Source organism: Cyanobium sp. NS01 (genome assembly GCF_014280235.1).
Taxonomy (GTDB): Bacteria; Cyanobacteriota; Cyanobacteriia; order PCC-6307; family Cyanobiaceae; genus NIES-981.
The window spans coordinates 2,351,057-2,571,301 of record NZ_CP047940.1 but is presented as its reverse complement, the minus strand read 5'-3'; the positions used below and the strand labels follow the sequence as shown (position 1 = coordinate 2,571,301).

The window sequence follows — 220,245 nt, the reverse complement described above, 5'->3', positions numbered from 1 at the left end:
CTGCTGCTGCCGGGGGTGTGGGCCTCGATGCTGGCCGGGGCCCTCTACGGCCCCTGGTGGGTGAGCCTGGTGGTGCTGGTGGGGGCCAGCCTGGGGGCCGAGGCCGCCTTCCTGCTGGGCCGGGGTTGGCTGCGGGAGTGGGCCCGCCGGCGGCTGGCATCGGCACCGAAGCTCCAGGCGATCGAGCGGGCCGTGAGCCGCGAAGGCCTGCGGCTGGTGCTGCTCACCCGCCTGTCACCGGCCTTTCCCTTCTCCCTGCTCAACCTCGCCTACGGCCTCAGCGACGTGAGCCTGCGCGACTATTCGATCGGCCTGATCGGCATCGTGCCCGGCACGGTGCTGTTCTGCAGCCTCGGGGGCCTGGCCGGCGATGTGGCCCGCTTCGGCGAGCTGCTGAGCGGTCGGGCCGACGCCACCACCTGGGCCCTGCGGCTGGTGGGGGTGGCCGCCACGGCGGGCGCTGGAGCCGGTGGAGGGCCCGGACAGAAAGCCCCCCATCGAAGGGGCTGAGCCAGGGGCTGATCAGCCCTGGGGCTGAGGCCTTCCGGTCTCAGATGATGGGATCAAGGGTTTGGTAGAGGTTGGCGTTGGCCAAATCACTGTTGAGGTAATCGACTCCGTTGCCGTTGTTGAGCAACGCGCCGAAATCGAGCAGCTCCACGGAATTGGAGTTGAACTCACTGCTCACCCCCAGCAGCAGCCGGCCGGTTGGGCTCTCTCTAGCTTCGATCACCTCCAGACCCTCCGGGCTGCGGCTCACCTGCTGGTAAGTGACGAAATCGACGTCGCTAGTCTCTGAGACGTCATATACCACCAGAAGGCCCCCCTGGGTGATCTCATCGGGTGCATCACCGGCATCGGTGCGCTCTAGGGAGCCCACGAGATAGCGGGAACCCCGATAATTCACCACCGACACCGATTCGGGCTCTACGCCCTTGGCATCGCTGCGCCCGTCGTCGTAGATGCCAGCGAACTGAGCGATGTTCTGCAGGCTTGTATTGTAGGATGTGCCGTTGATGCTGTCGGTCATCCAGCTGTCCCATAACAGCTGGCCGGTGATGCCGTCGTAGATGCTGAGGCTGCGGGAGCCAAAGCTTACCGGGGTGCCTGAAGGTGGGGCGCCGGATGTGTCCTCGAAGCTGAAGTCGTTGCTGGCATCAGCGTCGCCGAGGGCATTGCTCAGCACCAGGGCCCGATCGCGGTTGTTGCCGTCGACGATCAGATCGAGCCTTTCCGGAACTTTGACATAGCCAAGGCTGCTGTTACGCCGCGCATCTTCGAAATCACCATATTCGCGGCCGTCGCCCTCGTTGGCGGTGGCGAAGTACACTGAGCGACCGGCTTCCCAGGCCGCCAGGCCATCCGGTTGGCGGAGGCCAACCACCAGCTGTCCGGTCTTGGGCTCGAAACCGTCGTCTCTGTCATCGAGGTCCACCGACACCTTGCTGTAATTCACCCAGCCCAGGCCGATATAGGCGTCCACTTTGTTGGTGTCCAAATCGATACGGGCCACCGTGTTGGTTTCCTGCAGGGTCACAAACAGGTAGCTGCCGGCCGCCGCCACGTACTCTGGTTCGGCGTCCTGGCCGAAGCTATCGGTGACGCCGGGCTGATTGCCCCCGAAGCGGATACCCGAGCCCAGCAGCTCCACGTCTGAATTCAGATCGGGCAGGGCAATCTCGATTTCCTCGAAGTTCTTGTTTCTGCCCTTGCCGCTGAGTTCGATGATCGACACGCTGCCGACCGGATCGACGCTGTAATCGGCATTGGGTTCGCCCTCGTTGGCAACATAGAGTTGGCGGCCGTTGCGGCTGAACGCCGTGCCGTCGCTGAGGAAGCCGGTGCTCACTTCACCAAGTTCCTTGAGCTTGCCGCGGGGGTTGATGCTGAAGAAGCGCACCAGGCTCTCCGGCGTGGGATCGGTGTTCCCGTCGGCACCGGAGTCGCCGTAGCCGTCGGGTGTGGCGGCTACGGCGAACAAGTTGCCGAAGGCGGCGATGGAGGTGGTTTCGAAGCCGGCGAAGTCGAGCTGATCGGCCATCACCGGATCGGCCGAATTGCTCCAGTCGGTGAGGCTCACCAGATTGCTGCCGCCGCTGGAGAGGGTGAAGAGCTTGTGGCCGATGAACACCGAGGCGCTGATTTCCGCCACCAGTCCATCGTCGTCGCCGCTGGGGTCCTGGGAGAACGGCGTGAGGTCGATGCGGCCCACCAGTGGCATGGCCGGTTCAATCCAGGGGCGTTGCCTGAACAATTTTTTGAAGAAGGCGGAAATGGAGGTGTTCTTGAAGCTGGCGAAGCTGACGTCCTCGGAGAACAGGGTGTCGTTGGTCAGGCTGGTCAGCGGCATGGACGGTTCCATCTCGGGACTTCGGCCGCGGTTGCGGCTGCCGAGTAGGGATCCCAGGGGCGGCACGAGGAAGGTTGCTGCCATTGGTAGCGTGCGCTATCGAACTACCCGAAACACTCTCACCTCTCACTGTGTGAGGGGTTAAGGGGCGATGAAGCCAGCCGAACGCGTCTGTTAAAGAGTGCTGCTGGGTTCAGACGCGACCTAGGGCAGCCGCCAGTCGCGGATCGCCGCGATCAGCACAAACCACCCCAGCCGCACCCAGGCCAGCGGGCCGGAGCGGCTGGCCAGCTCGGCGTACCTGGCGCGGCCGCAATCGGTCTTGATCCAGCGCGGCGCCTGGGCTGGTGCGGGAGCGTTGGGGGCGTCCATGGCTGCGTCTCCGCTGGGCCGGTGGGGGTCTGGTGATCCCAGTGTGGCGGCCGCGGCGGCGGCGGTGGGCCCGGCGCGATCTGTCTAGGTTGCGGCCATCGCTGTCCCAGCCCCCCGCAGCCCCCCGCAGCCATACCGAAGGACATGCCGCCTGCCACCACCGCCGCGCCCAGCACCGCTCCGCAGGCCAGTGAGCAGCCCCATGCCCAGGCAGCCGAGGCGGTGCTGAGCCAGTGGGGCAGCACTCCGGATGGTGGCCTCGATGCCGCCGAGGTGGCCCACCGCCATGAGCGCTACGGCTGGAACGAACTGCCCGAGGTGGGCGGCCAGCCGGCCTGGATGAAGCTGCTGCTGCAGTTCAACCAGCCCCTGATCTACATCCTGCTGGCGGCCGGCCTGATCAAGGCCCTGCTGGGCTCCTGGACCAACGCCCTGGTGATCTGGGCTGTGGCGGTGATCAATGCCGTGATCGGCTACGTGCAGGAGGCCCGGGCCGAGGGGGCGATCGCCGCCCTGGCCCGCTCGGTGAGCACCGAAACCACCGTGCTGCGCGATGACCAGACTCTGCGCGTCCCCTCGCGGGACCTGGTGCCTGGGGATGTGGTGCTGCTGTCGGCCGGCGACAAGGTGCCGGCCGACCTGCGCCTGCTGGCGGTGCGCGACCTCCAGATCGATGAATCCGGGCTCACCGGCGAATCCCTGCCGGTGGCCAAGGACCCGGCGCTCCTGCCGGAGGACACTGACCTGGCCGATCGCCGCTGCATGGCCTACGCCGCCAGCTTCGTGACCTTTGGCCAGGGCCGGGGTGTGGTGGTGGCCACCGGCGAAGCCAGCGAGATGGGCGAGATCTCCCGCTCCCAGCAGCAGCGGGTGTCGCTGAGCACCCCGCTCACCCGCCGCTTCGCCAGCTTCAGCCGGGTGCTGCTGTATTTCATCCTGGCGGTGGCAGCGCTCACCCTGGCCATCGGCCTGGGCCGCGGTCAGCCCTTCGCCGCGGTGTTCGAGGCGGCCGTGGCCCTGGCGGTCAGCGCCATCCCCGAGGGCCTGCCGGCGGTGGTCACGATCACCCTGGCCATCGGCGTGAACCGCATGGCCGCCCGCCACGCCATCATCCGCAAGCTGCCGGCCGTGGAGGCCCTGGGCAGCGCCACGGTGGTGTGCTCCGATAAGACCGGCACCCTCACTGAAAATCAGATGACGGTGCAGGTGGTGGTGGCCGGTGGGGTCAGCTACCGGGTGAGCGGCAGCGGTTACAGCCCCCACGGCGATCTGCTCAACAGTGATGGAGCCGTGCTGGATCCCCTGCCGCCTGCCCTGGAGCAGGTGCTGCGCTGCGGAGTGCTCTGCAACGACTCCCGCCTCAGGCAGCAGCACGGCGTCTGGACCATGGAGGGTGTTCCCACCGAGGCCGCCCTGCTGGCGGCAGCCGAGAAAGGCGGTCTCACCCAGACCGGGCTGGAGCCCTCCTTTCCCCGACTGGATGCGATTCCCTTCGCCTCCGAATACCAGTACATGGCCGCCCTCCATGACGGCCAGGAGCGTTCGCTGCAGGTGAAGGGATCGGTGGAGGCGCTGCTGCCGCGCTGCGGCGGCATGCTCGCCGCTGATGGCGCCGTGGTGCCCCTCGAGGCCGAGGCCATTCATCGCCGGGTGGAGGCCCTGGCCGGAGAGGGCCTGCGGCTGATCGCCTTCGCCTCGCGGCCGATGCCCCATCACCGCCACGACCTGCAACGCAGCGACCTGGACGGCGAACTGGTGTTTCTCGGCCTGCAGGGGATGCTCGATCCACCCCGCCCCGAGGCGATCAGCGCCGTGCAGGCCTGCCAGCGGGCCGGCATCTCGGTGCGCATGATCACCGGCGATCACGCCGCCACGGCCACCGCCATCGCCACCCGCATGGGCATCGGCCGGGCCGCTGCCGAGGAGCTGCGGGCCTACACCGGCCAGGACCTGGGGGCCATGGATGCCGCCGCCTTTGCCGCCGCGGCCCGCGATGGTCAGGTGTTCGCCCGGGTGGCGCCGGCCCAGAAGCTGCAGCTGGTGGAGGCGCTGCAGGCCGGCGGCGCCGTGGTGGCGATGACCGGCGATGGCGTCAACGACGCTCCGGCCCTCAAGCAGGCCGATATCGGCATCGCCATGGGCAGAGGGGGCACCGAAGTGGCCCGCGAGGCTGCCGACATGCTCCTCACCGACGACAACTTCGCCTCGATCGAGGCGGCGGTGGAGGAGGGGCGCACGGTGTACCGCAACCTGCGCAAGGCGATCGCCTTCCTGCTGCCGGTGAATGGCGGCGAGTCGATGACGATTCTGATCAGTGCCCTGCTGGCCAGGGATCTGCCGATCCTGGCGCTTCAGGTGCTGTGGCTGAACATGATCAACTCGATCACGATGACCGTGCCGCTGTCATTCGAGCCCAAGGCCGATGACACCATGGCTCAGCCGCCCCGGGATCCGGGCGAAGCGCTGATCACGCCGCGCCTGCTGCGCCGGATTCTGGTCGTGTCCCTCTACAACTGGGTGCTGATCTTCGGTGTGTTCGAGTGGGTGCGGGGCGGCGGCGGCAGCCTGGAACTGGCCCGCACTGCCGCCATCCAGGCCCTCGTTGCCGCCCGGATCATCTACCTGCTCAGCATCAGCCAGCTGGGCCGCAGCCTGGCAAGGCGTCTGCTGGGCAGGGCCGACGCGGTGGCGCGTGCTCCCCAGCTGTTGCTCGGGATCGGCCTGGCCGTGCTGCTGCAGCTGTTGTTCAGCCAGTGGAAGCCGATGAACAGCCTGTTCAGCACCGTGCCGATCGCCGGCCCGCAGCTCCTGGTCTGTGCTCTGGCCATGGGGGCGATGCTGCCGGTGGCCTGGCTGGCCAACCGGCTCGATCCCGACGCCTAAGCCCCCAGCAGCTCCAGCAGGCCTGCCTCGCTGAGCACCGCCACCCCCAGGCCCTCGGCCTTGCTGAGCTTGCTGCCCGCCTCCTCGCCGGCCACTAAGTAGCTGGTCTTCCTGCTCACGGAGCTGCTCACCTTGCCGCCTGCGGCCTCGATCAGCTCCTGGGCCTGGCGGCGGCTGAGGCTGGGCAGGGTGCCCGTGAGCACAAACGTCTGGCCGCTCAGGGGGGAATCAGGGCGCTCCCGGCCTGCCTCGTTTCCGCCTGCCGCGGCGGCCTTGGAGGCCCGTTCCGCCTCGCTGGCGGCCAGGGACAGGCCCTGCTCCCGCAACTCCTCCAACAACGCCTGATTGGCCGGCGTGGCAAACCACTGCTGCAGGCTCTGGGCGATCTCGGCGCCGATGCCGAACACCGCCGTGATCGCCTCAGGCTTTTCGGTGGCGGTTGCCGCCAGCTCCGTGGCTGAGGGGAAGGCCCGCGCCAGGGCCTTGGCGTTCACCTCGCCCACGTGGTGGATGCCGAGGCCGTAGAGCTGGCGGTGCCAGGGCTGCCCCTTGGAGGCGGCCAGGGCGGCCACCAGATTGGTGGCCGATTTCTCCCCCATCCGCTCCAGGCTGGCCAGCAGGGCCCCATCCAGGCGGTAGAGATCGGCGATCGAAGCCACCAGGCCCCGGTCCACCAGCTGCTCGATCAGCTTGCTGCCGGCGCCGTCCACATCCAGGGCCCCCTTGCTCACCCAGTGGCGCAGGGCGCCCCGCAGGATCGCCGGACAGCTGGAATTGACGCAGCGGGTGGCCGCCTCGCCCTGCTCCCGCACCAGCTCCGAACCGCAGGCCGGACAGTGGTGGGGCAGCTCCAGCCGCTGGGCCGCCGCCGGCCGCAGCTCGCTCAGCACCCGCACCACCTCGGGGATGATCTCGCCGGCCTTGCGCACCACGATCGTGTCGCCGCCGTGCAGATCCAGCTCAGCGAGGCGATCGGCGTTGTGCAGGGTGGCGCGGTTCACCGTGGTGCCGGCCAGGGGCACGGGCTCGAACTCGGCCACCGGCGTGATCACCCCCGTGCGCCCCACCTGGCAGACCAGGCGCAGCAGCCGGCTGGGGGCCTCTTCGGGGGCGTACTTGAGGGCGATCGCCCAGCGGGGTGCCTTCTGGGTGAAGCCGGCCTCGGCCTGCAGGCGCAGGTCGTTGAGCTTCAGCACCACGCCGTCGGTGGCATAGGGCAGCTGCTGCCGCGCCTCCTCCCAGTGGGCACAGAAGGCCTGCACCGCCGGCAGGTCCGGCAGCAGGGCCGCGTTGGGGTTCACCTTGAAGCCGGCTGTTCGCAGCCAGGCCAGGGCCTCCCACTGGCTGCTGGGATGCAGGGGCGCCGTGCCGCCGGCCGCGCCTGCCTGGGGCTGCCAGTCGGGGGGCAGGTGCAGGGTGTAGGCGAAGAAATCCAGCCGCCGCGCCGCCACCACCTTCGGGTCCAGCTGGCGCAGGGTGCCGGCGCAGGCGTTGCGGGGATTGGCGAACGGGGTCTCGCCGCGCACCTCCCGCTCGGCATTGATCGCCGCAAAGGTGGCATCGGGGATCAGCGCTTCGCCGCGCACCTCCAGCCAGGCCGGCGGCTGCTCCAGCTGCAGCCGCAGCGGCACGCTGCCGATCGTGCGCACATTGGCCGTGATCTCCTCGCCCCGCTCGCCGTCGCCGCGGCTGGCGGCCCGCACCAGCACGCCCTGCTCGTAGCTCAGCGCCAGGGCATTGCCATCGATCTTGAGCTCGCCCACCAGCGCCAGGGCCGGCAGCGGCTCACCGGGGGCTGGGCTGCGCTCCAGCCGCTTCAGCAGCCGCCCATACCACTCCTCCAGCTCCTCCACTGAAAAGGCGTTGTCGAGGCTGAGCAGGCCGATGCGGTGCTCCACGCTCGTGAAGCCCTCCGCCGGGCTCCCCCCCACCCGCTGGGTGGGGCTATCCGGGGTGATCAGCTCGGGGTGGGCCGTCTCCAGCTCCACCAGCTCGCGGTAGAGCCGGTCGTAGACCGGATCCTCCATCAGCGGAGCATCGAGCACGTAGTAGGCGTGGGCGGCCTGGCTGAGCAGCCGCTGCAACTCGGCGATCCGGCCCTGGCCGGCTTCGGCACCGGCTGCGGCTGCCCTGCTGCTGCTCATCAGGCCCTGGGAGAAGGAGTCTGCAGCGGTGTCAGGCGCCCACCGTGCGGATCCGGTCGATCCGCCACTGCTCCTCCACCTTCACGAAGGTGAAGTCGAGGGGGAGTTCCTCCTTGGCCTCGGTGAGCAGTTTCACGGTGAGGATCAGCTGGCCCTCCTGCAGCCTCGGCCGCCCCGACTTGAGGTTGCGGTAGCGGTTCAGCTTCAGGCCGGCCAGGTACTGGATGAACTGCTTGCGGTTCACATGGCTGCGGTAGTTCTTGGTGGTGAGCAGGTAGGCGCCGTCCACCTGGCCGTTGGCCACCTGGGCGAAGAACTGCTTCAGCAGCGGGTTGATGCCGCGGGCGCTCAGCACCAGCTTCACGGCCGTGATCGTCCAGTAGAGGAGCAGGGCTCCGGCGCCGGCCAGGAGGGCCTTGCTGCCGATGTCACGGGTCAGAGCCCAGTCCATAGGCCGGTGAATCTGTGTTGAATGGCCCCAGAGTCTGACTGACCAGGCCCCGGCGTGCCGCTCGAGCCCCTGCTGCCGCTGTTTCACCGGTTGAACCGGGAGCACTTCGAGGCCCGCCTCGCCCCTGGCGGCGTGCCCCTGCTCGAGCTGCGCTGGAGCGATGGCCGCATGCGCCGCACCGCCGGCCTCTACCGCCGCGGGCGCCGCGCCGACGGCCGCGACCTCTGCGAGATCGTGCTGTCGCGGCCGTTGCTGGATCCCCTGCCCCGGGAGGCCCTGCTCAGCACCCTCTGCCACGAGATGATCCACGCCTGGGTGGACCGGGTGCTGCAGGTGCGGGAGGTGCATGGCCCCCACTTCCGCGCCCGCATGGCCGCCATCAATGCGGCCCAGCAGGGTTTCGAGGTGAGCCTGCGGCACCGCTACCCCCTGCCGGGCGGCGGCACCAGCACCGCCAGCCGCTGGATCGCCCGCTGCCCCCGCTGCGGCCTCACGGCCCCCTACCGCCGCCGCGTGCGTGGGCTCGCCTGCCGCGTCTGCTGCGAGCGCCACCACGGCGGCCGCTGGCATGCCAGCTGCCTGCTCGACTTTTCCGAGCCGGGCCGCACCCCTGGGCAGGGTGTCTAGGGTCAGACCGGTGGGGGCTCGGCGTGGACGTCTTTCTCTGGACCCTGCAATTTGCGGGCCTCGGCATCGCCCTGGTGGGCCTGAGCCGTGAGCGCTGGCTGGCGGCCCGGCGTCGCTGAGGCTCGATAGCGTGGGGCCAATGGTGTTGCCCCATGCGCGAATCCTGGTCCGAGCCTGAACCACCGCCGCGGCGCGGACGGCCCGCCGAGTCCTCCGGGGGCGGCGGCGAACCCCTGGAGCAGGGGCTGGATCGGCTGGTGTCGGCAGGACGCCATCTGGTGGATGGGGTGTCGGGGGCTCGCCCGGGCTCGCGTCCTTCGGCTCGCGCTGCCGGCCGTGGCGCCGGCGGGCTGCCGCGCCTCAACGAGCTGGGCCGCTGGGTGGAGACCAAGCTCGACTGGATCCTCGATGAGGAGGACTCCTGGCGCGAACCCTGGGAGGAGTCCCAGGACGGTTCGGGCCGCTCCCGATCCGGCCCCGGCCGCTTCCCACCGGCATCGCCGGCGCCATCGGCATCGTCGCTTGCAGGGGCTGACCCCAGCCCACTCCAGGCTCCGCGCCGCCCGCTGGAGGCGATCTCCCGCCGCGGCGCCTCCCGGCCCAGCGCTGAGCCGCCTGCGCGGCAGGATGGGGAGGGGGAAGACTGGCCCGATGAGGACAGCTTCGCCCTGCCCCGCTGGCAGCGCCCCCTCACCTCCCGTCCGGAAACGGCGGCGGGTCCCACGGAGCGGCAACGGCCAGCCGCCAAGGCCCCTGCGGCGCCGGGGCGCTCCCTGCCCCGCTCCAGCAGGCGGCGGTCTACTGAGTAGCCTGGAGAATTGTTGCGAGCCCCTCATGAGCAGCCTGGTGGTGGTGGGCTTCCCCAAGATCGAGGAAGCCGAAGCCGTGCGGCGCGAACTGGTGACGATCCAGCGCGAGCAACTGATCGCCCTTGAGGATGCCGTGGTGGTCGATCACGACAACGACGGACAGGTGCACCTGCGCCAGGCCCTCAACCTCACCGCCGCCGGCGCCCTCGGCGGCGGCTTCTGGGGCACCCTGGTGGGGCTGCTGTTCCTCAATCCCCTGCTGGGAGCGGCCGTGGGGGCCGGCGTCGGCGCCGCCTCAGGCTCCCTCTCCGATGTCGGCATCAACGACGATTTCATGCGGGAACTGGGGGAAACCCTGCCCCCCGGTACCGCCGCCCTCTGCCTGCTGGTGCGCGAGGCGAGCCCTGATCGGGTGATCGAGCGCCTGAGGACCCACGCCCCCCATGCCCGCCTGCTGCTCACCAACCTCAGCCACACCGACGAAGATCAGCTGCGGGATCTGCTGGAGAAGGCACGCCAACAGGCCGAGGCCTTGCGGCTCGGCTGAGGCCCGCCAGGGCCACGCGGAAGCCACTGCCCCGCTGCTGCAGCTCCTGGTTCACAGAGCTCACCAGCTCCGTGGGCACGTCGCTGGCCATCTCCTCCGCCGAGGTGGTGATCGCCTCGGAGCCCAGCATCAGGGCTTCCAACAGGTCGGCCCAGAGGGTCACCAGGCGGTTAGGCAGCATCGGCCTCATCCCCTGACCCTCCAGGACCGCACTGCAGCCCTGGCGCTGCCACAGGGCAGAACGGTGATGGCCCCGGGGATGGGGCAGCAGGGCCAGCCCCTGATGCAGGGCCTGGCGGCTGGGGGCCCCATTGGGCTGGCGCAGGCCCGCTGCGCTGAGCTGGCGGCCGCAGAGCACGGCCGAGATGCCGAACAGCCTGCCCAGTTCGGTGAGGCTCAGCCAGTCGGCCGGCTTTGGCTCGCTTGACTTCCGCTGCTGCAGCGGTGCCCGGGGGTGCAGGTGGAGAGGAGTAGGGGCCATCGGCCTCGATCTGATCAGCCCCAATGATCACCGCGCACCGGTTCCCGTCAATTCGTCAAGCGATCTGCGTAGCCCAGTGTTACAGACTTCATTAATCTCTACACCGCAACTCTTGGCTGGCCGGCGGCGGCGCTGCTGCCACCAAACCCCTGCGAGCCGTGGTTTCAGGACGCTGCCTCCCCTCTCTGGCCCCGGGGGCCAGGTCGTCCCTCCGGTGTGGTTTTCGCGGCTTTTGGTGACCGCAGGCCTGCCCTGAAAGCGGCTGTCAAATCACGACGGCCGGGCCCAGCCAGCGCTCCAGATCGGGGGAGAACACCTCCCGGATCACGGTGAGGGGCTGGCCGCCGCGGAAGAAGCGGTAGTGGCGGCTCCAGAAGGGACCTTCGCGGCCAAAGCGCTGGGCCAGCCAGGGGGCCTCCACCCGGGCCAGTCCATCCACCTCGCGGAACAGCTCGGCGCGGTTGCTGGTGAGGCTGCGCCAGATCGGCTGGTCCCGGCGCTGCAGATGCTCCTGGGCCTGGTCATGGTTCCACCAGCTCTCGGCCCAGGCCAGGGTGTCAGGGCCGCAGCGCAGCCACACCTGACGCCGGATCAGGGGTTCCGCCAGCTCCTCCACCTCCGGCGGCGGCACGGCGCCATCGCCTGGCTGCTGCAGGCCCATGGCGATCAGTTCGATCTCCAGGGGCAGGCCGGTCAGGGCCTCCAGGTGTCGGGTGGGGCTGCCATCGCCGAGCAGCAGCAAGCGCCAGGGCCCGGTGAGATCGCCGCCGCAGCCAGGGCTCAGGGCCCCCCCGATCAGGCTGGTCTGCCAGATGGCCTGCGGGGAGGGGGCTGGGGCCATCACCGGCATCGGAATCCTCGATCGTCCCTCCGTACCCTAGAAATCACGCCTGGCGGGCCGCGGCCATGACCCAGCTGCTGCCGCCGGTGGTGGTCGCCAATCTCCACCGCCGCTACACCGGCGTGTCCGCCACGGTGCGGGCCCTGGTGCCGCTGCAGCGCCGCCAGCTGGCCATCGGCCTGATCGACTGGGGCCAGCTGGGCCTGGAGGTCGGCATGGCGTCGGCCGACCTGCTCCTGCAGGGTTGGCGGCCGCCGCCAGGGGCGGCCCGCCGCGTCTGGCATGCCCGCCGTGACCTGGAGATCCTGGTGGGTCTGCTGCTGCGGGAGGGGCTGCGCCAGCCCTGGGCGGTGCTGTTCACCTCGGCGGCCCCCAAGCCGCCGGGTCCTGTGCTGTGCTGGCTGATCCGCCGCTGCGACGCGGTGATCGCCACCTCAGGCCGTTCGGCCGGGTTCTTGCCCCAGGGGTGCGTCAGCGCCACCATTCCCCATGGGGTGGACACGGCCTTCTACTGTCCGGTCCCCGCCGCCCCAGGCGGTGAGGGCGGGGCAGCGGATCCCGATCCCCCGGCGCTGATCGGCTGTTTCGGGCGGATCCGCGCCAGCAAGGGGGTGGACCTGGTGGTGGAGGCCCTGATCACCCTGCTGCCCGATCGCCCCGGTTACGGGGCCGTGTTCACCGGCCTGGCGCGCCCCGCCGAGCGGGAGTTCCTGGCCGGCTTGCAGCGGCGCATTGCCGCCGCCGGCCTGGAGCGGCGCATCCGCTTCCTCGGCGACCTCGACCGCCTCACCGTGCGGGACTGGTACCGGCGCGTGTGTCTGTGCGTGGCGGCCTCGCGCCGGGAGGGCTTCGGGCTGACGCCCCTGGAGGCCATGGCCTGCGGCTGCGCGGTGCTCACCTCGGAGGCGGGAGCCTGGCCGGAGCTGGTGGATGGGGAGGTGGGCCGCCGCTTCCAGACCGGCAACCTCGCCTCGCTCACCGACGCGTTGGCCCTGCTGCTCGATCAGCCCGGCGAGCTGCGGGCCATGGGCCGGCGGGCGCGGCGCCGCGCCCTGGCCCGCCATTCCCTCGAGGCCGAAGCCGGCGCGATCAACGGCCTCTACCGGCAGCTGCTGGAGGGTGCCGCTCTGGCGAGGGCGCCGATCAGCCGCCGCTGCTGATGCTGATCAGGCGCTGTTCGCCGTTGCGCTCGATCACGGCACTATCGGCGTTGGCGGAGTGCAGCTTCCAGCTCGAGGCGCCGATGGTTTCCCCCACCGTCGCGCTGGTGGAGTAGCTGCCCACCTGAAAAATGGCCGAGCCGCCGTGGCCCGGGGCCTTCACCACCCCAATCAGCTGCGGTGCCGGGCCGCCCCCGGATCTGCCGCCGCCAGTGCTGCCGCCAGGCCTGGGTTGGGCCCCGCTCGGCCCAGCCGGCGGGGCCGAGCGGCCGACGCTGCCGCTCATCGGCACCTGGAGCACTCGGGCCGATGGTGCGCTGCTGGGCGGCAAGGTGGCCAGCTCCTTCATCCAGGGCTCCGCTGGCGGCGGTGGCGGCAAACCATTCTCTGCAGCCGCCAGGGCTTCGAGGCCCCCAGCTGCGGCTCCGGCCTGGATGGTGTTGCCGCTGGAGGCCGCGGGATCGGGCGAGGCCGGGCCCATGGCGCGCAGCCGTTCCATCATCAGCAGGTTGCGTTCCTGGCGGATGGCCTGCTGGTCCTGGCTGCGCAGCTGCAGTGCCACGAGCCCAAGGCCAGCCACGGTGGTGATGCCCAGGCTCACGCTGGCCAGCACCAGGGCCGACGGTGGCGATTGACCGACAGCGGGGTGTGCTTGTGCGCTGGCTTGGCCTCTGGGCACGGTGCGTCGGGCGCCGGGCGTGGCCGCTGGGCTGGCCGCTGTCCTGGGGCCCGGCGCCGGGGGAGCAGGCGGTGGCGGCGGAGCGGAGGGCGGATCAAAGACTTCCACTTCGATCGCCATCTCCGGTGAGAAGACCCGGTTCATGACCTGCTCAGCCCGCAGTTCCCAATAGGCCCTGGAGGTGCAGATGCCCCTGCCTTGACTCACGCCCGCCATTGAGAATCCCAAGGACAGTACACCCATTTCTTTTAAGGATTGCAACCCGGCCAGCAGCGGCCTCGGGCTGGCGCCCCAGCCGGCGGATCAGCACCGCAGGGCGTGGGCGTGGTGTTGCAGGTGGTCGGCGATGAAGCTGGCTATGCAGAAGTAGCTGTGGTCATAGCCCTGCTGGCGGCGCAGCTGCAGGGGCTGACCCACGGCCGCCGCCGCCTCGGCCAGGGCCTCCGGATTCAGTTGGGTGTCCAGGAAGGGATCGGCCAGGCCCTGGTCCACCAGGATCGGCAGCGGTGCAGCCAGGTCCGGTCCGATCGCCCGCGCACCCGAGCGCAGCAGGGCGGTGGCATCCCAGGCCTGCCAGGTGCTGGGATCGGGCCCCAGCAGGTGGCCAAAGGCCTTCTGGCCCCAGCCACAGGCGCAGGGGTGGGCGATCGGGGCGAAGGCCGACACCGCGCAGTAGCGGCCCGGATGCCGCAGCACCGCCACCAGGGCGCCATGGCCCCCCATCGAGTGGCCACAGAGGCTGCGGCGCTCGCTCAGCGGCAAGGCCGCCTCCAGCAGTTCCGGCAGTTCCTGCACCACGTAGCTGTGCATGCGGTAGTGGTGGCTCCAGGGCGCCTCGGTGGCATCCACATAGAAGCCGGCGCCGTGGCCGAAATCCCAGCCGCCATCCGGGTCGCTCGGCACCTCAGGCCCGCGGGGGCTGGTGTCCGGCATCACCAGGGCCAGGCCGAGCTCAGCAGCCCGCCGCTGGGCTCCCGCCTTCTGGCTGGCGTTCTCATCGGTGCAGGTGAGGCCCGACAGCCAGTACACGGCCGGCACCCTTTCCCCGGCCAGGGCCGCGGGGGGCAGGAACACCCCCAGCAGCATCGAGCAGTTCAGCTGCCCGGAGTGGTGCCGGTAGCGGCGCTGGGAGCCGCCGAAGCAGCGCTGGTCGCTGAGCAGTTCGAGCTGGGCCACGGGAGAAGCCTTGGGGTGGCGCTCAGAAGTGAATCACGCTGCGGATGCTCTCGCCGGCGTGCATCAGCTCGAAGGCCCGGTTGATCTCCTCCAGCCCCATGGTGTGGGTGATGAAGCTGTCGAGGGGGATCTCCCCCCGCTGGGCCTTCTCCACATAAAGCGGCAGCTCGGTGCGGCCCCGCACGCCGCCGAAGGCCGAACCGCGCCAGACCCGCCCGGTCACCAGCTGGAACGGCCGGGTGCTGATCTCCTGGCCGGCTCCGGCCACCCCGATGATCGTGGATTCCCCCCAGCCCTTGTGACAGGCCTCCAGGGCGGCCCGCATCACATCCACATTGCCGATGCACTCAAAGGAGTAATCCACGCCGCCATCGGTGCGATCGATCAGCACCTGCTGAATCGGGGCGTCGTGATCGCGGGGATTGAGGCACTCGGTGGCGCCGAGCTGCTGGGCGATGGCGAACTTGGCCGGGTTGAGGTCGATGCCGATGATCCTGGAGGCCCCGGCCATCACCGCCCCGATCACCACCGCCAGGCCGATGCCGCCCAGGCCGAACACCGCCACCGTGCTGCCGGGCTCCACCTTGGCGGTGTTGAGCACAGCGCCGATGCCGGTGGTCACCCCGCAGCCCAGCAGGCACACCTTCTCGAGTGCTGCCTCCTGGTTGATCTTCGCCACGGCGATCTCCGGCAGCACCGTGTACTCGGAGAAGGTGGAGGTGCCCATGTAGTGGTGCAGCATGCGGCCGTCCTTCGTGAAGCGGCTGCTGCCATCGGGCATCACCCCCCGGCCCTGGGTGCTGCGGATCGCCTGGCAGAGGTTGGTCTTGCCCGAGAGGCAGAAGCGGCACTGGCGGCATTCAGGGGTGTAGAGCGGGATCACGTGGTCGCCCACGGCCACGGAGCTCACGCCTGCGCCCACTGCCTCCACCACGCCGCCGCCCTCGTGGCCGAGGATCGCCGGGAACAGCCCTTCGGGATCGGCGCCTGAGAGGGTGTAGGCATCGGTGTGGCACACCCCCGTGGCCACCAGGCGCAGCAGCACCTCGCCCGCCTGGGGCGGCGCCACGTCCACCTCGGTGATCTCCAGGGGCTGGCCCGGGGCCCAGGCCACGGCGGCTCGGCTGCGGATCATCGGCTCAGGGCGGCTGTGCTCATCCTCAGCCTTGGCCGGAGGGCGCGGCGGCTCAGGCGCCCAGGGATGCGGGCCTGGTGGCCAGGGGCTGGGCCTCACGGCGCTTGCGCAGCTCCAGCCACAGCATCAGGGCCGTGATGTCGGCCGGACTCACCCCGGGAACCCGCCCGGCCTGGCCGAGGGTGAGGGGCTGCACGGCGCTGAGTTTCTCGCGGGCCTCATGGGAGAGGGTGCCGATGGCGCTGTAGTCGAGGTCTGGGGGCAGGGGCCGGTGGGTCTGTTTCTTGGCCTGGTCGATCTGCTGCTGCTGGCGGGCCAGGTAGCCGCTGTATTTGATGTCGATCTCGGCGCCCTCGCGCACCTCGAGGGGCAGGGCCGGATCCGCCAGGCCATGGGCCACCAGGTCGGCGCTGTGGAAGCCGGAGCGGCGCAGCAGGTCGGCCAGGGTGATCGAGCCGCGGATCGGGGCGCCGGTCTGGGCCTCTACGGCCGCGGCGGCGGGATCGCTCACCTTGAGCCGCACGGTGGCCAGCCGTTGCTTCTCCGCCTCGATCGCCTCCTGTTTGGCGCTGTAGATCTGCCAGCGGCGGTCATCGACCAGCCCCAGCTCCCGGCCCAGCGGCGTCAGACGCCGGTCGGCGTTGTCGCCGCGCAGCACCAGGCGGTATTCGCTGCGGCTGGTGAGCACCCGGTAGGGCTCGCGCAGATCCTTGGTGATCAGGTCGTCGATCAGGGTGCCGATGTAGCTGCCCTCGCGGGGGAAGTGCACCGGCGCCTCGCCCCGCACCAGGCGGGCGGCGTTGAGCCCTGCCACCAGGCCCTGGGCGGCGGCCTCCTCGTAGCCGGTGGTGCCGTTGAGCTGGCCGGCGCTGAACAGGCCGGCGATCCGTTTGGTTTCCAGCGAGGGCTTGAGCTGGGTGGCGGGCAGGTAGTCGTAGTCCACGGCGTAGGCCGGCCGCAGCATCACGCACTGCTCCAGGCCCGGCAGGGTGCGCAGCAGGTCCAGCTGCAGCCGCTCCGGCAGGCCGGTGGAGAAGCCCTGCACGTAGATCTCGGGCGTGTCGCGGCCCTCGGGCTCCAGGAAGATCTGGTGGCTCTGCTTGCCTTCAAAGCGCACGATCTTGTCCTCGATCGAGGGGCAGTAGCGGGGCCCCTTGCTGTCGAGAAAGCCGCCGTAGATCGGCGTGAGGTGCAGATTGTCGCGGATCAGCTGGTGGGTGGCCGCCGTGGTGCGGGTGAGGTGGCAGCTCATCGGCTCGCCGCTCACCCAGCCCGCCGGATCGAAGGAGAAGAAGCGATCGGCCGCGTCGCTGGGCTGCTCCTCCAGCTGGTCGAGGGCGATGCTGCGCCGGTCCACCCGGGCCGGCGTGCCCGTCTTGAGGCGGCCGGTGCGGAAGCCCAGGGCCTGCAATGCCTCGGTGAGCCCCTCGGCGGCCTGCTCGCCGGCCCGGCCGGAGCTCATCGACTGGTTGCCCACCCAGATCTGGCCGCCCAGGAAGGTGCCGGTGGTGAGCACCACGGCCGGGGCGGCATAGACGCTGCCGAAGTAGGTGCGCACGCCGCTGATGCGGCCGCCTTCACCCGGCCTGCCGTCCAGCTCCAGCCCCGTCACCATCGCCTCGCGCAGCGACAGGTTCGGGGTGTGCTGCAGCAGCTGCAGCATCTGGCGGGCGTACTGGCGCTTGTCGGTCTGGGCCCGCAGGGCCCAGACGGCCGGGCCGCGGCTGGCGTTGAGCACCCGTTTCTGCAGGGCGGTGGCGTCGGCCAGACGACCGATCACGCCGCCGAGGGCATCCACCTCATGCACCAGCTGGCTCTTGGCCGCCCCGCCCACGGCCGGGTTGCAGGGCTGCCAGGCGATGCGGTCGAGGTTGAGGCTGAACAGGGCCGTGTTCAGGCCCAGCCGTGCCGCCGTGATCGCCGCCTCGCAGCCCGCATGGCCGCCGCCCACGACGATCACGTCGAAGGTTTCGGTGGGGGAGAGGGTCATGGTCGGCCCGGGCCTTGACATCAGCACAGCCTTGAGTATGGACGCCCCCGCTGTTCAGCTCAGCAGCCAGTGGTCAGTGATGTCCTCCGCCAGGAAGCGCCACAGATCCGGGCGGAGCGGGTGCTTCAGCACGGTCTGGCTGGGATGGCGCCAGGGGCGCAGCACCTCGTGGGGGCGGGGCCGCCCGTGGAACTTGAGCACGCAGGCCGCCTGGCGGGCCCGCGCGGCGGCGGCGGCATCGCGGCGGGCCAGCTTGCGCAGGCCCCGGTAGGAGGCCACCAGCCCCTCGGGCCAGGTGGCCAGCGCTCCCGGGCAGTGGCGCTGCAGCGCCCGGTAGATGAAGTTCTGGTTGGGGCCTGGGGTGCCGTGGTCCTCCCCGTCCAGGTAGGCCTGCCATACCCGGGCCGTGGCCGCTCCCGGCCGCAGCTGCATCACGCAGGAGTTGAGGGTGGGGTAGCTCCAGTCGCGCACGCCGATCAGCGGGGCCGGATCGGCCGCGCCGAACCGCAGCAGCGGCTCGAGGCCGGCGCGCACCACCAGGGTCACATCGAAGAAGAGAAAGGGCCTCTCGCCGGTGATCGCGGCATTGAAGAGCTGGATCTTGCTGCAGAAGCCCTGCAGGCCCAGGGGCTCCAGCTGCCGGTGCTGCAGGCCGAGGCTGGCCAGGGCCGGACGGTTGGCCGCGTCACACAGCACCGTGAGGCTGTGGGGTGCGCTCAGGTGCCGCTTCAGCATGCGCTGCAGCCGCTCGGCGTAGTGGGGCCCGTAGCTGCGGCCGGTGAGCACCGTGAACACCTGTAGCCCCATCAGGCGGCCAGGTTGCGGAAGCGGGTGAACTGGGGTTCGAACAGCAGCTTCACCGTGCCCACCGGGCCGTTGCGGTGCTTGGTCACGATCACCTCGGTGATGCCCCGGTCGGGTGTTTCCGGGTTGTAGTACTCGTCGCGGTAGATCATCAGCACCAGGTCGGCGTCCTGCTCGATCGAGCCCGATTCGCGCAGGTCGCTCAGCATCGGCCGCTTGTTGGTGCGGGATTCCACGCCTCGGCTGAGCTGGGAGAGGGCCATCACCGGCACGTTGAGCTCCCGGGCCATGCCCTTGAGGCCCCGGGTGATGCGGGAGAGCTCCTGCACCCGGTTGTCGGGGGTGGAGCCCTCCATCAGCTGCAGGTAGTCGATCACGATCAGGCCCAGCTCCTTGCCTGATTCCGCCATCAAGCGGCGGCAGAGCGAACGCATCTCCAGCACGCCGGCATTGGGTTTGTCGTCGATGAACAGGGGCAGCTGGCCGAGGCTATTGATGCCCTGGCCGAGCAGGGGCCACTCCTCCTGCTGCAGCCGGCCGGTGCGCAGCCGGCCGCTCTCGATGCCCACCTCCATCGACAGCAGCCGGTAGGTGAGCTGCTCCTTGCTCATCTCCAGGCTGAACACACACACCGGCAGCTGGTGCAGCTGGGCCACGTTCTTGGCGATGTTGAGCACGATCGAGGTCTTGCCCATGGCCGGGCGGCCGGCCACGATGATCAGATCGCTGCGCTGCAGTCCCTGGGTGATGGCATCCAGGTCGTAGAAGTTCACCGGGATGCCCGCCACCGAGGTGCCGAGCGAGCGGCTCTCGATCTCGTTGAAGGTGCTGGTGAGGATCTCGGCGGTGGGGGTGAGGCCCTGGCTGGGTTTTTCCTGGCTGATCGCGAAGATCTTCTGCTCGGCCTCATCGAGCACCTGGTCCATCGGCTTGCCCTGATCGAAGCCGAGCTGGATCACCTCGTTGCCGGAGCGGATCAGCCGGCGCCTCAGGAACTTGTCCATCACCAGGCGGGCCACCTGGTCGATCGAGGCGGTGGACATGGTGCGCTCCACCAGCTCCACCAGGCGGCTGCTGCCGCCCACCTTCTCCAGCAGGCCGGTGTCCGCCAGCCAGGCGGTCATGGCGGTGAGATCGGTGGGCTTGCCCTGGCTGTGCAGCATCAGGGCGGTGCGGTAGATCTCCCGGTGGGCCCCCAGATAGAAGGCCTCGGGCTGGAGCACGTCCGCGACCCGGCTGATGGCGTCGGGATCGAGCAGCACGCCCCCCAGCACCGCCTCTTCCGCCTCCAGGTTCTGGGGGGGCACGGAGTCGGGCAGGGCCTCGAAGCTGGCCTCATCCCGCAGCCGTCCCCGCCGCGGGGCGGGCCGCACCGGCGCGATGTCGCTCTGCCCGGCAGAGGGATCGCGGTCGGCCTCGGCGCCTTGATGACCGTCGGGCTCGCGCTCTGAAAGCGGCAGGCTCACCATGGCTGGATGTCCCGCTGGGAGGCCGGCCAGTCCCTGGGGTGCTGGCGGCGGTGGGCGCCCATTCTGGCCTGACCGGGCCGAGCGCTCAGTGGCTGATCACTTCGAGGTTGATCTCGGCCGTCACCTCGGGGTGCAGCTTCACGTGCACCTTGTAGGAGCCGGTGCGGTGGATATCGGGCACCGTGATGTCGCGGCGGTCCACATCCTTCTTGGTGGCGGCTTCGATCGCCTCGGCCACGTCGCCGTTGGTTACGGTGCCGAACAGCACGTCATCGCCGCCGGTCTGCTTCTTCACGGTGAAGCGGCCGATCGTGGCCAGGGCGGTGCGGAAGGCCTCGGCCTCGGCCCGCAGGGCCGCCTGGCGCTCGGCCTCCTTGGCCCGGCGGGCCTCCACCTGCCGCAGCACGGCTCGGGTGAGGGGAACGGCCTTGCCGGTGGGGAGCAGGAAATTACGCGCGTAGCCAGGGGCCACGTCCACCAGATCGCCCCCCTTGCCCAGGCTGAGGACGTCTTCGCTGAGAACGACTTGAACGCGCTTGGCCATGGGAAAAGGAGAGAGAAGTCTGATCGCGAGCCGATCCAGCAGCCTACGTGACGGGCTCAGGCCCTCAGGCTGGGCCTGGCCGCGATGGCGGGGAGACGCACCTGTCTGGCCAGGCCCAGCCGACGCATCAGCCGGATGTGCTGCCAGGTGAGGTCGAGCTGGCGGCCGAAGCCATGGCGCGCCGAGTGGGGGAAGGCGTGGTGGTTGTTGTGCCAGCCCTCACCGAAGGTGAGCGCGGCCACCCACACGTTGTTGCGGGACTGGTCGCCGCTGTCATGGGACACCTTCCCCCAGCAGTGGGTGGCCGAGTTGACCAGCCAGGTGCAGTGGTAGACAACCACCAGGCGCAGCGGGATGCCCCAGAGCACCAGGGCCCAGCCGCCGGCACCGGTGACCGTGCCGATCCAGAACAGCAGGCCGGCCAGGGGCAGCTGCAGCAGCAGGAACCAGTTGTTCAGCCAGCGGTAGTAGGGGTCACGGGCCAGATCACCGGTGAGGCGGGGCACCGCGGCCATGGCGGGAACGGTCTCGAACATCCAGCCCATGTGGCTCCACCAGAAGCCCTTGAGGCTGCTGTGGTGGTCGACGTCGGTGTCGGAGAACTTGTGGTGGTGGCGGTGCAGGCCCACCCAGTCGATCGGGCCGTGCTGGCAGCTGAGGGCGCCGCAGGTGGCGAAGAAGCGCTCCAGCCAGTGGGGCACGCGGAAGGAGCGGTGGCTCAGCAGGCGGTGGTAGCCAACGGTGACGCCGAGGCAGGCCGTGACCCAATAGAGCACCAGGAAGCTGGCCAAGGCGGGCAGGCTCCAGAAGCGGGGCAGCAGGGCCACGATGGCGAGCGCATGGAGCGCGCCCATGTAGGCCACGATGGTCCAGTTGATGCCCGGTTCGCTCTGGGGTGCGGCTGCGCCGCTGCGGGGTTGGCGCAGGGCCTCGGCCCGCAGCAGCCCCCTGGTGCCGCCGCTGATCCGGGCGGGCTGCCGGGTGCTGCGGGCACTGGGACGGGGACGGGCTCGGCTGGAGGCTGTTGCGGTCATAACGGACCGACTCCTGATCACTGGGTAAGATGGTAGCAATACGAATCCTGATCGCAAGACTTCGCAGTGGGTTACCGGGACGACCTCGCGGCCGGGCGGGTGGCCTTTGCCCATCTCGTTCGCCTCTGGCACGGCCGCAATGGCTGGAGCCACCGCGTGCTGCCCGCCCTGGCCGAGGCCCTCGATCTCGGCCGCGTGCACAATTCCCAGCTCTCGATGTTGCGCAACGGCAAGCTCGCCTCCCCGGGGCCGGAGGTGTTCCTGGCCCTGGGGCGCATCAACCAGTTGCTGGCCGCCGAGGTGGTGGATGGCACCCTCTCCGAGTCGCTGCGGCAGCAGCTCGCCGACCAGCCCTCACTGCTGGCCGACCTGCAGGCCTCGGCCCTGCCGGTGCAGGAGCCGGGCGAGGCGGTGCTCGGGCCCGGCGAGCTGCTGGAGGTGTTCGTGGGTCTGCGCCATCCCCCGGCTGCCTTCGACCTGCGCATTGCCGAGGGCGAGGCCCTGATCCTGAGTGCCGCCCTGGCTGAGCTGCTCACCGCCGGCCACCCCTGGCGGCTGTGCCGCGACACGGTGCTGGCGGCCTATCCGGTGAGCAAGCGCTCGCGGCGGGAGCGCTTTGCTGCGGTGATCGCCGGCCAGTGTGACTACAGCGCCGCCGAGCTCGATGCCGAACTCCCTGACCTGCGCCGCACCCTGGCGACCCTGGGCGGTGTGGAGGAGCAGCGCCTCAGCCCGGCCCGCTTTCTCGATCTGCTGCGTCAGCGGGCCCGGGGCCTCGGCGGCCTGGCGCCCGACCCTGGCGAGGCCGACCTTGGCGCGGCGATCCGCCAGCAGCTGGGCGGCCTCTGATCCCTCAGGGGCGGTAGTGGGCCAGCCGCACGCGCCGCGCCCAGCCCAGGGCCCTCAGCAGGCGGATGTGCTGCCAGGTGATGTCCAGCTCGAACCAGCGCAGGCCGTGGCGCGCCGAGTGGGGGAAGGCGTGGTGGTTGTTGTGCCAGCCCTCGCCGAAGGTGAGGATCGCCACCCACCAGCAGTTGCGCGAGCGGTCGGGGCAGTTGAAGTTGCGGTAGCCGAAGGCGTGGGTCGCGGAGTTCACCAGCCAGGTCACGTGGTACACGAGCACCAGCCTCAGCGGGATGGCCCAGAGCACCAGGCCCAGCCCGCCGCCGTGCACCCCGGCCAGCTCGCCATAGGCATAGAGGGCGACGCCGAGGGGCGCCTGCAGCAGCAGAAACCAGCGATCCAGCCAGCGGTAGAAGGGGTCGCGCTGCAGATCCCCGGTGAGCCGCTCCACGTGCTCCAGGGCTGGGATCTGGTGCAGCATCCAGCCGCTGTGGGCCCACCAGAGGCCGCGGCCGGCGTCGTGGTGGTCGTTGGGCTGGTCGGAGAACTTGTGGTGGTGGCGGTGCAGGCCCACCCACTCGATCGGCCCGCTCTGGCAGGCCATGGCACCCATCAGCACCAGGGTGCGCTCCAGCCAGAGGGGGGCACTGAAACTGCGGTGGGTCACCAGCCGGTGCAGGCCCAGCGTCACGCCCAGCACGGTCATCCAGTAGAGGAACGCCAGGGCCACCAGGGCCTGCCAGCTCCAGAACCTCGGCAGCAGGGCCACCACGGCCCCCACGTGCATGGCCAGCATGAAGCCGGTGGTGCCGAGCTTGTAGCGCCGTTGCCGGGGGGGCAGGGGCTTGCGGCGGCTGCGCAGGGCAGCCAGCAGCTGGCGCTCCTGCTGGCTGCCGGCTGTGGTTGCCGGCAATGGCGGGGCGGGGTTGAGCTGAATCACCAAGTGCGTGGGGAGCGGGAGTGGACGGTGCGGCGGCGGTGCACCCCCGGGCCGGCTCGGCCGGTCTGGGGATCTGCGGAGGCCGTAAGCCGTTGGACGTCTGTGTCCGGCTCCCGAGTGGCGGGAATCTAGACGGGCAACATGGGAGCCCCTCCGGCCCCAGCGATGTCCAACCCCTGCTGGGCCCGCGACCAGCTCCATGGCGCCAGCGCCCGCATCGCCCCCTTCGCCGAGCGCCACACGGCCGGCGTGCAGCCCCGACTGGAGCGGGTGCTGGCGGCCCTGGCGGCGGAGCGGGTGGGGGTGCAGCACTTCGCCTCGGTGAGCGGCTACGGCCATGGCGACCAGGGCCGCGAGGTGCTCGATCGGGTGTTCGCGCGGGTGCTGCAGGCCGAGGCCGCCGCCGTGCGGCTGCAGTTCGTCAGTGGCACCCACGCCATCGCCGCCGCCCTGTTCGGCGTGCTGCGGCCCGGGGATCGGCTGCTTTCCCTCACGGGCCGTCCCTACGACACCCTCGAGGAGGTGATCGGCCTGCGCGGGCAGGGCCAGGGGTCCCTGGCCGAGTTCGGCGTCCGCTACGCCGAAGTGCCTCTGAGCGCCGCCGGCCGGGTGGATCTGGAGGCGGTGGACCTGGCCCTGGGTGAACCGACGCGGATGGTGCTGATCCAGCGCAGCTGCGGCTACAGCTGGCGGCCCTCCCTCTCGATCACGGCGATCGCCGAGCTGGCCGAGAGGGTGAAGCGGCGCCAGCCCGGCTGTGTGGTGTTCGTGGACAACTGCTACGGCGAACTGGTGCAGGGGCAGGAACCCACCGCCGTGGGGGCCGATCTGATCGCCGGCTCCCTGATCAAGAACCTGGGCGGCACGATCGCCCCCACCGGCGGCTACGTGGCCGGCCGCGCCGAGCTGGTGGAGCAGGCCTGCTGCCGGCTCACCGCCCCGGGCATCGGCGCCGAGGGCGGCACCAGCTTCGACCTCAACCGCCTGCTGTTCCAGGGGCTGTTTCTGGCGCCCCAGATGGTGGCCGAGGCCCTGATCTGCAGCGAGCTGGTGGCCCAGGTGTTCAGTGACCTCGGCTACGCCACCCAGCCGCGGCCCGGGGAACCGCGCAGCGATGTGATCCAGGCGGTGCGGCTTGGCTGCCCCGAGCGGCTGGCCACGGTGTGCCGCGCCTTTCAGGCCGCTTCCCCGGTGGGCGCCTACCTGGATCCGGTGCCGGCGCCGATGCCCGGCTACGCCAGTGAACTGGTGATGGCGGGCGGCACCTTCATCGACGGCAGCACCAGTGAGTTGTCCGCCGATGCGCCGCTGCGGGAGCCCTATGTGCTGTTTGCCCAGGGCGGCACCCACCGGGCCCATGCCCGCATCGCTCTGGAACGGGCCCTGGCGGCCCTCGCCGAATCCGGGCATGGTCCTCCAGACTGACGCGCACTGTCCTGCCCCCCGCGTGCGATGGCGCTCTCCTATCCCAGCGACTGTCGCTATGCCGACAGCCACGAATACGTGCGCCCCGATGGCGACAACGTGCGTCTGGGCCTGAGCGCCTTCGCCATCGACCAGCTCGGCGACATCGTCTTTGTCGAACTGCCTGCGGTGGGGGATGAGCTCACCCAGGGCCAGAGCTGCGGCAGCATCGAGTCGGTGAAGGCGGTCGAAGACCTGCTGGCTCCGATCTCCGGGGTGGTGCAGGCCCGCAACGAGGCCGTGATCGCCAGCCCCGAAGAACTGCAGAACGATCCCTACGGCGAGGGCTGGCTGCTGCTGCTGCAGCCCAGCGAGCCGGCCCAGCTGGAGAACCTGCTGGAGGCGACGGCCTACGCCGCCAAGGTGGAGGGCCACTGAGCATGACCTCATCGCTGATCAACACCACGGCCCAGGCGGCAGTCCAGGCTGATGCCGCGCCCCAGTCCGTCCAGTCCTCTCGCAGCCCCGGGGCCCCTGGCCCGCAACTCGACCCCCTGCCCCGCCCCAGCTTCGTGGAGCGGCACATCGGGCCCGATGGGGCCGAGCAGGCGCAGCTGCTGGCCGAGCTCGGCCTCACCAGCCTCGAAGATCTGTCCTCCCAGGTGGTGCCGGCCGACATCCTCCTGAGCTCCGAGCAGGCCGCCGAAGGGCTGCCCGCCCCCTGCGACGAGGCCACCGCCCTGGCGGAGCTGGCCGAGATCGCCGCCGCCAATGGGGTGGTGCGCTCCCTGATCGGCCAGGGCTACCACGCCACCATCACGCCGGCGCTGATCCAGCGCCACGTGTTCGAGAACCCCGCCTGGTACACCGCCTACACCCCGTACCAGGCCGAAATCGCCCAGGGACGACTGGAGGCCCTGCTCAACTTCCAGACCCTGATCAGCGAGCTGACGGGCCTGCCGATCGCCAACGCCTCCCTGCTCGATGAGGCCACCGCCGCCGCTGAGGCGATGGCCCTGGCCCGGGCCGTCAGCAAACGCACCACGGCCAACACGTTCCTGGTGGATGCCCAGGTGCTGCCCCAGACCCTGGCCGTGCTGCGCACCCGGGCGGAACCGCTGGGCATCACGATCCGCCCGATCGATGCCGCCGGCCTGGCTGGCGACCTGGCGGCGGGCAGTGACCAAGGCCTGTGGGCGGAAGCCTTTGGGCTGTTGCTGCAGCTCCCCGGCCAGGACGGCCGCCTCTGGGACCCGGCGCCACTGCTGGCGGCGGCGGCCGTGGCGGGGGTGGTGAGTGCCGTGGCGATCGATCCCCTGGCCCAGGTGCTGCTCGCTCCCGTGGGCGAGCTGGGGGCCGACATCGCCATCGGCAGCGCCCAGCGTTTCGGCGTGCCGATGGGCTGTGGCGGGCCCCATGCGGCCTTCTTCGCCACCCGCGAGACCTACAAGCGCCAGATCCCCGGCCGCCTGGTGGGTCGCTCCATCGATGCCGAGGGCCGTCCGGCCCTGCGGCTGGCCCTGCAGACTCGCGAGCAGCACATCCGCCGCGACAAGGCCACCAGCAACATCTGCACCGCCCAGGTGCTGCTGGCGGTGATCGCCGGCTTCTATGCCGTGCACCACGGTCCGGCCGGCCTCACCGCCATGGCCGAGCGGGTCACCCGGCTGCGGCTGGCCCTGGTGGCCGGGTTGCGGGCCCTGGACCTGGTCCCGGAGCCGGGCCCTGGTTTCGACACGGTGCTGCTGCACAGCACCCGCTCTGAGCAGCTGCTGCAGGCCGCCCGGACGGGCGGCTTCAACCTGCGGCGCCTGGAGGGCGCCGTGGGCATCAGCCTCGACGAGGCCAGCAGTGCTGAGGAGCTGGCCCGGCTGCTGGCCTGCCTGGCGACGGTCACGGCCTCAGCTGGTGTGGCCTCCGGCCACGCGAGTGCGGCTGAGCTGGCCGCCGAGCGCGCCCGGCTGGCCTGCCAGGAGAGCCTGCACCAGGCCGACTGGCGCCAGGCCTGGCAGGGCATCCCCCAACGGCAGGGGGCCTGGCTGCAGCAGCCCATGTTTCAGGAACACCGCAGCGAAACCGAGCTGCTGCGCTACATCCAGCAGCTGGCGAGCCGGGATCTCTCCCTGGTGCACGCCATGATCCCGCTGGGCAGCTGCACCATGAAGCTCAATGCCGCCGCCGAGCTGGCCCCGGTGAGCTGGCCCGCCTTCGCTCGCCTGCACCCTTACGCTCCCGCCGAGCAGCTGCGGGGCTACCGCCGCCTCGCCGCCGACCTGGAGCAGTGGCTGGCAGCCATCACCGGCTTCGCGGGCGTCTCGCTGCAGCCCAACGCCGGCTCCCAGGGCGAGTACGCCGGCCTGCTGGCGATCCGCGCCTGGCACCACAGCCGTGGCGAGCAGCACCGCGACATCTGCCTGATTCCCACCAGTGCCCACGGCACCAATCCCGCCAGCGCGGTGATGGCGGGCATGCAGGTGGTGGCGGTGGCCTGCGACGCCCAGGGCAACATCGACCTGGCCGATCTGGAGGCCAAGGCCAGCCGCCATGGCGAGCGCCTCGCCGCTCTGATGGTCACCTATCCCTCCACCCACGGCGTGTTCGAAACCGCCATTCGCCGCATCGGTGAGCTGGTGCATGCCCAGGGCGGTCAGGTGTATCTCGACGGCGCCAACCTCAACGCCCAGGTCGGACTCTGCAAGCCTGGGCTCTACGGCGCCGACGTGTGCCACCTCAACCTGCACAAGACCTTCTGCATCCCCCATGGCGGCGGCGGTCCGGGGGTGGGCCCGATCGCGGTGGCGGCCCATCTCGTGCCCTTCCTGCCCGGTGACCCCTCCGGGCTGCAGCCGGCTGCAGCCGGGGCTGGGCCGGTGGCGGCCGCGCCCCTGGGCAGCGCCTCCATCCTGCCGATCAGCTGGATGTACATCCGCATGATGGGCGGCTCCGGCCTGCGGGCTGCCAGCCAGGTGGCCCTGCTCAGCGCCAACGTGCTGGCCGAGCGCCTCGATCCCCACTTCCCCGTGCTTTACCGGGGGGCGGGGGGCCGGGTGGCCCATGAGTGCATCCTCGATCTGCGGCCCCTCAAGCGCAGCTGCGGCCTGGAGGTGGACGATCTGGCCAAGCGGCTGATGGACTACGGCTTCCACGCCCCCACGGTGAGCTGGCCGGTGGCGGGCACCGTGATGGTGGAGCCCACCGAGAGCGAGGGGCTGGCCGAGCTGGATCGCTTCTGCGCCGCGATGGTGGCGATCCGGGCCGAGGCGGCCGCCATCGAGTCGGGCGTGGTGGACCGCGACAACAACCCGCTGCGGCGGGCCCCCCACACCCTGGCTGCCGTCACCGCCGACGTCTGGGACAGGCCCTACAGCCGCAGCCAGGCGGCGTTCCCTGCCGGAGAGCAGCAGCAGGCGAGCAAGTTCTGGCCCAGCGTGGCTCGGATCGACAATGCCTACGGCGATCGCAACCTGGCCTGCACCTGCCCGTCGGTTGAGGAACTGGCTCTGAAGGAGCCTTTGGCTACGGCGGCCTGAGCGCCCATGGCGCACACTGGCGGCACCGCAACAGCCCAGGCAAAAGCTTTTCTTTAGACTTGGGCCATTGCATTTGCAGCCAGATCTGTTGCAACTGCTGTTCAACGGGTTCGGTTCAGTTCCGGAACAGGTCTCGGCCCACTCCGCCATCCATCGCCTGGGGCTCATGAGCGATCACGACAGCAACGACGGCCGCGGCAGCGATGGCCCCAGCAGCGCCCCCCGGGGCCGCAGTGCCGGCCCAGCCAGCCCTGATAGCGCCGACCAGCCAGCCCCGGTGGCCCCGGCCCTGAAGCTGGCCAGCGTCAGGACCAGCCCCGGCGCCTCCAGCACCCGTCCGCTGATCAGCTCAGGTGGCCGCAGCGTCGGCCCCGTGGAGGGCACCAACGTGGTGCGCGTGCCTTTCGGCGTGCGGCAGGCCCGCCGCCGTCGGCCCGAGCGCCCTGACCACTGGGCAACCCTGGTGCTCCCCTTCCATGGCGTCGGTGGCGACCCCACCCCACCGCCAAAGGCGGCCTGAGCCGCTCAGGCCAAAGTCCTGGGGCGGAGCGGCGTTGGGGGTCCGGGCCGAAGCATCGGATCAGTAGTTGGATCCGGTGCGCCGCTGGTGCACTGCCGTGGTGCCCTCCGGGTCGAGTACGCCGCCCTCCTGGGCCTGGGCGTAGATCAGCCAGTGGTCGCCGCATTCCATCCGCTGCTGCACCGTGGCCTCCAGCCAGGCCAGGGCCTCCGGAAGCACTGGCTGGCCGCCGGGGGTGTGCTCCAGCTCCAGCCCGGCGAAGCGATCGGCACCGGGACTGAAGGGCTTCAGGAACCGCTTCATCGGCCCGGTTTCCCGCCCGGCGGCCAGCACGTTGAGGGCGAACTGGTCGCCGATGTGCAGCAGGCCCTCCACGGCCCTGTCCTTGGCCACCGCCACGGTGAAGCCGGGTGGGCTGAAGCTGGCCTGACTCACCCAGCTGGCCACCATGGCCCCCCCGAGGTCGGGACTGTCCGCAGCACTCTTCTGGGCCGTGAGCACGCACAGGGAACCCACCACCCGACCGAGAGCCTTGAGGGCCGGATCGCTGAGGCTCTCGTGCAGGCCGCCACCGCTGCGCCGCTCCTGGCGCTTCCTGGCACTCTGCAGCTCGCGGCCGAGGGCGGTGCCGGTCTCCTCGATCGCCTTGAGGGCCAGGGCATCGGGGCTGAACTTCACCTTGATCGGCTCGAACGCGAACTGGAAGCCGCCATCGCGCAGCTTGCTCTCCAGCAGATCCAGCGCCTCGCCGCTCCAGCCAAAGCTGCCGAACACCCCCACGGGCTTGGTACGGTCGCCCTCCGCCAGCACCGTGCCCAGGGCCGCCACGATCGGGGTGGGCGCATGGCCGCCCAGGGTGGGAGAGCCGATCAGCAGGGCATCGCAGGAGCGGATCGCCGCCTGCAGCTGATCCGGCTCGCTGAATTCACAGTTGATGCTCTCCACCCGCACGCCGGTGCGGGAAACGCCCCGGGCCAGGCCATCGGCGATGGTGGCGGTGTTGCCGTAGGCACTGGCGTAGAGCAGCGCCACCGACAGCCTCGATCGGTTCTGGCCCTCCCCCCAGCGGCGGTAGTCGGCCAGAAGGCTGCGCCAGCTCTCGGCGATGGCAGGGCCGTGGAATGGGGCGATCGTTCGGATCGGCAGTTCGTCGATCCGATCGAGAACGGTTTCCACCTGCCGGGCCATGGGGGCCATCAGGCAGTCGTAGAACCAGCGCCGGTCCTCCTCGGTGCTGCTGCGGTTGGCCTCGGCGAAACCCTCCTGACAGATGTGGGCGGAGAAGAACTTGCTGCTCATCAGCAGACCCGTGGACTCCTCGAACGCCATCAGGGCGCCGGGCCAGCGGGGGGTGGGAGCCGGAATCAGGCGCAGCTGCAGCCCACCGGCCAGGGGGCGGCTCGCCTCCTGCTTCACCACATCGATCGTCGGCTGGGGCGGCAGCGGCGCCAGCTCCGGTGCCCCCGGGGCCGGTGGACGCCGTTGATCCCAGAGCTCACGCACCAGCTTGGCCCCGGCATTCGAGGCCACCAGGGCCAGGTTCGGCCAGCGGGCCGCCAGGGCCCTCAGCAGTTCCACCCGGTTGGGGTTCACCACTCCCACCACCACCTTCAGCGCCTCATGGCTCGGAACCAGCTCCGCCAGAGCAGCGAAGAACGGTTCGGCATAGGTCATGCCGGGGGGATGGATCAGCACCGGCGGCACCGTGTGGCCGGTGCTGGTGCTGCCCTGCTCAAACAGGAAGCTGTTGGCGGTGGTGCCCCGTTCGAGGCCGTATTCCACCTCAAAGCGCGAACGGCGTGGACTCAGGCCCCGCAGGCACACCAGCGTGGGCTCCAGACGGATCACCAGCACGCGGCGCTCGGCTGTCGGGGCAGCCTGGGCGGGCGATCCGCCGATCGAGGTTGTCATCAGTAGTGGTTGCCCACCTTGCGGTGGTGCACGGCGGTGGCGGCCTCAGTGTCGGCCACGTTCCCCACTTCCACCTCGGCGTAGATGATCCAGTGGTCAGGCCCCTCCATCCGCTGGGCCACGCGGCATCCCAGGAAGGCCAGGGCATCCCCGAGCACGGGCCCGCCCGCGGCGGCGCCCTCCACGGTGGCCACACCGGCGAAGCGGTCGGCCCCGGGCGGGAAGCGCTTGAGGAAGTGGCGTAGCAGCAGCTGGTGGTTGTCCTCCCGCAGGATGTTGAGCACGAAGCGATCGCCCACCTGGAGCAGGGATTCGATCGCCCGGTCCTTGGCCACGGCCACGGTGAGGCCGGGTGGCTCAAAGCTGGCCTGACTCACCCAGCTGGCCACCATGGCGCTGCTGAGGCTGCCGCCATCCTCGGTGGTCTGCTGGGCCGTCACCACGTAAAGCCCGCCGCTCAGGCGGCCCAGGGCCTTGTCCAGGTCGCCGTCGAGCGCCTTCATGGCCGCGATCGTGCGCGCCTTGGTGAGCAGCTGGCCCAGATCGGTGCCGGCCTCCTCACAGCGCTGGTAGTCGTCCGCATGGGGCACCTGGCGGATGCGCAGAGGCTCGAAGGCGGCCTTCTGGCCGAGGCTGCGCAGCTTGGAGGCCACGGTGTCGATCGGCTCGTCGTTGCCGCCGAAGGCGTCGTAGCAGGCCACCCATTGCTTCGGTTTGATCGCGGCCAGCAGGGTGCCGATCGAGGCCTGCAGCTCGGCGTCGGGGCTGGCGGGCCAGGTGGGCACCACCACGGCGCTGGCCTCCCCCACCAGGGCGCTCAGCTCCTGGGCATCGGTGGCGCGCAGATCCACCAGCTGCACCTGGGCACCGGCCTTGCCGATGCCGCGGGCGATCGCCTGGCTGAGCCGGTCACAGAAGCCGTACTGGCTCACGTAGCAGACGGCGGCATAGGTCTCACCGGCGCTGCGGTCGCTGCTCCAGTCGCGGTAGTCGTTCAGCCACAGGCTGAGGTGGTGACGCAGCAGGGGCCCATGGCCCACGGCGACCGTGTGGATCTGCGGCAGAGCGTCCATGCGCTTGAGGGCCTGCAGCACGCTGCGGGCATTGGGCCCCATCAGGCAGTCGTAGTAGAAGCGGAAGTCCGGGGCGATGGCGCCGGGGTCGCTGTCAAACAGCTCATCGGAGCAGTAGTGCAGCCCGAAGGCATCGCAGGTGTAGAGGGTGCCGGTGCCGTGATCGAAGGAGAAGATCGTGTCGGGCCAGTGCAGATTCGGCGCACTCAGGAAGGAGAAGCGATGCGCGCAGCCGCTCTCGGGGTTGGTGCCCAGATCGAGCTCGTCGCCACTCTTGACGGCGCGGCTCTTGAAGGGCCGGTGCACCTGATCCTGGAGGAACTGGATCGCCACCTTGGAACCCACGATCAGGATGTCGGGGTTGCGATCGATCAGGTGGCCGATCAGGCCGGAATGGTCGGGCTCGGTGTGGGACACGATCAGGTAGTCGATCGCGGCCGGATCGATCTGCTCCTCCAGCAGGGGCAGCCAGGTATCGGCGAACTTGAGGTGGCTGGTGTCCACCAGGGCCGTCTGGGCGCCGCGCACCAGAAAGGCGTTGTAGGTGGTGCCGTTGCGCAGCCCGAATTCGATGTCGAAACGGCTGCGGTCCCAGTCCAGGGAGCGGATCGCGGTGGTGTCGGCGGCGATGGCCTCGCACTGCAGGCTGAGGCGCGGCGACCCGGCGGGCTGGGCAGGAGCAGCGGCAGGCTGGGCCGCGGCGAACGGGGAGGTGACAGCTGCCATGGACACCCTCGGGAAGAAAGATGACTGTAGGTAACGCCAGCGGATCGTTGTCTCGATCGGCCGCACCGATCCCTGTCGCCGCCGACACCTGCCGCTCAGAGCCAGTACCAGGCGCTGAAGCGGGCGGCCTGGCCCCTGGGGCAGCCCCTGGCATCCCGCAGGGTCCACAGCCGGGCCCCCTCAATCCGGAAGCGGCGCCCCCGGCTGTCGATCCGTACCCCGCCATAGCCGCTGAGGGCCTCAGCCGCCCTGGCCTGGCGCAGAGCCTGCTGCCGGCCGCTGCGCTCCTGGGCTGCGGCGGTGAATTTCGAGGGCAGGCCCACCATCTCCCCCCAGCGCCGGCGCCACAGCACGAGGGCGCTGCGGTTGGCGTAGATCAACCGGGGGCCGGGGTCGGTGTCTGGATCGGCGCCGTCATGGGCGAGCACCGCAGCCGGAGAGGCGAACAGGGCCTGGGCCCGCTGCAGGTCGGAGGCGTCCGCGGCCAGGCCCGCCAGCAGGGGCCTGCCGAAGGCCTGCTGGTGGGACTGCAGGATCGAGCAGACCGTCTGCAGCGCGTCCGGCTGCAGCCAGCCGGCCAGGACGTTCTGCTTTGCCTGGGAGGAGATCATCGGTGGGCTGCGATCGGGCGTGGCTGGGGCGTGGCCGGTTCAGGAGCCAGTGCCTGCGGCTGATCCCGCCGCCTCCTTCTCCTTCTCCGTCTCTTTCTCCTCATTGCCGTTGTCCATGGCCCGGGCCATGGCCTCGTTGGAGCGCTCCCGGTTGTAGGTCAGCAGGTGCTCGAGAAACAGTCCGTTGGCCTCGGGAAAGCGGGGCGACTCCGCCAGGGGCAGTCGGCCGGCGGCATCGAGCCCGGTTTCCCCCTCCATCGCCGGCGTGATCACCACCAGATCGGGCGGCAGGGGGGCTTCGTAGCGCCACCAGCGGCTGGGATCGCGGATGGCCGAATGCACGGGCTGCGCTGTGGCGAGGGCCGCGGCAGGCCGGCTGCCCTTGCCGCGGGCCTGTCTGGCCAGCATCGTCTGGCGTCGCTTGGCCAGGTCGGCCAGCAGCTGGGCGCGGGATCGGCCCCGCAGCTGGAACAGCACGAAGGGGTCTTCACTGAAGCGCTCCCCCATCAGGTAGAACACCGCGCTCACGTGCTTGCAGGGGTTCGTCTTGTCCGGACAGGTGCACTCGCTGCGCACCTCCTGCAGCTTGAAGGGGAAGAGGCGTTTGCCGGAGGCGGCGAAGGCTCGCTCGATGTCCTCCGGCATCACGCCGGCCAGCAGCTGGGCTGACCAGCGGGCGTTCTGGCTGAGGGCCTCCAGCACATAGCCCCAGTCGTCGTCGTTGAGCACGTCGAGCCAGAGCTTCACCTTGTAGGGATCGTCGCCGCTGCCCTGCACCCGGGCGTGCACCCGGCGCCCCTCGAAACGGATCGAGGTGACGTTGCCGGAGCGGGCATACTCCCAGGCCCGCTCCAGGCGTTTCTTGAAGCGGTAGGAGTTGATCAGCTCCATCCACTGGGCCACCCACCAGGCCTGCTGGCCGAGGCCCTCGTTGCCGAGCTGGGTGGTGATCGGAGTGCTGGTCATGGCAACAGGATGACGGTGGGAATCGCTGGGATCAGGCTGGGGAGGATCATTCCTCCAGGGCCACCAGGTCACGCAGCTGGCCTACGTCCAGGCCCCCCAGCCACTCTTCGCCGGAGCCCACGATGTCTTCGGCGAGTCGGGCCTTTTCGGTGATCATCCTGTCGATCTTCTCCTCCACCGAGCCGCTGGTGATGAACTTGTGCACCATCACCCGGTTCTGCTGACCGATGCGGTAGGCGCGGTCGGTGGCCTGGTTCTCCACGGCCGGATTCCACCAGCGATCGATGTGGAACACGTGGCTGGCCCGGGTGAGGTTGAGGCCCACACCACCGGCCTTCAGCGACAGCAGGAAAAGCTGCGGGCCGCGGGGATCGTCCTGGAATCGATCCACCATGGCCTGGCGTTCCGCCTTGCTGGTGCTGCCGTAGAGGAAGGGCACCTCCTGGCGCCAGCTGCGCTCCAGGTGAGCCTTCAGCAGCAGGCCCCATTCGGAGAACTGGGTGAACAGCAGGGCCCGGTCTCCGGCTTCGATCACCTCCTCGAGGATTTCCTCCAGGCGTTGCAGCTTGGCGCTGCGGGCGGAGAACCCCTCGAAGAACTGGGGGTCGTCGCTGCTGGGCTGCTGGCGCAGGGCCAGGGCGGGATGGTTGCACACCTGCTTGAGCCGGGTGAGCAGGGCCAGCACCTGGCCGTGCTTCTGGCCCAGAGGTGCCCGGGCGATGGCATCCATGCTCTCGTCCACGGTGCGGGTGTAGAGCTTTTTCTGCTCGGGGCTTAGCCCCACCCATTCGTGCAGCTCCACCTTGTCCGGCAGGTCGGAGATGATCGAGCGGTCGGTCTTCAGGCGCCGCAGGATGAAGGGCCCCACCCTGGCCTTGAGATCGCGCAGCGAGGCCATGTCGCCATAGCGCTCGATCGGCAGCCGGTAGCGCTGGTGGAAGAAGGCCTCATCGCCAAGCACCTTCGGATTGAGGAAGTCCATCAGGGCCCACAGCTCGCTCACCCGGTTTTCCACCGGGGTGCCGGTGAGGGCGATCCGGAAGCGGCTGCTGCGGCCGGCCCGGCCCAGGTCGCGGGCCGCCATCGACTGCTTGGCGCCGGGGTTCTTGATCGCCTGGGCCTCGTCGATCACCACCCCCTGCCAGTCGATGCTCTCCAGCAGCTCGCTGTCGCGCTGCACCAGCCCATAACTGGTGAGCATCAGATCCACGCCCTTGAGGGCCTTCTTCAGGGCCGCCTCGCTGCTGGGCCGCCGCGGGCCGTAGTGCTCGCGCACCGCCAGATCGGGGGTGAACCCATGGGCCTCGCGCTTCCAGTTGGTGAGCACCGAGGTGGGGGCCACCAGCAGCACCGGCCGCTTCAGCTCCTCCTCGGCCTTGAGGTGCTGCAGGAAGGCGAGCAGCTGGATCGTCTTGCCCAGGCCCATGTCATCGGCGAGGCAGGCGCCCTGGTCGAAGCGGTGCAGGAAGGCCAGCCAGCCCAGGCCGCGCTCCTGGTAGGGCCGCAGCTGGCCCGCGAAGCCTGGTGGGGCCGGCAGTGGATCGGGGGCCTTCTGCTGGTGGTACTGCTCCAGCACCGCCTGCAGCCGCGGGCCGGCCGTGAAGGCATGGACCGGCAGGCGGTGGAAGGTGTCGCCGTCGGTGGCGGTGAGCCGCAGGGCGTCGTCGAGGCTGAGTTCGGGGTCGGCGGTGCAGAAGCGACCGGCGTTGCGCTGGTCGTTGGGACGCAGCTCGATCCAGACCCCCTTGTGCTGCACCAGGGGGCTGCGCTTGGCGGCGAGCCGCTCCAGATCGCGCAGGGTGAGGGTGACCCCGCCGATCATGAAGTCCCAGCTCCAGTCGAGCGTTTCGCCGAGGGTGAAGCCTCGGGAGCTCTTGGAGAGCTCGGCTGTGATGGACAGGCCCAGGCGGCTGGCCAGGCCGCCGGAGAGGCTGGCGGGCAGCACCACGCCCACCCCCACATCCCGCAGCTGGGCGGCACCGGTGCGCACCAGCACGAAGGCCTCGGCCGGGGTGAGCTGCATCGTGGTGGGGGTGGCCGAGTCCAGGCCCCGTTCGAGGGGCTGGAACACCGTGAGGGCGCGGCCGAGGCCCTCCAGCAGCAGCTCACCTGGCTGGGGCACGGCCACCTCGCCCAGCTGCAGGCCGCGGGTGCCCGCCGCCCAGGCCACAGCCGCCGGCACCCGCAGGCTGGGATCGGCCTCAGCCTGGAGGCTGAAACTCAGCTCCCAGAGCTCATCCCCCTCGGCTGGGGTGAACAGCTCGAGGCAGGCCCGGGCCGGGGCCACCTTGCCGGCCACGGCCTCGCGCCAGTGGTGGGTGGCGATCACGAGGCGCTCCTCGTCCTCCTCGTCGAGGTGAAGACGGCCATCGCCCTTGGCCAGGGCCTTCTGCCAGGCCTGCAGCAGTGGATCGAGGCCTTCAGGGGCTGGCCTGAAGGTCTCCCGCAGCTGGCCATCGAGCAGGGCCTCCACCAGGCTGGCCACCCGCAGCCGGCCACTGCCGGGCCTGCGGCAGGCCAGGCAGGGATCGCCCTCGGGCCCGGCCGCCAGGGCGCAGGTGGCCACCTGGGGAATCCCCATGGCCAGCTGTTCGAGGCGATGGCGGTCGCCCTCCTGGTTGAGCAGGGGCAGCCAGCGGCCGTTGCCCTCCTCGATCTGGGGCAGCCAGCGGCCGCGGGCGATCAGGCTCAGGGCCCAGCGCTGCAGATGGCTCCACCAGCGCAGTTCATCGGCCATTTCCGGGTGCTTGCCCGCCAGGGGCAGCTGGCTGAGCCAGTCGGCGGCGCTGGCCGGATGCAGGGCCCAGCCCTCCACCTGCCAGGGCCACCACTGCAGCTCGCGGGGGATCGGCTCGCCGGCCTGCAGGGGCAGCCCAGACCAGCTCTGGCCATGGCTGCCGCGGCGGCCCCGGGCCGCCTGGGTGCGGCTGGGCAGGGTGAGGGTGGCGCGGGCGGGTCTGAGGGCCTCGGCCCAGTAGCCGTTGTCGTCGAGCCAGTCGGCCAGTTCGTCGGCGTTGAGGGCCAGGGGATGCTCGGGGGCCTCGGCGGCGGGCTGCAGCGGGGAGGCCACTTTCCAGGTGTCGGCCCACAGGAACAGCCGGCCCCCGGGTCCTTCGGGGGGAAACAGCCAGGTGGCGTGCAGCAGGCTCATCCCAGGGTGTTCAGAACCGGTCTCTCGACCCGGCAGGTCAGGGCGTGGGGGTCGGCCCCTCGGCCGACTGGACGCGTTGCGCCAGCAGGCGCGATCCGTGCAGCAGCAGGGCGGCGCCGACCAGCGGCAGCCAGGCTCGGATGAGCCCCATCATCACAGTTGGCGCAACCGCCACCAGTGCGGCCGGCAGCGGCAGGCCCGGCGGCCATGGAGTCAGGGCCGCCAGGCCGAGGCTGTGGATGCCGCACACCGCCCCCACCAGCCCCGCCTGCAGGTGAGCGTCATCGGGGTCGACCCGCTGCAGGTGGAAGGCCAGCAGGCCGTAGAAGAAGCCGCAGCCTCCGGCCCGCAGGGCCGCCTCCAGTCCCAGCGGCAGCCCCAGCAGCAGGGCAGCGGCGCCTGCCCCCAGCGCCCAGGTGACGGAGCGCAGGCGCAACTGGCGGCGGGATGGCGGGCTGGCGGCCTGACTCACGGCGGCGCCCCGGTGGGGCAGGGCCTCTGCGAACCGATCATGCTCCCCGGCTGGCCGGGCCTGCCGCCCCTAGCCTGCGGCCTGCCCATCCGCTCCCCATGTGGCTGTTTTCGCGCTGGCCGGAACGGCAGGCCCACCTGGTGCGCTGGCTGCTGCTGCTGGGCTGGCTGGCCCTGATCGCCTCGCTGCTGAGTCCGGCCCTGAGCGACTGGGCCCTGCGGCGGCCGCCCTGCCCTGAGGGCCTGGCCTGCCATGGCCACGGCGGCAACCAGCTGTTCTGGGGCATGGTGGTGCCCAGCGGTCTGCTGATCCTGGCGGCCGGCAGCCATGAGCTCTGGCGCCGCATCTGCCCGCTGGCCTTCGCCTCGCAGCTGTTCCGGGCCCTGGACCGCCAGCGCCGCGTGCCGGGCCGCAACGGCAAGCCCCAGCTGGCCAAGGTGGAGGGCGACTCCTGGCTGGGACGCCACCACCTGAGCCTGCAGTGGAGCCTGCTGATCGCGGGCCTGTGCCTGCGCCTGCTGGCGGTCAACAGCAGCCCCCTGGGCCTGGGTCTGCTGCTGGCCCTCACCGTGGCGGCGGCGGTCGCCGTGGGCTGGGCCTACGCCGGCAAGGCCTGGTGCCAGTACGTCTGCCCGATGGGAGCGGTGCAGCAGGTGGTCACCGGTCCCCGCGGGCCCCTGGCCGGTGCCGCCCACCTCGATTCCAGCCGCCTCACCCAGTCGATGTGCCGCACCGTGGCTGAGGACGGCCATGAGCGCTCCGCCTGCGTGGCCTGCCAGTCGCCCTGCCTCGACATCGACGCCGAACGCAGCTACTGGGCCGGCCTGGAGGGCAAGCGGGGCCTGCGCTGGGCCTGGCTTTCCTACCCGGGGCTGGTGCTGGCCTTCTTTCTGCTCGCCCGCCAGCAGGGGCCGGAGACGGTCGAGATGCTGCGCAGTGGCCTCTGGGCCTTCGATGCCGATCTGCCCGCCCGCGCCCTCGACCTCTGGCCCCGGGCCGAGGCCGGCTGGGGGGTGCCGCGGCTGCTGGCGATCCCGGCCCTGCTGAGCGCCGCCGGGGCCGGCAGCGTGGCTCTGTTCAGCTGGCTGGAGAGCGGCCTGCGCCAGGGGCTGAGCGCCGACCACAGCCCCGAGCGCGCCCGGGCCATGGCCCGCTCCCGCACCCGCCTGCTGGCCACCTTCCTGGCCGTGAACCTGTTCTTCTGGTTCGCCGATCCCAGCCTCGGGCTGGCGCAGGGCAAGGTGGGCCAGCTGATCCGCTCCCTGGTGCTGATCGCCAGCGCCATCTGGCTTTTCCGCGGCTGGCCCCGCGACGCCGACACCTACCGCCGGGAGAACACCAGCGCCAGCCTGCGCACCCAGCTCAGGAAACGCTTTCCCGATCTGGAGGCCCATCTCGATGGGCGCACCCTCGATGAGCTCACCCCCGGCGAGGTGTTCACCCTGGCCAAGGCGCTGCCCGCCCAGCTCGCCGCCACCAACCAGACGCTCTACCGCGACGTGCTGGCCGATCTGGTGCGCAGCGGCCGCCTGGAGCGGGCCACCAGCGCCGTGCAGCTCGAGGAGTTGCGCCTGGCCCTGGGTCTGGAGGAGGCCGATCACCACGCCGCCCTGCGCGAACTCTCCCTGGAGGACCCGCAGCTGCTGCAGCTCGACGCCCGCCAGCGGGCCAGCCTCAACCTGCGCGAGGAGGCCGCTGCCGAGGCTGTCCACGATCTGCTGCAGGTCGCCGGCCAGCATGATCTGCGCCCCGGCGCCCTCGATGCCGCCCAGAGCCTGCGGCTGGAGATGATCCGCCAGGATTCCGGTCTCGACGATGGCGCCTGGCAGGCCCTGCTGCTGCGCTTCGGGCCGCGCTCGACCTTCGCCCAGCGCCAGCTCAGCGCCGGCCTCGAGGAGCTGCCCGGCGAGCTGGCCCGACGCAGCGCCTTGGAGGCCGGAGCCGCGAACGACGGCCTGCTGAGGCCGTTGTTGCCGGTGATCGATCTGCGCATCGTCGGCCGCCTGCTGCCGCTGCTGCCGCTGCTGGCCGAGTTCCAGGCTGACGATCCCCTGCTGCGCCAGTTCGCCGCCCTGCAGGCTCTGTTGTCGCCCGGGGTGGTGGGCGAGGTGCATCGCCGCGACCTCACCCTGCTGCCCCACGCCGAGCCGCAGCCCGAATCCACTCCAGAACTCCAGCCCCCCCTGGCGCTGGAGCCGCTGCCGGATCCGCTGGCCGTGCTGGAGGACCTCTGGAGCGACCCCGATCCCGAGAACGCCTTCTGGTCGCTCTGGCTGCTCGACCAGCGCGACCCCGCCCGCGCCGCGCGGCTGCGGCGCACGCCCCGCGGCGGCCTGCCCAGTTCGGCCCACCTCGAGACCCTCCAGGCCGGCACACCGCCGGCCGAAGCCGAGCTGCTCCACTTGCTGGTGCAGGTGCCCCTGTTCGCGGAGCTGTCGCCTTCGGCCCTGTTCAACGTGGCGGCCTGGGGCCAGCTGCGCGCCTGGCAGGCCGGCGCGGCGATCCTGCAGCCGGGCGAGGAGGCCACCTGGATGGCGATCCTGCTGGAGGGCAGCGCCCGCGTCAGCGGCGAGGACTGGCAGGCGCGGGTGGCGGCGGGGGAGACCCTCGGCGAGATGGCCCTGCTCAGTGGCCGCCCGCGGGGGTCGGCCGTCACGGCCCTCCAGCCCGTGCGCGCCCTCGTGTTCGATGCCGCCGCCTTCGAGCAGCTGCTGCACCAGTCCTCCGGCTTTGCCCGCAGCCTGCTGCGCCAGCAGACTCGTCGCATCGAGCTGTTGAGCGATCATGCCCCCAGTGGGTAGATGACCTCAGCCATGGCCGCCGCCACCCCTCCAGCCCCCCGATCCGGGGCCGCCCGCCCCCGCAGCGGCGCCGAGATCCGCGCGGCCTTTCTCGACTTCTACGAGCAGCGCGGCCACCGGCGCCTGGCCAGCGCCTCGCTGATTCCCGACGACCCCACGGTGCTGCTCACCATCGCCGGCATGCTCCCGTTCAAGCCGGTGTTCCTGGGCCAGGCGCCGCGGCCGGCGCCAAGGGCCACCAGCAGCCAGAAGTGCATCCGCACCAACGACATCGAGAACGTGGGCCGCACGGCGCGGCACCACACCTTCTTCGAGATGCTGGGCAACTTCTCCTTCGGCGACTACTTCAAGGAGCAGGCGATCCGCTGGGCCTGGGAGCTGAGCACCGAGGTGTTCGGCCTCTCAGCTCAGAACCTGGTGGTGAGCGTGTTCCGCGACGACGACGAAGCGGCGGCGATCTGGCGCGACGTCGTGGGCGTGAACCCCAGGCGCATCATCCGCATGGATGAGGCCGACAACTTCTGGGCCTCCGGCCCCACCGGCCCCTGCGGCCCCTGCTCGGAGATCTACTACGACTTCCAGCCCGAACGGGGCGACGAGGGCCTCGATCTGGAGGACGACAGCCGTTTCATCGAGTTCTACAACCTGGTGTTCATGGAGTCGAACCGCGACGCAGGCGGCAACCTCACGCCGCTGGCGAGCCGCAACATCGACACCGGCCTGGGCCTGGAGCGCATGGCCCAGATCCTGCAGGGCGCGGCCAACAACTACGAAACCGATCTGATCTATCCGCTGATCGAAACGGCGGCGGGCCTGGCGGGCGTGGCCTACCCCAGCCTCGACGAAAAGGGCAAGACCAGCCTCAAGGTGATCGCCGACCACAGCCGCGCCATCACCCAGCTGATCGGCGATGGGGTGAGCGCCAGCAACCTGGGCCGCGGCTACATCCTGCGCCGGCTGCTGCGGCGGGTGGTGCGCCACGGCCGCTTGCTGGGCATCGACCGGCCCTTCCTGGCGGCCATGGGCGAGGCGTCGATCGCCCTGATGGGCCAGGCCTACCCCCAGCTCCGGGAGCGCCGCGAGCTGATCCTCGGCGAGCTGGAGCGGGAGGAGGCCCGCTTCCTGGGCACCCTCGAGCGGGGCGAGAAGCTGCTGGCCGAGGTGCTGGCGGCCCGGCCCCGCCAGATCAGCGGCGAGCAGGCCTTCGAGCTCTACGACACCTACGGCTTCCCCCTGGAGCTCACCGAGGAGATCGCCCAGGAGCACGGGCTCACGGTGGATCTGCCGGGCTTCGAGGCGGCCATGGAGGCCCAGCGCCAGCGCGCCAAGGCCGCGGCGGTGAGCCTCGATCTCACCCTGCAGGGCGCCATCGAGCAGCTGGCGGCGTCGCTGCAGCCCACGGCCTTCAAGGGCTATGAGGCCCTGGAGCACCCCAGCTGCGTGCTGGCCCTGGTGGTGAACGGCGCCCCGGCCGAGCGGGCCATGGCGGGGGATGGGGTGCAGATCGTGCTGGATGGCACGCCCTTCTACGGCGAGGGGGGCGGCCAGGTGGGCGACCGCGGCCTGCTGCTGGGCGGTGGCGATCAGACCGCCGCCGATGCCGGCGTGATCGTGAGCATCGCCTCGGTGAGCCGCAACCGCAGCGTGTTCGTGCACGACGGCCGCGTCGAGCGGGGCAGCCTGGCGGTGGGGGATCTGGTGACGGCCCGGGTGGACCCGGCCTTCCGCCGGCGGGTTCAGGCCCACCACAGCGCCACCCACCTGCTGCAGGCGGCGCTGAAGCAGGTGGTGGATCCGGCCATCAGCCAGGCCGGCTCCCTGGTGGACTTCGAGCGGCTGCGCTTCGACTTCCACTGCGCCCGGGCCCTGCGGGCCGAGGAGCTGGAGCAGGTGGAGGCGCTGATCAACGGCTGGATCCGCGACGCCCACCGCCTGGAGGTGCGGGAGATGGCGATCGAGGCGGCCCGCGCCGCCGGCGCCGTGGCGATGTTCGGCGAGAAGTACGGCGACGTGGTGCGGGTGGTGGATGTGCCCGGTGTGTCGATGGAGCTGTGCGGCGGCACCCACGTGGCCAACACCACGGAGATCGGCCTGTTCACGATCGTGGCTGAGAGCGGCGTGGCCGCCGGCATCCGCCGCATCGAGGCGGTGGCCGGTCCGGCGGCGCTGGCCTACCTCAAGCAGCGCGATGCGGTGGTGCGCCAGCTGGGGGAACGCCTCAAGGCCCAGCCGGGCGAGATCGTGGAGCGGGTGGCGGCCCTGCAGGAGGAGCTCAAAGGCGCCGGCAAGGCCCTGGCGGCTGCCCGCGCCGAGCTGGCCGTGGCCAAGGCCTCAGCCCTGGTTCAGCAGGCCGAACGCGTGGGCGCCGAGGGGGATCAGCCTGGCTGCCGGCTGCTGGTGACGCGCCTCGACGGTGTCGATGGCGCTGGCCTGCAGGGGGCAGCCCAGGACCTGGCCGCCCGGCTCGGCGATGGCGCCGCCGTGGTGCTCGGTGGCCTGCCCGATCCGGCGGACCTCAGCAAGGTGGTGCTGGTGGCCGCCTTCGGTCCTGCCGTGGTCGCCGCCGGCCCCAAGGCGGGAGCCTTCATCGGCGCGGTGGCGAAGGCCTGTGGCGGCGGCGGTGGCGGCCGCCCCAACCTGGCCCAGGCCGGCGGCCGTGATGGGGCCGCCCTCGATGGGGCGCTGGCCGAGGCCCTGGTGCAGCTGCGCAAGGCGCTCAGCTGAGCAGCCAGGGGCTGCCTAGGGTGCAGGGCCCCCCGAACGGTGACATGGCCCGGCACTTCTGCGGTCTGTGGGGCTCTCTGGCCACGGCCGCTCTGCTGGGGCCCCTGGCCACAGCGGCGGCCACGGCCACCCCGGTGAGCTACGAGATCCAGGCCCGCACCGTCTCGGGCCTCGGTGCCGCGGCCGCCGGGGGCGGCCTCTCGGCGGCCGCGGTGCTGGAGCTGATGCGGGCCGAGGCGCCCGCCTCCATGCGCAGCCTGGAGTTCACCCTGCGCAGCGCCGGGCCGTTGCCGTCGCAACGCAGCGCGGAACACCGGATTCCCGCCGGCCTCGGCCTGGGTGAGGCCCTGCCCCTGCTGCCTCCGGCCGCTACGGACTCCAGGGCAACTCAGTCGAGCGCCGACGACTGGGATGCTTCCCAGGCCCAGGGGCGGCTGCTGCTGTACCGGGGCTGCACGGAGGACGGGCCCACCCCACCGGTGGAGGTGATCGAGCTGGCCCAGCTGCTGCCAGACCAGCGGGCCATGGCCATGGCGATGACCCGCCTCGGCCGCCTGATGGAGTCCGCCAACCCCGACTGGGCCCCCGGAGCGGTGGTGGGCCGCTGGCCCAACAGCCTCTCCTCGCCGCCCCTCCCCGCCCCGGCCTCCCTGGTGGGTTCCCACACGGTGCGTGGCGAGGCCATCCCGGAGATTGCCTTCGCGCTCGATCCTGGCGACGACTTCCTGCAGCCCATCGCCATGCAGGCCGCCCTGGTGGCAGGGCGCTGGCAGCTCAGCTGGGCGCCCCAGACCGGGGTGCTCGGCTACCAGGCCATGGTGGCCGGCCCCGGGCAACAGGAGGGGGACCTGGTGATCTGGACCTCCAATGCAGGAGAGCTGGGGGATGGCTCGCTGCTGGGGGCCCTGGCTCCAGCCGCTTTGGCGAGCGGCTTCATGGCGGACGAGGGTCAGCTGCTGGCACCCCAGCGCACCGCCTGCAGCCTGAGTCCCCAGGCCACCGCCCAGCTGCAGACGGCCGTGCTGCAGTTCAGCGCCCTGGGGGAGCCGGTGCAGCGGCAGGCGCCTGGGGTGGTGCCCGCCTGGCGCCTGCGCCTGGAACGGCAGGCCGTGCTGATCCAGCCCCTGCTGGAGGACATCCCCACCCTGTCGCCGGCTGAAGGGGCTCGGGTGGGTCCCCGCAAGCCACCGCTGTTTCACCGGGGAGCCTTCAATCTGCTTCGCGGCATCTTCTGAGCGGCCGGGCCGGCTGGATCGGCTCTGCCGGACGCAGACCATGCTGGTCAGCAGTCGTCCCCGCTTGCCATGCGTTGGCTCTCCGCCCTGCTGTTGCCGGCCCTGGTCCAGGTTGTGCAGCCCACCGCTGCCCTCGCCCAGGCCCAGGTGCAGCTCCAGTGCAGCGGCACCCTGCTGGAGGCCCGCGGCTCAGCGGAGCTCCGGCGTGAAGCCAGTCGCTTCCGCTTCTCCCTGGCCCTGGAGGCCGAGGCGGCCAGCAGTGACGAAGCCCTGGCGGCCCTCGAAGCTCGGCTGGTGACCCTGCGGCAGGAGCTCAGCACCCTGGCCGCGGATGAGCTGGAGGTCAGCTCCCCCAACACCTGGGAGCGGGGTCGCCGCGGCAGGGATCCCGCCGCCTGGGTGGCCAGCCTGCAGGTGAGCGGCAGCCTTGCCCTGCCGCAGCTGCAGCCCCTGGTGCGCCGGGTGGGGGGCCTGCCGGGGGTGCGGTTGTCGCCGGTGAGCACCGAGGCCAACCCCGAACAGGACCGGGCCGCCCGCCAGCAGTTGTTGCGGGCCGCTTACCAGGACGCCCAGCAGCAGGCCCGTGACCTCACGGCGGTGATGGGCCTGGAGGCGTTGCGGCCGATCCAGGTGCAGGTGGAGGGCGCTCAGCGCCCGGTGCCGCTGCGGGCGATGGCGGATGCCGCCCCTGCCGCCTTCGACCCCGCCGAACTGCCGCCCCCGATCGACCGCCTCAGCCTGCAGGTGTGGTTCTGCGCCCGCTGACGGGCCCCATGGCGCCGAACAGCTGCTGCATCCGCTGCAGCAGGTTCAGCTCCCGCTCCGCCTCCTGCTCCGCCGACACCTGCTCCTGTTCGCAGCGGCGGCGGTTGACCAGATGGGCCAGCTGCTCGAGGAACTGCGGTTCGGCCTCCACCAGGGGCAGCAGGTCGTCGCGTTCCACCTCCAGCAGCACGGTGTCCGCCGTGGCGCGCACGCTGGCGCTGCGGCGGGCGCCGGTGCAGAGCCCCATCTCTCCGAACACGTCGCCCACCTCCAGCCTGGCCAGGCGGGTCTGACCCCCCTGGGGGTTGGTCTTGAGCACGTCCACGCCGCCCTGCACCACCTGGAACAGGGCGGTGCTCGGATCCCCCTCGCGCATCACCAGTTCCCCCGGCCCGAAGCGCAGGCAGCGGGTGAGCGGCGCCAGGCGCGCCAGCTGCTCAGCCCCCAGCTCCTGGAACAGCCCGTTGCGGCCCAGCAGCCTGGCCCGGGCGGCCACATCGATCAGGGCGGGATCATCTGCCGCCGGGGCCGGGTCTTTGGGCCTGAGCTCCCGCACCGGGTAGGGAATGCTGTGGCCGGCGCGGCTGAGGGCGTACCAGATGTGCTGCAGCACGGCGCTGCGCACCTCCAGCCGTTGCAGCTCACCGGCACCCTGGTGCCACACCATCAGCTCATAGGTGATGGCGCTGTCGGCGTAGCTCCCCACCCAGGCCCGCGGCGGCGGCTCCGTCAGCACCCCGGGGCAGTCGGCCATCGCCGCCTCCAGCAGGGCGCAGGCCTGGCCCGGCGGCAGGGCGTAGTCGAGACCGATGCTGAAGCGGTTGCCCACCGGCGCCCGCGGCGCGAAACAGCGCGCCATCGCCTGGGCCACGGTGTCGTTGGGGATCACCAGCAGGCTGCCGTCGGCGGGCTGCAGGTAGGTGTTCATCAGGGTGACGCTCTTGACCACGCCCGCCTCTCCATTCACCTCGATCCAGTCGCCCTCACTGAAGGGGGCATCGAGTTGCAGGCTGATGCCGGCGACCATGTCCTTGAGCGTTTCCTGGGCGGCCAGGCCCACCACGGCGGTCAGCACCGCCGAGGTGGTGAACAGCCCCACCAGATTCACCCCCGCCCGCTCGCGCAGCACCAGGGCGGTGTAGGCGGCGGCCAGCACCAGCATGGCCAGGTCGCGCAGGATCTTCGGCGGCTGGGGCCACCAGCCCAGGCTGCCGGGCACCTGCACGCCGGCCCAGGTGGCCAGCCGGATCAGGGCATAGCCCAGCAGCAGCTGGTCAAGGCTGGCGAGCCAGCGGCTGGCCGTGGCCCCCACCAGGCCGGCCGGGATGGTGGCAACGGCGCCGTGCACCAGGGCCGCGCCCAGGGGCAGCAGCAGGGGGAGATCCGGCAGCCGGGTGCGTCGCCTCAGCCAGGCGTGCAGCCCCAGCAGCCCGAGCACCAGCAGCGGGGTGAGCACCAGCCCGGGGATCGCCATCGGCAACAACGCGCTCATACCGCCGTACCCAGCCTGGGTCAGAGTGGAACCACGCTGCAACAGCCTCCCCGCTGGCCTCCATTCCGATCGCTGTTCCGTTTCCTGTGGCCGATCTCCAGGCAGGCCTGGATCTGTTTCTGCTGCTGGCCATGGGCCATTTCCTCGGCGACTTCGCCCTGCAGAGCGACCGCATGGCCCTGGAGAAGTGCCCCGGTGTCAGGGGGGTGCTGCCCTGGGGCTGGTGGCTGGTGGCCCACGCCGGCATCCATGGCTTCCTGGTGGCGGTGATCACCGGTGTGCCCCTGCTGGGCCTCGCCGAGTGGATCCTCCACGCCGGCATCGACCTGGGCAAGTGCCGTCGCCTCTACAGCATCGGCATCGACCAGATGCTGCACCTGGGCTGCAAGCTGCTCTGGGTGGCCGTGCTGCTGCTGCGCTGAAGCCCTCAGGACTGCAGGTAGGTGGTCTGCCCCAGGCTGTGCTCCAGGTGGGCCATCAGCCGGCGCGCGTCGCTGATCTTCAGCTGGCCGCCATTGATCGCCTCCTCGCTGGCCAGCCGCAGCCGCTCCAGCAGTTGGCGCGGGTCGTGCTCCATCACCTCGAGCACCTCGGCATTGGTGTCACCCCGCACCACGTGATCCACCACGTAGTGCCCTGATGTGCCGAGGCGGATGTGCACCGCATTGGTGCTGCCGAACAGGTTGTGCAGGTTGCCCATCACCTCCTGGTAGGCCCCGGCCAGGAACAGGCCCACCCAGTAGGGCTCCCCGGCGCGGGGCGGGTGCAGTTCCAGCAGCGACTTCACCTGGCCCCGGTCGATGAAGCGGGCCAGCTTGCCGTCGGAATCGCAGGTGAGGTCGGCGAAGCTGCCCAGGCCCGTGGGGCGCTCGTCGAGGCGCTGGATCGGCAGCACCGGGAACAGCTGGTCGATGGCCCAGGTGTCCGGCGCCGAGCGGAACACCGAGAGGTTGGCGTAGTAGGTGCTGGCCAGGGCGGCCTGCAGGGCGCCCAGCTGCTCGGGGATCTCGGTGCCCTCCGGCAGCGCGGTGAGCCGGGCGGCGATCGCCTCGGCGCAGGCCCAGGTGAGCTGCTCGGCCCGGGCTCGCTGGGGCAGGCCCAGATAGCCCAGCCGGAAGGCGGCCAGGGCATCGTCCTTGAACTTGAGCGCATCGTTCCAGGCCTCCTGCAGCAGCTCGCAGCTCAGCTCAGGCCTGGTGCCGGCCCCAGGCGCGGCGCTGGCCTCGATCGTGGCCAGCGTTTCGCGCAGGTTGTGCACCGTGAGCGGCTCGTCGGCTTCCTCAGGGGGCACACCGCCGGGGGGGTGGCCGGTGCCGAGCACGTCGAACACCAGCACCGAGAAGTGGCTGGCGATGGCCCGGCCGCTCTCGCTCACCAGGGTGGGCACGGCCACTCCATGGGGGGCGCAGCACTCCCGCACCGTGGCCACCACGTCATTGGCGTAGTTCTGCAGCGAATAGTTCTTGGAGGCGGCGGTGGCCGTGCGGCTGCCGTCGTAGTCGATCCCCAGGCCGCCGCCCACATCCAGCAGGCCCATCGGCGCTCCCAGCCGGGTGAGCTCCACGTAGATCTGACCCGCCTCCTGCAGGGCGTCCTTGAGCACGGCGATGTCGTTGATCTGACTGCCGATGTGGAAGTGCAGCAGGCGCAGCTCACCGAGCAGATCGGCCTGGCGCAGGGCCTCCACCGTGCTGAGCAGATCGGGCACCGAGAGGCCGAACTTGGCCCGCTCCCCCACGGAGCTGCCCCAGCGGCCGGTGCTGCGGCTGGAGAGCTTGGCCCGGATGCCGATCAGCGGCGCGGCGCCCAGCTCACGGCTGGCTCGGATGATGCGCTCCACCTCATCGGCCTGCTCGATCACCACCACCGGCTGCCGCCCCAGCCGCCGCGCCAGGATCGCCGTCTCGATGTAGCGCTGATCCTTGTAGCCGTTGCAGATCAGCAGGGCCTGGGGGTCGTCCACCAGGGAGAGGGCGATCAGCAGCTCGGCCTTGCTGCCGGCCTCCAGGCCGAAATGCCAGCGCCGGCCGCTCTCCACCAGCTGCTCCACCACGTGGCGCTGCTGGTTGCACTTCACCGGGAACACCCCCTGGTAGCGACCGGCATAGCCGTACTGGGCGATGGCCCGCTCGAAGGCGGCGTGGAGCCGCTCCAGCCGGTCTTCGAGGATGTCGTCGAAGCGGATCAGCAGCGGCAGCGACAGATCGCGGCCCTGCAGCTCCCGCACCAGCTCCACCAGATCCAGGGAGCCGCCCCTGTCGCCGCGGGGCTGCACGATCACGTGGCCGCGGGCGTTGACGGAGAAGTAGGGGTCGCCCCAGCGATCCAGGCCGTAGAGGCTGGCGCCGTCCTCGGCGCTCCAGGTGCTGGGAGGAGCGGTGAGCACCATGGCCCGGCACCGTGCGTGTGGCGTTAAGGAATGTAGGCAGGGCGCAGCAGAGCCGCTGAGGCCGGGCCACCGCTTGCCAAGCGGGCTGCTTGCCACGGACGATGGCGCCACCCCCTTCGATCACCCCATGGCCGCCGAACGCACTTTCATCGCCATCAAGCCCGATGGTGTTCAGCGGGGCCTGGTGGCTGAAATCCTGGGCCGCTTCGAGCGCAAGGGCTTCAAGCTGGTGGGCCTCAAGCAGCTCACCCCCAGCCGTGAGCTGGCCGAGAACCACTACGGCGTGCACCGGGAGCGTCCTTTCTTCGCCGGGCTGGTGGATTTCATCACCTCGGGGCCGGTGGTGGCGATGGTCTGGGAGGGCGACGGCGTCATTGCCAGCGCCCGCAAGCTGATCGGCGCCACCAAACCCCTCGAGGCCGAACCCGGCACGATCCGCGGCGACCTGGCCGTGAACATCGGCCGCAACGTGATCCACGGCTCCGATGCCCCTGAAACGGCCCTGTTTGAGATCGGTCTCTGGTTCCAGCCCTCCGAGCTGAGCGACTGGACCCCCTCAGACCAGGGCTGGCGCAGCGAGGGCTGAGTCGCCAGGGCGGCCATGGCGGCCCCGCGTGGCCTGGCCGCCCAAGCATGATTCACGGGTGAGAATGCCCCTGGTTCGGTTCAGGGGCTGGAATGCCGACATCTCTGCCGCAGCGGCTGTCAGGGCCCCAATGGCTGCCACGGCCTCAACGCCTGGCTTCAGGGCTGTTGGTGCTGCCACTGCTGCTGGTTCCCCTCGCCCCCGCCCAGGCCCGGGAGGCGGCCACAGTGCAGGAAATCCTCGATGGCCGCGAGTTCTACATCGACAGCCGGGAGGCCCGGGTGAAGCAGCGGGCCACCGCGCCCCAGGAGATCAGCACCCGCAAGAGCCGCGGCCAGATCCGCTTCGACACCGGTGCGGCGGGCCGGGTGAACCGCTTCTCCCAGCTGCGCCTGGGCAGCGGCTGCTTCCTGCTCAAGAAGGGGCAGATCCTGGTGTCCGGCCCCCAGAGCGGCTGCACGCGCTCATCACGCATGAGTGTGCGGGGCACCAACTACCTGCTGGAGGTGCGCGACGACGGCGAGGCCGAGCTCTCCGTGCTGGAGGGAGCGGTGGAGATCGAGCCGCTGCGGGACGGCGAGCCGATCCCCGCCGATGAGCCCGGCGCTGCCCCCCCCACCCGCGTGGAGGCGGGCCAGCGGGTGACGCTGTCGCCTGCCGGGGTGGTGCTCACCCTGCTGCGGCTCAGCTCGGGCGACTACAGCTCGATCCTGGGCGGGCCGTTGTTCAGGGGATTCAGCGTCTCCCTGCCGGGGATGGGCTCCCTGGAGAGCCATCTGCGCCGGGCCATGCCGGGTGTGCCCCTGCCTGGCTCCTCGCTCACGCCCTCCCTGCCGATCTTCGGCTTGCCCAGCTTCTTCTGAGGCCCGCTCTGCCCCACCCCGTCTTCGCCATGCGCCGTGCCCATGCTCTGGCCCTCGCCTCCGGCCTGGTGGCCGCGGCGGCCGGCTGGCTGACGGCGCGCCCGCCCCAGCCGCTGCGGGTGGTGGAGCGGGGTCTGGAGGATCAGCTGGTGCGCCTGCGCGGCCGCCGGGCTGGGCCCCAGGCCGTGGTGCTGATCGCCATCGACGACTCCACCCTGCAGCAGGGGGCCTGGTTCGCGGACCAGCCCCAGGGGGCCGCGGCGATCCCGCCCTGGGCGGAGGGGCTGAGCACCCTGCCCTGGCCGCGGGCCCGCTATGGCGACCTGCTCGATCGCCTCGGTGAGGCCAGCCCAGCCGCGGTGGCGATCAATGTGGTGTTCGAGGGCCGCAGCGGCGAAGGTGACGCCGACGATCAGGCCCTGGCCGCGGCCATTCGCCGCCGGGGTGGGCAGGTGGTGCTCGCCGCCGAGGTGATGGAGGTGCGCGACACCAGCTACGTGGGCCTGAGCATGGCGCCCCCCGCCGACCCCCTGCGCCTGGCGGCCGGTCCCGACGCCATCGGCATCACCAACACCCTGCCCGGTGGCCATGGCGAGGCCCACCCACACCCGCGCACCTACAGCGAACGGGTGCTGGCCCTGGTGGGGGCCAGTCCCCAGAAGCCGCTGTCCGAGGCGGTGCTGGAGCGCTCCGGGCGCCGCAGCCGCCAGGACGATGCTCAGCGCCAGCTCAGCTTCTACGGGCCCGAGGGGTCCTTTGAGAGGATCCCGGCCTGGGAAGTGCTGGATCCTGAGCGCTGGCGCAACCACCCCAAGCGCAGCCTGATCCGCGATGCCGTGGTGCTGGTTGGCCCGGTGGGCGCCCAGGGCGGCGCTGGCACCGCCACGCCGTTCGGCAGCCTCTCGGGGCTCGAGATGCTGGCTACGGCCACGGCCAACTCCCTTCAGGGCGATGGCCTGCGCTCGTGGCCGGAGCGCCCCCTGCAGCGAGGCCTGCTGGCGATGCTGCCGCTGCTGCTGGTGGGGGGCCTGGCCGTGGTGCGGGGCGGGGTGAGCTGGCGGCTCGGGCTGGTGGGGACGGCCCTGGCCCTGCAGCTGGGGGTGGCCTGGTTCAGCTTTGATCGCCTCGCCGTGTGGCTGCCCCTGCTGGTGCCCGGCTCCGCCCTGGTGCTGCTGGGCGTGCTCTACGGCGGGGATGCCTACCTGGCGGAAGAGGGCGAGCGGCGGCGGCTGCGGCGCACCTTTGAGCGCTACGTGGCCCCCAGCGTGGTGGCCGAGATCCTCTCCGACCCCGCCGAGGCCGAGGGCATCCTGCGGGGCCGGCAGCTGCCGGTCACGGTGCTGTTCTCCGACCTCAAGGGCTTCACCCAGCTCACCAAGGCCCGCAGCAGCCGGGGCCAGATCGAGCTGCACGTGCGCCAGCTCAACCGCTACCTCGGCGAGATGGTGGAGGTGATCAATGCCCATGGCGGCACGGTGGACAAGTTCATCGGCGATGCCGTGATGGCCGTGTTCGGCTCCCCGATCGGCCGCGGCCCCGAGGCGGAGGCCACCGCCGCCGTGCGCTGTGCGGTGGCGATGCGCCGGGCCCTGCAGCGGCTGAATGGGGCCTGGCGCGCCGAGGAGCTGGAACCCCTGGACAGCGGCATCGGCCTGGCCTCAGGCGAGGTGATCGTGGGGCAGATCGGCAGCCCGCGGCGCATGGAGTTCACCGTGATCGGCGACAAGGTGAACCTGGCCAGCCGCATGGAGGGCCTCACCCGCACGGCCGGGGCGCCGTTGCTGTTCGATGCCGCCACCGCCGAGCTGGTGCAGGCGGTGCTGCCGGTGCAGGCCCTGGGGGAGCAGGCGGTGAAGGGGATGGGGGCGCTGCCCGTGTTCACCCTCAGCAGCCTGCCGCAGAGCTGAAGCGGTCCCAGCGGAAGTGGCTGAGCAGCTCGGCGGTGTCGGCGTCCAGCGAGCGCCCCAGCAGCTGCTCCCCCACCAGTTCGGCTGTGATCGCGGCCAGCAGCACGCCGTTGCGGTGGTGGCCGGTGGCCAGCCACAGTCCTGGGATGGGGCTGGCCCCCAGGATCGGCGCCTGGTCGGGCGTGCAGGGCCTAAAGCCCCACCAGCGCTCCATCGGCGGCCAGTGGCTGGCTTCAGGCAGCAGGGCGGCGATGCCGGCCTCCAGCTGCCGCTGGCCGTCGGGGGTGAGCCCGCCGGCGAACCCCGCCCGGGGTTCCGAGGTGGCGCCCACCACCAGCAGACCGTCCTGGCGGGGCACCAGATAGGTGCCTGGCCCGAAGATCACCCGCTGCAGCGCCTGGCGGGGCCCCTGCAGGGAGAGCATCTGCCCTTTCACCGGCGCGATCGGCAGCTGGGGCAGCAGCCGGCCGCTCCAGGCGCCACAGGCCAGCACTGCCTGGTTGCAGCGCAGCAGCTCCTGGCGGCCGGCGGCACTGCGCCAGCCCACGGCCTCCAGCGCTCCTGAACCGTCGCGCTGCAGCGTCAGCACCTCACCGCCCTCCTCGAAGCCCACGCCCCGCTCCACGCAGGCCCGCTCCAGGGCCCGCATCAGGCCGCGGCGGTTGTCGATCTGGCCGTCCTGGGGGAACAGCAGCCCGGCCTGCCAGCGGGGCCCGAGGCCCGCCACCTGCCGCTCCAGGCCGGCGCGATCGAGGGCCTCCCCCTGGGCGGCCGTGGGGTAGCGATCCCGCTCATCAGCCGTGGCGAAGGGCACCACGATGCCGCAGGGGCGCAGGCCGCAGCGCAGGCCGGCGTCGGCCTCGACCCGCGCCACCCAACCGGGAATGGCGGCCAGGGAGCGCTGTCCCAGGCTGAGCAGGGGCCCTTCCAGGCCTTCCGCGTGGGGCGCCAGCATCCCCGCCGCCACGAAGCCGGCGGCCTCCTGGCGGCGGCGGCTGAGCACCCGCACGCGCCCGCCTGCCTGGGCCAGGTGGTGGGCGATGGCCAGGCCCATCAGGCCCCCACCCAGGATCAGTGTTTCGCTGGCTGCGCTCACAGGCGGGGTCGGCAGGCCCCAGGCATCCTGCCAAGCGCAGGACCGGTGCCCGGGTTCCATAGGATCGCTCCACGCAATGGCGCTGGAGAGTTCAGATGGCAGGCACAGCCCATGCCACAGCCCTGGAGGGGCCGGCACCCGGGACAATGGCTGGACCAGCGGCCGGTTCCGAGGGTGCTGGAGCGGCCTGGGAGGCCGTGATCGGCCTGGAGACCCACGTGCAGCTGGGCACCGACAGCAAGATCTTCACCGGCGCCTCCACCACCTACGGCGACGAGCCCAACACCCACATCGACCCGGTGGTGTGCGGCCTGCCGGGCACCCTGCCGGTGCTCAACCAGAAGGTGCTCGAGTATGCGGTGAAGGCCGCCATGGCGCTCAACCTGCACATCGCCGAGCACAGCAAGTTCGACCGCAAACAGTATTTCTATCCCGACCTGCCCAAGAACTATCAGATCTCCCAGTTCGATGAGCCCATTGCCGAAGACGGCTGGATCGAAGTGGAGGTGGCCGAGAAGGGGAAAGACACCTACCTGAAGCGGATCGGCATCGAGCGGCTGCACATGGAGGAGGACGCCGGCAAACTCGTGCACGCCGGCAGCGACCGCCTGGCCGGCTCCACCCACTCCCTGGTGGACTACAACCGCGCCGGGGTGGCCCTGGCCGAGATCGTCAGCAAGCCCGATCTGCGCACCGGCCGTGAGGCGGCTGAATATGCCTCGGAGATCCGCCGGATCATGCGCTATCTGGGCGTGAGCGACGGCAATATGCAGGAGGGATCACTGCGCTGTGATGTGAACATCTCGGTGCGCCGCGGACCCGAGGCCCCCTTCGGCACGAAGGTGGAGATCAAGAACATGAACTCCTTCTCGGCGATCCAGAAGGCGATCGATTTCGAGATCCAGCGCCAGATCAAGGCCTACGAAAGCGGCGAGCCGGTGCTGCAGGAAACCCGCCTCTGGGATGAGAGCAAGCAGCTCACCAAGAGCATGCGCTCCAAGGAGGGCAGCAGCGATTACCGCTACTTCCCCGACCCCGATCTCGGCCCGATCGAGGTGAGCACCGAGCAGCGGGAGGGCTGGCGCGCCGAGTTGCCCGAACTGCCGGCTGCCAAGCGGCACCGCTACGCCGACACCTTGGGCCTCTCCCAGTACGACGCCCGGGTGCTCACCGATGAGCGCCCCATGGCCGCTTACTTCGAGGCGGTGGTGGCGGCCGGCGCCGATCCGAAGGTCACCGCCAACTGGATCACCGGCGACATCGCCGCCCACGTGAACGCCAACCGCCTGGCCTATGGGGAGCTGCCGCTGCGCCCCGATCAGCTGGCCGAGATGGTGCAGCTGATCGAGAACGGCACGATCAGCGGCAAGATCGCCAAAGACCTCCTGCCCGAGCTGCTGGAGCAGGGTGGCTCCGTGAAGGCGATCGTGGCCGAACGCGGCCTCGGCATGATCTCCGATCCCATGGCGATCAGCGCCATCGTGGAGGAGCTGCTGGCGGCCCACCCTGCCGAAGTGGAGGCCTTCCGGGGCGGCAAGACCAAGCTGCAGGGCTTCTTCGTGGGCCAGCTGATGAAGCAGACCGGCGGCAAGGCCGACCCCAAACTCGCCAACCGGATCCTGGCCGAGAAGCTGAAGGGCTGAGCCTGTCGCCGAGGCCAAGCGTCCAGCCCCACCGGGCAGGCTGTCCGAGCTGCCCACGGGTCTTGAAGCGGTTCTGCGGATGCGTCGGCAGGTCCAGGGATGTGTCAGCTGTCGCTAGGCGGGCGAACCTGGCTGGGCTCTGACAGAACCAGGTTCCAAGGCATCCGCCAAGGCAGCCTCCAGGGCGCTCACCTCGCCCCGGTTAGCGAGCACCACATCCGTCAGCGTTCGCTTGCGCTCCAGGGGCCACTGCGCATCGATGCGGGCGCGAGCCTCGGCTTCGCTGAGCCCGTCTCTATTCATGAGCCTGCTCAGCTGTTGGTCCGCGTCGCAGTCCACCAGCCACACTTCACTACAGAGCACCTCCAGACCGGCTTCGAACAGCAGGGGGATCATCAGCACCACCACCGGGGCCTCCGCCAGCCGGGCCAGTTCCGCCTCGAACCGCTCGCGCACCAGCGGATGCACCAACTGCTCCAGCCAGGTCCGCTCCACCGGGTCATGGAACACGATGCGCCCCAGGGCGGCGCGGTCGAGCTGGGGGGGTTCCCCGCCGGCCGTGGCCTCCTGCACCTCCAGCCCATAGCGTTTCAGCACCGCCGCCTCGCCGGCAGTGCCTGATGCCAGGGCTGCACGGGCGTAGAGGTCAGCGTCGAGCACCGGTAGCCCGGCCTGTTGCTGCAGCCAACGGCCTGCAGTGCTCTTGCCGCTGGCGATGCCACCCGTGAGGCCGATGCGCCGCTGGCGGCCGCTCCAGCGACGGCGGTTCAGCCCATCGAGCATGGCCGTCGGGCCGAGCGGCTCGGGCCTGAAGGGCTCGCCCTCACCGGTGGAGGGGCTGGCGCAGGTGTTCAGCTCCACCACGGCGGCTCGGCAGGATGGGCCCATTCATCCTGCCGCCGTGACCCCCACCTGGCACCCGATCCCCGGCGGCGTCACCGCCCCCGCTGGCTTCCTGGCCGCCGCCGTCACCGCCGGCCTCAAGCCGTCGGGCAATCCCGATCTCTCCCTGCTGCTGGCCCCGGAGGGGGCCGTGTGCGCCGGCAGCTTCACCACCTCGCTGGTGCGGGCGGCCTGCGTGGACCTCTGCGCCGAGCGGCTGGCGGCCAGCGGCGGCCGGGCCCGGGCGGTGCTCACCAACGCCGGCCAGGCCAATGCCTGCACCGGCGATCGCGGCCTGATCGACAGCCTGCGCGCCACCGCGGCCTTGGCCGATCGGCTGGGGCTGGCAGCCGAGCATGTGCTGATCTGCTCCACCGGCGTGATCGGCGTGCCGATCCCGATGGACACCCTGCTGGCGGGCCTCGATCCCCTGGCCGAGGCCCTCAGCCCCGAGGGCGGCGAGGCCGCGGCCACCGCCATCCTCACCACCGACCTCACGGCCAAGCAGATTGCCCTGGAGGCCGACTTGGGCGGCCGCCGGGTGCGGATCGGCGGCATGGCCAAGGGCTCCGGCATGATCCACCCCGCCATGGCCACGATGCTGGGCTACCTCAGCTGTGATGCCGGCGTGCCGGCGCCCCTGTGGCAGGCGATGGTGCGGCGGGCGGTGGATCGCTCCTTCAATGCGATCACGGTGGACGGCGACACCAGCACCAACGACACGGTCCTGGCCTTTGCAGCCGGCGAGCCCCTGAGCCCCGAGCACCTTGAGGCGCTGGAGGCCGGCCTCACGGCGGTGTCGCAACACCTGGCCCGGGCGATCGCCCGCGATGGCGAGGGGGCCACCTGCCTGATCGAGGTGCAGGTGGAGGGGGCCGCCGATGAGGCCGGCGCCATCGCCGTGGCCCGCACCGTCTGCGGCTCCTCGCTGGTGAAGTGCGCTGTGCATGGCCGCGATCCCAACTGGGGCCGGATCGTGGCCGCCGCCGGCCGCGCCGGGGTGGTCTTCGATCCCGAGGCGGTGGCCCTGTGGCTGGGGGAGCACCAGCTGATGGCCGCCGGCCAGCCCCTGCGCTTCGATCGGTCCGCCGCCTCCGCCTACTTGCGCGATCGCGCCGCCGGCACTTACCTGGGCGGCAGAGGGCCTGGCGGTGACACGGTGCTGATTCGCCTGCGGCTGGGGCAGGGCCCTGGCAGCGGCAGGGCCTGGGGCTGCGACCTCTCGGATCAGTACGTGCGCATCAACGCCGATTACACCACCTGAGCGCGGCACGTAGCCTCTCCCCATGGCCCAGTCGAGTCCAACTGCTGTCCCTGCCAGGCGCGCCCGACCCCGCCACCGCTGGCGGGGTCCGCTGCTGGCCGGTTTCTGCTTCGGGCTGGGCTATGGCATCACCCAACGGATTCTGGTGCTGCAGCTGCCGGGGCTCGTGCAACTGCAGCAGGGCTTTGACGTGCGGGAGTTTCCCGGCACCAGCCTCGAGAGCCTGCGCCTGCGCTTCGGCACTGGGCAGGAGGAGATCCGCGGCGACCTGGAGCTGCTCGAACTGGAGCGCCAGGCCAAGCAGCGCCAGCAGGAACGCCTGGACGCCGAGCGCCGGCAGGCCGCCGAGAGGCAGCAGGCTGCCGAACGCCAGCGGGATGAGCGGCGAGCTGAGCAGGAGCGGGCTCTCCAGTCTCTCCCTGAGATCCCGCCCCTCAACCCTGTTGCCGACCCAGGCGCGGATGCCGCCGCCGAGCCCGACTCCTTCGCACCCCCAGCTCCGGCCCTGCCGGAGCCCAGCCCCTGAGGCTCTCTCCCGTTGAAGCCTGCGGCTGGCCGCGCAGTGGGAGCGCCCATCTGGCACAGTTCCAGCAGCAGCTCAGGCCCCATGACGGCCCCCCAGATCCTGATGCAGGCCGCGGTGGCCCGGCTGGGCGCCCGCCTCGGCAGCAGCCTGGTGGATGCCGCCGCCAACCTGGCCCTGGTGGTGCAGGACGCCCCTGAGAAAGTGCGCCAGGAGCTGCAGCTCTTCTGGGAGGAGGTGGAGCTGGAGGCCGGCCGCCTGGAGCGCGATGGCCGGGGCGGCGCAGCTGGCTCTGCCTCCACAGCCGTTGATCCAGATCCAGGCCGCCCCGGCGATGGCTTCCCACGCCGCGCTGCTGCCGCTCCTGGGCTGTCCGTCCAGGAGCAGATCGATGCCCTGCGGGCCCAGGTGGCAGGGCTGGGTCAGCGTCTGGATCGGCGCCCGTGATCCAGCGCCCCCTGCGCATCTGGTGGCTGGCCCTGCGCCTCAGCGCCGGACTCTGGTGGGATGGCAAGCGCTGGACCTACCCGGGCGGCCCCACCCCTGAACGGCGCAGCCGCCGCGCCAGGCGACGGGCCCGCTGGCTGACCCGCGAGTTCCTGGCCCTCGGCTCGGCCTTCATCAAACTCGGCCAGCTGCTCTCGGCCCGGCCGGACGTGCTGCCCCCTGAACTGGTGGAGGAGCTGGCCTCCCTGCAGGACCAGGTGCCCGCCTTCCCCTTTGCCGTGGTGCAGGCCCTGCTGGAAGAGGAGCTGGGCGAGCGCTGCGCCGAGATCATCGACCTCGAGGAGCTGCCGCTCGGTTCGGCCAGCCTCGCCCAGGTGCATCGCGCCAGCCTGCGCAGTGGACGCCAGGTGGTGCTCAAGGTGCAGCGCCCTGGGCTGGAGCGGCTGTTCCGGCTGGACCTGGAGGTGCTGCAGCAGCTGGCCGCCGTGGTGCAGCGTCACCCCCGCTGGGGCCGTGGCCGCGACTGGGTGGGCATCGCCCAGGAGTGCCGCCGCGTGCTGCTGCGCGAGCTGGATTTCCGCCTTGAGGCCGAGCACGCCGCCCGGTTCCGCCAGCAGTTCCTGGACGACCCCGGCATCCGCATCCCGGCCGTGGTGTGGGAGCTGAGCTCCCGCCGGGTGCTGTGCCTCGACTACGTGCCCGGCATCAAGATCAACGACCGCGACGCCCTGCTGGCCGCAGGCATCGTGCCCGCCGCCGTGGCTGAGAAAGGGGCGGCCAGCTATCTGCAGCAGCTGGTGCGCTTCGGCTTCTTCCACGCCGATCCCCACCCCGGCAACCTCGCTGTCGCCCCAGACGGCACCCTCATCTATTACGACTTCGGCATGATGGGGCAGCTCTCGGGCCGGCTGCGCTCCCGCCTGGGGCGCATGGTGCGCGCCGCCGCCGCCCGCGATGCCTCCACCCTGGTGAAGGAGTTGCAGGCTTCCGGGGTCATCGCCCCCGAGGCGGATCCAGGCCCCGTGCGGCGGCTGGTGCGGGTGATGCTCAACGACGCCCTCACGCCGCCCTTCTCCGCCAACGTGCTGCAGAAGCTCTCCGGTGACCTCTACGACCTCGTCTATGGCCAGCCCTTTCGGGTGCCGCCCGAGCTGATCTTCGTGATGCGGGCTCTCTCCACCTTCGAGGGGGTGGGCCGCAGCCTCGATCCTGGCTTTAGCCTGGTGGCGATTGCCCGCCCCTACCTGCTCCCCCTGATGACCTCCAGCGGCAACGGCGGCGGTGACCTCCTCGGCGAACTCTCCCGCCAGGCGGCCGAGGTGGGCAGCCGCGCCCTCGGCATTCCGCGCCGCCTCGACGACAGCCTGGCCCGCATCGAGCAGGGGGACCTGCAGGTGCAGATCCGGGCCGGCGAAACCGACCGGCTGCTGCGGCGCCTCGCCCTGGCCCAGCAGTCCGCCGGACAGTCGATGCTGCTGGCCGGGCTGGCGGTCGCGGCGTCGCTGCTGGCCACCAGCCGCCAACCGGCCCTGGTGGTGATCCCCGCCGTGGCCTCGCTGCCGGTGGGGCTGGGCTGGCTCAAGCTCCAGGCCCGGCTGTCCCGCGATGGCCGCCTGGATCAGCTGCCTGGCATCGCCACCAGCACCACCGATCCAGACTGAGACCTCAGGCCCTGCCGCGGGGGCCCCGGTCCACGGCGCCGGCATAGACGGCCTGGCTGCCCAGTTCGTCTTCGATGCGCAGCAGCTGGTTGTACTTGGCCACCCGCTCGCTGCGGCTGAGGGAGCCCGTCTTGATCTGGCCGGCGCGGGTGGCCACGGCCAGGTCGGCGATGGTGGTGTCTTCGGTTTCGCCGCTGCGGTGGCTGATCACGCTGGTGTAGCCGGCCCGGCCGGCCAGATCGATCGCCTGCAGGGTTTCGGTGAGGGAGCCGATCTGGTTCACCTTGATCAGGATCGAATTGGCCAGGCCCAGATCGATGCCGCGCTGCAGCCGCTGGGTGTTGGTCACGAACAGGTCGTCTCCCACCAGTTGCACCGTGGCGCCGAGCTTCTCGCTCAGCAGGGCCCAGCCATCCCAGTCGTCCTCCGCCAGCCCGTCCTCGATCGACACGATCGGGAAGCGGCCTGCCAGCTCGGCCAGCTGGTCCACCATCTCGGCGCTGGTGTAGCTGCCGCCGTCGAAGGCGTAGCGGCCGTCCTTGAAGAACTCGGTGCTGGCCACATCGAGGGCCAGGGAGATCTGATCCCCCGGCCGGTAGCCGGCCTGCTCGATCGCCTGCACCAGCAGCTCGCCGGCGGCGATGTTGGCCAGGTCCGGCGCGAAACCGCCCTCGTCACCCACGGCGGTGCTGAGGCCCTTGTCCTTGAGCAGGCCTTTGAGCATGTGGAACACCTCGGTGCCCATCCGCAGGGCCTCACTGAAGCTGTTCGCCCCGTGGGGCACCAGCATGAACTCCTGGAAATCGAGGCTGTTGGCCGCGTGGGCGCCGCCATTGATCACGTTCATCAGCGGCACCGGCAGCAGGCTGGCCATCGGCCCGCCCAGGTAGCGGTAGAGCGGCAGCCCCACCCCATTGGCCGCGGCCCGGGCGGTCGCCAGGCTCACCGCCAGGATGGCGTTGGCGCCGAGCGCGCTCTTGTTGTCAGAGCCGTCGAGCTCGATCATCGCCGCATCCACGGCCCCCTGGTCGAGGGCGGAAAGGCCGCAGAGCATCGGGGCGATCTTCTCCTCGATGTTGCCTACGGCCTGCAGCACGCCCTTGCCCATGTAGCGGCTGCCGCCATCGCGCAGCTCGTGGGCCTCGTGGGCGCCGGTGCTGGCGCCGCTGGGCACTATGGCCCGGCCGCTGGCGCCGCCTTCGAGCAGCACTTCCGCCTCCACCGTGGGGGTGCCGCGGGAGTCGAGCACCTCCCTGGCCACCACGGTGTCGATCACGAGGTCGAGGGAGTCGATCACTGGAGCCGGCCTGGTGCTGTCAGGGCAGGATCCTATGGGTCACCCCCTCCCGCCCATGTGTGGCAACGGGCACTGTGGGCCGGCTTGCTGGCCAGAATGGAACCACGACCTCTGCCTCGGCCAGCCGATGCGTCTGCTGCACACCATGCTCCGGGTGGGGAACCTGGACCGCTCCCTCGCGTTCTACACCGAAGTGCTGGGGATGACGCTGCTGCGCCGCAAGGACTACCCCTCCGGCCGCTTCACCCTGGCCTTCGTGGGCTATGGCGAGGAGAGCGACCACACCGTGCTGGAGCTCACCCAGAATTGGGACACCGAGCGCTACGACCTCGGTGAGGGCTATGGCCACATCGCCCTGGGCGTCGACGACATCCATGGCACCTGCGGCGCGATCGCGGCCAAGGGAGGGCGGGTGGTGCGGGAGCCGGGCCCGATGAAGCACGGCACCACCGTGATTGCCTTTGTGGAGGATCCCGATGGCTACAAGGTGGAGTTGATCCAGCTGGGGTCCAGATCCGATGCCGGCTGAGCTGGGTCGCGACGTGTCCTCCGTGGTGCGTTCCGGGGGCAGAACCGCTGCGGCTCCTGCGGCCCCGGCCAGCCTCACCGGCGAGCCCGAACGCTTCAGCGCCGAGGCCTGGGAGCTGCTGCTGGCCGGCCAGGACGGGGCCCGCCGCTGGCGCCACGGCGTGCTCGATGTGGAGCACCTGCTGCAGGCCCTGCTGCTGGAGCGGCGCTTCGGGGCCTGGGCCGACCGCCTGCCCCTCGATGCCGATCAGCTGCTGGACCAGCTGGAGACCTTCTGCGCCCAGCAACCCACCAGCACGTCCGATCAGCTGTTCATCGGCGATGCCCTGGAGGATCTGCTTGAGGAGGCCGACCGCCGCCGCGCCGGCTGGGGGTCGCGGCTGCTCGATCTGCCTCACCTGTTGCTGGCCCTGGTGGAGGAGCCCCGCATCGGCGCCAGCCTCCTGGCGCAGCAGGGCCTCACCGAGGAGCTGCTGCTGCGCCAGCTGCGCCCGGGGGCCCTGGCGCCCCCTCCGCCGCGTCGTCCCGACCATGCCCCCGCCGCGCCCGTGGCGGCTCCACCAGCTCCCGTCGCCCCCACCCCAGCCGCGGAGCGGGCGCCAGCCGCCGCTCCGCCGCTGCAGCTGGAGCCGGAAGGCCCCGAGCCCACGGCACTGGAGCGCTACGGCCGCGACCTCACCGCCGCCGCCCGGGCCGCCGAACTCGATCCGGTGATCGGCCGCGACGCCGAAATCCGCCGTCTGATCCAGGTGCTGTCGCGCCGCAGCAAGAACAACCCGGTGCTGATCGGCGAGCCGGGCGTAGGCAAGACCGCCGTGGCGGAGTGCCTGGCCCAGCGGATCGTGGCCGGGGAGGTGCCCGATGCCCTGTTGGGGCAGCGGCTGGTGGCCCTCGACCTGGGGGCCCTGATCGCCGGTGCCAAATTCCGCGGTCAGTTCGAGGAGCGCCTGCGTTCGGTGCTGGCGGAGGTGCGCGATGCCGACCCCGGCGTGATCGTGTTCATCGATGAGCTGCATGCGGTGGTGAGCAGCGACCGCTCCAACGCCGATGCCGGCAGCATCCTCAAACCGGCCCTGGCCCGCGGCGAGCTGCGCTGTGTGGGGGCCACCACACCGGAGGAATACCGCCGCAGCATCGAGAAAGACCCCGCCCTGGAACGTCGCTTCCAGCAGGTGGTGATCCGCGAGCCCGGCATCGAGACCAGCGTGGAGATCCTGCGCGGCCTCAAGGAGCGTTACGAACTCCACCACGGCGTCACCATCACCGATGCCGCCCTGGCCGCCGCCGCACGGCTGGCGGACCGCTATCTCGCCGATCGCTGCCTGCCCGATTCCGCCATCGATCTGGTGGATGAGGCCGCCGCCAACCTGCGCATGGAGGTCACCTCCAAACCGCGCCCGGTCGAGGAGGCCGAGGTGGCCTTGCGGCGGGTGGAGCTGGCCCTGCTCTCGGCCGAGGCGACGCCGGAAGCCGAACGGATTGCCCTGCAGGAGCAACGGCGCCAGGCCTCCGAGGCGCTGCAGGGCCTCAAGCAGCGCTGGCAGGCGGAGCGGCAGCGGGTGGCGGAACTGCGCGAACTGCTCCAGCAGGACGAAGACCTGCGCCATGCCATCGCCGAGGCGGAGCGCTGCGGCGATCTCGAGGAGGCGGCCCGCCTCCAGTACGACCAGCTCCACGGCGTGCAGCAGCGCCGCCGCGACCTGGAGGAGGCGATGCAGACTGACGCCATGCTGCGCGAGCAGGTGGAGCCCGGCGACATCGCCGATGTGGTGGCCCGCCGGACCGGCATTCCGGTGCAGCGCCTGCTGGCCGGCGAACGCCAGAAGCTGCTGGAGCTCGACAGCCGCCTCGGCGAGCGGGTGATCGGCCAGCTGGAGCCCGTGGCGGCGGTGGCGGCCGCGATCCGGCGCGCCCGGGCCGGCATGCAGTCGCCGCGGCGGCCCGTGGGCTCGTTCCTGTTCCTCGGCCCCACCGGTGTGGGCAAGACCGAGCTGGCCAAGGCCCTGGCCGCGGCCCTGTTCGACGAGGACGAGGCCCTGGTGCGCCTCGACATGAGCGAATTCATGGAGCGCAATGCCGTGGCCCGGCTGGTGGGGGCCCCGCCCGGCTACGTCGGCTACGAGGAGGGGGGGCAGCTCACCGAGGCCGTGCGGCGCCGTCCCTATGCCGTGCTGCTGCTCGATGAGGTGGAGAAAGCCCACCCTGAGGTGTTCAACCTGCTGCTGCAGGTGCTCGATGACGGCCGGCTCACCGATTCCCAGGGCCGCACCGTGGACTTCCGCCACACGGTGGTGATCATGACCAGCAACCTGGCCAGCCGGGCGATCCTCGACCATGCCCGCGGCGCCTTGGACGGGGCCCAGGTGGAGCAGGCCATGGACCAGGCCCTGGCGGCCAGCTTCCGGCCCGAGTTCCTCAACCGCATCGACGAGGTGATCCGCTTCCGGCCTCTCTCGGAGGCCGATCTCGAGCGCATCGTGCGGCTGCAGCTGGCCGAGCTGGCCGCCCTGCTGGCGGAGCAGCAGCTCCAGCTGGAGGTGGAGGAGCCGGTGGTGCAGGCCCTCGCGGCCCAGGGCTATGAGCCGGAGTACGGCGCCAGGCCCCTGCGCCGGGTGCTGCGGCGCCGTATCGAGAATCCCCTGGCCACTGAGCTGCTGGAGGACCGCTACGAGGGGGCCCGGGGCGTGCACATCAGCCTCGGAGAGGGCGCCGGCGCTGGTCTGTGCTTTGAACCCCTGGGGAAGGGCGTCCGGTAGGGTGACTGTTTGCCGAGTCGCGCGGATGCCCGCGTGCGTCAGCGCCCGTGTTGTCCGACCCCAACAGCCCCGATCCCAACAGCTCCGACCCCAACCGCTCCCCACGCAGCGTTGCGGCTGAGCAGGCTGCCTCTGAACAGGTGGCGGCTGAGTCCACTGCAGCGGCCGAGGCGGCCAGCCCCAAGGGTTTCGGTGCCGCCACCCTGGCGGAGCTGCGCCGGGTGGTCTGGCCCAGCCGCCAGCAGCTGTTCAGTGAGTCGGTGGCGGTGATCCTGATGGTGGGGCTCTCGGCGGCGGCGATCGCGGCCATCGACCGCTTCTACGGCTGGGCCTCCTCCCAGGTGTTCGGCTGACCCTCCGCCAGTCCTGTCAGACCTCCAGCCCCCAGCCGCAGCGCCCACTCCCCCCTGTTTTCCTGAGCCCCCAGCCTGAGCACCGTGTCCGAGACCCTCTCTGAACCCCAAACCGACGCCGCTGCCGACTCGCTTGGCCCGGAGGCAGAGACGCGCTCTGAGCCCGCGGCTGAAGCCCCCACCGAGAAGCGCCAGGTGGCTCGCTGGTATGCGGTGCAGGTGGCGTCCAGTTGCGAGAAGAAAGTGAAGGCCACCCTGGAGCAGAGGGCGGTGACCCTCGGGGTGGACAACCGCATCCTGGAGATCGAGATCCCCCAGACCCCCGGGGTGAAGCTGAAGAAGGATGGCAGCCGCCAGAGCACCGAGGAGAAGGTGTTCCCCGGCTATGTGCTGGTGCGGATGATGCTCGACGAGGACACGATGATGGCGGTGCGCAGCACCCCCAACGTGATCAACTTCGTGGGGGCGGAGGAGCGTCGGGCCACGGCCCGCGCCCGCGGCCACATCAAGCCGCGGCCGCTGAGCCGCCAGGAGGTGGACCGCATCTTCAAGCGGGCGGCTGAGAAGAAAGCAGTGGTGAAGGTCGATCTCACCGAGGGCGATCAGATCCTGGTGACGGCCGGGCCCTTCAAGGACTTCCAGGGCGAGGTGATCGAGGTGTCGGGCGAGCGCAACAAGCTCAAGGCCCTGCTCTCGATCTTCGGTCGGGAAACGCCTGTGGAACTCGAATTCGCCCAGATCAGCAAGCAGAGCTGAGCCCCTGGCTCTGCTCAGCGGCCGTCTCCCTGCGGAGGATGGCCGTTCCCGTCACGCCTCCCTTCAGGAGGTGATCCGCAGCTCCGCCCAGTAGTTCGAGACGATGGCCAAGAAAATCGTAGCCGTGATCAAGCTGGCCCTCCAGGCCGGCAAAGCCAACCCGGCGCCCCCTGTGGGTCCTGCCCTTGGTCAGCACGGCGTCAACATCATGGCGTTCTGCAAGGAGTACAACGCCCGCACCCAGGAGAAGGCCGGCTATGTGATTCCGGTGGAGATCTCGGTCTTTGAAGACCGCAGCTTCACCTTCATCACCAAGACCCCTCCCGCCTCGGTGCTGATCTCCAAGGCCGCCGGCATTGAGAAGGGTGCCGCCACCTCCGCCAAGGGGGCGGTGGGTGCCATCAGCCGCGCCCAGCTCGAGGAGATCGCCAAGACCAAGCTGCCCGACCTCAACTGCACCAGCGTCGAGTCGGCCATGCGCATCATCGAAGGCACCGCCCGCAACATGGGCGTCGCCGTCAACGACTGAGTCCTTCCATCCCTCCCCAGGGGGAGATCCAGCCAGCGGCCCACCGCGCCTACGGCGCCCCAGCCCTGCCCTGCATCGCCCGCACCCCATACCCGCCATGCCAAAAGTTTCCAAGCGTTTTTCCTCCCTCCAGGCCAAGGTCGCCGAGCGAGCCCATGAGCCCATGGAGGCCATCGAGCTGGTGAAGGCCAACGCCACCGCCAAGTTCGACGAGACGATCGAGGCCCACGTGCGCCTCGGCATCGATCCCAAGTACACCGACCAGCAGCTGCGCACCACCGTGGCCCTGCCCCACGGCACCGGTCAGAGCATTCGCATCGCCGTGATCGCCCGGGGTGAGGCCGTGGCTGCCGCCAAGGCCGCCGGCGCCGAGCTCTCCGGCGACGACGATCTGGTGGATCAGATCGCCGGCGGCACGATCGACTTCGATCTGCTGATCGCCACCCCGGACATGATGCCCAAGGTGGCCAAGCTGGGCCGGGTGCTGGGCCCCCGGGGCCTGATGCCCAACCCCAAGGCCGGCACCGTCACCACTGACCTGGTCGGCGCCATCGCCGAGTTCAAGGCCGGCAAGCTCGAGTTCCGTGCCGACCGCAGTGGCATCGTGCACGTGCGCTTCGGCAAGGCCAGCTTCGATTCCGCCAAGCTGCTCGACAACCTCAAGGCCCTGCAGGAGACGATCGATCGCCAGAAGCCCAGCGGTGCCAAGGGCCGCTACTGGCGCTCCCTCTACGTCACCTCCACCATGGGTCCCTCGGTGCAGGTGGACTTCGCCGCCCTGCAGGACATCAAGCAGGAGGGCTGAGCCGGAACCGGTGGGTTCAGCATCAAAGGCTGGCCCCACGCTGAGTTATGTTTATGAGCTGGCTTAGGCCAGAAGGGCACGCGCCCTACCCCAGACAGCAGGTGAGAACGGCTTCCGGTTCCCCGGATGATCCGTTTCTGTAAGTCCTGCCGAGGTGTACGCGACAGGTTTTCGGCCTCCAGGCCGCCGGTGGGTTGATCCACGGGTGTCTTGATCGGGTCAGGAGCATGCAGCGGCCTCGAGCCCTTCGGCAGTCACTCTCGGAGTGGTTGGCGTTGGCGTCCAGGGCCGCGTACCCGGCTTGTTCCCCCGATCCGATCCTTTCCTATGGGCCGCACGCTGGAGAACAAGCAACAGATCGTCGAAGAGCTCAAGGGGCTCCTCGGCGAGGCCGAACTGGCGCTGGTCCTTGATTTCAAGGGTCTGTCCATCAAGGAGATGTCTGATCTGCGGACCCGTCTGCAGGCCAGCAACGGTGTGTGCAAGGTGACCAAAAACACCTTGATGCGTCGGGCCATTGATGGCGACAGTGCCTGGTCGAATCTCGAATCCCTGCTCACCGGCACCAACGCCTTCGTGCTCGTCAAGGGCGACGTGGGTGGTGCGGTGAAGGCCGTGCAGTCCTTCCAGAAGGACAGCAAGAAGTCGGAAACCAAGGGCGGCCTTTTCGAAGGCAAGCTCCTCTCCCGGTCCGACATCAAGGCCATCGGGGATCTGCCCTCCAAGGAGGTGCTCATGGCTCAGATCGCCGGTGCGATCAACGCTGTGGCCACCAAGGTGGCCGTGGGCATCAACGAGGTTCCTTCCGGTCTCGCTCGGGCGCTCCAGCAACACGCCGATGGCGAAGGCCAGGCCTCCTGAGGCCCGCCTCAATGCCAGCGGCTGTTGCCGAGTTCAACCGATCCGACTGTTTCCCACAGATCTGTTGCTGATTCCCAACCATGTCTGCTACGACCGACCAGATTCTCGACCAACTCAAATCCCTCTCCCTGCTTGAGGCTTCCGAGCTCGTCAAGCAGATTGAGGAGGCCTTCGGCGTCTCCGCCGCCGCTTCCGCTGGCGTGATGATGGCCGCGGCTCCTGCCGCTGCCGCTGAGGCCGCTGAAGAGCAGACCGAATTCGACGTGATCCTTGAGGGTTTCGAAGATTCGGCCAAGATCAAGGTGCTCAAGGCCGTGCGCGAAGCCACCGGCCTGGGCCTGGGCGACGCCAAGGCCCTCGTGGAGGCCGCTCCCAAGCCGGTCAAGGAAGGCATCGCCAAGGCCGATGCCGAGGCCCTCAAGAAGGCCATCGAAGAGGTGGGCGGCAAGGTGTCGATCAAGTGATCACCCTGGGGTCGGCTTTGCCGGCCCCGCGCCCACCGGCGCCCAGGCGGCGCCTTCAGTAGCCGGCTCCTTCGTGGGCCGGCTTTTTGCTGGGCCGCTGGCAGCTCCCGCGCCCGACCTGAAGCCTGCTGGTCCCCAACTTCAGGAACCTTGATCTGCAAAAAAAAAATGCCCCGCCAAAGGCGGGGCAGGATTGTGGAACGGTCTTTCGGAGTCTGTCCTCGTTTCGACCCGGAAGAGTCGTTCCCCACTCCTCACAAACATGACGTTAACGAGGGAATCTCAGGGTGCCAGGGGGCGTCGGTCACTCGTTGAACTGGCCTGGGGGCGGCTCAGCTGCCGTAGGGCACCACCTCAAGGGCAATCACGCCGCTCTGGCGGGGGCGCTGGGAGCTGGACTGCCTCAGCAGCCTGGATCGACTGGACAGCACCGATGAGCGCTCCACCCTGGCAAGGCCCCGCCGCGTGCTGCTGGGGCTGGACTCCGCCACGGGGCCAGGTTGGTTCAGCAACGGGGGTGGGGCCAGGGACGGCAGCGCCGCCAGCTGACCGCCGCCCCGGGCCCGGGCCAGCAGGACTGGAAGCGGCTCGGCGTGGGCCATGTAGAGATGCCTGAGGGTTTGCTCGCCGTAGGTACGGCGCTGGAAGGTCCAGCCCGGCTCCAGCTTGAGGCTGGCGAGGCCACTGGCAGGAGCCTTGCCGCTGGCCACCGGGATCAGGGTGGTCTGCTGGGGGTGGGAGGCCAGCAGCCGCAGGCGGCCGTTCTCGCTCTCCACCCGCAGCCGCCAGGGGTTGTTGAGATCGTCGTTGGCCACCCTCAGCGAGTAGGCACTGCTGGAGAGGTAGCGGCCGCACACGCCCTCGGCCACGTCGTTGTCGTAGGAGATCACCGAGCCATCCGGGTACTCCCGCCAGCAGGGCGGGGCCGCCTGAAGCTGCTCGAGCACGATCAGGTTCCAGCGGTTGCCGGCCAGGGGCTGGGCTACGGCGATGGCCTGACCGGGAGCGATCGGCTCGCTTCCGAACAGAGCCGCTGCCCTGGCGCCGCTGGCCTGGCGGCCCATCAGCCAGCTGGAACTGAGGATGGCGGCGGCACCTGTGGCGGTGATCGCCGTGCCGGTGACAGCGACGCGAAGCGCCATGCAGGCACGCCTGCTGACTGAGGCTCGGCTGCTGATCATGGCGACGCTCTGCCCTGATGGCAGCTCAGAGTAGAAGATCTGTCTAGCGACGATCTTGAGGATGTCCAGTGGCTGATCGGCCAGCGCGGGTGGTGGCGGCGGCCTGTGACGGGGCCTGCAGTGGCAACCCCGGCCCGGGCGGCTGGGGGGGGCTGCTGCGCTTTGAAGATGGTTCCGTCCATGAGCTGGGCGGCGCCGACCAGCACACCACCAACAACCGCATGGAGCTCACGGCGGCCCTGGCGCTGCTGAACGCTCTGCGCGATCTGCCCCGCCATCCCGACCTGGCGATCCGAACCGACAGCCGTTATCTGATTGATGGCCTCGGCAAGTGGATTCACGGCTGGAAGCGCAAGGGCTGGCGCACTGCCTCCGGTGGGCAGGTGCTGAACCGTGATCTCTGGGAGCAGCTCGACCGGGCCCGCCTTGCCGATGTGTCCCTGCGCCACGTGAAGGGCCACAGCGGCGATCCGGACAATGAGCGTTGCGACACCATCGCCGTGGCCTTTTCCCGTGGCCAGATCCCGCCGCTGATGGCCGGAGAGGTGCTGGCCACCGCCAGGCTGGAGGCCGAAGTGCCGGCTCCTTCCGGACAGGCCGAACAGGTCGTTCCCGGCGCTGATGGATCCGACGCCCCCGAGGCGGGCCTTGCCCCGGCGCCACTGCAGCAGTTGCTGACGCGGCTGGAGTGGGCCGACCGGGTGGCGGATCGGGGCTACGGCCTCTCCCTGCTGGAGCTTGCCCAGCTGGTGGAGCAGCCCCTGCGCACGCTGGAGCGCCGCAGCCGTGCCTGGACCTGGCGGGACTGGCGGGTGGAGCCACTGGAGGATGGCCGCTGGCGCCTGCGGCGCGGGACGGCAGGATTGGACGATCGGCCGTAGGCGGGTGTGATGGGAGATGGTGAGCAGGCCGGCGCCAAGGCTGGAGAGAGCGCCACAGGGGCGCTGTACGACCGCTTCGTGGCTCCTTTGCTCAGCCGCGATGCCGGGGCCGACGCCGAACAGCTCAGCCGCCTCACCCTGACGACCCTGGGCCAGGCCTCGTTGCGGCGGCGCTGGCCCCTGCTGAGCGGGGCCCTGGCCGGCCTCGGCCAGGAGCTGTGCCGGCCTGACCCGCGCCTGGAGCAGACCCTGTTCGGCTGCCGCTTCCGCAACCCGCTTGGGCTGGCAGCGGGATTCGACAAAGACGCCGTGGCGGCGGCGATCTGGCACCAGTTCGGCTTCGGCTTCGCCGAGCTGGGCACGATCACCTGGCACGCCCAGCCCGGTAATCCCCGCCCTCGTCTGTTTCGGCTGGCTGAAGAGCGGGCTGCCCTCAACCGCATGGGCTTCAACAACCAGGGGGCGGCCGCAGCGCTGCGCACCCTGGAGCGCCAGCGGCTGCCTGCGCCAGGCCAGCGCCCCGCGGTGCTGGGCATCAACCTGGGCAAGTCGAAGCTCACTCCCCTGGAGCAGGCCCCGGACGACTACGCCGCCTCTCTGGAGCTGCTGGCGCCCCAGGCCGACTACGCCGTGATCAATGTGAGCTCGCCCAACACCCCAGGGCTGCGTGATCTTCAGGACGAAGTGCTGCTGCGCCGCTTGGTGGAGCGGCTGCGGCGCTTGCCCGCCTGCCCCCCGCTGCTGGTGAAGATCGCTCCCGACCTCGAAGACGATGCCATCGACGCCATTGCCCGCATGGCCTACGAGGAGGGTCTGGCCGGGGTGATTGCCGTGAACACCAGCCTCAACCGCCTCGGGCTGGAGCAGCGGCTCCTGGCCCAGACGGGGCGCAGCCTGGCGGAGGAGGCGGGGGGGCTCAGCGGCGCTCCGTTGCGACGGCGTGCCCTGGAAGTGCTGCGCCGGCTCAGGGCCACGGCGGGGCCTGCCCTGCCGTTGATCGGTGTGGGAGGGATCGACTCCCCAGAGGCCGCCTGGGAACGGATCTCCGCCGGCGCCTCCCTGATTCAGCTCTACACCGGCTGGATCTATGGGGGCCCAGCTCTGGTGCCCAGGATTCTGGAGGGCCTCAGTCGGCAGCTCGGGTGTCACCGCCTGGCCCATCTGGGCCAGGCGGTGGGGGCCGGCCTGCCGTGGAGAGTTGGCTGATTGGTTAGATCCAATTGAGCAAGGATGGGTTAATTTCTGAAACGTTCATGGGCTCCCTGACGTGGTGCTCGTCGGGATCAAGGAGCGCTGGCGGCAACTGCGGGCTGAGCTGTTGCCCAGGATTGTGCTGCTGGACTTCACCGATCCGCAGTTGCTGGTGGGTCAGGGGTTGCGCAACGGCAAGCCTCAGGCACAGAACTGGAGTGCACCGGTTCCGGCCCGCACCCTGCGCGATGGCATGCCGATTGCTGCCGATGCCTTTGGGGATTTTGTCGGAGACCTGTTGTTGGAGCAGAAGGCTCCCAATGCGACTCTGGTGGTGGCTCTGCCCCGCCAGGCCTGTGAGTGGCGCCTGATCAGCTGGCCCGGCGGCGTCAGCCCTGAGGACCCCATCGAAGCTCTGCGCGAGCTCAATCCCGATCTGAAGCTCCCTTATCCCTTGGGCGCGGCCCGCATCGATGTGCAACCAGTGCCCGGTCGGGAGGGAAGGGCGGTGGTGGTCGCGGCGCCGCGGACCACGGTGGAAGCCTGGATCGACCTGTTCGCCATCGCCGGCTCAAGCCTGCGCCACCTGCTGCCCTCCCAGGCCTGCCAGATGCTGGCCCTGCGTGAAGAGCTTGACGCGATGGCCCCAGGCGATCTGCTTGGCGTGCTGCAGCCCACCAGCAGCGAATGCCTGCTCGACGTTTGGGTGGACGGGGCCCCCCACTTCCAGCGGCGGCTTCCCCTGGAGGCCACCCAGCTGGTGCCTGCCCTGCAACGCTGTCTGCAGTTCTGCCGTGATCAGTTCGGCATCACCCATGACCGGCTGCTGGTGAGCGACGAGCTGAGTGCCGCCGCAGCGGTGGAGCAGGAGACTGGCCTGGAGCTGGAACTTGTTGATCGGCGCGGTTTCGGCACCCTGGCGCTGGCAGGATTGGCTCAGGTGGCGTTGGCCCGATGAGCAGCGCCCCCTTCGATCTGTTGCGCGAGAAGCGCGAGGAGCTGGGCCTTCAGCAACCGGCGCTGGCCAGCCAGTCCGATCGCCAGACCATGCTCAAGGGCGCGGCGATCGGTACTGGCCTCATCGGCTTGTTGCTTGGTCTCACCGGTCTGGCGGTGCTGCGTGGCCTGTTCGTGGAGGCGGAGATCGATCGGCTCGCCAGGGCGGAGGCAGAGGAGCAGCAGCTCCAGGGCAAGTTCACCGCCAGCGCCCAAGGCCTCCGGACCCTGGAGCAGAGCAACACGGCTCTGGTCAACGGATTGATCGGAACCCGCTCCTCCTCAGCCCTGATGCGGGATCTGCAACAGAGGGTGCCGCAGGGGATTCAGCTCACCGACGCCCTCCAGCAGAACGACCAGCAGCAGATGCTGCTCAAAGGACTGGCCAACGATCCGGAAGCCTTCGTTCGGATCAATGCCCTCCAGCTTGTGCTCGAACGTTCGCCCCTGGTCGACGCCGACAAGGGGGTGACCCTGATCAAGGCCGCCCGTGACCGGACGGCGACCAACAACAACAGGGTGTCGCCTGCCGTGGAGTTCGAACTTCGCTTTGCATTTCGCGAGCCGATCCCTGCGGCGGCTGAAAAGGTCGTCCTCGAAGACCTGGGCGCCGAGGGCCTTTCCCGCCGCCTCGACCTGCTCCAGAAGGAGGGACTGCTGCCATGACCAATCTCCAGTCTTCCCAGTCCCATGAGGAGCAGATCCTGCGCCAGCGCATCCTGCTGGGTGTTCCGATCGGCGTGGGGGTCTTGATCGCTTCGGTGCTCAGCGCAGGCTTGCTGGTGCCCCAGTTGCTGCGTCTGCGTTCGGACTCCCAACGGCTTGCCGAGCTCCAGGTCCTGGAACAGAGGATCCCGCTGATCCGCCGCCAGCTCGATCAGACCGCCCTGGACAGGGACAAGGCCGAGCAGCAACAGCGCAAAATCCTGGCCCTGATTCAGGGCAGCGGCGAGTTTCTCACCTTTCTGAGCCAGATCGACCGCGAAGCCATCCGCAACGGCGTGCAGCTCGAGCTCTATGAGCCGGTGGCGACCCGTGCGGCTGCTCAGCCAGATGGCCAGGCGGAAGGGGAGCAGGTTCCACCGTCCCAGACCCCGCTTGAACAGGCCGGATTGACGGCGGAGCAGGTGCTGCTCAGCGCCAGGGGAAGCTATCCGCGGTTGCTCGGCTTTCTCCGGGCCGTCGAGAAGCTCAGCCTGCTGGCCATCCCCAGTGACTTCAGGATGGTTTTGGTCAACCCCGCAGCCGCCACGGGAGCCAATCAGCAGGGCCGCCTCCCACCCGGAACTCCGGCCGTGCCCGAGCTGAAGCTGCTGCTCACCTACTACAAGGTGCCCGAAGGAGGATTGAAGCCCCGGCCTGTCGAGGCTGCCGCCGATGCCCCTGAGGCGCCTCCGGCTCCCAGCGCTCCAGCACCTATTCCGCCGGCGCCGCCCGGGGTCGAGTAGGGCTCTAGCAGAGCAACACGGCAGGTTGACGTACTCACAGAGAAGCGAGTCGCTGCCGCATTTGCTACCGGTTTACTGGGATGGAGGCCTCCGTTTTTGTACAGCAATTGACTGTATTCGCCTCCTGAACGCGCGTAGGCTCACGCTCTTCCAATCCCGCTTTAGGTGATGGTGGTGCTGCGCGGTACGCGTTTAGGGCCTGCCGCTGGAAAAACCTGCTGGCCATTGATCCTCGCATCTGGCTGTCTTACGCTTCTACTGCTCCAGACAGCGGCTGGGTCAGCTCCGAGGGTGCCATCGGCGGGCACCATCCCTCCAGCCGAGGAGCTGACTGGCGCTGTTCAGCTCAAGGTGCGGCGCCTGCCGGACACGGTGGAGCTGGTGATTGAAGGCACTGGGATCTCGCCCCAGCTGCAGCAGAATTCGGATGGTCCCGGATGGCAGGGCCAGCTGTTCACCGCTGAGCCTGCGGCCTTGATGGTGGGTCCTCAGCGTCTGTCGTTGCCGGAGGTGGGCTTCCAGGCGATCAACTTTGATGGCGGGGGCACCTCGTTCTCGATCAGCGTCACCCCCATGCCCGGGGTCACCCTGGGCAGGCCTGTGGTGAGTGCCGATGGGCGCTCCCTGATCCTCTCCTTCCCCTCGCCAGTGCCCCAGGCCTCGTTGCAGGTCAACAGCTTCAACCTGGCCAGCCCAGGCGCCGTGCCCTTGCCCACCTATGCGCCGCCCCTGCAGCCGAGGGCCGTGGCGCCACCCCTGGGTGACATGGCCGTTGGCACCATGACCCTGCGCAACCCCGGCTTCGTCAATGTCTCTGGTCCGCCGGTGACGATGACCCTCAAGAATGCGCCGGCCCGCGACGCGCTGATGGCCCTGGCCAGTCTGGGGGGTTACGGCTTTGCCTATGTCGATGAGCCCTCTGTCGCCGCGGCGCCCGCTGGAGCACCGCCCAATCAGAATAATCGGCCCCTGTCGATTGCCTTCCGCGGCGAGTCCTATGCCCGCGCCTTGAATACCACCCTCCTGGCAGCAGGCCTGCAGGGAAAGCTTGAGGGCAACATGATCCTGGCGGGTCCGAATGCCCTTTCGAAGAGCTTCGGCGCCCAGGTGTCGAAAGTGTATCGTCTCAACCAGGTGGGCCCGAATGCCGCTGCGGATTATCTGGCCAACCTGGGAGCCACGGTCACCAAGACCAACACCGTCACCACCTCGGTCACCCAGGGTGTGACCCAGGCCGATGCGATCTCCTCCGCCCCCAACGCCCAGACCACCCAGGCCAGTTCAATCACAACCGTGGAAGCCTTCGGCGCCACCACTGGCCCCCTCATCGGCCTGCGAGCCACCACTGATACGCGCCTCGGCACGATCACCATGGTGGGTGATCCATCCGTGGTGGCCATCGGTGAGCAGTACCTCAGACAGTTGGACCTCAGGCAACGTCAGGTTGCTTTGAATGTGAGGATTCTCGATGTTAATCTCGAGAATGAAGCCTCGATTGATAATTCCTTCGCTTTCCGATTCGGTAATAACTTCATCGTCAACGATAATGGCCAGCTGCTGGGGGCCTTCGGTCGTTTCTTGCCTCCCGGGCAGGCCGACTTCGCACAGGCGGAAACCGTTACCCGTAACTCCTCCAACAGTCTTGCCATCACGCGGGGGCTGGGTAGGACTCTCACCAACAGCCAGCTACGGGATGTCAATCGGGCATTGTCAAGTGAAACCGGCTCACGCCTGGTTGAGCAGGACGGGCAGTTCATCGTGGAGCCGATTAACAATTCCACCAATCTCAGCTCCGACTCTCTGCAGAGAAATGTCAACAGGGTGCTCTCCCGCACCCTCGGACGCAATGTAGAAACATCCACTATCTCATCCTCAACCTTTACGGGCACCAGGAGGATCAACCCTGGTACCAACTACCCTGCGGATACGTTCTTTGATTTTGTCAGGGCCCAGATCGTCTCGGGTTCGACCAAGCTGCTGGCTAGCCCCACCCTGATCCTGCAGGAGAATCCTTCCTTGCTAAGGGAAGGGAATGAAATGTCCAGCGGCACGAATTCAGATGAAGTGCGGCAGGGTATCCGTGAATTTGGTGTTGATTCACCGATTGGGCGGCGCCGGGCCAATGAAGGCGTGGTGAGGGTAGGAACGAACGTGGTGACCAGCTACGAGACGGAAACTCCCGCCCAGGGCGGAAATGTGGTGTGCACCCCGGGGCTGGCGACCGCGGGGCTTGTGCTGGGAGCACGGGTGGAGAAGATTGATGACAACGGCTTCATCACCTTTGTACTTTCTCCGAGCGTTTCTGCCGTGACCGATCGCGAACCGGCTCCTGCAGGTTGTGGCTCGGATCTCAACATTCTCAGCATCCGAAGTCTGGATACCGGCGCCTTGCGGGTGCGCGATGGTCAGACACTCATTCTCACCGGTGTGATTTCAGACTTTGATCGCTCGGTGGTCAGCAAATGGCCGATTCTGGGGGATATTCCCTTGATCGGTCAGTTCTTCCGCAGTACTGGCAACCAAAAAGAAAAGCGTGAACTTGTGATCATGGTCACACCACGTATCATCAACGACGAAACGGGTGGCACGTTTGGCTATGGCTATCAGCCGGGTACCCGGCAAGGCCGTGAATTCCTCGGCAATGGAGACTTCTAATGGGCTGGTTTTACTTGCGGCGGCGCCATCGCTTAGAGGCTGATCTCTGCTCTTGCCTCTGATGATCCATCCGCTTTGAAGGCCCAACCCTCCCCAGAATCACCCAGCCATCAGTCCTCTGTTGGCGAGGAAGCTGCACAGCTTCTGGAGCAGGAGTTGGAGCGGGCCAAGGCTGAACTGGTGGAATACCAGACCCTGATTAACGAAATCCCCTCCATCTACGAGACGAAGTTTCGTCAGCAAGTTCAGCTCCTTGCCCTAGAAATCCGGCGGCTGCTTGAGGAGCGACGCTGCCTGTATCAGCAGCTCCCCTCCGGCCAGTTGTCCCTTGCTGAGAGCCCTGCGCCCCCTGTGGTCCTGTCCTCTCCAAGGCCTGAAGTCACAGCGGATGCTGCCCCAGCCAGGTCCGATCCACTGCCTCCCAGGCGCACACGGTGTTGGCGCATCGGCCTGCGCCGGCGCTGGAGATCGGCCACTCGGCGGTTGTCGCTGCGACAACAGTTGCCGCTGCTGATGACCACCACGACGGCAGTTGTCCTGCTGGTGGTGGGCGTCGACTCCCTGGGGCGTAGGGGCCAGGATGCCCGTAGCGCAGGGCGGTCCAGCGGGAGCAGGGTAGACAGCAAGCCTGCGAGCAACGTCCAGGCCGAAGGGGCGGACTCGGCCACTCCCAGCCCCAATGACCCGCCGGTAAGCCCAAAACCTGGCACGCAGGATCTACGGCTGAAAGCCGATGGACCCTGCTGGGTGGAGGTGGAGACAGTGAGTGGACGGGTTGTTCTCGCTGAACTGCTCAACAAGGGCGATCAGCGCAGCTTCCCCCTGGGGAAAGGCTTGCGGGTGCGGGCTGGCCGCCCTGATCATCTCGGGGTGGCGGCGGCCGGAGACGACGACTTCCGGCCACTCGCGGCGATCAACAATCTGGGCTGGAAGACCTTTTTGCCAGCCGAGGCCGGCTCAGCCTCTGACAAGCCAACGCCAGGCGGGTAAAGCGGAGCATGAAAACACTGAATACAATCGACTTCTGAGTCAAGTTCCCATGGCGGCCACCCTTTTGGGCCGAGAGTTGGCTGTGGGTGAGAGTCTCATGTTCACGCTGGCCTCCTTGACCGTGACATCTCGCTCGACCCGTACTTGACCTGTCGCTAACCGTTGCTGGAGACGGTGCCCTCGGCTTCACGATCTCAAACCTCAGCGACAAGGCGATCACGGCCGACGCCCACACGGCGGTTCGCTGATGCCGACCCCCACCGTCTCCAGCCAGCCATCTCGCGGACCGGCTCGCTTACCGCGCGGCACCTTCGGTGGCAACTTCCTGTTTGGTCCAGGGGGCTTCGGCGAGCTCTGAGCGCCAGGAAACGCCTGGCGTAGCGTCATCGGATTCCAGGTGTCTTCCCTTGGCAGCACAGCTACCCCGTCGCATCTGCTGCATCGGCGCGGGCTACGTGGGCGGACCCACCATGGCCGTGATCGCTGATCGCTGCCCACAGATCGACGTGACCGTGGTGGACCTCAACGCCGAGCGCATCGCCCTCTGGAACCACCCCGACCTCAGCCGCCTGCCGGTCTACGAGCCGGGCCTCGACGCCGTGGTGGCCCGCTGCCGCGGCCGCAACCTCCACTTCAGCACCGCCGTGGAGGAGGCCATCGCCGCCGCCGACATGGTGTTCCTCTCCGTCAACACCCCCACCAAGACCAGGGGCCTGGGCGCCGGGCAGGCCAGTGACCTCAAGTGGATCGAGGCCAGTGCCCGCACCGTGGCCAAGGCCGCCCGCGGCCACACGATCGTCGTGGAGAAGAGCACCCTGCCGGTGCGCACCGCCGAGGCCGTCAAGGCGATCCTCGGCTGCGCTGAGCCCGGCCAGAGCTTTGCGGTGCTCTCCAACCCCGAATTCCTCGCCGAGGGCACGGCCGTGTCCGATCTCGAGGCCCCTGACCGGGTGCTGATCGGCGGTGAGGATCCCGAGGCGATCGAGGCCCTCGCCGCCATCTACGCCCACTGGGTGCCCCAGGAGCGCATCCTGCGCACCAACATCTGGAGCAGCGAACTGGGCAAGCTGGCCGCTAATGCCTTCCTTGCCCAGCGGGTGAGCTCGATCAACAGCATCGCCGCCTTCTGCGAGGCCAGCGGTGCTGACGTCAACGAGGTGGCCCGCGCCATCGGCAGCGACAGCCGTATCGGTCCCAAGTTCCTCAAGGCCGGCCCGGGCTTTGGCGGCAGCTGCTTCCAGAAGGACATCCTCAACCTGGTGTACCTCTGCCGCCACTACGGGCTGCAGGAGGTGGCCAGCTACTGGGAGCAGGTGGTGACCCTCAACAGCTGGCAGCAGCACCGCATCGCCCGCCTGGTGGTGCAGCGCCTGTTCGGCACCGTCACCGGTAAGCGCCTCGTGCTGCTCGGCTTTGCCTTCAAGGCCGACACCAACGACACCCGTGCCTCACCCGCCATCCAGATCGCCCGCGACCTGATCGAGGAGGGCGCCCACCTGCAGATCCTCGATCCCAAGGTGAGCCCAGCCCAGATCGAGGCCGACCTCGGCCAGCCCCCCGGCGACGGCGAGGCCAGCTGGGCGCCCTGTGCCGCCCTTGAGCAGGGCGCGACAGGAGCCGACGCCCTGCTGCTACTCACCGAATGGCAGCAGTTCAGCCGGATTGACTGGGCCGCCACCGCTGCCCTGATGCGCAGACCCGCCTGGCTCTTTGATGCCCGCGGCAGCGCCGATCAGCAGGCCGCCCGCGCCGCCGGGCTCAGCGTCTGGCGCGTGGGGGAGGGGTGAGGCCATGCCGGAGACGCTGCAGCGCAACCTGATCACCGGCGGAGCCGGCTTCGTGGGCTCCCACCTGGTGGATCGGCTGATGGAGGCTGGCGAGGAGGTGATCTGCCTCGATAACTACTTCACGGGCCGCAAGGCCAACATCGCCCAGTGGATCGGCCATCCGCGCTTTGAGCTGTTGCGCCATGACGTGACCGAGCCGATCCGGCTGGAGGTGGACCGCATCTGGCACCTCGCCTGCCCGGCCTCGCCGGTGCACTACCAGCACAACCCGATCAAGACGGCCAAGACCAGTTTCCTGGGCACCTACAACATGCTCGGCCTGGCCCGGCGGGTGGGGGCGCGGCTGCTGCTGGCCTCCACCAGCGAGGTGTATGGCGATCCTGAGGTGCATCCCCAGCCCGAGAGTTATCGCGGCTGCGTCAACACGATCGGCCCGCGCAGCTGCTACGACGAGGGCAAGCGGGTGGCCGAGACCCTCTGCTTCGACTACCACCGCATGCACGGCACCGAGATTCGGGTGGCGCGCATCTTCAACACCTACGGGCCGCGCATGCTCCCCGATGACGGGCGGGTGGTGAGCAACTTCATCGTGCAGGCCCTGCGCGGCGAGCCGCTCACCCTCTATGGCGATGGCTCCCAGACCCGCTCATTCTGTTTTGTGGATGACCTGGTGGAGGGCCTGATCCGCTTGATGAACGGGTCCTCCACCGGGCCGATCAACCTGGGAAACCCCGGCGAATTCACGATTCGGCAGCTGGCTGAACAGGTGCGCGATGGCATCAACCCGGCCCTGGAGCTGATCTGCCTGCCGCTGCCCCAGGATGATCCGCTGCAGCGGCAGCCCGCGATCGATCTGGCCAGGCGGGAACTGGGCTGGGAGCCCAGCGTGTCCCTCGAGCAGGGTCTCGAGCCCACCATCGCCTTCTTTCGCGCCAGCCTCCCCATACCCACCCCATGACCACAGCTGTTCTGGTGACAGGGGCGGCTGGCTTCGTCGGCGGGGCCCTCTGCGAGCGCCTGCTGGCGCGAGGGGAGCGGGTGGTGGGCCTCGACAACCTGAGCCCCTACTACGACCCGGACCTCAAGCGGGCGCGGCTGGCGCGGCTGGAGCCCTTTGCCGCCTCGGGCGCCTGGCGCTTCGTGGAGGGGTCCATCGAGGAGCCCTCCCTGCTGAGCGCCCTGTTCGAGCGGGAGCGCTTTGACCGGGTGGTGCATCTGGCCGCCCAGGCCGGCGTGCGCCACTCGATCACCAATCCGGCGGCCTACATCCAGAGCAATCTGCTGGGCTTCTCCCAGGTGCTGGAGGCCTGCCGAGCGCAGCAGGTGGCCCACCTGGTGTATGCCTCCAGCAGCTCGGTGTATGGCGGTAACACCCAGCTTCCCTTCACGGAATCCCAGCCGGTGAACCACCCGGTGAGTCTCTACGCCGCCACCAAGAAGGCCAATGAACTGATGGCCCACAGCTACAGCCATCTCTACGGACTGCCGGCCACGGGGTTGCGCCTGTTCACGGTCTATGGCCCCTGGGGACGGCCGGACATGGCGCCGATGCTGTTCGCCAGGGCGATCCTGGCCGGCGAGCCGATCCGGGTGTTCAACCACGGCGCCATGTGGCGCGACTTCACCTACATCGACGACATCGTGGAGGGGCTGGTGCGTTGCCTCGATCAACCCGCCACCCCCAACCCGGAGTTCGATCCGGCCGCTCCCGATCCCGCCACCAGCTGGGCGCCCCATCGCCTGTTCAACCTGGGCAACAGTGAGCCGGTGGAGCTGCTGCGCTTCATTCAAGTTCTGGAGGCGGCCCTGGGCCGCCGGGCCGTGCTCGATCTCCAGCCCATGCAGCCTGGCGATGTGAAGGCCACAGCGGCCGACACCTCCCGGTTGCAGGCCTGGGTGGGGTTCGAGCCCTCCACCAGCCTGGAGCAGGGAGTGGAGCGCTTCGCCCGCTGGTATCTGGACCATCACGGCTCAGCGCGGGTCCAGAACCCTGCAGCGCGGCTTCGCCAGGCAGACTCGGTTCCCTTCGCCTGAACCGGGATTGGCTTCGCTGCAGAGTCTGCGCGGCATGGTGGACCTCTTGCCTGGGGCCACGGCCCTCTGGCAGTACGTGGAAGGCCGGGCCGCGGAGCACTTTCGCCGCGCCGCCATCCAGGAGATCCGCACGCCGCTGCTGGAGGCGACTGAGCTGTTCGCCCGTGGCATCGGTGAGGCCACCGACGTGGTGGGCAAGGAGATGTACTCCTTCGTCGACCGGGGCGAGCGCAGTTGCACGCTGCGGCCGGAGGGCACGGCGTCGGTGGTGCGGTCCGTGCTGCAGCACGGGCTGCTCAGCCAGGGGCCCCAGCGGCTCTGGTATGGCGGGCCGATGTTCCGCTATGAGCGCCCCCAGGCCGGCCGCCAGCGCCAGTTCCATCAGATCGGCCTGGAACTGCTCGGCTTTGCCGACCCCCGCGCCGATGTGGAGGCCATCGCCGTGGCGTGGGATCTGCTGGCCGATCTGGGGGTGGGGGGCCTGGCGCTCGAGCTCAACAGCCTGGGCAGCCCGGAAGACCGCGCCGGCTACCGCCAGCAGCTGGTGGCCTGGCTGGAGCAGCGCCGCTCTCAGCTCGACCCCGAGTCCCAGGCCCGCCTCCAGAGCAACCCCCTGCGGGTGCTGGATTCCAAGCACCCCGATACCCAGGCCCTGCTGGCCGAGGCACCCAGCCTGCTGGAGAGCCTCTGTGGGGCCAGCCGCGAGCGCTTCGAGGCGGTGCAGGCCGGTCTGGCGGCGCTGGCCATTCCGGTGCAGCTCAATCCCCGCCTGGTGCGGGGCCTCGACTACTACAGCCACACGGCCTTCGAGATCACCAGCGATCAGCTCGGGGCCCAGGCCACCGTCTGCGGCGGCGGCCGCTACGACGGCCTGGTGCAGCAGCTGGGCGGCCCGGCCACACCGGCCATCGGCTGGGCGATGGGGCTGGAGCGGCTGGTGTTGCTGCTCAGCCGCTCTGCCACCGCGGGCCTGCCCAGCCAGCCGCCGCCGGATCTCTACGTGGTGAGCCGCGGCGCTGAGGCCGAGGCCCAGGCCCTGCCGCTGGCGCGGCTGTGCCGCCGGGCCGGGCTGGTGGTGGAGATCGATCCCAGCGGAGCCGCCTTCGCCAAGCAGTTCAAGCGGGCGGATCGCTCCAGGGCCTCCTGGGCTGCAGTGATCGGCGAGGACGAGGCCAGCGCCGGCGTGGTGCTGCTGCGCGAGCTGCGCCCCAGCGGGGTGGAGGGCTCCCCTGCCGCCAGCGCCGATCAGCGGCTCAGCCCCGAGCAAGTCGCGGCGCGGCTGGCCCGATGACGACTGAGGACGTGTCCACTCCAGGCCGTCAGTGACCACGTGCTGGCAGTTGACTGCCGCCAACCACGACTGGACTGTGACCGCCGGCCTAGATGGGTGACTCGACCCTCGCGATCATTGCCGGTGCCGGCGTGCTGCCCAGGATGCTCTCGCAGGCCCTGAGGGCGTCTGGGCGGCCTCACCTGGTCTGCCGGCCCCATGGCCTGGAGGTGGAGCTGGAGGACGCTGAGGAGTTCTACTTCGAGCGCTCCATCTCCTTTTTCCGCTCGCTCGAGAAGCGCGGCATCCGCCAGGTGGTGATGGTGGGCAAGTTCCACCGGCCCCGGGCCCTCAACATCATGCGTTTCGAGGGCTCCACCCTGATGGCGGCGCCCCGCATCCTGGCCTCGCTGCGCAAGGGCGACGACGCCTCCCTGCGGTCCCTGGCGGAGATCATCGAGGAGCTCGGGCTGGAGGTGGTGGGTGTGGAGGACGTGGCGCCCAAGCTGTTGCCCGAGCCAGGCGTCTACGCCAGCCGCCTGCCCACAGAGATGGACCGGGCGGATGTGGAGCGCGCCGCCCAGATCGTGGAGGCGATCTCGATGGTGGACGTGGGCCAGGGCGCAGTGGTGGCGGGGGGGCTCTGCCTGGCCACCGAAGCCCTGCCCGGCACCGACGCCATGCTCGAGTGGGTGGCCAGCAGCCGGGCCCTGCCACCGGAGGCGCCCCGTTCCGGCGTGCTCTACAAGGCCCCGAAGCTCCAGCAGGACCGCCGCATGGACCTGCCCGCCATCGGCCCCACCACGGTGGCGAAGGCCGCAGCAGCAGGCCTTTCCGGCATCGCCTGGGAGGCCCGCGGCGCCCTGCTGCTCGATGCCGAGCGCACCATGGCCGATGCCGAGCGCCTGGGGCTCTTCCTGTGGGCGCGCCAGCAGATCCGCTGACACTTTGAGGCTGGATCGGCCCAGGCGCCGGTCCGACCTGCTTCAGGCCGCGCCAGCCCGCTCCAGCACTCCCTTGCTGCTGGGAATGGCGCCGGCGCGGCGCGGGTCGATCTCCGTGGCCAGCCGCAGGGCCCGGGCGAAGGCCTTGAAGCAGGCCTCCACGATGTGGTGCGAGTTCGAGCCCGCCAGCTGGCGGATGTGCAGGGTGAGGCCGGAGTTGTTCACCACCGCCACGAAGAACTCCTTCACCAGTTCGGTGTCATAGCTGCCGATCCGCTGGGCCGGGATCTCCAGGCCGTAACTGAGGTGGGGCCGCCCGGAGCAGTCGAGGGCCACCTGCACCAGCGCCTCGTCGAGGGGGGCCACGAAGTGGCCGAAGCGCTGGATGCCGCGCCGGTCGCCCAGGGCCTGGGCCAGGGCCTGGCCCAGGGCGATGCCCACGTCCTCGTTGGTGTGGTGATCATCGATGTGGGTGTCGCCCACGGCGCTGATCTCCAGATCCAGAAGGCCATGGCTGGCCAGCTGGTGGAGCATGTGGTCGAGGAAGGGCACGCCGGTGCCCACCTGGCAGCGGCCGCTGCCATCGAGGCCCAGCCGCACGCTCACGTCGGTTTCGCCGGTGAGCCGGTGCACGGTGCCACCGCGGCCGCCGCCGGGGCCGTCGTGGTTGAGGTCCGGAAGGGAGGACACGGGCCAAAGGGGCGGGACTGTACCAATCATGCCGAAGTTGACGGCCGCTATCCGTCCACAATCACGCCCACCGCTGCGGCCGCCGCGAGCGCATGCTGGAGGTGGAATCGGGTCAGCACCCCACCGCCGCGGTGCTGGGCTGCGCCGACTCGCGGGTGCCGGTGGAGCTGCTGTTCGACACCGGATTCGGCGACCTGTTCGTGGTGCGCAACGCCGGCACCCTCTCCACCACCGCCGCCATCGCCTCGCTGGAGTACGCCGTGGCTCACCTGGGCGTGCCGGTGATCGTGGTGCTGGGCCATGAACGCTGCGGCGCCGTGGAGGCGGCCCTGAACCCGGCGCTCACGCTCACCCCGAGCCTGGCCCAGCTGGTGGGCCAGCTGCGCATGGAGCTGATCAACCTCGGCGGCCACCACGACCTCGATCAGGCCTCCCGCCACCACACCCTCAATGCCGCCCGCAACCTGGTGGATTCCAGCGTGCTGCTCACCGACCTGCTGCGCGCCGGGCGGCTGAGCGTGGAAGCGGCCTTCTACAACCTCCACACCACCACGATCGACTGGATGGGGGCGGTGATGCCGATGCGCACGGAGCAGTTCATCAGCACCCCCTGAAGGGGCGGGTGCTCACATGCCGGTGATGCAGTAGCCGGCGTCCACGTAGAGCACCTGGCCGGTGATGCCCGAGGCCAGGGGGCTGGCCAGGAAGGCGGCGGTGGCGCCCACTTCGTCCTGCGTCACGGTGCGCTTGAGCGGGGCCTTCTCCTCCACGTTGTGGATCATCTCGAGGATGCCGCCGATGGCGGAGCTGGCCAGGGTGCGGATCGGCCCGGCGCTGATGGCGTTGACGCGCACCTGCTTCTCGGGACCCAGCTCGGCGGCCAGATAGCGCACCGAGGCCTCCAGGGCCGCCTTGGCCACGCCCATCACGTTGTAGTTGGGGATGGCGCGCTCGGCGCCCAGGTAGCTGAGGGTGATCACGCTGGCCCCCTGGCTGAACAGGGGCTTGGCGTGGCGGCAGAGGGGGGCCAGGGAGTAGGCGCTCACCTCCAGGGCCCGGGCGAAGCCCTCGGGGCTGATGGCGGAGTAGTCGCCCACCAGCTCCTCCTTGCCGGCGAAGGCCAGGCAGTGGATCAGCACATCGATCTGCCCCCACTGCCGCTTCACCTGCTCGAACACCGCTTCGATCTGGGCGGGGTCCTGCACGTTCAGGGGCTCGAACAGGCTGGGGTTCAGCGGCGCCGTGAGCTCGCGCACCTTGGCCTCGAAGCGGCCCTTCTCATCCGGCAGGTAGGTGACCCCCAGCTCACAGCCAGCGGCGGCGAGCTGCTGGGCAATGCCCCAGGCGATCGAGCGGTTGTTGGCGATGCCGGTGACCAGGGCCTTCTTGCCGCGCAGATCAAGGAGCATGGGGGGGAGCCGAGGTGGCACAGCGTGGGCCTGTCATCTTCCCGCAGCACCTCGCCTGGTGACGAGGCGGCTCAGCGAGCTGAACCCGTGAGCTTGTCCATGAGCCCCCCTGCTTCTACATCAGAGTTTTCGGTGCTCGCGATCATCTGCTGACTGGATGATCCCATTCACGTGTAGATAGGCCATCTGTCATGCGTCGTAGACGCATCCTCACAACGCCTTCAGCACTCTCCTGGCAAAGGTGTTGGGATTAAATCCCTTGCCGGGTGTCTGGCCCAGCCGCACGATCACCACGTTGCGGGAGGGCACGATCATCATCAGCTGTCCACTGAACCCCCTCGCATAGAACGTATCGCGGGGTAGATCAGGGAAACGGCCGCCCTGATTCAGCCACCAGTGAGCACCGTAGTTTCCCTCAGAGCCGGGGGTGGGTGTGATCGCCTGCTTGACCCAGCCGTGGGGGAGAAGGCGCCGATCGCCCCACACGCCATCGTGGAGGTAGAGCAACCCGAAACGAGCCCAGTCCCGGGCCGTGGCGTAGGCAAGTGAAGAGCCCACAAACGTACCGGAAGGATCGGTTTCGACCACAGCGCTGTGCATCCCCAGGGGCTGGAACAGGTGCTCATAGGGAAATCGCCAGTAGGCAGCATCATCCGACAAGGCCAGTCGCAGACCCCTGGAGATGAGATTGCTGTCGCCGGAGGAGTAGTGCCACAGCCTGCCGGGCTCCGCCTCCAGCGGCTTCCCCGCTGCGTAGGCAGCGGCATCCTCGCTGTGCAGGAGCATCTTCACAACATCCGTCTCGAAGTCGCCGTAGACCTCGGTAAACGCGAGACCGCTGCTCATGCGCAGCAGCTGGTCGAGGGTGATCGCCCGCCTGGGATCCTCAGGCAAGGTCCACTCGGGAACCTGAACCGGCTTGTCCAGCTGCAGCAGCTCCTCTTTCACGGCGATGCCGACCAAGGCGTGGGTGAGGGCCTTGGTGACTGACCAGCCGATCAGTGGTGTGGCGGGACTGACACCGGGGGCATAGCGTTCCGCCACCACCCATCCGTTGTGCACCACCACGACAGCGCGGGTGCGGCGTGGGTTCTGGGGATCGGGCTCCCGGAAGGCTTCATCCAACACCTCTTGCAGTTCCTGCACGTCTGGAGCTCCAGGAGGTGCGTCTGGCGAGGCGGGATCCAGGCGCCAGGGCATCGATGGGCTGGGCTGATCTGAGCTCACTGGCCTGGGTTGCTCCGGCAGGGAAACGGGAGGCATGTCCTGGTGGTACAGCGAACACCCCAGGTTCGATTGCCGCGTCGCGCGGGCTGAGACCAGCCCCCACAGGGCATCGGTGACCACCTCTCCCCGATCAGGAATGAATCTGGCGTTCACCAGACCGCGGGCCCGCGAGAGTTCAGCCGCCCAGAGCTGGGCATCGTCCATCTCTGCCATCAGGACCCCGCTGCAGAGGGTCTTGGCCACGTAGGCCGATCCAGCCTGGGCCAGAACGAGCCGGGCGCGAACCTGGATGTAGAGCGTCGCTGCGACCGTTCCTGACAGCCCGAGCAGCACCATCGAGGCCAAGACCATGCCTCGCCGCGTTCGTAGCCAGGTCCGGCAGCGATCAGGCATCTCTGGATCGTGTTGATTTTGGGATAGTTTCTTGCCCCGATGTTGGCAACAGTGTGGGCGTGGTCAGACCATGACCATGGCTCAGAGGGCAGCTGGTCCTGATTCATGCCGTCAGGCAGAGTTCTCCAGGGTTTCACGCGTTGTTTCCTGGAAGACCTTGACCCGGCCCCATGGCGCAGGCCACTGATCTGACACTCCTCAAGCCCATCCCGTGGTTTCCGGGGCTCTCCCTGCCGGAACTCCTTGCTGCGGATGGCTGCTCTCAACAGGATCAGCCCCTGCTGCTGGCCGTGAATCGTGGGGCTGGCATCAGCGCTCCCCTGCTGGCTGGTTTGGCCTGCACGCTGACGGCAGAGGAGAACTGCCGCCTTGGCGGCTTTCGCCACAAGGCGGATCAGGATCGCTTTCTGCTGGGCCGTGGCCTGCTGCGCCAGATGTTGGCTCTCTGGATGGATCAGCAGCCGCAGCACGTGGCGATCGCCCTGGGTCCGCGAGGCAAGCCCTATTGCCCCGGGGGGCCGCAGTTCAATGTCAGCCATTCCGGGGATCTGATTCTCCTGGCCCTCCACCGCTGCCGGCCTTTGGGGGTCGATGTGGAGCAGGAGCGGCCGGCGCTCAACTGGCAACCCATTGCGCGTCGCCTGTTGTCGAGCCAGCAGGTTGACGCCCTCCTGCAGCAGCCTGTTGCAGAGCAGGCCACGGCGTTTCTGCAGGCCTGGTGTCATCTGGAAGCCGAACTGAAGGCCGGTGGCTGGGGCCTGGCCGCGCCACCTGTGGGCGGATCGGCCGGCCTGATGGGCCACTGGAGGCTCTGCCTCGGCAGGGGCTATGTGGGGGCCCTGGCTGCCGGCCAAGCGTCAGATCCCTCGCTGAGCGGCTGAGGCCGATGCGCTGCAATGGCCTCAGGCTTCGTCGTTGGGCGAGCCGCTCGACGGACCCTGTTGCCTCCCGATGCCTCCCGCCAATGCTGCGGCTGATCTGCCCAGCACCTTCCTGGATCGGAAGGATTTGGAGCAGACCATCACCGAACTGTTCCCCTCGGCCTGGGGTGGGTTGAGCCCGATCCGCGGCGGCGGCGTGGCTGCCCTGGCCCAGCTCGCCCAGCTGGATCCGATCGCCTATGGCTGCAGCCGCAACCACATCGACGGCGCCGTGAGCGGCCTCTCGCCCTACATCCGCCATGGGGTGCTCAGTCTGGCTGAGGTACGCGACGCGGTGTTCCGCTGGCTGGAGGAGCGGGGCTACGGACGCAGCGGACAGCGGGCTGAGGGCCGGCAACTTGCCGGCAAGTTGATCAATGAGCTTGGCTGGCGCGACTATTGGCAGCGGCTCTGGAAGCAGAGAGGCGATGCCATCTGGAACGACCAGGAGCCCCTCAAGACGGGTCATCCCCCCGGTCGCTATGCCGACGCGCTTCCCGCTGACATCGCGACGGGCCGCACCGGTCTGGCCTGCATGGATGCCTTCGCTGGGGAGCTGCTGGGCCGCGGCTGGCTTCACAATCACGCTCGGATGTGGCTCGCCAGCTATGTGGTGCACTGGCGCCAGGTGCAGTGGCAGGCGGGCGCCCGCTGGTTTCTGCAGCACCTGCTGGATGGAGATCCGGCCAGCAACAACTTCAGTTGGCAGTGGGTGGCGAGCAGCTTCAGCCAGAAGCCCTACATCTTCAACCGCGCCAACCTGGAACGCTTTGCGGGAGACCGCCACTGTCGCGGCTGCCTGCTGGCTGGGGCCGGCTGTCCTTTCGAGGCCAGCTATGAAACCCTGCAGCAACGGCTGTTCGCCCCCTCGCCGGTGGGCCTGGATCAGAGCCTCCCAGCACCGGTGCAGCGACTCGCGGCTCCCGCTCCGCCTACGAGATCAGGCCCACTGCTCGGCCGCCCGCTGGTGTGGGTGCACGGTGAGGCACTGGGGCCTGCCAACCCTGCCCTGCGCGCCTGGCCCGAGGCGCCGGCGCTGTTCGTGTTCGACACCTCCCTGATCGCGGCCTCTGGCCTCAGCCTCCAACGGCTGGGCTTCCTCTACGAATGCGCCCTGGAGCTGCCGGTGAGCCTCAGGCAGGGGGATGTGGCCGAGCAGGTGCTTGCCTTCGCCGCTCGTCATGGGGCTGATGGCGTGGTGACCTCCGCTGCAGTGGATCCCCGCTTCGAGCTGATCCGTCGCAGGATTGCCGTGGTGCTGCCCGTGCAGGTGCTGGAGCCGGAACCCTTTGTGCGGCTGGAGTCGCCCCCCGATCTGCGCCGTTTCTCGCGCTACTGGCGCCAGGCCGAGCCCCTGGTGTGGCGCCGCTTCCTCACGGGCTGATGAGCTCAAGCCCTGGGCTCAATCCCCGGGTTCCGTGGCCTCCTTGAGAAAGGCCTCCTCCTGCTCGAGCACGGCGGCGGGATCGCTGAGCAGATCCGGCTCCTCCAGCAGCGGGAAGGCCTCCACCTGCACCTGTTCGGGTGTCAGGGGCGGCTCCAGCCAGCGGAAGCTGCGCTTGGGATCGGCCTCCTGACAGAGGGCCTCACTCTGCTGGCGCAGGGCCCGGCGCACATCGCTGCGGGCCACGGCCTGGAAGAACTCCTGGCGGCTGGCCAGCCCCGAACTGAACGGAGCCGTGCCGTTGCCGTTGAACAGCCGCGCCGGGTCGGGCGTCCAGCGGGGCTGGCAGATGCCGCTCTCGCGGGTGTCGGTGTCGATCCAGATGTGCAGGCCGTAGCCATCGGGCTGGCTCACCACCGCCAGGCCGTCGTGGGGCACGCTGCGCTGCAGGGGGAAGATCGCCCAGCTGGCCTGGCGGTGGGCCGGCACGCAGCCGGCGCTGAGCAGCAACCCCGCCAGAGCCGCGCTGGCTTGCAGGGAAGAGTTCTTTAGCGTGAGGGCAGGCATCGATGAAGGAACAGGCCCATGGCGCTGACGCCATCCACCATGCTGCCGTTGGGCACGCCCCTGCCGTTCGGAGTGATCAGCGCCCAGCTGGCCACTGGTGCTGCCCAGCAGGTGAGTGGCGAACCGCTCGACCTCGATGGCCTGGCCAGGGGGCCCGTGTTGGTGTTGTTTCTGTGTGAACACTGCCCCTTCGTGAAGCACGTGGAACAGGAGCTCAGCCGCCTGCAGGCGGATGTGGCCGGCCCGCCGCTGCGGCTGCGGATCCTGGCGATCTCGAGCAACAGCCTGCAGACCCACCCCCAGGACGGCGCCGAGGGTCTAAGGGCCCAGGCGGCTCGCCACGGCTGGACCTTCCCCTACCTGCTGGATGGCCACCAGGAGATCGCCCGGGCCTTCCGGGCCGCCTGCACCCCCGATCCCTACCTCTTCGCCCCGGCCGCCGACGGCGCTCTGCGGCTGGTGTATCGCGGCCAGCTCGATGACAGCCGCCCCGGCCAGGGCCGGCCCGCTGATGGCAAAGATCTGCGCGCTGCCCTCGCGGCCCTTGAGGCTGGAGGCACTCCGGCAGGGGAGCAGCGCCCCGCCATCGGCTGCAACATCAAGTGGCATCCAGGTTCAGAACCGGAATGGGCCCGCTGATCCCTGCCGCTCATTGCGTTTATGGTGAGCCGCATGCAGGTGCCACCCTTCAGCCTCGGTGAGCAGATCCAGGAGCTGGGTGGTGCCCTCGATGACGCCGTGTTGACCGTGCTGCGTAGCGGCCAGTACATCGGCGGCCCCACCATCGCCGCCTTTGAGGCCGCCTTTGCCGAGGCCTGCAGCGTGCCCCACGCGGTGGGCTGCAACAGCGGCACCGACTCCCTGGTGCTCGCCCTGCGCGGCCTCGGCATCGGCCCCGGCGATGAGGTGATCACCGCCTCCTTCAGCTTCTTCGCCACCGCCGAGGCGATCAGTGCCGTGGGGGCCACGCCGGTGTTCGTGGACGTGGACCCCGCCAGCTACCTGATCGATCTGGACCTGATCGAGGCAGCGATCACGCCGGCCACCAGGGCCTTGCTGCCCGTGCATCTGTTCGGCCGGCCGGTGGACATGGAGCGCATTGGCGCCATCGCTGCGCGCCATGGCCTCAAGGTGGTGGAAGACTGCGCCCAGGCCACCGGCGCCCGCTGGGCCAACCGGCCGGTGGGCAGCTGGGGCGATGCGGGCTGCTTCAGCTTCTTTCCCACCAAGAACCTTGGCGCCGCCGGCGATGGCGGCGCCGTGGTGTGCCGCGATGGGGCCCTGGCCCAGCGGGTGCGGGAGCTGGCGGTGCACGGCATGCCGCGCCGCTACCTGCACACCGATCTCGGCTACAACAGCCGCCTCGATGCCCTGCAGGCGGCGGTGCTGGCCGTGAAGCTGCCCCACCTGAGCCGCTGGCTGGAGAGCCGCCGGGCCATCGCTTCCCGCTACCTCAGCCAGCTGGCGGGGCTGCCCGGGGTGGCCCTGCCGGCGGCCGGGCCTGAGGGCCACAGCTGGAACCAGTTCGTGCTGCGGGTGCCGGCCTGCCCGATCGGCGCCCCGGCCTGTGGCGCCCGCGGAGAGGCGCCCTGCGACCCCGCTGCCAACACGGACGCGTTCGGCCTGCCGCAGGGCCGCTGCCGCGACTGGCTCAAGCAGCAGCTGCAGGAGGCGGGCGTGAGCACGATCATCTACTACCCGATTCCCATTCACCGCCAGCCGGCCTATGCCGCCCTGGGCTATGGGCCCGGCAGCCTGCCGGTCACCGAGCGGCTCTGCGCCGAGGTGCTGAGCCTGCCGATCTTCCCGGAGCTCTCCCAGGCCCAGCAGCAACGGGTGGTAGAGGCCCTGGGCCAGCTGCTGGCGCGCCCCGGCGACGCTGCCGCGCCCAGCAGCCTGCCGGATCGGGCCAGCTGCGCGGTCTGAACCCAAATCTGCAGGTGCCGTGTTCAACGATTAGCAAGCCGAAGCGCTTGTCGTCTACCAAGCCTCGTAGGGCGAGCGCTGCATAGAGCTTGCCCATCTTCTTTGGGGCAGCCCTCGGTTAACAATTAGCGCCCCAGTGCCGCAACCAGCCCCTTGAACCTGGCCTGTTGTTCCTTGTGGTTCACGATCGGCTCGGGGTAGCCGCGCCGCTCCAGGGTGGGGATGGCACCGCTGATCAGATCGGCCGTGGCCACATGGCGCAGCTCCGGCAGCCAGGTGCGGATGTAGCTGGCCTCCGGGTCGAACTTGGCGGCCTGGGTGAAGGGGTTGAAGATGCGCAGCGGTTTGGGGTCCATGCCGCTGCTGGCGCTCCACTGCCAGCCGCCGTTGTTGGCGGCCAGGTCGCCATCCACCAGATGGCGCATGAACTGGCGTTCGCCCATTCGCCAGTCGCAGATCAGGTCTTTCACCAGGAAGGAGGCCACGATCATGCGGCAGCGGTTATGCATCCAGCCGCTGGCGTTGAGCTGCCGCATCGCCGCATCCACGATCGGCACGCCGGTGAGGCCGTCGCACCAGGCCTGGAACCGCCCTGCATCGTTCTCCCAGGGGAAGCGCTGCCACTTGGCCCGGTAGGGGCCATCGGCCAGCTCGGGGAAATGGAACAGGGCCTGCTGATAGAACTCGCGCCAGGCCAGCTCCTGTTCCCACACTGTGATCGACTGCTCGGCCTCGCTGCTGCGGGCCAGCTGGCGGGCCTGCTGGGCGGCGGCCCAGGCCTGGCGCGGGCTGAGGCTGCCGAACTTCAGTGCTGCGCTCAGCCCGGAGGTGCCGGCCTCACCGGGCAGGTTGCGGCCCGGCTCGTAGCCCAGCAGCGGCCCGCCATCGCAGAAGGCCTGCAGCTGCTCCAGGGCGGCGGCTTCGCCGGGGCGGCAGGGGCAGAGATCGCTGCCCGTGAAGCTGTGGGGCAGATGGAGCCCGGTGTGGGGATCGGGGCGCACGAGCGCCAACGCCTCGTTGGCGCCCTCCAGCAGCGCTGCCAGCTGGGACGGAGCCAGATCGAGCAGAGCGCTGGGCGCTTCCACGGGCTCCAGGCCGCCGCTGCTGGCCTGCCCCTGGCCGGAGCGGGCTGCCACCTGAGCACGCCAGTTGAGCCAGAAGGGGCCATACACCCGGTAGGGATCACCCTGGCCGGTGCGCAGCGCCTCCGGCGGGATCAGCACTTGGTCCCAGTCCACCAGCAGCCGCTGACCCTGGTTCTGCAGGGCCGCCGCCACCCGTCGGTCGCGCTCGCGGCCGTAGGGCTCCACATCCTTGTTCCAGGCCACCACCGCCGCGCCGAGCTGTTGGGCCAGGGCCGGCAGCACCAGCGCCGGCTCGCCCCGCAGCACCAGCAGCCGGCTGCCGGCCTGGCGCCAGCGCTGCTCCAGCTCCCTGAGGCTCTCGGCCAGGAACCACAGCCTGGCGGGGGCCAGGTCCGGCGCCTCCAGCAGGCCGGGATCCAGCACGAACACGCCCGTCACGGCCGGGGTGGCCCGCGCCGCGGCGGCCAGGCCGAGGTTGTCGGCCAGGCGCAGGTCGCGGCGATGCCAGAACAGCCAGCGCTCAGAAGTCTTCTGCGCTGTAGCCATCAGAGCCCCAGCAGCTGCTTGGCCCGCAGCCAGGCGCTCACGCTCTTGCCATCGAGGTATTCATCGCCGCTGGCCAGGGCCGCCTCCAGCTCATCGGGCTGCAGCAGCAGCACCTCCAGGTCTTCGTCGTCGTCGCCGGGCGGCTGATCGGTGAGGGCGGTGAGCTGGCGGGCCAGGAAGAGGTGGATCACCTCATCGGAATAGCCGGGGCAGGGCAGCAGGGTGCCGAGCGGATCCCAGCGCTCAGCGCTGTAGCCCGCCTCCTCCTGCAGCTCCCGGCGCATCGTGCTCAGGGGCGTTTCGCCCGGATCCAGGGTGCCGGCGGGGAACTCCAGCAGCCTGGTAGCCACCGCGAAGCGGTACTGGCGCAGCAGCACCAGGCGGCCGTCGTCGAGCACCGGCACCGCCAGGGAGGCTCCCGGGTGGCGAATCACGCCGAAGCTGGCCTCAAGGCCCATGGGCAGCGCCACCCGGTTCACCTCAAAGCGCAGTTTGCGGGCCTGCAGGGTGGCGATGGTGTCGAGATGGCGCGCGGGCTCGGGAGCGGGCAGGGGCGCCATGGCAAGCGAGGTGGGGTTGGTCCCCAGCATGGCGCTCGGGGGCGATCAGCAGCCCTCAGGGTTGTTGCCAGGCCGTCCAGCGCCCGTCGCGGTAGGCCGGCGCCCAGCCTTCGGGCCCGCTGTGTTGGGAGCTGGTGATCAGCACGCTGGCGCCCTGGTCGTAGGCCAGGCGGCCCAGGGCGGCCGGCGGCAAGGCGCCGTAGGCCGCCAGCAGCCGATCGCGGGCCTGCCAGCCGCCCGGGCCTTGCCACACCCCGCGATCGCCGCCGGCGAGGGCCGTGAGGCGTTCAAACCAGGTCTGAAGGGCCAGGGCGGAAGTGGGGATCTGCTTGAACTGCACGAAGCCGGGCCGGCCCGTCTGCAGGGAGAGGTCCTCAAAGCCGGAAGGTGGTGCCAGCACCAGAGCGCTCCTGGGGGTGTGGCCCCGGATCCAGGCGTACAGCTCCGCCTGCTCCAGGCTGGCCACGAACTGGCGCGGCCAGCCCGCCGCCGCCGTGGGCAGCTCGCGGGCCAGGCCCCCCAGGCTGATCAGCAGAACCACTACCACCAGTGCCGCCTGCAGCCGCCGCTGGGCTTTCCGGCCCGGCCCCCAGCGGCGCACGGCTCTGACCAGGACGGCGGCCAGCAGCAGCCACAGGCCCAGCATCAGCAGCGTGTCGGCCAGGCGGAAGAGGTAGAGGCTGAGCAGGGCGTGCTTTGGGGCGGCGGGGAGGCGGCTGGCCAGCAACCCCAGCAGCGCCAGGGGCCAGCTCATCGCCACCCAGAGAGCGAGGTCACGGCTGGCCCTCTGGCACGGATCGTTTGGCTGCAATGGCCCCTGCCAACGCGCCTGCCAACGCGGGCGCCACCGCCCTGGCCACCAGCCGCCAGCCGCCACGGCCGTCAGCACGAACAGCCCCAGCAGCAGAGCGATGCGGGCCCAGTCGCCCGCCGACCAATCGCTCGGCAGCAGGTGGTGGGGATTGCGCAGCACCACGTAGATCCAGCCCGCGGAGGGCAGGGAGGCGCTGCTGTGAGGGGTCGCTGTGACGCTGGGCGCCAGCAGCTTCTGGGCCACGGCCAAGCCCGCCGGCAGCCCCATCAGCACCGCCCCGGCGCTCCAGCGGCCCAGTCCAGCCCAGCCCGGCTCGCGCCTGGTTCTGGTCTCCAGCACCAGCCTGGCCAGCGCCATCCCCGCCAGCGACACCACCGCGAAGCTCCCCACCAGCAGGTGGAGGGAGCAGGCCAGGCCGCTGTAGAGCCCGCAGCGCCACCAGCGCCGCTCACGCCAGGCCGCGTAGGCCAGCAGCACGGCGGCGTAGGCGAAGGTTTTCGGCTCGGCGCTGCCCACCATCCACTCGGCAGCCACCACCCCCTGCTGCAGGCTGAACAGAGCCGCCGCCAGGGCCGCCAGCGCCGGCGTCAGCCCAAGCGGCACGGTGAGGCCCGCCAGGGCCCAGGCCCAGGCCCCGTAGCCCAGCAGCCGCACCAGCAGCGAGCCCGGCACGAAGCCCAGCAGGATCACAATCCGGCCGCTCAACTGCTGGAACAGCCACTGGTAGCCCTGGCTGTTGTTCAGGTACCAGTCCGTGGGGATCCAGCCGGGTTCGATGGCCTGTCGGGCCAGGGCCAGCTTGCCGGCCTCGTTGTCGCCCAGATTGCCGCCGAACAGGGCCAGGGCCGTGATCACCAGGCCGATGGCCAGGGCGCTGCGCCAGCGGCTGGGTGGATGGGAGCTGGTGATCGGGGCAGCGGGAACGGTTGCTCCATTGAAGAGGGCCGTCGCTGCCCTGGCCGTCTTCCGCATCACCCGCGTCCGTGGCACCCGGGCCAGCCTCACTCCGGCCAGCCCACCTGGGGGGCCAGCCGTTGCGGTGGCGGGCTGCCGTCATCTTGCCCAGCAGCGAGCAGCTCGGCCAGCAGCTCGTCCACCCGGCGCCCGGCATCTGGCGGCACCAGCTCCGGTGCCAGGGCCGCCAACGGCGCCAGCACGAAGGTGCGCTCCAGGTAGAGCGGATGGGGCAGCCACAGGGCGGCGCTCTGGCGCCGATGGCCGCCGCACCAGAGCAGATCGAGATCGAGGCTGCGCGGCCCCCAGGGCTGCAGCCGCTGCCGTCCGAAGGCCGCCTCCAGGCTCTGCAGGGCCAGCAACAGCGGCAGCGGATCGCCCCCGCTCGGCGCCCCCGCCGCGCCTTCGTCGCCAGGGCCGCTGGCCAGCAGCACCGCATTGAGATAGGGCGGCTGGCCGGCTGGCCCCCCCACGGGAGCGGTGCGGAACAGCGGCGACCAGCGCAGCCGCCAGGAGCCCACCGCCGGATCCGCCCCGGCCCAGTGCTGCAGCACCTGGCTCAGCAGCGGCCGTACCGCCGTGAGGGTGGCCAGCGGGTCGCCCAGGTTGGCCCCCAGGGCGATGGCCGTGGAAGGCCCGGGCGCCGCGGTGCTGGCAGCGGCTGGATTAACCCCGCCTGCGTTCAGGGCTCCCCCAGGAAATCGCGCTTGCCCAGCACCACGCCGTTGTGGCGCAGGATCCCATAGGCGGTGGTGGTGTGGAAGTAGACGTTGGGCAGCACGAAGCCGGAGAGGAATGGCCAGCCGATCATGGTGATGCTCTGCCCGCGGCCGATCGGCACGCTCACCTCCCGCTCGGCGCTGTCCTCCAGCTGGTTGGGGGCGTAGCCGCCCAGCTCGTTGACGGCGGCCTCGAGGCGCTCGATCAACTGCGCAAAGGTGGTCTCGTCATCGGCCACGGCGACGGCCTCCACGCCGGCGAGGCGGGCCACCCCGCGGCGGGCGATGTCGGCGGCGATCTGCACCTGCCGGGTCAGGGGGAACATGTCTGGGTAGAGGCGGCTGGCCAGCAGCACGGCGGGATCGATGCCGCCGGCCTCGGCGTGCGCCTCCGCCTTGGCCAGCACCGCCGCCAGGTTGGTGAGGGTGCGCTGCAGGGGCGGCACCGCGGCCGCATGCATGGAGAGGGACATGATTCGGCCCGGCCGGTGAGCAGATCCTGAGGCTAAGGGCTGTGCCGTTGTCGAGTTCCTGCAGGCCCATCGGCCAGACTGACCTCCCTCCCCCTCCGGCCCGCGCCCCATGGTTGTCAGCGGCTCAGCAGCGTCTCCGGCTCCGGCCGGCCAGGGTGCTGATCGCTCCTTCCCACTGGCGGCGATCACCGGCCACGGCACCCTCAAGCTCGCCCTGCTGCTGGCCGCCGTGGATCCGGGCCTCGGGGGCGTGGTGATCGCCGGTGGCCGCGGCACCGGCAAGTCGGTGCTGGCCCGGGGCCTGCACGCCCTGCTGCCGCCCATCGACGTGCTCGATCTGGGCGGCGCGGCGGTGCAGGCCCTCAACGTGGATCCCCAGCGCCCCGACGACTGGAACGAGGCCGTGCGCGAGCGGCTGCAGCAGCTGGGCGCCGACCCCAGCGGCCGCGACACCCAGGCCCTGCTGCCCACCCGTGTGATCCCCGCCCCCTTCGTGCAGGTGCCGCTGGGCATCACCGAAGACCGGCTGCTGGGCTCGGTGGATGTGGCCGCCTCCCTGGCCAGAGGCCAGGCGGTGTTCCAGCCGGGGCTGCTGGCCGAGGCCCACCGCGGCGTGGTGTACGTGGATGAGCTCAACCTGCTCGATGACGGCATCACCAACCTGCTGCTGGCGGCGGTGGGCAGCGGCGAGAACCGCATCGAGCGCGAGGGCCTCAGCCTGGCTCACCCCTGCCGCTGCCTGCTGATCGCCACCTACAACCCCGAGGAGGGGGCGGTGCGCGACCACCTGCTCGATCGCTTCGCCATCTGCCTCAGTGCCAACCAGGCACTGGAGCTGGAGCAGCGGGTGGCCATCACCCGCTCCGCCCTCGACCATGCCGAGTCGGGCCAGGATTTCCGGGGCCGCTGGCAGGAGGAGACCGACGCCCTCGCCACCCAGCTGCTGCTGGCCCGCCAGTGGCTGCCCGATGTGCAGATCAGCCGCGAGCAGATCGCCTACCTGGTGACCGAGGCCCTGCGCGGCGGTGTGGAGGGCCACCGCTCCGAGCTCTACGCCGTGCGCGTCGCCCGGGCCCATGCGGCCCTCAGTGGCCGCGATCGCGTCGAGGCCGACGACCTGCAGGTGGCCGTGCGGCTGGTGATCGCTCCGCGGGCCCTGCAGCTGCCGCCCCCCGATCCCGACCAGCCCCTGGAGCCGCCGCCGCCACCGCCGCCCCAGGGCGAGCAGCCGCCAGAGCAGCCGCCCGAACCCGACCAGAGCGAGCCGGAGCCCGAGGACGACACTGATCCCGAGCAGCCCGACCAGGAGGACGACACCCCCGAGGACCAGGCGCCCCCCTCGGTGCCGGAGGAGTTCATGCTCGATCCCGAGGCCGTGGCGATCGATCCCGAGCTGCTGCTCTTCGGTGCCGCCAAGGCCCGCTCCGGCGGCAGCGGCAGCCGGGCCGTGGTGTTCAGCGACTCCCGCGGCCGCTACGTGAAGCCGATGCTGCCCCGCGGTCCGGTGAAGCGCATCGCCGTGGATGCCACCCTGCGGGCCGCGGCCCCCTATCAGAAGAGCCGCCGCGAGCGCCAGCCCCACCGCAAGGTGGTGGTGGAGGACGGCGACCTGCGGGCCAAGCAGCTGCAGCGCAAGGCCGGTGCCCTGGTGATCTTCCTGGTGGATGCCAGCGGCTCGATGGCCCTCAACCGCATGCAGAGCGCCAAGGGCGCCGTGATCCGGCTGCTCACGGAGGCCTACGAAAACCGCGATGAAGTCGCCCTGATCCCCTTCCGCGGCGAGCAGGCCGAGGTGCTGCTGCCCCCCACCCGCTCGATCACCGCTGCCCGCCGCCGGCTCGAAGCGATGGCCTGCGGCGGCGGCTCACCCCTGGCCCACGGCCTCTCCCAGGCGGCCCGGGTGGGGGCCAACGCCCTGGCCACGGGCGACCTGGGCCAGGTGGTGGTGGTGGCGATCACCGATGGCCGCGGCAACGTGCCCCTGGGCCGCTCCCTGGGGCAACCGGAGCTGGAGGGGGAGGAGCCAGTGGACCTCAAGGAGGAGGTGAAGCAGGTGGCCAGCCGCTACCGCGCCCTCGGCCTCAAGCTGCTGGTGATCGACACCGAGCGCAAGTTCATCGGCAGCGGCATGGGCAAGGAGCTGGCCGAGGCTGCCGGCGGCAAATACGTGCAGCTGCCCAAGGCCAGCGATCAGGCCATCGCCGCCATCGCCATGGAGGCGATCAACGCGGTGTAGGCATCGGGAAGGCCTCAGCAGCCTGCTCCGGAGCATTCGGACGCCGCTGGGTTCCGCGGCCGTGCCGCGCTTTGTCGCCGCCGCTGGCCGCATCCGCTGCAGGTTCCCGGGCGGCTCCCGTCTGGGCGGGGTAGAGCTCCTCAAAGAACTTGCCCAGGCCCACGGTCACATTGCGCAGCCCATCCATAAAGCGGGGATCGGAGGTGAGCTGGTTCACATCCCCGCCCACGGCGTCCCAGCGGGCCGTGAGCTGTTCAGCGTTGCTCACCGTCCGCTGCAGTTCGGCCACGGTCTTGGGATTGTCCAGGGCGGCAATCAGCCGTCGCAGGTGGGCTGAGCTGGCATTGAGGTTGGCGATGGTGGGCTGGGCATCCTGCACCGATCGATCCAGGCTGTTCACCAGCGATTCGCCCTGACCCACCAGCACCTGGCCATCCTTAAGGAAGGCGGTGGCCTGCTTGGAGGTCTGATCCACGCTGATGGCCACCCCGGCCAGTTTCTGGATCAGTTGCTCCCGGTCGCCCTGCTCCAGCAGTTGCTGCATCAGGTTGGTCACGGTCGACAGGCTGGCAGCCTCACTGCCTTTGATCGAGGAGCCGTCGCAGAGCATCTGCTCGCGAGGACAGTCGGGCGATCGGGGCGGTGGCGCCGAGGCGTTCGGGGCTGGTCCGGTGCTGATCAGGGCCACCTGGGCCTCGCCGCCCAGCAGCGATCCCTGCACCACCTCAGCCCTGACCGGCAGGGAGAGTCTCAGGCTGGGATCGGTGATCTCCAGGTCGGCCTCCACCGCCCCCGGGGTGACGCGCACGGAGCGCACGCTGCCCACCATCACCCCTCGGTACACCACCGGGGAGCGTGCGGCCAGCCCCGAGGCCTGCTGGAAGCTGGCGTTCAGCGTCCAGAACTGGCGGGTGAGGGAGAGGCCCCGCAGCCAGAACGAGAAGCCCACCGCCGAAACGATCGCTCCCACCAGGGAGAATCCCACGATCGCCTCACGCACAGAGCGGCGCATTGCTCAGGCCTCTGCAGGCTGGATGGGCCCGCGCAGGCTACCGCTCCTGAACTGCATCACATAGGGATTGTCGGTATGGCGGTAGGCCTCCAGATCGCCGGCCCAGCGAAAAATGCCGTCGTAGAGCATCACGATCTGGCCGCCGGTGCGCTCGATCGTGCTGTGCACGTGGCTCACCACCACGGAGCTGGCCTGGGCCACGGCTGTGGTGCGCACGATCAGATCCTCGATGCGGGTGCAGGCCACCGGATCCAGCCCGGCCGTGGGTTCATCGAACAGCAGCAGGGGCATCTGGGGCGAGTCCAGCAGCTGGGGGGCCGGAATCAGGGCGCGGGCAAAGCTCACCCGCTTCTGCATACCGCCGCTCAGTTCCCCCGGCAGCCGCTCCTCGATCCCACTCAGCCCCACGGCCTCCAGGGCTTCCGCCACCCGCTGGCGGATCTCGCCCTCCTTGAGCCGGCCGTAGCGATAGAGCAGGAAGCCCACGTTCTCGCGCACCGTGAGGGAGCCCAGCAGGGCCGGGTTCTGGAACACCAGCCGCACGTCGGGCGGGTTCTCCTGATCGATGCGCAGGTAGGTCTGGGGCTCGCCGTGCAGCAGCAGGCTGCCACTGCTGGGCAGCAGCAGGCCGGCGAGCAGCCGCAGGATCGTCGACTTGCCCGCCCCTGAGGGCCCCACCACCACCAGCTGCTCGCCGGGTTGCAGGCTGAGGTTCACGCCATCCAGCACGGTGGTGCGGCCCCAGCGCATGCTGAGGTTGCGGAGTTCGGCCAGGGGTGGGGCTGGGGAGTCCAGCGGCGGCAGCGCAATCACCTCTCATCCTCGCGCCTGCAGCCCGATCTACACTGGATTGGCTCCTTGAGCACAGTCCCACGCCCTCGTCTTCCCCTGCGCCGGCTTCCAGGCCGCGGCGGCCCCGCCGGCTCAGACCACGGGCCAGCTGGGTTGGCCGGGGGGAGCTGCGCCAGCGCGATCTGGTCAGCCGTTCGCGGCGCGCGGTGCGCTGGCTGCAGCCCGGCCTGGTGGTGAAACGCTGGGTGCTCACCTCGGGGCTGGGCCTGTTGATCGCCCTGTTGGGGGCCGCGGTGTGGGCCGATCTGCAGCCCATCTACTGGACCATCGCCGGCATCCAGTGGCTGCTCAAGAACCTCACCACCGTGCTGCCGAGGGGGATCACCGGGCCGTTGGTCCTGGCGATCGGCGCCGCCATGATCTGGCTGGGACAGAGCCGCAGCTTCGGCGCCATCCAGCAGGCCCTCGCCCCGGATCGGGGCACCCATCTGGTGGATGCCCTCGCTGCCCAGGGCCGCCTCAACCGCGGTCCCAGCATTGTGGCCGTGGGCGGCGGCACCGGCCTCTCCACCCTGCTCAGTGGCCTGAAGCGCTACAGCAGCAACCTCACCGCCATCGTCACCGTGGCCGATGACGGCGGCAGCAGCGGTGTGCTGCGCCGCGAACTGGGGGTGCAGCCCCCGGGTGACATCCGCAACTGCCTGGCCGCCCTGGCCCGGGAGGAGCCCCTGCTCACCAGACTCTTCCAGTACCGCTTCCAGTCGGGTGTGGGGCTGGAGGGGCACAGTTTCGGCAACCTCTTTCTCTCGGCCCTCACGGCGATCACCGGCAGCCTCGAGTCGGCGATCACCGCCAGCAGCAGGGTGCTGGCGGTGCAGGGCCAGGTGGTGCCCGCCACCAATGCCGACGTGCGCCTCTGGGCAGAGCTGGAGAGCGGTGAGCGGATCGAGGGCGAATCGGCGATCGGCCATGCCCACAGCCCGATCGTGCGGCTGGGCTGCTCGCCCGAGCGCCCGCCGGCCCTGCCCCGGGCGATCGAGGCCATCGCCCATGCCGACCTGATCGTGCTCGGCCCTGGCAGTCTCTACACCTCGCTGCTGCCCAACCTGCTGGTGCCGGAGCTGGTGGCGGCGATCGCCCGCAGCAAGGCGCCCCGCCTCTACATCTGCAACCTGATGACCCAGCCCGGCGAGACCGACCACCTCGATGTCGAAGGGCACCTGCGCGCGATCGAGGCCCAGCTCGGCAGCCTCGGTGTCGAGCAACGGCTGTTCAATGCCGTGCTGGCCCAGGAGAACCTGGCCGACACGCCGCTGCTGGATCGCTACCGCCAGAAAGGGGCCGAACCGGTCCGCTGCGAAGCCCGCAAGCTGCAGCGCCAGGGCTATCAGGTGATGCAGGCACCCCTGCAGGGGGCTCGGCCCACCGCCACGCTGCGCCACGACCCCCGCAGCCTGGCCTTGGCGGTGATGCGGTTTTATCGCAGCTACCGCGGCAACAACCTGCGGCGGGCGAGGGCCCAGCGCCAGGATCCCTGAGCCAGCCAGGTAGCCTCCGGCCATGGCGGCTTCTGACCACCACTTTCTGCACCTGCCCGGCCACCATCTGCTCTATGGGCGCGTGCCCAAGGCGGCCAACAGCAGCGTCAAGGCGGCCCTCACCCGACTGATCCGACCGGAGCTGCAGCGCAACCGCCATGGCCTGGGCCAGCGGTTGCTGCGGGCGCTGCAGCCCCATCGCTCCTGGCAATCCCTCTCCTCCCAGGTGGACCAGTTCTGGGATCTGCTGCCGAGCAGCATCGCCCGCCCCGTGGACCGCGCCACCGCCAGACAGCTGCGGGCGCACTGCTTCAGCTTCGCGGTGGTGCGCAACCCCTTTGATCGCCTGCTCTCGGCCTACAACAACAAGGTGATCGAAAACCCCAGCTGCACGGCCCGGCTGCGGGCCATCGGCGTGGAGCGGGGCATGGCGCTGCCCCAGTTCATCGAGCGCCTCTGCGCAGCGGATTCGGCGGCTCTCGATGTGCACGTGCTGCCCCAGGCGGAGATCCTCTGCCTGGATGCGGAGCCCCTGCCCACCTGGGTGGCCTATGCCGAGAGCCTGGAGCTGCATTGGCCCTTCCTGGTGCAGCGGGCCCGCCGCGCCGGCGTGCCGGGCCTGATGCGTCAGCTGCCGGACAAGAACAGCCGCCGCCAGGGCCAGAGCACCGATCTCGAGCAACTGCTGGCCCAACCGCAGCTGGTGCAGCTGCTGCGCCAGCGCTACGTCGACGACTTCAGCTTCTTCTACCCCTGGCTGCTGGAGGGGAACCTGACAGTGGCGCAGGTGCGGCAGGGAGGCCCGCGCCGGCCGCGCCACTTCGTGCCGGCTCAGTAGGCGTCCTGCATCTCGTAGAAGTCAGGCTGCACGTAGTCCTTGCGCAGCGGCCAGCCCTTCCAGTCCTCCGGCATCAGCAGCCGTTTGGGATGGGGATGGCCTTCGAACTGGATGCCGTACATGTCGAAGGTCTCGCGCTCCTGCCAGTCGGCGCCGCGGAACAGGCCGTAGAGGCTGGGGATGGTGAGGGCGCCGTCGCGAGCCAGAAACACCTTGAGGCGCACCTCCTGGGGCCGCACCTCGGCGGGCAGCTTGGCCAGGCCGGCGCTGCTGTCAGCGAGGACACCCAGCTTCACCAGGTGGTAGAAGCTCACCAGACGGCCGCCTGGCCCCTCGTCGTAGCCGCCCTGGCACTGCAGGTAGTCGAAGCCGTCGGCCTTGAGGGCGGTGGCCAGAAGTGGCAGGAAGGCCGGCTCAACGCCGAGCACTTCCACGCCGAGGTGATCCGGGGGCAGCACCGTGTGGTCAAAGCCCTGGCTCTGCAGCCACCGGCTCACTGGCCCGGGCTCCACGGAGGCGAGCGCTTCGGGGCTGGGGGCGGACTCAGGCATCGCTTGACTCGGCGGTGGGGGGGGGGCTCTCAGCAGCGGGCACGGGCTCCGTGCTGGCTGCCTCGGCTTCGAGGCTGCCGAGCGGCAGGCCGGCTGCGGCGGCCAGGGCCCGGCGCTGGGTTTCGGCCTCGAGATAGGCGCCGGTGACGATCGGCTCGACGGGCGTCATCTGGTGGGCCACGGTGCAGTAGCGGTGGGTGGGCCGCAGGTTGCCGCGCTCAGCCAGCGCCTCATTGCCCACCTTCTTGCGCAGCTTGATCACCGCATCGAAGATGGCCTCGGGCCGCGGCGGGCAACCGGGCAGGTAGAGGTCCACGGGAATCAGCTTGTCAACGCCCCGCACCGCGGTGGTGGAGTCGGCCGAGAACATGCCACCGGTGATCGTGCAGGCCCCCATGGCGATCACGTACTTCGGCTCAGGCATCTGCTCATAGAGGCGCACCAGGGCCGGGCCCATCTTCATGGTCACCGTGCCGGCCACGATCAGCAGGTCGGCCTGGCGGGGGCTGGAGCGGGGCACCAGACCGAAGCGGTCGAAGTCGAAGCGGGAGCCGATCAGGGCCGCGAACTCGATGAAGCAGCAGGCCGTGCCGTAGAGCAGGGGCCAGAGGCTGCTGAGCCGGGCCCAGTTGTGCAGGTCATCGAGGGTCGTGAGAATCACGTTCTCCGACAGATCCGAGGTGACAGCCGGGCTGCCGACGGGGCCGCAACTGGCGGCACGCACGTCCCGCAGCGCGTCGATGCTGGGGCTGGTCTGGGGGGTGAGGGTCATGGGTTCCGTCAGCTCCACTCGAGGGCGCCTTTGCGCCAGGCATAGGCCAGGGCCACCACAAGGATGGCAATGAACACCAGGGCTTCAATGAAGGCCAGGAGCCCCAGCCGGTGGAAGGCCACCGCCCAGGGATACAGAAACACGGTCTCCACGTCGAAGATCACGAAGACCAGCGCAAACATGTAATAGCGGATGTTGAACTGAATCCAGGCTCCGCCAATGGGCTCCATCCCGGATTCGTAGGTGATCTCCCGTTCGCCGCCGCGGCTGGTGGGCGACAGCAGCTTGTTGGCGACGAGGGCGAGCACGGGAACGGCAGCCGAAATCAGCAGAAAGCCGAGGAAGGCGTCGTAGCCGGAGAGCACGAACATGGGGGCGAGCCCAACGTGGCGCGCAGTCTGGCATCTGCAACCGGAAAGCCACGGCCTCGCTTGCAGCATGGTTCCTAGAGTCAGGTCCCCCAGCCCGACTCCGGTGACCGAAGAGATCACTCCGCAGGGGCAGGAGATCCCTGCCCAGCAGCCGGCTGAGCCGGCCGCTTCTGCTCCGCAGGCGGTTCCGGCTCCACCGGACTCGGTTCCCGGCGAGCCCGTCGACGATCCCGACAGCCACCGCTTCGAGTGCCGCAGCTGCGGCTTCGTCTATGACCCGGCCGAGGGCGTCAGGAAACTGGCGATTGCCCCGGGGACGCCGTTTTCCGATCTCGACCCCGTTGCCTTTCGCTGCCCGGTGTGCCGCAGCAAGGTGGGGGCCTTCATGGACATCGGCCCGCGCAGCAAGCCCAGCGGCTTTGAGGAAAACCTCAACTTCGGCCTCGGGGTCAATCGGCTCACCCCGGGGCAGAAGAATGTGTTGATCTTCGGGGGATTCGCCCTGGCCTTCGCCTTTTTCCTCTCCCTCTATTCCCTGCGTTGATGCCCGCGCCGATGAACCGCTCCTCCTCCAGCTTCCCGCTCCGCCCCCGCCTGCTCTCCTCGCTGTGCTCCCTGCTGCTGGTGCTGGGGATCAGCCTGGGGCTGGGTGGCTGCGTCACCACCGGCCTGGCCCGCACGGTCGACAGTCCCTGGGAGTCCGTACCCCTCAACACCACGGCCAACCCGCTGGCCGTGGCCTTCTCCGACGCCGACCACGGCTTCCTGGTGGGCAGCAACCGGCTGATCCTGGAAACCAGCGACGGCGGTGCCAGCTGGGAGGAGCGGGCCCTCGATCTGCCCGAGGAGGAGAACTTCCGCCTGATCAGCATCGACTTCCGCGGCGACGAGGGCTGGATCGTGGGCCAGCCCGGCCTGCTGCTGCACAGCTCCGATGCCGGCCGCAACTGGAGCCGCCTGTTCCTCGACACCAAGCTGCCCGGCGAGCCCTACCTGGTCACGGCCCTCGGCCGGGACACGGCCGAACTGGCCACCAGCGTGGGAGCCATCTACGACACCAGCGATGGCGGTGCCAGCTGGCAGGCCCGGGTGGGGGATGCGGCCGGCGCCGTGCGCGAGCTGCGCCGCAGCCCTGATGGCCGCTATGTGAGCGTCAGCAGCCTGGGCAATTTCTTCTCCACCTGGAATCCCGGCCAGGAGGTGTGGCAGGTGCACCAGCGGGTGAGCAGCCAGCGCCTGCAGACCATCGGCTTCCGCCCTGACGGCACGCTCTGGATGCTGGCCCGCGGTGCCCAGATCCGCTTCGGCAGCGATCCCGCCGAGCCCGAGCAGTGGAGCAAGCCGGTGATCCCGATCACCAATGGCTACGGCTACCTCGACATGGCCTGGGATCCCCGTGGTGGGATCTGGGCCGGCGGCGGCAGCGGCACCCTGCTGGTGAGCAGCGACGACGGCCGCAGCTGGGAGCAGGACCCGGTGGGGGCCCAGGAGCCCTCCAACTTCACCCGCATCGTGTTCAGCCGCGACGGCAGCAAGGGCTTCGTGCTGGGCGAGCGCGGCTCGCTGCTGCGCTGGGTGGGCTGAGGGACGGCCCGCGATCCAGCGGCGTTTCTCAGGCTCGCCAACTTCTGTAACCAAGGGGGACGGCCGCTCCCGCAGGGCCAGACCCTCCCCCTAGGATCGCCGAGCTGAACGCTTGTCGCTATGGCTGCCGGCTCTACAGGGGAACGCCCGTTCTTCGAAATCATCACCAGCATTCGCTACTGGGTGATCCACGCGGTCACCTTGCCAGCGATCTTCCTTGCTGGCTTCCTGTTCGTGTCCACCGGCCTGGCCTATGACGCCTTCGGCACGCCTCGCCCCGACGCCTATTTCCAGGCCCAGGAGAGCAAGGCTCCCGTTGTGAGCCAGCGCTATGAGGGCAAGAGCCAGCTTGACCTGCGTCTGCCATAAATCCCCATGACCCAGTCTCCCGTCTCGACCACGCCGCGCAACTATCCGATCTTCACGGTGCGCTGGCTCTCCGTTCACGCCCTGGGTATTCCCACGGTGTTCTTTCTGGGGGCCCTGGCGGCCATGCAGTTCATCCGTCGCTGAGGTCTCCTGCCATGCAACGCAACCCGAACCCCAACAACCTGCCGGTTGAGCTCAACCGCACCAGCCTCTACCTGGGGCTGCTGCTGGTCTTCGTCACCGGTGTGCTGTTCACCAGCTACTTCTTCAACTGATCCGGAGGGCACCCCATGAGCGGCAAGAAATCCAACATCCCAGATGGCCGGATCCCGGATCGCCTGCCTGACGGCCGTCCGGCTGTGGCCTGGCGCTCCCGCTGGACAGCAGGCGTTCTGCCCCTGTGGCTGGTGGCCACCGCCGGTGGCATGGCTGTGATCTTCGTGGTGGGCCTGTTCTTCTACGGCTCCTACACCGGCGTCGGCTCTGCCTGAATCCTGGCCCGATTCCCGGCCCAAGCCATCCCCAGCAATGCCTCTCCCCCGGTGGACAGCCTGGCTGCCACCGGGGTTTCCTGTGGGAGACGGTTTGGCTGAAGCCTCGACCTCCGGCCCGTTCCCCGCTCTCCGGTGAAGAAGCGCACCCTCCTGAATCACGGGGCCCTGGCCTGGTTTGCGGGTGCTCTGCTCAACGCCTACGGACAGCTGATCCTGCTCACCTCCCGCGTCGTGGTGCGCCGCGACCAGCTCAGTGCCCGTTTGATCGGCGCGCAGGGGCGGCCGGTGATCTATGCGCTCTGGCATTGCCATGTGTTCTTCATGCCGATGCTGCGCATCAGCAGTGGACGCCCGGTGGCGGTGCTGCTCAGCGCCCATCGCGATGCCCAGATCGTGGGGGTGGCGGCCCGCATGCGCGGCGTTGAGCTGGTGGCCGGCTCCTCCACCCGGGGGGGTGTGCGCGCCTATCTGCAACTGATTCAGCTGCTGCGCCGGGGACGCTCAATCTGCATCACCCCGGACGGCCCCAGGGGCCCTGCCCGGCGCGTCAAGCCCGGTGTCGTGCACCTGGCCCAGCAGTCGGGGTGTGCCGTGGTGCCGGTGGGCCTGGCCGTGCGCCGGGGGCGCCGGTTGCGCTCCTGGGACCGCACCCTGCTGCCCTTCCCCTTCTGCTCGGCCGTGCTCAGCCTGGGGGCGCCCCTGTGGTTGCCGCCGGTGGAGGATACCGAGGCCCTCGCCCTGCAGGCCGAACAGCTGGAGGCGGCCCTGGAAGCCGCTTCGGAGCAGGCCTCCCGTGCCCTCTGAGCCGGTGACACTGCCGTTGCTGGGCCTGCGACTGCTGCAGACCCTGCTCACCCCCGGGATCCTGCTGCTGCTGCTGCTGCGGCTGTTGCAGGGCAAGGAGGAGTTGCGCCGGTTCCCGGAGCGGCTGGGCTGGGCGGGCCATCAGCGCCCCCCCGGCCCCCTGATCTGGATGCACGGCGCCAGCGTCGGCGAGCTCACGGCACTGTTGCCCCTGCTGCGGGAGCTGGGCGCAGCCGCTGCCGAATCGGGCCTGGAGCCACCGGCGCTGCTGGTCACCTCAGTGAGCCGCAGCTCCGCCCAGCTGGCCCAGCGGCTGCTGCCGGAGGGGGTGATCCATCAGCTGGCGCCGGTGGACCACTGGCTGGCCCTGGCCCTGTTCCGCCGCCACTGGCGGCCCCAGCTGGGGTTGCTGGCGGAGGCTGAGCTGTGGCCGGAGCTGGTGCTGGCCATGCCGCGGCTGCACCTGGTCAATGCCCGCATGAGCGAGCGCTCCTACCGCCGCCACCGCCGCCAGCCGGCCTACGCCGCCTGGCTCTATGGCCGTGCCCGTCTCTGCTGGGCCCAGTCGGAGCCCGATGCCGCCCGCCTGCGTCGGCTGGGCGCCACCCAGGTGGAGGTGGTGGGCTCCACCAAGCGGGACGCCGATCCCCTCGCCGCGGACGAGGCGATCCTGGCCCGGCTGCAACCGCTGCGGCGCCGGGGGCCGGTGCTGCTCCTGGCCAGCAGCCATGCCGGGGAGGAGGAGCTGCTGCTCCAGGCCCGCCAGCGGCTGCAGCAGCAGCTGGGCCCGCTCACCCTGGTGCTGGTGCCGCGGCACCCGCCGCGGGCTGCCGCCGTGCTCGAGCTGGCCCGGCGGCAGGGCCTTGTGGCCATTCTCTGGAGGGAGCTGGCCGCCAGGGGCCCGGCTGACCATGCTGATCTCGACGTGCTGGTGGTGGATGTCCTGGGAGCGATGGGCAGCTGGATTGGGGCGTCGGATCTGGTGGTGATGGGCGGCAGCCTGGCTGCGGGGCGACACCGGATAGGGGGCCACAATCCCCTGGAGGCCATCCGCGCCGGCAAACCCGTGGTGTGTGGGCCGGACATGGCCAACTTCGCTGGCCTCAGCGAGGAGCTGCAGGCCGCCGGTTGGCTCCATGCCTGCCCCACCGACGAGCTGCTCTGGGCTCGGGTGGTGGAGCTGCTGAGCCGGGGGGCGCCGGCGCCACCCCCCTTGCGTCTGGAGGGTCCCTCGCGCCGCATCGCCAAGCGCCTGATCGCTGAACTGGGCACTGCTGATCTCACCGACGCCGGGCTGGCCGACGCCCACCTGGCCCGGGAGGCGCGCTGATGCTGATCCGGCCGCCTGCGTTCCTCTACCAGCGCGGTCCCTCCCTGAGGGCACGGCTGCTGCGTCCACTGGCCGTGCTCTATGCCCTCGCCAGCGGGCTGCACCGGGGCTGGGTGCGACCCCTGCGCCCAGCGGTGCCGGTGGTGTCGATCGGCAACATCACGCTGGGCGGCACCGGCAAGACCCCCCTGGTGATCGGTCTGGCCCGGGAGCTGGGCAGGCGGGGGGTGCGCCTGGCCGTGCTCACCCGCGGCTACGGCAGCGGCCGCCGCTCGCCGATCCGCCTGGAGGGCGGCCGCGGCCGGGAGCCGCTGGCGCCGGAGGCGGGGCGCCGTGCCCCCCTGCGGCAGGTGGGGGATGAGGCCCTCGAGCTGATGGGCAGCCTGCCCGGCGTGCCGGTGTGGGTGGGTTCTGATCGCCGCTCCGCGGCCCGCCAGGCGGTGGCCGAGGGGGCCGAGCTGCTGCTGCTGGATGACGGCCTGCAGCACTGGTCCCTGGCCCGCGACTGCGACGTGACCGTGCTCGATGAGCGCCATGGCCTCGGCAATGGGCTGCTCTTTCCCGCTGGACCCCTGCGCGAGCCGGCCTCCCAGCTGGGGCGCGCCGACCTGCTGGTGCTCACCGGCAGCGGCGCTGCTCCCATGGCCGGCGGCGACCCCAGCGTGGACCTGCCTGATCTGGGGGGCCGTCTTGCCCCCGAGCAGTTGGGCTGGCCCGCCGCCAAACCCTGGTTGCGGGTGCCCGCCAGCCTGCAGCCGGCCCCCAGCCTGCGGGGACGGCCGCTGCTGGCCTTCTGCGGCATCGGCTTGCCGGGCAAGTTCTTTGCGGCGCTGCGCCAGGCGGGGCTGCAGCTGGTGGGGAGCCAGGCCTTCCCCGACCACCACCCCTATGCTCAGGCCGATCTGGAGCGGCTGCTGGCCATGGCCCAGGCCCGGGGAGGAGCCACGCTGGTGACCACCGTGAAGGACTGGCATCGCCTGCCCCCCCATTCCCGCAGCGTGGTGGCGGCCGTGCCCCTGGTGCTGGATCCTGAGGCGCTCAAGGCCCTGGCCGACCTGGTGCAGGAGCGGTTGCGGCTGGCATGGAGCTGAGCCCGGCCCCATTGCGGCTGCTGGTGGTGGCGGGTGAGGCCTCGGGCGACCTGCACGGCGGTGCCCTGCTGCGGCAGCTGCGCTCTCGCCTGCCCGAGGCCGAAATCCTGGGCGTGGGGGGGGAGCGGATGCGGGCCGCCGGCCTCTTGCAGCTGGCCGATGTGCGCCATCTCTCCGCTGCCGGGGTGGTGGAGATCCTGGGCAGCCTGGGCCGCCACTACCGGGTGATGCGGCTGCTGAAGCGCCAGATGGACCGCCAGCGCCCGGCGGCCGTGGCCCTGATCGACTACCCGGGCTTCAACCTCCTGGTGGCCCAGGAGGCCCACCGGCGCGGCATTCCGGTGTTCTTCTACATCGCTCCGCAGGTGTGGGCCTGGGGCCAGGGCCGGGCGCGCCGGATGGCCGGCTACATCGATCGTCTGGCGGTGATCTTTCCCTTCGAGGCGCCGCTGTTCAATGCCCACGGCCGGGCCTTCGCCCGCTACGTGGGCCATCCCCTGATGGATGGGCTGGCGGTGACCTCCAGCCGGGAGGCCACCCTGCGGCGCCATGGCTTCCGGCCCGATCAGCGGCTGTTGCTGCTGTTGCCGGGCAGCCGCCGCGCCGAGATCCGGCTGCTGCTGCCGGCCCTGCTCGCCGCCGCCGCCGCGTTCCGCCGGGAGGGCTGGCAGGTGGGCCTGCTGCGGGCCCCCACGGTGGACCAGGCCTTTCTCGAGCAGGTGGCCGGGGAGACCCCCCTGCCCCGCTGCTGCTCCGGCGAGGACACCAACAACCTGCTGCACGCCGCCGATGGCGCCCTGGTCAGCTCCGGCACCGCCACCCTGCAGGCCGCCCTGCTGGGTTGTCCCCACGTGATCGTCTACCGCTTCTCGCGGCTCACCTATCTGTTGGCCAGGCTGGCCACCCGCCATCGGGTGATCGGTCTGCCGAATGTGATTCTGGGTCGGGTCGCCTTCCCGGAGCTGGTGCAGCGGGCCGTGACGCCGGCCAACCTGGTGCGGGAGCTGCGCCAGCTGCTGGCCGATCCCGCCGGGGTGCGCCAGGCCGTGGAGGAGCTCCGCAGCAAGATGGGGCCGCCGGGCGCCTCGGCCCGGGCGGCCGACGAACTGGTGGATCTTGTGCGATGAGCAGGCCTGTGTACCGGCGCTTCCTGGCCTACGGGAAGCCCTATCTGTGGCCCACCTTTCTGCTGGCCCTGCTGTTCAACCTCGGCTATGGGGCCTCCACGGGCTTCGTGCCTCTGGTGATTCGCCACCTCTTCGACGACGTGCTGCCCAGCAGTGATCGGGGCCGGCTCTACAGCGCTCCGGCCGTGATCCTGGGGGTGATCGTGCTGCGGGCCGTCTGCCAGTACCTGGGGGCCTACCTCACCGAGACGGTGAGCCAGTCGATCACGGCGGATCTGCGCTCCGATCTGGCCGCCAAGGTGATGGTGCTGCCGCAGTCGTACATCGACCGCCATCCCTCCAGCACCCTGATCTCGCGTCTGCTCAGTGATGTGACGCTGGTCAAGACCGGCATCGTGGACGGCTTCTCCTCGATCTTCAAAGATGCGCTCACCCTGCTGGCCCTGGTGCTGGTGGCCTTCTACCAGGACTGGCTGCTGGCCCTGATCGCCTTCATTCTCTTTCCAGTGGCGATCCTGCCGGTGCTGCGCTCCTCGAAGAAGGTGCGGCGCCACTCCAGCCGCGGCCAGTCAAGCCTGGCGCGGCTGGCCAGCTACCTGCAGGAGTCGCTGGTGGGCTCCCGGGTGGTGAAGGTCTTCGGCATGGAGGCCTATGAGCTGAAACGCTTCCACGAGGAGAACACCGCCGTGCTCAAGGCGGCCCTGCGCACCACCAGGGCCAAGCTCGCCAACCAGCCCCTGATGGAGCTGCTGGGGGCGGTGGGGTTCAGCGCGGTGCTGGTGTACGGCGGCGAGGCGGTGATCAGCGGCAGCCGCACCACCGGCAGCTTCTTCGCCTTTCTCACCTCCCTCTACCTCTGCTACGCGCCGTTCAAGGGGCTGGCACGGGCCAATGCAGTGCTGCAGCAGGGGGTGTCGGCGGCCCAGGATCTCTTCGCCATCCTCGACACCCCAGTGGATCCGGTGGAGGCTCCGGTGCCGCGGCAGTTGCAGGGGGTGGCCCGGGAGCTGCGGGCTGAGGCCCTGAGCTTCGGCTACGGCACCGACCCCGTGATCCGCCAGTTGGCGCTGAGGATCCCCGTGGGCAGCACCGTGGCCCTGGTGGGCCCCAGCGGCGGCGGCAAGAGCACGATCATCGACCTCTTCTGCCGCTTCTACGACCCGGACGCCGGCCGGATCAGCATTGACGGCATCGACATCCGCGAGCTCTCCCTGGCCTCGTTGCGGAGTCTGATCTCGGTGGTGGATCAGAACACCTTCCTGTTCAACGACACGGTGGCGAACAACATCGCCTATGGCCATGCTGCCGCCTCCCGCGCGGCCGTCGAGGCCGCGGCCCGGGCCGCCAACGCCCATGGCTTCATCGCCCAGCTGCCCCAGGGCTATGACACCCTGATCGGCGAGAACGGCACCCTGCTCTCAGGCGGCCAGCGGCAGCGCATCGCCATCGCCCGCGCCCTGATCAAGAACGCCCCGATCCTGTTGCTCGACGAGGCCACCTCCGCCCTGGATTCCGCCTCGGAGCAGGTGGTGCAGGAGGCCCTGGATCGCCTGATGAGCAACCGCACCACCCTGGTGGTGGCCCACCGGCTCTCCACGGTGGTGAACGCCGACCGGATCTGCGTGATCGAGGCCGGCGCGATGGTGGAATCCGGCACCCACCGGGAGCTGATGGCTCGCGGCGGCCGGTATGCCGCCTTATTTTCGACACAATTCGCAAACCCTTCCGTGGTGTCGTCCCGATGACCATCGCCCCCAGCCGTTCCCCGGCCCCCTCCGGCGCCACCTGGCAGCGGGCGGACTGGGCCAGCTCCTTCCGCAACGTGGGCACCGAGCTCGCCGATGTGGCCGTCACGGCGAGCCGGGGCACCATCCCGGCCGAGCTCTGCGGCAGCCTCTACCGCAACGGCCCGGGCCGGCTGGAGCGGGGCGGGCAGTGGGTGCACCACCCCTTCGATGGCGACGGCATGATCACGGCCCTGCGCTTTGAGGGCGGCGAGGCCCGGCTCAGCAACCGCTTCGTGCGCACGGAGGGCTGGCAGGCCGAGGAGAGCGCCGGCCGTTTCGTGTACCGCGGCGTGTTCGGCACCCAGAAACCGGGGGGGGCTCTGGCCAACGCCTTCGACCTGCGGCTCAAGAACATCGCCAACACCCACGTGGTGCGCCTCGGCGACCAGCTGCTGGCCCTCTGGGAGGCGGCGGAACCCCATGCCCTCGATCCCCACAGCCTGGAAACCCGGGGCCTCAGCCGCCTCGATGGGGTGCTCAAGCCGGGTGAGGCCTTCAGCGCCCACCCCCGCTTTGATCCCGGTCACCGGGGGGCGCCACGGATGGTGACCTTCGGTGTCAAGAGCGGGCCGCGCAGCACGATCCGGCTGATGGAGTTCGCCACGGCCGACGACCCTGCCGCCGGCGTGCAGGCGGGCCAGCTGCTGGCGGAGCGCCACGACACGATGGCGGGCTTCGCCTTCCTGCACGACTTCGCCATCACCCCCAACTGGGCCGTGTTCCTGCAGAACGCCATGGCCTTCAATCCCCTGCCCTACGTGCTCGGCCAGAAGGGGGCAGCCCAGTGCCTGGCCTCCAAGCCCGGCGAGATCGGCCGCTTCTTTCTGGTGCCCCGGCCCGGCAGCGCCGCGGCGGAGCGCCATGCCAAGCCCCTGGAGGTGCCAGCCCCCGAGGGCTTTGTGTTCCACCACCTCAATGCCTTCGAGGATGAAGCCACGGGCGAGCTGGTGCTCGATTCGATCTTCTACGCCGACTTCCCCTCGATCGGCCCCGGCGACGACTTCCGCTCGGTGGACTTCGAGGCCATTCCCGAGGGGCAGCTGAAGCGCTGCCGCATCGACCTGGAGCGAGCCGCCACTGATCCTGCCGGGGCCGTGAGCTCCGACTGGCTGGAGCAGCGCTGCTGCGAATTCGCCACCGTGCATCCGGCCCGCCAGGGCCGCGAGGCCCGCTTCGCCTGGATGGCCGTGACCGAGCAGGAGCGTGGCAATGCGCCCTTGCAAGCGATCGAGAAGCTGGATCTCAGCAGCGGCGAGCGGCGCGTGTGGTGCGCCGGGGCGCGGAGCTTCGTGAGCGAGCCCGTGATGGTGCCCCGCGCCGGCACGGGCTCTGAAGCCGCCAGCGGCCCTGAAGACGACGGCTGGCTGCTCTGCGTGGTGTGGAACGGCGCCCGCTGCGCCAGTGATCTGGTGATCCTCAACGCCCACGATCTCTCCGAGCAGGCGGTGCTGGAGCTGCCGCTGGCCATCCCCCATGGCCTGCACGGCAGCTGGGTGGCGGCCTAAGGGCTGGCGAACAGCTGGCGCAGCTGGGGTGCGAGGGCCGCGAAGGCGCGGCCCCGATGGCCCAGGCGGGCCTTGGTGGCGCTGTCCATCTCGGCGAAGGTCTGGCCGGCCTCGGGCACGTGGAACACCGGGTCGTACCCAAAGCCCCCCGTGCCCCGGGGCGCCTCCAGAATCACGCCCGGGCAGTGACCCTCCACCGCCAGCCGCACCCTGCCTTGGGGGTCGGCCACGGCCAGGGCGGCGCTGAACTGAGCGCTGCGCTGCTCGGCCTTGGCGGCGCTGGAGCTGCCACCGACGGCGGCCAGTTCGTCCAGCAGCCGGGCGATGCGGGCGGCATCGGTGGCGGCGTAGCGGGCTGACTGCACTCCCGGGGCACCGCCGAGGGCCGCCACGCAGAGGCCGGAGTCGTCGGCCAGGGCCCAGCAGCCCGTCAGGCGGGCCACGGCGGTGGCCTTGATGGCCGCGTTCTCGGCGAAGCTGCTGCCCGTTTCCTCCACCTCCAGGCCTGCGGGCTGGGGCCTCACCTCCAGGCCCAGCCCCGCCAGCAGCCGGCTGAATTCGCGCACTTTGCCGGCGTTGCCGCTGGCGATCACCAGCACGCCGGGTTTGCTGTTCGTGGTTTCCATGGCCAGAGCCTCACACCTGCTCGGCCAGCTGCTGTGCCCAGGCGAGCACACAGGCCACCCGCTCCGGAGTGGGGGCCTCGCAGTAGAGCCGCAGCAGTGGCTCGGTGCCCGAGAAGCGCAGCATCAGCCAGTGGCTGGGTCCCAGCCGCAGCTTCACGCCGTCGGTGCGGATCACCTCCTGCACCGGCACTCCGGCCACCTCGGCCGGCGGCTGGGCGGCCAGCAGGGCCTCCAGCCGGCCCCGGGCGGCCATGTCCGGCAGGCGCAGATCGAGTCGGTCGTAGGCCGCGGCTCCGCCACAGCGCTGCTGCAGGGCATCGAGGCGCTGGCCCAGGGGCACGCCACCCTCCACCAGCGCCTCGATCAGCAGCAGGGCGGCAAAGGGGGCGTCCCGTTCCGGCAGGTGCATGCCGAACCCCACGCCGCCCGATTCCTCGCCCCCCACCAGCACCTCGCCAGCCAGCATCTCGGCGGCGATGTACTTGAAGCCCACCGGTTTTTCCAGCACGGTGCGCCCCAGCCCCTCCGCCACCTGCTGCATCAGGTCGGAGCCGCTCACGGTCTTGATCACCAGCCCCGGCAGCTGGCGGGCCCGGGCCAGGTGGTCGATGAACAGGGGCATCAGCAGCTGGGTGCTGCAGAAGCGGCCCAGCTCATCCACCGCCGCGATGCGGTCGCCATCGCCGTCGAACACGATTCCCATGGCCGGTTTGCCGGCCGCCGTGCTGGCGCGCACCGCGGCAATGAGCTCCTGCAGGTAGGGCGCCAGGGGCTCGGGGGGATGGCCGCCGAACAGGGGGTCCCGCTGGCTGCGGATCTCCTGGATGGCCCCGCTGGCCAGGGCCTGGGGGCCCAGCAGGGCAGGCAGCACGCCGGCGGCGGAGCCGTGCATCGGATCCACGATCACACTCAGGCCGAGCCGCTCCAGCCCTGCCGCCAGGGCGCCGGTGTCCACCTTGGCCCGCAGGCCCGCCAGGTAGGGGCCGAGGGCATCGAAGCGGAGCGTTTCGCCCGGCCGCGGCACGGTGATGCCGCCGGCGGCCAGGCGTGTTTCCACCCGCTGGGTGAAGTCCCCCTCCACCGAGCCACCGAAGGGCCCCTTGATCTTGAGGCCGAGCCATTCGGGCGGGTTGTGGCTGGCGGTGATCACCAGGGCGCCGAGGGCGCCGCGCTCCACCACCGCCCAGCTGCTGGTGGGTGTGGGGGTGGGGGTGTCGGCGAGCACGGGCTCCAGTTCGGCTCCCCTCACGGCGGCGCAGATGGCCTCGGCCAGCTCCGGCGCCAGGAAGCGGCGGTCGTAGCCGATCACCACTTCGCGGCTGCGCAGCTCCGCCGGCGCCGAGGCGGCCAGTTCGCGGGCGGCGGCCGCCGCCACCGGCAACAGCCGCTCCACGGTGATGTCCACGCCGAGGATGCCCCGCCAGCCATCGGTGCCGAAGCTGATCGGGGCCGCGTCCAGGGGCAGCGGGGCTGAAACCATGAACCTTGGGTGTGGTGCCCGCCAGCTTGCCGGATCCCCCAGCTGACTAGCGTTGCCAGGCCGCTGGGCCCTGGTGCCGGGCCCCTCCGCGCCTCAGCCCCCTCCCCCAGCTGACGATCCGCCGATGACCCAGGTGGTGCTCACCGACCGGCTGTTGCGCAGCTGGCTGCGCTGCAAGCGCCGGGCCTGGCTGGATCGCCATGGCGATCCGGAGGCCAGGCGCTGGACGGCCCATCGCAGCCTGGCCCTCAGCGACCAGCTGGCCAGTTTCCAGAGCCTTCTGGCCCAGAAACCCGGCCATGGCGAGGCGGCCTGTGCAGCCGCTGCCCCGGGGGTGGTGGGGCTGCGGCTGCAGGGGGAGGGGCCCGCGGGTCTGCAGCTGCAGGCCCATCCCTCCCTGCTGGAGCGGCTGCCGGGCCCCAGCCGCTGGGGCGACCATGCCTACCGCCCGGTGCTGGGGCGCCAGGGCCGTAACCTCACCCGCGAGCACCGGTTGCTGCTGGCTCTGTGGGGTCGGCTGCTGGCCGAGTACCAGCGAGCCCCTGTGCCCCAGGCCCTGGTGGTGGCGGGCTCGGGCCGGAACCTGCAGCGAGACACCCTCAGCCTCAGCGCTGGCCTGCAGCACCAGCTCGATGACGCCCTTGTGCGCCTCGCCGAAACCATGGAGAGCCCAGAGCCACCGCCCCTGGTGGCCGACCGCAAGAAGTGTGTGCTCTGCAGCTGGCGCGGCAAGTGCGATCAGGAGGCGGCGGCCGAGGGCCATCTCAGCGAGGTGAGCGGCATTGGCGGCAAGCGGCGCGAGATGCTGCTGGGGCTGGGCATCACCAATCTCAAGGAGCTGGCGGCCGCCGATCCGGCCTGGCTGGGGGAGGCCCTGGCCGTGCACGGCGAGCAACATCGCCACAACGCCGCGGTGCTGGTGGCCCAGGCCCGGGTGCAGGCCCAGGGGCGGCCTGAGCGGCTGGAGCCGGAGCCCCCTGCGGCCGAGGGGGCAGGCGGCCTCGATCCGCTCCCCGAACTGCGCCACTGCCCCGGCGTGCTGCTCTATGACATCGAATCGGATCCCGATGCCCGCGACGACTTCCTGCACGGGTTCGTGATCGTGCCCCGCGGCGCCGACGGCGCCTGGCCGGCAGGCCCTGTGCCCGCCCAGGGCAGCTGGCGCTATCAGCCCCTGCTGGCCCTGTATGACCACGGCGAGGCCCTGCTGTGGCAGCGGCTGCGGCGGCTGCTCGGGCGCTACCCGGCCTGGCCGCTGCTCCACTACGGCGAAACCGAGTCGATCGCCCTGCTGCGCCTGGCCCGGCGCCAGGGGGCTGGGGAGGCCGAACTCACGGCTCTGCGGCAGCGGCTGGTGGACGTGCATGCCAGGGTGCGGCGCCACTGGCGCCTGCCGGTGAACAGCTACGGCTTGAAGGCCGTGGCCAGCTGGCTCGGCTTTCGCTGGAGCCAGAGCGGCGTGGATGGCGCCCGCTGTCTGCTGTGGTGGCGCCAGTGGCGCCGCGACGGCGGCGGCCAGCGCCTGCAGCGGATCTTCACCTACAACCGCGACGACAACCTGGCCACCTGGGCGGTGGTGCGCTGGCTGCTCGACGGCCCAGGCTGACTCAGCTGGCCCCGGATGCGCTCCCGGAGCCGGCCCCCACCGGCGGGGCCATGAACCCAGCCGGGGTGGACATCTGCACGCAGGGCCCGCCGGGGCCGAGTCGCAGTTCGGTGGCGGCAAGGGCCTGGCGGCGCACCAGGGCCAGGCCGATCCAGGCGCCCGAAGCGAGCTGCAGGGCGGAGGTGACGCTGCCGCAGCGGCCGCCATCGGATTCCTCGGCACTGAGCAGCACCGCGCCGATCGGAGCTGCCGCCAGTGGCGTGGGCTGCTCCGCCCCGGAGCCCTCCGCAGGCTGGGGCAGATGCCAGCGGCGCAGCTGTTGTTTGACGCCGTCGTAGGTGGCCAGCTTGGCCAGGGTTTCCTGGCCCACGTAGCAGCCCTTCGAGAGGCTCACCCGATCCGCCAGGCCCAGCTCAAACGGGTTGGTGCCGTCGTTGAGTTCAGCCGGTTCGGCCGGCAGGCCCTGCTGCAGCCGCCAGCGCTCCTGCTCGTCGGCGCCCAGGGGCGGCAGGGCCTCCAGTTCCGCGGGCAGAGCCGTGAGCTGGTGGAGCAACCAGCCTGGCCCCAGCCGCCAGCCCTGATCCGCGGGCAGGGCCTGCCACTGCAGTGCTGCTGGCGGGCCGGCCGGGGTGGGTGTGGCGACGGCGGGGCTGAGGCTGGGCAGGGGCGTCAGCAGCCAGGCGGGCTGCAACGCGCCCAGCTCCACCTGATCGGCGGGGAAGAGCACCCGGTCGAGACCGGCGCGGACGGCGGCGGCATCCCCGTGGGTGATCACCAGCCAGGCGCCCTCGCGCTCCACGAGCACCTCCGCCAGGGCCCGCATGCGGCCGGTGGGGGAAATGCAGCAGGTGCGGATCCAGGCCCCCGCTGGGGCGCGTTCCAGATCAGCGCTGGTCTGTCCATGCAGAAACCGCAGGGTGTCGGGCCCGCGCAGGTGCAGCAGGGTCACGGCTTGCTGCAGCCGTGCCGCGGGGGCGGGTTGCCAGGTCCAGGGATCGTGCATGGTGGAGTTCAGGGCAGAGCGCTGGCCGTGGCCGCCAGCTCGTCGAGCAGAAACAGGCTGCGCAGCTCCAGGCCGGCGGCCGTCATGGCCTCAAGGCCACCCTCCTGCCGGTCCACGATGGTCACCACCCGCTCCACCGCATAGCCCGCCTGCCGGAGCTGGTTCACCGCCAGGAGTGAGGAGCCGCCGGTGGTCACCACGTCCTCCAGCACGGTGATCCGGTTGCCGGCCGCCGGCAGCGGACCCTCCAGCCAGGCGCCCGTGCCATGGCCCTTGGCCTGTTTGCGCACGATCAGGGCTGCCAGGTCCCGGCCCTCCAGGGCCGCCCGCAGGGCCACGGCGCTCACGAGGGGATCGGCCCCCAGGGTGAGTCCGGCCACGGCTGCCGCCTCGGCTTCCACCTCGGCCAGCAGCAGCGATCCGAGCAGGGCCAGCCCCACGCCGCTGAGGCTCACGGGCTTGCAGTTCACGTAGTGATCGCTGCTGCGACCCGAGGCCAGGGTGAAACTGCCGCGCCTGTAAGCCTGGCGGGCCAGGCGCTGCAGCAGTTCCTGCCGCATGGCCGACGGCGTTGCGGACGGGGCCAGACAGGTGGGGGGAGAGGGCAAGAGCACGGCTTGGCGATGAACAGGCGGTTCGCTGTGGAAGAAACGAATCTCAGTCGGTAGTCTGCGTTGTAACTGGCATGGGCATGTAGATGAATGCGCGCGCAAGGCTGGTGATCCAACTTCGGGGTGGCCGGCCAGGTCCCGACCACCTCAGTGCGCCTGCTGGAGTGGCCGTGTCCGCCGGACTGGCCGCTTCGCTGGGCCTGCTGGCTGGCGCACTGCTGGGGGCCCAGCCGGCCCAGGCCGGCCCGATGATCTGCACCACCACCCTGGAGGCTCCTCTCGACCAGCCCTCCAGGTCAGGCCTTCCCTCGGCTCCGGTGGAAGTCACCCGTTGCAGCGCCGTGCAGACGGTGCCTGATCTGGTGCAACGGCGCTATTACAGCTACGCCGCCCCTTTCGCCCAGGCCGTGAGCCTCGGCAATCAGATCACCGAGCTGTTCGGCATCGCCATGGGCGGTGGTGATGGCACCCGGGTGATGGGCCTGGGCTTTTCCGACCAGGCGATCGTCTGGGACAGCACGGCGATCGAAAACACCTTCCGGGCCCTGAACGAGCGTCAGAGCGACCCCATGCCGCTGCGTACGGCGGATGTCTCGAGTGGCTTCAACGGCCACCTCGGCTCCGAGCAGGCCCTGCCCACCGTATGGCAGGACCCCGGCCCCACCTGGTCGCCGCCGCCGCCGGTTCGTGGTCTCTGGTGAGCCCGGCTGTCAGCGAGCGATCCACCGCCTCAAGCCACTCCCCGGGGGCCTAGCAATCTGGTGAATGCAGCGGGCTCATAATCCGCCTTAGGCGAGTTCGATCCTCGCGACCCCCATCAAGGCTGGCGACCTACGCCGGCGACCGGCCTTAGCGTCAGCAGACGACACCCCCCAGGACGCCCTCTCCGCGTGCCCCACCCGCTGTTTCCTCCGCCTCGGCCGGCCCGGCTGCACGCCTGGTGATCCTGCTGCTTGCCCTGCCCGTTCTGCTGCTGCTGCAGGCCTTCTTCTCGGCCGGCGAGCTGGCGGTGATCAAGCTCCGCCCCAGCCGTGTGAGCCAGTTGCTCGAGAGTGGCGAACCCGGGGCCAGGGCCGTGGCCGCGCTGCAGCGGCGGCTGCGGCGGGTTCTGGTGGCCACCCAGCTCGGCGCCGTGCTCGCCCTGGTGGCGATCGGCTGGGCTGGCCGCGCGGTGGCCGATCGGTTCACCGAGGCCTGGGCGGCCCTCGGGCTTCCCTCAGCCTGGCTGGATGGAGGGGTGTTTCTGGCCCTGGTGCTGGCGGCCACCGTGCTCGGCGGCCTGGCCCCCAAGGCCTGGGTGCTGCACAGCCCCGAGAGTTCGGCCCTGCGCCTCTCGCCCCTGCTGGTGGCGGTGAGCAGGAGCCTCGCCCCGGTGATTGGCCTGATCGAGCGGATCTCGGCCATCGTGCTGCGGCTGCTGGGCCTGCCCAGCAACTGGGATGAGCTGGTGCCGATGCTATCCGCCGGTGAGCTGGAAACCCTGATCGAATCGGGCAGTGTCACCGGGCTGATGCCCGATGAGCGCAACATCCTCGAAGGTGTGTTCTCCCTGCGCGACACCCTGGTGCGGGAGGTGATGGTGCCCCGCTCGGGCATGGTCACCCTCCCCATCGACGTGACCTTCGCGGAGCTGATGCGGGCGGTGCATGACACAGCCCACGCCCGCTTCCCCGTGCTGGGCAGCTCCCTCGATGATGTGAAAGGCCTGCTGGATCTGCGGCGCCTGGCCGATCCGATCGCCCGAGGATTGCTCAGTCCCGACACCCCCCTGGCCCCCTTTGTGGTGCCGGTGGCCCAGGTGCAGGAGAGCACCCCCCTGGCCGAGCTGCTGCCCCTGATCCGCAGCGGCCAGCCGCTGCTGGTGGTGGTGGATGAGCACGGCGGCACCGAGGGCCTGGTCACCGTGGCTGACCTCACCAGCGAGATCGTCGGAGATGACGACGACCCCCGGGAGCGGCTCGACGAGCTGCAGCAGCTCAGGGAAGGCTGCTGGTTGGCGGTGGGCGATCTCGAGATCGTGGAACTGAACCGGCAGTTGCCCGTGCCCCTGCCTGAGGCGGAGGGCCACCACACCCTGGCGGGCTTCCTCCTGGAGCGGCTGCAGCACATCCCCGCCGCTGGCGAGAGCCTGCGCTGGAAGGGCTACCACTTCCGCATCCTGGCCATGGAGGGTCCGCGGATCGCCCAGGTGGAGATCGAGCGGCGCCCCGACAGCAGCCCAGTGGCGGCAGCCCAGGAGGCCGATGGCTCAGAGCGGCAGCAGGGGAGCGGCGATCATTGATAATTCACGCGGTTTGCACGCCCCTGCCATGAACCCTGTGCGCGTGGGTGTCATCGGCATCGGCAACATGGGCTGGCACCACGCCCGGGTGCTGAGCCTGATCAAGGATGCCCACCTGGTGGGGGTGGCCGACCCGGATCCCCGCCGCGGCGCCCTGGCCACCGACCAGTTCGGCTGTCCCTGGCACGCCGGCTTCGAGCAGCTCCTGCCCCTGGTGGATGCGGTCTGCATCGCCGTGCCCACCCTGCAGCACCACGCCGTGGGGATGCGCTGCCTGGAGGCCGGCAAGCACGTGCTGATCGAGAAGCCGATTGCCGCCAGCCGCGAGGAGGCCGCTGCCCTGATCCAGGCTGCCGAGGCCGCGGGTGTGCTGCTTCAGGTGGGCCACATCGAGCGCTTCAATCCCGCCTTCCGCGAACTGATGAAGGTGGTGGCCAGCGAGGAGGTGGTGGTGCTGGAGGCCCGGCGCCACAGCCCCCACCCCGACCGGGCCAACGACGTGTCCGTGGTGCTGGACCTGATGATCCACGACATCGACTTGGTGCTGGAGCTGGCCGGTGCGCCCGTGGTGCGCCTGGCGGCGGCAGGGGGGCGCTCCGCCGAGGGCCCGATCGACTACGTCAACGCCACCCTGGCCTTCGCCAACGGGGTGGTGGCCAGCCTCACCGCCAGCAAGATGGCCCACCGCAAGATCCGCAGCCTCAGCGCCCACTGCCGCTCCTCCCTGGTGGAGACCGACTTCCTCAACCGCACCCTGCACATTCACCGCCGTGCCCATGAGACCGTGAGCGCCGAGCACGGTGAGCTCGTGTACCGCTCCGATGGTGTGATCGAGGAGGTGAGCACCACCTCGATCGAGCCGCTCTACGCCGAACTCGAGCACTTTCTGCAGTGCGTGAGGGGCCGGGAGGTGCCGGCGGTGGATGGTCTGCAGGCGTCGCGGGCGCTGCTGCTGGCCGATCTGATCGAGGACTGCGTCGAGCAGCCCAGCCTCTCGATGACCCTGGAGCAGCCGATCTGAACCGCCTGCTCAGGCCTCCAGGGTGAGCTGGCGCAGAGCTTCGAGCTGCCAGGCGCGGCAGTCGGCTGGAGAGGCCTGGTAGAAGGCCTCCCAGGCTCCGGCCTTGAACTGGCCGTAGTCCTCGGGTGGCACCTCGGGATGGCGCTGTTGCCAGCCCACCCGCACGGCATGGCCGATCACCACGTCGAGGGCGAGGTCGTCGTCGAAACGCACCTGGGGGTTCGCCCCCACGAAGGCCATCAGAGTCATCAGGGTTTCGGTGCAGAGTTGCCGGTATTCCGGGGCCTCGATCTTGCTGAGCAGGTGCTCGATCAGGGCGGCGAAGTTCTTCTCCCCGGGCGTTTTCTCACTCAGCAGCGGCCCGCTGGCCAGGCGGTTGCGGCGCTCCAGCTTGTCGCCGATCACGATGCCGCGGCAGTGGTGCAGCAACTCCCAGACCCCGGCATAGAAGTGGCGTGGCACCTGGCTGAGGGCCCCCAGGCGGATGCGGTGCTGCAGCCAGTTTCCGGCCTTGGGCAGCTCCTCCAGCGGTGGCGGCACACTCCAGCGCACCCGCCCGCTCAGGTGCAGCTGCTCCTTGCGCATCAGCGAGGCCTTGGCGTGCTCCACATCGGCCAGCAGGGTCTGCAGCCGACGCCGCACGGCGTGGGGTGGCTGGGCGCAGAGGGCCTCGAAGGCCTCGCTGGGGCTGAGGTCGGCCTCGGCGGCCAGCTCACTGGTGAGCAGCAGCACCAGCTGGCCGAGCTGCAGGGTGAGGCTGCCGCTGAGCAGCCGGGGCTCGTGGCGGGCCAGGCCGTCGAGGGCCAGCAACAGTTCCTGCTGCAGCATCCACTCGCGGCTGTCCTCACCACTGAAGCGCCGGATCATCGCCGCGATCGCGGCGCTGCCCTGGGGCTCGCTCAGCAGCGAATCGCCGGTGTAATTGCGGCCCACCACCACCTGGCGCTGCCGCACCAGCAGGTCCGTGAGGGCATCCTCCAGCTGGGGGTGCACCAGCTCCAGCCAGCCGGCCGTGCGGCGCACCACGTCCCAGTCGGCCTCCACCAGGGCCCGGTGGTACACCTCCTCCAGCAGCCTGCGCACGGCCACAGGCTCGCTGCCTTGGGGCCCGTGCAGCTGCGCCCCCAGCCCGAGACGGCGCACCAGCTGTTCCAGCACCTCCGCCTGCTCCTCAAGGGAGGTGCTCTGCCAGAGCCGCTCGCCCAGCTCGCCGATGGAGAGATCGTCGCGTTCGAGGTCCTGTTCCTCTGCGGCCGAGAGCGGTGCCTGGCGCCGGCTGGCCTGCAGCGGCAGGTCCGCCGCTGGCTCAGGGCCTGTCGCTGCGGCGCCCGTGGCCGCCTCGGCGGGCAACGACACCCAGTGGGCCTGGTCGGCCAGGTCCTCAAGGCGGGCCAGCTGCACCGGCACGCCCCCCACTTCTCCTGCCTGCAGCTGGGCCCCCAGGGCCAGAAACGCCTCCGGTTCCCGCCCGAAGACGGCCTCGGCCACGGGGATCAGCAGCAGTGGGGCGCCCGTGCCGCGCCACTGGCGCTGCAGCATGCGCAGCTCGGCCTGCACTGTGTCGACCAGCTGCTCGGCATCGTCGGCCAGGTAGAAGGTGCCCTCCTCCAGTACGGCCGGCACGAAGGCCAGGGCATCCTCTTCGCCCGCTGCACCTGGCCGTGGGCAGCGGTAGAGCCGGGCCGTGGCGAGCGTTTCCATCCGCACGGGGGGGTGCCCGGTGAGGCCCAGGCGGGCGTTGGCCCCCACCTGAGCCAGGCGCCTGCCAAGGGCCGACGATCCCTGGACTGCGATCCGGCTGGCTTGCTCAGCCGCCCCGCCACTGCTGGGCAGGCCGTGCTGCGCCAGCACAGCGGCCACGGAGGCGCTGCCGGGCACCAGGGCCACCAGCACCTGCTCCGCTCCTGCCGGTTCCGGCCTGCGGCGGCCGCAGGGGTCGAGGTCGGCGGGGGTGATCAGCCCCGCCAGCAGCAGGTCCCCCAGCCAGGTGAGGCTCTGGGTCCAGAGCAGCGGCACGTTGGCGTTCGGCTGGCGCGGCTGGCTGCCCGGCTGGCGCCGCTCCCGCTCCACCGCCTCCGCTGGCACCAGGTAGAGCTCCGGCAGCAGCGGCACGTCGCCCTGCAGCACGCTCACGCTGGCCAGGCGGCCGCGCCACTGGCGGGCCTCGCTCCAGCGCTCCTCGCAGCAGGCCGTGACCAGCTCGTAGGCCCAGAACAGCGGCCATTCGCACTCGATGTGCTCGAACTGGGCCAGCTCCTCGCGCTCGTAGTGGAGGCGGGTGTGGTCTTCCACCACGGTCTGGTGACCGTCACGGCGGAAGCGCTTGTAGCCGTAGGCGCCGCCCAGCTCGGCGCGGATCTTGTTGCGGGTGCGCTCGGCCAGCTCGCGGTCTTCCACGGCCCAGGCGGGGTAGCCGATCACGGCCAGACAGGCGGCATCGGCCTCCTTGCTGCCGGATTCCCGCGGCAGCATGCCATCGAGGGCCCGGCGCAGGCGCACGATGGCGTCGTGGGGGATCACCAGGCAGCAGCTGCCGTCGCCGTGGGGCCCGTAGAGGTCGAGGTCGTCGAGGGCTTCAAGGGCCGCCTTCACCAGTCCGATCGAGCTGGCATTGCGCTCCGGCAGGCCGTGGTTGCCCTTGTCGCCGCGCTCCCAGATGCCGTAGTCGGCCACCCGGTAGGCCCGGGCCACGTAGTACACCAGGTTCTGCACGAAATCTCTCTCGTGGCTGCTGCGCACCACCACGAGGCCGCTGCGGGTGAGTTGGGCGAGCTGCAGCAGGAACAGGGCGGTGGCGTCGAGCTGCAGGTGGCCCCAGCCGTCGTCAGGCACCACGGTGGAGCCGCTGCTGGTGTCGAACTTGGCGTGCAGGGCGTCGCGGCGGTCGAGGCTGTGCTTGAAGCGCTCCACCTTGGTGGCCTGACGCTCCATGGCATTGAGCAGGCCCCGCATCAGCAGCAGCACCCGCTGCTCGAGCTCGAAGGCCCGCCGGCAGGGACCGCGCAGCCGCCGGTGGGCCAGGGCCAGCCCCCACACGCACTGGATCGAGTACACGCCATCGCGCACCCAGGCATCGCCGTAGTTGCCGTGCACGGTGTTGGCGGTGCTGGCCGGCAGCAGCCCGCTGATCGGGTCCTGCCGGTTGAGCACCACCGCAGAGATCTGCTGGTCCAGCTCCGCCAGCAGCTCGGCGGCAGGGTGGTCAACCATCGCCACCGGACTGGGCGGCTTGGGGGCCATCTCGGACTGGGGCATGCGGGGCAGCGGGGAAGGCCAGGGCAAGGGGTGGCCATAGATTCTCTCGCGCAGCGGCACGCTCCATGGCAGCAATGGCAACGGCAGCCCCATCCCCGGGCCGTCGCACCCGGGTGCTCGGCGTGCCCATCGACGCCTGCCCGGATGTGCGGGCGGCCGCCCTGGCCCTGCACGCCCGCGGCGGCGGTCAGATCGTCACGCTCAATGCCGAGATGACCATGGCCGCCCTGGCCGACCCGGCCCTGGGCGCCGCCATCGCCGCCGCCGACCTGGTGATTCCCGACGGGGCCGGCGTGGTGTGGGCCCTTGGGCGCCAGGGGCTGCGGGTGCCTCGCGCTCCCGGCATCGAACTGGCCCATGCCCTGCTGGAGCATGCCGCCGGGGCCGGCTGGCGGGTGGCCCTGGTGGGCGGCTCGCCCCAGGTGATGGGCTTACTGCGCCGGAAACTTGAGGCCACGCTGCCCGCTCTGCAGCTGGTGCTGGCTGTGGATGGCTACCAACCCGCCGAGGCCTGGCCTGGCCTGGAGCGCCAGCTGTTGGCTGCTCCTGCGGATCTGGTGCTGGTGGCTCTGGGGGTTCCCCGGCAGGAACTCTGGATCCGGCGGCTGGCGGGGCAGCGCACGGGCCTGTGGATGGGGGTGGGCGGCAGCTTTGACGTGTGGGCCGGAGTCAAGACCCGGGCACCCCGCTGGATGGGCAGGCTGCACCTGGAGTGGCTCTACCGGCTGATTCAGGAGCCGAGCCGCTGGCGTCGCATGCTCGCCCTGCCCCACTTCGTGTGGAAGGTGCTGCGCCAGGGCTGAAGATCAGCGGAAGCCCACGGAGGCCTGCCACACGAAGGCGAGCAGCAGAAAGAAGAAGGGGATGATCGGCAGGATGTCCACCAGGGGACCGAAGGCCTGGTAGGCCTCAGGCAGCTGGGCCAGGCTGGAGCCCGAAAGGTGGTGCATTGAAGCGTGAGCCAGCAGCGCGGAGACGACCATCCCTGCAGATCCATCAGCGAGAGGCGGACGCTACCACGTGTGGGCGGCCTCAGAGTGCGGTTCCCAGGGAGCGAAATCCTCTGCAAAACAGCCCTCGCGGATCGCCTGGGCCATGGCGTTGCTGAACCGCTGCAGCTGGGTGATGTTGTGGAGGCTGAGCAGGATGCGGGCCAGCATCTCGCCAGCGCGGATCAGGTGGTGCAGGTAGGCCCGGGTGTGGCTGCGGCAGGCGGGGCAGGGGCAGCCGCTGTCGAGGGGGGTGTGGTCGTGGCGGAAGCGGGCATTGCGCAGATTCCAGCGTTCGCCACCCACCAGCGCCGTGCCGTGCCGGCCCAGCCGGGTGGGCAGCACGCAGTCGAACAGATCGAAGCCATGGGCCACGGCCACGGCCATCTCCCGCAGGCTGCCCACCCCCATCAGGTAGTGGGGCGTGTGCTCGGGCAGGAGCGGGCCCACCTGGCGCACGATCCGATGCATCTCCTCCACCGGTTCACCCACGCTGACCCCACCCACGGCGATGCCGGGCAGGTTCATCGAGGCCACCACCCGGGCTGACTCGGCCCGCAGCCGCGGGTAGCAGCCGCCCTGCACGATGCCGAACAGGGCCTGGCCGGGCTGCTGATGGCTGGCCAGGCAGCGCTCCAGCCAGGTGTGGGTGCGGCGGCAGGCGGACTCCACCTCGGCCTCGCTGGCCGGGTAGGGGGGGCACTGGTCGAAGGCCATGGCCACGTCGGCGCCGAGGGCCATCTGGATCGCCATCGCCCGCTCCGGCGTGAGCACGATGCGGCTGCCGTCCCGGGGCGAGCGGAAGGTCACGCCGTCGTCGTCGATGCGGTTGATGCCGGCGAGGCTGAACACCTGGTAGCCGCCGGAGTCGGTGAGCAGGGGGCCGGACCAGCCCATGAACCGGTGCAGCCCGCCTGCTTCGGCCACGATCGCCTCACCGGGCTGCAGGTGCAGGTGGTAGGTGTTGGCCAGCACCATCTCGGCCCCGGTGGCGGCCAGCTGGGGGGGCATGACCCCCTTCACCGTGGCCAGGGTGCCCACCGGCATGAAGCGGGGCGTGGTCACCGGACCGTGGGGGGTCTGGAAGCAGCCACAGCGGGCCCGGGTGCGGGGACAGCGGGCTGTGGCCGTGAAGCTGAAGGGTGGCGGTGTGAAGCTGATGGGGCCGCGCCGGCGATGCTCCGACGCTAGAGGTCGTCTGCCTGTGTCCAGGGAACCCCGCCACACGTCCCGCTCCGCGCCCGACTGGCTGCGGGACCTGGCCGGCGCCTGGATCTTCTACACCGTGCTGCCGGGCTGGCCCTGGATCCGCCCGCGCTTCGAGCGCATCGCCCGCTTCGCGCCGCTCATCGGCCTGGTGCTGGGCGGTCTGCAGGCCCTGGTCTGGCTGGGCACCGCCGGTTGGCTGCCGCTGGGGGCGCAGGTGCTCCTGGTGATCGCCCTCGCCCTGGGGCTCAGCGGTGGGCTCCACCACGACGGCGCCCTCGACACCGCCGACGGTCTGGCGGCCGGCCCCCGGGCCCTGGAGGCCATGGCTGACAGCCGCGTGGGCGCCGCCGCCGTGCAGGCGGCCCTGCTGCTGGCTCTGCTGCGGGGGGCCGGCCTGGTGTGCCTGGCGGGCGCGGCCCCCATGGCCCTGCTGTGGACGGGCTTCTGGGGGCGGCTGTCGCCGCTGCTGGCGATGGCCCGCTTCCCCTACCTGCGCCAGGATCCCGCCGCCGGCGGCAGCGCCGGGTTCCACCGCCGCCACTGGCGAGGCCTGCGCCGGGAGCTGCTGCCGGCCCTGCTGGCCGGGCCCCTGGTGGCTGGCCTGGCGCTGGTGCTGGATCCGCCCCGGGCCCAGGCAGCGGGGAGCTTCGGCTGGCTGCCGCTGCTGGGGCTGGTGCCCGCCGTGCTGGTGCCGTTCTGGCTGGGGCGCCGCCTCGGCGGCCACAGCGGCGACAGTTACGGCGCCTGCGTGGAGTGGAGCGAAGCCCTGGCCCTGCTGCTCATGGGGCTGGTGCTGCGGGCGCTGGCAGGCTGAGGCAGAAGGCATTGCCGTGCGCCGGCAGGGCAGGGTCAAGGTCTGCCGGGGCATTGCACAGCACCAGCTCGCCACCGAGGTGGCGGGCCAGATCGGCGGCCAGCGCCAGGCCGAGGCCGCTGCCGGGCTGGGCGGCGCCCGCCGTGCCCCGCTCCCCCCTGCGAAAAATCCGCTGGCGCTCCGGTGCAGGGATCGGTGGCCCCCCGTCCCACACCACCAGCTGCCAGCCCCCTGCTGGCGTGGGCCGGCACTGCAGCCCCACCGCCGAGCCGGAGGGGCTGTAGCGAAAGGCGTTCTCGAGCAGGTTGGCCACGATTTCAGCCACCGCCCCGCTGTCGCCCTGCCACTGGGGCAGGGCCTGGGGCCCCTGCCAGGGGCGCCCCTGCAGGGCCGCGGTGGCGCAGGCCCGCTGCACCAGGCGCTCCAACAGGTCCGCCAGGGGCTGGCTGGCGGCCCCGCCGAGGCTGGGCGGCAGCAGCAGCGGCCCCGGTCCCGGCTCCTGGGCCGGCTCGAGGTTGCCACCGCCGAGGCGATCGATGGCGTCCACGTAGCGCTGCAGCTGCCGCTCCTCCTGCAGCAATCCCTCCACCAGAGGGCGGTTGCGCTCATCCCCGTCCAGCCGCCGCAGCAGCAGCTGACCGAAGGTGCGCAGGGCGGCGAGGGGATTGCGCAGTTGATGCAGCAGCACGGTGAGTTGCTCGTGCTGGGCGAGCAGCTGCTGTTGGAGGCGCTGTTGCTCCAGGTCGAGGCAGAGCCCCTCGGTGAGGCAGAGGGCCACGGCCTGCAGGCGCTGGCGCAGCGGCTCGGGCCAGGGCAGTGCCGCGGTGTCGACCTGCAGGGCACCCAGCAGCACACCGCCGTGACGCAGCGGCAGCCAGCGGCGCAGATCGGCCACGGCGGTCAGCGGATTGTCGAGGGCCACCGCCGCAAGTGTGCGATTCGCCATCGGCCACTGGCCTACTGGCAGCAGCTGCGGGCTCTTGCCCTCACCCACGTCTGCCACGTACACCACCAGCGAGGTCACGTCGGGCCGGTCGGCGAACTGGGCGAGCTGGAACTGCAGCAGGCTGAGAAAGCGCTTGGAGACAGCCATCACCTCGGCCCCGGGCAGCAATCCAGAAACAAATTTGGCGGAACGTGAAGCAAACCGAGAAAAGAAGCTTAATATCTCGGTATCGACCACTACTCCCTGAGCCGTCCTGGGCCTGGAGCAGCGTCTGGTCCGCTTCAGTTGCGCTTTTGCTCAAACGAAGCTACAGCAGTGGCAGGGCAGTCCGTCCAACGGGCCGTCCCTCCTGCTGGGTTCCGCGCCTTAAGGGCTTTGCGGAATCTGCCGACGCTGCTCTGCCAGTTCTGCGGCCACGGTCGGTTGCGCCACCCTTTGGATGCTGCCCAGCGTCCATCCAGTCCGCCAGCCCCAGGGCTTCCGGGTTCACCCCTTCCGGCCTCCATGCGCCGGTTCCCTTCCCTCGGTTCCACGCCGCCGGTCCATGGCCATCGGGTCCTCCCCGCCCGGCCTCTCCAGTCCCCTCTCTCTCCCCGCCGCGGGAGCTGCCTCCATGTCGAAGAAGCGCAAGCGGATCAGCCGCCGTCGTCTTGCCGGTCAGCGCGTCCTGGCCCATGTCTCCACGTTCAACCTGGAGACCGGCTCCCACAAGCCCGTGACGGCTGCCCGCCGTTACATCGCCGAACAGGCCCTGGTGCCGCCGGCCCTACTCAACGTGCGCCGCAACGAGCACACCACCGACCGCTTCTTCTGGGGTGAGAAGGGCCTGTTCAGCGCCCAGTACGCCGAGGAGAACCACTTCCTGTTCCCGTCGCTGCGCTCCATCGTGGACAGCATCGGTGAAGAGGTGCTGTTCGAGGGCATCGAGGCCCTCGCCTCCGACGACTGGGAGGAAATGGAAGAGTACGAATACGCCTTCGTCTGATCCACACCTGCTTCTGAGTCAGCTCAGGCCTCCATCCAGGCGTCCGTGATGGCGCTGCGGATGGAGGGAATCAGGGCCATGTCGATCGTGTGGCCGCCCGGGAAGCCCAGCAGTTCCACGCCATGGCCGCCGGCCCGCAGCCGATCGGACAGTTCGACGCTGGCGGCGAAGGGCACCACCGGATCCTGCTGGCCGTGGGTGAGCAGCACAGGGAAGCTCTGGCGGTCTCCGCCGCAGAGTTGCCAGTCAGGGTGGGGGTAGCCGCTGCAGCCCACCACCCCAGCCACGGGCAGGCCGGCCCCGCCGCTGGCCACGTCCAGCGCCATGGCGGCACCCTGGGAGAAGCCCAGCAGCACCGTGCGCCGCAGCGGCACCTCCTGACCCAGGGCCTCCAGCCGCTGGCGCAGGCCCTCCAGGGCCCCAGGCAGTTCGGGCCAGCCGCTCTGCTGCAGGTCGTACCACTGCCGCCCCGCACCGCTGGGGTGCAGGCCAGGGGCCCGCAGGGCCACCACGCTGGTGTCTGCGTTCACCAGCAGGTCGGCCAGATCGAGCAGGTCGTCGGCGTCGGCGCCCCAGCCGTGCAGCAGCACCAGCCGCCGATCGGCGCTGCTGGGCCCCCGACGCAGCAGCGCCTCGGCCGGTGGCGGTTGGGGTGCGGGCACGGCGTGGAGCAGGGCTGGCGGCAGCAGTCTGGGCCACGGGCCGCTGCGTAGGTTGGCCTTCTGCCCCTGCCCAGCTGCCACCATGGCCCCCACGGCTCTCCTGAGCGTCTCCAACAAGGATGGTCTGGTGCCCCTGGCCCAGGGCCTGATCGCGGCGGGCTACCGGTTGATCTCCAGCGGTGGCACCGCGGCGGCGCTGCAGACCGCGGGCCTGGCGGTGACCCGGGTGGCCGAGCACACCGGCGCTCCGGAAATCCTGGGGGGCCGGGTCAAGACCCTCCATCCCCGCATCCACGGCGGCATCCTGGCGCGGCGCCAGGACCCCTCCCACCAGGCGGATCTGGACGCCCAGGCCATCGATCCGATCGACGTGGTGGTGGTGAACCTCTACCCCTTCCGCGAAACGGTGGCCGACCCGGCCGTGCCGTTCGACACCGCCATCGAGACCATCGACATCGGAGGGCCGGCCATGGTGCGGGCTGCGGCCAAGAACCATGCCGATGTGGCGGTGCTGACCAGCCCCCAGCAGTACGCCGCCTTTCTCGAGGCCCTGGCCGCCGGCCCCCTCAGTCATGATCTGCGCCGCCGCCTGGCCCTGGAGGCCTTCGCCCACACGGCCGCCTATGACGCGGCAATCAGCCGCTGGCTGGCCGAGCGCCTGGCCGCTGAGCCGGAGGCCCCACCAGCGGCTCAGCCAGAGCCGGAAGCCACAGCTGAGCCCCTGCAGCTGGCGCTGCCTGCTCGCCAGGCGCTGCGCTACGGCGAAAACCCCCACCAGCCGGCCACCTGGTACAGCGCAGCCAGCGCCGGCTGGGGCGCGGCGCGGCAACTGCAGGGCAAGGAGCTCAGCTACAACAACCTGATTGATCTCGATGCCGCCCTGGCCACGGTGCGGGAGTTCGGCTATGGCCTGGCCGCCCAGCCCGCGGCGGTGGTGGTCAAGCACACCAACCCCTGCGGTGTGGCCACCGGCAGTGGCTGCGCCGATGCTCTGCACCGCGCCCTGGAGGCCGATCGCGTGTCGGCCTTCGGGGGCATCGTGGCCCTCAACACGCCGGTGGATGGCGACGCTGCCGCCCATCTCACCAGCCTCTTCCTGGAGTGCGTCGTGGCCCCGGCCTTCGAGCCTGAGGCCCTGGAGCAGCTGAGCGCAAAGGCCAACCTGCGCCTGCTGCAGCTGGCCCCCGAGGCGATCGAGCGGGCCCCACGCCAGCAGCTGCGCACGGTGCTGGGCGGGGTGCTGGCCCAGGAGCTCGACGATCTGCCGGCCGAGCAGAGCAGCTGGCAGGTGGTGAGCCAGCGCCAGCCCACGCCCCAGGAGCTCGCCGACCTGCACTTCGCCTGGAAGCTGGTGCGCCACGTGCGCTCCAACGCCATCGTGGTGGCCCGGGACGGCCAGAGCCTGGGGGTGGGGGCGGGCCAGATGAACCGGGTGGGGTCGGCCCGGCTCGCCCTGGAGGCCGCCGGGGAGCGGGTGCGCGGGGCCGTGCTGGCCAGCGACGGCTTCTTCCCCTTCGACGACACGGTGCGGCTGGCGGCCGGCCTGGGCATCCGCGCGGTGATCCAGCCAGGCGGCAGCGTGCGGGACAAGGACTCGATCAGAGCCTGCGATGAGCTGGGGCTGGCGATGCTGCTCACCGGCCGACGCCACTTCCTGCACTGAGCCCCAGGCTGGGCTGGACAGCGAGGGGGCGGGGCTCAGTTGTAGTTTCGCTGCATCGTCTCCGCCCCGGCCACGCCATGCCTGAGTCGCTCGCCTACGGCCTCAACTTCCTGCATCCGCTGATGATGTGGAGCCTGCTCGGGCTGTCCGGCTATGGACTGTTCCTGGGCATCAAGGCCAAAAAGCTGCGCACGGCACCCGATGCCGAAACCCGCAAGCAGCTGATCAAGGGTCAGTACGCCAAGCGCCATTTCCAGGTGGGCAGTGTGCTGCTGGCCCTGGTGGTGATCGGCTGCTTCGGCGGCATGGCCGTCACCTACCTCAACAACGGCAAGCTGTTCGTGGGCCCGCACCTGCTGGTGGGGATCGGCATGACCTCCATGGTGGCCCTGGCCGCCTCGCTCACTCCCTTGATGCAGCAGGGCAACCTGATCGCCCGCAAGGCCCACGTGGGGCTGAACATGCTGATGGTCACGCTGTTTCTGTGGCAGGCGGTGAGCGGGATGCAGATTCTCAACAAGATCTGGGAGAACCGCCCAGCCTGAGCTGGCCGTTCAGAATTGCGCCCGCCGCCTGGGGGGAGGCTCCAGCCCGTGGCTGTTGTGGAAATCGTCCTGCACCTTCCAGGTGAGCTTGCGGGACACCTGGCGCACGATCTGGCGCAGCAGCCGCTCGCCACTGCTCTGCACCAGGCCATCCGGCAGCAGCGTGATCACCCCGGGCAGACGGATCCAGACGCTGAGGGCCAGATCCCAGCGCACCAGAGTGAGGGGCGCCTCCAGCTCGGCAGTGTTGTCGAGCCGCAGGGACGCCTGGAAATCCACGTCATAGAGACCCTCCAGGCCGGTGTCCCCCGCCGGGCTCGGCACCGTGAGAATCCGGTAGACCCCCTCGCTCTGGGGCAGCAGCTCCAGGGCGATGGTGGGCTCCACCTCGAAGCCGAAGTTGCCGAAGCGCCCCAGGGTGAGACTGTAGCCATTGGCGCCGAGGGGCTCCACGGCCATCGGCGCGGCGCAGCGGCTGAACCAGCCCTCGTGGCGATCCAGATAGTGGGCCACCGCCTCGCTGGGCGCCCGCATCTCCATGAGATCAGCGAAGCTGCTCTGGTACAGGCGCACCCGGGAGTCGTCAGACTGGCGCAGCGGCGGAATGTCGTCCCGCTGGGCCGACCCGAGTGGCGCTGTCGACAGGGGGGTGGACGACAACAGCGACGGACGCAACGACAGGTTCAACCGGAACCGGCTCGGCGGACCCAGGTCACGAGCGCATGGCTCCAGCCCAGGGATCGCTGTGCTCACAGTTCTACAGGCACCAATCTAGAGGCCCAGCCTCAGGCCTCGCTCAGCTCGATCAGCCGCTCGATCACCGCCTCCACGATGCGATCCGGGGTGGAGGCCCCGGAGGTGATCCCCACCCGGATCGGTCCCTCCGGCAGGAAGGGCGACTCCTCGGTGAGCTCACCGCCAAGGGGCATGTGCTCGATGCGGTTGCCCGGACCGATGCGTTCGGGGGTGTCGATGTGGAAGGAGCGGATGCCGCGGCTCACGGCGATCTCCTGCAGGTGGGTGGTGTTGGAGGAGTTGTAGCCGCCGATCACCACCATCAGGTCGAGGGGCTCATCCACCAGGGCGAACATGGCGTCCTGGCGCTCCTGGGTGGCATCGCAGATCGTGTTGAAGGCCAGGAAGTGCTCGTTGAGCTCGGCGGGACCATGGCGCTGCAGCATCGTGCGCTCCACCAGCCGGCCGATCTCCTCGGTTTCGCTCTTGAGCATGGTGGTCTGGTTGGCCACCCCGACCCGGATCAGGTCGCGGTCGGGATCGAAGCCCGGTGAGCAGGCCTTGGCGAAGCGGGCCATGAAGGCCTCCCGGGCGGCGGTCCGCTGCTCGGCGCTGAGGTTCTGGTTGCCGAGCAGCACGTAGTCGCACACCAGCTGGGCCTCGGCCAGGTCGAGCACCACCAGGTAGGTGCCGGCAAAGGAGCTGGTGGCCAGCGTTTCCTCGTGCTTCACCTTGCCGTGGATGATCGAGGTGAAGGCATGCTTCTTGTGCTTCTCCACGGTGTTCCACACCTTCGACACCCACGGGCAGGTGGTGTCCACGATGTGGCAGCCGCGCTCATTGAGCAGCTGCATCTCCTGCACCGTGGCGCCGAACGCCGGCAGGATCACCACGTCGCCACCGGCCACGTCGGAGAAGTCCTTCACACCCCCCTCCACGGCGATGAACTGCACGTTCATCTCGCGCAGATGGTCATTCACCGAGGGGTTGTGGATGATCTCGTTGGTGATCCAGATCCGCTCACTGGGGTAGTGGCGGCGGGTCTCGTAGGCCATGGCCACGGCGCGCTCCACACCCCAGCAGAAGCCGAAGGCCTCGGCCAGGCGCACATTCAGCCGACCGCGCTGCAGCGCGTAGCCGTTGCCCCGCAGCTTGGCCACCAGATCGCTCTGGTAGGCCTGCTCGAGGCTGCCGGCCACCTCTTCGCCCAGGCCGAAGCCGCGGCGGTTGTAGCGCTCCGAATGGTGCAGGGATCGCTTGAAAGCACGGGTATCCACGGCGGCCCACAGCAGTGGCCGAACTCTATGGGCCTTCGCGCACGGCTGCCGAATCGCCGCAGCAGGGCCGTTCACCTGGCTAGTGATCTGGCTGGCGCGGCTCCACACCGGCCAGCCCCTGCCAGTGGACGCCGCTGGCCGTGAAGCGGAACACGCAGGGCAGCACCTCCACGCCCGCCGCCAGGGCGGCCCGAAACAGCTCTCCGTAGCGGGGATCGGCGGCATCCCCAGGGGCAAAGCGCTCCACGTCGCCCCGGCTCAGGCAGGGCAGCAGCACGGCGCGGGCCTCCGGCAGCAGGGCCGTGAGCTCCACCAGGTGCTTCTGCCCCCGCTCGGTCACGGTGTCCGGAAAGAGGGCCAGCCGGCCCTGGGTCCAGGTGGTGTTCTTCACCTCCACGTAGATGGGGCGCGGATCGGCGGCCCCTGCCGCTGGCGTCAGCAGCAGGTCGATGCGGCTGCGGCGGTTCTGCCCGTAGGGCACCTCGGCCCTGATGGCGCCGATCGGGCCCAGCTGGGGCTCCAGGCAGCCCGCCTCGATCGCCGCCCGCACCAGCCGGTTGGGCAGGGCCGTGTTGATGCCCACCCAGACCGGCTGGCCATCGGCGCCCTCCACCTCGGCCTGCTCCCAGGTCCAGGCCAGTTTGCGGCTGGGTGAGGGGGCGTGCCGCAGCAGCACCCGCCCGCCGGGCTGCAGCACCCCGGTCATGGGCCCGGTGTTGGGGCAGTGGGCCGTCACCACGCTGCCGTCCTGCAGCTGCACGTCGGCCAGGAAACGCTTGTAGCGCTTGAGCAGCACCCCCTCCACCAGGGGGCCCAGCTCCAGGATCAGCGGGGCCATGGCGCAGCAGCCGGGGCGGCGAAGGGACGCCCGCCATACTGCCGCTCAAGCCAACGGGCCCAGGGGCCCGGATCCATGCCCCAGTCCCTGCGTCGCATTGCCCTGATCGTGGCCGCTGCCACGGCGATCAGCAAGGTGGCCGGCCTGGTGCGCCAGCAGGTGATCGCCGCCTCCTTCGGGGTGGGCATGGCCTACGACGCCTACAACTACGCCTATGTGCTGCCGGGCTTCCTGCTGATCCTGCTGGGCGGCATCAACGGTCCGTTCCACAGCGCCATGGTGAGTGTGCTGGCGCGGCGGCCGCGGCAGGAGGGGGCCCACGTGCTCGCGGCGATGAACACCCTGGTGGGGGCGGGCCTGCTGGTGGTGACCGTGCTGCTGCTGGTGGCGGCTGGCCCGCTGATCAGCCTGGTGGGGCCGGGCCTCGATGCCGAGCGCCACGCCATCGCTGTGGTGGAGCTGCGCTGGATGGCGCCGATGGCCCTGTTCGCCGGCCTGATCGGCCTCGGCTTCGGGGCGCTCAACGCCGCCGATGAGTTCTGGCTGCCGTCAGTGAGCCCGTTGCTCTCGAGCGTGGCGGTGATCGCCGGCCTGGGGCTGCTCTGGTGGCAGCTGGGGCCGGCCATCACCCTGCCGGAAAACGCCCTGATCGGCGGCGTGGTGCTGGCGGGCAGCACCACCCTGGGAGCCGTGCTGCAGTGGCTGATCCAGCTGCCGGCGCTGGCGCGCCAGGGGCTGCACCGCTTCCGGCTGGTGTGGGACTGGAAGGATCCCGGCGTGCGCGAGGTGATGCAGGTGATGGGCCCGGCCACCCTCTCCTCCGGCATGTTGCAGATCAATGTGTTCGTGTCGCTGTTCTTCGCCTCGGGAATTCCGGCGGCGGCGGCGGGGCTGGGCTACGCCAACCTGCTGGTGCAGACCCCCCTGGGGCTGATCTCCAACGCCCTGCTGGTGCCGCTGCTGCCGGTCTATGCCCGGCTCACCGCTCCCGAGGACCGCCCCGAGCTGGTGGCGCGGATCCGCCAGGGCCTGATGCTCTCCAATGCCTCGATGCTGCCGCTCGGGGCCCTGATGACCGCCCTGGCGGTGCCGATCGTGGCGCTCGTCTACGAGCGGGGAGCCTTCGATGCCGGTGCGGCCACGCTGGTGGGCCAGCTGCTGATGGCCTACGGCATCGGCATGCCGGCCTACCTGGCCCGCGATGTGCTCGTGAGGGTGTTCTATGCCCTCGGCGACGGCGTCACCCCTTTCCGCTGGTCCCTGGCGGGGATCGGGCTCAATGCCATCTTCTGCTGGACCTTTGTGGGAGGCCCTGTCCCCGGGGGCGGCCAGTTGCTGCCGGGGCTCTATGCCGGTGCCGCCGGGCTGGTGCTGGCCACCGTGGCGGTGAACCTGATCACCTGCGCTGCCCTGCTGCTGGCCTTGCAGCTGCGGCTCAACGGCCTGCCGCTATGGCGCTGGGGGCGCGACACCGCCCTGCTGCTGGCCGCCGCCGTGGCCGGAGCCGCGGCGGCGCGGGCCCTGGCGCTGCTGGTGGGCTGGCCCGACAGCCTGATCGGCAGGGCCCTGCAGGTGGGTCTCAGCAGCGGACTGGGAATGCTGGTGTACGCCAGCCTCTCCCACTGGGCCAGGGTGCCTGAGGCCCAGCAGGTGGTCAGCCAGCTGAGCCGCCGCCTGGCCTGGCCCGGCCGTCGCTGACAGGCTTGGCCGGTCAGGGCCTGAATCAGGGCCTGGGCCCCACCTGACGCTCCTCGCGCACCTGCAGTGGCAGCTCCAGATGGGAGCGGCCCAGCAACTGGGGGCCCTGCACCGACACGATGCGGGCCTCGATGCCGAAGTCGCGGAAGGCGGTTTCCAGCTCCTGGATCAGGGCCTTCTCAACCTGGGCCTCCGCATCCACCACCTTGCCGATCAGGCGGCTGCCGAGCTTGCCGATCCGTTTGCCGACGACATCGCGGGCATTGGTGACCTCAATCAGCAGCACGGCCCAAGAGCATGGGGCGCAACCTTATCGGCCTTCACCACAAAATCGGTCGACTCGGCAACAACAAGCGCTCAGCGGCAGAAGGGTTCGATCACGTCTTCCAGATCCCGCAGCTGCCCGGGAGGCACCAGCCGGGCCAGGGGCAGGCGGGTGCTGCCCCCGCCGATCGGCACCTGCACGGCCTCCAGGGCCTGGCGGGCACACACCCCACTGCCGGCGTCGAGCCGGGCCGCGCACTCGATGGCCAGGGTCTGGGCCAGGCCGGCATCGCCCAGGTACAGGTGCCAGCCGGCCACCTGCAGGTAGAGCCGGTCGGCCAGGGCGAGTTCCAGGTCCTTCAGTTCACTGGCGGAGAGACTCATGCTTCGGGGGCCGGGCGCATGGCGATGACCACCCCAGCGTGCATCAGCAGGCCCGTCAGCCACAGCAGGCTCACCAGGTTGAGGTGGGTCCAGGGGTGACGCAGCTCCTGCACCACCCAGAGGCCGCTGTTGATGGCAGCAAACAGGGCGGCGTGCAGGGTGAGGTTCACGATCCGCTCGAAGTGCCGGAAGGTGGGGTCTTCCGGGTTGGAGGGGCCGTACCAGCGGATGGGCATGGGAGAGCTCTGGGGGATCAGGGGCGGACCGATTGACGGATGGGCCCTCCGTGCGCTGAGAATGGTGCCATGCGCTTGTAGCTCAGCGGATTAGAGCATCTGACTACGGATCAGAGGGTCGGGAGTTCGAATCTCTCCAGGCGCGCTTTCAACCCACCCTGCTCCGGCTCCGCCTGGAGCTGTTTTTTTTGGTGCTGTCCTGGGCGGGGGGCGGCCTCGGCTGACGTGTCTTTACGATCGATGCAAGACCCAGAACTGCTTCGATGGCCGACCCCGCGATGGCTGCCTCTGTGATGGCTGCTTGCGCCAGCCACGACCAACCCCTGGCGGCCGCCGACCCCGCCATCGCCGCCCTGATCAGCAAGGAGCTGGAGCGCCAGCAGACCCACCTCGAGCTGATCGCCTCGGAGAACTTCACCTCCCGCGCTGTGATGGAGGCCCAGGGCTCGGTGCTCACCAACAAGTACGCCGAGGGCCTGCCCTCCAAGCGCTACTACGGCGGCTGCGAGCACGTGGACGCCATCGAGGAGCTGGCGATCGAGCGGGCCAGGCAGCTGTTCGGAGCAGCCTGGGCCAACGTGCAGCCCCACAGCGGCGCCCAGGCCAACTTCGCCGTGTTCCTGGCCCTGCTGCAGCCCGGCGACACGATCCTGGGCATGGACCTCAGCCACGGCGGCCACCTCACCCATGGCTCGCCGGTGAACGTGAGCGGCAAGTGGTTCGAGGCCGTGCACTACGGCGTGGACCCCGAAACCCAGCAGCTCAACTTCGACAGCGTGCGCCAGCTGGCGCTGCAGCACCGGCCCAAGCTGATCGTGTGCGGCTACTCGGCCTACCCCCGCAGCATCGACTTCCAGGCCTTCCGCGCCATCGCCGATGAGGTGGGCGCCTTCCTGCTCGCGGACATGGCTCACATCGCCGGCCTGGTGGCCGCCGGCGTGCACGCCAACCCCGTGCCCGTGTGCGATGTGGTCACCACCACCACCCACAAGACCCTGCGCGGTCCCCGCGGCGGCCTGATCCTCTGCCGCGATGCCGAGTTCGGTAAGCGCTTTGACAAGGCGGTGTTCCCCGGCAGCCAGGGCGGCCCGCTGGAGCACGTGATCGCCGCCAAGGCGGTGGCCTTCGGCGAAGCCCTGCTGCCTTCCTTCCGGGCCTACAGCGAGCAGGTGGTGCGCAATGCCCAGGCCCTGGCGCAGCGCATCCAGGAGCGGGGCATCGCCGTGGTCAGCGGTGGCACCGACAACCACCTGGTGCTGCTGGATCTGCGCAGCATCGGCATGACCGGCAAGGTGGCGGATCTGCTGGTGAGCGACGTGCACATCACCGCCAACAAGAACACGGTGCCCTTCGATCCCGAGTCCCCCTTCGTCACCAGTGGTCTGCGCCTCGGCACCGCCGCCTGCACCACCCGCGGCTTTGATGCCGAGGCCTTTGCCGAGGTGGCCGACGTGATCGCCGACCGCCTGCTCAACCCCGAGGATGGGGCGATCGAGGAGCGCTGCCGGCAGCGCGTGGCCGGGCTCTGCGAGCGCTTCCCGCTCTACGCCCCTACCCGTGAGCTGCAGCCGGTCTGAGCCCCTCCCCTGCCCGTAATGTGGCGGCCTACGCCCTGCCCCCAGGCGCCTGCGTCGGCCCGCTGTCGTGACCCTTGCCTACAGCCCCAACGCTGCAGCGCTGCTCACCTTTGCCGTGGCTGCCGTGCTCACCGCCCTGGTGGTGCCGGTGGTGCGGCGGCTCGGCCTGAGCTGGGGGCTGATCGACGCCCCCGACGCCCGCAAGCAGCACACCACCCCGATGGTGCGGCTGGGGGGGGTCGGCATCGTGATCGCCTTCAGCCTGGCTCTCGCCCTCACCTGGCAGCTCGGTGGCTTCGCCCAGCTGGAGGCCAGCAAGGATGCCCTGATCTGGACCACCCTCGGCGGCTCGCTCTGTTTCTTCGTGATCGGCCTGGCGGACGATCTGTTCGCCCTGCCCCCCTTGCCGAGGCTGCTGGGCCAGCTGCTGGTGTCGACGGCGGTGTGGCTGGAGGGGGTGCGGATCGGCAGCATTGATCTGCCCTTCGGCTGGATGGGGGCACCCTCCGCCGTGCTGCAGCTGCCTGACTGGCTGAGCCTGCTGGCCACCCTGGTGTGGCTGGTGGGCATCACCAATGCGATCAACTGGCTCGATGGCCTCGATGGTCTGGCCGCCGGCGTGAGCGGCATCGCGGCTGTGGGTCTGCTCTCGGTGAGCTTCAGCCTGGATCAACCTGCCGCGGGCCTGCTGGCCGCGGCCCTGGCCGGCAGCTGCCTCGGCTTTCTGCGCCACAACTTCAACCCCGCCCGCATCTTCATGGGGGATGGCGGCTCCTACTTCCTGGGCTTTGCCCTGGCCGCGATCAGCATCGTGGGGCCGGCCAAGGGGCTCACCAGCGTCAGCCTGCTGCTGCCGCTGCTGATCCTCTCGCTGCCGGTGGCCGACATGTCAGCGGTGATCATGGGCCGCCTCCGGGAAGGCCACTCGCCCTTTTATCCCGATCGCCGCCATCTGCACCACCGCCTGCTGCGCACGGGCCTGAGCCATCGCCGCACGGTGCTGCTGATCTATGCCTTCACCCAGTGGCTGGCCTCCCTGGCCCTGGTGCTGGTGAATGCCGAGATGCGCTTCCTCTGGCTCGCCCTGGCCACGGCGGTGCTGATCTGGGTGCTGGTGAGCACCCGCCGCGCCCTGCAGCGCCAGGACAGGCCCGTGGCGCGGCTGCGATGACCTCCGACCTTTCCGGCAGCCCACAGCCGGGCAGCGCCGAGATCCTCTGCGTCGGCACCGAACTGCTGCTCGGCACGATCACCAATGGCAATGCCCGCTGGATCGCCGAACAGCTGGCCGTGCTCGGGGTGCCCCACCTGCGTCAGGAGGTGGTGGGAGACAACCGCGCGCGGCTGATCGCCGCCGTGCAGCAGGCCTCGCGCCGCTGCCGCCTGCTGATCACCACCGGCGGCCTTGGGCCCACCCCCGACGACCTCACCACTGAGGCCATCGCCGCGGCCTTCGCCACTCCCCTGCAGGAGCGGCCGGAGGTGTGGGCCGACATCACCGCGAAGGCCCGCAGCCGCGGCCGGGAGCTCTCGCCCAGCCTGCGCCGCCAGGCCCTGCTGCCGCAGGGTGCGGTGGTGCTCCCCAACCCCACCGGCACAGCGGCCGGAATGATCTGGAGCCCTCTGCCCGGCTTCACGCTGCTCACCTTCCCGGGGGTGCCGAGCGAGATGCGGGCCATGTGGCAGGCCACGGCGGCCCCCTGGCTGCGGCGGGAGGGTCTCTCCCAGGGGGTGTTCGCCAGCCGCTTGCTGCGCTTCTGGGGCGTGGCCGAATCAGCCCTCGCCGAGCAGGTGGGCGACCTGCTGGCGGGCAGCAACCCCACCGTGGCCCCCTACGCCGGCGCCGGCGAGGTGAAGCTGCGGATCACGGCCCGGGCGGCTTCACCCGAGCAGGCCTCCACCCTGCTGGCGCCCGTGGAGGCGGAGATCCGCCGGCGCGCCGCCGAGGCCTGCTTCGGTGCCGACGACGACAGCCTGGCCTCGGTGGTGCTGGCGGCTCTGCAGCAACGCGGCGAGAGCCTCGCCGTGGCGGAGAGCTGCACGGGGGGCGGCATCGGCGCTGCCCTGGCGGCGATCCCCGGGGCCTCCGCGGCGTTCCTCGGCGGGGTGATCGCCTACGCCAACGCGGTGAAGCAGGGGGTGCTGGGGGTGCCGGAGGAGTTGCTTGAGCGCCACGGGGCGGTGAGTGATCCGGTGGCGGCGGCGATGGCGGAGGGGGCCTGCAGGCTCACCGGAGCCCACTGGGGCGTGGCCGTGAGCGGGATTGCCGGTCCGGGGGGCGGCAGCCCCGACAAGCCCGTGGGGCTGGTGCACATCGCCGTGGCGGGCCCCGATGGCACCCACAGCGCCGCGGTGCGCTTCGGCAGCAGCCGTGGCCGCGCCTGGATCCAGACCCTCACCACCGGAGAAGCGCTTGATCGGTTAAGGCGGCGTTTGTCAGCCAGCTGAACGATCTGCCTCCCTGCAGGGGGCGACCCGCGTGCCAGCGCCTGGATGAAGAGGAGGTCGAGCGGGATAACGAATCAATGTGACTAGGGATACCATCGAACGGCTAAGAACCGGTTAAGGCCTGTTCTCCCGACGACACCCGCATGCTCCATCTCGACGCCTCCACCTATGTGGGCAGGGGTCTGCACCGCGAATGCCACCGCCATCCAGAGGATCCGAGCCTCTGCGTCAAGGTGGACATCGGCGGCGACCCCCACGACAGCCGTCGGGAGCAGCGCTTCTACCGCCACCTGCAGCGGCGCGGCATCAGCTGGGATGCCGTGCCGCGCTGGAACGGCACGGTGCCCACCAACCTGGGAGTGGGGTCGTGTTTCGAACTCATCCAGGACACGCCGGGCGTGGTGGCGCACACGCTGCAGCATTACCTCGAGTCCAATGAGGCCTCAGGTCTTCACTGTCGTGGCCTGCGCGATGGGCTTCTGGCCCTGAGGCGCACCATGCTGAGCGACGGCATCGTGACCCTGGCCCTGCGCCCCAAGAATGTGGTGTGCCAGCGCCTGGGCCCCCAGGCCTTCCGGCTCTACATCGTGGACAGCATCGGCAACACCGACTTCATCCCGATCGCCACCCACAGCGGCTGGTTCGCCCGCCGCAAAGTGGCCCGCAAGTGGGCGCGCTTCGATCAGATCCTCCTGGTGCGCTACGCGCAAAATCCTTTCCTGGCGCAACTTCTGGGCCGGCTGCCGCTGAGCAGGGTGGTGACGAACGCGCTGCCGGATGCGGCGCTCGCTACCCAGAGGGTGGCCCCCTGACGGGCGCCATGAGGAGCGCCTTGGCGACCTTGACCTCCAGGTGGCATCCTGGGGCCTTTGAAGCACCGATGCGGCTGTCGCTGCTGCTGGCTGCCGCGTTGATGACTGCGGTGCAGGGTCAGGCCAGGGCCTCTGCCACGGACTGGCAGCGCTACCGCGACTTCTACCTCGGCGAAGGCCGCCCCCAGCTGCTGCTCTTCTGCGACGTCTGGCGCGACGCCAACGCCCAGGGACACTCGCTCTGGGAGCCGGGGTTGGTGCGCCAGCTCAACGCTCCCCTGGCCCGGGATGGCATCACGGAGGTCCAGATCGATGCCATCACCGCCGGCCAGGTGGTGGCCATGAGCCAGGTCTGCCCCGGCATCCGCTGAACAGGGAACCCGCGCAAGGGCGGGCCCGGCCCCCCAGGTGGGGGAAAGCCATTGACTACCCTGGCCCATTGCGCCTCAAGAGGGATCCGGTGAGCGCCGCCACGCTGTACGACAAGGTCTGGGACCTGCATCGGGTGGCCGAACTGCCCGGGGGGGCCACTCAGCTCTTCATCGGTCTGCACCTGATCCACGAGGTGACCAGCCCCCAGGCCTTCGCCGCGCTGCACGACCTGGGCCTGGCTGTGCGCCACCCCGAGCGCACGGTGGCCACGGTTGACCACATCGTGCCCACCACGTCCCAGGCGCGGCCCTTTGCCGATCCCCTCGCTGAAGCGATGCTCGCCACCCTGGAGCGCAACTGCGCCCAGCACGGCATCACCCTGCATGGCCTGGGCAGTGGCCGCCAGGGCATCGTGCATGTGATCGCCCCCGAGCTGGGCCTCACCCAGCCGGGCATGACCGTCGCCTGCGGCGACTCCCACACCTCCACCCACGGCGCCTTCGGGGCCATCGCCTTCGGCATCGGCACCAGCCAGGTGCGCGATGTGCTGGCCAGCCAGAGCCTGGCGATGGGCAAGCTCAAGGTGCGCCGCATCTGGGTGGACGGCCGTCTGCAGCCAGGCGTCTACGCCAAGGATCTGGTGCTGCACATCATCCGCAGCCTCGGGGTGAAGGGCGGTGTGGGTCACGCCTATGAATTCGCCGGTCCGGCCATCGCCGCCCTCTCGATGGAGGAGCGCATGACCCTCTGCAACATGGCGATCGAGGGCGGTGCGCGCTGTGGCTATGTCAATCCCGACGCCACCACCTTTGCCTACCTCAAGGGCCGCCCCTATGCCCCTGAGGGCGAGGCCTGGGAGCGGGCTGTGGCCTGGTGGAGCAGCCTGGCCAGCGGCCCGGAGGCGCTGTTTGACGACGAGGTGCGCTTCGATGCCGCCGCCATCGCCCCCACCGTGACCTGGGGCATCACGCCGGGCCAGGGCATCGGTGTGGACGAGGCGATTCCCACCCTGGAGCAGACCCCCGCCGATGAGCGCCCCCTCGCCGAGGAGGCCTACCGCTACATGGATCTGCTGCCCGGTGCCCCGATCGCCGGCACCCCGGTGGATGTGTGCTTCATCGGCAGCTGCACCAACGGCCGGCTCAGTGATCTGCAGGCGGCGGCCGCCGTGGCCCGCGGCCGCCGGGTGGCCCCCGGCCTCAAGGCCTTCGTGGTGCCGGGTTCCGAGCAGGTGGCGGCCGCCGCCGAAGCTGAGGGCCTTGACGCGCTGTTCACGGCCGCCGGCTTCGAATGGCGCGAGCCGGGCTGTTCGATGTGCCTGGCGATGAACCCCGACCGGCTCGAAGGCCGTCAGATCAGCGCCAGCTCCAGCAACCGCAACTTCAAGGGCCGCCAGGGCTCAGCCTCGGGCCGCACCCTGCTGATGAGCCCCGCCATGGTGGCCGCCGCCGCCGTGACCGGCCGGGTGTGCGACGTGCGGCAGCTGCTGGCCGCCGCGCCGGCCACCCCCGTACCCGCCGCCTGAATCCCCCCTCATCACCGTGACCAGCGCCATGACCACTGCCCCCTTCCCCAGCGGTCCGATCAGCCAGGTGGCCGGCACCGCCGTGGTGCTGCGCGGCGATGACATCGACACCGACCGGATCATCCCGGCCCGCTTTCTCAAGTGCGTCACCTTCGAGGGTCTCGGTGAGCAGGTCTTCGCTGACGACCGGGCCGAACTGCGGGGGGCCCATCCCCTGGACCGGCCCGAGCACCGCGGCGCCAGGCTGCTGCTGGTGAACCGCAACTTCGGCTGTGGCTCCAGCCGCGAGCACGCCCCCCAGGCCCTGATGCGCTGGGGCATCCGCGCCCTGGTGGGCGAGAGCTTCGCCGAGATCTTCCATGGCAACTGCCTCGCCCTGGGCCTTCCCTGCCTCACCGCACCCCATGGGCTGATGCTGACCATCCAGGAAGCCGCCGCCACAGCCCCTGCCACCCTCTTCAGCCTGGATGTGGCGGAGGCCACGCTGCGGGCTCCAGGCCAGAGCTGGTCCCTGGAGCTGGACGCCGGCCCCCGCCAGATGCTCAGCACCGGCCAGTGGGATGCCACCGGCCAGCTGCTCTCCCACCACGAGGCGCTCAGCCGCACCCTGGCAGCCCTGCCCTATGCCAACGGCTTCAGCCGCCGCGGTGCTGGGGGCGAGGCACGAACGGGGTCCCGCTGCCGGTGAAGTCGAAGTCGTTGAGGCGGATGCGAATGCCGCCGATGCCGTCATAGGGGCTGTAGAAGATGCCCACCTCGTAAGCCCGCTGCTGCAGCTTCAGCTCCACGTAGGAGTAGCTCACATCGCCGTTGAAGCGGGAGCGGCTGTCGATGTTGATCGTGGCGCCGGCCTCCAGCACCAGGGGGCCGTAGATCTGCTGGGCGGCGTTGAAGCTCACCGTGCGCAGGTCCACGGCCCGATCGAAGCCGAAGGGACTGCCGCCATCGAGCAGGGTGCCCGCCAGGGAGGCGGAGAAGCGGGTGTAGTCGAGCACCGGCCGCTCGAAGCGGCCGATGGTGAACGACGGGCCCGCCGCCAGGGTGAGGGTGTTCTGCTGGGCCCCGTCCTGGTAGAAGGCCGTGCTGCCGTTGATGCCGAAATCCAGCCCGAGGCCTGGAATCACCGGGATCGGCGCGTAGCGCAACTGGGCCATGGTGTCGGGGTTGGCGCCATCGCGGTTTTCCCATAACCGCAGGGAGCCGTTCACGCCCCCCCGCAACACGCTGCGCCACTGGGTGTCGAGGTTGTCAGTGTCGAAGAGGGCCGCCTGGTAATTGCCGCTCAGGGCCCGCCAGTTGAGGCGCAGCGGGGTGAAATAGGGGGTGCCCTGAGGGGGCTCGTCATCGGCTCGGCTGCCGGTCAGCTGAGCCTCGCCCTGGAGCTCGGCCCCATAGGAATACACCAGGGTCTGCAGTCCAAGGCTGCCGTTGTAGATGCGCTCCCGGTAACTGCCGAACAGCGCCCCCTGGGAGCTGCTGTGGCCCGGCAGGCTCAGAGGGGTGCTCAGCTGGGCGTTGCTGCGGGTGCCGGCGCGGAAGTTATCGGGATTGAAGGTGGACAGGCTGGCATCCCCGAGCAGGCGGAAGCGCCCCGCGGGCACATCCAGCAGGGCGGCCAGGCCGAAGAGGTCACCGAAGCGGGCTTGCTGCAGCACGTCAGGCCCCGCCAGGGAGGTGCCGGGGCGCACATAGCTCTCGGTGCGATCTTCGATGGCGCGCTGGATCATCAGCTGGGGCTGTAGCCGCAGCACCCCTTCCCGACCCAGCCGCAGCGGCGGCAGGTTGTAGCCCAGGTAGACGCCGTCCCGGTCCCGGCGGTCGGAATCCAGGCTGAAGGCGCTCTGCTGCTGGCCGATCTGGGCGTCGCGCAGGCCTCGCACCGAGAAGCGATCCCCAAGCAGGATGCGGCTGTCGCGACTGCTGATGCTGGTCACCCCGTCGGGGCGGATCCGGGCCTCCACCCCCCGCGCATAGATCCAGGCCTTGGCGGGGGTGAAGGGGTCGTTGGTGAAGGCCACCGCATCGGCGAACCAGCCATCGCGCTGGATGCGGATGCTGGTGGCCTGGAAGCGCAGGCGCGTCAGCGGGCCTTCCTTCGGGGGCCGGGGCCGGTAGCTGCCGAATCCCCCGGGGGCGTCGTTCTGCTGCTCGATCAGGGGGGCCAGGTCGAGCTTGATCGTGGTGTCCTGGCTCTGGCGGTAGCGCACGCCGCTCACCCGCTGGTCGATCGGAACGTCGGGCACTGCTGGCCCGCTGCGGCTGCCCGGCTGTTGGCCCTGCTCGCCCGCCGATTGCTCGCCCGCCGTCTGGTCCGCGGCAGGCAGGTCGCCCGTGCCGACGCTCTCGCCGGGGGCGCGGGGCTCCAGCGCCACGTCGTTGAGGATCTGGCCCAGGGAGCTGTTGCGCGGGCTGGCATCACCCCCGGGGCAGCCCACCGGTGCGGGCATGGTGGGCTGCGGGCGTCGCCGCGGGGGCAGGAGCTCCAGCAGCGGGCGGGCCTGCGGATCGGCGGTCAGCTCCGGGCAGGCGAAGCTGTCGTCGAGGGCCACGGCCGCTTCGCCGGGATCCGGTGCCGGCGCGGCAGCCCCTGGTTCGGTCGCCGGGGCCTCGGGCAGTCCCTTCAGCCCCACGCCCATTGGCCGCAAGGCCCCGAAGTCGCGGGCGAGGGTCTCCTGATCCACCACCCCATAGACGTCGGTGATGCTGCCGGAGCCCTCCCAGTCGTTGTAGCGGAGGCTGCCGGCCTGCAGCATCTGGTCGCCGCGGATCAGCCGCAACTGGCCCGTGGCCAGCACGCTGCGCCGGTCGTCGCGCAGCTCGATGCGGTCGGCCAGCAGCCGCCAGCCGTCAAAGCGGGCCTCCACGTTGCCGCTCACTGTCAGGGTGCCGGAAGCGCGGTCGTAGCTCTGCCGATCCGAGCGAACCACCAGCAGCCTTGGCTCGGCGGGTTGCTGGCCGGCGTCGGCCGGGGCCTCCGCGCTGGCTGGGGGCAGAACGTCGGCGGCCTTCTCCGCTTCGCTCGGGTCACGCGGTGAGTCGATCGGGGTTGGGGCGGCGGTCCCCACGGCAGGGGCCAGAGCACTCAGCACCGCCAGGGCCGCCAGCCAGGTCCCGCGCCGCAGGCGCAGGCGCCCTGGGTGGGGCCTCATGCTCATCAGGATGATGGCTGGCAGACGACGGGCATCAGGGCCGGGGGGACGGGGCATCGGCAGGACCCACAGTGCTGGCTCATGGGCGGAGCAGGGCCTGTCGGGGGACGGGCATTCAACTGATCGCCCGCTGACGGGGCGTCCGGTTGCCGAGCAGGCCCCATGCGCTGCTCAACCCTCTGGGGGGTGGAGGCCCGACACAACCCGTGGCTCCCCAGACACAACCTTCAGAGACCTCGATCCGAGGCCTCCCTGTTCCGGCTCAGATCCGTAGCCCAGAGGGTTCGCCCAGCCCTGGCTCCATCCGGTGAGCGCAGCGCTGAGGCTGGAGGTCACTCTTCGAGGTCTTTGCGGCTTGGGGTGCGGCTGGGGTCGCTGGCCAGGAAGCCGAAGACGAAAACGCCGATGAAAAAGAAGACGACCGAATAAACCGAGATCTTGAGAGCGAGCATGGTTCGGTCTTGTGCGGAGCGGGCAGGTAACAGGGAGTGACGGCCAGCTCTGAGGACCTCATCGACCCTCTGCCAGCGGCATCATCCTATGGGACCTGGCCCGCCATCCAACGACGCCCAGGGCCCGGACCGCAGGCCTGCAGCCTCACAAGCCTCACTTTGAAACGAATCAGCCCCGTTCCCGCTCCGCTCGATCTGCAGGCCCGCTGGCACTGTCCCCAGCCAGGCGGTGGCGCCGGTCCGGCCCTGGAGCATCCCTGGGGAGCGCTGCACCGGCCGGATTGGCAGGCCCGAGGTCTGGTGATCTGGCCCCGGGGAGGTCACTGGACCTGCCTCACCCTGCAGGTGCCCTGCCCCGGGACGTGGCAGGCGGCCCAGGCGGAGACTGCCGGCCTGCGGGCCCGGCTGGCCCTGCGCTGGTGGGCCGATCAGGCCGAGCTCTGGGTCGATGGCGCCCGGGTGCACTGCGGCGACCTCTTTGATACCTCCTGCCGCTGGCCCCTGCCCCAGCGCTGGTGGCGGGGGGAGGCGCTGCGGCTGGAGCTGCGGCTGCGCAGCCCCCTGCACGACGACGGTGCCCTGATCCACAGCAGCATCGAACTCGAACCCCTGGATCTGGAGGATCCCCTCGGGGTGCTGCAGCCGGCCCGCCAGGCCCTGCTGGCCCTGCGTCAGCAGGCCGGCCAGCCCGAGGCGCTGCCCCCTGGCGCGGGGCTGCATGTGCTGGGCCACGCCCATCTCGATCTGGCCTGGCTGTGGCCGGTGGCCGACACCTGGCGGGCGGCTGAACGCACCTTCTGCTCCGCCCTGGACCTGATCGATCGCTTCCCCGACCTGCACTTCGCCCACTCCACCCCGGCGCTCTACGCCTGGCTGGAGCGCCAGCGCCCTGCCCTGCTGCGCCGCCTCCAGGCGGCCGTGCGCGCCGGCCGCTTTGAGCCGATCAACGGCCCCTGGGTGGAAAGCGACTGCGTGCTGATCAGCACCGCCTCGCTGCTGCGCCAGTTCCAGGAAGGCCAGCACGACAGCCGCCGCCGCTTCCCGGGCCTGAGCCATCAGCTGGCCTGGCTGCCCGACAGTTTCGGCTTCGGGGCGGGTCTGCCGGCCGTGGCCGCGGCCACCGATGTGCGCTGGTTCTGCACCCACAAACTGTTCTGGAACGCCACCAACCCCTTCCCGCACCGGCTGTTTCGCTGGCGCAGCCGCTGCGGCAGCGAGCTGCTGGCGCTGATGAGCGCGCCGATCGGCACCGATGGGGATCCCCTCGCCATGGAGCGGCACCGGCTGGAGTGGAAGGGGGCCACCGGGTTGCCCCAGGCCCTCTGGCTGCCGGGGGTCGGCGACCACGGCGGCGGTCCCACCGCCGAGATGCTGGAGCAGCTGGAGCTGTGGCGGCACCAGCCCGAGGCGGCGCCCCAGACCCACGGCAGCCTGCGGTCCTTCCTGGCGGGCCTCGAGCCCCTGCGCCCCCAGCTGCCGGTGTGGCGCGATGAGCTCTATCTCGAGCTGCACCGGGGCTGCGCCACCACCCGGCCCGACCAGAAACGCCACAACCGCACCCTGGAGCGGCTGCTGCGGGAAGCCGGGCTGGCCGCCGTGCTGGCGGGGGGGCGCCAGCAGCCCGACTGGCAGCCCCTGCTGTTTCAGCAGTTCCACGACATCCTGCCGGGCACGGCGATCCCGGAGGTGTTCGAGCAGGCTGAGCCCGTCTGGAGAGCCGCCCGCCGCCAGGCCCGGGCCAGCCGCGATCGCCACCTCCAGCAGTGGCTGGGCCTCACCCCTTCCGGACCTCCGGACACTGGCCAGGACGGCCCTGAGCGGTGGTGGGCCGTGCAGCTGCAGCCGCTGGCGGCGCGGCGCCGGGTGCGGCGCCTGCCGGCCGGCTGCTGGAGTGCCGCCGGTGCCCTGTTGCCCCAGCAGGGCGCTGCCGCCGGGGGCAACTGGGTGCAGCTCCCCGCCCTGGCCGGCGTGGTGGCCCAGCCTCTGGAGTGCCATGCGGCCGTGGCTGCCGCCCAGCCGCCGCAGCCGCAGTCGGCCTTGGTGGACCAGCCGGTCTGGACCGCCGGCCAGCGGGCCGGCAACGGCCTGATTGCCGTGGAGCTCGGCCAGCACGGCATCGAGCAGCTCTGGGACCAGGCCGGCCGCAGCCTGCTGGCCGAGCCCCTGCGCTGGTGCCGCTACGCCGATCGCGGTCAGTTCTGGGATGCCTGGGACCTGGCCCCCGACCACGCCGACCATCCACTTCCGTGGCCATGGCAGGGAGCACCCGTGTGGCGCGAGCGGGGGCCGCTCTGCGCCAGCTTCGTGTGGCGGGGCCGTTTCGGCCGCAGCCGGGTGCGGCTGGAGGGGCGGCTTCTCGCCGCCACCCCCTGGCTCGAGCTGACATTGAGCATCGACTGGCACCAGCGCCATGAGCTGCTGCGGCTGGAGCTGCCCCTGGCGGAGCCGGCCCAGCGCTGGGCGGCCGATACGTCCGGTGGGGTGCTGGAGCGTCCGGCCGTGGCCGTGACCGCCCGCGAGCAGGCCCGCTGGGAAGTGGCCGCGATCAGCTGGCTGGCCACGGCGGGCCGCGGTGGTGGCCTGGCGGTGCTGCTGGACGGGCCCCAGGGGGTGTCCTGTGACGCCGGGCGGCTTGGCGTGTCCCTGCTGCGGGCTCCCACCTGGCCCGACCCCGGCGCCGACAACGGCCGCCGCCGCCAGCGGCTGGCCCTGATGGCTGCAGCTCCCACCTGGGCCCAGGCCGCCATCCCCGACCACGCCCAGGTGTTCCGCGAGCCCCTCTGGCTGGGGCGCGCTGCGTCAGCGGGGGATCGGCGGGCGGCCCCCCTGGATGGTTTGCCCCCCCTGGCCGAGGGGCTGGCCCTGCTGGGGCTGTGGCCCAGCCGTGAGACCAGCAAGGGGACGCCAGCCCAGGCCGTGATCGCCGTGGCCAACCAGTCGGCCTGCCGGCGCCGGCTCGAGCTGGGTCCAGGCTGGACCGTGCTGGCGAGGGTCAATGGACTTGAGGAGACCGTTGCAGCGGGCCAGGACCGCGAGCTTCAGCCCTGGCAGCTCGGGTTCTGGCGCCTGAGCCGCAACGACTGAGCCCAAGCCCCAGTGGAGGCCTCAGTCCTCGTGGTCGTCGAAGGGATCGGTGAGCTGGCGGGAGGGCGGCCCAAACGCCATGTAGACGCCGAAGCCGGTGAGCCCGAGCAGCACGGCCAGCACGGCCAGGGCGACGGAGAGGGCAGGGGAGCCGCTGGTGCTGGGATCCATGGGGGAGGGCAGGGGGGCTGGCGAACGGCAGGGAGGGCCCCAACGATCCGTCACATCTCTCGAAAGCCTGGCGCGCAAGGCCTTCGAGAGCCCTAGAGTAACGATCCCGACACCTCAGGCGAGAGGCCCAAGCAGCCATGGCTCAACGCACCCCTCTCGGAGATCTGCTGCGTCCACTGAACTCCGAATACGGCAAGGTTGTGCCCGGTTGGGGCACCACCCCGGTGATGGGCATCTTCATGGCCCTGTTTCTGGTCTTCCTGCTGGTGATCCTGCAGCTGTACAACCAGTCGCTGCTGCTCGAAGGCATCAACGTGAACTGGAATGGTGCAGGCTGAGCCTGACCCCAGCAGGTCCCTGCGATGAACATCTTCGGAATCGGCCTCCCCGAGATGGCGGTCATCGCCGCCATCGGTCTGCTGGTGTTCGGCCCCAAGCGTCTGCCTGAGCTGGGCCGCACCCTGGGCCGCACGCTCAAGGGCTTTCAGTCGGCCTCCTCCGGGTTTGAGCAGGAGTTCCGCACCGCCATCAACAGCTTCGAGGCCAGCGCTTCAGAGGCCCCATCTGCTGCAACCCCGGCTTCTCCTGCCCAGCTCTCGGCACCGGCAGCAAGCGCAGAGTCAGACTCTGCTCAGCACAACACACCTGAGCCCCAGACCCCTGAACCCGGCAGTGCGCCAGGGCCAGGCGGGATCTGATCCCAGCCGCCGGCCTGAGGCTAGGGTCGCCAGCCTTCCTCCAGCGCCATCCTTGCCAGTCGAGCCAGCCACCAGCAGCCCGTCCCTGCAGCTGGTGGTGGGGCTGGGGAACCCCGGCTCCCGCTACGCAGGCACCCGTCACAACGTGGGTTTCATGGCCCTGGAACGTCTGGCCGCGGCAACGGGTGTGACCTTCCGCCACCAGGGCAAACTCCATGGTCTGCTGGCGGATCTGGGCCAGGGGGATCGCCGCCTGCGACTGCTGATGCCCCAGACCTTCATGAACGAGAGCGGCCGCTCCATTCGGGCCGCCCTCGGCTGGTTCTCCCTGGAGCCCGCCCAGCTGCTCGTGCTCGTGGATGACATGGACCTGCCCCTGGGCCGGTTGCGCCTGCGCGCCAGCGGCAGCGCCGGTGGCCACAACGGCCTGCGCAGCACCATCAGCCACCTCGGCAGTCAGGACTTTCCGCGCCTGCGCATCGGCATCGGTGCTCCGGCTGACACGCCAGCCGAGCGTCGGGCCCGCACTCTGGGTCATGTGCTCGGGCGCTTCTCTCCTGCAGAGCAGCCCTGCCTTGAGGACGTGCTCAGCGAGGTGGAGGCGGGCATCGGCCTGATCCAGCGCCTGGGGCTGGAACGGGCTGGTAATCGTTTGAACAGTTTTCAGCCCCAGCACCCCCCAGCCTGAGCGGATGGCCTCTCTGCCCCTCACCACGGCCCAGTTGCGGGTGCTGCACCAGAGCTTCAGCCATCGACGGCTGGAGGGGGAGGTGAGCGCCGGTGGCTTCCACTGGACCTTCAGCTGGGCCTTCGACCGGGGTGAACTGCAGGTGGAGCCCTCCCTGGGCCGGGCGCTGATTCAGGACGCCCTGCTGCGCTTCCTGCTCAAGGCCGACTACCAGCTCGAACCCGGCGGCGATTACGCCTTCACCGTGCGCGCCCGCTTCTAGGCGGGCCAGTGGCGCAGCAGCGGCACGTCATCCCGGCTGAGGGGGCGCCCGAGCCAGCGCTCCAGCAGCAACTGGGCCACCACGTCGTCCAGATCCCGGGGGGGCAGGCGCAGTCCCGGAGGCAGCAGCCGGCGCCAGCTGCCGGCCCCCTCCAGTTCCCAGAAGCGGCTGCGGGCCGCCAGGGTGGTGCCCCGCTCATCCACGGGATGGGGATCGAGCCCGCAGCCCTGCAACTGGGCGGGCCAGGGGCCACTGCCGGTGCCGTTGCCGAGCACCACCTGGGTGAGGCCTCGCTGGGATTGCCAGTGCCGCAGCAGGGCCAACGCCTCCGCCGGCGCCAGAATCGCGGCCTGCACCAGCACCGACGCCCTGGAATCGGCCAGCACCAGCCCGCACTTGCTGCGCCCGGGATCGAGCCCCGCCAGCAGCGACGCCCCCCTCACGGGCGGCCGGCCCCTCTGTTGCCCGAAATCCTCAGTTCCACGGAGATCGGGTCGGGGGTGTCGGCGTCGCGCAGCGCCACCGCCTCGAGTTGCACCACCGCGTCGCTTGGGCGCTCTGCCAGCCGTTGGGTGAGCTGGTTGAAGCTGGCGGCATCGAACTGCAGCCCATCCTCCATCGTGCCCTGGCGCTGGGCCTGGGCATAGGCAGCCGCCAGCAGCAGGTTGAGCCGGCGGGCCAGCTGATCGGGGCTGCGCAGGCCGGCCTCGATCGTGGTGCGGGCCATCACCTCACCGGCGGCCACCACCCGCCGATTCGGACGCAGGTCGGGGAAGGCCAGCACCTGTCTCTCGCCGCGCAGCACGTTGGCGGCCGAGAGGATGCTCACCACCCAGGTGCCGGGTCGAGCCAGCAGCCCCTCCAGACGGCTGATGTCGTTGCTGGGCACCAGCAGGATCTGCCGATCGACCGCCTCCCCCGGCAGCACGCGCCGGAAGGCGTTGAGGTTGGCCTGCTGCAGCAACGCCGTGATCACCTCCTGGGCCTGGCCGGGGTTCTCCAGCTTCACCTTGGCGCTGGCCAGGGACTGGCCGGTGGTGATCACCACGTCGCCGCGCCGCAGGGCGATCAGGTTGTTTTCGAGCTCACGCAGCTCCTGGGCCCCTGCTGCGATCCGTTCCCGCACTGCGGCCAGTTCAGCCTCGGTGCGCTGGATTTCAGCGTCCCTGCCCCGCACCACCTCGCTGAGGCGAGCGCGTTGACCCTCCAGGCTCCGGTTCTGTTGTTCGAGCGCCACCTTGTCGCGCTCCAGCCTGGCCCGCTGGGCCTGCAGGGGGGCCAACTCCTTGCGCAGGGCGGCGCTGCGCCGCTCGGCCTGGGCCAGCTCCTGCTGCACCTTGCGCTGGCCGGCCTGAGCCCGGGCCACCTCCGCCTGGCTGGTGCTGAGGCGCTGGCGACTGGCCTCGAGCTGGCTGCGGGTGCCACTGAGCCGCTCCTCCAGCTGGTCGAGCTCGAACAGTCCCGTGCGCAGGCGCTCACTCACCAGCAGCATCAGCCCGAGGGACATGGCACTGATCAGGCTGCCTGTCAGCACCGTGATCAGCACGGCGGTGCGCCGCGGCCGCAGCTTGAACAGACTCAGCCTGGCCTTGCCGACCCGGCTGCCCAGGCGGTCGCCCAGGGTGGAGAGCACGCCGCCGAGAACCAGCAGCGCCAGGATCAGCAGCCAGCCCGACACAGGTGTCCTCGTATGGAGCCAGTATCCCGCCTTGGCCGCTGGGCTTCAGGCCGATGTCAGCTGAAGCGCTTGGCCAGGGCGATCGGATCGAACACGGTGATCTTCTTGCGGTCGATCTGAACCAGCCCTTCGTTGCGCAGGTCTCCCAGCAGGCGGGTGATCGTCACCCGGGTGGAGCCAATGGCCTCGGCGATGGCCTGGTGGGAGAGACGCAGGTCGATGGTGATGCCCTCCGAACCCGGCACGCCGAAGTCGCGGCAGAGCACCAGCAGAAAGCTCACGAGCCGCGAACTCATGTCGCGGTGCGTGAGGGTCTCGATCATGGTTTCGGTCTGCAGGATCCGTGAGGAGAGCCCCTGCAGCAGCAGCAGGCCCACGCTGGCGTCCTGTTCGATCGCCTTGCGCACAGAGGTGGCCGGTGCGCTCAGAAGCTCCACGCGGGTGAAGGCGATCGCGTGGTAGAAGCGGTCTGAGCGCTGGCCAGTGAGCAGGGAGAGCACCCCGAACAGGCTGTTTTCCCGCAGCAGCGCCACGGTGATCTCCTCTCCGGATTCGTACACCCGCGAGAGGCGAACGGCTCCGCGCCGCAGCAGGTAGACCCGCTCGGCCGGATCCCCCGGGAAGAAGATCGTCTTGCTGCGCTCGATCGCCTCGACGCTGCTGCCTCCCAGGGCCCGGATCACCTCCAGCAGGGTCTGGTTGCCCTGGCCGGCGGCCCCCATGCCGCCCACCACCCCTGGTGCACCGCTGCTGGGTGTGTTGGCCGTACGGCTGAACCCGCGTGTGGCGCCAACCATGGCTGGGTCAGGCATATGGGCGGACCCTATAGATGCGATGGGGGCCCCCATGTAGCAACAGGCACCTTTTGGGGGCCGGTGAGTCCGGGCGCACCGGCGTGCGTGTGGGTGGACCCACCACAGGTGGTGGTTGTGCCCAGCGCTACGCCACGCGACCGCTACATTCAGTCCTGCGTCGCTGCAGGGTCCATGGCCGCCAGTCTCTCGAGCAGCCCCGGTTCCGGAGTCCGGCTCGAGGTGGTGGGTTCCGCGCCTGCCGAGGCCGCTGTGCACACGGCCCATCGGCCCGTGGCCCCTGTGGCTCTGCCTGCGGCGGCCCTTCCGGCGACCGTGCGTCCGCTGCGCCGGCTGGCCCAGCCGGAGGGCATGCTCCAGGTCCACACCGCCCCGTTCCGGGGCAGTGTGGCGGCGGTGCTCAGCCTGGCCCTGCGCAGCGCTGGCCTCGGCAGCCGGGTGCTGGTGAGTCAGCTGCTCAAGGGTGGGGTGGAGCAGGGGCTTGCCGCCAGCCCCTGGCTCTGCGGCCGCCTCCAGTGGCTGCGGCCGGCCGTGGCCACCTGCCTGGCCGAACCGGCTCCAACCCATGGCGGCGAGATCCTGGAGGCAGTGCAGGAGGTCTGGGCCTTCAGTCGCCAGCAGCTGCTCCACGGCAGCGTCGACCTGATGGTGCTCGATGAACTCGGCCTCGCCGTGGAGCTGGGCTACCTGCCCCTCCAGGAGGTGCTCACCACCCTGGAGCTGCGGCCCCCCCACCTGGATGTCATTCTGACCGGACCCTCCATGGCACCTGAGCTGATGGCCCTGGCTGACCAGGTCACCCAGCTCCGCCGCGGCTGTTAGGCCGGCCTCCGATGCTCAAGAACGACCGTTGGATCAAGCAGCAAGCGTCCGGCGGCATGCTGGAGCCCTTCCAGGGCACGCTGGTCCGCCACCTCGACCCCGCTCAGGCCAGCAGTCCGGTGCTCAGCTTCGGCTGCTCCTCCTACGGCTACGACCTGCGCCTCTCGCCCCAGGAATTCCTCATCTTCCGCCATGTGCCCGGAACGGTGATGAACCCCAAGCGCTTCAATCCTGCCAACCTGGAGCCCGCATCCCTGCACGAAGATGCGGATGGGCGGTATTTCATCCTGCCCGCCCATTCCTATGGCCTCGGGGTGGCTCTTGAGCACCTCAGGGTGCCGCCCAACATCACGGTGATCTGCCTGGGCAAGAGCACCTACGCCCGCCTGGGCATCATCGTCAACACCACTCCCGCCGAGGCCAGCTGGGAGGGCCACCTCACCCTGGAGTTCAGCAATTCCTCAGGGGCTGACTGCCGCATCTATGCCGATGAAGGCATCTGTCAGCTGCTCTTTTTTGAGGGTGATCCCTGTGAGACAACCTACGGCGACCGGGCAGGAAAGTATCAACACCAACCTGAACGCGTGACCCTGGCCAGGGTGTGAACCCCTCTTGGGACCTCATTCAGGGGGCCAGTCTGGCCTTGTGCAGGCGGCTGAGCTCGTACCATTCGGCAACCTGAGGGGCCCACAGCTGCAGGTGAGGCCAGATCAGATCGCAGAGGGAGCGGATCTCCTGCTGGGCATCGCGTTTGGCCCGCAGATCAAGGAAGTGCAGCAGCGCCCGCAGGGTGAAACTCACCACGAAGTGCTGGCGGTAGTCGAAGGGCAGGATGCCGCGGGCATGCTCCTCGGCAAAGCCGGCCGCCAGCAGCTCGGCGTAGCGCTCGGCAGCCCGGCGGCAGAGGTCCAGGTCGATGGCCCGCTGTTCGGTGCTGTAGGCATATTTTTTGCCCTGACGGTCGCTGTAGTTGCCGAGCGGGCGCAGGTAGAACACCTCTTCCAGGTCGAGCTCGCCGCTGGCGGCCTTGGTGATGCGATCGCCCGTGTAGCGCATCGACTGCACATCAAAACTCACGCCCACCCGGTGGGTGCGGGCCTGCTGCATCACCGAGTGGGGAAACCAGCCCACGTTGAGCACGATCTGGGCGTGCTCCAGCGGCCCGTAGTGCCCCCGCTCGCCGGCCAGCAGGCGCTTGACGCAGATCTCGCCCGCTGTCGCCTCATCGGGCCAGGCGGCGCGCTCGGCCGCCACGAAGCCCTCGCTGTAGTCCTGGTGCATGGCGGCATACACACACAGCTGGGGGCTGGGGGTGGCGGCCAGCAGCTCGACGCGAAAGCGCGGGTCCATGCCGGATGGGGTGGGGGAGGGGGCAGGCATGGCAGACCTCAGCCGTGGCTGCGCGGGCCTGCCATCGTGCCAGGCGTTGCATCGCCGGCGGCCTGCTGGGCCTCGGCTGCCGTCAACGGGCTCACGGCTCCCACCCCGGCCAGGACCGGCAGGTTCGTCCCCTGGGTGAGGGCCTGGGCGAGGGCCTCAAGTTCCTCGGCGCTGCGGGCCCCGATCGAACGGCCCACCGGTTGGCCGGCCCCATTGAACAGCTCCAGCTGGGGGATGCCGTTCACCGCGTAGCGCTCCAGCTCCGGCTGCCAGCGGGGGTTGTCCACATTCAGGAGCACCAGATCGAGCTCGCCGCGGTAGTGCCGCTCCAGGCCGTCCATCGCCGGGGCCATGGCGCGGCAGGCCTCACACCAGTCGGCGTAGAACTCCACCAGGGTGGGGCGCCCGTTGGCCAGGGCCACGGAGAGCTCGGGGGAGCGGCGGGCCAGGGCATCCAGCGGCGCCTGGGGTTTCAGGCCGCCCCGCAGCCAGAACACCGCCGCCGCCAGCACCACGCCAACCAGCACGAGCACCAGGCGTTCGCGCTGGCCGAGGCCCTGGGCTGGTGAGGAGCTGCTCATCGTGGATAGGGTTGGGCAGATGTGCGCCGCCTGCCGTGCACTCTGCCAGCCCTGCCCCGCCACCGGTTCCGTGAAGCGGCGACTCACCCTCCATTTCCCCCGCGAGGCTGTGCACCAGCCGATCACCTACCGGCTGGCGGTGGATTTCGACGTGGCGGCCAAGATCCTCCGCGCCCAGATCGCTCCCAACCAGAGCGGCACCATGGTGGTGGAGCTCTCCGGTGACATCGACGAACTCGAGGCGGCCGAGGTGTGGCTGGAGAGCCAGGGGCTCGGCCTCAACCGGGCGCCCGGGCAGATCGCCGTGAACCGCGATCGCTGCATCGACTGCGGCATCTGCTCCAGTGTCTGCCCCAGCGGCGCGCTCGGCTTCAGCGCTCCGGCCTGGACCCTCCACTTCGATGCCCCCCGCTGCCTGGTCTGTGAGCAGTGCATTCCCAGCTGTCCGCTGGAGGCCATCGCCCTGGTGCTGGACCCGCTGTGATCGCCTCGCTCTCTGCGGCGCTGCTCTCGGTCCTGCGCCTGCTGGCGCTGCCGTTCCGGGCGCCGATGCTGTTGGTGCTCGGGGCGATCGCGGTCTATGAGGGGCTGCACTGGAGCCGGCCACTGGCCGCCGGCTCGCTGCCGCCGATCGGTGCCCTCGATGCCGATGCCATCGCCAGCCTGTTCTGGTCGATCGACTGCCTCCACGCCCTGGTGGTGGTGGTGGTGTGCACCATGCCGGATCTGCTGCTGCGCCAGCTCTCCAGCCTGATGGCCTCCAGCCGGGTGATGACCCTGGTGGTCACCTTGCTGCTGGCCATCACCGGTGGCCTCTACCTGCTGCATCTCAACGCCCTGGCCAACATGTTGATCCTGGCCTCAGCCGTGCTGCTGGCCCGCCTCGATCTGGCCCGCGTGCGTGTCGTGCCGCCTCCCCAGAACCTCGCTCTGGCCCTGGGGGCCCTGGTGTTGCTCGGGGCGACACTGGGGCGCTGGCTGGCCGGCTAGGGCTCGTTCAGGGACACACGGGCAGCTTCTGGCTCTGGACATCCCAGAGATTGCCCAGCACCTTCTTCACGTAGATCCGGGTTTCGGGGAAGGGGATCGCCTCCACCCACAGCTCCGGGAGGGTGTCCAGCCAGGGGCCCAGCCAGTCCGCCACGGCGTTGGGGCCGGCGTTGTAGCTGGCCGTCACCAGCAGGGGATTCTCCTCCCAGCGGGCCATCAGCTGGCTCAGATAGAGCGCCCCGAGATCGGCGTTGCGCTGCGGATCTTCCAGAGCCTCTGGGGCGAGGGGCCCAGACGTCAGCTCGTCGGCAGTCTCAGGCAGCAGCTGCAGCAGGCCCACGGCCCCGGCCGGTGAGCGCACCGCCGTGCTGAAGCGCGACTCCTGCCGGGCCACCGCCGCCAGCAGGGTCGGCGCCACGCCGATCTGGCGCCCCGCCTGGTTGAGTTCGGCGCTGAAGGCACTCTCCGCCAGGCTTTCAGCCACTTGTTTCACGGTGGGGCACTGGTCGGCGCGCAGCTGCAGGTTGGCCTGCTCCAGCTGGCTCAGCCCTGTCCAGTGATCACCGACGCCACGGCGCAGGCGGCCCTCCAGCAGCAGGCGCTCAGGGCCCTCCAGGCTCTGTTCGGCGCGCGCGTCGCGCCATTGCTCCCAGGCCTCCAGCGACTGGCCCAGGCGCCAGAGCTGGTCGAGATCCTCCAGGCCGCTGCCCAGGGGCCGCCATGGGGGGGCGAGCAGGGGCGGCGCCGTGGCGGGGTCGAGGTCGATGTCGCCGCGGCCGAGGCGCAGGGAGGCTCGCCAGCCGTAATAGCCGCCGGGATGGCGGGCCAGCAAGGCCGCCCAGCCTGCTCTGGCTTCAGGACGCTGCCCCTGCTGCCACTGGCTCAGGGCCAGCCAGAAGCGACGCCGGGCATCTACGGGTGCCGGCAGGGCCGCCGTATCGAGGGCGCTGGTGCCCAGCAGCACCGCCGCCGCCCGCCAGTCCTCCTGCAACAGCCGCTCCCGGGCCAGCCGCCACTGCAGTTCCCAGCTCGCCGGATCCCGCGGCCAGCGCTGCAGCACGGCCACGGCCGAGGAGGTCTGTCCCACCACCAGGGCGCGGCGCGCCTCAACGGCTGCGCTCTCCTGCAGGGGAGCGGGCAGCTCCCCGAGGCGCTCCAGGCTGGAGCTGCTGGTGCTCTCCGCCAGCAGCTCCGCGGCCTGGCCGGCGGCGGGGCTGGCGGGGTGCTGCTGGGCCAGGGCCAGCAGCAGGGCTTCGCCCTCGTCACGGTTCTCAGGGCTGCGGAGCAGCAGGCGTCCTCTCTCGAGCTGGGTGGCCGGGCTGCCGGCCTGGCCGTCCAGGCAGCGCTCGGCTGCCTCCAGGTTGCCCAGGCTCACCAGGCTGCGAGCCAGCAGGTCCCGGTCCTGGCCGCTGAGGCTCGACGGGTTCTTCCGCTCCGGGTCGCAGGCTGAGGCGATCACAGGGTCAGCGCCGGGCCAGCGGGCTCCCCAGCGGGCCAGGTGCACGGCTCCCGCTGGCCCGGACTCCAGGGCGGCGGCCAGGGCGGCGGGGTGGGCCGGGAAGCTCCTGAGCAGGCGCTGGCGCAGGGCCGGCTGGTCCCGGCCCAGCCTGTAGAGGGCATCGGCGCTGGCGGGGTGGCTGGAAAAGCGCGCCAGCAGCTGCTGCCACAGACGGCTGCTGCCGGCCTGGTCGCCCGTGCGGTCGGCGCTCTGGGCGGCCCGCTTGAGCACCACGGCCGCGAGGGGATCGCGGCCCCAGCCCTGGTTGCGCAGCAGCTTGGCGATCCGTTGCGGGTCGCCGGCCTGGCCATCTCCGGCTGGCTTGGCGTCGGTGCGGCCCGCCCCGCTGCCAAGGCTGACCTCCTGGCGCTGCTCCTCGGCAGCCACCAGCAGCAGCGCCGCCTCGCGGCGGCGCACCGGATCGGGCTCAAACCGCCGCTGGGCCTCCAGGGCCGCCGCCGGGGCGAGGGGATCGGGCCAGGCCCGCTGCTGCAACAGCTGCCGCCCGAGCACCAGGGCTGCGCCGCTGCCCAGACAGGTGAGCGAGAGCAGCAGAGCGAGGGATCGCAAGAGCGCGGTGGCGAGTGCAGGGCATTCTGGAGAGCAGTGACGCGGGCGCTCCGGTGCGGTTGCCTTCCCTGCCCCCCCTGCTCTCGACCCTGCCGGGGGCGGGCCAGCGGTTGCGGACCCTGAGGGTGTGGGCCCTGGCTGGGGGCGTGCTGTTGCTGCGGCCCTTCTGGCCGCTCAGCCTGCTGCCTGGCTGGGTGGTGGGGCTGCTGCTGCTCTGGGCCGTGCTGGAGCTGCAGCGCTGGATCTGGTGGCCGCGGCGCTGGCGCTGAGCGGCATCGGCCTCCCCCTGGGCTGCACGTAGCCTGCGGCGAATCGATGCGTTGCGATGGCCGACACGGCTCCCCATCCGCTGGGTCAACCCCTTGGCGACGCGGTGGCCGGATTCGGCACGGACGGCATCCGAGGCCATGTCGGCACCCTGGTGACACCGGCTCTGGCCCTGCAGCTGGGCTACTGGGCCGGCCAGGTTCTTCCCCCTGAAGGGCCGGTGGTGATGGGCATGGACAGCCGCCGCAGCGGGCCGATGCTCACGGCGGCCCTCACCGCTGGCCTCACCGCCGCCGGTCGCAGTGTCTGGCAGCTTGGCCTCTGCCCCACACCGGCGGTGCCCGGGGAGATCCGTCGGGCCGGTGCCGCCGGCGGGGTGATGGTGTCAGCCAGCCATAACCCTCCCCACGACAACGGCATCAAGTTGTTCGGGGCCTCAGGCGCCAAGATCAGCGCTGCCCAGCAGAGCGCCATCGAGGCTGGCCTGGCGGGCGAAGCCCCGCCCGTCGGTTTCAGCGGCAGCGGCACCGTTCTGCAGCGGGCCGACCTGATGGCCGACTACCGCCAGAGCCTGCTGGACAGCGTGGAGGGCCGCCGGCTGGATGGCTGCCGGATCGTGCTCGATCTCTGCCATGGCTCGGCCACCGCCTGTGGCGAGGACGTGTTTCGGGCCCTGGGCGCCGAGGTCACCGTGCTGCACGGCGAGCCCGATGGCTCCAGGATCAACGTGAACTGCGGCAGCACCCACCTCGAGCCGTTGCGCCAGGCGGTGCTGGCCCAGGGCGCCTCCATGGGCTTCGGGTTCGATGGCGACGCCGACCGCATGCTTGCCGTTGACGGCCGCGGCCGCACCGTGGATGGTGATCAGGTTCTCTACCTGTGGGGCTCGGCCCTGCTGGGCAACGGCCTGCTGCCGCAGCAGCGGATCGTCGCCACGGTGATGTCCAACCTGGGCTTCGAGAGGGCCTGGCAGGCCAAGGGCGGCGTGCTGGAGCGCACCCCCGTGGGCGATCAGCACGTGCACCGGGCGATGGAGGAGCTCGGGGCAGGGCTGGGCGGTGAGCAGTCGGGTCACATCCTCTCGGCCCGCCACGGCATGAGCGGCGACGGCCTGCTCACCGCCCTGCAGGTGGCCACCCTGCTGCACGGCGAGGGCCGCAGCCTGGCCGACTGGCTGGACGCCAGTTTTCAGCCCTATCCCCAGCGGCTGGTCAACGTGACCGTGCCGGATCGCCGCCGCCGCCAGCAGTGGCAGCTGTGCGAACCGCTGCGCCAGGCCGTGGAGCAGGCCGAGAGTGCCATGGCCGGCCAGGGCCGGGTGCTGGTGCGCGCCAGTGGCACTGAGCCCCTGCTCAGGGTGATGGTGGAGGCCTCCGAGCCGGCCGCGGTGGCCCATTGGGCCGAGCGGCTGGCGGGCCTCGCCGCCCAGCACCTCAACCCGGCCTAGCCCCCGCTGCCACCAGCCGGCTGGATGGCCCGCTCAGAGCAGCCGTGAGCCGCTGGCCCGGCGGCTTTGCTGCGGATCGAACACGGCGGCGATGCTGCGGATCAACCAGCGGCCCTGGGTCGTCACCTGCGCCTGGCCGCGGCCGCCGCTCTGCTGCAGCTGCACCAGACCATCCCGCTCCAGGGCCTGCAGCCGCTGCCATTCAGCGCCGAAGCGCTGCAGATCCATCTCCACCGCGAAGCAGCACATCACCTGGCGGATCAGCTCGCGCCGCTCCAGCACCTCCGGCTCCCGCACCTCCAGACCCCGCTCCACCGGCAGCCGGCCCTGCTCCAGGGCCGCCGCCCACTGCTTGAGATCGCGCAGGTTCTGGGAGAACAGATGGGGGAACTGGCTGATGGCCGTGGGTCCCACCCCCAGCAGCTCCAGCTCGCCGCCGGTGGTGTAGCCCTGGAAGTTGCGATGCAGGCGGCCCTGCCGCGCAGCCCGGGCCAGGCTGTCGCCGGCCAGGGCGTAGTGGTCCATGCCGATCGCCTCGTAGCCGCTGCCGCCGAGCTGCTGCTGGGCGTCTTCGAGCATGGTGATCCGATCGCGGGCCGTGGGCAGATCGGCCGCGGCAATCCTGCGCTGCAGCGGCAGCTGCTGGGGCAGATAGGCGAAGGAGAACAGCGAGATGCGATCCGGATGCAGCTCCTGCACGAGGTCCAGGGTGTGGCGGAAGCGCTCGGGGGTCTGCAGCGGCAGGCCACAGATCAGATCCACATTCACGCTGGCGAAGGCGGCCTCCCGCAGCCAGCCCATCACCCGGCGCAGCTGCTCCACCGGCACCACCCGGTTCACGGCCTGCTGCACGCGGGGGTCGGCATCCTGGATGCCGAAGCTGAGGCGGTTGAAGCCCAGCTGCCGCAGCTGCAGCACGGCATCGCGGCTGAGGAATTCTGGGTTCACCTCGATGGAGGCCTCCAGCTCCGGCTCCAGATCGAAGTGCCGCTCGATCAGGGCCCACAGCTTGGCCGTTTCCTGGCAGTTGAGGTAGTTGGGTGTGCCGCCCCCCCAGTGCAGCTGGGCCAGCCGCCGCCGCTGGGGCAGCACGGCGCTGATCAGCTCCAGCTCCCGGGCCAGGGAGGCCAGGTAGGGCTCCACCACCCTGGAGCCCAGCTGGGTGGTGACCCGGTTGCAGCCGCAGTACCAGCAGGCATGGCGGCAGAAGGGCACGTGCACATACAGCGACAGCGCTGCCCCGCTGGGCTGGGCCAACTGGGCCTTGAGCTCGCCCTCCCCGACGGCGCCGCTGAAGGCTGCTGCCGTGGGGTAGCTCGTGTAGCGCGGCACGGGCTGGTCGTACTTGAGCAGCAGCTCAACCGGGCTGAGCGGGGAGGCGACGGGTGGCATCGGGGCGAGGGGGGGGGAGAGGTGGATGGGGGTCAGGCGGGCAGGGGAGTGGGCGCCAGGTCGCCCAGCTCCGCCAGCAGCCGCTGGGTGGCGTGGAAGGCCAGCTCCGCCTCCTCCAGCAGCTCCTCCTCCTGCTGCGGGGTCAGCGTGAGGGCTTCGATGCCGTCGTGCAGGGCCTGCTTGAGGGAGGGGATGTCGCGCCCAAAGGCCCAGAAACTCACATCGCTGAGCCCATGGCGCCTGAGGATCGCCCTGGCCTGCTCGGCCAGTTGCTGGCCGCCGGAAAGGTCGCCGCCGTAGCGCACATAGACGTGGGCCATCAGCCGGTGGGGAGCCTGGGCTGCCAGCGAGCGCAACTGCTCCAGCCAGATGGCGGCCGCCGCTGAGGGGGGGGTGGCCGGCAGGTGGTTCAGCAGGGCCAGGTCGTGGGCCAGGGCGGTGGAGCGGGCCAGGTCCGGCCAGGGCAGCTCGGTGGCCCCCAGGGCTGCGGCGAGGGCCGGCGCGTTCTGCTCCAGCAGGGCGTAGGCGGGAGCCAGGGCCCGCAGCAGGGCGGCCAGCTGCAGGGGATGGGCTTCCCCGGCCAGCAGGGCCCGCGAGAAGTGCATCCCCTCGGCGCGGTGGTGGGCCTTGCCGATGCGGGCGTGCAGCTTGCGGACCCGGGGGCCGAGCTGCCGCCGCCGCCGGGCGTCCTCAGCGCTGGCGTGGTCGGAAATGGAGGCGGGATGGGTGGTGGACATGGGGAAAACGGCAATCAACGACATAACGATAGCGTTGTAAAGCCCTGGCGCAACAATGGCAGGGGTGCCTGTTGTCTTGCGTCACGTGCCGGGGGGATTGGCCGTGCGGCCTCACGCCGGGGCCGAGCCCGCAGCCACCATCGGCTGGCAGAACTGGCGCAGCAGCAGCGTGGCGAAGCGTCCCTGCAGCACCAGGCGGCGCAGAGGCCTGTTCCTGGCCTGGCGCAGCTCCCGAAAGGTGGTCACCAGGCGATCACGCAGGGCCAGGAACGCGCTCTCCTCCAGATCAAACACCACCGGAAAGGCCCGGCGGGCGGTGCGGTTGGTCTGCCGCATCACCTCGGCGTCGAACTGGTTGGGATCGAGGCCCAGCAGCTGGTAGAAGTCGCCGCGCTCACACACGGTGAGGCTGTGGGTGAGAAACACGCTCCAGAGGAAGAAGCGGCTCAGCAGGCGCCCGTGCCAGCCGCTGTTGAGCCCGGGCCAGCAGCGGATCAGCATGTTGAAGATGTCGCCATGGCGGTTTTCGTCCTGACACCAGGGCTCGAAGAAATCAAACAGCGGCGCGAACGAATTCTCCGGATGGAGCTTGAGGTGCCGATCGATCAGGATGTAACGCCAATAGCCGATCTTCTCGGAGAGGTACACCGAATAGAGCACCCAGTTGAGGGGGAACCAGGTGATCGGGCGCTTGCCGCCCATGGCCGGCAGGTCGATCTCGATCCCCTCCGCCACCAGGGCCCGGTTGAGAAAGCCGGCGTGGCGGGCCTCATCGCGGGCCATCAGGCTGAACAGGCGGCTGAGCTCCGGGCGCTGGGCACGCTGTAACTGGCGGGAGAGCTCCTTGAACAGCAGGAAGCCGGAGAACTCCGACACGCAGGAGCGCACCAGATAGCTCTCGTAGGCCGTTTGTTCAGTCTCGCTGAGGCTGGAGAGCCGGCCCAGGCCAGCCCGACGATCGAAGTGGTCGCGGTTGTAGTCCGTTTCCATCTCCTGGAGCATCGCCTCGAACGACGCCCGCTGAGGGTCCAGGTCGGTGCGGGCGGCCTTGCCGATTTCCGTGGTGTAGAAGCGCGGCGTCAGCAGGTCTTCGCGCAGGTGCGGAGCGGAGCCGGCTGCCGCCGTGGCGGGGGCTGTGGTCATGGCCGAGACATGAGCAGGGAGGAGGAGGAGCGGCCAGGCAAGGCCTGCACACCCGCCTCAACTTATAACGTCATCGTGATGCTGCGTCATCTGCATGACGCTGAATGGCGTTACAATTCAGCTCTTGGTTCCTGCTCCAACGCGCTCGCCCTGCGCCGCCCACCCCTCACACCCACCCCGCTCGCCCACCGATGGACCACCTGGCCGACTACTTCAAAGTGTTTTCCGAGCCCAACCGCCTGGCGGTGCTCGAGGCCTTGCGGGCCGGCCCGCTCAACGTCACCGCCGTGGTGGAGGCCACCGGCCTCAGCCAGGCGCTGGTGTCGAAGCACCTGAAGCTGCTCACCATCGCCGGCGTGGTGCAACGCCGCCCCGAGGGCGCCCTGGTGTATTACGCCGTGATCGATGCGGCCGTGTTCCAGCTGATGGCCGAGGCCCAGCGCCTGCTGCTGGAATCCCGGCGTCAGCAGCTCAACGCCCTGGCCGCCATCCTCTGATGGCACCGAGCCCCGGCGCCAGGTCCCTGCCGAGCACGCTGGGCGAGCTGCGCGCGGCCCTGGTGGCCGGCGTGCGCGAGCTCGGCGGCCTGCAGCTGGCTGAGCTGGATGCCCACGACCTCGACCTCTCCCACTGCAACCTGAGCCGTGGTTGCTTCAAGGAGGCCCGCTTCGGCCGCGCCAGCCTCCGCCAGGCGCGTGTGGAGGGCTGCTGCTTCCAGCGGGCCCTGATCTGGGGCGCCGACCTCTCCGGTCTCAGGGCGGCCCAGTCCTTCTGGCAGGAGGCCGACCTCTCCGGCTCCCGGCTTCAGGCCGCCGATTTCTCGGCGGCCCAGTTGCACCGCTGCTGCCTGCGCGGGGTGGTGGCCGCCGGCAGCTGCTGGGCCCAGGCCAGGCTGGTGGAGGCCGACTTCCGCTCCGGTCTCGACCAGCTCACCGACCTGGGCCAGGCCGATTTCCACGGCGCCGACCTCTGCTTTGGACTGCTGCAGGGGGCCAACCTGCATGCCGCCAACCTGCGGGGCTGCAGCCTTTATGGCGCCAGCCTGGCCGGCGCCGACCTGCGCCAGGCGGACCTGCGTGGCTGTGACCTGCGGGACACTGACCTGGCGGGGGCCCAGCTGGAGGGCGCTCAGCTCGATGGTGCCCTGCTGCCGTGCCATCTCACGGCCTAGGCCGCTGCTGGCTGCTGGACGTGCGCCGTCGCGCTCAGAGCTGTTCAGCCGCGAGGGCCAGGGCTCCGGCGCAGGCGTCGCCAGCGGGCGTGGCGAGACTGGCCTGGGGCAGTTGGCTTTCCAGGGCCAGCTCCAGCTGCCGGCGCAGGCCTCTGAGGTGCTCCAGGGCTCCACCCATGGGCCAGATCCGGGGCTGCTCCAGGTCCAGCTCCCGGGCGATGGTGGCCGCCATCGCCGCCAGGGCCCCGGCATGGCGGCGCACGATGGCCCGGGCGGCGGCATCGCCGTCTTCCGCGCAGGCCACCACCACCGGGGCCAGCCGCGCGAACCCCGCCGGGCCGAATTCCGGCGTCACCACCAGGGCCTTGATGGCCTGGGGACTGTGGGGCTGATCCGGATCAAGGCCCAGCTCGTCCCACAGCCGCCTTCTCAGATCGCTGCCTGGCCGGCGGCCATCGGCCATCTCCAGGGACACGCCCAGCCCATCGCGGCCGATGTCCATGGCCGAGCCCATCCCATCCAGCAGCCAGCCCCAGCCGGCACAGCGGTGCTCGCGGCCCTCACGGTTGCGGCCCACGGCGATCGTGCCGGTGCCGCTGATCAGCACCAGCCCCTCCGGGGCGGTCCCCATGGCGCCCCGCAGGGCGGCGCGCTCATCGCCGGTCACCAGCAGGCGACCGTGGGGCAGCTGCAGGGCCTCGGCGGCCAGCCGGGTGCCCTCGGCCTGGATGCCGCTGCCCACTTCGATGCCGCTGGCGCCGATGCCCACCGCCGCCAGCAGGGGATGGTGGCCCGGCAGGTGCTGCTGGCGCGCTCCAGCGGGCACTGGGGCCCCGTCGCTGAGGCCGGAGGCCGCCAGGGCCAGAGCCAGGCTGGTGCGCAGGGCCTGGCAGAAGGCCTCGGGACCGCCGGGCGCAGCGAGGTGGCGAACGCCGGGGCCCTCTCCCTGAGCGAGACAGGTCCAGCTGCCGCCGGGGTCGCGCTGGGCCAGCCGACAGGTGGTGTGGGTCTGGCCGGCGTCGAAGCCGGCGATCAGGGCTGGGGGTGCCATCGCCGCCTCTGCCATCGCTTCAGCCCTGCAGGCGGCGCCGCTGGCTGGCGGCAGCCAGGGTGGCCACGCTGAACCAGGCGCTGAGCTGCACCTCCGGCCGGAAGAAGATCGTGTCGGTGAGTCCCTGCACCGCCAGGCCTGCGATCACGGCCAGGGCGGCGAGGGCGGGCAGGGCGTCGTTGCCGGCCGCGTTCCAGCTGCGCAGCCCCTCCCGCAGGCTCGTGAGCACCAGGCCCACCCCCGCCAGCAGGCCTGGAATGCCCGCTTCCACGGCCAGCTCCAGGGGGATCGAGTAGGCGCTCAGGGCGTTGAACTTGGGCTGCTGGAACAGCGGGTAGATGCGGTTGAAGGCCTCGTTGCCAGGGCCGATCCCCAGCCAGGGCCGGGCCTGAATCATGTCCAGGGCGGCCAGCCACACGTTGATGCGGAAGTTGTTGGAGCTGTCCTCGCGACCCGCCACCAGGCTCATCACCCGCACCCGCAGGGGCTCCACCTGGGTCACCAGCACCACCAGCAGGGCCGTGGCCAGCAGCAGCAGCAACAGCGGAACCAGCCGCCGCCACAGCAGCGGCCAGCTGCGGGTGAGCCCCAGGGCCAACAGCAGCAGCACCACCGCCGCCTGCACCACCAGGGCCATCCAGGCGCCGCGGCTGTAGGTGAGCACCAGGGCTGCGGTGCCCAGGCCCAGGGCGCTGAGGGCGAACAGCCTGGAGGGCCAGCCCTGCCAGCGCAGCAGGGCCGCCACGGCCAGGGGCAGGATCGGCAGCAGGTAGCCGCCCAGCAGGTTGGGGTTGCCCAGGGTGCTGTAGATGCGCACCGTGCCTTCACTCACGGAGTTGGGATCGGCCCAGCGGGCCAGGGCGCTGGTGTCGGCGTAGAGCTGGCGCAGCCCGATCACCGAGGCCAGCAGCTGGCCGCCCAGCAGGGCTGCCACCAGGCGGTCCCACCAGGCAGGCGCCTGCACCAGCAGCTCCTGCATCAGGGCGTAGACGCCCAGATAGCTCACCAGCTTGAGCAGACCCTTGGTGGCCTCCACCGGCACCGGTGAGAACCCCGTGGCCAGCAGGGCCACCGCCAGGATGGCCAGGATCCAGCCATGCAGGGCGCCGATCCCCCCCGGCGGCCGGCGCAGGGCCAGCAGCAGCCACAGCAGGCCACAGGCCAGGATCAGGAGCGACATCCCCGCCCTTGTGAGGAAGGGGAGCCCTGCCAGCAGGGCGCAGAGCGTGAGGCCGGCGATCGGCACCAGGCGCTGGGCCAGCGGGCCACCGCCATGCCCCAGCAGCCCCTGCCAGCGCAGCAGCAGCGGGGGAGAGGCGGGCCGGATGGAATCAGCCACGGCGGCGATCGAGGTGTCTGGCCGGATTATGGGTGGGAGGCACTGGCGGCCATCGGACCCGGCTCCAGCTCCGCCAGCGACGGCACTGGCTGGTCATTGCGCCGGTAGAGCACCCGGTAGACCGGCAGGCCCCGGTCCAGCACGAAGCGTTCCCGTTCGGTGGGCACCGGCAGCGGGTTGGTGGGGCGCCAGGGCCGCGGGTCGGCAGCGGGACGTGTGAAGCAGCCGCTCGCCTCAATCAGCGCCACCATCGGCAGCACGACCGCCTCCACATCGCTCTGGATGAACAGCTCCCGGCCCGGCAGCAGCGCACCAGCCAGGGCGTTCAGCAGGGCGGGTTGCAGCACCCGTCGCTTGTGGTGCCGGTGCTTGAACCAGGGGTCGGGGAACTGGATCGAGACGCGCTCCAGTTGCCCCGGCTGCAGCTGGGCCAGCCAGGGCCCCAGGCTCACGTTGGCGTTGGCGTAGAGGATCCGCGCCTGAGCCAGCTGAAGGGCTTCGCGCTCGGCCTCGGCGGCCTCCACCAGCGGCAGGCGGATCTCCAGGCCCAGGTAGTTGCGCTGGGGTTCGGCCTCGGCCATGGCCAGCAGAAAGCGGCCACGGGCACAGCCGATGTCGAGATGGATCGGCCGGCTGGGCTGCTCAAACAGCTCAGCCGGCGGCGGCAGCGGCCGGGGAGCCTGGTGGTAGCTGCTGAGGGGGTTGACGTGCTGACGCACCATCAGCCGCCGGCCTCCACGCGGGCGCTGGGCGCTGCGCTGTCGGCACGGGGCACCAGGAACCCCCAGCTGGCGGTGTAGCCATGCAGATGGGTGCCGCCGGCGATCGGGCCGATCTCGCCGTTGCAGAAGGCTCCGGCCACCGGCAGGGTGCCGAAGGCCTCGCGGCACAGCGTCACATCGCCATCGGCCTCGCCATAGAGCCCCTGGCCCCTGCCCAGGCAGGCGAACAGCAGGGTGGCCAGCGGCTGAGCCTGGCGGTCTCGCTGGCTGGCCAGCAGCTGGCGCAGTTCCTGGCGTGAGGCGGTGGCATCCCTGAGCTGGAACTGCACCTGCTGGCCCACCCGCATCCGCTCCGCCACCGCCACGGCGCCGTTGCGGGGATCCACCCCGATCAGATTGCGGACCAGGAAGGCCGTGGGCTCGTTGGTCTCACTGCTCTCGAGGCTGAAGCTGTTGCGGCCCACGCCGAGGAAGAGGGAGTGCTTCACCAGGTCCCGTTCCTGGGGTGAGAGGCCGATCAGGATGTCCTGCAGGGCGGCCACCGGGCTGTTGCGGCGGCTGTTCTGGCTGACCTCCAGCACCACGTTGCGCTCGGCCTGCTCCACCTCGAAGACCGGGCCGATCGGCCGGCAGCCCTGGGCCACCACTGGATCGATCCCCCAGGCGCCGCCGATCAGACAGCCCACCACGCCGCTGAGCACCTGATCACCGAGCAGGAGCGAGCCGTGGCGGGCGCTGTGCTGGCCGGCGATCCCACCCACCTTCACGGCAGCGGGACAGGCGTAGTCGAGGCCACTGATCAGGTCGTTGATGGCGGGGAAAGCCGGGTCGATCAGCAGCAGCATCGAGTGGGCGGCCCGGGGATCGGGATCACCCAGCAAGGCCAGCCAGGGCTCGGCTGGCCCGTCGAGATCGGGCAGGGCGTCGCCCTGGATCGCGAAGGGCTGCAGCGTCGCCCCCGGCAGCCCCAGCAGCATCAGGCTGATGCCGGGCTCCTGCTCCAGCTCGCAGCTGAGTCCGTCGGCCGGGGTGCCCACCACGCCGCCGCCGAGGCAGCCGAGCCAGTGGTTGGCCCTGAAGCGCTGCTGCAGCAGGGGCAGCAGGCGGGGCAGATCGCTGGCGTAGCTGGAGGACACGAACACCAGGGCCAGGTCGGCAGCGCCGACCCCGCGCAGCTGCTGGCTGATCTCCTGAAGACTGCCGTCCAGGGAGGTCTCTCTGGACAGGGCTGTGCGGCACCACGGGGCGTTGGGGCCGGGCCCCTGACGCGGGATCAACCAACGGGGCAGTGAGAACGCAGCCATGGGCGGACCCTATCGCCAGCAGCACATGCGGATAATGGCGCCTTACCGAACCATGCCTGTGCCGGATTCGCTGTACCGCTCCCTGGTGTGGCTGGACGTCCGTTTGGCGGTGTTGTTCACCGTGGGACTGCCGCTGGTGCTGCTGCTCTGGGCCGCCCTGCGGCGGGAGCGGGCGCTGCTGCGGCTGCTGGGGATCTACTGGAAGGTGTCGAGCCTGCTGCTGATCGCGGTGCTGCTGCTCACCGACCGCCGCCCCGCCGGGCTGCTGCTGGCGCTGATCGGCCCTTTGCTGCTGGTGGTGAGCCTCTGGCTGTGGGTGGATCTGAATGAGGAGCTCGCCGACCTGCCCCCCTGGCGGCCCCTGCCCCTGACCCTGCGCATCTGGCGCTGGTCGATCACCTTCTGGGCGCCGCTCAGTGCCCTGTTCAGTGCCACGGCCCTGGGCTGCATGGCCCCCGAGCGGCTGGGAGACGCCCGCTGCCTGGCCTGGCTGCAGGCCCCCCAGGAGCTGCATCGCCATGGGGCCGCCGTGTTCGGCTTCGTGTTCGGGGGGCAGTGGACGCCTGCCGTGGCCGCTTTCGTGGGCTATCTGGCTCTGGTGGGCTACGCCGTGGGCCTGCTGCAGTGGCTGCTGGTGCGCCTGCCGCGCCAGGGGAGGGTGGCCGGTGACTTCTGAGCTGCTGGCCCGCCTGGAAGAGCTCAGCCGCGCCCGGCCGGATCGGGTGCTGCGCCTGCGGGGCAGCCTGGAGGCCGACCCGCTGGAGCTGCTGATCTTCCGGGGTTTCTCCTGCAGCACCACCCACCCCACGGCCTTCGATCCCGACCAGCCCGTGCTGCCGGCCGCCGCCAGCCTGGAGTCGGCTGAGCTGCTCCAGGGTCCTCTGACCCCAGGCTCAGAAGTGGTGCTGGCCGGGCCGCTGCCCGCCAGCACCTTTCTGGAGCCCCAGGCCTGGCTCTGAGACGCGCCGGCCCTGGGCCCGCTCAGCTCAGGGCGGTCACACAGCGGCCGCAGAGGCTTGGGTGGGCGCTGTACTGGCCGATGTCCTGGGTGTAGTGCCAGCAGCGCTCGCACTTCTGGCCTTCGGCGCGGGCAATCGCCACGCTGATGCCCTGCTCCTGGTCCGCGGCCAGAACGGTGTCGAAGGGGCTGCCGCCGCGCTGCAGGGAGGACACCAGCAGCCAGTCGGCCAGGTTGTCCACCTCGGGGCAGGGGCTCGCCTCCAGCCAGGCCAGGGCCTGGCGCAGGGGGGCGGCGTCGCTGCCGAGTTCCAGGTGCACCTGAGCCTCCAGCGAGGCCCCCAGGCCGTCAGCGCCTCCCTTGGACTCAGGCCCCTTGCCGCCCTGCTTGCGGCAGCTCTCCAGCTGGCGGTTGACCAGGGCACGCAGGGCCAGGATCTGGTCCATGGGCTCCTCCAGGGCCGGCTGGCGCCAGCTGGCCGGCGCCGTGGGCCAGCCCCGCTCGAACACCGAGGCCTCCGCCACGGCATAGGGCAGGTTCTGCCAGATGTCTTCAGCCATGTGGCACAGCACCGGGGCGATCAGGCCGGCCAGCCGCTCCACCACCAGGCTCAGCACCGTCTGGCAACTGCGGCGCCGGAACGAGCCTGCCGCGCTCACGTAGAGCCGGTCCTTGGCGATGTCGAGGTACACGTTCGAGAGATCCACCACGCAGAAGTTCTGCAGGGCCTGGAAGAAGCGATAGAACTCGAAGCGCTCGAAATCGGCGGTCACCGCATCGATCAGTGAGGCCGTGCGCTGCAGCATCCAGCGATCCAGCAGGGGCAGCGCGTCGTAGGCCACCGCGTCACCTCCGGCCGTGGCGGGCCGCGGGTCGAAATCGTGCAGGTTGCCCAGCAGATAGCGGGCCGTGTTGCGCACTTTGCGGTACACGTCGGCGAGTTGCTTGACGATGCCTGGGCCCAGCGGCACGTCGGCGGAGTAATCCACCGAGCTCACCCACAGGCGCAGCACATCGGCGCCATAGGCCGGCTCCTGCTTTTCATTCCTGCCGCCCTCCACCAGCACGGTGGGATCCACCACGTTGCCCAGGGATTTGCTCATCTTGCGGCCCTTCTCATCGAGGGTGAAGCCGTGGGTGAGCACCCGCCGGTAGGGGGCTGTGCCGTTCACCGCCACGGAGGTGAGCAGGCTGCTCTGGAACCAGCCCCGGTGCTGGTCGCTGCCTTCCAGGTAGAGATCGGCGGGATAGGTGAGCTCCGGGGCCCTCGCCTGGCTGCCGTCCAGGCCGCCCAGCACGCCGGCCCAGGAGGAGCCGGAATCGAACCACACGTCCATGGTGTCGGTGCCCTTGCGCCACTCGGCCGCTTCGGCGGCATAGGCGGGTGGCAGCAGCTCGGCTTCATCGCGCTGCCACCATGCGTCGGCGCCGTGCTCGGCGATCAGGGCCTCGATGTGGGCAAGGGTGTCGGCGTTGAGCAGCACGTCGCCCCGCTGGCGGTGGAAGAACACCGGAATCGGCACCCCCCAGGTGCGCTGGCGCGAGATGCACCAGTCGCCCCGCTCACCCACCATCGCCTCGATCCGGTTGCGGCCGCTGGCGGGCAGCCACTCCACTGCGGCGATCGCCTCAAGGGCCTGGCTGCGGAACCCCTCCACGGAGGCGAACCACTGTTCAGTGGCCCGAAAGATGGTGGGTTTCTTGGTGCGCCAGTCGTAGGGGTAGCGGTGCGCGTAGCGCTCCTGCTTGAGCAGCAGGCCGCTCTGCTCCAGGGCCGCCAGGATGGCGGGGTTGGCGTCCTTGAGCACGTTGGTGCCCGCGAATGGCCCCGCCTCGGCCGTGAGGGTGCCGGCCTCGTCCACCGGACAGAGCACCGGCAGGCCGTATTTGCGGCCGGTGTTGAAGTCGTCCACGCCATGGCCGGGGGCCGTGTGCACCAGGCCGGTGCCGGCCTCGGTGGTGATGTAGTCGCCGCCGAGCAGCACGGGGCTGGTGCGCTCCAGCAGGGGATGGCGGTAGCGCACACCCTCCAGCTCGGCCCCCTTGAGCTGCAGCAGGGGCGCCAGGCCCAGGCCGAGGCTGGTCTCCAGCTGCTCCCGCAGGGCGCTGGCCACCACCAGATGGCTGGCCCCCGCAGCAGGCCCGCTCGCCTCCCCGGCCGGCTGGCTCACCGCGCACACCGTGTAGTCGAGCCGGCCATTCACGGACACCGCCAGGTTGGCCGGCAGGGTCCAGGGGGTGGTGGTCCAGATCGCCACCGCCAGGCCGCCGGGGGCGGTGGCGGCCTCGGCGGCCAGCCCCGCCTCGCTCAGGTGTGCCGCCAGGGAGGGCGGCAGTTCCACCACCGGAAAGGCCACATAGGCGCTTGGCGAGGTGTGGCCCTCGGGGTAGTCCAGTTCGGCTTCGGCCAGGGCGGTGCGGGAGCTGGGGCTCCAGTGCACCGGCTTCAGGCCCCGGTAGATGTGGCCGGCCAGCACCATCTGGCCGAACACCCGGATCTGGGCCGCCTCATAGCTCTTCTGCAGGGTGAGGTAGGGCTGCTGCCAGTCGGCCCAGATGCCCCAGCGCTGGAAGCCGCGCTTCTGACCCTCCACCTGTTCGAGGGCATAGGCGTGGGCCTTCTGCCGCAGGCTCAGCGGCGTCAGGGCGGCCCGCTCGGCGCTGCTGAGCGCCTGCAGCACCTTCAGCTCGATCGGCAGGCCATGGCAGTCCCAGCCGGGGATAAAGCGCGCCCGACGGCCCTGCAGCAGGGCTGTCTTGTTGATGATGTCCTTGAGGATCTTGTTGAGGGCGTGGCCCACATGCAGGGCCCCGTTGGCGTAGGGGGGGCCGTCGTGGAGGGTGAAGGTCTCACCGGGGTTGTTGCGGCTGAGGCGCTCGTAGAGCTGGGTTTCGGCCCAGAAGGCCTGGATCTCCGGTTCGCGCTGCTTGGCGTTGGCCCGCATCGCAAACGCCGTCTGCAGCAGGTTGAGCGTGTCCTTGTAGGAGGCAGGCGCGGAGCTGGCGGTCACGGCGCCTCGGGCAACAAAGGGGGATTATCCCGTTTCGCCTGGAGCGAGCGGAGGGTCTGCGGGGGGGCGCGGGCTGGTCTGAGGGTCTTCTGGGGATTCGGCTGGGGCCGCGTCCGGGGGGCCTTCCAGCTCCTGCAGCAAGTCCTCGACACCATCGAGGCCGTCGACCACCACCACGTCGGCCGGGGGATCTGAGGCCTCGGCGGCGGCGGCTGGCGCCGAATCTTCAGCGTCTTGAACCACCTCTGGCGTGCAGGCAGCCCCAGGCCTGCTCGTTTCTGCCTTCTCGGCCTCCTCTTCGCTCGGCGCCGCCTCGGCTTGCTGCGTGCCCCCGACCGCTTCAGTGGCGCCTTCGACGGCTGCCGCGTCCGCCCGCTCAGGCCTCTCAGCCAGCAGGTTCGCCGCAGGAACCTCGCTCACCTGATCCACGCCCTCTGGCTGCTCCTGAGGGGGCTCAGCGGCCTGGTCAGGCTGGCTGGGGCCGGGCTCAAGCCGTACCCAACGCTTGGTGGTCTGGCGAGGCTGCCGCATCTGGCGCATCCACCCCAGCACTCCAGCCCCCAGGCCGCCGGCCAGCTCCAGCAGCCGGGCCAGGCTGGCGCCCAGTTCCGCCAGGCTCTTCTGCCAGCGTTCCGTTGACCACAAGCGCTGCTGCTCCTCGGGCGTCAGCTGGCGCCAGCGGGCCTGTCCCACCTCCAGGCCCAGCCGGCCCACCAGCAGTCCACCGCAGAGCACGGCCAGCATGGGCGCTCCCCTCAGCCGCTCGGCGCTGGTCACCAGCACCAGGCCCAGCAGGAGCACCACGCCGCCCCAGAGCGAGTCCCTGGGACGGCTCAGCTCTGAGGCCAGCACGGGTAGCAGCAGCACGGTGAGCCCGAGCATCAGGGCCAGGGCTCCCCCCAGGGTCGCAAGCATGGCTTCGGGGCAAGAGTCCCCATTCTGAGCCGACCCCTTGGCGGGGGCCTGCGGTTGGGATCTGGGATCGCGGCCCTGCTTACAGTTCCTCTACCAGCCCACCTGGCGGAATTTGGTAGACGCGCTGGGTTTAGGTTCCAGTGGCCTTGGTCGTGGGGGTTCAAGTCCCCCGGTGGGCATCAACCTTTTCTTAAGTTGCAGGCCATCTGAATTGCTTCGCGGCCCGTCCCAGCCCATGACCCAGGCTCCCGCCGCAGAGCGCCACCTGGCTGTGGGCACGCTCGGTCGGTCACCGTCCAGCTCCGTTCCCCGGCAGTACCTCGATGCTCCGGCCGCCTGGAATCCCACGGTGGGACTCTTCCTGGGTGGCTTTGCCCTGGCGGGGCTGACGATCTGGGGCTGGTTCGTGGGGCAGTGGCCCCTTGGCGTGCTGCTGATCACCGGCTTTCTGGCCCTGCACCTGGAGGGCACCGTGATCCACGACGCCTGCCATAACGCGGCCCACCCCAGCCGCTTCTGGAATGCCGTGATGGGCCATGGGGCGGCCCTGCTGCTGGGCTTCAGCTTCCCGGTGTTCACCCGGGTGCATCTGCAGCACCACGCCCATGTGAACGACCCGAAGCACGATCCCGATCACATCGTGAGCACCTTCGGGCCTCTGTGGCTGATTGCGCCGCGATTCTTCTACCACGAGTTGTTCTTCTTTCGCCGCCGCCTGTGGCGACGCTATGAATTGCTGGAGTGGGGAATTGCTCGTGCCGTCTTCTTTTCGATTGTTTTGGCGGGCGCCAAATATGGATTCATGCCGTTCATCTTCAACTGCTGGTTCGCGCCGGCGCTGATGGTGGGTGTCACCCTGGGGCTGTTCTTTGACTACCTGCCCCACAGGCCCTTCCAGTCGCGTAACCGCTGGCACAACGCCCGGGTGTACCCCGGCAGGCTGATGAACTGGCTGATCATGGGCCAGAACTATCACCTGATCCATCATCTGTGGCCCTCCATCCCCTGGTTTGAATACGAGCCCGCTTACCACGCCACCAAGCACATCCTGGATGCGAAGGGATCCCCGCAGCGCCTGGGCTTGTTTGAAACCCGTGCAGACGCTCTCAACTTCCTCTACGACATCCTGCTGGGGGTGCGCAGCCACCGCAAGCGCCGCAGCAAGCTGCGCCCCCTCGCCGCCCTGATGCCCACCCGCCATGCCCGGCGTCGCGTGCTTGAGGTGCTGCACCGCACAGCTGTTTCGCCCGTGCGTTGACCCTGGCCCTGTGCCCAGAACGACGGAGCTGACCTACTTAACAGGCTCAAGTCGATGGAGCTCGACAGGATTGAAAAGGCCGCTCATCGCGCCGGTAGGTGTCAGCCCGCCAGGATCTGGGGCACCCGGAAGAAATCGCCCTCCCGCTGCGGCGCCAGATCCAGCAGCTCCTCGCGCACAGGCGTTGGCGACACCGCATCCTCACGGGTGACATTCACCACTTCCACGGCCCGGGTGGTGGCAGGAACCCCTTCAGTGTCCACAGCTTCCAGGTGGGCCACGTACTCGAGGATGCGCTCGAGCTGGGCGGTGTAGGTGGTGATCTTATCTTCCGGCAGGGCCAGCCGGGCCAGCTGGGCCACCTTGCGCACGTCATCGGTGGTGATCTGGCTCATGCGGCGCTCCGATCCGGCAGGGGTGCTGAGTTCTGAAACTAGCTGTCGGTTGCCAGGAAGCGCTCCAGATCGGCGCTGAGGGCAGTGGCGGCCAGTTCCAGGAACTCCTGTCCATGCTCTGGGCTGGCCAGGAATGGGTCGGAGCCCATGCGGCCGTCGGGGTGGCGGCGCCGGAAGTCGGCGGGGCCGTGGATCGGCCCGGCGGGAGCCGCCTCCGGCAGGGGGCGCTGCTTGCTCTCCAGGCTGGGCTCGAGGTGCAGGGTCAGGGCGATCTCACTGGGGGTGGCGTGATGGCCCTCCCGATCGCCATACAGCTCCCGCGCCTTCTGGAACACCGGGGCCGCCATGAACCAGTTGGCCATGCGGCAGCGCAGCCGCTCCGCCCCCGGCAGCCCCCGGCCTGCCGCCGTGGCGTAGGCCTGGGCGAAGGCGGCCTTGCCGGTGGCGATGTTGCCGCCGTGGCCATTGACCACGAAGATCCGCTCGAAGCCATGGCCCGCCAGCGAGAGCACGATGTCGTGCAGCACGGCGATCAGGGTGCTGGGCTGGAGGCTCACCGTGCCGGCGAAGCCCAGGTGGTGTTCCGCCATGCCGAAGGCCTGAGCGGGCGTCACCAGCACGCCCGTGCGGCGGCCCACCTCCAGGGCCACCGCTTCAGCTGTGAGGGCATCGGTGCCGATCGCGCCCGTGGGGCCGTGCTGCTCGGTGGAGCCCAGCGGCACGATCACGCCGCGGCAGCGCTCCAGGTAGGTTTCCACCTCCGGCCAACTGCGCAGTTGCAGGCGGATCGCCTCAACACTGGTGGAGCCGGCGTTGGAGGGGGCGGCGGCGGGCGAGGTCACAGGCAGAACAGAGCTGGCTTCATCCTGGCGGGGTCATGGTGAACAGCGGGACTCCGGCCTCCTCTGCCTAGACTTGAGAAGCGCTGCGCCGCCAAGCCCATGCTGCACCGCAAGCTCTCCCAGTTCTGTGCTGAACAACGGCCCGTGTGGGTGTTCCTGCGCGATCAGCAGCGCTGGATCGAGGAGGCCCTGATCACCGAAATCGAAGGCGATCTGGTCACCCTCCACTACGACGCCGAGGAGGACGACGAGACCCACAGCTGGGAGGAGAGCGTGCGCCTGGACTCGATCGGAGCCGTGAGCACACGCCTGTCGTATGTGAGCCGCAGTGGCATGGATGACCTGCCCACCGCTGAAGACTGCCCGGAGGCCGAACGACTCAGCAGCTGATCGCAGCGGCTGAGCCGTTCGGCTGATCAGTGGGCGGTGCCGTTGCCGTCGTAGGCATCGGTGTCGTAGTAGCCGCCCTTGGTGCCGAAGAACAGGGTGGAGAGGCAGAACAGGCCACTGGTGAGCAGCAGCACGGTGGCCAGCGTGAAACCGGAGGAGTCCATGGCGAAGCGGGAAGAGTGGGCTGAGCTTGCCACCAGTGTGCTCCCTGCCACCTTCTTTGGCAGGCCCGCCGAGCAGGTGGCCCCGGAACTGGTGGGCTGCTGGCTGATCCGACGGCTGCAGACGGGCGAGCAGCTGCGCGGCCTGATCGTGGAAACGGAGGCCTATGCCCAGCAGGAGCCGGCCTGCCATGGGTCCCGCCGCCGCTCGCCCCAGAACGAGACGCTGTTCGGGGAGCCCGGCCGGTTTTACGTGTATCTCACCTACGGCATCCATCACTGCGTGAATCTGGTGACCGGCTGCCTCGATGAGGCCAGCGGAGTGCTGCTGCGGGCGGTGCAGATCCCCGATGAGCCGGCCCGGGTGGCGGCCGGCCCAGGACTGCTGGCCAGGCGCTTCGGCCTCGATCGCCGCCATGACGGCTTGCCGGCGCGGCCTGACTCGGGCCTCTGGCTGGCACCGCGCCTGCTGCCGCCTGGGATGGATGGCCAGCTCACCCAGACCACGCGCGTCGGCATCAGTCAGGCCCAGGAGCTGCCCTGGCGCTGGTACCTGCGCTCCAGCCCCTGTGTCAGCCGCCGGGCCCGCGGCGACCGCCTGGTGCGCCCGGGGGCAGGCCTCTAGGTTGATGGTGTTTGCGCCTCCCGGGATTGGGCAGCTGGGCTCATCGCCATGTGATTGATCTGGCGGCCTTCTCGCTGGACGATCTGGCCATGGTTCTGGAGTTGGCCCAACGCTTCCGCGCCATGCCGGTCAGCGGCGCCCGCAAGCTGCCGGCGCTGCAGGGGCGTCTGATGACCAGTCTGTTCTTCGAGCCCAGCACCCGCACCCGCAGCAGCTTCGAGCTGGCGGCAAGACGCCTCTCGGCCGATGTGCAGAGCTTCTCACCGTCATCGAGCTCCCTGGCCAAGGGGGAGAGCCTGCTGGACACGGCCCGCACCTACGTGGCCATGGGGGCCGACGTGCTGGTGGTGCGGCATCACTGCGCTGGCATCCCGCAGCGGCTGGCGGAAGACCTCGATCAAGCCGGTGAGCGGGTCGCGGTGCTCAATGCCGGCGATGGCCTGCACAGCCACCCCAGCCAGGCCCTGCTCGACCTCTTCACCCTGGCGCGCCACTTCAATCCCCTTGCCCCCACGCCCGAGAGCCTGCGGGGCCGGCGCATCGTGATCGTGGGGGATGTGCTCCATTCCCGGGTGGCCCGCTCCAACCTCTGGGCCCTCACCGCCTGTGGCGCCGAGGTGGTGCTGTGCGGGCCGGCCACCCTGCTGCCGGAGAGCTTTGCGGCCTTCGTGGCGGCTCCACCGCCCGGCCAGGCCAGCGATCCGGTGCAGGAGCGGGGCGGCGTCACGGTGCTGCGCGACCTCGACGCCGCCCTCGACGGCGCCGACGCCGTGATGACCCTGCGACTGCAGAAGGAGCGCATGCGCAGCCACCTGCTCACCAGCCTGGACTCCTACCACCGGGCCTATGGCCTCAGCCACGAGCGTCTCAGGCGCTGCGGCCGTGCCGTGCCCGTGCTCCATCCGGGGCCGGTGAACCGCGGCGTGGAGATGGCCTCGGCTCTGCTGGATGACCCCGCCGTGTGTGCGGTGGAGGAACAGGTGCGCAACGGCATCCCTGTGCGGATGGCGCTGCTCTATTTGCTGGCCACGGAGGCCATGGCCGCGCCTGGTCTCACAACAGCTTGAAGCCGTCGAGCAGCAGTCCGTAGAGCAGGCCGACGCGCCCCATGTCCAGCAGCTGGAGTCCGAGGCGCTGATCGGCCTGGCGGAGCAGGGGCCCCCGGGCCCGGATCGCCAGCTCGATCACCAACACGCAGATCACCGCGCCAACGGGGTCGATTTGGGAGAGCTGACCGCTGATCGAAGCCACCACGCCGCCGATCGAAAAGCTCATCAGCAGCACGATCAGCTGCAACGACAGCCGGCGCCATGGATTGGTGGCCCAGCGCTGCAGGCGACCGCTGGCCTGGGCGATGCTCAGCTGGAAGCGGGTCTGCTGGAAGCGGGGCTGCTGAGCGGGCCGCTGCTGGAGGTTGGCCACGGATGGGTCGGAGACTCAGCAGCAAGGGGGAGGCAGGACGGTTGAGCTGGCGATCCCCATCACCCGGCCCGGTCCTGCCTTCCATGGTCTACACCATCTCTGGAGCCTTGACAGCCCCTTGACGCTACTGATAGGGGATTCCAATAAAAAAGCCCGTGGCCTGGGGCCCGGGCGGGGTGATGGGGACCCCGTCAGCAAAGCGATTGATGCTGGCCTGATCAAGGGGCCTGGGTCGTTTGACGGAGCGTCCATTGACACCCTTGACGCCAGGGTTGGGGCGGCGCAGAGCGGGACTCAGCTGTCGCTTTCCTTCTTGCGGGATGACTTGCCCTCCAGCAACTCCAGCAGCGCCTCCATCTGGGCCATCACACCGCGCACTTCACCGGCTTCCGGCAGGAGACCATCCTCCATCACGCCCTGATGCATCTCGCGGAGCTCCTGGCGGATGTAGCGCAGGTGGCTCACCACCTGTTCGCGCTTCGACTGCGACATGGATGGGCAGAAACTGTCACGTCTCTTTTACAACATCGCCGGTTGCGTATCGATCAGGGCCCGGATCAGCGCCGGGATCACTTCTGGCCGAACCGGGCCCGGGCCTCGGCGTAGAAGGCCCCATCCACCTGCTCAAGGCCAGCTTCAGCGGCCATGGCCTCAACGCGCCTGCGCACGGCAGGTCGCACAAAAAAGGGCACTTCCTTCAGGGCGGACTCAGCCTCAGCGGTCCAGGGCGTGGGAGCTGGCATCGTCAGTGCGGCCTGCGGGCAAGCCGGATCGCTGCACCGGCCTCAGAATGGAGAATAGGGGACTCGAACCCCTGACCTCTGCGGTGCGATCGCAGCGCTCTACCAGCTGAGCTAATTCCCCTCAGGGGGCCATTATCGCCCCAGCCCTTCCGCCTGCCAGCCGCTCCGCCATCTCCCCCTCGCCATCTCCCCCTCGCCATCTCCCCATCGCCATGGCCTCCTTGTCTGAGTCGATCACTCCGGAGCGGCTTGCCGCCTTTGACGAGGCCATGACCGCCGTGCTGGCCCAGCGCCTGGACGAAGACGATTACCCCACCCCCTTCGACGGCCTCTCGGACTGGCACCTGATGCGGGCCCTGGCGATCCACCGGCCCGAGCTGGCGCGCCCCTACGTGCACCTGGTGGACCAGGAGCCCTTTGATGAGGACTGAGGGGCAGGGCCTGCTCCAGCCCCACCTCGCCCCCTCCTCAACGCCGCCTGCCGATCCCCTCTGCGGGCGGCGCATCCTGGTGGGCATCAGCGGCAGCATCGCGGCGGTGAAGCTGCCGCTGCTGGTGAGCGCCCTGGTGCAGCGGGGGGCCGAGGTGCGCTGTGTGCTCACGCCCAGCGCCGAGCGCCTGGTGAGCGCAGCATCCCTGGCCTGTCTCAGCCGCCAGCCCTGCTGCCTGGAGGCCGACCAGTGGAGCCACCGGGCGCCCCGTCCCCTGCATGTGGAGCTGGCGGAGTGGGCGGAGCTGGTGCTGCTGGCTCCGCTCAGCGCCACCACCCTGGCCCGCTGGGTGCATGGCCTTGGCGACACCCTGCTGGCCAGCACCCTGCTGGCCTGCGAGGCGCCGGTGCTGGCGGCCGCCGCCATGAACACCTCCATGTGGGCCTCGCCCGGGGTACGGGCCAACTGGCAGGCCCTGCAGAGCTTCCCCACCGTGCTGCCCCTGGGGCCTGAGCCCGGTCTGCTGGCCTGCGACCGCCAGGGCCGGGGCCGCATGGCCGACCCCGAGCTGCTGCTTCTGGCGCTGGAATCCCTCGCCCTCTGGGGTCCGAAGCGCGACTGGCTGGGCCGTGGCCTGCTGGTGAGTGCCGGCCCCACCCGCGAGCCCCTGGATCCGGCTCGCTGCCTCACCAATCCGAGCACGGGCCGCATGGGCGTGCTGCTTGCCCAGGCGGCCCGGCTGCGGGGGGCACGGGTGGAGCTGGTGCATGGTCCGCTGGCGCTGCCGGCCGGCTGGCTCGAGGGGCTCAACGCTGAGGCGGTGCTCACGGCGGCTGAGATGCGCCAGGCCTTGCTGGCCCGTCAGCCGGGGGTTCAGGCCGTGGCGATGGTGGCGGCCGTGGCCGACCACCGCCGCAGCCAGCCCCTGGACGCCAAGCTGGACAAGCAGGCCCTGGAGCAGGCCCTCGCCAGCGGTTGGGAGCCGGTGCCGGATCTGCTGGCCGAACTGGTGCACAGCAGGCCGCCGGGGCAGCGCATTCTCGGCTTCGCGGCCCAGACGGGCGATGTGCTCCCCCAGGCCTGGGCCAAGTTCGCGCGCAAGGGCTGCGATCTTCTGTTCGCCAACCCCATCGATCAGCCCCAGGCGGGCTTCGGCGGGCACAGCACCAGTGGCTGGTTGCTTGGCCCAGGCGATCAGGTGGGCGTGTTGCCACCGGCCCGCAAGCTGGCCGTGGCCCACCACCTGCTCTCGGCCCTGGCCGCCTGAGCCGGGCCCAACGGGGCAGTTCAGGCGGCCAGGGACTCTTCTTCTGCGGCGTCGACCTGCAGCAGATCGATGAATGTGCGCAGCTGCAGGCGGGGGATGTAGGGCCAACCGCCGCTCTGTTCCATGCGGCGCAGCAGGTTGAACAGCTGGTTGCGGTCGGCGGGGAGGCTGCTCCGGAAGGCCCCGTCCTGAATGCTGCGATGCAGCATCTCAAGCTGGCGCAGCAGGTCGAGCAGCTGCTGCGGATCGCCTCGGAGCTCCTCGGCCAGGCTGGCGGTCTGGCTGAGCAGGCTGTCGAGCCGCTGCTGGCGCCCGTCCGTGAGCGTGGATGGCTGCTGGGCTGGCTGGGTCGTGGTCTGTGGTGTGGTGATCGGAACCTTCGGCTCTCGCATACAGGTTGTTGAGAGCCGCGACATCGTACGGGGAATCAGGGTTTTGCACCGGTAGGATCCGCCCCGGCCCAGTTACTGCCCACTCTCTGCGGCGTTCTCCCCATGCGTTTTCGTCCTCTGCTGGCCCTCGCGCTGGCGCTGTGTCTGACCCTGGTGACCGCTTGCAGCGGTGGGGCCAAGGCCGTGGATCGCGCCAATCTCACCTACGAAGACATCCACAACACCGGCCTGGCCAACGACTGCCCCTCCCTGCCCGAATCGGCCCGCGGTTCGATCCCCCTGGATTCCGGCACCGCCTACCAGCTCAGGGAGATCTGCATGCACCCCGCCGAGGTGTTCGTGAAGGGCGAACCCGCCAACAAGCGCCAGGAGGCCCAGTTCGTCGCCGGCAAGATCCTCACCCGCTTCACCACCAGCCTGGATCAGGTCTATGGCGACCTGACCGTCAGCGGTGACTCCCTCAACTTCAAGGAGCAGGGCGGTCTCGACTTCCAGATCGTCACCGTGTTGCTGCCCGGCGGTGAGGAGGTGCCCTTCGTGTTCTCCAGCAAGCAGCTCAAGGCCACGGCCGACGGCGCCGCCATCAGCACCAGCACGGACTTCACCGGCACCTACCGGGTGCCCAGCTACCGCACCTCCAACTTCCTGGATCCCAAGTCGCGCGGGCTCACCACCGGCGTGGACTACACCCAGGGCCTGGTGGGCCTCGGCGCCGACGGTGATGGCCTGGAGCGCGAGAACATCAAGAGCTACGTGGACGGCGCCGGCTCGATGGAGCTGGCGATCACCCGGGTGGATGCCAGCACCGGTGAGTTCGCCGGTGTGTTCACCGCCCTGCAGCCCTCCGACACCGACATGGGCTCCAAGGATCCCCTTGACGTGAAGATCACCGGTGAGGTCTACGGCCGTCTGGAGCAGGCCTGATCCGGCCTGCCCGCGCCCGGGCTCGTTCCAATCCACGCGACTGGGGGCCTGCGGGCCCCTTTTTTTGTGCAGACCGGCGGCCACAACCCCGGGCCTGGGCCCATCTGGGAGAATCTGTGCCCATCAACGCCGTCGTTCCGATGACCTCCTCCACCCTGGCTGGCCTGATCGCGCCCCACGGAGGCACCCTGGTGGATCTGATGGTGCCCGCGGGGGAGCAGGAGGCCGTGCGGGCCGGGGTGGATCGGGTGCTCGAGTGCAGCGATCGCAACGCCTGCGACGTGGAGCTGCTGGTGGTGGGCGGCTTCTCGCCCCTGCGGGGCTTCATGCACCAGGAGGACTACGACGCGGTGGTGGCCGGTCATCGCACCACCAGCGGCCTGCTGTTCGGTCTGCCGATCGTTTTCGACACCGATGAGCAGAGCGTGGCCGTCGGCGAGCGGCTGCTGCTCACCTACAAGGGCCAGGACCTGGCCGTGCTCACGGTGGGGAGCAAGTGGGAACCCGACAAGGCCCGCGAAGCCCAGGGCTGTTACGGCACCACCTCGATCGAGCACCCTGCCGTGCGCATGATCAGCGGCGAGCGCGGCCGCTTCTACCTCGGTGGCCGGCTGCAGGGGCTGGCGTTGCCCCAGCGGGTGTTCCCCTGCAAGACCCCGGCCGAGGTGCGTGCCACCCTGCCGGAGGGTCAGAGCGTGGTGGCCTTCCAGTGCCGCAACCCCATCCACCGCGCCCACTACGAACTGTTCACCCGGGCCCTGGAGGCCAGCAATGTGAGCGAGCAGGCGGCGGTGCTCGTGCACCCCACCTGCGGCCCCACCCAGGACGACGACATCGCCGGTGCCGTGCGCTTCCAGACCTATGAGCGCCTCGCCGCTGAGGTGAACAACCCCCGCATCCGCTGGGCCTACCTGCCCTACTCGATGCACATGGCGGGCCCCCGCGAGGCCCTGCAGCACATGATCATCCGCAAGAATTACGGCTGCACCCACTTCATCATCGGCCGGGACATGGCCGGCTGTAAGTCGAGCCTCAGCGGCAGCGATTTCTACGGCCCCTACCAGGCCCAGGACTTCGCCCGTGACAACGCCTCCGAACTGGGCATGGAGACGGTGCCCTCCCTCAACCTCGTGTACACCGAGGAGGAGGGCTATGTGACAGCGGAGCACGCCGAGGCCCGGGGGCTGCACATCCGCAAGCTGAGCGGCACCCAGTTCCGTCAGATGCTGAGGGGCGGCGAGGAGATCCCGGAATGGTTCGCCTTCCGTAGTGTGGTGGAGGTGCTGCGGGCTGCGGCCTGAGGCGCCGGCGCAACAGGCGGCTCACCGCCGGTTAACATTCCGTTACTAAATCTCTCAGCTGAGGCGAGGCCTTGAACAAACGCTGGCGCAACGCGGGGCTGTACGTGCTCCTGGTGGTCGTGGTGATTGCCGTGGGCACCGCCTTCCTCGACCGACCCGACCCGGCCAACGCGCCGCGCACCTTGCGCTACAGCGACTTCGTCGAAGCCGTTCAGGACAACGAAGTGTCCCGGGTGCTGATCGCCCCCGACCGCGGCACCGCCCAGGTGGTGGAGAACGATGGCCGCCGCGCCGTGGTCAACCTGGCCCCCGACAAGGACCTGCTGAAGCTGCTCACGGACCACAACGTGGACATCGCGGTGCAGCCGAGCCGCGAGCCGGCCGCCTGGCAGCAGGCCGCCGGCAGCCTCATCTTCCCGCTGCTGCTGCTGGGGGGGCTGTTCTTCCTGCTGCGGCGCGCCCAGGGGGGTGGAGGCAACCCGGCCATGAGCTTCGGCAAGAGCAAGGCACGGGTGCAGATGGAGCCCCAGACCCAGGTGACCTTCGGCGATGTGGCCGGCATCGAGGGCGCCAAGCTGGAGCTCACCGAAGTGGTGGACTTCCTCAAGAATCCTGATCGCTTCACCGCCGTCGGCGCCAAGATCCCCAAGGGCGTGTTGCTGGTGGGCCCCCCCGGCACCGGCAAGACGCTCCTGGCCAAGGCCGTGGCCGGCGAGGCCGGGGTGCCCTTCTTCTCGATCTCCGGTTCGGAATTCGTGGAGATGTTTGTGGGCGTCGGTGCCAGCCGGGTGCGGGATCTGTTTGAGCAGGCCAAGAAGAGCGCTCCCTGCATCGTCTTCATCGATGAGATCGACGCTGTGGGCCGTCAGCGGGGCGCTGGCCTCGGCGGCGGCAACGACGAGCGGGAGCAGACCCTCAACCAGCTGCTCACCGAGATGGATGGCTTCGAGGGCAACACCGGGATCATCATCGTGGCGGCCACCAACCGCCCCGACGTGCTGGATGCCGCGCTGCTGCGCCCAGGGCGCTTCGACCGCCAGGTGGTGGTGGACCGGCCCGATTACAGCGGTCGCCTCCAGATCCTTGAGGTGCACGCCCGCGGCAAGACCCTGGCGAAGGATGTGGACCTCGACAAAGTGGCCCGCCGTACCCCTGGCTTCACCGGTGCCGATCTGGCCAACCTGCTGAATGAGGCCGCCATTCTCGCGGCCCGACGCCAGCTCACCGAGGTGGCGATGGATGAGGTCAACGATGCGATCGAGCGGGTGATGGCCGGTCCGGAGAAGAAAGACCGGGTGATGAGCGAGAAGCGCAAGCGGCTGGTGGCGTATCACGAGTCAGGCCATGCCCTGGTGGGGGCCCTGATGCCCGATTACGACCCCGTGCAGAAGATCTCGATCATTCCTCGCGGTCAGGCCGGTGGCCTCACCTTCTTCACCCCCAGTGAGGAGCGCATGGAATCGGGGCTCTATTCCAGGGCCTATCTGCAGAACCAGATGGCCGTGGCCCTGGGCGGTCGCGTGGCCGAGGAACTGGTCTACGGCGACGATGAAGTCACCACCGGCGCCTCCAACGACCTGCAGCAGGTGGCCCGGGTGGCGCGCCAGATGGTCACCCGCTTCGGCATGAGTGAGCGCATCGGTCCGGTGGCCCTGGGCCGTAGCCAGGGCGGCATGTTCCTCGGCCGCGACATCGCCGCCGAGCGCGACTTCTCCGAAGACACCGCGGCCACCATCGATGAGGAGGTGAGCCAGCTGGTGGAAGACGCCTACCGCCGGGCCACCGAGGTGCTCAGCAACAACCGGGCCGTGCTCGATCAGCTGGCTGAACTTCTGGTGGAGAAGGAAACCGTGGATGCTGAGCAGCTCCAGGAGCTGCTGCTGCAGAGCGATGTGCGGGTGGCTGAGTACGTCTGAGCCCCCTTTGGTTGACCAGGCCGGTTGATCGCGATCGCCTCCTTCCCACCGTTTCTCGATGCGCTGCGCCGCCAGCCCCTGCTGGTGGTGCTTCGTGCTGAGCAGCCCCGCCAGCTCGAGCCGGCCCTGGCAGCCCTGGATGCCATGGGGTTGGTCCACGTGGAGATCAGCTGGCAGCCCCATCCCGACTGGGCCATCCAGTGCCGGGCGCTCCAGCAGGCCCATCCGCGCTTGCGGCTGGGGGCGGCGTCGCTCTGCAGCCCGGAGGCGATTCGGGCCACGGCTGCTGCGGGTCTGGGCTACGGGGTGTCACCCGTGCTGATTCCGGAGCTCTGGCACGAGGCCTGTCGCCTGGACCTGGCCCTCGTGCCGGGTGTGTTCACGCCCACCGAGGTGATGCAGGCCAGGCAGCTGGGCTGCCCGGCCGTGAAGCTGTTCCCGGCTGCCAGCTTGGGCTCCCACTACTGGAGCCGCCTGCGCGGGCCCCTGGGAGCCCTGCCGTTCTGCATCGCGGCCGGCGGCCTGGCACCCCACGACGTGCGGCCCTGGCTGCAGGCTGGCGTCGATGCCGTGGCCCTGGGTGGCAGCCTCGACCGGAGCGGCGCCATGGCCGAGCTGAAGGCCCTGATCAGCGAGCTGCGCTCCCGCTGAGCCCCTTCACCACAGGCTGCACTGCCCCTGCTGGCGCAGCAGATGGTCGGCCAGCACCAGGGCCACCATCGCCTCCACCATCGGTACGGCCCTCGGCAGCACGCAGGGGTCGTGGCGTCCCTTGGCGGCCAGGGTGGTGGCAGCCCCGCTGGCATCGATGGTCTGCTGCTGCTTGCGGATCGTGGCGGTGGGCTTGAAGGCCACCCGGATCACGATCATTTCGCCGTTGCTGATGCCACCCTGGATGCCGCCTGAATTGTTGGTGGCGGTGTGCAGGCTGCCGTCGTCCGTGGGCAGGAAGGCGTCGTTGTGCTCGCTGCCCATCAGCAGGGTGCCGGCGAAGCCGGAGCCGATTTCGAAGCCCTTGGTGGCCGGCAGTGACATCACGGCCTTGGCCAGATCCGCCTCCAGCTTGTCGAACACCGGCATGCCCAGCCCCACAGGCGGCCGCCGCACCACGCACTCGATCACACCACCGCAGGAATCGCCCTCCCGGCCGATCGCCTCGATTCGGTCCACCATCTGCTCGGCGGCCTCGGAGTCGGGGCAGCGCACGATGGTGGCCTCCACGTCGTCGAGGCTCACGCTGGCTGGGTCGATGCCATGGGCCTCGATGCTGTGGATCCGCTTGACCCAGGCCAGCACTTCGGTGCCGCAAGCCCTGGCCAGCAGTTGTTTGGCAACGGCCCCGGCCGCCACGCGGGCGATGGTTTCCCGGGCTGAGGCGCGGCCGCCGCCGCTGCGGGCCTGGATGCCGTACTTGGCCTGGTAGGTGGCGTCGGCGTGGGAGGGGCGGAAGGCCACCGCCATCTCCTTGTAATCACCGGGGCGCTGGTCCTTGTTGCGCACCACCATGGCGATGGGCGTGCCGAGGGTCTGGCCGTCCAGCAGGCCGCTGAGAATCTCGACGCGGTCGTCTTCCTTGCGGGGGGTGGTGATCTTGCTCTGGCCCGGTTTGCGCCGATCGAGATCCCGCTGGATGTCCTCCACGGCGAGCGCCAGCCGCGGCGGGCAGCCATCCACGATCACCCCCACGCCACCGCCGTGGGATTCGCCGAAGCTGCTGATGCGAAAGAGCTGGCCGAAGCTGCTGCCCATGGCTGCCACACAGTGCTGCGAGCGTAGGGGCTGGGCCTTGGCGGCCGCTTGGCCCGGTGGTTGAGAGGTGAAACCATCAAAAAGCCCCCCTGCTGAGAGGGGGGCTGGGGGGATTCCGTCAGGTCTGGAACTGATGAGGGCTGAAGCCTCAGCCGATCGCAGGGGCGGTCAGAGCCACGGGGGTGGCTTCAGCAGCCGCCAGGTCGAGGGGGAAGTTGTGAGCATTGCGCTCGTGCATCACTTCCATACCCAGGTTGGCGCGGTTCAGCACGTCGGCCCAGGTGTTCACCACACGGCCCTGGCCGTCGAGGATCGACTGGTTGAAGTTGAAACCGTTCAGGTTGAAGGCCATCGTGCTCACGCCCAGGGCGGTGAACCAGATGCCGATCACCGGCCAGGCAGCCAGGAAGAAGTGCAGGCTGCGGCTGTTGTTGAAGCTGGCGTATTGGAAGATCAGGCGACCGAAGTAACCGTGGGCAGCCACGATGTTGTAGGTCTCTTCCTCTTGACCAAACTTGTAGCCGTAGTTCTGGCTCTCGCTCTCGGTGGTTTCACGCACCAGCGAGGAGGTCACCAGTGAGCCGTGCATGGCGGAGAACAGCGAGCCACCGAACACACCGGCCACACCCAGCATGTGGAAGGGGTGCATCAGGATGTTGTGCTCAGCCTGGAACACCAGCATGAAGTTGAAGGTGCCGCTGATGCCGAGGGGCATGCCGTCGGAGAAGGAGCCCTGACCGAAGGGGTACACCAGGAACACAGCCGAAGCAGCAGCCACGGGGGCGCTGTAGGCGACGCAGATCCAGGGGCGCATGCCGAGGCGGTAGGAGAGTTCCCACTCGCGGCCCATGTAGCAGAAGATGCCGATCAGGAAGTGGAAGACAACCAGCTGGTAAGGACCGCCGTTGTAGAGCCACTCGTCGAGGCTGGCAGCTTCCCAGATGGGATAGAAGTGCAGGCCGATGGCGTTGCTGGAGGGCACAACAGCACCGGAGATGATGTTGTTGCCGTAGATCAGCGAACCGGCGACCGGCTCACGGATGCCGTCGATGTCGACAGGGGGAGCGGCGATGAAGGCCACGATGTAGCAGATGGTCGCAGCCAGCAGGGTGGGGATCATCAGCACGCCGAACCAGCCCACGTAGAGGCGGTTGTTGGTGGAGGTGACCCACTCGCAGAACTGCGCCCAGCTGGAGGCGCCGGAGCGCTGCTGGAGAGTGGTGGTCATGAGAACAGGTGATGGGTGCTCGAAAGAGCAGGTAAGTAGGACGGCAGAAGCGCTCCAGGTCAGAGCCCGGAAGCAGAGTCGGCCGCGGGACGGAACCCCGTCGCTGCCTAACGTAACAGAACGTTGCGGGGTTTGTGAAGAGGGGTTGAGTGTGGTGAACCGACCTTGCGCCTGGCGCCGGCCCCCTCGCCGCCTCCGTTCGGGTGGCGGGCGATGAGGGGTCGATCAAAGCTGGTCACCTGGAGCCCGAGCGTCACCCTGGTGCCCACCTCCAGCTGCTTCAACCACTGCGGCTACTGCGGTTTCCGCCAGACGCCCCACCCACAGGATCCCCTGGCGGACGCCCTCACAGAGCCCGAAGCGCAGGCCAGCCTCGAGCGCCGCCCCGGGGCCCGGGAGGTGCTGCTGCTCAGCGGTGAGGTGGCCCCGCAGGCGCCCCAGCGCCGGCCATGGTTGGCTCTGCTGCTGCGCCTCAGCCGACTGGCCCTGGCCAACGGCCGCCTGCCCCACACCAATGCCGGCCCCCTCTCGCTCCACGAAATGGCGGCTCTGGGGCGCCTCAATCCCTCCATGGGCCTGATGCTCGAAGGTCTGGGCCCGGTCTGGCAGCGCTGGCATCGCCAGGCCCCCAGCAAGCTGCTGGAGCTGCGCCTGCTGCAGCTGGAGCAGGCCGGCCGCCTCGGCATCCCCTTCACCACCGGCCTCCTGCTCGGGGTGGGCGAGAGCACCAGGGATCGGCGCCAGGCCCTGGAGTTGATCGCCCTGCTGCAGGCCACCTGGGGCCATGTGCAGGAGGTGATCCTGCAGCCCTACCGACCTCCCGGTCTCTCGCCGGCCGAGCTCGACCCGGCCCGCTGCGACGAACTGCTTGATCTGATCGGCGAGGCCCGCCACATCCTGCCGCCGGAGGTGCACCTGCAGCTGCCCCCCAACCTCTGGCCCCGACAGCGGCTGCTGGAGGCCCTCGAGGCCGGCATCGATGACCTCGGCGGCATCGATGGCGATCGGGATGTGATCAATCCCGCCTATGCCCAGCCGTCGCCCCAGGCCTTGGCACGGCAGCTGGCGGCGGCCGGCTGGGAGCTGCGCCCGCGGCTGTGCGTGCACCGGCCCTGGCTGGATCGGTTGCCGTCGCCCCTGCGGCAGCGGGCGCAGGCCATGGCCCAGCAGCTCGATCGCCCTGGTTAGTGTCGCGCCATCGCAGACGAGAGTGACGGCCGTTGAGCACCACCAGTTCCCACAGGGTGCTGCTCGTGAGGCTGCCCTGCAATCCGATTTTTCCGATCGGCCCCGTCTATCTCGCCGACCATCTGCACAAGCAGTTCCCCGATCTGCCGCAGCGGTTTCTCGACTTGGCCGCACTGCCGGTGCTGGATGTGGAACGCATCCTGGCCGCCGTGGTGGACAGTTTCCGCCCCACCGTGCTGGTGTTCTCCTGGCGTGACATCCAGATCTATGCCCCGGTGGATGGCCGCAGTGGCAACCCCCTGCAGCACTCCTTCGAGGTGTTCTACGCGCGCAATCCGCTCAAACGGCTGCGCGGAGCCCTGGGCGGCCTGGGCCTGATGCGGGCCTTCTACGCCGAGCTCTGGCGCAACCTGCGGCTGGTGCGGCAAGGGGTGAAGCGCGCCCGGCGCTATCAGCCCGAAGCCCGGGCCGTGATCGGTGGCGGTGCTGTGAGTGTGTTCTATGAGCAGCTCGGGCGTCAGCTGCCCGCCGGCACGGTGGTGTCGGTGGGTGAGGGCGAACCCCTGCTGGAGAAGTTGATCCGGGGCGACTCCCTGGCCGGGGAGCGCTGTTTTGTGGCCGGCGAGGAGCCCCGCCCGGGCCTGATCCATGAGCAGCCGGGCAGCCTGGAGAAAACGGCCTGCAACTACGACTACATCGCCTCGATCTGGCCCCAGCTCGACTGGTACCTCGAGGGGGGAGATTTCTACGTGGGCGTGCAAACCAAGCGGGGCTGCCCCCACAACTGCTGTTACTGCGTGTACACGGTGGTGGAGGGCAAGGCGGTGCGGGTGAATCCCGTTGAGGAGGTGATCGCTGAGATGCGGCAGCTCTACCGCCGCGGCGTGCGCGGCTTCTGGTTCACCGATGCCCAGTTCATCCCCGCGCGGCGCTACATCGAAGATGCCAAGGCCTTGCTGCGGGCGATTCAGGCTGAAGGCTGGGACGACATCCGCTGGGCCGCCTACATCCGCGCCGACAATCTCGATGCGGAACTGGCCGAGCTGATGGTGGCCACCGGCATGGAGTATTTCGAGATCGGCATCACCTCGGGATCCCAGGAACTGGTGCGCAAGATGCGCATGGGCTACAACCTGCGCACTGTGCTCGAGAGCTGCCGGCTGCTGGCGAGGGCCGGCTTCCGACACCATGTGTCGGTGAACTACTCGTTCAACGTGATCGATGAGCGCCCCGAAACCATCCGCCAGACCGTGGCCTATCACCGCGAGCTGGAGCGCATCTTCGGCGCCGACAAGGTGGAGCCGGCGATCTTCTTCATCGGCCTGCAGCCCCACACCCACCTGGAGCAGTACGGCTTCGAGCAGGGCCTGATCAAGCCGGGCTACAACCCGATGAGCATGATGCCGTGGACCGCCCGCAAGATGCTCTGGAATCCCGAGCCGATGGGCAGCACCTTCGGCCGCATCTGCCTGGAGGCGTTCGACCGCAATCCCGGCGACTTCGGCCGCACGGTGATGGACCTGCTGGAGCGTGATTACGGCCTGGCGCCCCTGGATGAGGCCCTCAGGGCTCCGGTGGAAGGCCGCCGCGCCCTGGCGAACGCGGTGCGTTGAGTCAGGCGCGACCGGAAGGTCAGTCTGCGGCCAGCAGCCTCCCTAGCTTGGAGCACCCTGATCCCGCTGCCCGGTGCGTTACGAGTGGGTGGAGCAACATGCCGAGGAGGATTGCGGCGCCGCCTGCCTGGCTACCGTGGCCCGGCACCATGGCCGCCGGCTGGCCCTCTCCCGGGTGCGGGAACTGGTGGGCACCGGCACCCGGGGCACCACCCTGCTGGGTCTGCGCCGGGGGGCTGATGCCGTTGGTTTCCATGCCCGGGCCGTGCGGGCTGACGGGGCTCTGCTGGATCGGCTGGATGGGCTGCCGCTGCCGGCGATCTGCCACTGGCAGGGCAACCACTGGGTGGTGCTGTACGGCCGGCAGGGTCGCAAGCTGGTGATCGCCGATCCGGCCGTCGGCATCCGCCGGCTGTCCCCTGAGGAGTTTCGGGAGGGCTGGGGCAACGGCGTGCTGCTGTTGCTGGAGCCAGACCTCAACCGGCTGCTGCAGCAGCCGCAGGAAGAGCGGCTGCCGTTCCTGCGCTTTCTGCGGCTGGCCTGGCCCTACCGGGGTCTGCTGCTGCAGGCCCTCGCCATCAACGTGGTGATCGGCCTGCTGGCTCTGGCCATGCCGCTGCTGATGCAGCTGCTCACTGATGACGTGCTGGTGCGCCGGGACAACCAGTTGCTCACCAGCCTCGGCCTGGCGATGCTGTTTCTGTTTGTCTTCCGCAGCGTCATCAGCCTGATCCAGGGCCACATCGTGGGTCATTTCGCCCAGCGCCTTCAGCTGGGGATGGTGCTGGAGTACGGCCACCGGCTGCTGCGGTTGCCGATGACCTATTTCGACAGCCATCGCAGTGGCGAGGTGGTGAGCCGGATCGGCGACATCAGCCGCATCAATGCCCTGATCAGCGATCTGGTGCTGGGCCTGCCCAGTGACTTCTTCATTGCCTCCATCTCGCTGGTGGTGATGCTGATCTACAGCCCGCCCCTCACGGCCGTGTCCCTGCTGGCCTTTGGCGTGCTGATCGCCGCTGGCCTGCTGTTCCTGCCGGCGCAATACGAAAAGAGCCGCCGGCTGATTGTGGAATCGGCTGAGAACCAGGGCTTTCTGGTGGAGATCTTCCGGGGTGCCCAGGTGCTCAAAACCACTGAGGCTTCGCCCCAGGCCTGGGATGAGTACCAGCGCAACTTCGGCAGCGTGGCCCACCTGCGCTGGGATGCCCTGCAGCTCTCGCTGTTCAGTGGCACCACCACAGGGTTGTTGTCACGCGTCACCACCCTGGCCCTGCTCTGGTATGGCAGCAGCTTCGTGATCTCGGGCCAGCTCTCGATCGGCCAACTGCTGGCCTTCAGCGGCATGAGCGGCAATGTGCTCGGCTTTCTGGAAGCCCTCGTCGATTTCACCGACGACTACCTCACGGCCAACGTCGTGATCCGGCGGCTGTCCGAGGTGCTGGAGGGCAGCCTTGAGGACCCGAAAGGGATGGAGAAGCCGTGGGTGGCCCTGCCCCAGGCGTGTGAGATCGACTGCCGCAACCTCAGCTTCCACCACGCCGGACGGCTCGATCTGCTCAGCAACCTCAACCTCACCCTGCCCGGGGGGCGCTGCACAGCCTTGATCGGCGAATCCGGCTGCGGCAAAAGCACCCTGGTGAAGCTGCTGGCCGGCCTCTATCCGCCCCAGAGCGGCTCCATCCACTACGGACCCTATGGCCGCCACGACATCTCGCTGGAATGCCTGCGCCGCCAGGTGGTGCTGGTGCCCCAGGAGGCGCAGTTCTTCAATCGCACGATCTTCGAAAACTTTCGTTTTGCCTATCCGGATGTGAGCTTTGATCAGGTGGTGGCGGCCTGCGACCAGGCCCTCGCCGATGAGTTCATCCGCGACCTGCCCGATGGCTACCAGACCGTGCTGGGCGAATTCGGGGCCAATCTTTCGGGCGGCCAACGCCAGCGCCTGGCGATCGCCCGCGCGCTTGTGTCTTCCCCCTCGGTGTTGATTCTGGATGAGTCCACCGCAGCACTGGATCCGGTGCTGGAGCGCCGCTTGATGGACAATCTGTTGTCGGCACGCCGGGGACTGACCACAGTGATAATCAGCCACCGCCCCAGCGTCATCCATCGCTGTGATTGGCTCGTTTACCTGGAGCGAGGCCATGTTGTTTCCCAGGGTCGGCCGCAGGACCTGGGCAGCAGCGCACCCCTGGCCGCCTACCTCCTGCCGGCATGAGCGAGCAGCTGCGCCCGGCCTCCGTTCAGGAGTTCCTGCCCTCGGTGCGTCCCTGGGTGCGCCTGGCCGGCGCCGTGCTGGTGGGGAGTTTCCTGGCCGGCGTGGCGCTGATGGCGGTGTGGCCCTACCGGGTGGTGGTGAGGGCCTCCGGTTCGGTACGTCCCAGTGGCGAGACCAGCCTGGTGCACGCGCCCCGGGATGGGCGGGTGAGGGAGATCCGCATCCAGCCCAATCAGCAGGTGGAACGGGGTGAGGTGCTGGCGGTGATGGACCCCGCCGATCTGGAGGGCAGGGAGCTGAAGCTGCAGCAGGGCGGCACGTCTCTCGACAACCAGCTGGCGGCGCAGCGCAGGCAGAACACGGCTGCTCTGGAGGCGGCGCGACTGGAAGTGGAGAAGGCCCGGGCCAGCCTTGATCTGTCCCGTTCGGAGTACCAGCGCTACAGCCAGCTCGTCAGCAGTGGTGCCGCCTCCCGCGAGCAGATGGAGGAGAAGCGCGCCAGCCTGAGCGTGGCGGAGTCCAACCTGGCCAAGGCCCAGCGGGATGTGGAGCAGCAGCAGTCCCGCGGAGAAAATGCCCTGGCGCGCCTGGGCCAGCAACAGAGCGAAAACCAGGCCGAACGGGCCCAGCTCAGCCGTGATCTCGGACGCCAGCTGATCAGGGCGCCGGTGGGTGGGGTGATCTTCTCCCTCGCCCTGCGCAACCCCCTCCAGGTGGTGACGGCCGGCCAGGAGCTGGCGCAGATCGCGCCCGAGGGAGCGCCGTTCCTGGCGAAGGTGCTGGTGTCGTCTTCGGACATCGCCAACGTGGAGGTGGGCCAGCGGGCCGATCTGCGTCTGGCGGGCTGCCCCTTCCCCGATTTCGGCACCCTGCGGGCCGAGGTGGTGTCCGTGGCTCCCGATGCGGCCGCAGCTGCTGCGGCCCCGGGCGGGGCGGCGGCCAGCGGCTATGCGGTGACGCTGCGCCCGGAGCAGACCGAGCTGCGCTCATCGTCCCGGAGCTGCGGGCTGCGGCTGGGCATGGACCTCACCGCTGACATCACCACCCGGGTCGAGACCGTGCTTCAGTTCCTGCTGCGCAAGACCAGGCTGCTGGTGGGGCTGTGATGGCGGGTGGCTCCATCGCCGTTCAGGCATGGTGAGGTCGGCGCTGGCGGTTGCCCGCACAGCCTCAACGGGAACACAACAGGGCGGGTAAGAGTTTTCTTGCCGCTTTCCTGTCGTTTTCTTGCCAACCGGCTTCTAAGTTTGTCGAGTTGAGTTGATCAAGCGAAACAGCCAGTGCATACAGAATCCACGCAAGACGTGACATTGCTGGGGCTCAATCTGCTTTCTGGAGCAGAGAGCTTCATCCACGATCTCAACCCAGAAGATGAAGCCTCAATCGCAGGCGGCAATCGCAGGCGCAGCCGGCTGCGCAGTCGCCGCAGCCGCCTGCGGAGTCGCCGCCGCAGCCGTCGCCGCAACCTCCGCAGCCGTCTGCGCAGCCGTCGCAGTCGTCTGCGCAGTCGCCGCAGGCGCTAGGAGGAGGGTTAACCCAGCCTGTCCATGGCCGCCACCGCAGGAAAACGGTAAGACCACTCTTACCGTTTTCCTGCCGTTCTCTTGCCGTTCAGCCGTTACATTCCCTTCAATCCAGCCAGGAAGGCCGGACAGGTGGAAGGCTCCGAAGGCTGCAGATCGCAGATCACAGAGCACTGATGATCTCGCGCCGCCAACGGTTCTCTCCATCGCTCAACCAACCCTGGCCTATTGCCGGAACGGAGACATACCGCATGAACACCCAACCCACCACCGACGTTGCCTTGCTGGGCCTCGACCTGCTGCTCGGGCCCGATAGCCTGATCAGTGAGCTCAGTCCCGAAGATGAGGCCTCGATCTCGGGTGGCCGCCGCCGTCGCCGCAGCCGCAGCGGCATCAGCCGTCCCAGCCGCAGCCACCGCAGCCGTCCCACGCGCCGTCGTCGCCGTAACCGCCGCAGCCGTCCCAGCCGCAGCTTCAGGCGCAATCGCAGGCGCCGTTGAGCAAGCCACTGACAGTAGGGGCCCCTCCCTGTCGTGAGCTTCAGACCCCGGGATGCTGGATGGCAGCCTCGGGGTTTTTCTATAGCCTTGATCAAGCCGCTTGGGGCTGGGGAAGGTCGTTGACGTGGTGAGTCTGGAGTCATGGTCGTTCGTTTGAATTCGGCGGGCATCCACGAGTATTTGATGCATCAGGGCCTGTGCGATTCAACGGATGTTGTTGAAGACGTTCAACAGTTGCTGGGCAAAAATCTGAATCTGCTGGTGCAGATCAGACAGCATGATGCCCCACCTTCAAGCGCCAGTCAGTTGCTGATCAAGCAGGCGCCGATCGGCCGCACTGAGCTTCCCAGTCAGGATTTTGAAGAGGAATGGAGAATTCACCAGCTGCTGGCCTGCCACGAACAACTGCTGCCCTTGCAGGCCTTGCTGCCGCAGGGTCTCAAGTTTGATGCCGACAATGCCATTCAGATCTTTAGATACCTTGGGCCCTATAGCGATCTGGGCGACTTCTATGACGATGCCGAGCAGTTTTCCGCCAAGATCCCTGTGGCCATCGGTAGCGCCCTTGCCACGCTGCACCAGGCCACTTTTCAGCGTCAGGACTACCATCTGGAATTAGACCCAGAAAGCGCTGGACATGAGGCTGAACCACCTGACTTCCGTGACGAGCTTGAAAATCTGACTCCAGAGATCTTTCGGCAGATCTCGATTGATGGCTTGAAGTTCTACAGGCTGTATAATCGCTCAAAGGAGCTCTCAAAGGCCATTGCTGAGTTGGAGCATGATTACGAGCCATGCTGCCTAGTCCACCATGACTTGAAGTTCAGAAATATCTTGCTTCACGATGATTGGTTCCGCTGGCAGCCCCCGCCCTGCCTGCCTGCTGCTGTCGAGGCGTTGTGTCTGCCCGATGCACAGGGCCTTGTACGCCTGATTGATTGGGAGCAGTGGGCATGGGGAGACCCGGCCTTTGATGTTGGCGCCCTGGTGGCTGAGTATCTGCGGCTGTGGTTGAAGAGTCTGGTGCTCAGCCGCGATGTAGACCTGGCGGTGGCGTTGCAACTTGCTGCTGTGCCCCTGGACAGGCTTCAGCCCTCCCTCTCGGCCTTCATGCAGGCCTATCTGGCCCAGTTCCCGGGAATCCTGGCTGCATTTCCGGACTTTCCGGCACGGGTGCTGCGCTTCGCAGGCTTGGGCTTGATTGGAGCGATTCAGGATCGACTGCACTATCGGGAGTCTTGTGGAAATCTGGAAATCGCGATGTTGCAGGTGGCCAGGTCATTGCTCTGCAATCCCGAAGCGGCCATGGTCACGGTGTTTGGCCGCAGCCATGTTTCACCTGACGACTTTCAACCTCCCGGCCCCGAGCCTGACCTTGAGCCAGACCGTGGAGGCATCGGCAGCACGTGTTCTGCCGCCCCATCTCCTCTGGACACGTTGGAGCTGCAGGCCGAGGTGCCTCAGCCTCACTGGCTGCAGCATGGCTCTGGCCAGGAGGCCCTCGCCGATCTGATCAACCATGTTCGCATTGAGCCTCCATTGATTTGTCATCCGGCCTATGCAGACCTCGATCTGGTGCACCCCGGGGAGCCTGTGAGCACGGGAGTGGATCAACGGCAGCAACGCTTGAGCAAGCTACCCGAGCAGCTCCGCCAGGCCTATGTCGTTGGTCAAGTGAGAAACTACCTGCATGATATCTACTTCAGCGGAGAGCAGGAAAGGAAGATCGCTGGCCCTGCGGTGACCAAGGAGTTCAAGAACGATGCTGTATCAGGACTCAACGTGGATTACTTTCATCGGATCCAGCTGGCCAATGGCGGCACTGGCTTCCTTGACTCCGACTGGATGGTCATCGGCTGGGATGAGCATCGTGCCCAGGTCGAGAAGGATGGTCTGCGGCTTTGGGTTGATCCCAATATTGATCTGGTGTTGCAAGACGGCTTGAAGGCAGGCCGCGGCAGTGCCGAGGCTGCGCCGGCCGCTGTGGGGACAATGGTGGTGTTGCGGCTGCCCAATGCCGTTCTGACGGAAGAGAGCTACAGCGCGATTGGCAATGCGGGAGAGCCAGCTCTCGATCAGGCTGGTATCAGCATCTACTTCAATATCAGTGCTGAAGGTGCTCTTGTGCTGATGGATGTTCTGACCAAGGCCCTGAATCAGCAGGATTTTCCCTTTGCTTTGACCATCCTCACCGATCCTGAGTCCTACAGCCGATACAACAGTGCCACCTTGATGATTGAGGCCGCTCACTACGAAGCCGTCCGCGCGCTGCTCTGCCAGCACCTGGCCAGACTGCAGCCCCATCTGAGCCATCCGATTCCCCTGTTCACCTGGCCCCTGGCCCCTGGCATCGGTCTGGCAGAATCACCACAGGGCCAGGACGACTTCGGTCTGGGTCGGTGTCAGATCCTGGCCAAAGCGCTGATCCTGGCTGATGCCAGTCCCCAGTCCCGGCGGCAAGCCATCCAGGACAAGTTTGCGGAGCGCAAGCTGAACTGGCAGCGCCCCCACCTCAATCCTGGGTCAGACTCCCACTACCCACCCCTGTAGCCAGCGGCCCCTGTCGGGGCCGCAAATGTCCATCCCAACGAACCAGCGATCAGGATGCGATGCGAATTCTATTGATTGAAGATGATTCTGGGATCTCCAGGTTCATTCAGCAAGGACTGAGCGAGGCTGGCTATGCCATTGATGTGGCTTCTGATGGCCCCGAAGGCGTGCGGTTTGCCGAGGCTGCTGATTACGATGCCATCGTGCTGGATGTGCTGCTGCCCGGCCAGGATGGCCTGAGCGTCCTGAAGATCCTGCGCCAGCGGGGGCTTCAGACCCCGGTGCTGCTGCTCACGGCCCTGGATACCGTCGAAGACCGGGTGCTGGGTCTGGATGCAGGGGCTGATGACTACCTGACCAAACCATTTGATTTCACAGAGCTGCTGGCGCGCCTGCGGGCCTTGCTGAGGCGCCCGCCTCTGCATGCGGATGTTGTGCTCAAAGTGGGTGATCTGCAGATGGACACAGCCCACAGGATCGTCAAGCGGGATGAGCACCAGATTGATCTCAGCCCACGGGAGTACTCCCTGCTGGAATACCTGATGCGCAATGCAGATCACGTTCTCAGTCGCACTCAGATTGCCCAGCATGTCTGGAGTTTTGACTTCTATGGCGACTTCAAGGTTATTGATGTCTATGTTGGCTACCTGCGCCGGAAAATTGATCAACAGGGGTCACCTTCGCTGATCAGGACTGTTCGTGGCGTCGGTTATTCTATCAACGCCAATGTGGACCCTTCTCCTGCCGAATGAGTTTGCCCTCTGATGCCTTTTTCTTCCATGCCTAGATGCTGATGAAGCCGCGAAAGCCCCGGCAGAGTCTGCGCCTGAGGCTGGTGGTCTGGTACAGCCTGCTGGCCGGTATTTCGATGCTCGTTTCGGATGGGTACACTTATCTTGAGTTTCGCCAGACTCTGCTTGCCCAGATTGACCGTTCACTGGAAGTCAGTGCGATTCAGGCACGCAAAAACCTCGATGATGAGGTTGATGCCCTGGTGTTTGATCCTCGCCGGGATGCGCCGCTGTTGGCTTCCCTGCTTAATGATGCAGGCGTAGAGATCTATCTGATCAGTCTGGATGGTTCGGTGAAAGAGCAGTTTGGAGATTCGCTCTCATCCCTCAACACATCCAACCTCAAGCCTGGGTATAACACCCTGGCCAAGCCCAGTGGGCGCTGGCGAATCTATACAAAGGAACTTCTGAGCAAGGAGGGTGAACCCTCAGGCTGGCTGAAGGTGGCTCAATCTCTCAGGCCCATGGACGCCACCTTGGCCAGGGTGTTTCAGCGCAATCTCCTCAAGCTGCCCATCCTGCTTGGCATGATTGCCCTTGGCGGTCTGTTTCTCGCCAACCGTGCCCTGCAGCCCATTGCCCAGATCACTAGAACGATTCAGCGTATTCGGGTGAGTGGTGATCTCGCCCAGCGCATCCACTACAAGAGCAGTGCGGATGATGAACTGGCGCGGCTGGCCACACTCTTTGACGGCATGCTGGATTCCATCCAGGCCACCTTTGAGCACGAGAGGCGTTTCACGGCAGATGCATCCCATGAGCTCCGCACCCCCCTGACGGCCATGAAGGGGCGGTTGCAGGTCACCCTGAGCCAGCTCCGCACAGTAGAAACCTATGAGGAGACGCTCAAGGCGATTGGCCAGGAAGTGGACCGCTTGATCCGGCTCAGCAATGATCTGCTGCTGCTTTCTCGCCTCGAGCAGAATCACATCGGTGGACCGATGGAACCGGTTGACTTGGGAACCCTATTGGCTGAATCGGCTGCCCAGATTCAGCCCCTGGCTGATCTGCGCCAGCTACAGCTGACCACAGACCTTGCCCCTGCACTTCAGATCCAGGGATTCCCTGACCATTTAATCCGCTTGTTTCTGAACCTCCTGGATAATGCTGTGAAGCACACTCCGGCTGCTGGTGAAGTCAGCTTGCAGGCACGCGCCACTGAGGCCGGCGTCCAGGTCATCCTTCGGGATACGGGCATCGGCATCCCGCCAGAGCACCTGCCCCACTTGTTTGAGCGCTTTTACCGCGTCGAAAAGTCCCGTTCCCGGGCCCTGGGTGGCACCGGCCTGGGCCTGGCCATCGCCCAGGAAATTGTTCTCCGCCATCACGGCCAGATCTCAGTGGCCAGCGAGCCTGGTGTGGGCACAACATTCACGATCACCTTCCCGCGGCATGGCGATCAACCCGTGGCCAAGCCATGAGACGCTTCCGGGCGGTGCGGCAGGCCCCACCGCCGAGGGCTTCATGACACCAGGCCTGAGCTCAGCGACCCAGGCTGTGGCCACGCCGTTGCTGGTAGAGCAGCAGCCCCAGCAGCCCCAGCCAGCCGATCGCGCCCCCCAGGGGATTGGTGCCTGAGGTCATTCCGCTGGGCCCGGCCCACCAGCCCGGCGCCTGGGCAGACACCGTCAGCAGCCCGTTCTGCAGCAGGAACCAGCCGCCCACCAGGCCGCCGTGCAGCGCCGCCGGCCCCCACAGCGCGCCCTTGCCCAGCTCCCGCTCCCTGGCCAGCACCACCCCCAGCAGGGTGAGGGCGCCCAGCAGGCTGAGGGCCAGCAGGCCGGGTTCCCGGTACCAGGGGTGCACCAGGCCGAACACCAGGGCCTGCGCCAGCAGCGCCCGCTGACCGTTCAGCCGCAGCCGCAGCTCCCCCCAGAGCCAGCCGCGAAACAGCAGCTCCTCGGCCAGACCCACCCCGCAGGCCAGCAGCAGAGCATTGGCGAGCAGGCCAGCATCCGTTGCCCCCTGCCAGCGGGCCTGCTGGCTGAACAGCAGCGCCAGGCTCACCAGGAGCAGCAGGGCGATGGCCTTGGTCAGCCCCATGGCGATGCCGGCCAGCGCCTGGCCGGGGCTGACGGCCAGACCAAGGGTCCTCCAGGGCTGCGTCGCTCCCCAGGCGGTCCGCAGCCGCCAGGGCAGGGTGGCCAGCAGCAGGGCAAACGAGAGCGACACTCCGGCCAGGTCCACCTGGTCGGGGCGCCAGGCTGGGGCCGCCCAGGCGAGGGGCCTGGAGAGCAGGAAGCCGGTGATGTAGAGCCCCGGCACGTAGAGCACCGTGCTCCACCAGCGCAGCATGGGTGCAGGCCCGGCTGGGCCTGGCGCCGCCATCAGGTTTCCGGTTCGAGGCTGCTGGTGAGCCCCTTGCCTTTGAGGGTTTCGCAGTAGAACTCCGCCGGCTCCAGATCGCACACGATCACCAGGCCCACGCCGGTGTTGTGGGCCTCCAGCATCACCGCGATCGCATCCTGCTCACTGAGCGAGGGCACCACCTGGCGCAGGGTGGTGACCACGTAGTCCATCGCGTTGACGGGGTCGTTGTGGAGCAGCACCTTGTAGCGGGGCGAGGGTTTGCGCACCCGCTGCGGTGCCTTCTCCATCACCGCGGCACCGCCGCTCTCGCGGCCCGGGGCCGCCGTGGCTGTGGTTCGCATGGCTGCCTCCTGGGTCACGACTGCTCTATTTAAGGACGGGATCACAGGCTGTGGATCCGCTGCATGGCCTCATCCACATTGGCGCGGCTGTTGAAGGCAGAGAGGCGGAAATAGCCCTCTCCGGCGGCGCCGAAACCGCTGCCGGGGGTGCCCACCACGTGGGCCTGGCTCAGCAGCTTGTCGAAGAAGCCCCACGAGTCGAGTCCGGCGGGCGTTTTGAGCCATACATAGGGCGCCTGCTCGCCGCCGAACACCTGCAGTCCGGCTGCCGTCAGCTCGCGCCGGATGATCGCGGCGTTTTCCATGTAGAAGGCCACCAGTGCCTTCACCTGGGCCTGCCCCTCGGCGGAATACACCGCCTCGGCCCCGCGCTGCACGATGTAGCTGACGCCGTTGAACTTGGTGCTCTGGCGCCGGTTCCACAGGCCCCACAGCTCCACCGCTTCGCCATTGGCCGCCTGGCCCCTCAGCCCACGGGGCACCACCGTGAAGGCACAGCGGGTGCCGGTGAAGCCGGCGTTCTTGGAGAAGGAGCGGAACTCGATCGCGCACTCGCGGGCCCCCTCGATCTCGTAGATCGAATGGGGCAGCTCCGGATCCTGGATGAAGGCCTCGTAGGCGGCGTCGAACAGGATCAGGGCGCCGTGGGCGCGGGCATAGTCCACCCAGGCCTGCAGCTGCTGGCGGCTGGCCACCGCGCCGGTGGGGTTGTTGGGGAAGCAGAGATAGATCAGATCCACCGGTTCTGCGGGGATCTGGGCCGTGAAGCTGTTCTCGGCGCTGATCGGCAGGTAGGTGAGGCCGCCGTAGCGTCCACCGGCATCGGCTTCACCGGTGCGGCCCGCCATCACGTTGCTGTCCACATACACCGGGTACACCGGATCGGTCACGGCGATGCGGTTGTCCGGTCCGAGGATGTCGAGGATGTTGCTGCTGTCGCACTTGGAGCCGTCGGAGACGAAGATCTCCTCGGCACTCACCTGGCAGCCGCGGGCCTGGAAGTCGTGGCGGGCGATCGCCTCGCGCAGCCAGCCATAGCCCTGTTCCGGGCCATAGCCATGGAAGCCCTCGGCGGTGCCCATGGCATCGATCGCCGCCTTCATGGCGTTGCGGCAGGCCTGCGGCAGCGGTTCGGTCACATCACCGATGCCGAGGCGGATCAGGGCGGCATCGGGATGGGCTTCGCCGAAGGCCTTCACCCTCCGGGCGATCTCTGGAAACAGGTACCCCGCCTTGAGCTTGAGGTAGTTGCCGTTGACCTGCACCACAGGGTTGCTGCCGAACTCCAGGCGGCATCCTGCTACGCCAGGTGGCTGTCGCGTGGTCCCGGGCTGCATACCATCGGGCCAGGCCTGCCCGCGCCACCATGACTGCCTCCTCGACTGTCGTGGCCGCGGCGACCGAGCCGATCGACTTCGACGCCCTGATCGACCTCTCGATCAGCAAGCCGGCCCGTTACCTCGGCAACGAGCTCGGCGTGGAGCCCCGCGACTGGCAGGCGGCCGCCGTGCGCTGGGCCCTCACCTACCCCGAGGTCTACGAGGTGGGGGCCAGCAACCTGGGCCACATCATTCTCTATTCCCTGCTCAACGCCGTTCCCGGCCAGCTCTGCGACCGCGCCTACCTGCCGGCGCCCGACCTGGCCGAGCGGCTGCGCCAGCGCCAGCAGGCTCTCTTCGCGGTGGAGAGCCGCCGCCCCCTGCCAGCCTTCGACATCCTCGGTTTCAGCCTCAGCTACGAGCTCGGGGGCACCAACATCCTCGAGATGCTGGACCTGGCCCGCTTGCCCCTGCGCGCCGACCAGCGCGGCGATCTGCCCCTGGGCCACCCGGAGGCGCCGCCGCTGATCTTCGCCGGTGGGCCCACGGCCACCAGCAACCCCGAACCCTTCGCCGCCTTCTTCGATTTCATTGCCCTGGGCGATGGCGAGGAGCTGCTGCCGGAGATCGGCCTGGTGGTGGCCGAGGCCAAGGCGGCCGGCCTCAGCCGCCGCGACACCCTGCGGGATCTGGCCCAGGTGCCGGGCGTGTACGTGCCCGCCCTCTACGGCCCGGGCCCCGATGGGGTGGCGATCGTGCCGCTGGAGCCCGGGCTGCCACCGCGGATCCAGCGGCGCACCGCCACGCCCATGCCCCACTACGCCATGGGGCTGGTGCCCCACATCGAAACCGTTCACGACCGCCTCACGGTGGAGATCCGCCGGGGCTGCACCCGCGGCTGCCGTTTCTGTCAGCCCGGCATGCTCACGCGCCCGGCCCGGGACGTGGAGCCCGAGGCGGTGATCGAGGCGGTGGAGGAGGGGATGCGCCGCACCGGCTACAGCGATTTCTCCCTGCTCTCGCTCAGCTGCTCCGACTACCTGGCCCTGCCGGCGGTGGGGGTGGAACTGCGCAACCGCCTGGCTGAGCAGAACGTGAGCCTCACCCTGCCCAGCCAGCGGGTGGATCGCTTCGACGACGACATCGCCCACATCCTCGGTGGCACCCGCAGGGCGGGGCTCACCTTTGCCCCGGAGGCCGGCAGCCAGCGCCTGCGCGACATCGTCAACAAGGGCCTCACCGACGCCGAGCTGCTGCGCGGCCTGCGCACGGCCATGCAGAACGGCTACCGCAAGGTGAAGCTCTACTTCATGATCGGCCTGCCTGGCGAGAGCGATGCGGATGTGCTCGGCATCGCCGACACCTGCCGCGCTCTGCAGGAGCAGTGCCGCGATCTGGGCCGCCTGGAGCTGAATCTCACGATCAGCACCTTCACGCCCAAGCCCCATACCCCGTTCCAGTGGCACAGTGTCAGCGGCGAGGAGCTGCGGCGTCGCCAGGTGCTGGTGCGCCAGGCCCTGCGCCAGCTGCGCGGCGTCAAGACCAACACCACTGACCTGCGCCTCTCCGCCGTCGAAGACTTCGTGGGCCGGGGCGATCGGCGCCTGGCGCCGGTGATCGAGGCGGCCTGGCGGGCCGGCGCCGGCCTGGACGCCTGGTTTGAGTCGGCGGAGCGCAGCCATGCCGCCTGGACCGCTGCGATCGAGGCGGCGGGCCTGGGGGGCCGTTACCGCGCCCTGGAGATGGGGGCCTGGAGCGCCGCCGAGGCCCTCAGCCCCGATGATCTCGATGCCTTCTGCCGCCAGAGCCTGCCCTGGGATCACATCGACACCGGCGTCGACAAGCGTTGGCTCGCCGAAGACCTGCAGCGGGCCCTGGCCGCCACCGTGGTGCCGGACTGCTCCTTCGAGGGCTGCAGCAGCTGCGGGGTGTGCGGTCCGGAGCTGGGCCACAACGTGGTGATCCCGGCGCCTCCGGTGCCACCCCAGCTGCCGCCGCGGGCCCCCGCCTCCGAGCGGGTGCAGCGGCTGCGCTTCGGCTTCGCCAAGACCGGCAGCCTCGCTCTGATCAGCCACCTCGACACCCTGCGGCTGCTGGAGCGGGCCCTGCGCCGCAGCGGCCTGCCGGTGAGCTTCAGCGGGGGCTTCCACCCGCTGCCACGGCTGCAGCTGGCCCTGGCGCTGCCGCTTGGGGTGGCGGGCCTGGGCGAATGGCTCGACCTCGAGTTCACCGAGCGGCTGGATCCCGCTGAAGCGCGGCTGCGGCTGCAGCAGCAGTTGCCGGGCACGTTGCAGCTGCTCTCGGTGGCCGAGGTGCCCAGCTTCGGCCCCAGCCTCTCCCAGGAGCTGGAGGCCTCCCACTGGCGGCTGGAGCTGCGGCCGCCGGCGGGGGTGGCGCTGCCCGGCCCGGAGCGCTGGCAGCAGGCGATGGCCGCGCTGCTGGACGCCGACACCCTGCCGTGGCACGACACCGACAAGAAAGGCCGGCCCCGCAGCCGTGACTGCCGCCCAGTGCTGCGGGATCTCCGCTGGCTCTCCCCCCAGCCCGCAGCTGCTGCCGGCTCAGGCTCGGCCTGGTTCGCGCTCGAGGCCGCCATCGATTCCAGCGGCCGCAGCCTGCGGCCGGACCAGCTGGCCCACTGGATGGCAGAACAGCTGGGGCTACCCCTGGCCTGCGGCAGCATGGAGCGCACGGCCCTGACGCTGCGCGGCCCTACCGCCTGAACGCGGCGCCAGACCGACGCAAAAGCGGCCAGGCCACCATGCTAATTTGCAGCCAAGGCGACAGGCCGTTTGCCTGTAAGCTTTCGCCGCGATTCCGCAGCACCCAGAGCTTTTTCAGCGCAGACCGCAGTCGGCAGGCACCTCCGTTGGCCTGTCCTGCTCCGGGGTTCAGTCCCTGGATTTCGCCCCCCGCTTTCATGTTTTCAACCCATTGAAAGCAGCCGTGCCCAAGGGGCATGGAGATCTTCCAGCAGCATTGCGCAGCTTCGCGCCATTCCCGCTCCATGGCGGCCAAGGCAGGGCCTGGCCCTGCCCTCCCGCATTTCGTTCAGCCCTCTGGTCCGCAGGTCTGTCATCGGCCTGCAGGCCTGCCTCATCCCCTGGCAGGACCCCGATCGGGTCCACCCCATTCCCCATGCCCCAGCAGATCGTCATTGCCGAGCAACTGCGCATCGCCGCGGTGCTCAACGACGAACGTGTTGATGAATTGATCGTGGCTCAGGGCCGCTATCAGATCGGAGATGTCTACCTCGGCACCATTGAAAACGTGCTTCCCGGCATCGATGCCGCCTTCGTCAATATCGGCGAGAGCGAGAAGAACGGCTTCATTCATGTCACCGACCTCGGCCCTCTGAAGCTCCGCAAAGGCGCCCACGGCATCACCGAGATGCTGGAGCCCCGCCAGAAGGTGCTGGTGCAGGTGATGAAGGAGCCCACCGGTAACAAGGGGCCCCGGCTCACCGGCAACCTCTCCCTGCCCGGCCGCTACCTGGTGCTCCAGCCCCACGGCCAGGGGGTGAGCATCTCCAGGCGCGTCGACGGCGACAACGAGCGCAACCGGCTGAGAGCCCTGGGGGTGCTGATCAAGCCCCCCGGGGCCGGCCTGCTGATCCGCACGGAGGCCGAAGGGGTCAGCGAGGACTTGCTGATCGACGACCTCGAGTCGCTGCTGCGCCAGTGGGAGGCCATCCAGACGGCAGCCGAGGACGCCACCCCACCGGTGCTGCTCAACCGCGACGAAGACTTCATCCATCGCATCCTGCGCGACCTCTACAGCCCCGACCTGCTGCGGGTGGTGGTTGACAGCAGCGAGGGGGTGGGCCGGGCCCGGGCCTTCCTCGGCTCTGATCACGGCAACGTGCTGGTGGAGGCCCATGCCGCTCCCACCGACATCCTGGATGCCTTCCGGGTCAACGCCGCCATCCACGACGCCCTCAAGCCCAGGGTGGACCTGCCCTCGGGCGGCTACGTGATCATCGAACCCACCGAGGCCCTCACCGTCATCGACGTGAACTCGGGCTCGTTCACCCGTTCGGCCAACGCCCGCGAAACGGTGCTCTGGACCAACTGTGAAGCGGCCGTCGAGATTGCCCGCCAGCTGAAGCTGCGCAACATCGGCGGTGTGGTGGTGATCGACTTCATCGATATGGAGTTGCGCCGCGATCAGCTGCAGGTGCTGGAGCACTTCACCCAGGCGGTCCGCGATGACGCCGCCCGTCCCCAGATCGCCCAGCTCACGGAACTGGGCCTGGTGGAGCTCACCCGCAAGCGCCAGGGCCAGAACGTCTACGAGCTGTTCGGCCGCGCCTGCCCCAGCTGTGGCGGACTGGGCCATGTGGCTGTGCTGCCCGGCCGGGACAGCCTGCAGCCCCTGGCCAGTGCCGCTGGACTGGTGCGGGCGGCGGCACCGGCGGCCCGCGGCGAGACAGCCACCACGGCCGCGCCCTCGGAGAACGGCAACGGCCATGGCAGCCGGCGGCGCCGCGGCGGCCGTGGTGGCGGCCGCGGCCAGGGCGAGCCCTCCGATGCCACGGTGTTCGTGCCTGTGGCCCCGTTGCTCGACCAGGACGCCGCCTACGCCACCGCTCACAACACCTCTGACAGCCCCAGGCCCGCCACGGAAGCGAGCCAGCGGCGCCCGGAACCGGAGGTGCTGGTGGTGTCCATGAGCGAAGACCAGGAGGAGGTGTACGGTTGGCTGGGCCTGAATCCAGCCCTGCTGCTGGACAACCCGGAAGCGGCTGAAGCAGCGGTGGTGCGGGTGGTGCGCCCCGGCGAAGATGCCAACACCGTGCTGGAGGCGGCCCGCCAGGATCTGGCCGCCAGCGGCTCGCGGCGGCGGCGAGGTCGGGGCGGCCGAGGCAGCCGTGACGGCCAGGGCTCAGCCGAGGAGTCGGCCCAGGCAGGCACGGCAACGGCGGCGGCCCCTGTGGCTGCTCCGGTGCCCGCACCCGTGGAGATCACCCCCCTGCCGGAGCCCGGGGTGGCTGAGGAAACCGTGCTCACCGTGTCGGTTCCGAGTGCCGCCGCCGGCGAAGCTCCAGCCGACACAACCGCCCCGGTGGCCGCTCCCAGCCGTGGCCGCAGCCGCCGCAGAGCGGCTGACGCCTCCGCGGCGCCCCAGGCTGCGGCCGTGCTGACGCCCACGGCGGAAGCGGCTGCTGATGGGGGCGAACCACGCCGCCGCCGCCGCCGCTCCTCCGCTGCCGTCTAGGCACGTTGGCCGAGGATCCCTGGCTGGGATGGCCCCCCGGCCGTTGCGCCGGGGTGGATGAAGTGGGCCGGGGCTGCCTGTTCGGCCCCGTGTTCGCCGCCGCCGTGGTGCTCGACTCCACTGCAGCGGACACCCTGCTGACCCAGGGCCTCACCGACAGCAAGAAGCTCTCCCCCAGGCGCCGCGCCATCCTGGTGCCTCAGATCGAGAGCCTTGCGCTGGCCTGGGGGCTGGGCCAGGCCTCGGCCGCCAGCATCGATCAGCACGGCATTCGTGACGCCACGGAGGCGGCCATGCTGCAGGCCCTGCAGCGGCTCCCTGCGGTGCCTGGCCTGGTGCTGGTGGATGGGGTGCTGCCCCTGCGGGGCTGGCCGGGAGAGCAGGTCTGCCTGGTGCGGGGTGACAGTCGCCAGCCAGCGATCGCCGCGGCCAGCGTGCTCGCCAAGCAGGCGCGCGACGGGCTGATCCGCCAGCTGGCGGCCTCCTATCCGGGCTACGGGCTGGAGCGCCACGTGGGCTACGGCACGCCGCAGCATCGGGCCGCCCTGCTGCAGCTGGGGCCCACGCCCCTGCACCGCACCAGCTTCCTGCGCAAGCTCTGGCCAGGCCAGGCTGCCGGGCCTCAGGGCAGCCGCTGATGCTCGAGGCACCAGCTCTCGAAGTCGGCCACCAGCTGCTGGCCCACCCGGGCCTTGATACCCAGCAGGATGCTGGCGAGGATCGAGCGCCCCGTGGCCTCCAGCACCTTGTGGGGAATCAGCCGCAGCAGCTGGGGCTGGCCCACGCTCACGGCCAGGTTGGCCTCGCCCTCGAGCCCCTCGTCACCCGCCTCCAGCCAGGAGCCCAGCCTGAGCTGGAAGTCCTCCACCAGGCCGAGGCCCTCCAGCTGGCAGTCGCTGGCCACCAGCTCCAGCCGCCCGGGCTGGAGCTGGGTGCGCAGGTCCACCACCGGCTGAACCTTGAGCTGGAACACCTCAAGCCGACTCACGGCATAGCGGTAGTGCCCCGGGCCCAGGCGCTCCAGCTGGCTGGGGTCGAGCAGCGCCTTCACGACCCGGTCTTCATCCGCCAGGTATCCGGCGAGCCGCTGCTGCTCCTGCCGTACTCCAAGTTGCAGTTGCTGACTGGCTCGAAAGGCCAGGGGCATGGCCTGAGGGCCGGCGCGGCATGATCTTATCGGTCGCCCCGCGGGGCTCCTGTCCCCCTGACGGTTGTGATGCGCGTTGCCTTTCTGGGTCCCAGCGGCACCTATGCCGAGCAGGCCACCCAGCAGCTGGTGGCCCTGGAGGCTCTCACGGAGGCGGAACTGATGCCTCAGCCCGGGATTCGGGCGGTGGTGCAGGCCCTGGCCCAGGGCGACTGTGACGCCGCGGTGGTGCCGGTGGAGAACTCCGTGGAGGGTGGGGTCACCACCTGCCTCGATGCCCTCTGGGAGCATCCCGACCTCACCATTGCCCATGCCCTGGTGCTGCCGGTGCGCCATGCCCTGCTGGGGTCGGGCAGCCTGGAGGGGATCAGTGAGGTGCTCTCCCATCCCCAGGCCCTGGCCCAGTGCGCCCAGTGGCTGGCCGAGCACCTGCCGCGGGCCCTGCAGCTGCCCACCAGCTCCACAGCCGATGCCGCCAGGATGGTGGCCGGCAGCCGCTTCCGGGCTGCGGTCGCCTCGCAGCAGGCTGCCGCCGAGCACAACCTCCAGGTGCTGGCCTACCCGGTGAACGACGTTCCGGGCAACTGCACGCGCTTCCTGCTGCTGCGCCGCGGCAGCCGCTCCCATGCCGGTGCCCTGGCCAGCCTGGCCTATTCGCTGCACTCGAACCAGCCCGGCGCCCTGCTGGAAGCCCTGGCCTGTTTTGCCCGCCGCGGTCTCAACATGAGCCGGATCGAGTCGCGCCCATCGAAGCGGGAGATGGGCGAGTACATCTTTTTCGTGGATCTGGAGCTCTCCGGGGGACCTGAGCTGCTGGAGGCGGCCCTTAACGACCTGCGCCCCCTCTGCGAGCACCTGGCCCTGTTCGGCGCCTATCCGATCACCAGCCGGGTGTCGGAGTCGTCGTCGTAGTCGCACCAGCTGTCCGGGCGCTGCCCTCCGGCCGCTCCAGGGGCTTGTGGCCGCGGAAGACGCCGAACTGCATCAGCCCGCTGCGAAAGGCCCAGTCCATCAGCAGGATCGTCGGCGTCTCGCGCAGGCCCTGCAGCACCGCTCCTGGCCCCAGGCCGAGGATGGCCCCAGGCCGGCGCAGGCCCTCCAGAATCGAGTCGATCCAGGAGGGCAGGGTGGCCGCCGTCCAGTCGGCGCTGTCCACGGCCATCCCGCCCGCCCAGGGGCTGCCGCCGAGATTGGCCCGCAGGGAGCGGATGCTGGCGAACTCCGGATGGGCCCACTGCTCCAGCAGTTGCCGCATCACCCAGCGCTCGCGCCGATTCATGGCCCCGTCGCGGGCATCGCGCCGGTTCCAGTCGGCCACGGCCAGCAGGCCTCCGGGGCGCAGGCTGCGCAGCAGCCCATCGGCGTAGCCCTGCTTGTCGGGCATGTGGGGTGAGGCCTCCACACTCCACACGGCGTCAAAGCTGGCGTCCTGCACCTCCAGGGCCATGGCGTCCATCACCGCGAAGCGGCAGTGCTGGCTGAGGGGGGCTGGCGTGAGTTGCCGCGCTCTCTCGATCTGCAGCGGGCTGATGCTGATGCCGAGAACATCGAGGCCATAGTCGCGGGCGAGGATCCGGGCACTGCCGCCGATGCCGCAGCCCACATCGAGCACCCGACTGCCTGGCGGCAGCTGGTCCAGGCCGCTCCAGCGCACCAGTGCATGCACGAAGTCGGCCTTGGCCTGGCGGAAATCCCGGCTGCCGGGCCGGCCCGGCGGTTCGCCGTAGTGGCCCAGGTGGATGTGCTCGCCCCAGAGCCTCTCGAGCAGGGCGTCCTGGGTCCAGCGGTCGTAGGCCGCGGCCACGCTGGCGGAATCCTGATAGCGGCGGTTGCGGCGCAGCCAGATAGCAGCCGCCGTGGCGGCTGTGGCCAGGCCCACGCCGGCTGCCACAGGCCAACTGATCAAGGGCATCGCGGATGCAGAGGGATGGGGGGCGGCAGGGGGGAGAGGCGCTACTGGGGCTGAAAGGTGTCCTTCAGCACCGTGCGAGCTGCCAGCTGACGACGGGTCTGATCCAGCAGGTCGTACTCCTGGCGCAGGCGTTCGCCCGTGTCGGTGAGCTCCAGCAGGGCCTGCTGGTGGTCGGCGACGGGGCCGCCCAGGTGGGAGCCGATCCAGAAGGAGAGCTCGCGGGGCAGATCCGGCAGGTCGCTGGGCAGGCTGGCCGGCTTGCCCACCAGCTTGGCGGTGAGTTCCACCACGTCGCGCAGGGCCTGGTCCACGCTGCCGGCCAGGGTCTTGAGGGCTTCGGGGGAGTCGGGGTCTCCGTCTTCGATCCAGCTCACCAGGCCCACCCGAAACGGGGCTTCCCGCACGATGTCCAGCACCCGGAAGCGCTGCTGTCCCATGGTCACGACGTTGCTGCGGTCGTCGTCCTGGGTCTGGCAGTGGATGATCTCGGCACAGCAGCCGATGTCCGCCATCTCCTGAGATTTTGGATCCCAGCGCACCACCCCGAAGCGGCGGTCTTCGGCCATCACCGTGCGCAGCAGCATCCGGTAGCGGGGCTCGAAGATATGCAGAGGCAGAACTTCCTGGGGGAAGAGCACCACGTCAGGGAGGGGGAAGAGCGGCAGCTCCCTTACGGCCAGTTCACCCATGGCGAGTTGAGGAGTTGCCGAGCCATCCTAGGAAGAAGGTCCGGGGCCCGCGCCCTGGAAGGCGCGGCAGGGGCCGCAGGATCTGGCTCAGAGCTTCACTTCGATGTCCACACCACTGGGCAGATCGAGCTTCATCAGAGCGTCGATCGTCTTGGCCGAAGGGCTGTAGATGTCGATGATGCGCCGGTGGGTGCGGGTTTCAAAGTGCTCCCGGGAATCCTTGTCGACGTGGGGCGAGCGCAGCACGCAGTAGATCTTGCGCTTGGTGGGCAGTGGGATCGGCCCGATCGCCGTGGCAGCTGTGTGGTCAGCCGTTTCAATGATTTTTTCGCAGGAGAGATCAAGCATGCGCCGATCAAACGCTTTCAGGCGAATGCGGATCTTCTGCTGGGGGATGGCGGTGGACATGGAGATCAAAAGCTGGCCGGATGGCCAGGAGGAAACGTCCTTGGACGGAGGGGATGGCTAGGCAGTGGATGGGTCGACCCCTAAGGGATCTGCACACTGAATTGTCGATGTTCTGGTCACGAAGGCGCTGAGCTGACTCAGTGCGTCATTCGAGGCTGAAGAGCTGGGGGACAGCCTGGCAGTGTCTGCCTGGCTGCCCCTGTCGCCATCAGGCGATGATCTTGGACACCACGCCGGCACCGATGGTGCGACCGCCCTCACGGATGGCGAAGCGCATGCCCTGCTCGATGGCCACAGGGCAGATCAGCTCACCGGTCATTTTGATGCGGTCGCCCGGCATCACCATTTCCACGTTGGAGCCGTCATCGGCGGTGAAGGCGGTGATCTGGCCAGTCACGTCCGTCGTACGGATGTAGAACTGCGGCCGGTAGCCGGCGAAGAAGGGGGTGTGGCGACCACCCTCTTCCTTCTTGAGCACGTACACCTCACCTTCGAACTTAGTGTGGGGCGTGATCGAACCGGGCTTGATCAGCACCATGCCGCGCTCGATGTCCTCCTTCTGGATACCGCGCAGCAGCAGGCCCACGTTGTCACCGGCCATGCCTTCGTCGAGGAGCTTGCGGAACATCTCCACCCCGGTCACGGTGCTCTTGCGGGTGTCCCTGATGCCCACGATCTCGATTTCCTCGCCCACCTTCACCTTGCCGCGCTCGATCCGGCCGGTGGCCACGGTGCCGCGACCGGTGATCGAGAACACGTCTTCAACAGCCATCAGGAAGGGCTTGTCGATCTCGCGCTCCGGCTCGGGGATGGAGGCATCCACGGCTTCCATCAGTTCGCCGATCTTGGCCTCCCACTCGGCATCGCCTTCGAGGGCCTTGAGGCCAGACACTTTGATCACGGGGATGTCATCGCCGGGGAAGTCATAGCTGCTCAGCAGCTCGCGCACTTCCAGCTCCACCAGCTCGAGAATCTCCTCGTCATCCACCATGTCGCACTTGTTCAGGGCGACCACCAGGGCGGGCACACCCACCTGCTTGGCCAGCAGGATGTGCTCCTTGGTCTGGGCCATGGGGCCATCAGTGGCGGCGACCACCAGGATGGCGCCGTCCATCTGGGCGGCCCCGGTGATCATGTTTTTGACGTAGTCCGCGTGACCAGGGCAGTCGACGTGGGCGTAGTGACGGTTGTCGGTTTCGTACTCGACGTGGGCGGTGTTGATCGTGATGCCGCGCTCGCGCTCCTCAGGGGCGCCGTCGATCATGTCGTAGGCCTGGGCCTTCGCGAAACCCTTTTTGGCCAGCACGTTGGTGATGGCGGCGGTGAGGGTGGTCTTGCCGTGGTCAACGTGGCCGATGGTGCCGATGTTGACGTGGGGTTTGTTCCTTTCGAACTTTTCGCGAGCCATGGGAGGAAAGAATCGGGGGGTTGTTGGATAGGGTGAAGATCAGGACTTGCCCTGATTCTTGGAGATGATGGCCTCGGCCACATTGCGAGGAACTTCCTCGTAATGGCTGAACTCCATCGAGAAGATACCCCGACCCTGGGTCATGGATCGGAGCTGGGTGGCGTAGCCGAACATCTCGGCCAGGGGCACCTTGGACTGGACCTTGGACCGTCCATCATCGATGGACTGTCCTTCGACCTGGCCGCGGCGGGAGGAAAGGTCGCCGATCACGGATCCGAGGAAGTCCTCGGGGATCTCGACCTCAACCTTCATCATCGGTTCAAGCAGCACAGGATTGCACTTCTTGACGCCGTCCTTGAAGGCCATGGAGCCGGCGATCTTGAACGCCATCTCCGAGG

General features: G+C 69.7%; 210 protein-coding genes and 4 tRNA genes (2 of these 214 only partly in view). 121 read left to right on the top strand and 93 right to left on the bottom strand.

Annotated features, from left to right (window positions below; translation table 11 throughout):
- Window positions 1-510, top strand: the 3' portion of a protein-coding gene (locus tag CyaNS01_RS13440; RefSeq protein ID WP_186700841.1) for a TVP38/TMEM64 family protein. The gene continues 69 nt to the left of window position 1, outside the view; only the last 510 of its 579 coding nucleotides appear in the window; its start codon lies off the left edge, out of view; it ends in the stop codon at window positions 508-510.
- Window positions 511-550: 40 nt separating this feature from the next.
- Here the strand turns inward: CyaNS01_RS13440 and CyaNS01_RS13435 are convergent, their stop codons facing one another.
- Together CyaNS01_RS13435 and CyaNS01_RS13430 are read right to left on the bottom strand one after the other, a co-directional pair.
- Window positions 551-2,350 (bottom strand): hypothetical protein, encoded by a 1,800-nt coding sequence (locus tag CyaNS01_RS13435; protein ID WP_186697574.1) that lies wholly within the window; start codon window positions 2,348-2,350, stop codon window positions 551-553.
- Window positions 2,351-2,554: 204 nt separating this feature from the next.
- The gene (locus tag CyaNS01_RS13430; RefSeq protein ID WP_186697572.1) at window positions 2,555-2,722 is read right to left on the bottom strand and encodes a hypothetical protein; all 168 of its coding nucleotides are present in this window, start codon (window positions 2,720-2,722) and stop codon (window positions 2,555-2,557) included.
- Between the two features lie 144 nt (window positions 2,723-2,866).
- Between CyaNS01_RS13430 and CyaNS01_RS13425 the strand changes: the two genes are divergently transcribed.
- Window positions 2,867-5,605, top strand: a complete 2,739-nt coding sequence (locus CyaNS01_RS13425) for an HAD-IC family P-type ATPase (protein ID WP_186697570.1) — start codon at window positions 2,867-2,869, stop codon at window positions 5,603-5,605.
- Here the strand turns inward: CyaNS01_RS13425 and ligA are convergent.
- Together ligA and CyaNS01_RS13415 are read right to left on the bottom strand one after the other, a co-directional pair.
- Window positions 5,602-7,749 (bottom strand): NAD-dependent DNA ligase LigA, encoded by a 2,148-nt coding sequence (gene ligA / locus CyaNS01_RS13420; protein WP_186697568.1) that lies wholly within the window; start codon window positions 7,747-7,749, stop codon window positions 5,602-5,604. The two genes, CyaNS01_RS13425 and ligA, sit on opposite strands and share 4 nt — an antisense overlap.
- Window positions 7,750-7,780: 31 nt before the next feature.
- Complete coding sequence (locus tag CyaNS01_RS13415; RefSeq protein WP_186697567.1) at window positions 7,781-8,200, bottom strand: hypothetical protein; 420 nt, start codon at window positions 8,198-8,200, stop codon at window positions 7,781-7,783.
- A gap of 54 nt (window positions 8,201-8,254) precedes the next feature.
- Here CyaNS01_RS13415 and CyaNS01_RS13410 point away from each other — a divergent pair, with 54 nt between their 5' ends.
- The 3 genes from CyaNS01_RS13410 to CyaNS01_RS13400 all read left to right on the top strand — a co-directional run bounded on the left by CyaNS01_RS13410 (window position 8,255) and on the right by CyaNS01_RS13400 (window position 10,183).
- Window positions 8,255-8,827, top strand: coding sequence for a SprT family zinc-dependent metalloprotease (locus tag CyaNS01_RS13410; RefSeq protein ID WP_186697565.1), 573 nt, complete (start codon window positions 8,255-8,257; stop codon window positions 8,825-8,827).
- A gap of 152 nt (window positions 8,828-8,979) precedes the next feature.
- Window positions 8,980-9,636, top strand: a complete 657-nt coding sequence (locus CyaNS01_RS13405) for an RNA helicase (RefSeq protein ID WP_225875694.1) — start codon at window positions 8,980-8,982, stop codon at window positions 9,634-9,636.
- Window positions 9,637-9,661: 25 nt separating this feature from the next.
- The gene (locus CyaNS01_RS13400) at window positions 9,662-10,183 is read left to right on the top strand and encodes a DUF1269 domain-containing protein (RefSeq protein WP_186697563.1); all 522 of its coding nucleotides are present in this window, start codon (window positions 9,662-9,664) and stop codon (window positions 10,181-10,183) included.
- Here the strand turns inward: CyaNS01_RS13400 and CyaNS01_RS13395 are convergent.
- Together CyaNS01_RS13395 and CyaNS01_RS13390 are read right to left on the bottom strand one after the other, a co-directional pair.
- Window positions 10,104-10,664 carry a hypothetical protein gene (locus CyaNS01_RS13395; RefSeq protein ID WP_186697562.1) on the bottom strand — a complete coding sequence of 187 codons (561 nt, stop codon included), beginning with the start codon at window positions 10,662-10,664 and terminating at the stop codon, window positions 10,104-10,106. The genes CyaNS01_RS13400 and CyaNS01_RS13395 overlap by 80 nt on opposite strands.
- Before the next feature lie 265 nt (window positions 10,665-10,929).
- Window positions 10,930-11,514: a chorismate lyase gene (locus CyaNS01_RS13390; RefSeq protein ID WP_186697560.1), complete on the bottom strand. Its 585-nt coding sequence runs from the start codon at window positions 11,512-11,514 to the stop codon at window positions 10,930-10,932.
- Window positions 11,515-11,570: 56 nt separating this feature from the next.
- Here CyaNS01_RS13390 and CyaNS01_RS13385 point away from each other — a divergent pair, with 56 nt between their 5' ends.
- Window positions 11,571-12,665, top strand: a complete 1,095-nt coding sequence (locus CyaNS01_RS13385; protein ID WP_186697558.1) for a glycosyltransferase family 4 protein — start codon at window positions 11,571-11,573, stop codon at window positions 12,663-12,665.
- On the opposite strand, the gene CyaNS01_RS13380 is transcribed toward CyaNS01_RS13385, so the two are convergent.
- From CyaNS01_RS13380 to CyaNS01_RS13345, 8 genes are all read right to left on the bottom strand, one after another.
- The gene (locus tag CyaNS01_RS13380) at window positions 12,649-13,488 is read right to left on the bottom strand and encodes a hypothetical protein (protein WP_186697556.1); all 840 of its coding nucleotides are present in this window, start codon (window positions 13,486-13,488) and stop codon (window positions 12,649-12,651) included. The genes CyaNS01_RS13385 and CyaNS01_RS13380 overlap by 17 nt on opposite strands.
- Window positions 13,489-13,647: 159 nt before the next feature.
- The gene (gene fghA / locus CyaNS01_RS13375; protein ID WP_186697554.1) at window positions 13,648-14,520 is read right to left on the bottom strand and encodes an S-formylglutathione hydrolase; all 873 of its coding nucleotides are present in this window, start codon (window positions 14,518-14,520) and stop codon (window positions 13,648-13,650) included.
- 22 nt (window positions 14,521-14,542) lie between these two features.
- The gene (locus tag CyaNS01_RS13370; protein ID WP_370561601.1) at window positions 14,543-15,655 is read right to left on the bottom strand and encodes an S-(hydroxymethyl)glutathione dehydrogenase/class III alcohol dehydrogenase; all 1,113 of its coding nucleotides are present in this window, start codon (window positions 15,653-15,655) and stop codon (window positions 14,543-14,545) included.
- Window positions 15,656-15,707: 52 nt separating this feature from the next.
- Window positions 15,708-17,666 (bottom strand): tRNA uridine-5-carboxymethylaminomethyl(34) synthesis enzyme MnmG, encoded by a 1,959-nt coding sequence (gene mnmG, locus CyaNS01_RS13365; protein ID WP_370561600.1) that lies wholly within the window; start codon window positions 17,664-17,666, stop codon window positions 15,708-15,710.
- A gap of 33 nt (window positions 17,667-17,699) precedes the next feature.
- Window positions 17,700-18,452, bottom strand: a complete 753-nt coding sequence (locus CyaNS01_RS13360; RefSeq protein ID WP_186697550.1) for a hypothetical protein — start codon at window positions 18,450-18,452, stop codon at window positions 17,700-17,702.
- Window positions 18,452-19,918: a replicative DNA helicase gene (gene dnaB, locus CyaNS01_RS13355; protein WP_186697548.1), complete on the bottom strand. Its 1,467-nt coding sequence runs from the start codon at window positions 19,916-19,918 to the stop codon at window positions 18,452-18,454. Before dnaB ends, CyaNS01_RS13360 begins: the two co-directional genes overlap by 1 nt.
- An 85-nt stretch (window positions 19,919-20,003) precedes the next feature.
- Window positions 20,004-20,462 (bottom strand): 50S ribosomal protein L9, encoded by a 459-nt coding sequence (gene rplI, locus CyaNS01_RS13350; RefSeq protein WP_186697546.1) that lies wholly within the window; start codon window positions 20,460-20,462, stop codon window positions 20,004-20,006.
- Window positions 20,463-20,518: 56 nt separating this feature from the next.
- Window positions 20,519-21,496 (bottom strand): fatty acid desaturase, encoded by a 978-nt coding sequence (locus CyaNS01_RS13345; RefSeq protein ID WP_186697544.1) that lies wholly within the window; start codon window positions 21,494-21,496, stop codon window positions 20,519-20,521.
- Between the two features lie 66 nt (window positions 21,497-21,562).
- Here CyaNS01_RS13345 and CyaNS01_RS13340 point away from each other — a divergent pair, with 66 nt between their 5' ends.
- Window positions 21,563-22,345 (top strand): hypothetical protein, encoded by a 783-nt coding sequence (locus tag CyaNS01_RS13340; RefSeq protein ID WP_186697542.1) that lies wholly within the window; start codon window positions 21,563-21,565, stop codon window positions 22,343-22,345.
- Window positions 22,346-22,349: 4 nt separating this feature from the next.
- Here the strand turns inward: CyaNS01_RS13340 and CyaNS01_RS13335 are convergent, their stop codons facing one another.
- Window positions 22,350-23,213 (bottom strand): acyl-CoA desaturase, encoded by an 864-nt coding sequence (locus CyaNS01_RS13335; protein ID WP_370561861.1) that lies wholly within the window; start codon window positions 23,211-23,213, stop codon window positions 22,350-22,352.
- A gap of 231 nt (window positions 23,214-23,444) precedes the next feature.
- On the opposite strand from CyaNS01_RS13335, the gene CyaNS01_RS13330 reads away from it, so the two are divergent.
- The 4 genes from CyaNS01_RS13330 (at window position 23,445) to CyaNS01_RS13315 (ending at window position 28,733) form a co-directional block, all read left to right on the top strand.
- The gene (locus tag CyaNS01_RS13330) at window positions 23,445-24,704 is read left to right on the top strand and encodes an aminotransferase class I/II-fold pyridoxal phosphate-dependent enzyme (protein ID WP_186697540.1); all 1,260 of its coding nucleotides are present in this window, start codon (window positions 23,445-23,447) and stop codon (window positions 24,702-24,704) included.
- A gap of 27 nt (window positions 24,705-24,731) precedes the next feature.
- A complete protein-coding gene (gene gcvH, locus CyaNS01_RS13325; RefSeq protein WP_186697538.1) occupies window positions 24,732-25,121 on the top strand; it encodes a glycine cleavage system protein GcvH in 390 nt (129 codons plus the stop codon).
- Between the two features lie 2 nt (window positions 25,122-25,123).
- Window positions 25,124-28,213 (top strand): aminomethyl-transferring glycine dehydrogenase, encoded by a 3,090-nt coding sequence (gene gcvP, locus CyaNS01_RS13320; protein ID WP_186697536.1) that lies wholly within the window; start codon window positions 25,124-25,126, stop codon window positions 28,211-28,213.
- A gap of 340 nt (window positions 28,214-28,553) precedes the next feature.
- Window positions 28,554-28,733 carry a hypothetical protein gene (locus tag CyaNS01_RS13315; RefSeq protein ID WP_225875962.1) on the top strand — a complete coding sequence of 60 codons (180 nt, stop codon included), beginning with the start codon at window positions 28,554-28,556 and terminating at the stop codon, window positions 28,731-28,733.
- A 60-nt stretch (window positions 28,734-28,793) separates the two neighbouring features.
- On the opposite strand, the gene CyaNS01_RS13310 is transcribed toward CyaNS01_RS13315, so the two are convergent.
- The 6 genes from CyaNS01_RS13310 to CyaNS01_RS13285 form a co-directional block, all read right to left on the bottom strand.
- Window positions 28,794-30,644, bottom strand: a complete 1,851-nt coding sequence (locus CyaNS01_RS13310) for a diflavin flavoprotein (RefSeq protein WP_186697534.1) — start codon at window positions 30,642-30,644, stop codon at window positions 28,794-28,796.
- On the bottom strand, window positions 30,644-32,443 hold the full coding sequence (locus tag CyaNS01_RS13305; protein WP_225875692.1) for a diflavin flavoprotein: 1,800 nt from the start codon (window positions 32,441-32,443) through the stop codon (window positions 30,644-30,646). The genes CyaNS01_RS13310 and CyaNS01_RS13305 overlap by 1 nt, the downstream gene beginning before the upstream one ends.
- A gap of 95 nt (window positions 32,444-32,538) precedes the next feature.
- The gene (locus CyaNS01_RS13300) at window positions 32,539-33,054 is read right to left on the bottom strand and encodes an MEKHLA domain-containing protein (protein WP_186697532.1); all 516 of its coding nucleotides are present in this window, start codon (window positions 33,052-33,054) and stop codon (window positions 32,539-32,541) included.
- Between the two features lie 39 nt (window positions 33,055-33,093).
- Entirely contained in the window at window positions 33,094-34,020 is a 927-nt protein-coding gene (locus tag CyaNS01_RS13295; protein WP_186697530.1) for an SWIM zinc finger family protein, read from the bottom strand.
- Between the two features lie 46 nt (window positions 34,021-34,066).
- Window positions 34,067-37,171, bottom strand: a complete 3,105-nt coding sequence (locus CyaNS01_RS13290; RefSeq protein WP_186697528.1) for a DEAD/DEAH box helicase — start codon at window positions 37,169-37,171, stop codon at window positions 34,067-34,069.
- 37 nt (window positions 37,172-37,208) lie between these two features.
- Window positions 37,209-37,643, bottom strand: a complete 435-nt coding sequence (locus tag CyaNS01_RS13285) for a hypothetical protein (RefSeq protein ID WP_186697526.1) — start codon at window positions 37,641-37,643, stop codon at window positions 37,209-37,211.
- 98 nt (window positions 37,644-37,741) lie between these two features.
- Here CyaNS01_RS13285 and CyaNS01_RS13280 point away from each other — a divergent pair, with 98 nt between their 5' ends.
- From CyaNS01_RS13280 to CyaNS01_RS13265, 4 genes are all read left to right on the top strand, one after another.
- Entirely contained in the window at window positions 37,742-40,444 is a 2,703-nt protein-coding gene (locus CyaNS01_RS13280; RefSeq protein ID WP_186697524.1) for a cyclic nucleotide-binding domain-containing protein, read from the top strand.
- Window positions 40,445-43,168, top strand: coding sequence for an alanine--tRNA ligase (gene alaS, locus CyaNS01_RS13275; protein ID WP_225875691.1), 2,724 nt, complete (start codon window positions 40,445-40,447; stop codon window positions 43,166-43,168).
- A 44-nt stretch (window positions 43,169-43,212) separates the two neighbouring features.
- A complete protein-coding gene (locus CyaNS01_RS13270; protein ID WP_186697522.1) occupies window positions 43,213-44,403 on the top strand; it encodes a hypothetical protein in 1,191 nt (396 codons plus the stop codon).
- Window positions 44,404-44,472: 69 nt separating this feature from the next.
- The gene (locus CyaNS01_RS13265; RefSeq protein ID WP_186697520.1) at window positions 44,473-45,168 is read left to right on the top strand and encodes an SIMPL domain-containing protein; all 696 of its coding nucleotides are present in this window, start codon (window positions 44,473-44,475) and stop codon (window positions 45,166-45,168) included.
- On the opposite strand, the gene CyaNS01_RS13260 is transcribed toward CyaNS01_RS13265, so the two are convergent.
- Complete coding sequence (locus CyaNS01_RS13260; protein WP_186697518.1) at window positions 45,137-46,660, bottom strand: mechanosensitive ion channel family protein; 1,524 nt, start codon at window positions 46,658-46,660, stop codon at window positions 45,137-45,139. The genes CyaNS01_RS13265 and CyaNS01_RS13260 overlap by 32 nt on opposite strands.
- A gap of 86 nt (window positions 46,661-46,746) precedes the next feature.
- Between CyaNS01_RS13260 and CyaNS01_RS13255 the strand changes: the two genes are divergently transcribed.
- Entirely contained in the window at window positions 46,747-47,082 is a 336-nt protein-coding gene (locus CyaNS01_RS13255) for a DUF3307 domain-containing protein (RefSeq protein ID WP_225875690.1), read from the top strand.
- Between the two features lie 5 nt (window positions 47,083-47,087).
- On the opposite strand, the gene speA is transcribed toward CyaNS01_RS13255, so the two are convergent.
- On the bottom strand, window positions 47,088-49,049 hold the full coding sequence (gene speA, locus CyaNS01_RS13250; RefSeq protein WP_186697516.1) for a biosynthetic arginine decarboxylase: 1,962 nt from the start codon (window positions 49,047-49,049) through the stop codon (window positions 47,088-47,090).
- A gap of 127 nt (window positions 49,050-49,176) precedes the next feature.
- On the opposite strand from speA, the gene ndk reads away from it, so the two are divergent.
- The 3 genes from ndk to CyaNS01_RS13235 all read left to right on the top strand — a co-directional run bounded on the left by ndk (window position 49,177) and on the right by CyaNS01_RS13235 (window position 52,405).
- The gene (gene ndk / locus CyaNS01_RS13245; RefSeq protein ID WP_186697514.1) at window positions 49,177-49,635 is read left to right on the top strand and encodes a nucleoside-diphosphate kinase; all 459 of its coding nucleotides are present in this window, start codon (window positions 49,177-49,179) and stop codon (window positions 49,633-49,635) included.
- 170 nt (window positions 49,636-49,805) lie between these two features.
- Window positions 49,806-50,498 carry a FecR domain-containing protein gene (locus CyaNS01_RS13240; RefSeq protein ID WP_225875961.1) on the top strand — a complete coding sequence of 231 codons (693 nt, stop codon included), beginning with the start codon at window positions 49,806-49,808 and terminating at the stop codon, window positions 50,496-50,498.
- A 29-nt stretch (window positions 50,499-50,527) separates the two neighbouring features.
- Window positions 50,528-52,405, top strand: a complete 1,878-nt coding sequence (locus tag CyaNS01_RS13235; protein WP_186697510.1) for an adenylate/guanylate cyclase domain-containing protein — start codon at window positions 50,528-50,530, stop codon at window positions 52,403-52,405.
- Here CyaNS01_RS13235 and CyaNS01_RS13230 read toward each other — a convergent pair.
- Window positions 52,383-53,459, bottom strand: a complete 1,077-nt coding sequence (locus CyaNS01_RS13230; RefSeq protein WP_370561858.1) for an FAD-dependent oxidoreductase — start codon at window positions 53,457-53,459, stop codon at window positions 52,383-52,385. The genes CyaNS01_RS13235 and CyaNS01_RS13230 overlap by 23 nt on opposite strands.
- A 188-nt stretch (window positions 53,460-53,647) precedes the next feature.
- Here CyaNS01_RS13230 and gatB point away from each other — a divergent pair, with 188 nt between their 5' ends.
- Window positions 53,648-55,144: an Asp-tRNA(Asn)/Glu-tRNA(Gln) amidotransferase subunit GatB gene (gene gatB / locus CyaNS01_RS13225; RefSeq protein ID WP_186700828.1), complete on the top strand. Its 1,497-nt coding sequence runs from the start codon at window positions 53,648-53,650 to the stop codon at window positions 55,142-55,144.
- Window positions 55,145-55,258: 114 nt separating this feature from the next.
- Here gatB and coaE read toward each other — a convergent pair whose 3' ends face one another.
- Window positions 55,259-55,927 carry a dephospho-CoA kinase gene (gene coaE / locus CyaNS01_RS13220; protein ID WP_186700826.1) on the bottom strand — a complete coding sequence of 223 codons (669 nt, stop codon included), beginning with the start codon at window positions 55,925-55,927 and terminating at the stop codon, window positions 55,259-55,261.
- Window positions 55,928-56,045: 118 nt separating this feature from the next.
- Here coaE and argJ point away from each other — a divergent pair, with 118 nt between their 5' ends.
- The 4 genes from argJ to CyaNS01_RS13200 all read left to right on the top strand — a co-directional run bounded on the left by argJ (window position 56,046) and on the right by CyaNS01_RS13200 (window position 59,921).
- Window positions 56,046-57,290, top strand: coding sequence for a bifunctional glutamate N-acetyltransferase/amino-acid acetyltransferase ArgJ (argJ, locus tag CyaNS01_RS13215; protein WP_186697506.1), 1,245 nt, complete (start codon window positions 56,046-56,048; stop codon window positions 57,288-57,290).
- 22 nt (window positions 57,291-57,312) lie between these two features.
- Window positions 57,313-57,816, top strand: a complete 504-nt coding sequence (locus tag CyaNS01_RS13210) for a hypothetical protein (protein ID WP_186697505.1) — start codon at window positions 57,313-57,315, stop codon at window positions 57,814-57,816.
- Window positions 57,817-57,897: 81 nt separating this feature from the next.
- On the top strand, window positions 57,898-58,260 hold the full coding sequence (locus CyaNS01_RS13205; RefSeq protein ID WP_186697503.1) for a hypothetical protein: 363 nt from the start codon (window positions 57,898-57,900) through the stop codon (window positions 58,258-58,260).
- Complete coding sequence (locus tag CyaNS01_RS13200; RefSeq protein WP_186697501.1) at window positions 58,257-59,921, top strand: AarF/ABC1/UbiB kinase family protein; 1,665 nt, start codon at window positions 58,257-58,259, stop codon at window positions 59,919-59,921. The genes CyaNS01_RS13205 and CyaNS01_RS13200 overlap by 4 nt, the downstream gene beginning before the upstream one ends.
- A gap of 4 nt (window positions 59,922-59,925) precedes the next feature.
- On the opposite strand, the gene eno is transcribed toward CyaNS01_RS13200, so the two are convergent.
- The gene (gene eno, locus CyaNS01_RS13195; RefSeq protein WP_186697499.1) at window positions 59,926-61,218 is read right to left on the bottom strand and encodes a phosphopyruvate hydratase; all 1,293 of its coding nucleotides are present in this window, start codon (window positions 61,216-61,218) and stop codon (window positions 59,926-59,928) included.
- 127 nt (window positions 61,219-61,345) lie between these two features.
- On the opposite strand from eno, the gene gloA reads away from it, so the two are divergent.
- The 8 genes from gloA to rplL all read left to right on the top strand — a co-directional run bounded on the left by gloA (window position 61,346) and on the right by rplL (window position 68,270).
- Entirely contained in the window at window positions 61,346-61,747 is a 402-nt protein-coding gene (gene gloA, locus CyaNS01_RS13190) for a lactoylglutathione lyase (protein ID WP_186697497.1), read from the top strand.
- Window positions 61,737-64,502, top strand: coding sequence for an ATP-dependent Clp protease ATP-binding subunit (locus tag CyaNS01_RS13185; RefSeq protein ID WP_186697495.1), 2,766 nt, complete (start codon window positions 61,737-61,739; stop codon window positions 64,500-64,502). The genes gloA and CyaNS01_RS13185 overlap by 11 nt, the downstream gene beginning before the upstream one ends.
- Window positions 64,503-64,642: 140 nt before the next feature.
- Complete coding sequence (gene secE / locus CyaNS01_RS13180; protein WP_225875960.1) at window positions 64,643-64,855, top strand: preprotein translocase subunit SecE; 213 nt, start codon at window positions 64,643-64,645, stop codon at window positions 64,853-64,855.
- Window positions 64,856-64,939: 84 nt separating this feature from the next.
- Entirely contained in the window at window positions 64,940-65,611 is a 672-nt protein-coding gene (gene nusG, locus CyaNS01_RS13175) for a transcription termination/antitermination protein NusG (protein ID WP_225875688.1), read from the top strand.
- Window positions 65,612-65,714: 103 nt separating this feature from the next.
- Entirely contained in the window at window positions 65,715-66,140 is a 426-nt protein-coding gene (rplK, locus tag CyaNS01_RS13170; protein ID WP_186697491.1) for a 50S ribosomal protein L11, read from the top strand.
- 97 nt (window positions 66,141-66,237) lie between these two features.
- Complete coding sequence (gene rplA / locus CyaNS01_RS13165) at window positions 66,238-66,945, top strand: 50S ribosomal protein L1 (RefSeq protein ID WP_186697489.1); 708 nt, start codon at window positions 66,238-66,240, stop codon at window positions 66,943-66,945.
- A 327-nt stretch (window positions 66,946-67,272) separates the two neighbouring features.
- The gene (gene rplJ, locus CyaNS01_RS13160; protein ID WP_186697487.1) at window positions 67,273-67,806 is read left to right on the top strand and encodes a 50S ribosomal protein L10; all 534 of its coding nucleotides are present in this window, start codon (window positions 67,273-67,275) and stop codon (window positions 67,804-67,806) included.
- 80 nt (window positions 67,807-67,886) lie between these two features.
- On the top strand, window positions 67,887-68,270 hold the full coding sequence (gene rplL, locus CyaNS01_RS13155; RefSeq protein ID WP_186697485.1) for a 50S ribosomal protein L7/L12: 384 nt from the start codon (window positions 67,887-67,889) through the stop codon (window positions 68,268-68,270).
- A 332-nt stretch (window positions 68,271-68,602) separates the two neighbouring features.
- Here rplL and CyaNS01_RS13150 read toward each other — a convergent pair whose 3' ends face one another.
- Entirely contained in the window at window positions 68,603-69,412 is an 810-nt protein-coding gene (locus CyaNS01_RS13150) for a DUF3747 domain-containing protein (RefSeq protein ID WP_186697483.1), read from the bottom strand.
- Window positions 69,413-69,519: 107 nt separating this feature from the next.
- Between CyaNS01_RS13150 and CyaNS01_RS13145 the strand changes: the two genes are divergently transcribed.
- The 12 genes from CyaNS01_RS13145 to CyaNS01_RS13090 all read left to right on the top strand — a co-directional run bounded on the left by CyaNS01_RS13145 (window position 69,520) and on the right by CyaNS01_RS13090 (window position 83,647).
- Complete coding sequence (locus CyaNS01_RS13145; RefSeq protein ID WP_186697481.1) at window positions 69,520-70,332, top strand: ribonuclease H; 813 nt, start codon at window positions 69,520-69,522, stop codon at window positions 70,330-70,332.
- A gap of 9 nt (window positions 70,333-70,341) precedes the next feature.
- The gene (locus CyaNS01_RS13140; RefSeq protein WP_186697479.1) at window positions 70,342-71,538 is read left to right on the top strand and encodes a quinone-dependent dihydroorotate dehydrogenase; all 1,197 of its coding nucleotides are present in this window, start codon (window positions 70,342-70,344) and stop codon (window positions 71,536-71,538) included.
- Window positions 71,539-71,602: 64 nt separating this feature from the next.
- The gene (locus CyaNS01_RS13135) at window positions 71,603-72,481 is read left to right on the top strand and encodes a hypothetical protein (protein ID WP_186697477.1); all 879 of its coding nucleotides are present in this window, start codon (window positions 71,603-71,605) and stop codon (window positions 72,479-72,481) included.
- Window positions 72,478-73,185, top strand: coding sequence for a PilN domain-containing protein (locus tag CyaNS01_RS13130; RefSeq protein WP_186697475.1), 708 nt, complete (start codon window positions 72,478-72,480; stop codon window positions 73,183-73,185). The genes CyaNS01_RS13135 and CyaNS01_RS13130 overlap by 4 nt, the downstream gene beginning before the upstream one ends.
- Window positions 73,182-73,967, top strand: coding sequence for a hypothetical protein (locus CyaNS01_RS13125; RefSeq protein WP_186697473.1), 786 nt, complete (start codon window positions 73,182-73,184; stop codon window positions 73,965-73,967). Before CyaNS01_RS13130 ends, CyaNS01_RS13125 begins: the two co-directional genes overlap by 4 nt.
- A 168-nt stretch (window positions 73,968-74,135) precedes the next feature.
- Window positions 74,136-76,622: a type II secretion system protein GspD gene (locus CyaNS01_RS13120; RefSeq protein ID WP_186697471.1), complete on the top strand. Its 2,487-nt coding sequence runs from the start codon at window positions 74,136-74,138 to the stop codon at window positions 76,620-76,622.
- A gap of 75 nt (window positions 76,623-76,697) precedes the next feature.
- On the top strand, window positions 76,698-77,612 hold the full coding sequence (locus tag CyaNS01_RS14340) for a DUF4115 domain-containing protein (RefSeq protein ID WP_222934185.1): 915 nt from the start codon (window positions 76,698-76,700) through the stop codon (window positions 77,610-77,612).
- A 407-nt stretch (window positions 77,613-78,019) separates the two neighbouring features.
- Window positions 78,020-79,399, top strand: a complete 1,380-nt coding sequence (locus CyaNS01_RS13110; protein WP_186697469.1) for a nucleotide sugar dehydrogenase — start codon at window positions 78,020-78,022, stop codon at window positions 79,397-79,399.
- A gap of 4 nt (window positions 79,400-79,403) precedes the next feature.
- Window positions 79,404-80,357, top strand: a complete 954-nt coding sequence (locus CyaNS01_RS13105) for a UDP-glucuronic acid decarboxylase family protein (protein WP_186697467.1) — start codon at window positions 79,404-79,406, stop codon at window positions 80,355-80,357.
- On the top strand, window positions 80,354-81,433 hold the full coding sequence (locus CyaNS01_RS13100; RefSeq protein ID WP_186697465.1) for an NAD-dependent epimerase: 1,080 nt from the start codon (window positions 80,354-80,356) through the stop codon (window positions 81,431-81,433). The genes CyaNS01_RS13105 and CyaNS01_RS13100 overlap by 4 nt, the downstream gene beginning before the upstream one ends.
- A gap of 7 nt (window positions 81,434-81,440) precedes the next feature.
- Window positions 81,441-82,724, top strand: a complete 1,284-nt coding sequence (gene hisS, locus CyaNS01_RS13095; protein WP_186697464.1) for a histidine--tRNA ligase — start codon at window positions 81,441-81,443, stop codon at window positions 82,722-82,724.
- A gap of 92 nt (window positions 82,725-82,816) precedes the next feature.
- Window positions 82,817-83,647, top strand: coding sequence for an LpxI family protein (locus CyaNS01_RS13090; protein WP_186697462.1), 831 nt, complete (start codon window positions 82,817-82,819; stop codon window positions 83,645-83,647).
- Between the two features lie 42 nt (window positions 83,648-83,689).
- Here the strand turns inward: CyaNS01_RS13090 and hisB are convergent, their stop codons facing one another.
- The gene (gene hisB, locus CyaNS01_RS13085) at window positions 83,690-84,337 is read right to left on the bottom strand and encodes an imidazoleglycerol-phosphate dehydratase HisB (protein WP_225875687.1); all 648 of its coding nucleotides are present in this window, start codon (window positions 84,335-84,337) and stop codon (window positions 83,690-83,692) included.
- 92 nt (window positions 84,338-84,429) lie between these two features.
- On the opposite strand from hisB, the gene CyaNS01_RS13080 reads away from it, so the two are divergent.
- Complete coding sequence (locus tag CyaNS01_RS13080) at window positions 84,430-84,951, top strand: carbonic anhydrase (protein ID WP_225875686.1); 522 nt, start codon at window positions 84,430-84,432, stop codon at window positions 84,949-84,951.
- A gap of 12 nt (window positions 84,952-84,963) precedes the next feature.
- On the opposite strand, the gene fabI is transcribed toward CyaNS01_RS13080, so the two are convergent.
- Complete coding sequence (gene fabI, locus CyaNS01_RS13075; RefSeq protein WP_186697458.1) at window positions 84,964-85,746, bottom strand: enoyl-ACP reductase FabI; 783 nt, start codon at window positions 85,744-85,746, stop codon at window positions 84,964-84,966.
- 210 nt (window positions 85,747-85,956) lie between these two features.
- Window positions 85,957-87,324, bottom strand: coding sequence for a serine hydrolase (locus CyaNS01_RS13070; protein WP_225875685.1), 1,368 nt, complete (start codon window positions 87,322-87,324; stop codon window positions 85,957-85,959).
- 212 nt (window positions 87,325-87,536) lie between these two features.
- On the opposite strand from CyaNS01_RS13070, the gene CyaNS01_RS13065 reads away from it, so the two are divergent.
- Window positions 87,537-88,247 carry a 4'-phosphopantetheinyl transferase superfamily protein gene (locus CyaNS01_RS13065; RefSeq protein WP_186697456.1) on the top strand — a complete coding sequence of 237 codons (711 nt, stop codon included), beginning with the start codon at window positions 87,537-87,539 and terminating at the stop codon, window positions 88,245-88,247.
- Window positions 88,248-88,317: 70 nt separating this feature from the next.
- A complete protein-coding gene (locus CyaNS01_RS15005) occupies window positions 88,318-89,670 on the top strand; it encodes an FAD-binding domain-containing protein (RefSeq protein ID WP_186697455.1) in 1,353 nt (450 codons plus the stop codon).
- A gap of 18 nt (window positions 89,671-89,688) precedes the next feature.
- Here CyaNS01_RS15005 and CyaNS01_RS13055 read toward each other — a convergent pair whose 3' ends face one another.
- Complete coding sequence (locus CyaNS01_RS13055; protein ID WP_186697453.1) at window positions 89,689-90,237, bottom strand: hypothetical protein; 549 nt, start codon at window positions 90,235-90,237, stop codon at window positions 89,689-89,691.
- 18 nt (window positions 90,238-90,255) lie between these two features.
- On the opposite strand from CyaNS01_RS13055, the gene CyaNS01_RS13050 reads away from it, so the two are divergent.
- Together CyaNS01_RS13050 and CyaNS01_RS13045 are read left to right on the top strand one after the other, a co-directional pair.
- On the top strand, window positions 90,256-90,876 hold the full coding sequence (locus CyaNS01_RS13050; protein WP_186697451.1) for a thioredoxin family protein: 621 nt from the start codon (window positions 90,256-90,258) through the stop codon (window positions 90,874-90,876).
- A 33-nt stretch (window positions 90,877-90,909) separates the two neighbouring features.
- Window positions 90,910-92,163 (top strand): DegT/DnrJ/EryC1/StrS aminotransferase family protein, encoded by a 1,254-nt coding sequence (locus tag CyaNS01_RS13045; protein WP_186697449.1) that lies wholly within the window; start codon window positions 90,910-90,912, stop codon window positions 92,161-92,163.
- Window positions 92,164-92,288: 125 nt separating this feature from the next.
- Here CyaNS01_RS13045 and CyaNS01_RS13040 read toward each other — a convergent pair whose 3' ends face one another.
- From CyaNS01_RS13040 to CyaNS01_RS13020, 5 genes are all read right to left on the bottom strand, one after another.
- On the bottom strand, window positions 92,289-93,794 hold the full coding sequence (locus CyaNS01_RS13040) for an FAD-binding domain-containing protein (RefSeq protein ID WP_186697448.1): 1,506 nt from the start codon (window positions 93,792-93,794) through the stop codon (window positions 92,289-92,291).
- Window positions 93,794-94,354 (bottom strand): NUDIX hydrolase, encoded by a 561-nt coding sequence (locus tag CyaNS01_RS13035; RefSeq protein ID WP_186697446.1) that lies wholly within the window; start codon window positions 94,352-94,354, stop codon window positions 93,794-93,796. Before CyaNS01_RS13035 ends, CyaNS01_RS13040 begins: the two co-directional genes overlap by 1 nt.
- A 55-nt stretch (window positions 94,355-94,409) precedes the next feature.
- Window positions 94,410-96,140: a DUF6798 domain-containing protein gene (locus CyaNS01_RS14800; protein WP_186697444.1), complete on the bottom strand. Its 1,731-nt coding sequence runs from the start codon at window positions 96,138-96,140 to the stop codon at window positions 94,410-94,412.
- A 29-nt stretch (window positions 96,141-96,169) separates the two neighbouring features.
- Window positions 96,170-96,739 carry a 2-amino-4-hydroxy-6-hydroxymethyldihydropteridine diphosphokinase gene (folK, locus tag CyaNS01_RS13025; protein ID WP_225875958.1) on the bottom strand — a complete coding sequence of 190 codons (570 nt, stop codon included), beginning with the start codon at window positions 96,737-96,739 and terminating at the stop codon, window positions 96,170-96,172.
- Window positions 96,740-96,804: 65 nt separating this feature from the next.
- A complete protein-coding gene (locus CyaNS01_RS13020) occupies window positions 96,805-97,314 on the bottom strand; it encodes a DUF1993 family protein (RefSeq protein ID WP_186697443.1) in 510 nt (169 codons plus the stop codon).
- 109 nt (window positions 97,315-97,423) lie between these two features.
- On the opposite strand from CyaNS01_RS13020, the gene bchD reads away from it, so the two are divergent.
- On the top strand, window positions 97,424-99,550 hold the full coding sequence (gene bchD, locus CyaNS01_RS13015; RefSeq protein WP_186697441.1) for a magnesium chelatase ATPase subunit D: 2,127 nt from the start codon (window positions 97,424-97,426) through the stop codon (window positions 99,548-99,550).
- On the opposite strand, the gene CyaNS01_RS13010 is transcribed toward bchD, so the two are convergent.
- On the bottom strand, window positions 99,537-100,562 hold the full coding sequence (locus CyaNS01_RS13010) for an MlaD family protein (protein ID WP_186697439.1): 1,026 nt from the start codon (window positions 100,560-100,562) through the stop codon (window positions 99,537-99,539). The two genes, bchD and CyaNS01_RS13010, sit on opposite strands and share 14 nt — an antisense overlap.
- Window positions 100,563-100,565: 3 nt before the next feature.
- Window positions 100,566-101,312, bottom strand: coding sequence for an ABC transporter ATP-binding protein (locus CyaNS01_RS13005; protein ID WP_186700820.1), 747 nt, complete (start codon window positions 101,310-101,312; stop codon window positions 100,566-100,568).
- A 209-nt stretch (window positions 101,313-101,521) separates the two neighbouring features.
- On the opposite strand from CyaNS01_RS13005, the gene yvcK reads away from it, so the two are divergent.
- The gene (gene yvcK / locus CyaNS01_RS13000; protein ID WP_186700817.1) at window positions 101,522-102,892 is read left to right on the top strand and encodes a gluconeogenesis factor YvcK family protein; all 1,371 of its coding nucleotides are present in this window, start codon (window positions 101,522-101,524) and stop codon (window positions 102,890-102,892) included.
- 22 nt (window positions 102,893-102,914) lie between these two features.
- Window positions 102,915-103,730, top strand: coding sequence for a sulfotransferase family protein (locus CyaNS01_RS12995; protein WP_186697437.1), 816 nt, complete (start codon window positions 102,915-102,917; stop codon window positions 103,728-103,730).
- On the opposite strand, the gene CyaNS01_RS12990 is transcribed toward CyaNS01_RS12995, so the two are convergent.
- From CyaNS01_RS12990 to ndhC, 3 genes are read right to left on the bottom strand one after another with little or no spacing between them, the layout of a single operon-like run.
- The gene (locus CyaNS01_RS12990) at window positions 103,724-104,281 is read right to left on the bottom strand and encodes an NAD(P)H-quinone oxidoreductase subunit J (RefSeq protein ID WP_186697435.1); all 558 of its coding nucleotides are present in this window, start codon (window positions 104,279-104,281) and stop codon (window positions 103,724-103,726) included. The two genes, CyaNS01_RS12995 and CyaNS01_RS12990, sit on opposite strands and share 7 nt — an antisense overlap.
- Window positions 104,274-105,053: an NADH-quinone oxidoreductase subunit NuoB gene (gene nuoB / locus CyaNS01_RS12985; RefSeq protein WP_186697427.1), complete on the bottom strand. Its 780-nt coding sequence runs from the start codon at window positions 105,051-105,053 to the stop codon at window positions 104,274-104,276. The genes CyaNS01_RS12990 and nuoB overlap by 8 nt, the downstream gene beginning before the upstream one ends.
- Window positions 105,054-105,061: 8 nt before the next feature.
- Window positions 105,062-105,424 carry a photosynthetic/respiratory NAD(P)H-quinone oxidoreductase subunit C gene (gene ndhC / locus CyaNS01_RS12980; protein WP_186697425.1) on the bottom strand — a complete coding sequence of 121 codons (363 nt, stop codon included), beginning with the start codon at window positions 105,422-105,424 and terminating at the stop codon, window positions 105,062-105,064.
- A gap of 103 nt (window positions 105,425-105,527) precedes the next feature.
- Between ndhC and CyaNS01_RS12975 the strand changes: the two genes are divergently transcribed.
- From CyaNS01_RS12975 to CyaNS01_RS12920, 12 genes are all read left to right on the top strand, one after another.
- On the top strand, window positions 105,528-105,968 hold the full coding sequence (locus CyaNS01_RS12975) for a rubredoxin (protein WP_225875684.1): 441 nt from the start codon (window positions 105,528-105,530) through the stop codon (window positions 105,966-105,968).
- An 11-nt stretch (window positions 105,969-105,979) separates the two neighbouring features.
- Window positions 105,980-107,008, top strand: a complete 1,029-nt coding sequence (locus CyaNS01_RS12970; protein WP_225875683.1) for a photosynthesis system II assembly factor Ycf48 — start codon at window positions 105,980-105,982, stop codon at window positions 107,006-107,008.
- Between the two features lie 120 nt (window positions 107,009-107,128).
- Window positions 107,129-107,377 carry a cytochrome b559 subunit alpha gene (psbE, locus tag CyaNS01_RS12965; RefSeq protein WP_186697419.1) on the top strand — a complete coding sequence of 83 codons (249 nt, stop codon included), beginning with the start codon at window positions 107,129-107,131 and terminating at the stop codon, window positions 107,375-107,377.
- Window positions 107,378-107,383: 6 nt separating this feature from the next.
- Window positions 107,384-107,521 carry a cytochrome b559 subunit beta gene (gene psbF / locus CyaNS01_RS12960; RefSeq protein WP_006909199.1) on the top strand — a complete coding sequence of 46 codons (138 nt, stop codon included), beginning with the start codon at window positions 107,384-107,386 and terminating at the stop codon, window positions 107,519-107,521.
- 11 nt (window positions 107,522-107,532) lie between these two features.
- Window positions 107,533-107,652, top strand: coding sequence for a photosystem II reaction center protein L (locus CyaNS01_RS12955; protein ID WP_186697418.1), 120 nt, complete (start codon window positions 107,533-107,535; stop codon window positions 107,650-107,652).
- A gap of 15 nt (window positions 107,653-107,667) precedes the next feature.
- Window positions 107,668-107,868 carry a photosystem II reaction center protein J gene (locus tag CyaNS01_RS12950; protein ID WP_186697417.1) on the top strand — a complete coding sequence of 67 codons (201 nt, stop codon included), beginning with the start codon at window positions 107,668-107,670 and terminating at the stop codon, window positions 107,866-107,868.
- Window positions 107,869-108,003: 135 nt separating this feature from the next.
- Entirely contained in the window at window positions 108,004-108,675 is a 672-nt protein-coding gene (locus CyaNS01_RS12945) for a lysophospholipid acyltransferase family protein (RefSeq protein ID WP_186697416.1), read from the top strand.
- 4 nt (window positions 108,676-108,679) lie between these two features.
- Window positions 108,680-110,005, top strand: a complete 1,326-nt coding sequence (locus CyaNS01_RS12940; RefSeq protein WP_186697415.1) for a 3-deoxy-D-manno-octulosonic acid transferase — start codon at window positions 108,680-108,682, stop codon at window positions 110,003-110,005.
- Window positions 110,005-111,096: a tetraacyldisaccharide 4'-kinase gene (gene lpxK, locus CyaNS01_RS12935; RefSeq protein WP_186697414.1), complete on the top strand. Its 1,092-nt coding sequence runs from the start codon at window positions 110,005-110,007 to the stop codon at window positions 111,094-111,096. The genes CyaNS01_RS12940 and lpxK overlap by 1 nt, the downstream gene beginning before the upstream one ends.
- Window positions 111,087-112,223 (top strand): lipid-A-disaccharide synthase, encoded by a 1,137-nt coding sequence (lpxB, locus tag CyaNS01_RS12930; protein ID WP_186697413.1) that lies wholly within the window; start codon window positions 111,087-111,089, stop codon window positions 112,221-112,223. The genes lpxK and lpxB overlap by 10 nt, the downstream gene beginning before the upstream one ends.
- Window positions 112,220-113,968, top strand: coding sequence for an ABC transporter ATP-binding protein (locus tag CyaNS01_RS12925; RefSeq protein WP_186697412.1), 1,749 nt, complete (start codon window positions 112,220-112,222; stop codon window positions 113,966-113,968). The genes lpxB and CyaNS01_RS12925 overlap by 4 nt, the downstream gene beginning before the upstream one ends.
- On the top strand, window positions 113,965-115,515 hold the full coding sequence (locus tag CyaNS01_RS12920) for a carotenoid oxygenase family protein (RefSeq protein WP_186697411.1): 1,551 nt from the start codon (window positions 113,965-113,967) through the stop codon (window positions 115,513-115,515). The genes CyaNS01_RS12925 and CyaNS01_RS12920 overlap by 4 nt, the downstream gene beginning before the upstream one ends.
- Here the strand turns inward: CyaNS01_RS12920 and rdgB are convergent.
- Together rdgB and CyaNS01_RS12910 are read right to left on the bottom strand one after the other, a co-directional pair.
- Complete coding sequence (gene rdgB / locus CyaNS01_RS12915; protein ID WP_186697410.1) at window positions 115,512-116,141, bottom strand: RdgB/HAM1 family non-canonical purine NTP pyrophosphatase; 630 nt, start codon at window positions 116,139-116,141, stop codon at window positions 115,512-115,514. The genes CyaNS01_RS12920 and rdgB overlap by 4 nt on opposite strands.
- A gap of 10 nt (window positions 116,142-116,151) precedes the next feature.
- Complete coding sequence (locus CyaNS01_RS12910; protein WP_186697409.1) at window positions 116,152-117,621, bottom strand: phosphoglucomutase/phosphomannomutase family protein; 1,470 nt, start codon at window positions 117,619-117,621, stop codon at window positions 116,152-116,154.
- Window positions 117,622-117,745: 124 nt separating this feature from the next.
- Between CyaNS01_RS12910 and CyaNS01_RS12905 the strand changes: the two genes are divergently transcribed.
- On the top strand, window positions 117,746-119,227 hold the full coding sequence (locus CyaNS01_RS12905; RefSeq protein WP_186697408.1) for a TM0106 family RecB-like putative nuclease: 1,482 nt from the start codon (window positions 117,746-117,748) through the stop codon (window positions 119,225-119,227).
- A 1-nt stretch (window position 119,228) separates the two neighbouring features.
- On the opposite strand, the gene CyaNS01_RS12900 is transcribed toward CyaNS01_RS12905, so the two are convergent.
- Together CyaNS01_RS12900 and pyrE are read right to left on the bottom strand one after the other, a co-directional pair.
- Complete coding sequence (locus CyaNS01_RS12900; RefSeq protein ID WP_186697407.1) at window positions 119,229-120,230, bottom strand: folate-binding protein YgfZ; 1,002 nt, start codon at window positions 120,228-120,230, stop codon at window positions 119,229-119,231.
- Between the two features lie 8 nt (window positions 120,231-120,238).
- A complete protein-coding gene (gene pyrE, locus CyaNS01_RS12895) occupies window positions 120,239-120,790 on the bottom strand; it encodes an orotate phosphoribosyltransferase (RefSeq protein ID WP_186697406.1) in 552 nt (183 codons plus the stop codon).
- Between the two features lie 215 nt (window positions 120,791-121,005).
- Here pyrE and CyaNS01_RS12890 point away from each other — a divergent pair, with 215 nt between their 5' ends.
- The 4 genes from CyaNS01_RS12890 (at window position 121,006) to CyaNS01_RS12875 (ending at window position 124,143) form a co-directional block, all read left to right on the top strand.
- Complete coding sequence (locus CyaNS01_RS12890) at window positions 121,006-121,542, top strand: Occludin/ELL family protein (RefSeq protein ID WP_225875682.1); 537 nt, start codon at window positions 121,006-121,008, stop codon at window positions 121,540-121,542.
- 43 nt (window positions 121,543-121,585) lie between these two features.
- Window positions 121,586-121,658, top strand: a tRNA-Ile gene (locus tag CyaNS01_RS12885).
- 126 nt (window positions 121,659-121,784) lie between these two features.
- Window positions 121,785-123,122 (top strand): hemolysin family protein, encoded by a 1,338-nt coding sequence (locus CyaNS01_RS12880; RefSeq protein ID WP_186700815.1) that lies wholly within the window; start codon window positions 121,785-121,787, stop codon window positions 123,120-123,122.
- A gap of 28 nt (window positions 123,123-123,150) precedes the next feature.
- Complete coding sequence (locus CyaNS01_RS12875; protein WP_186697405.1) at window positions 123,151-124,143, top strand: Gfo/Idh/MocA family protein; 993 nt, start codon at window positions 123,151-123,153, stop codon at window positions 124,141-124,143.
- Window positions 124,144-124,152: 9 nt separating this feature from the next.
- Here CyaNS01_RS12875 and CyaNS01_RS12870 read toward each other — a convergent pair whose 3' ends face one another.
- A complete protein-coding gene (locus CyaNS01_RS12870; protein WP_370561573.1) occupies window positions 124,153-127,398 on the bottom strand; it encodes a glycoside hydrolase family 15 protein in 3,246 nt (1,081 codons plus the stop codon).
- A gap of 65 nt (window positions 127,399-127,463) precedes the next feature.
- On the opposite strand from CyaNS01_RS12870, the gene CyaNS01_RS12865 reads away from it, so the two are divergent.
- Window positions 127,464-128,201, top strand: a complete 738-nt coding sequence (locus CyaNS01_RS12865; RefSeq protein ID WP_186697404.1) for a WecB/TagA/CpsF family glycosyltransferase — start codon at window positions 127,464-127,466, stop codon at window positions 128,199-128,201.
- A 3-nt stretch (window positions 128,202-128,204) separates the two neighbouring features.
- Here CyaNS01_RS12865 and CyaNS01_RS12860 read toward each other — a convergent pair whose 3' ends face one another.
- Both CyaNS01_RS12860 and tgt read right to left on the bottom strand, forming a co-directional pair.
- A complete protein-coding gene (locus tag CyaNS01_RS12860) occupies window positions 128,205-128,348 on the bottom strand; it encodes a photosystem II reaction center protein K (protein WP_186700813.1) in 144 nt (47 codons plus the stop codon).
- Window positions 128,349-128,411: 63 nt separating this feature from the next.
- Window positions 128,412-129,452, bottom strand: coding sequence for a tRNA guanosine(34) transglycosylase Tgt (tgt, locus tag CyaNS01_RS12855; RefSeq protein ID WP_370561571.1), 1,041 nt, complete (start codon window positions 129,450-129,452; stop codon window positions 128,412-128,414).
- On the opposite strand from tgt, the gene CyaNS01_RS12850 reads away from it, so the two are divergent.
- Window positions 129,433-130,410, top strand: a complete 978-nt coding sequence (locus tag CyaNS01_RS12850; protein ID WP_186697403.1) for an adenosylcobinamide-GDP ribazoletransferase — start codon at window positions 129,433-129,435, stop codon at window positions 130,408-130,410. The genes tgt and CyaNS01_RS12850 overlap by 20 nt on opposite strands.
- Here CyaNS01_RS12850 and CyaNS01_RS12845 read toward each other — a convergent pair.
- Complete coding sequence (locus CyaNS01_RS12845; RefSeq protein ID WP_186697402.1) at window positions 130,376-131,503, bottom strand: sensor histidine kinase KdpD; 1,128 nt, start codon at window positions 131,501-131,503, stop codon at window positions 130,376-130,378. The two genes, CyaNS01_RS12850 and CyaNS01_RS12845, sit on opposite strands and share 35 nt — an antisense overlap.
- Before the next feature lie 466 nt (window positions 131,504-131,969).
- Between CyaNS01_RS12845 and CyaNS01_RS12840 the strand changes: the two genes are divergently transcribed.
- Window positions 131,970-132,341 (top strand): DUF3155 domain-containing protein, encoded by a 372-nt coding sequence (locus tag CyaNS01_RS12840; protein ID WP_186697401.1) that lies wholly within the window; start codon window positions 131,970-131,972, stop codon window positions 132,339-132,341.
- A 23-nt stretch (window positions 132,342-132,364) separates the two neighbouring features.
- Here the strand turns inward: CyaNS01_RS12840 and CyaNS01_RS12835 are convergent, their stop codons facing one another.
- A complete protein-coding gene (locus tag CyaNS01_RS12835; protein ID WP_225875681.1) occupies window positions 132,365-133,003 on the bottom strand; it encodes an alpha/beta hydrolase in 639 nt (212 codons plus the stop codon).
- Between the two features lie 82 nt (window positions 133,004-133,085).
- Between CyaNS01_RS12835 and purH the strand changes: the two genes are divergently transcribed.
- Both purH and CyaNS01_RS12825 read left to right on the top strand, forming a co-directional pair.
- Window positions 133,086-134,666 carry a bifunctional phosphoribosylaminoimidazolecarboxamide formyltransferase/IMP cyclohydrolase gene (purH, locus tag CyaNS01_RS12830; protein ID WP_186697399.1) on the top strand — a complete coding sequence of 527 codons (1,581 nt, stop codon included), beginning with the start codon at window positions 133,086-133,088 and terminating at the stop codon, window positions 134,664-134,666.
- 77 nt (window positions 134,667-134,743) lie between these two features.
- Window positions 134,744-135,211 (top strand): DUF4079 domain-containing protein, encoded by a 468-nt coding sequence (locus tag CyaNS01_RS12825; protein ID WP_186697398.1) that lies wholly within the window; start codon window positions 134,744-134,746, stop codon window positions 135,209-135,211.
- Window positions 135,212-135,220: 9 nt separating this feature from the next.
- Here CyaNS01_RS12825 and CyaNS01_RS12820 read toward each other — a convergent pair whose 3' ends face one another.
- The 3 genes from CyaNS01_RS12820 to sfsA all read right to left on the bottom strand — a co-directional run bounded on the left by CyaNS01_RS12820 (window position 135,221) and on the right by sfsA (window position 138,061).
- Window positions 135,221-135,871 (bottom strand): DUF1997 domain-containing protein, encoded by a 651-nt coding sequence (locus tag CyaNS01_RS12820; RefSeq protein ID WP_370561568.1) that lies wholly within the window; start codon window positions 135,869-135,871, stop codon window positions 135,221-135,223.
- 125 nt (window positions 135,872-135,996) lie between these two features.
- Window positions 135,997-137,223 (bottom strand): 4-hydroxy-3-methylbut-2-enyl diphosphate reductase, encoded by a 1,227-nt coding sequence (locus tag CyaNS01_RS12815; protein WP_186697397.1) that lies wholly within the window; start codon window positions 137,221-137,223, stop codon window positions 135,997-135,999.
- A 79-nt stretch (window positions 137,224-137,302) separates the two neighbouring features.
- Window positions 137,303-138,061, bottom strand: coding sequence for a DNA/RNA nuclease SfsA (gene sfsA / locus CyaNS01_RS12810; RefSeq protein WP_186697396.1), 759 nt, complete (start codon window positions 138,059-138,061; stop codon window positions 137,303-137,305).
- A gap of 75 nt (window positions 138,062-138,136) precedes the next feature.
- Here sfsA and murJ point away from each other — a divergent pair, with 75 nt between their 5' ends.
- Window positions 138,137-139,759 carry a murein biosynthesis integral membrane protein MurJ gene (gene murJ, locus CyaNS01_RS12805; RefSeq protein WP_186697395.1) on the top strand — a complete coding sequence of 541 codons (1,623 nt, stop codon included), beginning with the start codon at window positions 138,137-138,139 and terminating at the stop codon, window positions 139,757-139,759.
- A 25-nt stretch (window positions 139,760-139,784) separates the two neighbouring features.
- Here the strand turns inward: murJ and CyaNS01_RS12800 are convergent, their stop codons facing one another.
- From CyaNS01_RS12800 to CyaNS01_RS12790, 3 genes are all read right to left on the bottom strand, one after another.
- Window positions 139,785-140,045 carry a cytochrome-c oxidase gene (locus CyaNS01_RS12800; RefSeq protein ID WP_186697394.1) on the bottom strand — a complete coding sequence of 87 codons (261 nt, stop codon included), beginning with the start codon at window positions 140,043-140,045 and terminating at the stop codon, window positions 139,785-139,787.
- A 71-nt stretch (window positions 140,046-140,116) separates the two neighbouring features.
- On the bottom strand, window positions 140,117-140,407 hold the full coding sequence (locus tag CyaNS01_RS12795) for a DUF3181 family protein (protein ID WP_186697393.1): 291 nt from the start codon (window positions 140,405-140,407) through the stop codon (window positions 140,117-140,119).
- On the bottom strand, window positions 140,404-140,643 hold the full coding sequence (locus CyaNS01_RS12790) for a hypothetical protein (RefSeq protein ID WP_186697392.1): 240 nt from the start codon (window positions 140,641-140,643) through the stop codon (window positions 140,404-140,406). The genes CyaNS01_RS12795 and CyaNS01_RS12790 overlap by 4 nt, the downstream gene beginning before the upstream one ends.
- A 71-nt stretch (window positions 140,644-140,714) precedes the next feature.
- On the opposite strand from CyaNS01_RS12790, the gene CyaNS01_RS12785 reads away from it, so the two are divergent.
- The 8 genes from CyaNS01_RS12785 to CyaNS01_RS12750 all read left to right on the top strand — a co-directional run bounded on the left by CyaNS01_RS12785 (window position 140,715) and on the right by CyaNS01_RS12750 (window position 148,065).
- Window positions 140,715-140,788, top strand: a tRNA-Arg gene (locus CyaNS01_RS12785).
- 133 nt (window positions 140,789-140,921) lie between these two features.
- On the top strand, window positions 140,922-142,220 hold the full coding sequence (gene glyA / locus CyaNS01_RS12780; protein ID WP_186700808.1) for a serine hydroxymethyltransferase: 1,299 nt from the start codon (window positions 140,922-140,924) through the stop codon (window positions 142,218-142,220).
- A gap of 67 nt (window positions 142,221-142,287) precedes the next feature.
- A complete protein-coding gene (locus tag CyaNS01_RS12775; RefSeq protein WP_186697391.1) occupies window positions 142,288-143,391 on the top strand; it encodes a glycosyltransferase family 4 protein in 1,104 nt (367 codons plus the stop codon).
- On the top strand, window positions 143,388-144,668 hold the full coding sequence (locus CyaNS01_RS12770; protein ID WP_186697390.1) for a competence/damage-inducible protein A: 1,281 nt from the start codon (window positions 143,388-143,390) through the stop codon (window positions 144,666-144,668). The genes CyaNS01_RS12775 and CyaNS01_RS12770 overlap by 4 nt, the downstream gene beginning before the upstream one ends.
- 143 nt (window positions 144,669-144,811) lie before the next feature.
- The gene (locus CyaNS01_RS12765; protein WP_186697389.1) at window positions 144,812-145,480 is read left to right on the top strand and encodes a YrbL family protein; all 669 of its coding nucleotides are present in this window, start codon (window positions 144,812-144,814) and stop codon (window positions 145,478-145,480) included.
- A 68-nt stretch (window positions 145,481-145,548) separates the two neighbouring features.
- Window positions 145,549-145,851: a hypothetical protein gene (locus tag CyaNS01_RS12760; protein ID WP_186697388.1), complete on the top strand. Its 303-nt coding sequence runs from the start codon at window positions 145,549-145,551 to the stop codon at window positions 145,849-145,851.
- Window positions 145,852-145,940: 89 nt separating this feature from the next.
- The gene (leuC, locus tag CyaNS01_RS12755; protein ID WP_186697387.1) at window positions 145,941-147,377 is read left to right on the top strand and encodes a 3-isopropylmalate dehydratase large subunit; all 1,437 of its coding nucleotides are present in this window, start codon (window positions 145,941-145,943) and stop codon (window positions 147,375-147,377) included.
- A gap of 28 nt (window positions 147,378-147,405) precedes the next feature.
- Window positions 147,406-148,065 carry a 3-isopropylmalate dehydratase small subunit 2 gene (locus tag CyaNS01_RS12750; RefSeq protein WP_186697386.1) on the top strand — a complete coding sequence of 220 codons (660 nt, stop codon included), beginning with the start codon at window positions 147,406-147,408 and terminating at the stop codon, window positions 148,063-148,065.
- Here the strand turns inward: CyaNS01_RS12750 and CyaNS01_RS12745 are convergent.
- A complete protein-coding gene (locus tag CyaNS01_RS12745) occupies window positions 148,013-150,526 on the bottom strand; it encodes a DUF3769 domain-containing protein (RefSeq protein ID WP_186697385.1) in 2,514 nt (837 codons plus the stop codon). The two genes, CyaNS01_RS12750 and CyaNS01_RS12745, sit on opposite strands and share 53 nt — an antisense overlap.
- A gap of 332 nt (window positions 150,527-150,858) precedes the next feature.
- Entirely contained in the window at window positions 150,859-150,978 is a 120-nt protein-coding gene (locus tag CyaNS01_RS12740) for a photosystem II reaction center protein I (RefSeq protein WP_186697384.1), read from the bottom strand.
- A 159-nt stretch (window positions 150,979-151,137) separates the two neighbouring features.
- Here CyaNS01_RS12740 and CyaNS01_RS12735 point away from each other — a divergent pair, with 159 nt between their 5' ends.
- The gene (locus CyaNS01_RS12735) at window positions 151,138-154,062 is read left to right on the top strand and encodes an alpha-mannosidase (RefSeq protein ID WP_370561562.1); all 2,925 of its coding nucleotides are present in this window, start codon (window positions 151,138-151,140) and stop codon (window positions 154,060-154,062) included.
- 21 nt (window positions 154,063-154,083) lie between these two features.
- Here the strand turns inward: CyaNS01_RS12735 and psbN are convergent, their stop codons facing one another.
- Window positions 154,084-154,233: a photosystem II reaction center protein PsbN gene (gene psbN / locus CyaNS01_RS12730; protein ID WP_186697383.1), complete on the bottom strand. Its 150-nt coding sequence runs from the start codon at window positions 154,231-154,233 to the stop codon at window positions 154,084-154,086.
- A gap of 137 nt (window positions 154,234-154,370) precedes the next feature.
- Here psbN and psbH point away from each other — a divergent pair, with 137 nt between their 5' ends.
- The 4 genes from psbH to CyaNS01_RS12710 are packed head-to-tail and all read left to right on the top strand — an operon-like array spanning window position 154,371 to window position 155,881.
- Window positions 154,371-154,571: a photosystem II reaction center phosphoprotein PsbH gene (psbH, locus tag CyaNS01_RS12725; protein ID WP_186697382.1), complete on the top strand. Its 201-nt coding sequence runs from the start codon at window positions 154,371-154,373 to the stop codon at window positions 154,569-154,571.
- A gap of 24 nt (window positions 154,572-154,595) precedes the next feature.
- Entirely contained in the window at window positions 154,596-154,931 is a 336-nt protein-coding gene (locus tag CyaNS01_RS12720; RefSeq protein WP_186697381.1) for a TatA/E family twin arginine-targeting protein translocase, read from the top strand.
- Window positions 154,932-154,983: 52 nt separating this feature from the next.
- The gene (pth, locus tag CyaNS01_RS12715; RefSeq protein WP_186697380.1) at window positions 154,984-155,619 is read left to right on the top strand and encodes an aminoacyl-tRNA hydrolase; all 636 of its coding nucleotides are present in this window, start codon (window positions 154,984-154,986) and stop codon (window positions 155,617-155,619) included.
- Between the two features lie 4 nt (window positions 155,620-155,623).
- Window positions 155,624-155,881 (top strand): DUF3146 family protein, encoded by a 258-nt coding sequence (locus CyaNS01_RS12710; protein WP_186697379.1) that lies wholly within the window; start codon window positions 155,624-155,626, stop codon window positions 155,879-155,881.
- On the opposite strand, the gene CyaNS01_RS12705 is transcribed toward CyaNS01_RS12710, so the two are convergent.
- The 3 genes from CyaNS01_RS12705 to ntcA are packed head-to-tail and all read right to left on the bottom strand — an operon-like array spanning window position 155,878 to window position 158,281.
- A complete protein-coding gene (locus tag CyaNS01_RS12705) occupies window positions 155,878-156,324 on the bottom strand; it encodes a resolvase (RefSeq protein ID WP_225875679.1) in 447 nt (148 codons plus the stop codon). The two genes, CyaNS01_RS12710 and CyaNS01_RS12705, sit on opposite strands and share 4 nt — an antisense overlap.
- Complete coding sequence (locus tag CyaNS01_RS12700; RefSeq protein ID WP_186697378.1) at window positions 156,321-157,559, bottom strand: DUF3084 domain-containing protein; 1,239 nt, start codon at window positions 157,557-157,559, stop codon at window positions 156,321-156,323. The genes CyaNS01_RS12705 and CyaNS01_RS12700 overlap by 4 nt, the downstream gene beginning before the upstream one ends.
- A 56-nt stretch (window positions 157,560-157,615) precedes the next feature.
- Complete coding sequence (ntcA, locus tag CyaNS01_RS12695) at window positions 157,616-158,281, bottom strand: global nitrogen regulator NtcA (RefSeq protein ID WP_370561853.1); 666 nt, start codon at window positions 158,279-158,281, stop codon at window positions 157,616-157,618.
- Window positions 158,282-158,545: 264 nt separating this feature from the next.
- Here ntcA and CyaNS01_RS12690 point away from each other — a divergent pair, with 264 nt between their 5' ends.
- Window positions 158,546-159,193, top strand: a complete 648-nt coding sequence (locus tag CyaNS01_RS12690) for a cob(I)yrinic acid a,c-diamide adenosyltransferase (protein WP_186697376.1) — start codon at window positions 158,546-158,548, stop codon at window positions 159,191-159,193.
- Window positions 159,194-159,204: 11 nt separating this feature from the next.
- Window positions 159,205-159,798: a dCTP deaminase gene (gene dcd / locus CyaNS01_RS12685; protein ID WP_186697375.1), complete on the top strand. Its 594-nt coding sequence runs from the start codon at window positions 159,205-159,207 to the stop codon at window positions 159,796-159,798.
- A gap of 19 nt (window positions 159,799-159,817) precedes the next feature.
- Here dcd and thyX read toward each other — a convergent pair whose 3' ends face one another.
- On the bottom strand, window positions 159,818-160,543 hold the full coding sequence (gene thyX, locus CyaNS01_RS12680; protein ID WP_186700804.1) for an FAD-dependent thymidylate synthase: 726 nt from the start codon (window positions 160,541-160,543) through the stop codon (window positions 159,818-159,820).
- A 38-nt stretch (window positions 160,544-160,581) separates the two neighbouring features.
- Complete coding sequence (locus CyaNS01_RS12675; protein WP_186697374.1) at window positions 160,582-161,154, bottom strand: thioredoxin domain-containing protein; 573 nt, start codon at window positions 161,152-161,154, stop codon at window positions 160,582-160,584.
- 70 nt (window positions 161,155-161,224) lie between these two features.
- Here CyaNS01_RS12675 and CyaNS01_RS12670 point away from each other — a divergent pair, with 70 nt between their 5' ends.
- Both CyaNS01_RS12670 and CyaNS01_RS12665 read left to right on the top strand, forming a co-directional pair.
- Window positions 161,225-161,638: an NIL domain-containing protein gene (locus tag CyaNS01_RS12670; RefSeq protein WP_186700803.1), complete on the top strand. Its 414-nt coding sequence runs from the start codon at window positions 161,225-161,227 to the stop codon at window positions 161,636-161,638.
- A gap of 65 nt (window positions 161,639-161,703) precedes the next feature.
- Window positions 161,704-162,144: a hypothetical protein gene (locus tag CyaNS01_RS12665; RefSeq protein WP_228007524.1), complete on the top strand. Its 441-nt coding sequence runs from the start codon at window positions 161,704-161,706 to the stop codon at window positions 162,142-162,144.
- A gap of 7 nt (window positions 162,145-162,151) precedes the next feature.
- On the opposite strand, the gene CyaNS01_RS12660 is transcribed toward CyaNS01_RS12665, so the two are convergent.
- Window positions 162,152-164,212: a lytic transglycosylase domain-containing protein gene (locus tag CyaNS01_RS12660; RefSeq protein WP_186697373.1), complete on the bottom strand. Its 2,061-nt coding sequence runs from the start codon at window positions 164,210-164,212 to the stop codon at window positions 162,152-162,154.
- A 53-nt stretch (window positions 164,213-164,265) separates the two neighbouring features.
- On the opposite strand from CyaNS01_RS12660, the gene CyaNS01_RS12655 reads away from it, so the two are divergent.
- Both CyaNS01_RS12655 and glmM read left to right on the top strand, forming a co-directional pair.
- Window positions 164,266-164,481, top strand: a complete 216-nt coding sequence (locus CyaNS01_RS12655; RefSeq protein ID WP_186697372.1) for a hypothetical protein — start codon at window positions 164,266-164,268, stop codon at window positions 164,479-164,481.
- A gap of 56 nt (window positions 164,482-164,537) precedes the next feature.
- Window positions 164,538-165,926 (top strand): phosphoglucosamine mutase, encoded by a 1,389-nt coding sequence (gene glmM, locus CyaNS01_RS12650; protein WP_186697371.1) that lies wholly within the window; start codon window positions 164,538-164,540, stop codon window positions 165,924-165,926.
- Window positions 165,927-165,959: 33 nt separating this feature from the next.
- Here the strand turns inward: glmM and hemN are convergent, their stop codons facing one another.
- The 3 genes from hemN to acsF form a co-directional block, all read right to left on the bottom strand.
- Window positions 165,960-167,318, bottom strand: a complete 1,359-nt coding sequence (hemN, locus tag CyaNS01_RS12645) for an oxygen-independent coproporphyrinogen III oxidase (RefSeq protein ID WP_186697370.1) — start codon at window positions 167,316-167,318, stop codon at window positions 165,960-165,962.
- Window positions 167,319-167,350: 32 nt separating this feature from the next.
- The gene (locus CyaNS01_RS12640) at window positions 167,351-168,055 is read right to left on the bottom strand and encodes a biliverdin-producing heme oxygenase (protein ID WP_186697369.1); all 705 of its coding nucleotides are present in this window, start codon (window positions 168,053-168,055) and stop codon (window positions 167,351-167,353) included.
- 111 nt (window positions 168,056-168,166) lie between these two features.
- Entirely contained in the window at window positions 168,167-169,198 is a 1,032-nt protein-coding gene (gene acsF / locus CyaNS01_RS12635) for a magnesium-protoporphyrin IX monomethyl ester (oxidative) cyclase (protein WP_186697368.1), read from the bottom strand.
- 191 nt (window positions 169,199-169,389) lie between these two features.
- On the opposite strand from acsF, the gene CyaNS01_RS12630 reads away from it, so the two are divergent.
- Window positions 169,390-169,695 carry a metalloregulator ArsR/SmtB family transcription factor gene (locus CyaNS01_RS12630; protein WP_186697367.1) on the top strand — a complete coding sequence of 102 codons (306 nt, stop codon included), beginning with the start codon at window positions 169,390-169,392 and terminating at the stop codon, window positions 169,693-169,695.
- The gene (locus tag CyaNS01_RS12625; RefSeq protein ID WP_186697366.1) at window positions 169,695-170,369 is read left to right on the top strand and encodes a pentapeptide repeat-containing protein; all 675 of its coding nucleotides are present in this window, start codon (window positions 169,695-169,697) and stop codon (window positions 170,367-170,369) included. Before CyaNS01_RS12630 ends, CyaNS01_RS12625 begins: the two co-directional genes overlap by 1 nt.
- A 34-nt stretch (window positions 170,370-170,403) precedes the next feature.
- Here CyaNS01_RS12625 and CyaNS01_RS12620 read toward each other — a convergent pair whose 3' ends face one another.
- Genes CyaNS01_RS12620 through CyaNS01_RS12605 form a run of 4 tightly spaced genes read right to left on the bottom strand, consistent with a single transcriptional unit; the run spans window position 170,404 to window position 174,785 of the window.
- On the bottom strand, window positions 170,404-171,420 hold the full coding sequence (locus CyaNS01_RS12620) for a BadF/BadG/BcrA/BcrD ATPase family protein (protein WP_225875677.1): 1,017 nt from the start codon (window positions 171,418-171,420) through the stop codon (window positions 170,404-170,406).
- A 19-nt stretch (window positions 171,421-171,439) separates the two neighbouring features.
- Window positions 171,440-172,759: an IctB family putative bicarbonate transporter gene (locus tag CyaNS01_RS12615; protein ID WP_186697364.1), complete on the bottom strand. Its 1,320-nt coding sequence runs from the start codon at window positions 172,757-172,759 to the stop codon at window positions 171,440-171,442.
- A gap of 26 nt (window positions 172,760-172,785) precedes the next feature.
- Window positions 172,786-173,478 (bottom strand): tRNA (guanosine(46)-N7)-methyltransferase TrmB, encoded by a 693-nt coding sequence (trmB, locus tag CyaNS01_RS12610; protein ID WP_186700797.1) that lies wholly within the window; start codon window positions 173,476-173,478, stop codon window positions 172,786-172,788.
- Between the two features lie 2 nt (window positions 173,479-173,480).
- Window positions 173,481-174,785: an FIST N-terminal domain-containing protein gene (locus CyaNS01_RS12605; protein ID WP_186697363.1), complete on the bottom strand. Its 1,305-nt coding sequence runs from the start codon at window positions 174,783-174,785 to the stop codon at window positions 173,481-173,483.
- Window positions 174,786-174,843: 58 nt separating this feature from the next.
- On the opposite strand from CyaNS01_RS12605, the gene CyaNS01_RS12600 reads away from it, so the two are divergent.
- A complete protein-coding gene (locus tag CyaNS01_RS12600; protein ID WP_186697362.1) occupies window positions 174,844-175,461 on the top strand; it encodes a DUF3177 family protein in 618 nt (205 codons plus the stop codon).
- Entirely contained in the window at window positions 175,451-175,744 is a 294-nt protein-coding gene (locus CyaNS01_RS12595; RefSeq protein WP_186697361.1) for a hypothetical protein, read from the top strand. The genes CyaNS01_RS12600 and CyaNS01_RS12595 overlap by 11 nt, the downstream gene beginning before the upstream one ends.
- 22 nt (window positions 175,745-175,766) lie before the next feature.
- Here the strand turns inward: CyaNS01_RS12595 and ileS are convergent, their stop codons facing one another.
- Both ileS and CyaNS01_RS12585 read right to left on the bottom strand, forming a co-directional pair.
- A complete protein-coding gene (ileS, locus tag CyaNS01_RS12590) occupies window positions 175,767-178,688 on the bottom strand; it encodes an isoleucine--tRNA ligase (protein WP_370561849.1) in 2,922 nt (973 codons plus the stop codon).
- A gap of 90 nt (window positions 178,689-178,778) precedes the next feature.
- Window positions 178,779-179,669, bottom strand: a complete 891-nt coding sequence (locus CyaNS01_RS12585) for a Ycf66 family protein (protein WP_186697359.1) — start codon at window positions 179,667-179,669, stop codon at window positions 178,779-178,781.
- A gap of 96 nt (window positions 179,670-179,765) precedes the next feature.
- Between CyaNS01_RS12585 and CyaNS01_RS12580 the strand changes: the two genes are divergently transcribed.
- Both CyaNS01_RS12580 and crtR read left to right on the top strand, forming a co-directional pair.
- Window positions 179,766-179,848 (top strand) — tRNA-Leu (locus tag CyaNS01_RS12580).
- Between the two features lie 56 nt (window positions 179,849-179,904).
- A complete protein-coding gene (gene crtR / locus CyaNS01_RS12575) occupies window positions 179,905-180,927 on the top strand; it encodes a beta-carotene hydroxylase (protein ID WP_225875676.1) in 1,023 nt (340 codons plus the stop codon).
- Between the two features lie 101 nt (window positions 180,928-181,028).
- Here crtR and gatC read toward each other — a convergent pair whose 3' ends face one another.
- Both gatC and CyaNS01_RS12565 read right to left on the bottom strand, forming a co-directional pair.
- Window positions 181,029-181,322, bottom strand: a complete 294-nt coding sequence (gene gatC, locus CyaNS01_RS12570) for an Asp-tRNA(Asn)/Glu-tRNA(Gln) amidotransferase subunit GatC (RefSeq protein ID WP_186697358.1) — start codon at window positions 181,320-181,322, stop codon at window positions 181,029-181,031.
- A gap of 38 nt (window positions 181,323-181,360) precedes the next feature.
- The gene (locus CyaNS01_RS12565; protein ID WP_186697357.1) at window positions 181,361-182,164 is read right to left on the bottom strand and encodes a creatininase family protein; all 804 of its coding nucleotides are present in this window, start codon (window positions 182,162-182,164) and stop codon (window positions 181,361-181,363) included.
- A gap of 99 nt (window positions 182,165-182,263) precedes the next feature.
- Here CyaNS01_RS12565 and CyaNS01_RS12560 point away from each other — a divergent pair, with 99 nt between their 5' ends.
- A complete protein-coding gene (locus tag CyaNS01_RS12560; RefSeq protein ID WP_186697356.1) occupies window positions 182,264-182,554 on the top strand; it encodes a DUF6679 family protein in 291 nt (96 codons plus the stop codon).
- A gap of 26 nt (window positions 182,555-182,580) precedes the next feature.
- Here the strand turns inward: CyaNS01_RS12560 and CyaNS01_RS12555 are convergent, their stop codons facing one another.
- Entirely contained in the window at window positions 182,581-182,718 is a 138-nt protein-coding gene (locus CyaNS01_RS12555; RefSeq protein WP_186697355.1) for a hypothetical protein, read from the bottom strand.
- Here CyaNS01_RS12555 and CyaNS01_RS12550 point away from each other — a divergent pair.
- Together CyaNS01_RS12550 and CyaNS01_RS12545 are read left to right on the top strand one after the other, a co-directional pair.
- Window positions 182,717-183,340 carry a DNA-3-methyladenine glycosylase gene (locus tag CyaNS01_RS12550; protein ID WP_186697354.1) on the top strand — a complete coding sequence of 208 codons (624 nt, stop codon included), beginning with the start codon at window positions 182,717-182,719 and terminating at the stop codon, window positions 183,338-183,340. The genes CyaNS01_RS12555 and CyaNS01_RS12550 overlap by 2 nt on opposite strands.
- Window positions 183,341-183,366: 26 nt before the next feature.
- Complete coding sequence (locus tag CyaNS01_RS12545; protein ID WP_186697353.1) at window positions 183,367-184,407, top strand: aspartate carbamoyltransferase catalytic subunit; 1,041 nt, start codon at window positions 183,367-183,369, stop codon at window positions 184,405-184,407.
- Here CyaNS01_RS12545 and CyaNS01_RS12540 read toward each other — a convergent pair.
- From CyaNS01_RS12540 to CyaNS01_RS12525, 4 genes are all read right to left on the bottom strand, one after another.
- Complete coding sequence (locus tag CyaNS01_RS12540; protein ID WP_186697352.1) at window positions 184,394-184,762, bottom strand: DUF565 domain-containing protein; 369 nt, start codon at window positions 184,760-184,762, stop codon at window positions 184,394-184,396. The genes CyaNS01_RS12545 and CyaNS01_RS12540 overlap by 14 nt on opposite strands.
- Window positions 184,763-185,056: 294 nt before the next feature.
- Entirely contained in the window at window positions 185,057-185,254 is a 198-nt protein-coding gene (locus CyaNS01_RS12535; RefSeq protein WP_186697351.1) for a hypothetical protein, read from the bottom strand.
- Between the two features lie 77 nt (window positions 185,255-185,331).
- The gene (locus tag CyaNS01_RS12530) at window positions 185,332-185,505 is read right to left on the bottom strand and encodes a PCP reductase family protein (RefSeq protein ID WP_186697350.1); all 174 of its coding nucleotides are present in this window, start codon (window positions 185,503-185,505) and stop codon (window positions 185,332-185,334) included.
- A 48-nt stretch (window positions 185,506-185,553) separates the two neighbouring features.
- Window positions 185,554-185,626 (bottom strand) — tRNA-Ala (locus CyaNS01_RS12525).
- Window positions 185,627-185,717: 91 nt separating this feature from the next.
- Between CyaNS01_RS12525 and CyaNS01_RS12520 the strand changes: the two genes are divergently transcribed.
- Together CyaNS01_RS12520 and coaBC are read left to right on the top strand one after the other, a co-directional pair.
- Entirely contained in the window at window positions 185,718-185,936 is a 219-nt protein-coding gene (locus CyaNS01_RS12520) for a DUF2555 domain-containing protein (protein WP_186697349.1), read from the top strand.
- The gene (coaBC, locus tag CyaNS01_RS12515) at window positions 185,926-187,203 is read left to right on the top strand and encodes a bifunctional phosphopantothenoylcysteine decarboxylase/phosphopantothenate--cysteine ligase CoaBC (protein WP_186697348.1); all 1,278 of its coding nucleotides are present in this window, start codon (window positions 185,926-185,928) and stop codon (window positions 187,201-187,203) included. Before CyaNS01_RS12520 ends, coaBC begins: the two co-directional genes overlap by 11 nt.
- A gap of 20 nt (window positions 187,204-187,223) precedes the next feature.
- Here coaBC and CyaNS01_RS12510 read toward each other — a convergent pair whose 3' ends face one another.
- On the bottom strand, window positions 187,224-187,595 hold the full coding sequence (locus CyaNS01_RS12510) for a hypothetical protein (RefSeq protein ID WP_225875675.1): 372 nt from the start codon (window positions 187,593-187,595) through the stop codon (window positions 187,224-187,226).
- A gap of 102 nt (window positions 187,596-187,697) precedes the next feature.
- On the opposite strand from CyaNS01_RS12510, the gene psbO reads away from it, so the two are divergent.
- From psbO to CyaNS01_RS12490, 4 genes are all read left to right on the top strand, one after another.
- Complete coding sequence (gene psbO, locus CyaNS01_RS12505) at window positions 187,698-188,519, top strand: photosystem II manganese-stabilizing polypeptide (protein ID WP_186697347.1); 822 nt, start codon at window positions 187,698-187,700, stop codon at window positions 188,517-188,519.
- 140 nt (window positions 188,520-188,659) lie between these two features.
- Entirely contained in the window at window positions 188,660-189,820 is a 1,161-nt protein-coding gene (sat, locus tag CyaNS01_RS12500) for a sulfate adenylyltransferase (RefSeq protein WP_186697346.1), read from the top strand.
- A 71-nt stretch (window positions 189,821-189,891) separates the two neighbouring features.
- A complete protein-coding gene (gene ftsH3 / locus CyaNS01_RS12495) occupies window positions 189,892-191,736 on the top strand; it encodes an ATP-dependent zinc metalloprotease FtsH3 (protein ID WP_186697345.1) in 1,845 nt (614 codons plus the stop codon).
- Between the two features lie 24 nt (window positions 191,737-191,760).
- Window positions 191,761-192,387, top strand: a complete 627-nt coding sequence (locus tag CyaNS01_RS12490) for a bifunctional 4-hydroxy-2-oxoglutarate aldolase/2-dehydro-3-deoxy-phosphogluconate aldolase (protein WP_225875674.1) — start codon at window positions 191,761-191,763, stop codon at window positions 192,385-192,387.
- Window positions 192,388-192,393: 6 nt separating this feature from the next.
- On the opposite strand, the gene aroC is transcribed toward CyaNS01_RS12490, so the two are convergent.
- Together aroC and psbA are read right to left on the bottom strand one after the other, a co-directional pair.
- Window positions 192,394-193,485, bottom strand: coding sequence for a chorismate synthase (gene aroC, locus CyaNS01_RS12485; protein WP_186697344.1), 1,092 nt, complete (start codon window positions 193,483-193,485; stop codon window positions 192,394-192,396).
- A gap of 148 nt (window positions 193,486-193,633) precedes the next feature.
- Window positions 193,634-194,713 (bottom strand): photosystem II q(b) protein, encoded by a 1,080-nt coding sequence (psbA, locus tag CyaNS01_RS12480; protein WP_186697343.1) that lies wholly within the window; start codon window positions 194,711-194,713, stop codon window positions 193,634-193,636.
- Window positions 194,714-194,926: 213 nt separating this feature from the next.
- Between psbA and cofG the strand changes: the two genes are divergently transcribed.
- From cofG to CyaNS01_RS12440, 8 genes are all read left to right on the top strand, one after another.
- Window positions 194,927-195,901, top strand: a complete 975-nt coding sequence (gene cofG, locus CyaNS01_RS12475) for a 7,8-didemethyl-8-hydroxy-5-deazariboflavin synthase subunit CofG (RefSeq protein ID WP_186697342.1) — start codon at window positions 194,927-194,929, stop codon at window positions 195,899-195,901.
- Between the two features lie 32 nt (window positions 195,902-195,933).
- Window positions 195,934-197,514, top strand: a complete 1,581-nt coding sequence (locus CyaNS01_RS12470; RefSeq protein ID WP_225875673.1) for a photosystem II high light acclimation radical SAM protein — start codon at window positions 195,934-195,936, stop codon at window positions 197,512-197,514.
- Window positions 197,515-197,587: 73 nt separating this feature from the next.
- Complete coding sequence (locus CyaNS01_RS12465) at window positions 197,588-199,732, top strand: peptidase domain-containing ABC transporter (protein ID WP_186697341.1); 2,145 nt, start codon at window positions 197,588-197,590, stop codon at window positions 199,730-199,732.
- Window positions 199,729-200,838, top strand: a complete 1,110-nt coding sequence (locus CyaNS01_RS12460; RefSeq protein ID WP_225875672.1) for an HlyD family secretion protein — start codon at window positions 199,729-199,731, stop codon at window positions 200,836-200,838. The genes CyaNS01_RS12465 and CyaNS01_RS12460 overlap by 4 nt, the downstream gene beginning before the upstream one ends.
- A gap of 668 nt (window positions 200,839-201,506) precedes the next feature.
- Window positions 201,507-201,755 (top strand): hypothetical protein, encoded by a 249-nt coding sequence (locus CyaNS01_RS12455; protein ID WP_186697340.1) that lies wholly within the window; start codon window positions 201,507-201,509, stop codon window positions 201,753-201,755.
- A gap of 141 nt (window positions 201,756-201,896) precedes the next feature.
- Window positions 201,897-204,305, top strand: a complete 2,409-nt coding sequence (locus CyaNS01_RS12450) for a T3SS effector HopA1 family protein (RefSeq protein ID WP_186697339.1) — start codon at window positions 201,897-201,899, stop codon at window positions 204,303-204,305.
- 59 nt (window positions 204,306-204,364) lie between these two features.
- Window positions 204,365-205,057 (top strand): response regulator transcription factor, encoded by a 693-nt coding sequence (locus tag CyaNS01_RS12445; RefSeq protein WP_186697338.1) that lies wholly within the window; start codon window positions 204,365-204,367, stop codon window positions 205,055-205,057.
- A gap of 35 nt (window positions 205,058-205,092) precedes the next feature.
- Window positions 205,093-206,517: a cell wall metabolism sensor histidine kinase WalK gene (locus tag CyaNS01_RS12440; protein WP_225875671.1), complete on the top strand. Its 1,425-nt coding sequence runs from the start codon at window positions 205,093-205,095 to the stop codon at window positions 206,515-206,517.
- Window positions 206,518-206,578: 61 nt separating this feature from the next.
- Here the strand turns inward: CyaNS01_RS12440 and CyaNS01_RS12435 are convergent, their stop codons facing one another.
- Genes CyaNS01_RS12435 through CyaNS01_RS12425 form a run of 3 tightly spaced genes read right to left on the bottom strand, consistent with a single transcriptional unit; the run spans window position 206,579 to window position 209,015 of the window.
- A complete protein-coding gene (locus CyaNS01_RS12435) occupies window positions 206,579-207,391 on the bottom strand; it encodes a CPBP family intramembrane glutamic endopeptidase (protein WP_186697337.1) in 813 nt (270 codons plus the stop codon).
- 32 nt (window positions 207,392-207,423) lie between these two features.
- Window positions 207,424-207,747: an ATP-dependent Clp protease adapter ClpS gene (gene clpS / locus CyaNS01_RS12430; RefSeq protein WP_186697336.1), complete on the bottom strand. Its 324-nt coding sequence runs from the start codon at window positions 207,745-207,747 to the stop codon at window positions 207,424-207,426.
- A gap of 41 nt (window positions 207,748-207,788) precedes the next feature.
- Entirely contained in the window at window positions 207,789-209,015 is a 1,227-nt protein-coding gene (locus tag CyaNS01_RS12425) for an LL-diaminopimelate aminotransferase (RefSeq protein WP_186697335.1), read from the bottom strand.
- A 98-nt stretch (window positions 209,016-209,113) separates the two neighbouring features.
- On the opposite strand from CyaNS01_RS12425, the gene CyaNS01_RS12420 reads away from it, so the two are divergent.
- From CyaNS01_RS12420 to CyaNS01_RS12410, 3 genes are all read left to right on the top strand, one after another.
- Window positions 209,114-211,789 (top strand): TIGR03960 family B12-binding radical SAM protein, encoded by a 2,676-nt coding sequence (locus CyaNS01_RS12420; protein WP_186697334.1) that lies wholly within the window; start codon window positions 209,114-209,116, stop codon window positions 211,787-211,789.
- Between the two features lie 415 nt (window positions 211,790-212,204).
- Complete coding sequence (locus CyaNS01_RS12415; protein WP_186697333.1) at window positions 212,205-214,283, top strand: Rne/Rng family ribonuclease; 2,079 nt, start codon at window positions 212,205-212,207, stop codon at window positions 214,281-214,283.
- A 5-nt stretch (window positions 214,284-214,288) separates the two neighbouring features.
- Window positions 214,289-214,921, top strand: coding sequence for a ribonuclease HII (locus CyaNS01_RS12410; RefSeq protein WP_186697332.1), 633 nt, complete (start codon window positions 214,289-214,291; stop codon window positions 214,919-214,921).
- Here CyaNS01_RS12410 and CyaNS01_RS12405 read toward each other — a convergent pair.
- Window positions 214,906-215,430 (bottom strand): DUF1997 domain-containing protein, encoded by a 525-nt coding sequence (locus CyaNS01_RS12405; protein WP_186697331.1) that lies wholly within the window; start codon window positions 215,428-215,430, stop codon window positions 214,906-214,908. The genes CyaNS01_RS12410 and CyaNS01_RS12405 overlap by 16 nt on opposite strands.
- A 69-nt stretch (window positions 215,431-215,499) precedes the next feature.
- Between CyaNS01_RS12405 and pheA the strand changes: the two genes are divergently transcribed.
- Window positions 215,500-216,342 (top strand): prephenate dehydratase, encoded by an 843-nt coding sequence (pheA, locus tag CyaNS01_RS12400; RefSeq protein WP_186697330.1) that lies wholly within the window; start codon window positions 215,500-215,502, stop codon window positions 216,340-216,342.
- On the opposite strand, the gene CyaNS01_RS12395 is transcribed toward pheA, so the two are convergent.
- From CyaNS01_RS12395 to fusA, 5 genes are all read right to left on the bottom strand, one after another.
- Window positions 216,311-217,342, bottom strand: a complete 1,032-nt coding sequence (locus tag CyaNS01_RS12395; protein WP_186697329.1) for a methyltransferase domain-containing protein — start codon at window positions 217,340-217,342, stop codon at window positions 216,311-216,313. The two genes, pheA and CyaNS01_RS12395, sit on opposite strands and share 32 nt — an antisense overlap.
- Window positions 217,343-217,383: 41 nt before the next feature.
- Complete coding sequence (locus CyaNS01_RS12390; protein WP_186697328.1) at window positions 217,384-218,031, bottom strand: LON peptidase substrate-binding domain-containing protein; 648 nt, start codon at window positions 218,029-218,031, stop codon at window positions 217,384-217,386.
- 87 nt (window positions 218,032-218,118) lie between these two features.
- A complete protein-coding gene (gene rpsJ / locus CyaNS01_RS12385) occupies window positions 218,119-218,439 on the bottom strand; it encodes a 30S ribosomal protein S10 (protein WP_186697327.1) in 321 nt (106 codons plus the stop codon).
- A 208-nt stretch (window positions 218,440-218,647) separates the two neighbouring features.
- On the bottom strand, window positions 218,648-219,847 hold the full coding sequence (gene tuf, locus CyaNS01_RS12380; protein WP_186697326.1) for an elongation factor Tu: 1,200 nt from the start codon (window positions 219,845-219,847) through the stop codon (window positions 218,648-218,650).
- A 39-nt stretch (window positions 219,848-219,886) separates the two neighbouring features.
- Window positions 219,887-220,245, bottom strand: the 3' portion of a protein-coding gene (fusA, locus tag CyaNS01_RS12375; protein ID WP_186697325.1) for an elongation factor G. Its footprint extends 1,717 nt past the window's final position; only the last 359 of its 2,076 coding nucleotides appear in the window; its start codon lies beyond the right edge, outside the window — the gene reads right to left on this strand; it ends in the stop codon at window positions 219,887-219,889.

What these genes read in the sequence shown, in the direction of transcription:
- coaE (WP_186700826.1), bottom strand. Translation starts at nt 55,927, where the DNA reads ATGCTCGATGGGCTGAACCGCCGTCGCTGGAGCGGCCGCCAGCGGCGC.
- CyaNS01_RS12760 (WP_186697388.1), top strand. Translation starts at nt 145,549, where the DNA reads ATGCGGCTGTCGCTGCTGCTGGCTGCCGCGTTGATGACTGCGGTGCAG.
- clpS (WP_186697336.1), bottom strand. Translation starts at nt 207,747, where the DNA reads ATGCGAACCACAGCCACGGCGGCCCCGGGCCGCGAGAGCGGCGGTGCC.
- CyaNS01_RS12770 (WP_186697390.1), top strand. Translation starts at nt 143,388, where the DNA reads ATGACCTCCGACCTTTCCGGCAGCCCACAGCCGGGCAGCGCCGAGATC.
- CyaNS01_RS12415 (WP_186697333.1), top strand. Translation starts at nt 212,205, where the DNA reads ATGCCCCAGCAGATCGTCATTGCCGAGCAACTGCGCATCGCCGCGGTG.
- CyaNS01_RS12630 (WP_186697367.1), top strand. Translation starts at nt 169,390, where the DNA reads ATGGACCACCTGGCCGACTACTTCAAAGTGTTTTCCGAGCCCAACCGC.
- CyaNS01_RS13205 (WP_186697503.1), top strand. Translation starts at nt 57,898, where the DNA reads ATGACGGCCCCCCAGATCCTGATGCAGGCCGCGGTGGCCCGGCTGGGC.
- CyaNS01_RS12625 (WP_186697366.1), top strand. Translation starts at nt 169,695, where the DNA reads ATGGCACCGAGCCCCGGCGCCAGGTCCCTGCCGAGCACGCTGGGCGAG.
- CyaNS01_RS12460 (WP_225875672.1), top strand. Translation starts at nt 199,729, where the DNA reads ATGAGCGAGCAGCTGCGCCCGGCCTCCGTTCAGGAGTTCCTGCCCTCG.
- crtR (WP_225875676.1), top strand. Translation starts at nt 179,905, where the DNA reads ATGACCCAGGCTCCCGCCGCAGAGCGCCACCTGGCTGTGGGCACGCTC.
- CyaNS01_RS12825 (WP_186697398.1), top strand. Translation starts at nt 134,744, where the DNA reads ATGCCTGAGTCGCTCGCCTACGGCCTCAACTTCCTGCATCCGCTGATG.
- CyaNS01_RS12845 (WP_186697402.1), bottom strand. Translation starts at nt 131,503, where the DNA reads ATGGCTGTCTCCAAGCGCTTTCTCAGCCTGCTGCAGTTCCAGCTCGCC.
- psbE (WP_186697419.1), top strand. Translation starts at nt 107,129, where the DNA reads ATGGCTGCCGGCTCTACAGGGGAACGCCCGTTCTTCGAAATCATCACC.
- CyaNS01_RS12445 (WP_186697338.1), top strand. Translation starts at nt 204,365, where the DNA reads ATGCGAATTCTATTGATTGAAGATGATTCTGGGATCTCCAGGTTCATT.
- CyaNS01_RS13235 (WP_186697510.1), top strand. Translation starts at nt 50,528, where the DNA reads ATGCGCCGTGCCCATGCTCTGGCCCTCGCCTCCGGCCTGGTGGCCGCG.
- CyaNS01_RS13130 (WP_186697475.1), top strand. Translation starts at nt 72,478, where the DNA reads ATGAGCAGCGCCCCCTTCGATCTGTTGCGCGAGAAGCGCGAGGAGCTG.
- CyaNS01_RS12910 (WP_186697409.1), bottom strand. Translation starts at nt 117,621, where the DNA reads ATGGTTTCAGCCCCGCTGCCCCTGGACGCGGCCCCGATCAGCTTCGGC.
- CyaNS01_RS12750 (WP_186697386.1), top strand. Translation starts at nt 147,406, where the DNA reads ATGACCACTGCCCCCTTCCCCAGCGGTCCGATCAGCCAGGTGGCCGGC.
- gloA (WP_186697497.1), top strand. Translation starts at nt 61,346, where the DNA reads ATGCGTCTGCTGCACACCATGCTCCGGGTGGGGAACCTGGACCGCTCC.
- CyaNS01_RS13050 (WP_186697451.1), top strand. Translation starts at nt 90,256, where the DNA reads ATGGCGCTGACGCCATCCACCATGCTGCCGTTGGGCACGCCCCTGCCG.
- psbO (WP_186697347.1), top strand. Translation starts at nt 187,698, where the DNA reads ATGCGTTTTCGTCCTCTGCTGGCCCTCGCGCTGGCGCTGTGTCTGACC.
- CyaNS01_RS13430 (WP_186697572.1), bottom strand. Translation starts at nt 2,722, where the DNA reads ATGGACGCCCCCAACGCTCCCGCACCAGCCCAGGCGCCGCGCTGGATC.
- CyaNS01_RS12745 (WP_186697385.1), bottom strand. Translation starts at nt 150,526, where the DNA reads ATGAGGCCCCACCCAGGGCGCCTGCGCCTGCGGCGCGGGACCTGGCTG.
- CyaNS01_RS12440 (WP_225875671.1), top strand. Translation starts at nt 205,093, where the DNA reads ATGCTGATGAAGCCGCGAAAGCCCCGGCAGAGTCTGCGCCTGAGGCTG.
- CyaNS01_RS13390 (WP_186697560.1), bottom strand. Translation starts at nt 11,514, where the DNA reads ATGCCGGTGATGGCCCCAGCCCCCTCCCCGCAGGCCATCTGGCAGACC.
- CyaNS01_RS13280 (WP_186697524.1), top strand. Translation starts at nt 37,742, where the DNA reads ATGTGGCTGTTTTCGCGCTGGCCGGAACGGCAGGCCCACCTGGTGCGC.
- CyaNS01_RS13055 (WP_186697453.1), bottom strand. Translation starts at nt 90,237, where the DNA reads ATGCCTGCCCTCACGCTAAAGAACTCTTCCCTGCAAGCCAGCGCGGCT.
- lpxB (WP_186697413.1), top strand. Translation starts at nt 111,087, where the DNA reads ATGGAGCTGAGCCCGGCCCCATTGCGGCTGCTGGTGGTGGCGGGTGAG.
- CyaNS01_RS13070 (WP_225875685.1), bottom strand. Translation starts at nt 87,324, where the DNA reads ATGGTCTTGGCCTCGATGGTGCTGCTCGGGCTGTCAGGAACGGTCGCA.
- CyaNS01_RS12720 (WP_186697381.1), top strand. Translation starts at nt 154,596, where the DNA reads ATGAACATCTTCGGAATCGGCCTCCCCGAGATGGCGGTCATCGCCGCC.
- ileS (WP_370561849.1), bottom strand. Translation starts at nt 178,688, where the DNA reads ATGCGGGCCAACGCCAAGCAGCGCGAACCGGAGATCCAGGCCTTCTGG.
- nuoB (WP_186697427.1), bottom strand. Translation starts at nt 105,053, where the DNA reads ATGACCCTCACCCCCCAGACCAGCCCCAGCATCGACGCGCTGCGGGAC.
- CyaNS01_RS12765 (WP_186697389.1), top strand. Translation starts at nt 144,812, where the DNA reads ATGCTCCATCTCGACGCCTCCACCTATGTGGGCAGGGGTCTGCACCGC.
- CyaNS01_RS13305 (WP_225875692.1), bottom strand. Translation starts at nt 32,443, where the DNA reads ATGGCAGCTGTCACCTCCCCGTTCGCCGCGGCCCAGCCTGCCGCTGCT.
- CyaNS01_RS13020 (WP_186697443.1), bottom strand. Translation starts at nt 97,314, where the DNA reads ATGTCCCTCTCCATGCATGCGGCCGCGGTGCCGCCCCTGCAGCGCACC.
- coaBC (WP_186697348.1), top strand. Translation starts at nt 185,926, where the DNA reads ATGAGGACTGAGGGGCAGGGCCTGCTCCAGCCCCACCTCGCCCCCTCC.
- ndk (WP_186697514.1), top strand. Translation starts at nt 49,177, where the DNA reads ATGGCCGCCGAACGCACTTTCATCGCCATCAAGCCCGATGGTGTTCAG.
- CyaNS01_RS12870 (WP_370561573.1), bottom strand. Translation starts at nt 127,398, where the DNA reads ATGCCCCAGTCCGAGATGGCCCCCAAGCCGCCCAGTCCGGTGGCGATG.
- gatB (WP_186700828.1), top strand. Translation starts at nt 53,648, where the DNA reads ATGGCTGGACCAGCGGCCGGTTCCGAGGGTGCTGGAGCGGCCTGGGAG.
- rplK (WP_186697491.1), top strand. Translation starts at nt 65,715, where the DNA reads ATGGCCAAGAAAATCGTAGCCGTGATCAAGCTGGCCCTCCAGGCCGGC.
- CyaNS01_RS13090 (WP_186697462.1), top strand. Translation starts at nt 82,817, where the DNA reads ATGGGTGACTCGACCCTCGCGATCATTGCCGGTGCCGGCGTGCTGCCC.
- bchD (WP_186697441.1), top strand. Translation starts at nt 97,424, where the DNA reads ATGGTTGTCAGCGGCTCAGCAGCGTCTCCGGCTCCGGCCGGCCAGGGT.
- CyaNS01_RS13425 (WP_186697570.1), top strand. Translation starts at nt 2,867, where the DNA reads ATGCCGCCTGCCACCACCGCCGCGCCCAGCACCGCTCCGCAGGCCAGT.
- CyaNS01_RS13360 (WP_186697550.1), bottom strand. Translation starts at nt 18,452, where the DNA reads ATGGGGCTACAGGTGTTCACGGTGCTCACCGGCCGCAGCTACGGGCCC.
- alaS (WP_225875691.1), top strand. Translation starts at nt 40,445, where the DNA reads ATGACCTCAGCCATGGCCGCCGCCACCCCTCCAGCCCCCCGATCCGGG.
- CyaNS01_RS13010 (WP_186697439.1), bottom strand. Translation starts at nt 100,562, where the DNA reads ATGCGCCGCTCTGTGCGTGAGGCGATCGTGGGATTCTCCCTGGTGGGA.
- rplA (WP_186697489.1), top strand. Translation starts at nt 66,238, where the DNA reads ATGCCAAAAGTTTCCAAGCGTTTTTCCTCCCTCCAGGCCAAGGTCGCC.
- tuf (WP_186697326.1), bottom strand. Translation starts at nt 219,847, where the DNA reads ATGGCTCGCGAAAAGTTCGAAAGGAACAAACCCCACGTCAACATCGGC.
- CyaNS01_RS12395 (WP_186697329.1), bottom strand. Translation starts at nt 217,342, where the DNA reads ATGCCCTTGATCAGTTGGCCTGTGGCAGCCGGCGTGGGCCTGGCCACA.
- CyaNS01_RS12665 (WP_228007524.1), top strand. Translation starts at nt 161,704, where the DNA reads ATGCTGTTGGTGCTCGGGGCGATCGCGGTCTATGAGGGGCTGCACTGG.
- CyaNS01_RS13150 (WP_186697483.1), bottom strand. Translation starts at nt 69,412, where the DNA reads ATGGCGCTTCGCGTCGCTGTCACCGGCACGGCGATCACCGCCACAGGT.
- CyaNS01_RS13230 (WP_370561858.1), bottom strand. Translation starts at nt 53,459, where the DNA reads ATGGGCCTGGCCATCGCCCACCACCTGGCCCAGGCAGGCGGGCGCGTG.
- CyaNS01_RS12840 (WP_186697401.1), top strand. Translation starts at nt 131,970, where the DNA reads ATGTCGAAGAAGCGCAAGCGGATCAGCCGCCGTCGTCTTGCCGGTCAG.
- CyaNS01_RS12640 (WP_186697369.1), bottom strand. Translation starts at nt 168,055, where the DNA reads ATGTCCACCACCCATCCCGCCTCCATTTCCGACCACGCCAGCGCTGAG.
- CyaNS01_RS12850 (WP_186697403.1), top strand. Translation starts at nt 129,433, where the DNA reads ATGAAGCGGGGCGTGGTCACCGGACCGTGGGGGGTCTGGAAGCAGCCA.
- rpsJ (WP_186697327.1), bottom strand. Translation starts at nt 218,439, where the DNA reads ATGTCCACCGCCATCCCCCAGCAGAAGATCCGCATTCGCCTGAAAGCG.
- aroC (WP_186697344.1), bottom strand. Translation starts at nt 193,485, where the DNA reads ATGGGCAGCAGCTTCGGCCAGCTCTTTCGCATCAGCAGCTTCGGCGAA.
- CyaNS01_RS12560 (WP_186697356.1), top strand. Translation starts at nt 182,264, where the DNA reads ATGCTGCACCGCAAGCTCTCCCAGTTCTGTGCTGAACAACGGCCCGTG.
- CyaNS01_RS12450 (WP_186697339.1), top strand. Translation starts at nt 201,897, where the DNA reads ATGGTCGTTCGTTTGAATTCGGCGGGCATCCACGAGTATTTGATGCAT.
- CyaNS01_RS12955 (WP_186697418.1), top strand. Translation starts at nt 107,533, where the DNA reads ATGCAACGCAACCCGAACCCCAACAACCTGCCGGTTGAGCTCAACCGC.
- rplI (WP_186697546.1), bottom strand. Translation starts at nt 20,462, where the DNA reads ATGGCCAAGCGCGTTCAAGTCGTTCTCAGCGAAGACGTCCTCAGCCTG.
- hemN (WP_186697370.1), bottom strand. Translation starts at nt 167,318, where the DNA reads ATGCCACCCGTCGCCTCCCCGCTCAGCCCGGTTGAGCTGCTGCTCAAG.
- CyaNS01_RS12990 (WP_186697435.1), bottom strand. Translation starts at nt 104,281, where the DNA reads ATGCCTGAGTCCGCCCCCAGCCCCGAAGCGCTCGCCTCCGTGGAGCCC.
- CyaNS01_RS12740 (WP_186697384.1), bottom strand. Translation starts at nt 150,978, where the DNA reads ATGCTCGCTCTCAAGATCTCGGTTTATTCGGTCGTCTTCTTTTTCATC.
- CyaNS01_RS12795 (WP_186697393.1), bottom strand. Translation starts at nt 140,407, where the DNA reads ATGAGTCTCTCCGCCAGTGAACTGAAGGACCTGGAACTCGCCCTGGCC.
- rplJ (WP_186697487.1), top strand. Translation starts at nt 67,273, where the DNA reads ATGGGCCGCACGCTGGAGAACAAGCAACAGATCGTCGAAGAGCTCAAG.
- CyaNS01_RS14800 (WP_186697444.1), bottom strand. Translation starts at nt 96,140, where the DNA reads ATGCGGAAGACGGCCAGGGCAGCGACGGCCCTCTTCAATGGAGCAACC.
- CyaNS01_RS13370 (WP_370561601.1), bottom strand. Translation starts at nt 15,655, where the DNA reads ATGATCCGCAGCCGAGCCGCCGTGGCCTGGGCCCCGGGCCAGCCCCTG.
- CyaNS01_RS13045 (WP_186697449.1), top strand. Translation starts at nt 90,910, where the DNA reads ATGCAGGTGCCACCCTTCAGCCTCGGTGAGCAGATCCAGGAGCTGGGT.
- psbA (WP_186697343.1), bottom strand. Translation starts at nt 194,713, where the DNA reads ATGACCACCACTCTCCAGCAGCGCTCCGGCGCCTCCAGCTGGGCGCAG.
- psbN (WP_186697383.1), bottom strand. Translation starts at nt 154,233, where the DNA reads ATGGATCCCAGCACCAGCGGCTCCCCTGCCCTCTCCGTCGCCCTGGCC.
- CyaNS01_RS12435 (WP_186697337.1), bottom strand. Translation starts at nt 207,391, where the DNA reads ATGCTGCGCTGGTGGAGCACGGTGCTCTACGTGCCGGGGCTCTACATC.
- dcd (WP_186697375.1), top strand. Translation starts at nt 159,205, where the DNA reads ATGCTCAAGAACGACCGTTGGATCAAGCAGCAAGCGTCCGGCGGCATG.
- CyaNS01_RS12620 (WP_225875677.1), bottom strand. Translation starts at nt 171,420, where the DNA reads ATGGCACCCCCAGCCCTGATCGCCGGCTTCGACGCCGGCCAGACCCAC.
- CyaNS01_RS13415 (WP_186697567.1), bottom strand. Translation starts at nt 8,200, where the DNA reads ATGGACTGGGCTCTGACCCGTGACATCGGCAGCAAGGCCCTCCTGGCC.
- speA (WP_186697516.1), bottom strand. Translation starts at nt 49,049, where the DNA reads ATGGTGCTCACCGCTCCTCCCAGCACCTGGAGCGCCGAGGACGGCGCC.
- mnmG (WP_370561600.1), bottom strand. Translation starts at nt 17,666, where the DNA reads ATGTCAAGGCCCGGGCCGACCATGACCCTCTCCCCCACCGAAACCTTC.
- CyaNS01_RS12605 (WP_186697363.1), bottom strand. Translation starts at nt 174,785, where the DNA reads ATGGCTGCGTTCTCACTGCCCCGTTGGTTGATCCCGCGTCAGGGGCCC.
- acsF (WP_186697368.1), bottom strand. Translation starts at nt 169,198, where the DNA reads ATGACCACAGCCCCCGCCACGGCGGCAGCCGGCTCCGCTCCGCACCTG.
- sfsA (WP_186697396.1), bottom strand. Translation starts at nt 138,061, where the DNA reads ATGGCCCCGCTGATCCTGGAGCTGGGCCCCCTGGTGGAGGGGGTGCTG.
- CyaNS01_RS12865 (WP_186697404.1), top strand. Translation starts at nt 127,464, where the DNA reads ATGGCAGCAATGGCAACGGCAGCCCCATCCCCGGGCCGTCGCACCCGG.
- CyaNS01_RS12790 (WP_186697392.1), bottom strand. Translation starts at nt 140,643, where the DNA reads ATGCCCATCCGCTGGTACGGCCCCTCCAACCCGGAAGACCCCACCTTC.
- CyaNS01_RS13300 (WP_186697532.1), bottom strand. Translation starts at nt 33,054, where the DNA reads ATGATCTCCTCCCAGGCAAAGCAGAACGTCCTGGCCGGCTGGCTGCAG.
- purH (WP_186697399.1), top strand. Translation starts at nt 133,086, where the DNA reads ATGGCCCCCACGGCTCTCCTGAGCGTCTCCAACAAGGATGGTCTGGTG.
- gatC (WP_186697358.1), bottom strand. Translation starts at nt 181,322, where the DNA reads ATGAGCCAGATCACCACCGATGACGTGCGCAAGGTGGCCCAGCTGGCC.
- glmM (WP_186697371.1), top strand. Translation starts at nt 164,538, where the DNA reads ATGGCCGACACGGCTCCCCATCCGCTGGGTCAACCCCTTGGCGACGCG.
- murJ (WP_186697395.1), top strand. Translation starts at nt 138,137, where the DNA reads ATGCCCCAGTCCCTGCGTCGCATTGCCCTGATCGTGGCCGCTGCCACG.
- CyaNS01_RS12510 (WP_225875675.1), bottom strand. Translation starts at nt 187,595, where the DNA reads ATGCGAGAGCCGAAGGTTCCGATCACCACACCACAGACCACGACCCAG.
- CyaNS01_RS13260 (WP_186697518.1), bottom strand. Translation starts at nt 46,660, where the DNA reads ATGAGCGCGTTGTTGCCGATGGCGATCCCCGGGCTGGTGCTCACCCCG.
- CyaNS01_RS12875 (WP_186697405.1), top strand. Translation starts at nt 123,151, where the DNA reads ATGAACCCTGTGCGCGTGGGTGTCATCGGCATCGGCAACATGGGCTGG.
- CyaNS01_RS13290 (WP_186697528.1), bottom strand. Translation starts at nt 37,171, where the DNA reads ATGAGCCTGCTGCACGCCACCTGGCTGTTTCCCCCCGAAGGACCCGGG.
- fabI (WP_186697458.1), bottom strand. Translation starts at nt 85,746, where the DNA reads ATGCTCCTTGATCTGCGCGGCAAGAAGGCCCTGGTCACCGGCATCGCC.
- gcvP (WP_186697536.1), top strand. Translation starts at nt 25,124, where the DNA reads ATGACCTCATCGCTGATCAACACCACGGCCCAGGCGGCAGTCCAGGCT.
- psbH (WP_186697382.1), top strand. Translation starts at nt 154,371, where the DNA reads ATGGCTCAACGCACCCCTCTCGGAGATCTGCTGCGTCCACTGAACTCC.
- CyaNS01_RS12585 (WP_186697359.1), bottom strand. Translation starts at nt 179,669, where the DNA reads ATGCTTGCGACCCTGGGGGGAGCCCTGGCCCTGATGCTCGGGCTCACC.
- CyaNS01_RS13380 (WP_186697556.1), bottom strand. Translation starts at nt 13,488, where the DNA reads ATGAACCGGGTCTTCTCACCGGAGATGGCGATCGAAGTGGAAGTCTTT.
- CyaNS01_RS12405 (WP_186697331.1), bottom strand. Translation starts at nt 215,430, where the DNA reads ATGCCCCTGGCCTTTCGAGCCAGTCAGCAACTGCAACTTGGAGTACGG.
- CyaNS01_RS12530 (WP_186697350.1), bottom strand. Translation starts at nt 185,505, where the DNA reads ATGCCAGCTCCCACGCCCTGGACCGCTGAGGCTGAGTCCGCCCTGAAG.
- CyaNS01_RS13405 (WP_225875694.1), top strand. Translation starts at nt 8,980, where the DNA reads ATGCGCGAATCCTGGTCCGAGCCTGAACCACCGCCGCGGCGCGGACGG.
- CyaNS01_RS12690 (WP_186697376.1), top strand. Translation starts at nt 158,546, where the DNA reads ATGGCCGCCAGTCTCTCGAGCAGCCCCGGTTCCGGAGTCCGGCTCGAG.
- CyaNS01_RS13080 (WP_225875686.1), top strand. Translation starts at nt 84,430, where the DNA reads ATGCTGGAGGTGGAATCGGGTCAGCACCCCACCGCCGCGGTGCTGGGC.
- CyaNS01_RS13310 (WP_186697534.1), bottom strand. Translation starts at nt 30,644, where the DNA reads ATGACAACCTCGATCGGCGGATCGCCCGCCCAGGCTGCCCCGACAGCC.
- CyaNS01_RS13035 (WP_186697446.1), bottom strand. Translation starts at nt 94,354, where the DNA reads ATGGCGCCCCTGCCCGCTCCCGAGCCCGCGCGCCATCTCGACACCATC.
- CyaNS01_RS13345 (WP_186697544.1), bottom strand. Translation starts at nt 21,496, where the DNA reads ATGACCGCAACAGCCTCCAGCCGAGCCCGTCCCCGTCCCAGTGCCCGC.
- CyaNS01_RS12900 (WP_186697407.1), bottom strand. Translation starts at nt 120,230, where the DNA reads ATGCACGATCCCTGGACCTGGCAACCCGCCCCCGCGGCACGGCTGCAG.
- CyaNS01_RS13185 (WP_186697495.1), top strand. Translation starts at nt 61,737, where the DNA reads ATGCCGGCTGAGCTGGGTCGCGACGTGTCCTCCGTGGTGCGTTCCGGG.
- CyaNS01_RS13435 (WP_186697574.1), bottom strand. Translation starts at nt 2,350, where the DNA reads ATGCCGCTGACCAGCCTGACCAACGACACCCTGTTCTCCGAGGACGTC.
- CyaNS01_RS12950 (WP_186697417.1), top strand. Translation starts at nt 107,668, where the DNA reads ATGAGCGGCAAGAAATCCAACATCCCAGATGGCCGGATCCCGGATCGC.
- CyaNS01_RS12555 (WP_186697355.1), bottom strand. Translation starts at nt 182,718, where the DNA reads ATGGACTCCTCCGGTTTCACGCTGGCCACCGTGCTGCTGCTCACCAGT.
- CyaNS01_RS12925 (WP_186697412.1), top strand. Translation starts at nt 112,220, where the DNA reads ATGAGCAGGCCTGTGTACCGGCGCTTCCTGGCCTACGGGAAGCCCTAT.
- CyaNS01_RS12860 (WP_186700813.1), bottom strand. Translation starts at nt 128,348, where the DNA reads ATGCACCACCTTTCGGGCTCCAGCCTGGCCCAGCTGCCTGAGGCCTAC.
- CyaNS01_RS13295 (WP_186697530.1), bottom strand. Translation starts at nt 34,020, where the DNA reads ATGACCAGCACTCCGATCACCACCCAGCTCGGCAACGAGGGCCTCGGC.
- CyaNS01_RS13005 (WP_186700820.1), bottom strand. Translation starts at nt 101,312, where the DNA reads ATGCGCTGGGGCCGCACCACCGTGCTGGATGGCGTGAACCTCAGCCTG.
- thyX (WP_186700804.1), bottom strand. Translation starts at nt 160,543, where the DNA reads ATGGACCCGCGCTTTCGCGTCGAGCTGCTGGCCGCCACCCCCAGCCCC.
- glyA (WP_186700808.1), top strand. Translation starts at nt 140,922, where the DNA reads ATGGCTGCCTCTGTGATGGCTGCTTGCGCCAGCCACGACCAACCCCTG.
- CyaNS01_RS13385 (WP_186697558.1), top strand. Translation starts at nt 11,571, where the DNA reads ATGACCCAGCTGCTGCCGCCGGTGGTGGTCGCCAATCTCCACCGCCGC.
- ntcA (WP_370561853.1), bottom strand. Translation starts at nt 158,281, where the DNA reads ATGGGGGCCGCCGGCCAGGGCAACCAGACCCTGCTGGAGGTGATCCGG.
- psbF (WP_006909199.1), top strand. Translation starts at nt 107,384, where the DNA reads ATGACCCAGTCTCCCGTCTCGACCACGCCGCGCAACTATCCGATCTTC.
- CyaNS01_RS13040 (WP_186697448.1), bottom strand. Translation starts at nt 93,794, where the DNA reads ATGGCTACAGCGCAGAAGACTTCTGAGCGCTGGCTGTTCTGGCATCGC.
- CyaNS01_RS12920 (WP_186697411.1), top strand. Translation starts at nt 113,965, where the DNA reads ATGACCATCGCCCCCAGCCGTTCCCCGGCCCCCTCCGGCGCCACCTGG.
- CyaNS01_RS13265 (WP_186697520.1), top strand. Translation starts at nt 44,473, where the DNA reads ATGCGTTGGCTCTCCGCCCTGCTGTTGCCGGCCCTGGTCCAGGTTGTG.
- lpxK (WP_186697414.1), top strand. Translation starts at nt 110,005, where the DNA reads ATGCTGATCCGGCCGCCTGCGTTCCTCTACCAGCGCGGTCCCTCCCTG.
- ndhC (WP_186697425.1), bottom strand. Translation starts at nt 105,424, where the DNA reads ATGTTCGTGCTCTCCGGCTACGACGCCTTCCTCGGCTTTCTGCTGATT.
- CyaNS01_RS13210 (WP_186697505.1), top strand. Translation starts at nt 57,313, where the DNA reads ATGGCCCAGTCGAGTCCAACTGCTGTCCCTGCCAGGCGCGCCCGACCC.
- CyaNS01_RS12455 (WP_186697340.1), top strand. Translation starts at nt 201,507, where the DNA reads ATGAACACCCAACCCACCACCGACGTTGCCTTGCTGGGCCTCGACCTG.
- CyaNS01_RS13105 (WP_186697467.1), top strand. Translation starts at nt 79,404, where the DNA reads ATGCCGGAGACGCTGCAGCGCAACCTGATCACCGGCGGAGCCGGCTTC.
- CyaNS01_RS12550 (WP_186697354.1), top strand. Translation starts at nt 182,717, where the DNA reads ATGGCGAAGCGGGAAGAGTGGGCTGAGCTTGCCACCAGTGTGCTCCCT.
- CyaNS01_RS13330 (WP_186697540.1), top strand. Translation starts at nt 23,445, where the DNA reads ATGTCCAACCCCTGCTGGGCCCGCGACCAGCTCCATGGCGCCAGCGCC.
- pyrE (WP_186697406.1), bottom strand. Translation starts at nt 120,790, where the DNA reads ATGCGGCAGGAACTGCTGCAGCGCCTGGCCCGCCAGGCTTACAGGCGC.
- CyaNS01_RS12520 (WP_186697349.1), top strand. Translation starts at nt 185,718, where the DNA reads ATGGCCTCCTTGTCTGAGTCGATCACTCCGGAGCGGCTTGCCGCCTTT.
- CyaNS01_RS12420 (WP_186697334.1), top strand. Translation starts at nt 209,114, where the DNA reads ATGACTGCCTCCTCGACTGTCGTGGCCGCGGCGACCGAGCCGATCGAC.
- cofG (WP_186697342.1), top strand. Translation starts at nt 194,927, where the DNA reads ATGAGGGGTCGATCAAAGCTGGTCACCTGGAGCCCGAGCGTCACCCTG.
- CyaNS01_RS13065 (WP_186697456.1), top strand. Translation starts at nt 87,537, where the DNA reads ATGGCGCAGGCCACTGATCTGACACTCCTCAAGCCCATCCCGTGGTTT.
- dnaB (WP_186697548.1), bottom strand. Translation starts at nt 19,918, where the DNA reads ATGGTGAGCCTGCCGCTTTCAGAGCGCGAGCCCGACGGTCATCAAGGC.
- gcvH (WP_186697538.1), top strand. Translation starts at nt 24,732, where the DNA reads ATGGCGCTCTCCTATCCCAGCGACTGTCGCTATGCCGACAGCCACGAA.
- CyaNS01_RS12390 (WP_186697328.1), bottom strand. Translation starts at nt 218,031, where the DNA reads ATGGGTGAACTGGCCGTAAGGGAGCTGCCGCTCTTCCCCCTCCCTGAC.
- CyaNS01_RS13140 (WP_186697479.1), top strand. Translation starts at nt 70,342, where the DNA reads ATGGGAGATGGTGAGCAGGCCGGCGCCAAGGCTGGAGAGAGCGCCACA.
- pheA (WP_186697330.1), top strand. Translation starts at nt 215,500, where the DNA reads ATGCGCGTTGCCTTTCTGGGTCCCAGCGGCACCTATGCCGAGCAGGCC.
- CyaNS01_RS15005 (WP_186697455.1), top strand. Translation starts at nt 88,318, where the DNA reads ATGCCTCCCGCCAATGCTGCGGCTGATCTGCCCAGCACCTTCCTGGAT.
- CyaNS01_RS12675 (WP_186697374.1), bottom strand. Translation starts at nt 161,154, where the DNA reads ATGAGCAGCTCCTCACCAGCCCAGGGCCTCGGCCAGCGCGAACGCCTG.
- CyaNS01_RS12535 (WP_186697351.1), bottom strand. Translation starts at nt 185,254, where the DNA reads ATGTCGCAGTCGAAGCGCGAACAGGTGGTGAGCCACCTGCGCTACATC.
- CyaNS01_RS13395 (WP_186697562.1), bottom strand. Translation starts at nt 10,664, where the DNA reads ATGGCCCCTACTCCTCTCCACCTGCACCCCCGGGCACCGCTGCAGCAG.
- ligA (WP_186697568.1), bottom strand. Translation starts at nt 7,749, where the DNA reads ATGAGCAGCAGCAGGGCAGCCGCAGCCGGTGCCGAAGCCGGCCAGGGC.
- sat (WP_186697346.1), top strand. Translation starts at nt 188,660, where the DNA reads ATGACCTCCTCCACCCTGGCTGGCCTGATCGCGCCCCACGGAGGCACC.
- CyaNS01_RS13100 (WP_186697465.1), top strand. Translation starts at nt 80,354, where the DNA reads ATGACCACAGCTGTTCTGGTGACAGGGGCGGCTGGCTTCGTCGGCGGG.
- rdgB (WP_186697410.1), bottom strand. Translation starts at nt 116,141, where the DNA reads ATGGAAACCACGAACAGCAAACCCGGCGTGCTGGTGATCGCCAGCGGC.
- rplL (WP_186697485.1), top strand. Translation starts at nt 67,887, where the DNA reads ATGTCTGCTACGACCGACCAGATTCTCGACCAACTCAAATCCCTCTCC.
- CyaNS01_RS13125 (WP_186697473.1), top strand. Translation starts at nt 73,182, where the DNA reads ATGACCAATCTCCAGTCTTCCCAGTCCCATGAGGAGCAGATCCTGCGC.
- CyaNS01_RS12710 (WP_186697379.1), top strand. Translation starts at nt 155,624, where the DNA reads ATGGCCTCTCTGCCCCTCACCACGGCCCAGTTGCGGGTGCTGCACCAG.
- CyaNS01_RS12905 (WP_186697408.1), top strand. Translation starts at nt 117,746, where the DNA reads ATGACCCAGGTGGTGCTCACCGACCGGCTGTTGCGCAGCTGGCTGCGC.
- CyaNS01_RS13120 (WP_186697471.1), top strand. Translation starts at nt 74,136, where the DNA reads ATGGTGGTGCTGCGCGGTACGCGTTTAGGGCCTGCCGCTGGAAAAACC.
- CyaNS01_RS12995 (WP_186697437.1), top strand. Translation starts at nt 102,915, where the DNA reads ATGGCGGCTTCTGACCACCACTTTCTGCACCTGCCCGGCCACCATCTG.
- CyaNS01_RS13270 (WP_186697522.1), top strand. Translation starts at nt 43,213, where the DNA reads ATGGCCCGGCACTTCTGCGGTCTGTGGGGCTCTCTGGCCACGGCCGCT.
- CyaNS01_RS13400 (WP_186697563.1), top strand. Translation starts at nt 9,662, where the DNA reads ATGAGCAGCCTGGTGGTGGTGGGCTTCCCCAAGATCGAGGAAGCCGAA.
- CyaNS01_RS12970 (WP_225875683.1), top strand. Translation starts at nt 105,980, where the DNA reads ATGAACCGCTCCTCCTCCAGCTTCCCGCTCCGCCCCCGCCTGCTCTCC.